Source organism: Streptomyces sp. NPDC089424 (assembly GCF_044749345.1).
Classification (GTDB): Bacteria; Actinomycetota; Actinomycetes; order Streptomycetales; family Streptomycetaceae; genus Streptomyces.
Window position 1 is genome coordinate 171,351 of record NZ_JBIVHU010000008.1, and the last position, 230,686, is coordinate 402,036.

The 230,686-nt window shown below is 72.6% G+C and carries 178 protein-coding genes and 2 pseudogenes (2 of these 180 only partly in view); 96 read left to right on the forward strand and 84 right to left on the reverse strand.

Annotation, left to right across the window (positions count from 1 at the left end):
• A protein-coding gene (locus ACIP2X_RS29905) for a SpoIIE family protein phosphatase (protein ID WP_401678673.1) crosses the window boundary here: on the forward strand, positions 1 to 79 show its 3' portion. Its footprint begins 1,754 nt before the window's first position; only the last 79 of its 1,833 coding nucleotides appear in the window; its start codon lies off the left edge, out of view; its stop codon occupies positions 77 to 79.
• Between the two features lie 247 nt (positions 80 to 326).
• On the opposite strand, the gene ACIP2X_RS29910 is transcribed toward ACIP2X_RS29905, so the two are convergent.
• Entirely contained in the window at positions 327 to 836 is a 510-nt protein-coding gene (locus ACIP2X_RS29910; protein WP_401679239.1) for a MarR family winged helix-turn-helix transcriptional regulator, read from the reverse strand.
• Between the two features lie 101 nt (positions 837 to 937).
• Entirely contained in the window at positions 938 to 1,354 is a 417-nt protein-coding gene (locus tag ACIP2X_RS29915; protein WP_401678676.1) for a VOC family protein, read from the reverse strand.
• A gap of 204 nt (positions 1,355 to 1,558) precedes the next feature.
• Here ACIP2X_RS29915 and ACIP2X_RS29920 point away from each other — a divergent pair, with 204 nt between their 5' ends.
• The 4 genes from ACIP2X_RS29920 (at position 1,559) to ACIP2X_RS29935 (ending at position 4,290) form a co-directional block, all read left to right on the forward strand.
• A complete protein-coding gene (locus ACIP2X_RS29920; RefSeq protein ID WP_401678679.1) occupies positions 1,559 to 1,978 on the forward strand; it encodes a cell division protein SepF in 420 nt (139 codons plus the stop codon).
• Between the two features lie 102 nt (positions 1,979 to 2,080).
• Positions 2,081 to 3,253 carry an AAA family ATPase gene (locus tag ACIP2X_RS29925; RefSeq protein WP_401678683.1) on the forward strand — a complete coding sequence of 391 codons (1,173 nt, stop codon included), beginning with the start codon at positions 2,081 to 2,083 and terminating at the stop codon, positions 3,251 to 3,253.
• Complete coding sequence (locus ACIP2X_RS29930) at positions 3,250 to 3,609, forward strand: nucleotide pyrophosphohydrolase (RefSeq protein ID WP_401678686.1); 360 nt, start codon at positions 3,250 to 3,252, stop codon at positions 3,607 to 3,609. The genes ACIP2X_RS29925 and ACIP2X_RS29930 overlap by 4 nt, the downstream gene beginning before the upstream one ends.
• Before the next feature lie 210 nt (positions 3,610 to 3,819).
• Entirely contained in the window at positions 3,820 to 4,290 is a 471-nt protein-coding gene (locus ACIP2X_RS29935; protein ID WP_401678689.1) for a DUF6099 family protein, read from the forward strand.
• 206 nt (positions 4,291 to 4,496) lie between these two features.
• Here the strand turns inward: ACIP2X_RS29935 and ACIP2X_RS29940 are convergent, their stop codons facing one another.
• A complete protein-coding gene (locus tag ACIP2X_RS29940) occupies positions 4,497 to 4,703 on the reverse strand; it encodes a hypothetical protein (protein WP_401678692.1) in 207 nt (68 codons plus the stop codon).
• 253 nt (positions 4,704 to 4,956) lie between these two features.
• On the opposite strand from ACIP2X_RS29940, the gene ACIP2X_RS29945 reads away from it, so the two are divergent.
• The gene (locus ACIP2X_RS29945; RefSeq protein WP_401678695.1) at positions 4,957 to 5,880 is read left to right on the forward strand and encodes an LLM class F420-dependent oxidoreductase; all 924 of its coding nucleotides are present in this window, start codon (positions 4,957 to 4,959) and stop codon (positions 5,878 to 5,880) included.
• A 33-nt stretch (positions 5,881 to 5,913) separates the two neighbouring features.
• On the opposite strand, the gene ACIP2X_RS29950 is transcribed toward ACIP2X_RS29945, so the two are convergent.
• Both ACIP2X_RS29950 and ACIP2X_RS29955 read right to left on the reverse strand, forming a co-directional pair.
• Positions 5,914 to 6,396 (reverse strand): hypothetical protein, encoded by a 483-nt coding sequence (locus ACIP2X_RS29950; RefSeq protein ID WP_401678698.1) that lies wholly within the window; start codon positions 6,394 to 6,396, stop codon positions 5,914 to 5,916.
• Positions 6,396 to 7,247, reverse strand: coding sequence for a DUF4232 domain-containing protein (locus ACIP2X_RS29955; RefSeq protein WP_401678701.1), 852 nt, complete (start codon positions 7,245 to 7,247; stop codon positions 6,396 to 6,398). Before ACIP2X_RS29955 ends, ACIP2X_RS29950 begins: the two co-directional genes overlap by 1 nt.
• 186 nt (positions 7,248 to 7,433) lie before the next feature.
• Here ACIP2X_RS29955 and ACIP2X_RS29960 point away from each other — a divergent pair, with 186 nt between their 5' ends.
• From ACIP2X_RS29960 to ACIP2X_RS29980, 5 genes are all read left to right on the forward strand, one after another.
• The gene (locus tag ACIP2X_RS29960; RefSeq protein WP_401678704.1) at positions 7,434 to 8,924 is read left to right on the forward strand and encodes a 3' terminal RNA ribose 2'-O-methyltransferase Hen1; all 1,491 of its coding nucleotides are present in this window, start codon (positions 7,434 to 7,436) and stop codon (positions 8,922 to 8,924) included.
• Positions 8,921 to 11,461 (forward strand): polynucleotide kinase-phosphatase, encoded by a 2,541-nt coding sequence (locus ACIP2X_RS29965; protein ID WP_401678707.1) that lies wholly within the window; start codon positions 8,921 to 8,923, stop codon positions 11,459 to 11,461. The genes ACIP2X_RS29960 and ACIP2X_RS29965 overlap by 4 nt, the downstream gene beginning before the upstream one ends.
• Positions 11,462 to 11,574: 113 nt before the next feature.
• A complete protein-coding gene (locus ACIP2X_RS29970; protein ID WP_401678710.1) occupies positions 11,575 to 12,798 on the forward strand; it encodes an arginine deiminase in 1,224 nt (407 codons plus the stop codon).
• 64 nt (positions 12,799 to 12,862) lie between these two features.
• A complete protein-coding gene (gene argF, locus ACIP2X_RS29975) occupies positions 12,863 to 13,870 on the forward strand; it encodes an ornithine carbamoyltransferase (protein ID WP_401678713.1) in 1,008 nt (335 codons plus the stop codon).
• A gap of 123 nt (positions 13,871 to 13,993) precedes the next feature.
• On the forward strand, positions 13,994 to 15,442 hold the full coding sequence (locus ACIP2X_RS29980) for an amino acid permease (RefSeq protein ID WP_401678716.1): 1,449 nt from the start codon (positions 13,994 to 13,996) through the stop codon (positions 15,440 to 15,442).
• On the opposite strand, the gene ACIP2X_RS29985 is transcribed toward ACIP2X_RS29980, so the two are convergent.
• Complete coding sequence (locus ACIP2X_RS29985) at positions 15,381 to 15,854, reverse strand: ATP-binding protein (protein WP_401678719.1); 474 nt, start codon at positions 15,852 to 15,854, stop codon at positions 15,381 to 15,383. The genes ACIP2X_RS29980 and ACIP2X_RS29985 overlap by 62 nt on opposite strands.
• 340 nt (positions 15,855 to 16,194) lie before the next feature.
• Here ACIP2X_RS29985 and ACIP2X_RS29990 point away from each other — a divergent pair, with 340 nt between their 5' ends.
• Complete coding sequence (locus ACIP2X_RS29990) at positions 16,195 to 17,022, forward strand: enoyl-CoA hydratase family protein (protein WP_401678722.1); 828 nt, start codon at positions 16,195 to 16,197, stop codon at positions 17,020 to 17,022.
• Positions 17,023 to 17,024: 2 nt separating this feature from the next.
• Complete coding sequence (locus tag ACIP2X_RS29995) at positions 17,025 to 19,367, forward strand: bifunctional salicylyl-CoA 5-hydroxylase/oxidoreductase (protein ID WP_401678725.1); 2,343 nt, start codon at positions 17,025 to 17,027, stop codon at positions 19,365 to 19,367.
• Positions 19,368 to 19,433: 66 nt separating this feature from the next.
• Here the strand turns inward: ACIP2X_RS29995 and ACIP2X_RS30000 are convergent, their stop codons facing one another.
• Both ACIP2X_RS30000 and ACIP2X_RS30005 read right to left on the reverse strand, forming a co-directional pair.
• A complete protein-coding gene (locus ACIP2X_RS30000; protein WP_401678727.1) occupies positions 19,434 to 20,246 on the reverse strand; it encodes a PaaX family transcriptional regulator C-terminal domain-containing protein in 813 nt (270 codons plus the stop codon).
• 15 nt (positions 20,247 to 20,261) lie between these two features.
• A complete protein-coding gene (locus ACIP2X_RS30005) occupies positions 20,262 to 21,866 on the reverse strand; it encodes an AMP-binding protein (RefSeq protein ID WP_401678729.1) in 1,605 nt (534 codons plus the stop codon).
• 126 nt (positions 21,867 to 21,992) lie between these two features.
• Between ACIP2X_RS30005 and ACIP2X_RS30010 the strand changes: the two genes are divergently transcribed.
• Both ACIP2X_RS30010 and ACIP2X_RS30015 read left to right on the forward strand, forming a co-directional pair.
• Entirely contained in the window at positions 21,993 to 23,159 is a 1,167-nt protein-coding gene (locus tag ACIP2X_RS30010) for an acyl-CoA dehydrogenase family protein (protein ID WP_401678732.1), read from the forward strand.
• Complete coding sequence (locus ACIP2X_RS30015) at positions 23,156 to 23,554, forward strand: RidA family protein (protein ID WP_401678734.1); 399 nt, start codon at positions 23,156 to 23,158, stop codon at positions 23,552 to 23,554. Before ACIP2X_RS30010 ends, ACIP2X_RS30015 begins: the two co-directional genes overlap by 4 nt.
• On the opposite strand, the pseudogene ACIP2X_RS30020 reads toward ACIP2X_RS30015, so the two are convergent.
• A pseudogene (locus tag ACIP2X_RS30020) lies at positions 23,554 to 23,715 on the reverse strand (DUF5999 family protein); the annotation flags it as partial. The gene ACIP2X_RS30015 and the pseudogene ACIP2X_RS30020 overlap by 1 nt on opposite strands.
• Before the next feature lie 217 nt (positions 23,716 to 23,932).
• On the opposite strand from ACIP2X_RS30020, the gene ACIP2X_RS30025 reads away from it, so the two are divergent.
• The 3 genes from ACIP2X_RS30025 to ACIP2X_RS30035 all read left to right on the forward strand — a co-directional run bounded on the left by ACIP2X_RS30025 (position 23,933) and on the right by ACIP2X_RS30035 (position 25,876).
• Positions 23,933 to 24,364 (forward strand): DUF6299 family protein, encoded by a 432-nt coding sequence (locus tag ACIP2X_RS30025; RefSeq protein ID WP_401678737.1) that lies wholly within the window; start codon positions 23,933 to 23,935, stop codon positions 24,362 to 24,364.
• Between the two features lie 182 nt (positions 24,365 to 24,546).
• Positions 24,547 to 25,182 (forward strand): TetR family transcriptional regulator, encoded by a 636-nt coding sequence (locus tag ACIP2X_RS30030; protein WP_401678740.1) that lies wholly within the window; start codon positions 24,547 to 24,549, stop codon positions 25,180 to 25,182.
• Between the two features lie 28 nt (positions 25,183 to 25,210).
• Positions 25,211 to 25,876, forward strand: coding sequence for an SDR family NAD(P)-dependent oxidoreductase (locus ACIP2X_RS30035; RefSeq protein ID WP_401678743.1), 666 nt, complete (start codon positions 25,211 to 25,213; stop codon positions 25,874 to 25,876).
• A 73-nt stretch (positions 25,877 to 25,949) separates the two neighbouring features.
• On the opposite strand, the gene ACIP2X_RS30040 is transcribed toward ACIP2X_RS30035, so the two are convergent.
• Positions 25,950 to 26,687, reverse strand: coding sequence for a mannose-binding protein (locus ACIP2X_RS30040; RefSeq protein WP_401678746.1), 738 nt, complete (start codon positions 26,685 to 26,687; stop codon positions 25,950 to 25,952).
• Positions 26,688 to 26,739: 52 nt separating this feature from the next.
• On the opposite strand from ACIP2X_RS30040, the gene ACIP2X_RS30045 reads away from it, so the two are divergent.
• The 5 genes from ACIP2X_RS30045 to ACIP2X_RS30065 all read left to right on the forward strand — a co-directional run bounded on the left by ACIP2X_RS30045 (position 26,740) and on the right by ACIP2X_RS30065 (position 34,168).
• Positions 26,740 to 27,141, forward strand: a complete 402-nt coding sequence (locus ACIP2X_RS30045; RefSeq protein WP_401678748.1) for a hypothetical protein — start codon at positions 26,740 to 26,742, stop codon at positions 27,139 to 27,141.
• Between the two features lie 255 nt (positions 27,142 to 27,396).
• Positions 27,397 to 28,122: a type VII secretion system-associated protein gene (locus tag ACIP2X_RS30050; protein ID WP_401678751.1), complete on the forward strand. Its 726-nt coding sequence runs from the start codon at positions 27,397 to 27,399 to the stop codon at positions 28,120 to 28,122.
• Positions 28,119 to 29,474: a ricin-type beta-trefoil lectin domain protein gene (locus tag ACIP2X_RS30055; protein ID WP_401678754.1), complete on the forward strand. Its 1,356-nt coding sequence runs from the start codon at positions 28,119 to 28,121 to the stop codon at positions 29,472 to 29,474. Before ACIP2X_RS30050 ends, ACIP2X_RS30055 begins: the two co-directional genes overlap by 4 nt.
• A gap of 150 nt (positions 29,475 to 29,624) precedes the next feature.
• Positions 29,625 to 32,936 carry a right-handed parallel beta-helix repeat-containing protein gene (locus tag ACIP2X_RS30060; RefSeq protein WP_401678757.1) on the forward strand — a complete coding sequence of 1,104 codons (3,312 nt, stop codon included), beginning with the start codon at positions 29,625 to 29,627 and terminating at the stop codon, positions 32,934 to 32,936.
• A complete protein-coding gene (locus tag ACIP2X_RS30065; protein WP_401678760.1) occupies positions 32,933 to 34,168 on the forward strand; it encodes a S8 family serine peptidase in 1,236 nt (411 codons plus the stop codon). The genes ACIP2X_RS30060 and ACIP2X_RS30065 overlap by 4 nt, the downstream gene beginning before the upstream one ends.
• Positions 34,169 to 34,247: 79 nt before the next feature.
• Here ACIP2X_RS30065 and eccCa read toward each other — a convergent pair whose 3' ends face one another.
• Positions 34,248 to 38,267 (reverse strand): type VII secretion protein EccCa, encoded by a 4,020-nt coding sequence (gene eccCa, locus ACIP2X_RS30070; RefSeq protein ID WP_401678763.1) that lies wholly within the window; start codon positions 38,265 to 38,267, stop codon positions 34,248 to 34,250.
• A gap of 454 nt (positions 38,268 to 38,721) precedes the next feature.
• Between eccCa and eccD the strand changes: the two genes are divergently transcribed.
• From eccD to ACIP2X_RS30135, 13 genes are all read left to right on the forward strand, one after another.
• Positions 38,722 to 40,125, forward strand: a complete 1,404-nt coding sequence (eccD, locus tag ACIP2X_RS30075; RefSeq protein ID WP_401678766.1) for a type VII secretion integral membrane protein EccD — start codon at positions 38,722 to 38,724, stop codon at positions 40,123 to 40,125.
• A gap of 43 nt (positions 40,126 to 40,168) precedes the next feature.
• A complete protein-coding gene (gene eccB, locus ACIP2X_RS30080; protein WP_401678769.1) occupies positions 40,169 to 41,743 on the forward strand; it encodes a type VII secretion protein EccB in 1,575 nt (524 codons plus the stop codon).
• Positions 41,744 to 42,218: 475 nt separating this feature from the next.
• Positions 42,219 to 42,554: a hypothetical protein gene (locus tag ACIP2X_RS30085; protein WP_401678772.1), complete on the forward strand. Its 336-nt coding sequence runs from the start codon at positions 42,219 to 42,221 to the stop codon at positions 42,552 to 42,554.
• Positions 42,555 to 42,642: 88 nt separating this feature from the next.
• The gene (locus ACIP2X_RS30090) at positions 42,643 to 42,951 is read left to right on the forward strand and encodes a WXG100 family type VII secretion target (protein ID WP_401678775.1); all 309 of its coding nucleotides are present in this window, start codon (positions 42,643 to 42,645) and stop codon (positions 42,949 to 42,951) included.
• Positions 42,952 to 44,493: 1,542 nt separating this feature from the next.
• Positions 44,494 to 44,964 carry a type VII secretion system-associated protein gene (locus tag ACIP2X_RS30095; RefSeq protein ID WP_401678778.1) on the forward strand — a complete coding sequence of 157 codons (471 nt, stop codon included), beginning with the start codon at positions 44,494 to 44,496 and terminating at the stop codon, positions 44,962 to 44,964.
• A 24-nt stretch (positions 44,965 to 44,988) separates the two neighbouring features.
• The gene (locus ACIP2X_RS30100) at positions 44,989 to 48,540 is read left to right on the forward strand and encodes an AAWKG family protein (RefSeq protein ID WP_401678781.1); all 3,552 of its coding nucleotides are present in this window, start codon (positions 44,989 to 44,991) and stop codon (positions 48,538 to 48,540) included.
• 130 nt (positions 48,541 to 48,670) lie between these two features.
• Entirely contained in the window at positions 48,671 to 49,126 is a 456-nt protein-coding gene (locus ACIP2X_RS30105; RefSeq protein ID WP_401678784.1) for a YbaB/EbfC family nucleoid-associated protein, read from the forward strand.
• Between the two features lie 2 nt (positions 49,127 to 49,128).
• Positions 49,129 to 49,506, forward strand: a complete 378-nt coding sequence (locus ACIP2X_RS30110) for a hypothetical protein (protein WP_385376205.1) — start codon at positions 49,129 to 49,131, stop codon at positions 49,504 to 49,506.
• An 81-nt stretch (positions 49,507 to 49,587) separates the two neighbouring features.
• Complete coding sequence (locus tag ACIP2X_RS30115) at positions 49,588 to 69,555, forward strand: hypothetical protein (RefSeq protein ID WP_401678787.1); 19,968 nt, start codon at positions 49,588 to 49,590, stop codon at positions 69,553 to 69,555.
• 256 nt (positions 69,556 to 69,811) lie between these two features.
• Positions 69,812 to 70,039: a ferredoxin gene (locus tag ACIP2X_RS30120; protein WP_385376199.1), complete on the forward strand. Its 228-nt coding sequence runs from the start codon at positions 69,812 to 69,814 to the stop codon at positions 70,037 to 70,039.
• Positions 70,036 to 71,430: an NAD(P)/FAD-dependent oxidoreductase gene (locus ACIP2X_RS30125; protein ID WP_401678790.1), complete on the forward strand. Its 1,395-nt coding sequence runs from the start codon at positions 70,036 to 70,038 to the stop codon at positions 71,428 to 71,430. The genes ACIP2X_RS30120 and ACIP2X_RS30125 overlap by 4 nt, the downstream gene beginning before the upstream one ends.
• A gap of 14 nt (positions 71,431 to 71,444) precedes the next feature.
• Positions 71,445 to 72,665, forward strand: a complete 1,221-nt coding sequence (locus ACIP2X_RS30130; protein WP_401678793.1) for a cytochrome P450 — start codon at positions 71,445 to 71,447, stop codon at positions 72,663 to 72,665.
• Between the two features lie 75 nt (positions 72,666 to 72,740).
• On the forward strand, positions 72,741 to 73,418 hold the full coding sequence (locus tag ACIP2X_RS30135; RefSeq protein ID WP_401678796.1) for a GAP family protein: 678 nt from the start codon (positions 72,741 to 72,743) through the stop codon (positions 73,416 to 73,418).
• 72 nt (positions 73,419 to 73,490) lie between these two features.
• Here the strand turns inward: ACIP2X_RS30135 and ACIP2X_RS30140 are convergent, their stop codons facing one another.
• From ACIP2X_RS30140 to ACIP2X_RS30160, 5 genes are all read right to left on the reverse strand, one after another.
• Positions 73,491 to 77,621 (reverse strand): CHAT domain-containing protein, encoded by a 4,131-nt coding sequence (locus ACIP2X_RS30140; protein ID WP_401678799.1) that lies wholly within the window; start codon positions 77,619 to 77,621, stop codon positions 73,491 to 73,493.
• Positions 77,622 to 77,671: 50 nt separating this feature from the next.
• Complete coding sequence (locus ACIP2X_RS30145; RefSeq protein WP_401678802.1) at positions 77,672 to 78,454, reverse strand: hypothetical protein; 783 nt, start codon at positions 78,452 to 78,454, stop codon at positions 77,672 to 77,674.
• A gap of 199 nt (positions 78,455 to 78,653) precedes the next feature.
• Positions 78,654 to 79,367 carry a VOC family protein gene (locus ACIP2X_RS30150; RefSeq protein ID WP_401678804.1) on the reverse strand — a complete coding sequence of 238 codons (714 nt, stop codon included), beginning with the start codon at positions 79,365 to 79,367 and terminating at the stop codon, positions 78,654 to 78,656.
• A gap of 412 nt (positions 79,368 to 79,779) precedes the next feature.
• Positions 79,780 to 81,309 carry a helix-turn-helix domain-containing protein gene (locus ACIP2X_RS30155; protein WP_401678807.1) on the reverse strand — a complete coding sequence of 510 codons (1,530 nt, stop codon included), beginning with the start codon at positions 81,307 to 81,309 and terminating at the stop codon, positions 79,780 to 79,782.
• Between the two features lie 64 nt (positions 81,310 to 81,373).
• Positions 81,374 to 81,571, reverse strand: a complete 198-nt coding sequence (locus ACIP2X_RS30160) for a DUF4236 domain-containing protein (protein ID WP_401678809.1) — start codon at positions 81,569 to 81,571, stop codon at positions 81,374 to 81,376.
• Positions 81,572 to 81,891: 320 nt separating this feature from the next.
• On the opposite strand from ACIP2X_RS30160, the gene acnA reads away from it, so the two are divergent.
• On the forward strand, positions 81,892 to 84,609 hold the full coding sequence (gene acnA / locus ACIP2X_RS30165) for an aconitate hydratase AcnA (RefSeq protein ID WP_401679242.1): 2,718 nt from the start codon (positions 81,892 to 81,894) through the stop codon (positions 84,607 to 84,609).
• A 73-nt stretch (positions 84,610 to 84,682) separates the two neighbouring features.
• Here the strand turns inward: acnA and ACIP2X_RS30170 are convergent, their stop codons facing one another.
• Positions 84,683 to 85,597 (reverse strand): RNA polymerase sigma-70 factor, encoded by a 915-nt coding sequence (locus ACIP2X_RS30170; protein WP_401678812.1) that lies wholly within the window; start codon positions 85,595 to 85,597, stop codon positions 84,683 to 84,685.
• 217 nt (positions 85,598 to 85,814) lie between these two features.
• Positions 85,815 to 89,561, reverse strand: a complete 3,747-nt coding sequence (locus ACIP2X_RS30175) for a GH92 family glycosyl hydrolase (RefSeq protein WP_401678815.1) — start codon at positions 89,559 to 89,561, stop codon at positions 85,815 to 85,817.
• Between the two features lie 416 nt (positions 89,562 to 89,977).
• On the opposite strand from ACIP2X_RS30175, the gene ngcE reads away from it, so the two are divergent.
• From ngcE to ACIP2X_RS30225, 10 genes are all read left to right on the forward strand, one after another.
• Entirely contained in the window at positions 89,978 to 91,423 is a 1,446-nt protein-coding gene (gene ngcE, locus ACIP2X_RS30180) for an N-acetylglucosamine/diacetylchitobiose ABC transporter substrate-binding protein (RefSeq protein WP_401678818.1), read from the forward strand.
• A gap of 110 nt (positions 91,424 to 91,533) precedes the next feature.
• On the forward strand, positions 91,534 to 92,463 hold the full coding sequence (locus tag ACIP2X_RS30185) for a carbohydrate ABC transporter permease (protein ID WP_401678821.1): 930 nt from the start codon (positions 91,534 to 91,536) through the stop codon (positions 92,461 to 92,463).
• Positions 92,464 to 92,478: 15 nt separating this feature from the next.
• Entirely contained in the window at positions 92,479 to 93,402 is a 924-nt protein-coding gene (locus tag ACIP2X_RS30190; RefSeq protein ID WP_401678824.1) for a carbohydrate ABC transporter permease, read from the forward strand.
• Positions 93,403 to 93,594: 192 nt separating this feature from the next.
• Positions 93,595 to 94,806, forward strand: coding sequence for an ROK family transcriptional regulator (locus ACIP2X_RS30195; protein WP_401678828.1), 1,212 nt, complete (start codon positions 93,595 to 93,597; stop codon positions 94,804 to 94,806).
• A 132-nt stretch (positions 94,807 to 94,938) separates the two neighbouring features.
• Complete coding sequence (locus ACIP2X_RS30200; RefSeq protein ID WP_401679245.1) at positions 94,939 to 96,042, forward strand: sugar ABC transporter substrate-binding protein; 1,104 nt, start codon at positions 94,939 to 94,941, stop codon at positions 96,040 to 96,042.
• A 180-nt stretch (positions 96,043 to 96,222) separates the two neighbouring features.
• Positions 96,223 to 97,014 (forward strand): ATP-binding cassette domain-containing protein, encoded by a 792-nt coding sequence (locus tag ACIP2X_RS30205; protein WP_401678831.1) that lies wholly within the window; start codon positions 96,223 to 96,225, stop codon positions 97,012 to 97,014.
• A complete protein-coding gene (locus tag ACIP2X_RS30210) occupies positions 97,011 to 98,306 on the forward strand; it encodes a sugar ABC transporter permease (protein WP_401678834.1) in 1,296 nt (431 codons plus the stop codon). The genes ACIP2X_RS30205 and ACIP2X_RS30210 overlap by 4 nt, the downstream gene beginning before the upstream one ends.
• 192 nt (positions 98,307 to 98,498) lie before the next feature.
• Positions 98,499 to 100,421: a 1-deoxy-D-xylulose-5-phosphate synthase gene (gene dxs / locus ACIP2X_RS30215; protein WP_401678837.1), complete on the forward strand. Its 1,923-nt coding sequence runs from the start codon at positions 98,499 to 98,501 to the stop codon at positions 100,419 to 100,421.
• A gap of 152 nt (positions 100,422 to 100,573) precedes the next feature.
• Entirely contained in the window at positions 100,574 to 102,097 is a 1,524-nt protein-coding gene (locus ACIP2X_RS30220) for an amino acid permease (protein ID WP_401678841.1), read from the forward strand.
• A gap of 74 nt (positions 102,098 to 102,171) precedes the next feature.
• Positions 102,172 to 103,644, forward strand: coding sequence for an ArnT family glycosyltransferase (locus tag ACIP2X_RS30225; protein WP_401678844.1), 1,473 nt, complete (start codon positions 102,172 to 102,174; stop codon positions 103,642 to 103,644).
• A gap of 57 nt (positions 103,645 to 103,701) precedes the next feature.
• Here the strand turns inward: ACIP2X_RS30225 and ACIP2X_RS30230 are convergent, their stop codons facing one another.
• The gene (locus tag ACIP2X_RS30230; RefSeq protein WP_401678847.1) at positions 103,702 to 104,067 is read right to left on the reverse strand and encodes an NTP pyrophosphohydrolase; all 366 of its coding nucleotides are present in this window, start codon (positions 104,065 to 104,067) and stop codon (positions 103,702 to 103,704) included.
• A 68-nt stretch (positions 104,068 to 104,135) separates the two neighbouring features.
• Here ACIP2X_RS30230 and ACIP2X_RS30235 point away from each other — a divergent pair, with 68 nt between their 5' ends.
• Positions 104,136 to 105,161 (forward strand): hypothetical protein, encoded by a 1,026-nt coding sequence (locus tag ACIP2X_RS30235; protein WP_401679248.1) that lies wholly within the window; start codon positions 104,136 to 104,138, stop codon positions 105,159 to 105,161.
• A 61-nt stretch (positions 105,162 to 105,222) separates the two neighbouring features.
• Here the strand turns inward: ACIP2X_RS30235 and ACIP2X_RS30240 are convergent, their stop codons facing one another.
• From ACIP2X_RS30240 to ACIP2X_RS30260, 5 genes are all read right to left on the reverse strand, one after another.
• Positions 105,223 to 107,352, reverse strand: a complete 2,130-nt coding sequence (locus tag ACIP2X_RS30240; RefSeq protein WP_401678850.1) for a 3-hydroxyacyl-CoA dehydrogenase NAD-binding domain-containing protein — start codon at positions 107,350 to 107,352, stop codon at positions 105,223 to 105,225.
• Positions 107,349 to 108,566 (reverse strand): thiolase family protein, encoded by a 1,218-nt coding sequence (locus ACIP2X_RS30245; protein ID WP_401678853.1) that lies wholly within the window; start codon positions 108,564 to 108,566, stop codon positions 107,349 to 107,351. Before ACIP2X_RS30245 ends, ACIP2X_RS30240 begins: the two co-directional genes overlap by 4 nt.
• Before the next feature lie 259 nt (positions 108,567 to 108,825).
• Positions 108,826 to 110,115 carry a ribonuclease D gene (locus tag ACIP2X_RS30250; RefSeq protein WP_401678856.1) on the reverse strand — a complete coding sequence of 430 codons (1,290 nt, stop codon included), beginning with the start codon at positions 110,113 to 110,115 and terminating at the stop codon, positions 108,826 to 108,828.
• A gap of 249 nt (positions 110,116 to 110,364) precedes the next feature.
• Positions 110,365 to 111,027 carry a response regulator transcription factor gene (locus tag ACIP2X_RS30255; protein WP_003993737.1) on the reverse strand — a complete coding sequence of 221 codons (663 nt, stop codon included), beginning with the start codon at positions 111,025 to 111,027 and terminating at the stop codon, positions 110,365 to 110,367.
• 396 nt (positions 111,028 to 111,423) lie between these two features.
• Positions 111,424 to 112,050 carry a DUF3000 domain-containing protein gene (locus ACIP2X_RS30260; RefSeq protein WP_401678858.1) on the reverse strand — a complete coding sequence of 209 codons (627 nt, stop codon included), beginning with the start codon at positions 112,048 to 112,050 and terminating at the stop codon, positions 111,424 to 111,426.
• 190 nt (positions 112,051 to 112,240) lie between these two features.
• Here ACIP2X_RS30260 and hemE point away from each other — a divergent pair, with 190 nt between their 5' ends.
• Entirely contained in the window at positions 112,241 to 113,308 is a 1,068-nt protein-coding gene (gene hemE, locus ACIP2X_RS30265; protein ID WP_401678861.1) for a uroporphyrinogen decarboxylase, read from the forward strand.
• Between the two features lie 4 nt (positions 113,309 to 113,312).
• On the opposite strand, the gene ACIP2X_RS30270 is transcribed toward hemE, so the two are convergent.
• The gene (locus tag ACIP2X_RS30270) at positions 113,313 to 114,137 is read right to left on the reverse strand and encodes a rhomboid family intramembrane serine protease (RefSeq protein WP_401678864.1); all 825 of its coding nucleotides are present in this window, start codon (positions 114,135 to 114,137) and stop codon (positions 113,313 to 113,315) included.
• Between the two features lie 123 nt (positions 114,138 to 114,260).
• Between ACIP2X_RS30270 and ACIP2X_RS30275 the strand changes: the two genes are divergently transcribed.
• Entirely contained in the window at positions 114,261 to 114,587 is a 327-nt protein-coding gene (locus ACIP2X_RS30275; RefSeq protein WP_401678867.1) for a hypothetical protein, read from the forward strand.
• Between the two features lie 31 nt (positions 114,588 to 114,618).
• Here the strand turns inward: ACIP2X_RS30275 and ACIP2X_RS30280 are convergent, their stop codons facing one another.
• A complete protein-coding gene (locus ACIP2X_RS30280; RefSeq protein ID WP_401678870.1) occupies positions 114,619 to 115,554 on the reverse strand; it encodes a helix-turn-helix transcriptional regulator in 936 nt (311 codons plus the stop codon).
• Between the two features lie 206 nt (positions 115,555 to 115,760).
• Between ACIP2X_RS30280 and ACIP2X_RS30285 the strand changes: the two genes are divergently transcribed.
• Both ACIP2X_RS30285 and ACIP2X_RS30290 read left to right on the forward strand, forming a co-directional pair.
• Positions 115,761 to 116,996 carry an MFS transporter gene (locus tag ACIP2X_RS30285; protein WP_401678874.1) on the forward strand — a complete coding sequence of 412 codons (1,236 nt, stop codon included), beginning with the start codon at positions 115,761 to 115,763 and terminating at the stop codon, positions 116,994 to 116,996.
• A gap of 38 nt (positions 116,997 to 117,034) precedes the next feature.
• Positions 117,035 to 117,475 carry a GFA family protein gene (locus tag ACIP2X_RS30290; protein WP_401678875.1) on the forward strand — a complete coding sequence of 147 codons (441 nt, stop codon included), beginning with the start codon at positions 117,035 to 117,037 and terminating at the stop codon, positions 117,473 to 117,475.
• A 30-nt stretch (positions 117,476 to 117,505) separates the two neighbouring features.
• Here ACIP2X_RS30290 and ACIP2X_RS30295 read toward each other — a convergent pair whose 3' ends face one another.
• Both ACIP2X_RS30295 and ACIP2X_RS30300 read right to left on the reverse strand, forming a co-directional pair.
• Positions 117,506 to 118,900, reverse strand: a complete 1,395-nt coding sequence (locus tag ACIP2X_RS30295) for an FAD-dependent oxidoreductase (RefSeq protein WP_401678878.1) — start codon at positions 118,898 to 118,900, stop codon at positions 117,506 to 117,508.
• 9 nt (positions 118,901 to 118,909) lie between these two features.
• Positions 118,910 to 119,875, reverse strand: a complete 966-nt coding sequence (locus ACIP2X_RS30300; protein ID WP_401678881.1) for a DUF4349 domain-containing protein — start codon at positions 119,873 to 119,875, stop codon at positions 118,910 to 118,912.
• A 181-nt stretch (positions 119,876 to 120,056) separates the two neighbouring features.
• Between ACIP2X_RS30300 and hemG the strand changes: the two genes are divergently transcribed.
• Together hemG and hemQ are read left to right on the forward strand one after the other, a co-directional pair.
• Complete coding sequence (gene hemG / locus ACIP2X_RS30305; RefSeq protein ID WP_401678884.1) at positions 120,057 to 121,511, forward strand: protoporphyrinogen oxidase; 1,455 nt, start codon at positions 120,057 to 120,059, stop codon at positions 121,509 to 121,511.
• A 5-nt stretch (positions 121,512 to 121,516) separates the two neighbouring features.
• Entirely contained in the window at positions 121,517 to 122,248 is a 732-nt protein-coding gene (gene hemQ / locus ACIP2X_RS30310) for a hydrogen peroxide-dependent heme synthase (protein WP_401678887.1), read from the forward strand.
• A gap of 27 nt (positions 122,249 to 122,275) precedes the next feature.
• Here hemQ and ACIP2X_RS30315 read toward each other — a convergent pair whose 3' ends face one another.
• From ACIP2X_RS30315 to ACIP2X_RS30335, 5 genes are all read right to left on the reverse strand, one after another.
• On the reverse strand, positions 122,276 to 123,925 hold the full coding sequence (locus tag ACIP2X_RS30315) for an alpha/beta hydrolase (protein ID WP_401678888.1): 1,650 nt from the start codon (positions 123,923 to 123,925) through the stop codon (positions 122,276 to 122,278).
• A 137-nt stretch (positions 123,926 to 124,062) separates the two neighbouring features.
• Complete coding sequence (locus tag ACIP2X_RS30320) at positions 124,063 to 124,839, reverse strand: TIGR04222 domain-containing membrane protein (protein ID WP_401678891.1); 777 nt, start codon at positions 124,837 to 124,839, stop codon at positions 124,063 to 124,065.
• 96 nt (positions 124,840 to 124,935) lie between these two features.
• A complete protein-coding gene (locus ACIP2X_RS30325; RefSeq protein ID WP_401678894.1) occupies positions 124,936 to 126,258 on the reverse strand; it encodes a DUF692 domain-containing protein in 1,323 nt (440 codons plus the stop codon).
• A 157-nt stretch (positions 126,259 to 126,415) separates the two neighbouring features.
• Complete coding sequence (locus ACIP2X_RS30330) at positions 126,416 to 127,204, reverse strand: DUF4142 domain-containing protein (RefSeq protein WP_401678897.1); 789 nt, start codon at positions 127,202 to 127,204, stop codon at positions 126,416 to 126,418.
• A gap of 123 nt (positions 127,205 to 127,327) precedes the next feature.
• Entirely contained in the window at positions 127,328 to 128,035 is a 708-nt protein-coding gene (locus ACIP2X_RS30335; protein ID WP_401678900.1) for a peptidyl-tRNA hydrolase, read from the reverse strand.
• Positions 128,036 to 128,092: 57 nt separating this feature from the next.
• Here ACIP2X_RS30335 and ACIP2X_RS30340 point away from each other — a divergent pair, with 57 nt between their 5' ends.
• Complete coding sequence (locus tag ACIP2X_RS30340; RefSeq protein ID WP_401678903.1) at positions 128,093 to 128,275, forward strand: hypothetical protein; 183 nt, start codon at positions 128,093 to 128,095, stop codon at positions 128,273 to 128,275.
• A 25-nt stretch (positions 128,276 to 128,300) separates the two neighbouring features.
• On the opposite strand, the gene ACIP2X_RS30345 is transcribed toward ACIP2X_RS30340, so the two are convergent.
• From ACIP2X_RS30345 to zapE, 6 genes are all read right to left on the reverse strand, one after another.
• Entirely contained in the window at positions 128,301 to 129,149 is an 849-nt protein-coding gene (locus tag ACIP2X_RS30345) for a polysaccharide deacetylase family protein (protein ID WP_401678906.1), read from the reverse strand.
• A 53-nt stretch (positions 129,150 to 129,202) separates the two neighbouring features.
• Entirely contained in the window at positions 129,203 to 130,582 is a 1,380-nt protein-coding gene (locus tag ACIP2X_RS30350) for an alkaline phosphatase PhoX (RefSeq protein WP_401678908.1), read from the reverse strand.
• A gap of 90 nt (positions 130,583 to 130,672) precedes the next feature.
• Positions 130,673 to 131,644, reverse strand: a complete 972-nt coding sequence (locus ACIP2X_RS30355; RefSeq protein WP_401678911.1) for an SPFH domain-containing protein — start codon at positions 131,642 to 131,644, stop codon at positions 130,673 to 130,675.
• A gap of 109 nt (positions 131,645 to 131,753) precedes the next feature.
• Entirely contained in the window at positions 131,754 to 133,208 is a 1,455-nt protein-coding gene (locus tag ACIP2X_RS30360) for a SulP family inorganic anion transporter (protein ID WP_401678914.1), read from the reverse strand.
• Between the two features lie 8 nt (positions 133,209 to 133,216).
• Positions 133,217 to 133,798 carry a carbonic anhydrase gene (locus ACIP2X_RS30365; RefSeq protein WP_401678917.1) on the reverse strand — a complete coding sequence of 194 codons (582 nt, stop codon included), beginning with the start codon at positions 133,796 to 133,798 and terminating at the stop codon, positions 133,217 to 133,219.
• Positions 133,799 to 134,352: 554 nt separating this feature from the next.
• On the reverse strand, positions 134,353 to 135,453 hold the full coding sequence (gene zapE / locus ACIP2X_RS30370) for a cell division protein ZapE (protein ID WP_401678920.1): 1,101 nt from the start codon (positions 135,451 to 135,453) through the stop codon (positions 134,353 to 134,355).
• A gap of 98 nt (positions 135,454 to 135,551) precedes the next feature.
• On the opposite strand from zapE, the gene ACIP2X_RS30375 reads away from it, so the two are divergent.
• The 5 genes from ACIP2X_RS30375 to ACIP2X_RS30395 all read left to right on the forward strand — a co-directional run bounded on the left by ACIP2X_RS30375 (position 135,552) and on the right by ACIP2X_RS30395 (position 140,485).
• Complete coding sequence (locus tag ACIP2X_RS30375; RefSeq protein ID WP_401678923.1) at positions 135,552 to 136,328, forward strand: pyrimidine reductase family protein; 777 nt, start codon at positions 135,552 to 135,554, stop codon at positions 136,326 to 136,328.
• A 170-nt stretch (positions 136,329 to 136,498) separates the two neighbouring features.
• Positions 136,499 to 136,954 (forward strand): indole-3-glycerol phosphate synthase, encoded by a 456-nt coding sequence (locus tag ACIP2X_RS30380; protein ID WP_401678926.1) that lies wholly within the window; start codon positions 136,499 to 136,501, stop codon positions 136,952 to 136,954.
• 135 nt (positions 136,955 to 137,089) lie between these two features.
• On the forward strand, positions 137,090 to 138,481 hold the full coding sequence (gene murC / locus ACIP2X_RS30385; RefSeq protein WP_401678929.1) for a UDP-N-acetylmuramate--L-alanine ligase: 1,392 nt from the start codon (positions 137,090 to 137,092) through the stop codon (positions 138,479 to 138,481).
• Positions 138,482 to 138,494: 13 nt separating this feature from the next.
• Positions 138,495 to 138,902 (forward strand): peptide-methionine (R)-S-oxide reductase MsrB, encoded by a 408-nt coding sequence (msrB, locus tag ACIP2X_RS30390; RefSeq protein WP_401678932.1) that lies wholly within the window; start codon positions 138,495 to 138,497, stop codon positions 138,900 to 138,902.
• A gap of 227 nt (positions 138,903 to 139,129) precedes the next feature.
• Entirely contained in the window at positions 139,130 to 140,485 is a 1,356-nt protein-coding gene (locus tag ACIP2X_RS30395; protein ID WP_401679251.1) for an FAD-dependent oxidoreductase, read from the forward strand.
• A gap of 6 nt (positions 140,486 to 140,491) precedes the next feature.
• On the opposite strand, the gene meaB is transcribed toward ACIP2X_RS30395, so the two are convergent.
• The 10 genes from meaB to ACIP2X_RS30445 form a co-directional block, all read right to left on the reverse strand.
• Positions 140,492 to 141,487: a methylmalonyl Co-A mutase-associated GTPase MeaB gene (gene meaB, locus ACIP2X_RS30400; RefSeq protein WP_401678935.1), complete on the reverse strand. Its 996-nt coding sequence runs from the start codon at positions 141,485 to 141,487 to the stop codon at positions 140,492 to 140,494.
• The gene (gene scpA, locus ACIP2X_RS30405) at positions 141,484 to 143,658 is read right to left on the reverse strand and encodes a methylmalonyl-CoA mutase (protein ID WP_401678938.1); all 2,175 of its coding nucleotides are present in this window, start codon (positions 143,656 to 143,658) and stop codon (positions 141,484 to 141,486) included. Before scpA ends, meaB begins: the two co-directional genes overlap by 4 nt.
• On the reverse strand, positions 143,658 to 145,460 hold the full coding sequence (locus ACIP2X_RS30410; RefSeq protein WP_401678941.1) for a methylmalonyl-CoA mutase family protein: 1,803 nt from the start codon (positions 145,458 to 145,460) through the stop codon (positions 143,658 to 143,660). Before ACIP2X_RS30410 ends, scpA begins: the two co-directional genes overlap by 1 nt.
• Positions 145,461 to 145,579: 119 nt before the next feature.
• The gene (locus tag ACIP2X_RS30415; RefSeq protein WP_401678943.1) at positions 145,580 to 146,311 is read right to left on the reverse strand and encodes a GntR family transcriptional regulator; all 732 of its coding nucleotides are present in this window, start codon (positions 146,309 to 146,311) and stop codon (positions 145,580 to 145,582) included.
• 47 nt (positions 146,312 to 146,358) lie between these two features.
• On the reverse strand, positions 146,359 to 147,360 hold the full coding sequence (locus ACIP2X_RS30420; RefSeq protein ID WP_401678945.1) for a proline racemase family protein: 1,002 nt from the start codon (positions 147,358 to 147,360) through the stop codon (positions 146,359 to 146,361).
• A 14-nt stretch (positions 147,361 to 147,374) separates the two neighbouring features.
• Positions 147,375 to 148,271, reverse strand: a complete 897-nt coding sequence (locus ACIP2X_RS30425; RefSeq protein ID WP_401678948.1) for a dihydrodipicolinate synthase family protein — start codon at positions 148,269 to 148,271, stop codon at positions 147,375 to 147,377.
• Entirely contained in the window at positions 148,261 to 149,706 is a 1,446-nt protein-coding gene (locus tag ACIP2X_RS30430) for an FAD-dependent oxidoreductase (RefSeq protein WP_401678951.1), read from the reverse strand. The genes ACIP2X_RS30425 and ACIP2X_RS30430 overlap by 11 nt, the downstream gene beginning before the upstream one ends.
• The gene (locus tag ACIP2X_RS30435; protein ID WP_401678954.1) at positions 149,699 to 150,049 is read right to left on the reverse strand and encodes a (2Fe-2S)-binding protein; all 351 of its coding nucleotides are present in this window, start codon (positions 150,047 to 150,049) and stop codon (positions 149,699 to 149,701) included. The genes ACIP2X_RS30430 and ACIP2X_RS30435 overlap by 8 nt, the downstream gene beginning before the upstream one ends.
• Positions 150,046 to 151,197 (reverse strand): NAD(P)/FAD-dependent oxidoreductase, encoded by a 1,152-nt coding sequence (locus ACIP2X_RS30440; RefSeq protein WP_401678957.1) that lies wholly within the window; start codon positions 151,195 to 151,197, stop codon positions 150,046 to 150,048. Before ACIP2X_RS30440 ends, ACIP2X_RS30435 begins: the two co-directional genes overlap by 4 nt.
• Positions 151,198 to 151,347: 150 nt before the next feature.
• The gene (locus ACIP2X_RS30445; protein ID WP_401678960.1) at positions 151,348 to 152,403 is read right to left on the reverse strand and encodes an undecaprenyl-diphosphate phosphatase; all 1,056 of its coding nucleotides are present in this window, start codon (positions 152,401 to 152,403) and stop codon (positions 151,348 to 151,350) included.
• 113 nt (positions 152,404 to 152,516) lie between these two features.
• Between ACIP2X_RS30445 and ACIP2X_RS30450 the strand changes: the two genes are divergently transcribed.
• From ACIP2X_RS30450 to ACIP2X_RS30460, 3 genes are all read left to right on the forward strand, one after another.
• Entirely contained in the window at positions 152,517 to 153,665 is a 1,149-nt protein-coding gene (locus tag ACIP2X_RS30450; RefSeq protein ID WP_401678963.1) for a PP2C family protein-serine/threonine phosphatase, read from the forward strand.
• A 90-nt stretch (positions 153,666 to 153,755) separates the two neighbouring features.
• Complete coding sequence (locus ACIP2X_RS30455) at positions 153,756 to 154,460, forward strand: response regulator transcription factor (RefSeq protein ID WP_401678966.1); 705 nt, start codon at positions 153,756 to 153,758, stop codon at positions 154,458 to 154,460.
• Positions 154,461 to 154,463: 3 nt separating this feature from the next.
• On the forward strand, positions 154,464 to 155,576 hold the full coding sequence (locus ACIP2X_RS30460; RefSeq protein WP_401678969.1) for a sensor histidine kinase: 1,113 nt from the start codon (positions 154,464 to 154,466) through the stop codon (positions 155,574 to 155,576).
• A 16-nt stretch (positions 155,577 to 155,592) separates the two neighbouring features.
• Here ACIP2X_RS30460 and ACIP2X_RS30465 read toward each other — a convergent pair whose 3' ends face one another.
• Positions 155,593 to 157,044, reverse strand: a complete 1,452-nt coding sequence (locus ACIP2X_RS30465; RefSeq protein WP_401679254.1) for a sensor histidine kinase — start codon at positions 157,042 to 157,044, stop codon at positions 155,593 to 155,595.
• Positions 157,045 to 157,058: 14 nt separating this feature from the next.
• A complete protein-coding gene (locus ACIP2X_RS30470; protein WP_401678972.1) occupies positions 157,059 to 157,763 on the reverse strand; it encodes a response regulator transcription factor in 705 nt (234 codons plus the stop codon).
• A gap of 152 nt (positions 157,764 to 157,915) precedes the next feature.
• Here ACIP2X_RS30470 and ACIP2X_RS30475 point away from each other — a divergent pair, with 152 nt between their 5' ends.
• The 6 genes from ACIP2X_RS30475 (at position 157,916) to ACIP2X_RS30500 (ending at position 163,098) form a co-directional block, all read left to right on the forward strand.
• Positions 157,916 to 159,253, forward strand: a complete 1,338-nt coding sequence (locus tag ACIP2X_RS30475) for a ferric reductase-like transmembrane domain-containing protein (RefSeq protein WP_401678975.1) — start codon at positions 157,916 to 157,918, stop codon at positions 159,251 to 159,253.
• Positions 159,254 to 159,340: 87 nt separating this feature from the next.
• The gene (locus ACIP2X_RS30480) at positions 159,341 to 159,763 is read left to right on the forward strand and encodes an FMN-binding protein (RefSeq protein WP_401678977.1); all 423 of its coding nucleotides are present in this window, start codon (positions 159,341 to 159,343) and stop codon (positions 159,761 to 159,763) included.
• Position 159,764: 1 nt separating this feature from the next.
• Positions 159,765 to 160,484: an FAD:protein FMN transferase gene (locus ACIP2X_RS30485; RefSeq protein ID WP_401678980.1), complete on the forward strand. Its 720-nt coding sequence runs from the start codon at positions 159,765 to 159,767 to the stop codon at positions 160,482 to 160,484.
• A 117-nt stretch (positions 160,485 to 160,601) separates the two neighbouring features.
• Positions 160,602 to 161,750, forward strand: a complete 1,149-nt coding sequence (locus ACIP2X_RS30490; RefSeq protein WP_401679257.1) for an ABC transporter ATP-binding protein — start codon at positions 160,602 to 160,604, stop codon at positions 161,748 to 161,750.
• The gene (locus ACIP2X_RS30495; protein ID WP_401678983.1) at positions 161,747 to 162,433 is read left to right on the forward strand and encodes an ABC transporter permease; all 687 of its coding nucleotides are present in this window, start codon (positions 161,747 to 161,749) and stop codon (positions 162,431 to 162,433) included. The genes ACIP2X_RS30490 and ACIP2X_RS30495 overlap by 4 nt, the downstream gene beginning before the upstream one ends.
• The gene (locus ACIP2X_RS30500) at positions 162,430 to 163,098 is read left to right on the forward strand and encodes an ABC transporter permease (protein ID WP_401678985.1); all 669 of its coding nucleotides are present in this window, start codon (positions 162,430 to 162,432) and stop codon (positions 163,096 to 163,098) included. Before ACIP2X_RS30495 ends, ACIP2X_RS30500 begins: the two co-directional genes overlap by 4 nt.
• Before the next feature lie 6 nt (positions 163,099 to 163,104).
• Here the strand turns inward: ACIP2X_RS30500 and ACIP2X_RS30505 are convergent, their stop codons facing one another.
• From ACIP2X_RS30505 to ACIP2X_RS30520, 4 genes are read right to left on the reverse strand one after another with little or no spacing between them, the layout of a single operon-like run.
• Complete coding sequence (locus ACIP2X_RS30505; protein WP_401678988.1) at positions 163,105 to 163,704, reverse strand: GTP-binding protein; 600 nt, start codon at positions 163,702 to 163,704, stop codon at positions 163,105 to 163,107.
• Positions 163,691 to 164,116, reverse strand: coding sequence for a DUF742 domain-containing protein (locus ACIP2X_RS30510; RefSeq protein WP_401678991.1), 426 nt, complete (start codon positions 164,114 to 164,116; stop codon positions 163,691 to 163,693). The genes ACIP2X_RS30505 and ACIP2X_RS30510 overlap by 14 nt, the downstream gene beginning before the upstream one ends.
• A 35-nt stretch (positions 164,117 to 164,151) precedes the next feature.
• The gene (locus ACIP2X_RS30515) at positions 164,152 to 164,628 is read right to left on the reverse strand and encodes a roadblock/LC7 domain-containing protein (RefSeq protein WP_401678994.1); all 477 of its coding nucleotides are present in this window, start codon (positions 164,626 to 164,628) and stop codon (positions 164,152 to 164,154) included.
• Entirely contained in the window at positions 164,625 to 167,126 is a 2,502-nt protein-coding gene (locus ACIP2X_RS30520) for an ATP-binding protein (protein ID WP_401678997.1), read from the reverse strand. The genes ACIP2X_RS30515 and ACIP2X_RS30520 overlap by 4 nt, the downstream gene beginning before the upstream one ends.
• Before the next feature lie 436 nt (positions 167,127 to 167,562).
• Between ACIP2X_RS30520 and ACIP2X_RS30525 the strand changes: the two genes are divergently transcribed.
• Positions 167,563 to 168,510 (forward strand): ABC transporter substrate-binding protein, encoded by a 948-nt coding sequence (locus ACIP2X_RS30525; RefSeq protein WP_401679000.1) that lies wholly within the window; start codon positions 167,563 to 167,565, stop codon positions 168,508 to 168,510.
• Between the two features lie 431 nt (positions 168,511 to 168,941).
• Positions 168,942 to 170,741 carry a S8 family peptidase gene (locus ACIP2X_RS30530; protein ID WP_401679002.1) on the forward strand — a complete coding sequence of 600 codons (1,800 nt, stop codon included), beginning with the start codon at positions 168,942 to 168,944 and terminating at the stop codon, positions 170,739 to 170,741.
• 66 nt (positions 170,742 to 170,807) lie between these two features.
• Here ACIP2X_RS30530 and ACIP2X_RS30535 read toward each other — a convergent pair whose 3' ends face one another.
• Complete coding sequence (locus tag ACIP2X_RS30535) at positions 170,808 to 171,458, reverse strand: ScbR family autoregulator-binding transcription factor (RefSeq protein ID WP_401679005.1); 651 nt, start codon at positions 171,456 to 171,458, stop codon at positions 170,808 to 170,810.
• Between the two features lie 193 nt (positions 171,459 to 171,651).
• On the opposite strand from ACIP2X_RS30535, the gene ACIP2X_RS30540 reads away from it, so the two are divergent.
• The 3 genes from ACIP2X_RS30540 (at position 171,652) to ACIP2X_RS30550 (ending at position 174,498) form a co-directional block, all read left to right on the forward strand.
• Entirely contained in the window at positions 171,652 to 172,554 is a 903-nt protein-coding gene (locus tag ACIP2X_RS30540) for a ScbA/BarX family gamma-butyrolactone biosynthesis protein (protein WP_401679008.1), read from the forward strand.
• A gap of 66 nt (positions 172,555 to 172,620) precedes the next feature.
• A complete protein-coding gene (locus ACIP2X_RS30545) occupies positions 172,621 to 173,268 on the forward strand; it encodes a ScbR family autoregulator-binding transcription factor (RefSeq protein ID WP_401679011.1) in 648 nt (215 codons plus the stop codon).
• Between the two features lie 24 nt (positions 173,269 to 173,292).
• A complete protein-coding gene (locus ACIP2X_RS30550; RefSeq protein ID WP_401679014.1) occupies positions 173,293 to 174,498 on the forward strand; it encodes a damage-control phosphatase ARMT1 family protein in 1,206 nt (401 codons plus the stop codon).
• Here the strand turns inward: ACIP2X_RS30550 and ACIP2X_RS30555 are convergent.
• Both ACIP2X_RS30555 and ACIP2X_RS30560 read right to left on the reverse strand, forming a co-directional pair.
• Positions 174,458 to 175,735: a cytochrome P450 gene (locus ACIP2X_RS30555; RefSeq protein WP_401679016.1), complete on the reverse strand. Its 1,278-nt coding sequence runs from the start codon at positions 175,733 to 175,735 to the stop codon at positions 174,458 to 174,460. The two genes, ACIP2X_RS30550 and ACIP2X_RS30555, sit on opposite strands and share 41 nt — an antisense overlap.
• Positions 175,732 to 176,526, reverse strand: coding sequence for an alpha/beta fold hydrolase (locus ACIP2X_RS30560; RefSeq protein ID WP_401679019.1), 795 nt, complete (start codon positions 176,524 to 176,526; stop codon positions 175,732 to 175,734). Before ACIP2X_RS30560 ends, ACIP2X_RS30555 begins: the two co-directional genes overlap by 4 nt.
• A gap of 176 nt (positions 176,527 to 176,702) precedes the next feature.
• Between ACIP2X_RS30560 and cyc2 the strand changes: the two genes are divergently transcribed.
• The 4 genes from cyc2 (at position 176,703) to ACIP2X_RS30580 (ending at position 181,928) form a co-directional block, all read left to right on the forward strand.
• Complete coding sequence (gene cyc2 / locus ACIP2X_RS30565) at positions 176,703 to 178,868, forward strand: germacradienol/geosmin synthase Cyc2 (protein WP_401679021.1); 2,166 nt, start codon at positions 176,703 to 176,705, stop codon at positions 178,866 to 178,868.
• A gap of 81 nt (positions 178,869 to 178,949) precedes the next feature.
• Positions 178,950 to 179,546 (forward strand): PDZ domain-containing protein, encoded by a 597-nt coding sequence (locus tag ACIP2X_RS30570; RefSeq protein WP_401679024.1) that lies wholly within the window; start codon positions 178,950 to 178,952, stop codon positions 179,544 to 179,546.
• Positions 179,547 to 179,781: 235 nt separating this feature from the next.
• Positions 179,782 to 180,909 (forward strand): M24 family metallopeptidase, encoded by a 1,128-nt coding sequence (locus ACIP2X_RS30575; RefSeq protein WP_401679027.1) that lies wholly within the window; start codon positions 179,782 to 179,784, stop codon positions 180,907 to 180,909.
• Between the two features lie 47 nt (positions 180,910 to 180,956).
• Complete coding sequence (locus ACIP2X_RS30580) at positions 180,957 to 181,928, forward strand: phosphotransferase family protein (RefSeq protein ID WP_401679030.1); 972 nt, start codon at positions 180,957 to 180,959, stop codon at positions 181,926 to 181,928.
• A 39-nt stretch (positions 181,929 to 181,967) separates the two neighbouring features.
• Here ACIP2X_RS30580 and treZ read toward each other — a convergent pair whose 3' ends face one another.
• Positions 181,968 to 183,713 carry a malto-oligosyltrehalose trehalohydrolase gene (treZ, locus tag ACIP2X_RS30585; RefSeq protein ID WP_401679033.1) on the reverse strand — a complete coding sequence of 582 codons (1,746 nt, stop codon included), beginning with the start codon at positions 183,711 to 183,713 and terminating at the stop codon, positions 181,968 to 181,970.
• A 173-nt stretch (positions 183,714 to 183,886) separates the two neighbouring features.
• On the opposite strand from treZ, the gene ACIP2X_RS30590 reads away from it, so the two are divergent.
• From ACIP2X_RS30590 to ACIP2X_RS30600, 3 genes are all read left to right on the forward strand, one after another.
• Positions 183,887 to 184,438, forward strand: coding sequence for an FHA domain-containing protein (locus tag ACIP2X_RS30590; RefSeq protein ID WP_401679036.1), 552 nt, complete (start codon positions 183,887 to 183,889; stop codon positions 184,436 to 184,438).
• 148 nt (positions 184,439 to 184,586) lie between these two features.
• Entirely contained in the window at positions 184,587 to 185,990 is a 1,404-nt protein-coding gene (locus ACIP2X_RS30595; protein ID WP_401679040.1) for a M14 family zinc carboxypeptidase, read from the forward strand.
• Positions 185,987 to 186,406, forward strand: a complete 420-nt coding sequence (locus ACIP2X_RS30600; protein ID WP_401679043.1) for an SSI family serine proteinase inhibitor — start codon at positions 185,987 to 185,989, stop codon at positions 186,404 to 186,406. Before ACIP2X_RS30595 ends, ACIP2X_RS30600 begins: the two co-directional genes overlap by 4 nt.
• Positions 186,407 to 186,410: 4 nt before the next feature.
• Here the strand turns inward: ACIP2X_RS30600 and ACIP2X_RS30605 are convergent, their stop codons facing one another.
• The 3 genes from ACIP2X_RS30605 to glgX all read right to left on the reverse strand — a co-directional run bounded on the left by ACIP2X_RS30605 (position 186,411) and on the right by glgX (position 192,630).
• Complete coding sequence (locus ACIP2X_RS30605; RefSeq protein ID WP_401679046.1) at positions 186,411 to 187,664, reverse strand: M14 family zinc carboxypeptidase; 1,254 nt, start codon at positions 187,662 to 187,664, stop codon at positions 186,411 to 186,413.
• A 285-nt stretch (positions 187,665 to 187,949) separates the two neighbouring features.
• Entirely contained in the window at positions 187,950 to 190,301 is a 2,352-nt protein-coding gene (treY, locus tag ACIP2X_RS30610; protein ID WP_401679049.1) for a malto-oligosyltrehalose synthase, read from the reverse strand.
• Positions 190,302 to 190,521: 220 nt separating this feature from the next.
• Positions 190,522 to 192,630, reverse strand: a complete 2,109-nt coding sequence (gene glgX / locus ACIP2X_RS30615; protein WP_401679052.1) for a glycogen debranching protein GlgX — start codon at positions 192,628 to 192,630, stop codon at positions 190,522 to 190,524.
• Between the two features lie 183 nt (positions 192,631 to 192,813).
• Here glgX and ACIP2X_RS30620 point away from each other — a divergent pair, with 183 nt between their 5' ends.
• The 4 genes from ACIP2X_RS30620 (at position 192,814) to ACIP2X_RS30635 (ending at position 197,262) form a co-directional block, all read left to right on the forward strand.
• Positions 192,814 to 193,635, forward strand: coding sequence for a Tat pathway signal sequence domain protein (locus ACIP2X_RS30620; RefSeq protein ID WP_401679055.1), 822 nt, complete (start codon positions 192,814 to 192,816; stop codon positions 193,633 to 193,635).
• A 118-nt stretch (positions 193,636 to 193,753) separates the two neighbouring features.
• The gene (locus ACIP2X_RS30625; protein ID WP_401679058.1) at positions 193,754 to 195,064 is read left to right on the forward strand and encodes a copper amine oxidase; all 1,311 of its coding nucleotides are present in this window, start codon (positions 193,754 to 193,756) and stop codon (positions 195,062 to 195,064) included.
• Between the two features lie 112 nt (positions 195,065 to 195,176).
• Complete coding sequence (locus ACIP2X_RS30630; protein WP_401679061.1) at positions 195,177 to 196,415, forward strand: SAV2148 family HEPN domain-containing protein; 1,239 nt, start codon at positions 195,177 to 195,179, stop codon at positions 196,413 to 196,415.
• Positions 196,416 to 196,539: 124 nt separating this feature from the next.
• A complete protein-coding gene (locus ACIP2X_RS30635) occupies positions 196,540 to 197,262 on the forward strand; it encodes a 3'-5' exonuclease (RefSeq protein ID WP_401679063.1) in 723 nt (240 codons plus the stop codon).
• 28 nt (positions 197,263 to 197,290) lie between these two features.
• On the opposite strand, the gene ACIP2X_RS30640 is transcribed toward ACIP2X_RS30635, so the two are convergent.
• Positions 197,291 to 198,154: a phosphotransferase enzyme family protein gene (locus ACIP2X_RS30640; RefSeq protein WP_401679066.1), complete on the reverse strand. Its 864-nt coding sequence runs from the start codon at positions 198,152 to 198,154 to the stop codon at positions 197,291 to 197,293.
• Positions 198,155 to 198,354: 200 nt separating this feature from the next.
• On the opposite strand from ACIP2X_RS30640, the gene ACIP2X_RS30645 reads away from it, so the two are divergent.
• The 4 genes and pseudogenes from ACIP2X_RS30645 to mgt all read left to right on the forward strand — a co-directional run bounded on the left by ACIP2X_RS30645 (position 198,355) and on the right by mgt (position 202,655).
• Complete coding sequence (locus ACIP2X_RS30645) at positions 198,355 to 199,284, forward strand: carbohydrate ABC transporter permease (RefSeq protein ID WP_401679069.1); 930 nt, start codon at positions 198,355 to 198,357, stop codon at positions 199,282 to 199,284.
• The gene (locus ACIP2X_RS30650; protein WP_401679072.1) at positions 199,281 to 200,114 is read left to right on the forward strand and encodes a carbohydrate ABC transporter permease; all 834 of its coding nucleotides are present in this window, start codon (positions 199,281 to 199,283) and stop codon (positions 200,112 to 200,114) included. Before ACIP2X_RS30645 ends, ACIP2X_RS30650 begins: the two co-directional genes overlap by 4 nt.
• 20 nt (positions 200,115 to 200,134) lie before the next feature.
• A complete protein-coding gene (locus ACIP2X_RS30655) occupies positions 200,135 to 201,400 on the forward strand; it encodes an ABC transporter substrate-binding protein (RefSeq protein WP_401679075.1) in 1,266 nt (421 codons plus the stop codon).
• Positions 201,401 to 201,424: 24 nt separating this feature from the next.
• Positions 201,425 to 202,655, forward strand: a pseudogene (gene mgt / locus ACIP2X_RS30660) (macrolide-inactivating glycosyltransferase).
• A gap of 58 nt (positions 202,656 to 202,713) precedes the next feature.
• Here the strand turns inward: mgt and ACIP2X_RS30665 are convergent.
• Entirely contained in the window at positions 202,714 to 204,963 is a 2,250-nt protein-coding gene (locus ACIP2X_RS30665; protein ID WP_401679078.1) for an MMPL family transporter, read from the reverse strand.
• Positions 204,964 to 205,346: 383 nt separating this feature from the next.
• On the opposite strand from ACIP2X_RS30665, the gene ACIP2X_RS30670 reads away from it, so the two are divergent.
• Together ACIP2X_RS30670 and ACIP2X_RS30675 are read left to right on the forward strand one after the other, a co-directional pair.
• On the forward strand, positions 205,347 to 205,901 hold the full coding sequence (locus ACIP2X_RS30670) for a DUF1697 domain-containing protein (RefSeq protein WP_401679081.1): 555 nt from the start codon (positions 205,347 to 205,349) through the stop codon (positions 205,899 to 205,901).
• Positions 205,902 to 205,972: 71 nt separating this feature from the next.
• Positions 205,973 to 206,590 carry a DsbA family protein gene (locus tag ACIP2X_RS30675; RefSeq protein ID WP_401679084.1) on the forward strand — a complete coding sequence of 206 codons (618 nt, stop codon included), beginning with the start codon at positions 205,973 to 205,975 and terminating at the stop codon, positions 206,588 to 206,590.
• 32 nt (positions 206,591 to 206,622) lie between these two features.
• Here ACIP2X_RS30675 and ACIP2X_RS30680 read toward each other — a convergent pair whose 3' ends face one another.
• From ACIP2X_RS30680 to ACIP2X_RS30750, 15 genes are all read right to left on the reverse strand, one after another.
• On the reverse strand, positions 206,623 to 207,363 hold the full coding sequence (locus tag ACIP2X_RS30680; protein ID WP_401679086.1) for a sirohydrochlorin chelatase: 741 nt from the start codon (positions 207,361 to 207,363) through the stop codon (positions 206,623 to 206,625).
• A gap of 5 nt (positions 207,364 to 207,368) precedes the next feature.
• Positions 207,369 to 208,262, reverse strand: a complete 894-nt coding sequence (locus ACIP2X_RS30685) for an ABC transporter permease (RefSeq protein ID WP_401679089.1) — start codon at positions 208,260 to 208,262, stop codon at positions 207,369 to 207,371.
• Positions 208,249 to 209,037, reverse strand: coding sequence for an ABC transporter ATP-binding protein (locus ACIP2X_RS30690; protein WP_401679092.1), 789 nt, complete (start codon positions 209,035 to 209,037; stop codon positions 208,249 to 208,251). Before ACIP2X_RS30690 ends, ACIP2X_RS30685 begins: the two co-directional genes overlap by 14 nt.
• 31 nt (positions 209,038 to 209,068) lie before the next feature.
• Complete coding sequence (locus ACIP2X_RS30695; protein WP_401679095.1) at positions 209,069 to 210,175, reverse strand: aliphatic sulfonate ABC transporter substrate-binding protein; 1,107 nt, start codon at positions 210,173 to 210,175, stop codon at positions 209,069 to 209,071.
• 222 nt (positions 210,176 to 210,397) lie between these two features.
• Complete coding sequence (locus ACIP2X_RS30700) at positions 210,398 to 211,753, reverse strand: sulfate adenylyltransferase subunit 1 (RefSeq protein WP_401679097.1); 1,356 nt, start codon at positions 211,751 to 211,753, stop codon at positions 210,398 to 210,400.
• 2 nt (positions 211,754 to 211,755) lie between these two features.
• Positions 211,756 to 212,691, reverse strand: a complete 936-nt coding sequence (cysD, locus tag ACIP2X_RS30705) for a sulfate adenylyltransferase subunit CysD (RefSeq protein WP_401679099.1) — start codon at positions 212,689 to 212,691, stop codon at positions 211,756 to 211,758.
• Positions 212,688 to 213,260, reverse strand: coding sequence for an adenylyl-sulfate kinase (cysC, locus tag ACIP2X_RS30710; protein WP_401679101.1), 573 nt, complete (start codon positions 213,258 to 213,260; stop codon positions 212,688 to 212,690). Before cysC ends, cysD begins: the two co-directional genes overlap by 4 nt.
• A complete protein-coding gene (locus ACIP2X_RS30715) occupies positions 213,257 to 213,967 on the reverse strand; it encodes a phosphoadenylyl-sulfate reductase (RefSeq protein WP_401679104.1) in 711 nt (236 codons plus the stop codon). The genes cysC and ACIP2X_RS30715 overlap by 4 nt, the downstream gene beginning before the upstream one ends.
• The gene (locus ACIP2X_RS30720) at positions 213,964 to 214,143 is read right to left on the reverse strand and encodes a hypothetical protein (RefSeq protein WP_401679107.1); all 180 of its coding nucleotides are present in this window, start codon (positions 214,141 to 214,143) and stop codon (positions 213,964 to 213,966) included. The genes ACIP2X_RS30715 and ACIP2X_RS30720 overlap by 4 nt, the downstream gene beginning before the upstream one ends.
• Positions 214,144 to 214,171: 28 nt before the next feature.
• Complete coding sequence (locus ACIP2X_RS30725) at positions 214,172 to 215,869, reverse strand: nitrite/sulfite reductase (RefSeq protein ID WP_401679110.1); 1,698 nt, start codon at positions 215,867 to 215,869, stop codon at positions 214,172 to 214,174.
• A 128-nt stretch (positions 215,870 to 215,997) separates the two neighbouring features.
• On the reverse strand, positions 215,998 to 216,081 hold the full coding sequence (locus ACIP2X_RS30730; RefSeq protein WP_309486338.1) for a putative leader peptide: 84 nt from the start codon (positions 216,079 to 216,081) through the stop codon (positions 215,998 to 216,000).
• 128 nt (positions 216,082 to 216,209) lie between these two features.
• Positions 216,210 to 216,782, reverse strand: a complete 573-nt coding sequence (locus tag ACIP2X_RS30735) for a GNAT family N-acetyltransferase (RefSeq protein ID WP_401679113.1) — start codon at positions 216,780 to 216,782, stop codon at positions 216,210 to 216,212.
• A 17-nt stretch (positions 216,783 to 216,799) separates the two neighbouring features.
• The gene (locus tag ACIP2X_RS30740) at positions 216,800 to 218,002 is read right to left on the reverse strand and encodes a hypothetical protein (protein ID WP_401679116.1); all 1,203 of its coding nucleotides are present in this window, start codon (positions 218,000 to 218,002) and stop codon (positions 216,800 to 216,802) included.
• 204 nt (positions 218,003 to 218,206) lie between these two features.
• A complete protein-coding gene (locus ACIP2X_RS30745) occupies positions 218,207 to 219,502 on the reverse strand; it encodes a GAF domain-containing protein (protein ID WP_401679119.1) in 1,296 nt (431 codons plus the stop codon).
• Between the two features lie 321 nt (positions 219,503 to 219,823).
• Positions 219,824 to 221,458, reverse strand: a complete 1,635-nt coding sequence (locus ACIP2X_RS30750) for an acyl-CoA dehydrogenase family protein (RefSeq protein ID WP_401679121.1) — start codon at positions 221,456 to 221,458, stop codon at positions 219,824 to 219,826.
• Between the two features lie 110 nt (positions 221,459 to 221,568).
• On the opposite strand from ACIP2X_RS30750, the gene ACIP2X_RS30755 reads away from it, so the two are divergent.
• The gene (locus ACIP2X_RS30755) at positions 221,569 to 222,798 is read left to right on the forward strand and encodes a YihY/virulence factor BrkB family protein (protein ID WP_401679124.1); all 1,230 of its coding nucleotides are present in this window, start codon (positions 221,569 to 221,571) and stop codon (positions 222,796 to 222,798) included.
• Positions 222,799 to 222,822: 24 nt separating this feature from the next.
• Here ACIP2X_RS30755 and ACIP2X_RS30760 read toward each other — a convergent pair whose 3' ends face one another.
• Positions 222,823 to 223,656: an NAD(P)H-binding protein gene (locus ACIP2X_RS30760; RefSeq protein WP_401679127.1), complete on the reverse strand. Its 834-nt coding sequence runs from the start codon at positions 223,654 to 223,656 to the stop codon at positions 222,823 to 222,825.
• An 81-nt stretch (positions 223,657 to 223,737) separates the two neighbouring features.
• Here ACIP2X_RS30760 and ACIP2X_RS30765 point away from each other — a divergent pair, with 81 nt between their 5' ends.
• Together ACIP2X_RS30765 and ACIP2X_RS30770 are read left to right on the forward strand one after the other, a co-directional pair.
• Positions 223,738 to 224,697 carry an AraC family transcriptional regulator gene (locus ACIP2X_RS30765; protein WP_401679130.1) on the forward strand — a complete coding sequence of 320 codons (960 nt, stop codon included), beginning with the start codon at positions 223,738 to 223,740 and terminating at the stop codon, positions 224,695 to 224,697.
• Between the two features lie 37 nt (positions 224,698 to 224,734).
• Positions 224,735 to 225,424, forward strand: coding sequence for a helix-turn-helix domain-containing protein (locus ACIP2X_RS30770; protein WP_401679133.1), 690 nt, complete (start codon positions 224,735 to 224,737; stop codon positions 225,422 to 225,424).
• Here ACIP2X_RS30770 and ACIP2X_RS30775 read toward each other — a convergent pair.
• Both ACIP2X_RS30775 and ACIP2X_RS30780 read right to left on the reverse strand, forming a co-directional pair.
• Positions 225,407 to 225,814 carry a VOC family protein gene (locus ACIP2X_RS30775; protein WP_401679135.1) on the reverse strand — a complete coding sequence of 136 codons (408 nt, stop codon included), beginning with the start codon at positions 225,812 to 225,814 and terminating at the stop codon, positions 225,407 to 225,409. The genes ACIP2X_RS30770 and ACIP2X_RS30775 overlap by 18 nt on opposite strands.
• 77 nt (positions 225,815 to 225,891) lie before the next feature.
• On the reverse strand, positions 225,892 to 226,524 hold the full coding sequence (locus ACIP2X_RS30780) for a VOC family protein (RefSeq protein ID WP_401679138.1): 633 nt from the start codon (positions 226,522 to 226,524) through the stop codon (positions 225,892 to 225,894).
• A 62-nt stretch (positions 226,525 to 226,586) separates the two neighbouring features.
• Here ACIP2X_RS30780 and ACIP2X_RS30785 point away from each other — a divergent pair, with 62 nt between their 5' ends.
• Positions 226,587 to 227,258 (forward strand): ThuA domain-containing protein, encoded by a 672-nt coding sequence (locus ACIP2X_RS30785; RefSeq protein WP_401679141.1) that lies wholly within the window; start codon positions 226,587 to 226,589, stop codon positions 227,256 to 227,258.
• Positions 227,259 to 227,278: 20 nt separating this feature from the next.
• On the opposite strand, the gene ACIP2X_RS30790 is transcribed toward ACIP2X_RS30785, so the two are convergent.
• Positions 227,279 to 228,301 carry a hydroxyacid dehydrogenase gene (locus ACIP2X_RS30790; protein ID WP_401679143.1) on the reverse strand — a complete coding sequence of 341 codons (1,023 nt, stop codon included), beginning with the start codon at positions 228,299 to 228,301 and terminating at the stop codon, positions 227,279 to 227,281.
• Between the two features lie 271 nt (positions 228,302 to 228,572).
• Between ACIP2X_RS30790 and ACIP2X_RS30795 the strand changes: the two genes are divergently transcribed.
• A complete protein-coding gene (locus tag ACIP2X_RS30795; protein ID WP_401679146.1) occupies positions 228,573 to 230,201 on the forward strand; it encodes a carboxylesterase/lipase family protein in 1,629 nt (542 codons plus the stop codon).
• 15 nt (positions 230,202 to 230,216) lie between these two features.
• Here the strand turns inward: ACIP2X_RS30795 and mmuM are convergent, their stop codons facing one another.
• A protein-coding gene (gene mmuM, locus ACIP2X_RS30800) for a homocysteine S-methyltransferase (protein ID WP_401679149.1) crosses the window boundary here: on the reverse strand, positions 230,217 to 230,686 show its 3' portion. The gene runs 463 nt beyond the window's last position; the window shows 470 of its 933 coding nt (coding positions 464–933); its start codon lies beyond the right edge, outside the window — the gene reads right to left on this strand; it ends in the stop codon at positions 230,217 to 230,219.

Genomic DNA, 230,686 nt, shown 5'->3' on the forward strand with positions numbered 1-230,686 from the left:
CCCGGTGCCCGTACCGTCTCCGAGGTCGGACCGGGGCGCCGTCGGCACCGACGCCGCGGGACGGCCGCTGCCGCGCTGACTCCCGGTCCGTCGGGGCGGTGCTCACATGTCGGAGGTTCCGTCGCCGGGCAGTGGCGTTTCGCTCCGTCCGGGTCGCGAGGGAGGCCCGCAGCCCTCGGCGGAGCGCTTCTCGTTCGTCGGGTTCCATCCCCGGCACGCCGTCCCCGGTGCCCGTGTCGTCTCCGAGGTCGGACCCGGGGCGCCGTCCGCACCGACGCCGCTGCCGCGTTGACCGCGGGGTCGTTCCCGGTCCGTCGGGGCGGTGCTCACATGTCGGAGGTTCCGTCGCCGGGCAGCGGCGTTCGCTCCGTCCGGGTCGCGAGGAAGGCCCGCAGCCCCCGGCCGAGCGCCTCCCGCTCCTCGGGTTCCATCCCCGCCAGCGCCGCCCCCAGTGCCCACGCCCGCCGCTCGGCCACGTCGTCGAGCACATTCCTGCCGTGGCCCGTCAGGCTCAGCCGCACCTCGCGCCGTTTGTGCGGGTGCAGCGTCCGCTCCAGCAGCCCCGCCGCCTCCAGCCGGTCGCACAGCCGGCTGGCGGTCGGCAGCCCTATGTCCAGCCGCTCGGCGAGACCCGTCAGATTCAGCCCCGGCGCGATCTCCAGCGCGCGCAACGCCCGCAGCTGGTGCAGCGACAGCCGCAGCACCGCGCCCTGCGCCGCCAGCGACCACAGGTTCGTCAGACGCTCCACGGCATCGGCGATCTCCGGCGCGACGGCCTGGGGACCGTCAGCCGATCTCTTCGCCCGATCGTCGCCGGGGCCGACGAGGTGGGTCACGAAAAACATCACTTCCAGTAAGCACCGCGCAGGTGAAATCACCCTCTCAGAGGCTGTACCCGAAGGACGCGAGGACATACAGCCCGGATGCGATGCGCGGCTCAGCCCCGCTGTTCGCTGATGTTGACCATCCAGGCGGTGCCGAAGCGGTCCTGGCACATGCCGAAGACGTCGCCCCACATCTGCTTGTCGAGCGGCACCGTCACCGTGCCGTCGGCGGACAACTTCTCCCAGTAGCCGCGCAGTTCGGCCTCGTCCTCGCCGCTGAGGCTGATCGAGTACGCGTTGCCACGGCTGTAGTCCTCGCCGGGCGGGGTGTCGGCGCACATCAGGGTGAACCCGCTCGGGGTCTCCAGCATGCCGTGCATGATCTTGTCGGCGTCGGCGGGGCTCGACTGGCCGCCGAGGTCGGCGTAGGTGTTGACCGCGAGGGTGCCGCCGAAGACCTCCTTGTAGAACTCCAGCGCCTGGCGCGCGTCGCCTTCGAAGACCAGATAGGGGTTGAGTCGCGAAGCCATGAGAACCTCCCGAGGGGAGCGGACGGTCGTTGCTTCCGCACCCTAGCCGGGGCCACCGACAACGGCCCGCCGCACACGACCGCCCCCGACCGGTCGCCCGTACGTTCGCCTCGGCACCCGCTTCCGGGCCACCGTCCGCTCCTGCGACCGTGTCGCTGTTCGGCCGAACGGGTGACATGGCGTAAGAATTGGTCGGTGCAGGCGATGAGTGCGAGGCAGATCGGGGGAGCGGTGAACAGCCACGACGTCACCGATGAACAATGGGAAGGGCTCGCCCAGGTCGTGCCGTTGCGGGGCCGCGACGCCTGGCCGTCCGCGGTGGGGCACCGGGCCCTGCCCGAAGCGCCCACCGAGGCGCGCCGCCGATTCGTGGTCCTGCGCGTCAACGTCTTCGCGGACGCCCGTGAGGTCGCCGAGACCCTGATGGCCGGCTTCCCGGTCCTCCTCGACCTCTCCGGCGCCGAGCCGGACGTCGCCAAGCGCGTCCTGGACTTCAGCACCGGCGTCGTTTTCGGCCGGGCCAGCGGAATGCACCGGGTGGACCGGAACGTGTTCCTGCTGACCCCGCCCGGCACCGAGGTCCAGGGGCTGATGGAGGGTGCGGTGGGCGGGCCGGGCAGGTGACCGGCCGCCGGGGGCGCGAGGTGCGGGCCGCGGTCGCCCGATCGTAGGAAGGTCCGTCGGGCGGAACGGTTCAGCCGTCCCGCCGTCTCCTACGGTCCGGACATGGCCGTGTCTCCCCCCAACTCGTCCCCCGCGTTCCCCGACCCGCCCGCCTCGGGCTGTCCCGAGCGTCCGTGCGTCACGGAATTGCGGCTGTCCGCGTTCGCCGGGCACCGGGGCGCCAGGTTCCCGTTCGGTCCGTGCACACTGCTCGCCGGGCCGAGTGGTTCCGGCAAGACGACCGCACTGCGGGCCTACGAGGCGCTGGCCCGGCTCGGCGGCGGAGCCGCGCTCCAGGAGGTGTTCCCGGACCCGGCCGCCTGCGTGCCGGAGCGGGCACGGCCGGACGCCCAGCGGCGGCGCGGTTTCCGGATCGGCTGCACGGCCGACGGTCCCGAGGGCCCGGTACGGCTCGACCTCGCCGTGCAGGCCGAGCCCGAACTGCGTGTCGTCGGCGAGCGGTTGACCTCCGGACGGCTGGTCCTGCTGGAGACCGCGCTGCGCGATCCGGGGCGGCGTGCCGTGCAGGCGGCCTGGCACAACGGGGGGTCGGTGCCGGTGACGCGGGCCCCGCTGCCCGACGACCGGCTCGGCACCGCGCTGCTGCCGTTGCGGGTGGCGGGCAAGACCGACGGGCAGCGGCAGGTGCTCGCCGCCGCGGAGCAGATGGTGGTCGCCCTGCGTTCGGTGTTCGTCTGCGACCCGGTGCCCGAGCGGATGCGCGTGCCCGCGCCGGCCGGTGCCGGGCGGCTGCTCGGCGGCTGCGGCAACCTCGCGGGCGTCCTGCGCCGCACCCGCGAGGAGTGCGCGCGGCGGCACGGGCTGTTCGTCGCGGCGGTACGGGCCGGCTGCGCCGGGAACGTCACGGACGTGCTCGCCGAGGCGGCCGCCGACGGCACGGTCCGGGGGAGCCTCGACCGGGGCGACGGCCACCGGACCGGCTTCGGGCGGCTGGGCGACGGGGAGTTGAGGTACCTGGCGCTCGCCCTGGTACTGCTCACCGGGCCCGGCGTCCTGGAGGTCGACCCGGCCGGCGAGGTGCCCGCGGCGCTCCAGACGCTGACGGTGCTCTCCGACGGCTTCGACCGCGCGCTGGACGTGCCGCAGCGCACCGAACTGGTGCGGCTGGCGGCCCGGATGGGGCAGCGCGGGCACATCCGCTGGGTCGGTGCGGTGAGCGACGCGTCCTGGGCGGAGCGGGAGGAGGGGATCACGGTGGTACACCTGGAGCCGTGACAGCATCGTCGGAGCATCCGCATCCCGAACCGCCGGATCTCGCCACCCTGCAGCGCCGGCTCGTCGCGTTCGCCGCGGCGCGCGACTGGCAGCCGTACCACACGCCCAAGAACCTGGTCGCCGCGCTCAGTGTCGAGGCCTCGGAACTCCAGGAGATCTTCCAGTGGTTGACGCCCGAGGAGTCCGCGCAGGTCATGGCCGACGCGGAGTCCGCCCATCGGGTCAGGGACGAGGTCGCGGACGTGCTCGCGTATCTGCTGCAGCTGTGCGACGCGCTCGGCGTCGACCCGCTGGCCGCGCTCGCGGCGAAGATCGACCGCAACGAGGAGAGGTTCCCGGCTCCCAAGGGTCCGTGAGCGCCCGGCGGAATGTGGCCGTCCACCCGCGGGAAGGTGACAGTCCGCTTTCACTCTACGTATATGAATTCCGAACTGAATCCGAATTGTTGTCCACAGATTTCGGTCGTCCCCTGGCTTTTCGTCTCAGCTGACCTCACGCTGGGTAGTGAACAACTGAGTTCGGTCAGACGTGCGGTGAGAGCGCGTCGGGACAGACGGGGGCAGCGCATGGACGCGGTGCGGCTCATCCTGACGAGCAGGCGTGCCCTGGCAGGAGGCGGTGAGGTCTCCGAGACGATGACGGAGGTGTGGCAGGCGCAGGCTCTCGCGCAGGCGATCGGCAGTCGTCTGGCCGTCTCCGGCCCGCCCGAACTACGCGGTGAGGCACTGGGGTTGACCGAGCTGGCGGGCCGCGGCTGCGGAGTGCTGGACACCCCCGAGCTGGCGCCGGGTGAGCTGCGCGCGGCCCAGCTCACCGAGCTGGGTGACGCCCGCCAGGCCCTGCTCCACCTGGGCGGCCTGCTCGGCGAGGTGGGCATCGCGCTGGTCGGCATCACCTGCGCCGCCCCCGACGAGGGGACGTACTGGCAGTGCATGGAAGCCATCGACGCGGCGGACGAGTCGAGGGACCGCGTCCGGGAGATGCTCCGCAAACTGGCCGACCGTGAACAGACGGTCCCGGCCCGAGAGGCCGGCTGACCCCGCACCGGGCGCGGTCCCGGCAGGCGGCTCCCGCTGACCCGGCCGCCGAGCGCGCCGTCGGCGGCGCCGCGCGACCGCTCACGGCGCGCGGCGCCGCCGCACGACGGTCAGCAGGCCCGGTGGCACCCGGCCGTCCGCCGCGCTCCGCTGCCGCGGGGCAGAACGCCGGCCCTGCCCGCCCGCCGGCAGGGCCTTTCCGATGCTCAGCGCCTCCCCATTCCCTCGGGTGGCTCGAACAGCCGGTCCCGGCGGGCCTGCGGGGTGGATCCGTTCGTGCCGGCGGACTGCAGCTCCGCGTCCAGGGCCGACAGGTCCGCGTTCAGTGCCGCCATCAGTTCCTCCATCTGCTGCAGCAGCCCCTTCGGGCGGGGCTCGTCCCCGGCCTGCTGCGGGGCGCTCTCCTCGGACATGACGGCCTCCTCGGCCCTGGCCCCCCGGGAGGGCCGACGCGCGTGTCGCGCCGGCGTCGACGGGCCGGTGCGGGCGCCGGGCGGTCCGGCTCCGCCCGAGCCAACGATCACCCAAGGGGCCGGTCACTGGCGTGGTCGCGCACCCGTGTGCGGCGTTGACGCATTTCACCCGGGGCGGGGACGCGGCCACACCCCGCGCGACGGCGGCCCGTCCGATGCGGTATCGGACCGCCCGAGCAGGCAGGATGGAGCCATGGATCTTCGAATCTTCACCGAGCCCCAGCAGGGGGCGACCTACGACACCCTGCTCACCGTCGCGAAGGCCACCGAGGACCTGGGCTTCGACGCCTTCTTCCGCTCCGACCACTATCTGAAGATGGGCTCCGTGGACGGCCTGCCGGGCCCCACCGACGCCTGGATCACCCTCGCCGGGCTGGCCCGTGAGACCAAGCGCATCCGGCTGGGCACCCTGATGACCGCCGGGACCTTCCGGCTCCCCGGCGTGCTCGCCATCCAGGTCGCGCAGGTCGACCAGATGTCCGGCGGCCGGGTCGAACTCGGCCTGGGCGCGGGCTGGTTCGAGGAGGAGCACGCGGCGTACGGCATCCCCTTCCCGAAGGAGAAGTTCGGCCGCCTGGAGGAGCAGCTGGAGATCGTCACCGGGCTGTGGGCCACGGAACCCGGCCGCACCTTCGACTTCCAGGGCACCTACTACGAGCTCAGCAACTCGCCCGCGCTGCCCAAGCCCACCCAGCCGAAGATCCCCGTGCTCGTCGGCGGCCACGGCGCGACCCGCACGCCCAGGCTGGCCGCGAAGTACGCCGACGAGTTCAACATGCCCTTCGCCTCCGTCGAGGACAGCGAGCGCCAGTTCGGCCGGGTCCGCGCCGCCGCCGAGGAGGCCGGCCGCAAGGGCGACGACCTCGTCTACTCCAACGCCCTCGTCGTCTGCGTCGGCAAGGACGACCAGGAGGTGGCCCGTCGCGCCGCGGCGATCGGCCGTGAGGTCGACGAGCTGAAGCTCAACGGCCTGGCGGGTTCCCCGGCCGAGGTCGTCGACAAGATCGGCCGCTACGCCGGGATCGGCTCCGCGCGCCTCTACCTGCAGGTCCTCGACCTCGCCGACCTGGACCACCTGGAGCTGATCTCCGCCCAGGTCCAGACGCAGCTGCCGTAGGCGGCGAGGCCGGCCGCGCCGCCGCCGCGTCCGTCACCCGTTCCGCTCCTGCTCGCGCGCCTTGTGTCCGGACGCGTACCCCGCGCCGACGGCGAGCAGGACGCCGGACAGGGCGAGGAACGCGGCGGTGGGGTTGATGTACCCGGGCATGCCGGTCGGGTAGCTCTCGCCCGTCCTGGTGTGGCAGATCAGCCGGATCGGGAGCACCTGGACGTCCGCGCTCATGGTCACGGCGGCCTTCTTCGGCCCTCCGGCCGCGAGGCAGGGCCGGAGGGGCGCGGACCCCGCACCGCTGTCCTCCACCTCCATCCAGTCGCTCAGCACATGCAGCGCCCCCCAGGTGTAAAGGGCGGCGGCCGCGGCCCCCGCCAGGGCGGCGAGCACGCGCAACCGCGTCACGCGGTCCGCCCGCCGCACGCCGTGCGTGGACAGGGTGCCGAAGCCGTAGCCGCACAGCCCGAACGCGGTGACCGCGCCGACGACCAGGACCAGCAGGAGAACGAGTCCGTCGCCCATCAGCCCTCCGGCCGTTCCGGCACTTGTCCCTGCTCGTCCTTCTGCCAGGCCCCGACCCCGAGCTTCCCCGTCGTCCCCAGATCCAGCTCCGGGACCACCGTCACGGGCGCCGCGCCGGGCCTCGCCCGGATCCGCGCGTACGGCGCGTTCACGGCCTCGCCGAACTGCGTGGTGTTGCGCCAGACCAGGCCGGCGCGGGCGCGCTCACCGGGCGCCAGGGTCAGCGGCCGCGGCGGGGCGTCGGCCCCCGTGCCGGTCGCGACGGCGTCCCCACCCTTGAGGATGCGCACCCCGTCGACGGCCTCGTGGTCCTCGTCCAGGATCTGGATCTCCGGATAACCGTTGAGGGCGTACGGCTTGCTGCCGCAGTTCTCCAGGTGCAGCCCGACGACCCGCAGCCCCATCGCGGCGTCGCCCTGATCGGCGTAGACCCGCACCCCGGACGCCGGGCACCGGCCCGCCTGGATGGGGGCCTCGTCCGCCGGGACGCTCCTGACCTGGGAGAGCGACACACGCTCCTGGCCGGTCATGGTGACGGTCCGCCGCACCGGGCGGCCCGGAGCGACCGACTCCACCGTCTCCTGCGCGCCGGACATCGCCGCACCCGACTCCGACGCGAAGGTGAAGGAGACGAAGTACGTGAAGGGCTCGGTGCCCTCGTTGCTCACCTCGAACTCCACGCGGTCGCAGGCGGGGCCGCTCAGGCCGGTGATCCGGACTCCGTCCCGCTCGGTCCAGGTGGGGTCGGCGGGGCAGGCGGAGGTCGCGCCGCCGCCCGGCGCACCGGCCTGCTGGGTTCCGCAGGCGGTGAGCAACAGCAGGGCGCAGACGGGAAGGAGGAGGGGGCGCATCAGGCGAGTCGACCAGCACCGGCCGCGCTGAGCTGTGACGGAAGCCACCCCTCCGGTCACAGCCCTGTCACAGCCGTCCGTCGGCCGGGCGGAAAAACCCCAGGAGTCCCGGCGGTGTTGTCGGTACGTTGACAGGGTCCCGCGGGCCCGCGAACCCGCACTTCAGACCCTTTCGAGGCAACCACCGTGTTCCTGACGATCAGTACCACCGGCACCCAAGAACGCCCCGCGACCGACCTCGGGTTCCTGCTGCACAAGCATCCCGACAAGGCGCAGGCGTTCTCCACCTCCTACGGCACGGCGCACGTCCTCTACCCCGAGGCCGGTCCCGAGCGCTGCACGGCGGCGCTGCTGCTGGAGGTGGACGCGGTGGCACTGGTCCGGCGCGGCAAGGGCAAGGGCCGGGGCGGCGCACCCGACGCGGCCCTGGCGCAGTACGTCAACGACCGCCCGTACGCGGCCTCCTCGCTGCTCGCCGTCGCGTTGAGCGGCGTCTTCTCCAGCGCGATGCGCGGGGTGTGCGACGCCCGCCCCGACCGCGCGGCCGAGCCGCTCCCGCTGCGCATCGAGGTGCCCGCGCTGCCGGCCCGCGGCGGAGCCGCCCTCGTCCGCGCGCTGTTCGAGCCGCTCGGGTGGACGGTGACGGCCGATCCGGTACCGCTGGATGCCGAGTTCCCGCAGTGGGGCGACTCGCGGTACGTGCGGCTCGTGCTGGAGTCGCGGGCGCTGACGCTGGCCGCCGCCCTGCGCCATCTGTACGTCCTGCTCCCCGTCCTCGACGACGCCAAGCACTACTGGGTCTCCTCAGACGAGGTCGACAAGCTGCTGCGGGCCGGTGAGGGCTGGCTGTCCGACCACCCCGAGCAGCACCTGATCACCAGCCGCTACCTCTCGCGCCGCTGGTCGCTGACCCGGCAGGCGCGCGAACGCCTCGAACTGGTGCGGCTGGCCGAGACCGACGACAGCGAGGTCGAGGCCATCGACAACGCGGTCGCGTCCGAGACGGAGGAGGCCGAGAGGCCGACGCCGCTCGCCGTGCTGCGGCGCGAGGCGATCCTGGCCGCGCTCGGGGAGTCGGGTGCTGCCCGGGTCCTGGACCTCGGCTGCGGGCAGGGCCAGTTGGTGCAGGCGCTGCTCAAGGACGTGCGGTTCACGGAGATCGTCGGCGTCGACGTGTCGATGCGGGCGCTGACGATCGCCTCCCGGCGGCTGAAGCTGGACCGCATGGGCGAGCGGCAGGCCGCGCGCGTGAAGCTGTTCCAGGGCTCGCTCGCCTACACCGACAACCGTCTGGCCGGCTACGACGCAGCCGTGCTCAGTGAGGTGATCGAGCACCTCGACCTGCCCCGGCTGCCCGCCCTGGAGTACGCCGTGTTCGGGGCGGCCCGTCCGCGCACGGTCGTCGTGACCACCCCGAACGTCGAGTACAACGTCCGCTGGGAGAGCCTGCCGGCCGGCCACGTCCGGCACGGTGACCACCGCTTCGAGTGGACCCGCGCCGAGTTCCAGCGGTGGTCCGGGGCGGTCGCCGCACGGTACGGGTACGGGGTCGGGTTCCGGCCCGTCGGGCCCGACGACCCCGAGGTGGGACCGCCCACCCAGATGGCCGTGTTCGCCCTGGACACAGCCGTCAGCGGCACCACGCAGAACATCGCGAAGGAGGAGAGGACCGCATGACCCTCGGCACCCCTGGGCGCACCCTGCCCGTCACCGATCTCTCCCTCGTGGTGCTCGTCGGTGCCTCCGGCTCCGGCAAGTCCACCTTCGCCCGCAAGCACTTCAAGCCCACCGAGGTCATCTCCTCGGACTTCTGCCGGGGTCTCGTCTCCGACGACGAGAACGACCAGGGCGCCACCCGCGACGCCTTCGACGTCCTGCACTACATAGCGGGCAAGCGGCTCGCCGCGGGCCGCCGCACGGTGGTCGACGCCACCAGCGTCCAGCCGGAGGCCCGGCGGCAACTGGTCGAACTGGCGCGCAAGTACGACGTGCTGCCCATCGCCGTCGTGCTGGACGTGCCCGAGGAGGTGTGCGCCGAGCGCAACGCGGCCCGCGCCGACCGGGCCGACATGCCACGACGGGTGATCCAGCGGCACATCCGCGAACTCCGCCGCTCCTTGCGCCACCTGGAGCGCGAGGGCTTCCGCAAGGTGCACGTCCTGCGCGGCGCGGCGGAGGTGGAGAGCGCCACGGTGGTCACCGAGAAGCGCTTCAACGACCTCACCCACCTCACCGGCCCCTTCGACATCATCGGCGACATCCACGGCTGCGCCGCCGAACTGGAGTCGCTGCTGGCCAAGTTGGGATACGCCGACGGCGTGCACCCCGAGGGCCGGACGGCTGTCTTCGTAGGCGACCTCGTGGACCGCGGCCCGGACAGCCCGGGTGTGCTGCGCCGTGTGATGGCGATGGTGAGGTCCGGCGACGCGCTGTGCGTGCCCGGCAACCACGAGAACAAGTACGGGCGGTTTCTGCGCGGCCGCAAGGTCCAGCAGACGCACGGGCTCGCGGAGACCGTCGCGCAGATGGAGGGCGAGAGCGAGGACTTCAAGCGGGAGGTACGGGAGTTCATCGACGGGCTGGTCAGCCACTACGTCCTCGACGGCGGCAGGCTGGTGGTCTGCCACGCGGGACTGCCGGAGAAGTACCACGGCCGCACCTCCGGCCGGGTCCGCAGCCACGCCCTGTACGGCGACACGACCGGCGAGACCGACGAGTTCGGGCTGCCGGTGCGCTACCCGTGGGCGGAGGACTACCGCGGCCGGGCGGCGGTGGTGTACGGCCACACCCCGGTCCCGGAGGCCACCTGGCTCAACAACACCATCTGCCTGGACACCGGCGCCGTCTTCGGCGGCAAGCTGACCGCGCTGCGCTGGCCGGAGCGGGAACTGGTCGACGTACCGGCCGAGCGGGTCTGGTACGAGCCGGCCAGGCCGCTGCGGAGCGAGGCGCCGGGCGGGCAGGACGGGCGACCGCTGGCGCTGTCGGACGTGCAGGGCAGGCGGGTCGTGGAGACCCGGCACGCCGGGCGGCTCTCGGTGCGTGAGGAGAACGCGGCGGCCGCGCTGGAGGTGATGAGCCGCTTCGCGGTCGACCCGCGGCTGCTGCCGTACCTCCCGCCGACGATGGCTCCGACGGCCACCTCTCGCGTGGACGGCTACCTGGAGCACCCGGCGGAGGCCTTCGCGCAGTACCGGGACGACGGTGTCGCGCGCGTCGTGTGCGAGGAGAAGCACATGGGCTCGCGTGCGGTGGCGCTGGTGTGCCGGGACGCGGAGGCGGCCCGCGGGCGTTTCGGGGTGGACGGTCCCACGGGGTCGCTCTACACCCGAACCGGCCGTCCGTTCTTCGACGACGGGCCGGTCACCGAGGAGATCCTCGGACGGCTCCGGGCGGCGGCCGAATCCGCGGGCCTGTTCGCGGAGTTCGGCACCGACTGGCTGCTGCTCGACGCGGAGCTCATGCCGTGGTCGCTGAAGGCGTCCGGGCTGCTGCGCAGTCAGTACGCGGCGGTCGGCGCGGCCTCCGGGGCGGTCTTCCCGGGCGCGGTGGCGGCCCTGGAGGGCGCGGCGGCGCGCGGCGTCGACGTCGGCGCGCTGCTCGCGCGCCAGCGGGAGCGGGCGGCCGACGCCGCGTCGTTCACCGAGGCGTACCGGCGCTACTGCTGGTCCACGGACGGACTGGACGGGGTACGCCTCGCCCCGTTCCAGGTCCTGGCCGTGCAGGGCCGCAGCCTGGCCGGCCTGCCGCACGACGAGCAACTCGCCCTGCTCGACCGCCTCGTGGAGCACGACGGCACCGGACTGCTGCAGACCACCCGGAGGCTGTACGTCGACACCGGTGACCCGGAGTCGGTGCGCGCGGGCGTCGACTGGTGGCTGGAGATGACCGGCCGCGGCGGTGAGGGCATGGTCGTCAAGCCCGTCGGCGCGCTGGTGCGCGACGGGCAGGGGCGCCTGGTGCAGCCCGGCATCAAGTGCCGGGGCCGTGAGTACCTGCGGATCATCTACGGTCCCGAGTACACGCGCCCGCACAACCTGGCCCGGCTGCGCTCGCGGTTCCTGAACCACAAGCGGTCGCTGGCGCTGCGCGAGTACGCGCTCGGCCTGGAGGCCCTGGACCGGCTGGCCGAGGGCGAACCGCTGTGGCGGGTGCACGAGGCGGTGTTCGGGGTGCTGGCGCTGGAGTCGGAGCCGGTGGACCCGCGGCTGTAGCCGCCCGTGACCGGCGGGCCGGACCGTGTCCTGGACGCGGTCCGGCCCCGTGGTGTCGGGCCGACCTGCCGAAAGAGGGGGTGAACAGGAGCGCGAATGGTCAGGATGGAGGCATGGGATTCCATGTCGACTCCGAGGCCGGGCGCCTGCGCCGCGTCATCCTGCACCGGCCGGATCTGGAGCTCAAAAGGCTCACCCCCAGCAACAAGGACGCCCTCCTGTTCGACGACGTCCTCTGGGTGCGCCGGGCGCGCGCCGAGCACGACGGGTTCGCCGACGTGCTGCGCGACCGCGGCGTCACCGTCCACCTGTTCGGCGATCTGCTCGTCGAGGCCCTGGAGATCCCGGCGGCCCGCGCGCTCGTCCTGGACCGGGTCTTCGACGAGAAGGAGTACGGCCCGCTGGCCACGGACCACCTCCGGGCGTCCTTCGAGGCGCTGCCCACCCGGGAGCTGGCGGAGGCGCTGGTCGGGGGGATGACCAAGCGGGAGTTCCTGGAGGCGCACGCGGAGCCGACCTCGGTGCGCTTCCACGTGATGGACCTGGACGACTTCCTGCTCGAACCGCTGCCGAACCACCTCTTCACCCGGGACACCTCCGCCTGGATCTACGACGGGGTCTCCATCAACGCCATGCGCTGGCCCGCCCGGCAGCGCGAGACCGTGCACTTCGAGGCGATCTACCGGCACCACCCGCTGTTCCGTGACGAAAGGTTCCACCTCTGGTCGGAGGGCCAGGCGGACTACCCCTCGACCATCGAGGGCGGGGACGTGCTGGTGATCGGCAACGGCGCCGTGCTCATCGGGATGAGCGAGCGGACCACCCCGCAGGCCGTCGAGATGCTGGCGCACAAGCTGTTCGCCGCGGGCTCCGCGGAGACGATCGTGGCCCTCGACATGCCCAAGCGGCGCGCGCTGATGCACCTCGACACGGTGATGACCATGGTCGACGGTGACGTGTTCACCCAGTACGCCGGACTCGGGATGCTGCGCTCGTACACCATCGAGCCGGGCGTCGGCGAGAAGGAGCTCAAGGTCACCGACCATCCGCCGGAGCACATGCACCGCGCGATCGCCGCCGCGCTCGGGCTCAGCGAGATCAGGGTCCTCACCGCCACCCAGGACGTGCACGCGGCCGAGCGGGAGCAGTGGGACGACGGCTGCAACGTGCTCGCCGTCGAACCGGGCGTGGTCGTCGCCTACGAACGGAACTCCACCACCAACACGCATCTGCGCAAGCAGGGCATCGAGGTGATCGAGATCCCGGGCAGCGAACTGGGACGGGGGAGAGGCGGACCGCGCTGCATGAGCTGCCCGGTGCAGCGGGACGCCGTATAGAAATTCTGAGGGTCGTATAGACTTCCAGAGTCCTGATCCCGTCCCTCTGCCTGGAGCGCCCCTCATGGCGACAGTCCCGACCGCCCTCGCGGGCCGCCACTTCCTCAAGGAGCTCGACTTCACCGAGGGGGAGTTCCTCGGCCTGATCGAGCTGGCAGCCGAGCTGAAGGCGGCCAAGAAGGCCAGGACCGAGCCCCGGTATCTGCGCGGCCGCAACATCGCGCTGATCTTCGAGAAGACGTCGACGCGCACCCGCTGCGCGTTCGAGGTGGCGGCGGCCGACCAGGGTGCCTCGACGACGTACCTCGACCCCTCCGGTTCGCAGATCGGGCACAAGGAGTCGGTGAAGGACACCGCCCGGGTGCTCGGCCGGATGTACGACGGGATCGAGTACCGCGGGGACAGCCAGGTCAAGGTGGAGGAGCTGGCCGCGTTCGCCGGGGTGCCCGTCTTCAACGGTCTCACCGACGACTGGCACCCCACGCAGATGCTCGCCGACGTCCTGACCATGACCGAGCACGGCAACCGGCCGCTGTCCGGGACCGCCTTCGCCTACCTCGGCGACGCCCGCTTCAACATGGGCAACTCCTACCTGGTCACCGGCGCCCTGCTCGGCATGGACGTGCGGATCGTCGCCCCGAGGTCCTACTGGCCCGCCCAGGAGGTCGTCGACCGCGCCCGCTCCCTGGCCCGGACCAGCGGCGCGCGGATCACGCTCACCGAGGACGTCGCGGAGGGCGTCCTCGGCGCCCACTTCGTCGCCACCGACGTCTGGGTCTCCATGGGCGAGCCCAAGGAGGTCTGGGACGAGCGGATCACCGCGCTCGCCCCCTACGCCGTGACCATGGACGTGCTGCGCGCCACCGGGGAACCGGACGTGAAGTTCCTGCACTGCCTGCCGGCCTTCCACGACCTCGGCACCGAGGTCGGCCGTGAGATCCACGAGCGGCACGGGCTGGACTCCCTGGAGGTCACCGACGAGGTCTTCGAGTCGGCCCACTCGGTCGTCTTCGACCAGGCCGAGAACCGGCTGCACACCATCAAGGCGGTCCTGGTCGCCACCCTGGCGTGAGCCGGCTCCTACGGAACGCCCCTGATCAGGCCTTATGCTGACCGGCGGCCCGGAGCCACCCATTCCGCGGCCGTCGCGCGCCCCATCCGGGCGCACCCGTCCCCCAGAAAGAGCACCACCCGCATGTCCCGCTTCAAATCCTCCGCCCTCCTGGTGGCCGAATCCGGCGCCGACCGCGAGGGCCACGGCCTCAAGCGCACGATGGGGCTGTTCCAGCTCATCTGCTTCGGCGTCGGCGCGATCGTCGGCACCGGCATCTTCGTCGGCCTGTCCGACTCGGTCGCCCAGGCCGGTCCCGCCGTCGTCGTCTCCTTCGTGCTGGCCGCGATCACCTGCGTGTTCACCGCGTTCGCCTTCGCCGAGCTGGGCGGCGCGATCCCGGTCTCCGGCTCCTCCTACTCCTTCGCCTACGCCGGGCTCGGCGAGACCACCGCCTTCCTGGTCGGCTGGTGCCTGCTCCTGGAGTACGGCGTCTCGGTCTCCGCCGTCGCGGTCGGCTGGAGCCAGTACGTCAACGAACTCCTCGACAGCCTCGTCGGCCTCCAGCTGCCCGCCGCGCTCTCCGCGAGCCCCGGCGACGGCGGCGTCGTCAACCTGCCGGCCGTCCTGGTCATCGCCATGGCCGCCGTGCTGCTGGTGCGCGGGGTGCGGGAGAGCGCCCGGGCCACCGCCGCGATGGCCGTGCTCAAGCTGGCCATCCTCGTCGCCTTCTGCGCGATCGGCTTCAGCGCGTTCAAGGACGGCAACCTGGTGCCGTTCGCCCCGGCCGGGCTGGCCGGCATCGGCGCGGGCACCACCGCCGCCTTCTTCTCCTACATCGGCTTCGACGCGATCACCACCGCCGGCGAGGAGGCCAAGAACCCCCGCCGGGACATCCCGGTGGCGATCCTCGTCTGCATCGGCGTGGTCACCCTGCTGTACTGCGCGGTCGCGCTCGCCGCGATCGGCGCCGTGGGCGGCGGCGCGGTCGGCGACCGGCCCGCCGCGCTGTCCTACGTCGTCGACCGGGTCACCGGTTCCGGCATCGGCGGCGGGATCATCGCCTTCGGCGCGGTCGTCGCGATCGCCTCGGTGGTGCTCGCGGTGATGTACGGCCAGAGCCGCATCCTGATGTCGATGTCCCGGGACGGACTCGTCCCGCGCGTCTTCCAGAAGGTCTCGCCGCGTACCGCCACGCCCGTCGCGGGCACTCTGATCATCGCGGTCGTCTTCGCGGTCCCGGCGGCCTTCTCGTCGCTGGACTCGGTGGTCAACCTGTGCACGATCGGCACGCTCGCGGTCATGGCCGTGGTCAACATCGCGGTGATCGCCCTGCGCCGCCGGGAGCCGGACCTGCCCCGCACCTTCCGGGTGCCGCTGTACCCCGTGGTGCCGCTGCTGGGCGTCGGCTTCTGCCTGTACCTGATGTACGAGACGGGCTGGACGACCTGGGCGCAGTTCGCGGTGTTCCTCGCGGTGGGGCTGCTCGTCTACCTCGGCTACGGGCGCCGGAACTCCCGGATGGCGCGGGTCACGACGCGGGACGCCGCCGGCAGTGAGGCTGCCGCTGACGCGGTACGACAGGGAGTCTGAACCACACCGCCTTGCCGGACTCGGTGGGGCGGTGACCGCACGACGCGCTCAGCGTGCGGATCAGCAGCAGGCCGCGGCCGTGCTCCTGCCAGGGGTCGGGCTCGCGCTCCGCGGGCCGCGTGAGGTTGCCGGGCGGCACGGGGTCGGGGTCGTGCACCTCGACCTTGCAGCCGCTCGGCAGCAGCTCCACGACCAGCTCTATCGGGGCGTCCCCGGTCGTGTGCTCCACGGCGTTGGCCACCAGCTCGGCGGTGAGCAGCTCGGCCGTGTCGCTGTCGGCGCCGTGCTGGAGCTCCGCGAGCGCCGTACGGACCAGCGCGCGGGCCACGGGCACGGCGGCCGTGGAATGCGGCAGCGCGATACGCCAGGAGGCGGGGGCTGAGGAGCGATCGTGCAAGGCGAGTCCGTTCATGGTGCAGGCATCCCCTGAATGCCGAGATCTTCGGGTTGTCCTGCGTTCAACCGTAGGAATGGTACGGCGCCCCCGGCGAAGTCTCACGACGGGCACCGCCCGGGACCGGACGGCCCCGTGTGTGCGACCTACCCCGCTGAACGGACGGGCTTGCACGGATGCTCCCGCTGTTACCCCGTTATCGATGTCCGGTGACTTCTGTGACCCGGCCAAGCCCCTGTGACCAGGCCGGACGCCCTGATTGCTGCTATCGCGCAGTCCTGACGACAGTCACGGATGAGTGATAACGTCGTGGGGTAGAGGTCAGTGAGGCAGTGCCCGCCCTAGGAGGCCGCACCCCATGAGTCCCTTCACCGGCTCCGCCGCTCCCACCTCGCCCTGGCGCCATCTGCGCGTCGACCGGGCCGACGGTGTGGCGACGGTCACACTGTCCCGCCCCGACAAGCTCAACGCCCTCACCTTCGGCGCCTACGCCGACCTGCGCGACCTGCTCGCCGAGCTGTCGCGGGAGCGGTCGGTGCGCGCGCTGGTGCTGGCCGGGGAAGGGCGCGGCTTCTGCTCGGGCGGCGACGTCGACGAGATCATCGGTGCCACCCTGGCCATGGATACCGCCCAGCTCCTGGACTTCAACCGGATGACGGGCCAAGTGGTCCGCGCCATCCGGGAGTGCCCGTTCCCGGTGATCGCGGCGGTGCACGGCGTGGCGGCGGGCGCCGGGGCGGTCCTGGCGCTCGCCGCGGACTTCCGGGTCGCCGACCCCACCTCCCGCTTCGCGTTCCTCTTCACCCGGGTCGGCCTGTCCGGCGGCGACATGGGCGCCGCCTACCTGCTGCCCCGGGTCGTCGGTCTCGGCCACGCGACCCGCCTGCTGATGCTGGGCGAACCGGTCCGGGCGCCCGAGGCGGAGCGCATCGGCCTGATCAGCGAGATGACCGACGAGGGCCGGGCCGACGAGGCCGCCCAGCGGCTGGCACGCCGGCTGGCCGACGGACCGGCCCTGGCCCACGCCCAGACCAAGGCCCTGCTGACGGCCGAACTCGACATGCCGCTGGCGGCCTCGGTCGAACTGGACGCCTCGACGCAGGCCCTCCTGATGAACGGCGAGGACTACGCGGAGTTCCACGCGGCCTTCACGGAGAAGCGCCCGCCCAAATGGCAGGGACGGTGAGCATGCCCACTCCCGGGGCGCGGGGAACCGCCCGAACGACCACGACGCGTCGGCGGCCCGCGACGACGAGCCACCCGCGGCGCATCGCCGTCATCGGCGGCGGCCCCGGCGGCCTCTACGCCGCCGCGCTCCTGAAACGCCTGGACCCTGATCGCGAGATCACCCTGTGGGAACGCAACGCCCCCGAGGACACCTTCGGCTTCGGCGTGGTCCTCTCCGACGAGACCCTCGGCGGCATCGAGCACGCCGACCCGGTCGTCCACGAGGCACTGCAACGGCACTTCGTCCGCTGGGACGACATCGACATCGTCCACCGGGGAGAACGCCACACCTCCTCGGGGCACGGCTTCGCGGCCCTCGGCCGCCGCACGCTCCTGGAGATCCTGCACGACCGCTGCCGTGAGCTCGGCGTCGACCTCCGCTTCCGCGCCGAGGCCCCGGACCCGGCCTCGCTCGCGGCCTCGTACGACCTCGTCGTCGCGGCCGACGGGGTGCACAGCGCCACACGCGAGGCGCACGCCGACGCGTTCCGGCCGCAGATCACCGCGCATCGCTGCCGGTACATCTGGCTCGCCGCCGACTTCGCGTTCGACGCCTTCCGGTTCGAGATCGCCGAGACCGAGCACGGCGTGATGCAGCTGCACGGCTACCCCTACGCCCCCGACGCCTCCACCGTGATCGTCGAGATGCGCGAGGAGGTCTGGGACGCGGCGGGCTTCGACGAACTCGGCGAGCCGGAATCCGTCGAGCGCTGCGCCAAGATCTTCGCGGACGCGCTCGGCGGCCGCCCGCTGCGGTCCAACAACTCCACCTGGACCACCTTCCGCACGGTGGTCAACGACCGCTGGTCGCACGCGAACGTCGTCCTGCTCGGCGACGCCGCGCACACCGCCCACTTCTCCATCGGCTCCGGCACCAAGCTCGCGGTCGAGGACGCCCTCGCCCTCGCGGCCTGCCTGGAGGAACGGCCCACCCTCGCCGAGGCACTGGCCGCCTACGAGGAGGAGCGCAGGCCCGTCGTCGCCTCCACCCAGCGCGCCGCCCGGGCCAGCCTGGAGTGGTTCGAGAACCTCGCGTCGTACCTCGGCCAGCGCCCCCGGCAGTTCGCGTTCAACCTGCTCACCCGCAGCCGCCGCGTCACCCACGACAACCTCCGGCTGCGCGACGCGCACTTCACCGAGGCCGTGGAGCGCGAGTTCGGCTGCCCGCCCGGCACGCCCCCGATGTTCACCCCGTTCCGGCTGCGCGGACTGACCCTGCGCAACCGGGTCGTGGTGTCCCCGATGGACATGTACTCGGCGGTCGACGGCGTCCCCGGCGACTTCCACCTCGTCCATCTCGGCGCCCGCGCGCTCGGCGGCGCCGGGCTGGTGATGACCGAGATGGTGTGCGTCAGCCCGGAGGGCCGGATCACCCCCGGCTGCGCGGGCCTGTACACCGGCAAGCAGGCCGAGGCCTGGCGGCGGATCACCGACTTCGTGCACCGTCAGGCACCCGGCACCGGGATCGGCGTGCAACTCGGTCACAGCGGGCGCAAGGGCTCGACCCGGCTGATGTGGGAGGGCATGGACGAGCCGCTGCCCGAGGGCAACTGGCCGCTCGTGGCCGCCTCCCCCCTGCCGTACGGGCCCGACAGCCAGACGCCGCGCGAGCTGTCACGTGCCCAGCTCACCGACATAAGGGAACATTTCACCGCCGCCGCCTGGCGGGCCGCGCGGGCCGGCTTCGACCTGCTCGAACTGCACTGCGCCCACGGCTATCTGCTCTCCGGTTTCCTCTCCCCCCTGACCAACCGCCGCACCGACGCCTACGGCGGTTCGCTCGCCCAGCGGCTCCGCTTCCCGCTGGAGGTGTTCGACGCCGTGCGGGCGGTGTGGCCGGAGGAGCGGCCCATGACGGTGCGGATCTCGGCGACCGACTGGGCCGAGGGCGGCACCACGCCCGAGGAGGCCGTCGCCGTCGCCCGTGCCTTCGCCGCGCACGGCGCCGACGCGATCGACGTGTCGACCGGACAGGTGGTGGCGCAGGAGCGGCCGGAGTTCGGGCGGTCGTACCAGACGCCGTTCGCGGACCGGATCCGGCACGAGGCGGGCGTCCCGGTGATCGCGGTCGGCGCGATCTCCTCCTGGGACGACGTCAACTCCCTGATCCTGGCGGGCCGTACGGACCTGTGCGCGCTGGGCCGCCCGCACCTGTACGACCCGCACTGGACGCTGCACGCCGCCGCCGAGCAGGACTACGACGGTCCGGGCGTGGTCTGGCCGGCCCCCTACCGGGCGGGCAGCCGCCCACCGCGCACCGGCCGCACCGACGCCCCCAAGCCGCGGCTGACGCTGAGCGGCTGAGGCCGACGGTCACCGGCGGCCGGCCCCCCGGCCGCCGGTGCGCTCCCGGGCGCTCTCCCCGTCGCGTCACAGGCCCGCGAAGACCGCGCCCGCGTCCCGCAGCCGTTCGTGCAGTCCCCGGAACACCGCCGCCGAGCGCACCCCCGGCCAGTTCCCGGGCAGCAGCGCGGCGGGCAGGCCGGGGTCGGTGTACGGCAGATGACGCCAGGAGTCCAGCGCCAGCAGATAGTCCCGGTAGGCCTCCTCGGGCGGGGTGTCCGCGCGCCGCTCCCAGGCGCGCAGCACGCGCGCGTGCCGGTCGAGGAACGCCTCGTGCTCCTTGGCGATGGCCGCCAGGTCCCACCAGCGGCCCACCGCCTCGACGGTGGGCGCGAAGCCCAGGTGCCGGCCGCGGAAGAGGTCGACGTAGGGGTCGAGGCGCAGCCGTTGCAGGGTGTGCCTGGTCTCCTCGTGCAGCCGGGCCGGGGCGATCCACACGCCGGGGGCGGCCGTGCCGAAGCCGAGCCCGGCCAGGCGGGAGCGCAGCACGTGCCGCTTCTGCCGCTCCGACTCCGGAACGGAGAACACCGCGAGCACCCAGCCCTCGTCCTCGGGCGGCACGGCGCCGTAGATGCGACGGTCGCCGTCGTCCAGCAACTGGCGGGCTTCCGGCGAGAGTTCGTACCCCGCCGCCCCCTGTGCGGTGCGGGCCGGCACGAGCAGGCCGCGGCGCTTGAGGCGGGACACCGACGAGCGCACCGAGGGCGCGTCCACGCCGACCGCGGCGAGCAGCCGGATCAGTTCGGCGACCGGAACCGGGCCGGGCATGAAGCGGCCGTACGCGCCGTACAGCGTGACGATGAGGGACCGGGGGGCGTGCTGGTCGGACACGTTGATCATCTTAAGTCGTGCGGATCACTGCCGGTCACCTCCGCTGCGCAGCCGGAACCGCTGGAGCTTTCCGGTCGCGGTGCGCGGCAGGGCGTCCAGGAAGACGATCTCGCGAGGGCATTTGTAGGGTGCCAGCTCGGATTTGACGAAGGCGCGCAACGCCTCCGCGTCCCGTTCGGCGCCCTCCTTGAGGACGGCGAACGCCATCACCGTCATGCCGCGCGCCTCGTCGGGACGGCCGACGACCGCCGCCTCCACCACGTCCGGGTGCCGCAGCAGCGCGTCCTCGACCTCGGGCCCGGCGATGTTGTACCCGGCCGAGATGATCATGTCGTCGGCGCGGGCCACGTACCGGAAGTAGCCGTCGGGCTCACGGACATAGGTGTCGCCGGTGACGTTCCAGCCGCCGCGCACGTACTCCCGCTGCCGTGGGTCGGCGAGGTAGCGGCAGCCGACCGGGCCGCGCACCGCCAGCAGGCCCGGCTCGCCGTCGGGCAGTTCGCGCCCGTCGGCGTCCACCACGCGGGCCTGCCAGCCCGGCACGGGCACGCCGGTCGCACCGGGTCTGATGTGCTCGTCGGCCGCGGAGATGAAGATGTGCAGCAACTCCGTGGCGCCGATGCCGTTGATGACGCGCAGCCCGGTCCGCTCGTGCCAGGCCCGCCAGGTGGCCGCGGGCAGGTTCTCACCGGCCGACACGCAGCGCCGCAGGGACGTCAGGTCGTGCCCGTCCAGCTCGCCGAGCATCGCCCGGTACGCGGTCGGCGCGGTGAACAGCACCGACACCCGGTGCTCGGCGATGGCCGGCAACAGCTGCTTCGGGCCCGCCTGTTCGAGCAGCAGGGCGCCGGCACCGGCCCGCAGCGGGAAGACCACCAGACCGCCGAGGCCGAAGGTGAAGCCGAGCGGGGGACTGCCCGCGAAGACGTCGTCGCCGCGTGGACGCAGCACGTGCCGCGAGAAGGTGTCCGCGATCGCCAGGACGTCCCGGTGGAAGTGCATGCACCCCTTGGGGCGTCCGGTGGTGCCGGAGGTGAACGCGATCAGCGCCACGTCGTCCGCGGCGGTGTCCGCCGCCGGGAACGGCTTGGCGGGCGCCGGGCGGTGGAGGAGGTCGTCCGGTGTGTCACCGCCGAACGTGGTGATCCGCAGGTCCGGTATCTCCGCCTTGGCGAGGTCGTCGACGGCCCGGATGTCGCACAGTGCGTGCCGCACGCGGGCGATCTCGCAGATCGTGCTCAGCTCGTGCGGACGCTGCTGGGCCAGCACGGTCACGGCGACCGCGCCGGCCTTGAGCACCGCCAGCCAGCAGGCCGCGAGCCACGGTGTGGTCGGGCCGCGCAGCAGGACGCGGTTGCCGGGGACGATCCCGAGGCCGGTGGTGAGCACGTGCGCGAGCCGGTCGACGCGGGCGCGCAGCTCGCCGTACGTCCAGGCGGGGCCCTGCGGGGTGTGGAAGACGGGCCGGTCGTCGGGCGGGCCGGCCAGGAGGTCGGCGGCGCAGTTCAGCCGTTCGGGGTAGCGCAGCTCCGGCAGGTCGAAGCGGAGTTCGGGCCACTGGTCGCGCGGCGGCAGATGGTCGCGCGCGAAGGTGTCGACGTGGCCGGAGCGGGTCGGACGGTCGTCCATGGCGGTTCGCCCCCTTGCCTGGTGGGCGTAGTGGTGGGCTCGCACGAGGAGCGTATCGTGTTGGTGACGGCAGTCAACGGGGCGCGATACCGTCGGGTGAGACCGCTCCGGAGGGAGGACCGGCAGGTGCCCGCATTCTCACTCGAACCGGACCAGGTGGCACGGTGCGCCGAGCTGCGCACCCTCGCCGCCGAACGGCTGCGTCCGCTCGCCGAGAAGGGCGAACCCGGCCACGTCAACCGCCCCCTCGTCGCCGAACTGGGCCGACTCGGCCTCCTGGACCGGCTGTTCAGCTCCGGTGCGCTGGACCTCTGCCTGATGCGCGAGTCCCTCGCCCATTCCTGCACGGAGGCCGAGACCGCCCTCGCCCTCCAGGGCCTGGGCGCCCACCCCGTCCACGCCCACGGCACCCCGGCCCAGCGCGACCGCTGGCTGCCGGGGGTGCGCGAGGGCGCGGTGATCGCCGCCTTCGCCCTCAGCGAGCCGGGCGCCGGGTCGGACGCGGCCGCGCTGTCGCTGCGCGCCGATCCGGACCACGACCCGGCCGGCGCGCCGTCCGCCGAGGCCGACGGCCCCGGCCGCTGGCGGCTCACCGGCGAGAAGTGCTGGATCTCCAACGCTCCCGAGGCCGACTTCTACACCGTCTTCGCACGGACCACCCCGGACGCGGGCGCCCGCGGCGTCACCGCCTTCCTGGTGCCGGCCGACCGGCCCGGCCTCACCGGCACCGGGCTCGACATGCTCTCCCCGCACCCCATCGGCGCCCTCCGCTTCGACGCCGTGCCCGTCACCGCCGACGACGTGCTCGGCGAGCCCGACCGGGGCTTCAAGGTCGCCATGGGCACGCTGAACCTGTTCCGCCCCAGCGTCGGCGCCTTCGCCCTCGGGATGGCCCAGGCGGCCCTGGACGCGACCCTCGCCCACACCGCACGGCGGGACGCCTTCGGCGGCAAGCTGAAGGACCTTCAGACCGTCGCCCACCAGGTCGCCGAGATGGCCCTGCGCACCGAGGCGGCCCGCCTGATGGTGTACGCCGCGGCGACGGCCTACGACGAGGGCGCGGACGGTGTCCCGAAACGCGCCGCGATGGCGAAGCTGCTCGCCACCGAGACGGCGCAGTACGTCGTCGACGCGGCGGTCCAGCTGCACGGCGCGCGGGCGCTGCACCGCGGCCACCTGCTCGAACACCTCTACCGCGAGGTGCGCGCCCCGCGTGTCTACGAAGGGGCGAGCGAGGTCCAACGCGGCATCATCGCCAAGGAGTTGTACGCCACCCTGGAGGCCCGACCGTGACCGCCGAGCGCATCGACCCGCCCGACCTCTCCCCGGCCACCGGCTTCTCGCACGCCGTCGTCGCCACCGGCTCCCGGGTGGTCTTCCTGGCCGGCCAGACCGCCCTCGACACCGACGGCAAGATCGTCGGCGACACCCTGCCCGAACAGTTCGAGCGGGCGCTCGGCAATCTGCTGACCGCCCTGCGCGCCGCCGGCGGCACCCCGGCCGACCTCGCCCGCGTCACCGTCTACGCCACGGACGTCGCCGCCTACCGCGCGCACGCCCCGGAGCTCGGCCGCGTCTGGCGGAGCCTGGCCGGACGGAACTACCCCGCGATGGCGGTGGTCGAGGTCGTGAGGCTGTGGGACGAGACGGCGACGGTGGAGCTCGACGGGTTCGCGGTGCTGCCCTGACGCCACGGCGCGACCACGCGCCCGTCGGGCAGCAGCGCGCCGGTGTCGTCGAAGACGATCGCACCGCTGCACAGCAGGCTCCACCCCTGCTCGGGGTGGGCGGCGACGACATGCGGGGCGCGGGCGTCGGGCCGGGAGCACGAAGGCTGGTGGGAACACATGGCGCACCTCAACGGTCGTAGGACCATCCGTACAGCTCACACCATCCTCCCGCCGTGAACGCCGGGGAACGGACCGCCGAGAAGCGTGACAAGACGGGGACAACACCCGGACGGTTCCCGTACGGCCGGGCGGACTCGCCACCGAAGGAGTGACGGTCACGCCCCCGGACGTGGGCGCCGGGTACCAGTGGAAGCCCCCACCTCAGGAGGTCCTCCCATGTCCCTGCGCCCCGCGCTCGGCGCCGCCGCCACGGTCGCGCTGGCCCTCGTCGCCGTCGCCCCCGCGACGTCGGCGGCGGCCGAGACCAAGGAGTCGATCACCGTCGACTCCGCGGGCCGGATCGGCCCCGACGGCTCGATCACCCTCACCGGCACCTACCGCTGCGCCGACGCCACCGGACCGGTCTTCATCAGCTCCTCCCTCACCCAGGCGGACCCCTCGGTCCGGTACGGCATCGGCGGCTCCCGCGCCGTGTGCGACGGCAAGGAACACCGCTGGCAGAACACCGGCAAGCCGCGCAACCAGGTCTTCAAGAAGGGCAAGGCCCAGGTCGAGGCCACGCTCATGGAGCTGCGCATGCAGGGCGGCCTGCCGCTGCCCGACTTCCACGCGGCACAGCAGCAGGGCGTCATGCTGGCCCAGAGCTGACCGCCGGCCGGCCCGCGCAGCTGCCGCCGGACCGTCCGGCGGCAGCGGCGCGGGCCGCGTCGTGCCCCGCGACGGACCCCCGCGCCGGGACGGCGGCCGTGCGGCCGGCGCGCTCTCACCCTCCGCCCCACGTGCCAAGATGGGAGCAGCCCGTCCCGCCGCCCACATCCGCCGAGGTTGCCGTGACCAAGCCCGCCCCCCGTGAGCCGATGCGGCGCAACTCGCGGTCCAACCGGGCGCGCATCCTGGCGACGGCCCGCCAGGAGCTGGGGCAGAACCCCGACATGACCTTGGAGGAGCTGGCGCGGGCCTCCGGCGTCGTACGGCGCACCCTCTTCGGGCACTTCCCGGGCCGCGCGGCCCTGCTGGAGGCGCTCGCCGAGGAGGCCGCCGAGACGCTGCGCGGCGCGGTGGCCGAGGGCAGACGGCCGGGCGAGCAGGCCGAACGGGCGCTCGCGTGGTTCACGCTCGCCCTGTGGCCGGTCGGCGACCGCTACCGCCTGCTGCTCGCCCTGGCCCGCCAGGACCTGGGCGTCGACCGGATCCCCGAGATCCTGGCCCCGGCCCGCGCGGAGGCCACGGCCATCCTGGAACGCGGGCAGCGCGAGGGCGTCTTCCAGACCCATCTGCCGCCCGCCGTCCTCAGCGCCGGTCTGGAGGCCCTCATCCTCGCCCTGCTGCAGAGCGTCAACGCGGGCGACCTGGACGACGACGGCACCCGCGTCGCCGTGGCCCTCCTCATCGCGGCCGGCGTGCCGGAGCAACGGGCGGCGACGGTGGTCGAGGAGACCGCCGCGGCACTCGGCACGACGTCCTAGCCGCCTCCGTCACCCCGGGGAGCACACCATGACGACCATCGCCATCATCGGAGCCGGCCCCGGACTCGGGGCCGCCGTCGCCCGCAGGTTCGGCAGCGAGGGCCACTCCGTCGCCCTCGTCGCCCGCGACCGGGCCCGGCTCGACAGGTTCGCCGCCGACCTTTCCGACGAGGGGATCGCCGCCCGCGGCTTCGCCGCAGACGTACGCGACACCGAGGCCCTGCGGGCGGCACTGGACGCGGCGGACGCGACGCTCGGCACGGTGGAGATCCTCCAGTACAGCCCGGTTCCGCACCCGGACTTCATGCGCCCGGTCCTGGAGACCGGCCCCGCGGACCTGCTCGGCCCGCTGGAGTTCTCCGTGCACGGCCCGGTCACCGCGGTCCGCCAGGTGCTGCCCGGTATGCGGGCCCTGGGGCGCGGCACCGTCCTGTTCGTCAACGGCGGCACCGCGGTGGTCCCGCACCCCGACCGGGCCGGCACGTCGATCGCCTTCGCCGCGGAGAGCGCCTACGGTCATCTGCTGCACGACACGCTGGCCGCCGAGGGCATCCACGTCGGGCAGCTGGTCATCCCCGGCGCGATCATCACCGGGCACGACCGCAAGGACCCGGCGGTGCTCGCCGAGGTGCTGTGGGGCATGCACACCGACCGGCACGGCTACCGTCACTTCGCCGACGACCTGGACGCCTGACGGGACCGCCGGGCGCGGCCGCGGCCCCGCCCGGCGTCGAGCATGTCTGCGCGGACCTGCACGCCGACGGGTGTCAGGTCGACCAGACGACCCGGCCGTCGTGCACGATGACCACCTTGGCGTCGGCCTGGAGGACGAGCTGCGCGCCGTCGTTGCCGTGGCTCTGCGAGGCCCAGATGGGGCGGTCGTCGCCGTTGTGGATGACGAGGTTGCCGTCCTGCTGGAAGATCGCGCGGTGGTTGCTGCCGAAGGTCATGGACGCCCACACGGGCTTGTCGTGCTCGTTGTAGACGACGAGGTTGCCGTCGGTCTGCATCACCATGCGGATGCGGTTGGTGGTCCAGGCCTGGTTGACCTCCAGCACGCTGGTCGCGTGGACGGTCTCCGTGCTCCAGTTCGGCTGCGGGCTCGGCTTCGGCTTCGGTTTCGGCTCGGGCGTGGGCTTCGCCTCGGGCGTCCTGCTCGGGCTGGGCTGCGGCGCGGGCGGGGCGGGCACGGGAGCGTCGGCCTTCGGGGGGTCGCTCCTTTTCGGCTTCTCCTTCTTCGGCGACGGATCCGGCTTCTGGGCCACGTAGTCGTCCAGGGCCGCGGGGGAGGAGTCCTGGTTCAGGACGGTGTCGGAACCGGCGGCGAGCCCCTTGGCGGAGTCACGCGGCTCGTCCCTCCCGCTCCCGGCCAGCAGCAGCGGTACGGCGACGAGAACGGCCCCGGCGATCGCGGCGCCCGCCAGGACCGGCTTCCTGGGGCGTCCACGGCCGACGGCGGTCTCCGTCCTGACGTCCGGCGGCACCGCCGTGACGGCCGCCGCCACGGCGACATCCTCGTCGGCGGCCGCGGCGGCCCCGTTCGTGGGTGAGGGGGCGGTGGTTGATGTGTCCGCGGGGGACGGGGCGGCGTCGGGCGCCGGTGGGGACGGCGTGGCGGTGTTCCGTTTCCCTGCCGGGGAAGCGGTGGCGTCGGTGTCCTGCGCGGGGGCCGGAGCCGTGGTCCCGGACGGGGTCGTGCCGGGCTCCGCCTCGGAGGACGCCGACGTGCTGGGCGCATCCTCGGCCGGAGCGGCGGGCGTGGACGGTAAGTCGGCCTCCCCTACGCGGGCGACGGCCGCCTCCCCGTTCTCGCCGGGTGGCTGGTGCTGGGGGGACATGCGGTACTCCTCCTCGGTGGCGGAGCTGACGGTGGTGGGGGCGGGACCCGCCGCGGTGGCGGCCGCGGGCCGATCCGGCGCCTCCGCGCGCTACGAGGTCTTCCCGTACACCTCAACTTAGCCCGTACCGGGGGTGATCAGCCGCCCCACCCGCCCCAACTGCCGCGCCGCTATGTCCCGCACGCCTTCCTGCTCCCGGAAAGTCCCCCACCCGGGCGGGAATCGGGCGCAGGGACGCCCGATACGGACCCTGCCCGACCCGTTACGGGCGGGGCTCGTGTGGCATCCTGTTGGCTCCCCGATCCGATCAGTGCCGACCCGCGCGCATGTCGTTCGGCACTCAAGTACTCGTACGGACCCAAGAGTTCAGGTGGAGATGCGGCCCGGACAACGGCAGGAGGGCGGGCAGGGAGCCCTGCCCGTGGGGTCCGACGACTCCGGCCCCGCGGACATACCCGAGGCCGTACGCGCCGCCGCCCGCCGGGCGCCGGGGCACTGGATCGGGATGGTGGACCCGGAGTGGACGCGGCGTCAGGCGCCGCCGTCGTGGGCCGTGGTGGGGGAGTGGCAGTCGGACGAGAGCGGCGGCGTCGGGGCCTACCGGGCAAACCCGGAGTACCGGCCCTCGGCCCGGGTGCTGGGCTGGCCGGACCCCACCGATCCGGTGGACGCGGCGGCACAGCGGGCCGCCACCGGCTACGGCTCGGTGGACGAGGCGCTCGCGGCGCTCGCCGAGGCGGACGTCACCGTGGTGCGCGGACCGGACGGCGGACCGCTCACGGCCGCCGGGCGGGACGGGGCGCCGGTGGTGCTGTTGTTCACCTCACCGGCGCACGCGTTCATGTCCGCGGCACTTCGGCATGACACCCTCCGGGCGCGGGAGTTGGCCCGCTCACTCAGTGGTTCGGGCACCCTGCTGATGGTCAACGCCGGAGCCGCGGCTCCTCTTGTCGTCCCGGCGGACAGCCTGCTCGATCCCCTACTGGCGCCGGACGCCGAGGGGACGCGCGTGGCGGAGGTGGACCCTAGCGGTCCGCCGGCCGCGGACCGCACCCCCAGCTCTTCTGAACCCTGGCCCCACATCACAGGGAGGACCCCGTGACGCGCTCGGTCCAGCACACCCCCACGTCCCGAAGGACGGAGTCGGGCTCCGACGGCGAGGAGACCGCGACGACCGCGGTGGCCGCCACCGCCGCCGAACCGGAGCCCGGTTCCGTAGCGGCGAGGACCGGTGCCGATGCCGGCACCGGGGAGGCCGGCACGGCGGAGACGGCCCCCGAGGCCCGGACCACCGAACCTGACACCAGCGGCCCCGAGAACGGCCCCGAGAACGGCTCGGAGAACGGCCACGAGAGCACTCCCGGCAGCGGGGCGGTCTCCGGCAGCCGGTCCGAGTCCGGGTCCCGGCCCGACTCCGAGACCAGGCCCGACTCCGAGACCAGGCCCGACTCCGGGCCCGACTCCGACTCCGGGCCCGACTCCGACTCCGAGACCGGGCCCGACTCCGAGACCGGGCCCGAGGCCGAGGCCGAACCCGGTGCCGCCGCGGCGGCCAAGAGCCGGCTGCCCGCACTCGTGCGGACCATGACCGCGACCGCCATCGACCGGCCGCAGCAGCAGGCCGGTCAGGTGGGTCGACCGGGCAAGGCGGCGCTCGCCGGTGCGGCGGTCGCGGGCGCGCTGCTCGTGTCGGTGCCGTTCCTGGTGCTCGCCGGGAACGACGACAAGCCCCCGAGGTCGGTGCCCGCCGGAGGGACCGTGCTCGGGGGCGGCTCCCAGGAGGCACCGGGCGAGTTCGTCGCCACCGAACCCGACGCGGGCTCCCGGGGCGACGGCAAGAAGGACTCCGCCGAGCCGGGCAAGCCGGTGCCGCAGGCCCCCGCGGGCACCGCCGCGCAGCCCCCCGCGGGCGGGACGGGCAAGGACGCCGACGAGGACGCGCCGCGGAAGGACACCCCGCGCCAGGAGCGCCCGAAGAGCGACACGGTCCAGGAGGACCGGCCCGCGAAGTCGAGCGGCGACACGGCCTCCGGCGGCGACGACAAGCCCGCCGGGTCCGGAGTGACGTTCAGTGCCCCCGTCTCCGTGCGCAGCCATCTCTCGGGCCGCTGCATCGACGTACCCAACAGCGACTTCGTCGACGGCAAGAGGCTGTGGGTCTGGGACTGCAACAACAGCAGTGCCCAGAAGCTGCAGTTCGCCTCCGACGGCACGGTGCGCATCAAGGACAAGTGCCTCGACGTGGCCAACGCGAACTTCGGCGACGGCACGCCCATCCAGCTCGCCTGGTGCAACGGCAACGCGGCCCAGAAGTTCGTCCTGAACGGCAGCCACGACCTGGTCAACACCGTCGTCGGCAAGTGCGTCGACATCGTGGACAACAACCGGGGCAACGGCGCCTGGCTGCAACTGTGGAGCTGCGCCGGCACCGACAACCAGAAGTGGAGCGTCTGACCGGACGCCCGCAGGCCGAAAGCATCGCTCCCGGCGAGGGCCCGCCCTCCGGCGCGGGGCATGATGGGCACCGTCGGCTCGCCGACACGAGCCCCCGGGCGACCGGGGGCGCGCCCGTTGAAGACGCCGCCCTAGCAAGGAGGTTGGTGCGTGTCGCGCCAGGTACTCACGGTCGGTCCGGGGGACCGGGACCGCTTCCGGACGATCGGTGAGGCACTCGCGGCCGCCCGTACCGGCGCGCTGATCAGCGTGCGGCCCGGGACGTACGCGGAGAACCTGGTGATCCACACCAGGGTCACCCTCACCGCCGCCGAGGGGCGCGGGACGGTCGAGATCCGGCCGCGCTCGGGCAGTGTGCTCACGCTGCGCGCCGACGCCGTGATGCTCTCCGAACTGACCCTGCGCGGCGGCGACGCCGAGCTGCCCGCCGTGGACGTGCGGCGCGGACAGGCCGCGCTCGACGGCTGCGAGGTCGTCGGCGCCGCCTGGACGGCGATGCTGGCCGGCGGCACCGGTTCCCTCGCGCTGCGCGACTGCCGGGTGAGCAACCCGCAGGGCGCCGGCATCGTGGTCACCTCGACCACGCCCACCACCGTGGAGTCCTGCACGCTGGAACACCTGGGCACCAGCGGTCTGGTCCTCGCCGAGCAGGGCGAGGCCCGCATGCGCGGCTGCACGGTGCGCGACGCCCGCGGCAACGGCCTGCTCGCCAACGGCGAGTCCCGCGGCACCGTCGAGGACTGCGACATCTCCTCCACCGACAAGCCCTCCATCGCCCTGGAGCAGAACTGCGCCCTCACGGTGATCCGCACCGTGGTGCACGACACCAGCACCGGCGTGCACCTGAGCAGCGGGGGCCGTACGACGCTGGAGGACGTCCGGGTCACCGGCGCCTCCGGCAACGGGATCGCGCTGGCCGGCGGCACCGACCCGGTGCTGCGCCGCTGCCGCGTCTCGCGCACCCGAGGGCACGGGGTGCTGGTCACCGACCGGGCCCGCGGCACCTTCGAGGACTGCTGGGTGGACGGCGCCCAGGGCGCGGCGCTACGGGTCGCCGGGGCCGCCTCCCCGGCGCTGACCGGCCTGACGGTCCGCGACTGCGAACAGACCGGGCTGCTCCTGGAGGAGGACTCGGCGCCGGAGCTGGACCGTCTTGAGGTGATCGGCGGCGCGCCAGCGGTCGCCGTGCGCGCGGGCGCCAACCCGCTGCTGCGCCGCGCCCGGCTGGTGGAGCCCGCCGGCGACGGCATAGCGGCCGGCAAGGACGCCCGGGGCCGTGCCGAGGACTGCGAGATCGTCCGCCCTCAGGGCGCCGGCGTGCGTGTGGCCTCCGGCAGCACCCTCTACCTGGCCGGTGGCGGGGTGTCCGACTCCGCGGGCAACGGACTGGTCGTGGAGGACGGCGGCAACGTCACCGTCCGCGACTTCCGCGTCGAGACGTCCGGCGAGGAGGGCGTGGTGGTGGCCTCCGGCGGCGAGTTGACCGCCAACCGCACCACGGTGCACGCCGCCCAGGGCCACGGCTTCCTGCTCCGCGAGGGCGCGCTGGCCTCGCTCAGCGGCTGCGAGGTCACCGGCGGCGCCCAGGACGGCTTCCGGGTGGAGTCCACCGCGCCGGTCTCGCTCGTGAACTGCCTCGCCCGGGAGAACGAGGGCGGCGGCCTGGTGCAGACCGTGCCCGGCGAGCGGCTGGCCGTGGACGGCCTGAACAGCACCGGCAACGGCAAGCGGGACGCCTGGGGCACCGGCAGCGCCGAGAACACCGACCCGGCCGGCTCCGGCGCTGCGGACGCGCCCCCGCCGGACCGCGCGGACGGCCCGCTCGGCGCCCTCAACGCGCTGATAGGCCTGGACAACGTCAAGCAGCAGGTGCGCACGCTGGTCAACCTCACCCAGCTCGCCCAGCGCCGCGAGCAACTCGGCATGTCCGCGCCGCCGATGAGCCGGCATCTGATCTTCGCCGGGCCGCCCGGCACCGGCAAGACCACCGTCGCCCGCCTCTACGGCTCGATCCTCGCCGAGCTCGGTTCCCTGCGCAGCGGCCACCTGGTGGAGGTCTCACGCGCCGACCTGGTCGCCCAGGTCGTCGGCGGTACGGCGATCAAGACCACCGAGACCTTCCAGCGGGCGCTCGGCGGCGTGCTGTTCATCGACGAGGCGTACACGCTCGCGGCGGACAGCGGCAACGGCGGCGCCGACTTCGGCCGGGAGGCGGTGGACACGCTCCTGAAGCTGATGGAGGACCACCGCGACGACGTGGTCGTGGTCGCGGCCGGCTACTCGCGCGAGATGGGCTCCTTCCTCGGCTCCAACCCGGGTCTGGCGTCCCGCTTCTCGCGCACCGTCGAGTTCGAGAACTACTCCGTGCCCGAACTGGTCGCCATCATGGAGAACATGTGCGCCCAGCACCAGTACGAGCTGGGGGAGGGCACCGCGGCGGCGCTTGCCGCGCACTTCGAGGCGATGCCGCGGGACGCGGGCTTCGGCAACGGCCGTGCCGCGCGCGGCGTGTTCGAGGAGATGGTGGACCGGCAGGCGGTCCGGCTCGCGACCCAGTCGCAGGTCGGCGAGCACGATCTGCGGCTGCTGCTGCCGGAGGACGTCTCCGCCACCGCCGCGAAGGCCGCGGAGTCCACCCCGCAGGACGACCCGCTGACCCGCCTCGGCGACATGATCGGCCTGGCCGAGGTGAAGCGCGACGTCGCGGACCTGGTCAATCTGATCACCACCGCCCGCCACCGTGCCGCGGCCGGGCTGCCGGTGCCCTCGCTCAGCCACCACCTGGTCTTCACCGGTCCGCCCGGCACCGGCAAGACCACCGTGGCCCGCCTCTACGGCGAGATCCTGACGCAGCTCGGCATCCTCGACCGCGGGCAGCTCGTCGAGGCGGCCCGCGCCGACCTGGTCGGCCGCTACATCGGTCACACCGCCCAGCTCACCCGCGAGGTCTTCGAACGGGCCCGGGGCGGCGTGCTGTTCATCGACGAGGCCTACACGCTCACCCCGCGCGGGGGCGGCGCCGACTTCGGCCAGGAGGCGGTGGACACGCTGCTGAAGCTGATGGAGGACCACCGCGACGAGGTGGTCGTCATCGTCGCCGGATACACCGACGAGATGGAGCGCTTCCTGGCCTCCAACCCGGGCCTGTCGTCCCGCTTCCCCCGCCGGATCGGCTTCGCCGACTACACCTCCGAGGAACTGGTCACCATCGTGCGCTCCCAGGCCACGAGCATGGGCTACGAGTGCGGACCCGGCACCGGCCCGCTGCTCAAGGAGTACTTCGACGCGGTGCCGCGGGACCGTTACTTCGGCAACGCCCGCCTCGCCCGCCAGGTGGTCGAGGCGATGGTCACCCGCCAGGCGGGACGGCTCGGTTCGCTGTCCGCGCCCACCCTGGACGACCTGCGCATCCTGATTCCCGAGGACGTGCCGGCCGCGGCCCCGAAGGCGGCACCCCGATGAGCCCGCGCGCTCTCGGGGCGGCCCGTCTGCTGTCCGGGGCCGGTCTGGCCGCGGCCCTGCTGCTGCCGGTTGCCGCGCCGGCCCTGGCGGTGCCCGCGGGCCCGCCCGTGGCCGACGGCAAGAAGGGCCAGGAACTGCCCGGCATGCCCTCCGCGCTCGATCCCGAGGCCGACCAGGTGGCGTGCACCGCCGCCTCACGCGCGCAGGCACAGAAGCAGGACTGGTCCCGCCAGCGCCTCGACCTGGACCGGCTGCGCGGGCACGGCACCGGCACGGGCGTGACCGTCGCGCTGATCGACACCGGTGTCGCCCCCGGCGCCGCCGGCCTCGACGGCCGGGTCACCGCCGAGGGCGAGGCGGCCGACGACTGCGTCGGACACGGCACCTTCCTGGCCGGCCTGATCGCCGGAACCGGCGGGGACAGCCCGAGCCTCGCCGGGATCGCGCCGGGCGCGAAGATCCTGGCCCTGCGCGGCACCGACCCGCGCGGCCGGGCCGACGCGGACCTGGTCGCCGACGCGCTGCGCGCGGCCACCGAGGCAGGGGCCGAGGTGATCGCGGTCACGGTGGCGCTGCCGGACCGGGACGCGGCGCTGACCGACGCGGTCGCGCAGGCGCGCCGCGCGGGCGCCGTCGTCCTCGCCGCGGCCACCCCTGACCCGCCGTCACGGGGCGGCACCGACGAGATCCCGTCCCGTGTCTACTGGCCGGCGGGCGAGCCCGGCGTCCTCTCCGTCGCCGACATGCTGCCGGGCGGCGTCCGCCCGGACGGCGCCTTGCCGACCACCGGTGTCGACCTGGCCGCGCCCGGCGCCGGCGTGGTCTCCGGGGGCCCGCGCGGCGACGGACACTACCTCGGGGCCGGTGCCTCGGTGGCGACGGCCTACGCCGCCGGCGCCGCCGCGGTGGTCCGGGCCGCCCACCCCGAGGACTCGCCCGAGACCGTGGCGCGCCGCCTGACCGCCACCGCCTACCCCGCCGACATCCCCCAGCTGGACGCCTACGCCGCGGTGACCACGGTCCTCGGCGACGCGGGCGGGCGCGCCGGTGCCGGGCGCGCCGCGGACCCGGTGGCCGTCCGCGACACCTCGGGCGCCGACCGTGCCACCGGCCGCGCCACCCTCTTCGTCCTCCTCGGGTCGGCGGCCGTACTCACCGTCCTCTGGGCCGCGTTCACGCTCCCGAGGGCCCGCTCCCGGGGCTGGCGTCCGGCGGGCGCGGGCGAGGACTGAGCCGCGTGGGGCGACGGTGACGTAGAAACAAACGGGCGGGGGCCACCTCAGGTGGCCCCCGCCCGGACTTTCCGCTCCGTCAGGCTCCCTGCGTGCCGTCCTCCACCAGCGCCGTCTGCATCAGGCGGGACTTGCGCCGGGCTATGTGCAGGGCGCGGCCGGGCGGGAGGTTGAGGGGCTTCGCGTTGCCGAACAGGCGGCCCTCGGTGGGCGGGCAGGACAGCAGCACGGCCGGGTTGTTCGCCTCGTCCATACGGCGGATCAGCGCGTCGCTGAGGCCCCGTCCCGCGCCCATGGCGCTGCGGGCGACGATCAGGTGCAGGCCCATCTCGAAGCCGAGCGTCAGATGCTCGAAGAGCGGCTCGAAGGGGCTCTGGAAGGAGTTGCCGGAGACCATGTCGTAGTCGTCGACCAGGATGAACAGCCGCGGGCCGGTCCACCAGTCGCACCGACGCATCCGGGCGGGGGCGATGTCCGCGCCGGGGACGCGGGTCTTGAGCGCGCGCGCCGCGCCCTCGACGGTCTCCTTGAGGTTGTCCAGGGAGATCACATGCCCGATGCGGTACTCCTCCGGGACGGCGTCGACCAGCGTGCGGCGGTAGTCCACCACGATGATCTTCGCCTCGTTCGGGGCGTAACGGGCGGTGACGCCCTCGGTGATGCGGCGCAGCAGGTTGGTCTTGCCGCTCTCGGTGTCGCCGACCACGATCAGGTGCGGGGTGCGGCTGAAGTCGTGCCACACCGGTTCGAGGGCGTCCTGGTCGATGCCGAGCGGCAGCCGCAGGCCGCCGCCCTCGGTGGCCTCGGGCGCGGGGAGCTCGGCGAGCGGGAGCCGGTGCGGCAGCATCCGTACCGGCGGTGCGGCCGGACCGGACCAGTGCTTGGCGATCTCGCCGACCAGATGGGCCACGCCCTCGCCGAGGTCGTCGAGGGAGCCGCTGCCGTCCAGGCGCGGCAGACCGGCCAGGAAGTGCATCTTGCTGTCGGCGGTGATGCCGCGACCGCCGCTGCGCGGCACCGAGCGGGCCTTGCGGGTGTCGATCTCGGAGTCCATCGGGTCACCCATCCGCAACTCCAGGCGGGTGGCGGCCTGGTCGCGGACCTGCGCGGACAGCTCCACCCAGCGGGTCGTGGTGATGAGCAGGTGGATGCCGTAGTTCAGGCCGCGGGCGGCGAGTTCGTTGAACTTCGGGACCAGGTCGTCGTAGTCCTGGCGGACCGTGGACCAGCCGTCGACCACCATGAACACGTCGCCGAAGGGCTCGTCGGGGAACTCCCCGGCGGCCCGGCGGCGGCGGTAGGACTGCATGGAGTCGAGGGTGTGGTCCACGAAGAACTGCTCACGGCGGGCGAGCAGCGTCATCACCTCGGCGACGGCCCGGTGCACCCGCTCCGGGTTGAGCCGCGCCGCGACACCGCCGACGTGCGGGAGCCCGGCGAGCTGCGAGAGGCCGCCGCCGCCGAAGTCGAGGCAGTAGAACTGGATCTCGGCCGGGGTGTGCGTGAGGGCCAGGGCGGCGATCAGCGTGCGGGCGAGGGTGGACTTGCCGCTCTGGGAGCCGCCCGCGATCGCGACATGGCCGCCGGCCCCGGAGAGATCCACGATCAGCGGGTCGCGGCGCTGCTCGAAGGGCTTGTCCACCAGGCCCACCGGGACTCGCAGCCTGCCGTTGCCGGCCCAGCCGGCCGCGGTGAGGCCACGCTCGGGGTCGGGGGCGATGCCGGGCAGCAGGGCGTCCAGCGGCGACGGCTCGTCCAGCGGCGGCAGCCACACCTGGTGGGCGGCCGGGCCCGAGTCGCGCAGCCGGTCGAGCGCCACGTCGAGCAGGGTCTCCTCGTCGCCGGTCTCTTCGGTCTTCTCCGGCTCCGGCTCCGGCTCGGACGACGGCTCCAGCGTCCGCGGCACCACCCAGCCGCTGGTCCACGGCACCACCTGGCTGGCCACCCGGGCCTGCACCACCGCGCCGGTGCGGCGCCGGTAGGTGCCCGAGGAGTACGCGGCGCGGAACCGGGTCAGGGCCTCCACGCCCGACTTCAGGTAGCCGCTGCCCGGCTGGGCCGGCAGTTCGTAGGCGTCCGGCACGCCGAGCACGCCGCGGCTCTCCATGGCGGAGAAGGTGCGCAGGCCGATGCGGTACGACAGATGGCTCTCCAACTGGTGCATGCGGCCCTCGTCCAGGCGCTGCGAGGCCAGCAGCAGATGCACGCCGAGGGAGCGGCCGAGGCGCCCGATCATCACGAACAGGTCCATGAACTCCCGGTGCGCGGAGAGGAGTTCGCTGAACTCGTCGACCACCACGAACAGGCTGGGCAGCGGGGTGAGGTCGGTGCCGGCGGCGCGGGCCCGCTCGTACTCCAGGGCGGAGGTGTAGTTGCCGGCGGCGCGCAGCAGTTCCTGGCGGCGGATGAGTTCGCCGTGCAGGGCGTCCTGCATGCGCTCCACCAGGGCGACCTCGTCGGCGAGGTTGGTGATGACGGCGGAGGTGTGCGGGAGCTCCTCCAGGCCGAGGAAGGTGGCGCCGCCCTTGAAGTCGACCAGGACGAAGTTGAGGGTCTCGGAGGAGTTGGTCAGGGCGAGGCCGAGGACGAGGGTGCGCAGCAGCTCGCTCTTGCCGGAGCCGGTGGCACCGATCAGCATGCCGTGCGGGCCCATGCCGCCCTGCGCGGACTCCTTGATGTCGAGTTCCATCGGGCGGCCGTCCACCCCGACCGCGATCGGCACCCGCAGCCGGGCCGAGCCGGTGTGCCGGGCGAAGAGGGTGGCCGGGTCGTGCCGGTGCAGGTCGGGGATGCCGAGCAGGGTGGTCAGCTCGACGTCGGTGTCCAGCGGCTGCGCGATGTCCGTGCCCAGGCTCATCCGGCGGGCGGTCAGCAGCCGGGCCAGCGACTCCGCGCCGAGCTTGCCGAACCGGTCCGGCCGGCCGAGCGGCACCGAGCGTTCCTTGCGGCTGCGGTCGGTACGCACCAGGTTCACCTGGTCCGCGCCGACGGTCAGCCGCAGCGTGTTGCGGCCGGGCCGCCAGCGCAGCGCACCCGAGACGTCGAGGACCAGGGCGTTGCGGTAGCCGTGGCCCTCCCATCGGTGCCCCTCGGGCACGGTCACGCCGTCCAGGACGACGACCGTGTACGGCTCGTCGCGGCCGGGCCGGGCGTCCGGGTCGAAGCCGGGACGCTCGGCGAACTCCGCGCCGAGCAGATCGTCCAGTTCGGTGAGGTCGGCGGTGATCCGGCGGACCTGACCGGCCCCGTCCTCCTCGTGCGGGTGCAGTGCGTGCGGCAGCCACTTGACCCACTCCCAGTCGGAGCGCCGCTCGTCGCTCACACACACGGCGAGCCACAGCTCCTCGGGCGCGTGGAACACCGCGAGCTGACCGAGCACGGCGCGCACCAGGGCACGTACGTTCTCGACGTCCTCGGGCCGGCCCTCCCCGCTGTCCCCGGACGACGGGGCGCCCGGCTCGGCGGGCTCCTCGCCCGACGTCTCCTCGGGGCGCAGCAGGACGCGGGCCGAGGAGCGCAGATAGAGGCCGAGGGGCTGCTCGGGGATGGTGGAGTAGGCGCGGATGAAGCGGCGCAGGGCGTGCGCGCAGAGCGGTTCGAGGTCCTCCACCGGGCGGGTGGAGACCGGGTTGAGGGTGAGCGCGAGCTGCTGCTCGCCCACGGCGAGCCGGACCTCGCCGAAGTCCTCGTCGGCCGGGCGGCGTTCCCACAGCCGCGAGGTGCGGGCCAGGGAGCGGAGCGAGGCGGGCTCCGGATGGCGCCAGGCGAGCGCCCGCTGCTGCTCCGTGATGGTGGCCCGGACCCGCTTACGGGTCTGCGCCAGGTAGCGCAGGTAGTCGCGGCGTTCACCCTTCAGGCGCTGCTTGCGCTCGCTGGAGCGCCGCATCAGCTGCCCCAGCAGCATGGCACCGGCGGAGAGCGCCATGACGCCCATCGCCAGATACATGAAGACGCCGTTCCCGCCCCCCGGGCGCAGGAACATCAGCATCATCGACACCGACATCAGGGCCATCGGCAGATAGGTCCATATCGCCGAGGTGTCGGGCACCGTCTCGGCGAGGACCGGCGGCTCCTGGAGGGTCAATTGCCCGTCGGGCATCTCGGGTCCGCGCCTGCGGGCCGGCCGGCGAAACAGCACCACACTCAAGGAACGAAACCTCCGGTTTCACTGGCTTTCCGGCCCGCGTCGAATACCGGCACACCCGGCAGCGGGAAAGACCGCACCGCGCCCATTCTGCGGGCCCCGGGCGTCGCGGTGAACGCCGGATGAATGTTGTGAGCGGAAAGCGGGGGACGGTCAACTCCCCCCGCACTCAACCGCATACCGGACGAGGAGTCCGGTCCGCAGCACGATCCGGCGGGCGTAGGCAGTAGTCTGCATTCACGTAACGCGACCTGTCCACGCGGGAGAGGTGGTTTCCGGGCACACGGACGCAATTCCCTTGTCCGAACGCCCGGTTCCAGGCCGCGCGGGTCTTCCGTACTCCGCGCACGGCCCCTCTCCCGGAGAAGTCCTCCTGTCAAAGCCCCCACCGAAGACGAGAGTTCAGCTGATGACCGACAGTGCGGTGGCCGAACTGTGCCGCCTGACCGTACGTGCGCCGAGCGTCTCCGTCGATCTGGCCGTACCCGCCGACGTGCCGGTCGCCGATCTGCTGCCCACGCTGCTGCGCTACGTCGGCGAGGAGGCCGAGGAGGCCGGGCTCGACCACGCCGGCTGGGTGCTCCAGCGGCTCGGTGACGCCCCGCTCGACGAGGAGAGCACCCTCGCGCACGCCGGGCTGGCCGACGGGGACGTGCTCTATCTGCGCCCGCACACCGAGGCGCTGCCCGAGGCACGGCTCGACGACCTGGTGGACGGGATAGCCGACACCGCGGGCCGCAAGCTGCACACCTGGCACCCCGAGGCGGCACGCGGCCTGCTGGTCGGGACCACGGTGGCGACCGTCGTGGCCGCGCTGGTCCTGGTGTTCCGGCCGGGCGCCGGGCCCGGCTCGACCCGGGCCGCCTGCGCGGCCGTGGCGGGGCTGCTGCTGCTCGCGGGCGCGGGCACCGCCAGCCGTGCCGTCGGCGACCGCCTCTCCGCGACCGCGCTCGGTCTGCTGGTCGCGCCCTGCCTCGCGCTGGCCGGCTGGGTACTGCCGGGCGGTGAGCTCACCGGACCGGACGCGGCACAGGTCGTGGGCGCGCGGCTGCTCGCGGCGGGCGCCGCGGGCGCCGGTGGCGCGGTCCTCGCGCTGGCCGCCACCGCGGTCGGCGCGCCCGCCCTGCTGGCCACCGCGGTCGTCTCGGTGGCCCTCGCGACCGCCGGGGCCCTGATCGGCTACTCGGGCCTGGACATGCCGGCCGCGGTGGCGCTGGTGGCGGCCGTGGTCGCGCTCGCGGCCGGCGCGGTCGCCCCCCTGGCCTTCAAGCTGGCCGGGATGCGGATGCCGTCGCTGCCCTCCTCCGCCGGCCAGCTCCAGGAGGGGATCGAGCCCTACGCGGGCGACGAGGTCGCCGAGCGGACCGAACTCGCCGGACGCTGGGTCACCGCGCTCTTCGCGGCCACCGGCACCGTCGCCGCGGGCGCGCTGGTCGTCCTCGCCGAACACCCGGACCTGGCCGAGGTGCTGACCGCGCTCGCGCTGAGCCTGCTGCTGCTTCTGCACTCCCGGGGCCTGGTGCACATCGGGCAGCGGCTGACCCTGGCCGTGCCCGGAGTCTGGGGGCTGCTGCTGCTCGCCCGCGCCTGGGCGGTGGACAGCGACGGCGACGGACGCCTCGTGGTCTTCGCGGTGCTGCTGGGCGCCGCGGCCGCCCTGGTCATCGCCGCCTGGACGGTGCCCGGCAGGCGGATGCTGCCGTACTGGGGCCGCGCGGCGGAGATCGCGCACACCGGCCTCGCCGTGGCGCTGCTGCCGCTGAGCCTGTGGGTGGCCGGGCTCTTCGGCTGGCTGCGCGGCCTGTTCGGCTGAGCCCGCCCGCACGCCGGCAAGAGGAACGGATCGAGGAGAGGCCGTGCAGTCCAAACGCGACCAGGTACACGCCCACAGCTTCATGATGGGCAGGCTCAGCTCGGGCCTGCTGATGGCCGACCCGGACGCACCGGAGAGCCCCCTCGGGCGCACCACCCGCGGTGTGGTCTTCGGTGTGCTGGTCACCGTCCTGATCGGCGCGGGCGCCACCGTCTACGGCCTGCTGCGGCCCGGCGGGAACGACAGCTGGCGCGACGGCAAGCACCTGGTGGTCAACCACGACACCGGCGCCCGCTACCTGTGGACCGACACCGACGGCGTCCTGCACCCGGTGCGCAACTACGCCTCGGCGCGGCTGATCGGCGGCCCGGACCTGAAGACCGTGGACGTCGGCACCGCCTCGCTGCGCGACGTCCCCGTGGGCGCCCCCGCGGGCATCCCCGGCGCCCCCGACACCGTGCCCGGCCCCGGCCAACTCGACGACGGCCCCTGGCACCTGTGCGTCACGGGTCCGGACGGCGCGCTGCCCGACACCTCCGGCGCCGTGGCGGACACCGGGGTCGACGAGCCGGGGGCCACCACCGTGGTCGCCGGCGCGCCCCTGGACTCCCGCGGCATCGGCGGCGACCGGGGACTCCTGGTGCGCGGGCCGGACGACACCGAGTACCTGGTGTGGCGGGGCAGCAGGCTGCCGCTGGACCGCGAGTCCGACGCCCGCAACGCCCTCGGCTACGGCTCCGAGCGGCCGATGCCGGTGTCGGCCGCCTTCCTCGACGCGCTCGCCCCCGGGCCCGCGCTGAAGCCGCCGGAGGTGGTGGGACGCGGTGAGGAAGGGCCCGAGATCGGCGGTGAGGCCAGCAGGATCGGGCAGCTCTTCGAGGTCAGCGTGCCCGGCGGCGGCAGCACCTACCATCTGCTGCGCAAGGACGGTCTGGTGCCGCTGACCCGGCTCGGCGCCGCCCTGGTGCTGGGGGACCCGGCCACCCAGAAGGACGCCTACGAGGGACGGTCGCCCACGGCACGCACGGTGGGCGCGGACGCGCTGCGCGAGCACCGGGCGGAGGGCTCGGGCCCCGCAGGTTCCGCCGAACTGCCGGACGCGCCGCCCCTGCCGCAGTCCGTGCCGCGCGGCACCGCGCTCTGCGCGCAGGTGGACGGCGACGACGGCGGCGCACGGATCAGGTCGGTGCTGGTGCCGCTGACCCGGCTCGCCCCGGTCGCGGTCGCGCAGGGCACGGCCGCGCCGGTGAAGCCGGCCTGCGTCCCGGTCGACGCCACGGTGGTACGGCCGGGACGTGGCGCCCTCGTCAGGGCCCTGCACGCCAGCGGCGCCGCGCACGCCGGGACCACCTATCTGGTCGCGGAGAACGGCGTCAAGTACCGCGTCCCCGCCAAGGATTCGCTGGCCGCGCTCGGGTACGGGGCCGAGGACATCGGCTCGGTCCCGGCACCGCTGCTCGCGGCCCTCCCGACCGGCGCGGACCTCGACCCCTCCGCCGCCTCGGGCGTCACGGAGCCCAAGGTCACGGCCCCTGAGTGCGGCGGCGCCGGACAGCCGGCGGGAGGCGCGCGGAGCACCGGGACCGCCGAGCTAAACAAAACGGACACCGTGCGCTGATCACGGCAAGGACCGCATACCGTGCCGAAGAAATGGAAAAGGACGGCAGCAGGAGAGTAATTCGGCCAAACTCGGAGTCGGCGGTGTGAAGTCCGCCGAGTGGCCAGAGGATCGGGCCCGGCGGAGAACCTCAAATAAAGCTCAGAATTCCCCGCCGGGCGCGGCGCCGTAATCCCGCCGAAGCGCCTGCAATGCCGGGCGGGCGCTCCTCGATGCCCGTTCTCCTGCCGCGCCTGCCCGTTTTCTGCCCGCCTCGCAGGGCCGCGCCGGACGGTTCGTGTCCCGGGGTCCGCCGGGCGGGCTCGGCTGTTCATACCGGGGAAACCTCCGCACAACTCCCTTGCCACGCACGAATTCTGGAGCGAGCTGACCGATGCTCAAATCTTCCCTGCACGCGTTGCGCGGAACGTCGGCTTCTCTTTAGCCTCAGCGAGCAACGGTGTGACGAGACATGCCCGAAGGAAGGGAGCGCGACATGGCGGACAGTGCCGCGAGGAAAGCGGACTATGCCAAGGGCTTGGGGGGCGTCTCCTCCCTGGAGTCGGCCCGTGACCAGGTCGAGAAGATCCAGAACAACGTCGGCGAGATCGCCGCGCGTTCGGGTGTCGGCGGCGACGAGGGCCAGGCCCTGCTGAAGCTCTTCCGCAGCTGGAACACCGAGGCCCAGAAGGTCGTCGTCCAGATCAGCAAGATGATCGACGCGCTCCAGGAGAACGTGACCTCCGCCAACCGCCTGGCGCAGGAGAACCAGGACCTGACCGAGGTCCTCAACAGCAAGACCAGCCAGGGCGTCTTCGAAGCGCTGCGCTGACCCGTCCCGCAGCACCGGCTCCGGCGACGCGGCCGGATCCCCGTGAGCTTCCCGGGCCCAGGCGCCCGGCCTTCCGAGAGGAGACGTCATGGCCGACGGCATCATCGACGTGCAGTACCCCGCGGTCCGCAACGCCATCGAGGAGTTGATGGCACAGACCCAGCAGATCATCACGACCCTCAACAACCTGGAGGACGAGCTGAAGCCGCTCGTCAGCTCCTGGGAGGGCGCGGACCAGGAGACGTACCGCCAGGTCCAGGCGGAGTGGGACCAGGCGACCAAGAACATGGCCCTGCTGCTCGGCGACAACGGCGAGCTGATCCAGACCATTCACGACAACCACTCCCGCGACGAACGCAGGAGCGCTGACAACTGGGGGAGCGTGCGGGCCCGCTAGGCATCGCCGGAGCGGCCCACCACCCCTGTGCGGGACGGAGCCCCCGGACCGCTCCTCGCGGAGGACGCGGCCGCGCGGCCGGGGACGACGCCTAAGCAGTCCCGTCCGACACCACGCCCGTCAAGTGCCTGCCGGGCTCACGCCCAGGGAAATACTCCCGGGCTCGCGCTTCGGGGTGTAACTTCCGGGCTCGCGCTTCGGGGAGTACCTTCCGCGCTCGCGCTTCGGGAGATGCGTCCGGCTTGCGCTTCGGGGGGTGCCTTCCGGGCTCGCGCTTGGGGAAGTGGCTTCGGGCTCGCGCTGGGGATCCGGGCTCACGCCCCGGAAAGTGGCTCCTGGGCTCGCGCTCCGGGGGGTACGTCCGGGCTTGCGCTTCGGGGAGTGGCTTCCGGGCTCGTGCTTCGGGGAGTGGCTCTCGGGCTCGTGCTTCGGGAGGTACGTCTGGGCTTGCGCTTCGGGGAGTGGCTTCCGGGCTCGTGCTTCGGGGAGTGGCTCTCGGGCTCGTGCTTCGGGGAGTGGCTCTCGGGCTTGCGCTTCGGGGAGTGGCTTCCGGGCTCGTGCTTCGGGGAGTGGCTTCCGGGCTCGTGCTTCGGGGAGTGGCTCTCGGGCTCGTGCTTCGGGGAGTGGCTCTCGGGCTTGCGCTTCGAGACGTGGCTTCCAGGCTCGTGCTTCGGGGAGTAGCTTCCGGGCTCGCGCTTGGGGAAGTGGCTCCTGGGCTCCGCTCCGGGGAGTGGCTCGCGGGAGCGCGCTGCGGGGAGTGGCCTCCAGGCTTGCGCTTCGGGAGGTACGTCCGGGCTTGCGCTTCGAGGAGTGGCTTCCGAGCTCGCGTTTCCGGGAGCGGCTTCCGGGCTCATGCCCCGGGAGACACCTTCCGGGCTCGCGCTTGGGGATGCGCCTTCCGGGCTCACGCCTAGGGGGAAGTGGCTCCTGGGCTCGCGCTTGGGGAAGTCGCTTCCGAGCTCGCGCTCCGGATAGTGGCCTTCGGGGGCTGTCGCTCCGGGAAGCACCGTCCGGCGCGGAGCTCCGGGCGTGTCCCCGGGGCCATGCCCCGAGAAGTACCTTCCGGGCCCACGCCGGAAGTACCGTGCGGCACCACCCCCGGAGTGGCTCCGTGCGGGTCGGCGTCCCAAGTGGTTCCGTGCGGGGCCCTGCGTCCCGAGCGGTGCCGTCCGGGTCGGCGACCTGAATGGTGCCGTTTGGGTCGGTGTCCCGAGCGGTGCTGTCCGGGTCGGCGTCCTGAGTGGTGCCGTCCGGGTCGGCGTCCTGAGCGGTGCTGTCCGGGTCGGCGTCCTGAGTGGTGCCGTCCGGGGCGGTGTTCCGAGCGGTGCCGTCCGGGTCGGCGACCCGAGCAGTTTCGTCCGGGGCCCGCGTGCCGAAGTCGTTCGGCGGCTCCGGCGTCGTGCCGGACGTCGGCGTGCGGGCGCGGGCTCCTGATCGACCCCGGTGTGCCGACCCGCGCACCGGTCCGGCCGTCGCCCCACCCCAGGGCGGCCGCCGGCCCCCCCGTAACCCGTCCGGCACCAAGCGGCAGGAGAGCGTCCCATGGCCGGTGAGAAGGCCGACGTCAAGCATTTCGACCTCAAGCAGATGGAGAACTTCCGGGACAACGAGGTACAGCCCGTCTACATCGCCGCGAAGAAGCACCGCGAGGAGGGCGACGGCACGCACATCCGCCCGCTCGGCCACCTCATCGACGGGCACACCACGCCCGAGAACCTCGCCCAGGACAAGCAACTCCTGCGCATCGGCCGGATGGTCACCGAACCCCTGGTCTCGGGTCCGAAGCTGATCGAGGACATCCGTGCCGCGGCCGAGGCCATCGACAAGCTGCTCGGTGACCAGATGGAGCTCTTCAAGGAGCTCAAGGAGGCCCTCACCGAGACCATCGAAGAGGCCAACAAGACCAAGGACAAGAATCTCGGCGCGATCGACGCGCAGACGCTCCTCCAGACCTTCGACGAGGTCGACACGCTCACCGCCGGCAGCACCGGCGACCCGGACGACGAGTCCTGACCCACCGACCAGAAAGGGAGCCCGGTGCCAGATCGGTACGATCCCAACTCCGCCGCAAACCTCGACAAGTTCGACAACGCAGGCGACCCGTCGACCGACACCTGGGCCACCCTGGTCACCCACATCACCGGCTATCCGGTGCCGGACCGCAACACCGTCTTCGACACGCTCCGCTCCGAACACGGCGGCAAGCTGTTCCGGATGGACATCCCCGAGCGCAGCCTCTCCCTGCTCGTCAAGGACTCCGGGTTCCTGACGAACAAGGGCGAGGACTACGACATCTGGTTCTTCGACAGCGGCAAGAAGCGCTCGATCATGCAGGCCCGCATCGTCTTCGAGGGCCGCGTGAAGGTCGGCGAGGAGATCATCTTCGCCGGTCCGGGCTCGGACAACGTCCACGACGCCCAGGTCCGTGAGGGCAACGAGTTCACGGACTACAACAAGGACAAGATGAGCACCATCCCGCTCGCCCGGTACATGAACGGGCCGCGGGCGGCGCTCCTGGCCCTGCTGGGCGGCAGCACGGCGGACGCCCGCTTCAGCAACCTCGGCGTGCCCGGGGCCGACGTGGTGGACCTGAAGTCCTTCACCACCACCGGCGAGTCCTTCGACTTCGCCGCCAAGTTCTTCAAGGACCACGCGGTGGTGCTGAAGGACTGGGAGGACCGCTTCGGACGGGACGACGCGAGCTGGAAGGGCGAGGCGGCGGAGGTCTTCCGGATCCTGCTGAAGAAGATCCGCGAGAACTACGACAGTTACGTCGAGACCTTCAACCAGAACCCCGGCTCCGGCAGCGAGACCGGCACCGGCAACACGGTCTACTCGCGCGCCCTCTCGCTGGGCCGCAAGTACCTGGAGGACTCCGCGACCAAGCTGCTGGAGGCCTGGCTGGCCTGGGCCAAGTCCCCCTACTACGACCCGCACCAGGTGCTGCGCTACGTCCTCGACGACCTCGCCCAGTGGGTGGACGCCAACAATGTCGCCAAGACCGACATCAAGTCGACCAGCACCCGCTACACCACGACCGTCAGCCACAGCCCGCAGGCCGGTTTCTCCCAGGTGCACCCCGAGTACGGCGACCTCACCGACATCGCGAACTGGGCGAAGGTCGGCGACAAGGCCGTGAAGATCTGGAGCCAGGGCGTCGACGAGTTCCTGGGCAAGCCCGCCGCCCAGGTGCAGTCGGCCCTGAACAACCACTTCCTCGACCTGGGTGACGACTTCTCCGACAACGTGCCCAAGCCGAAGTCGACCAGTACGGCCTCGGAGGAGTACGAGAAGAAGCAGCTGGAGGAGGAGAAGGAGGAGATCAACCGGCAGAACGAGGAGAACCGTAAGTACCAGGACGAGCTGCGCGCGGAGCAGGAGCGCCAGCGCGAGGAGGACCGCAAGTACCAGGAGGAGCTGCGCGAGGAGCAGAACCGCCAGCGCGAGGAGGACAAGAAGTACCAGGACGAGCTGCGTGAGGAACAGAACCAGCAGCGCGAGGAGGAGAAGCGACTCCAGGAGGACCTGCGCAACGAGCAGAACCAGCAGCGCGAGGAGGACCGGAAGTACCAGGACGAGCTGCGCGAGGAGCAGCGCCGTGAGCAGGAGGAGGCCCAGCGCGAGGCCGAGGAGCAGGCCAAGGCCATGCAGGAGAGCCTCGGCGGCATCAACGACCCCGACGCGGTCACCGAGCAGAACCTCGGGAGCCTCGACGACCTGCTGGGCTCGAACAACGTGGTCACCGAGAGCCCCGGCGACCTCGGCGACGGCCAGCAGTCTTTGACGGACCAGCCCCCGACCACCACGGACCTGGGCAACCTCGGTCCCCTGAACGTCGGCGGCGGCCCCCTGAGGACCCCGACCGGCGGCAGCACCCAGCTCAACGACGGCAAGCTCACCACCGACTTCCCGGACGGCAGCAGCACGAGCTTCGACCCCGACAGCGGGACGCTGACGACCACGCATCCGGACGGTTCGACCACGACGACGGATCTGGGTGACGGCGTCAAGGTGACCAACCCGGACGGGTCGGTGACCTCGCTCGGTGACGACGGGAAGCTGACCACGACGTTCCCCGACGGCACCACGCAGACCGTCGACCCGGCCACGGGGCAGACCACGACCACCGACCCGGACGGCACCACCACCACGACCGATCTGGGCAGCCTCGACGGCCTCAACAGCGGCCCGGCCAGTGACGGAGTGCTCGACACCCCGACCGGCGGCAGCACCCAGCTCACCAGCGGCGGCGACCTGACGACCGACTTCGCGGACGGCAGCCGTACCAGCTTCGACCCCGACAACGGGACGCTGACGACCACGCATCCGGACGGTTCGACCACGACGACGGATCTGGGTGACGGCGTCAAGGTGACCAACCCGGACGGGTCGGTGACCTCGCTGGGTGACGACGGCAAGCTGACCACGACGTTCCCCGACGGCACCACGCAGACCGTCGACCCGGCCACGGGGCAGACCACCACCACAGACCCGGACGGCACCACCACCACGGAGGACCTCGGGAGCCTCGGCGACCTCAACAGCCGCAACAGCTTCGGCGACCTGGGCGACCTCGACCTCGATCTGCCGACGCAGTCCGACGGCGACCTCGGCGACCTCGGGGATCTCAACAGCGACCAGGACGTGCTGGAGACCCCGACCGGTGGGCAGACCGAGCTGGTGGGCGACGACTTCGCCACCACCTTCGCGGACGGCAGCAGGGCCGTCTTCGACCCGGACACCGGGATGCTCACGACCACCGACGCCGACGGGTCGACCACGACGACGGACCTCACCCACGGCGCGAAGGTGACCAACGCGGACGGCTCCACCACCGTCCTCGACAACGGCCGGCTGACCACCACCTTCCCCGACGGCAGCACCCAGGTCATCGACCCGGACACCGGCATCGCCACCGTCACCGACCCGCAGGGCAACACGGAGACGGTGAACCTGCACGACCTCAACTCGTCCGGCGGCCGGGACGGTTCACCCGACCTCGACCTCGAGAGCCTCGGCGGCCTGGGCGGCCCGAGCGGCGACGGCGCCACCACCCGGGACCTGTCGCCGTCCGATCTGGGTCTCGGTGCGAGCGTCGGCACCGGTGCCACCGGCGGGGGGCTGTCCGGGACGGACGCCTTCTCCCCCGACGGCGTCGCGGGAGGCGGTGCCGCACCGCTCTCGGACGGTGCCTCCGGCGGCGCGGGCACCCCGCTCGCCCCCATGGCAGGGGCCCCCGGCGCGCCCGGCATGCCCGGCAGCCCCGGCATGCCGATGGGCGGCATGGGCGCGGGCGGCATGGGCGCCGGCGGCGACCGTGGCAACGGCGAACGGGTACGCGCCGTCCTGGTCGACGCGGCGGAGGAGAGCGAGCGTCGCAACCGCAGGCGGCGCAACCCGTGGAACCGCCAGGAGGACTCCGACACCTTCCTGACCCCGGCCTCCCGGGTGGCGACCACGGGCGGCGACTCCCCCGAGGAGGAGGCGGAGCCGGGCCGCAGGGCGACCAGTTCCGCGGACTACCTCGAGGAGGACGCGGACGTGTGGGGAACCGAGGAGGGCGGCACCCCGGCCGTCATCGGACGATGAGTGGCGCGCGGAGACGTATCCCACCCGGCCCCGGCTTTCGCGACCGTGCCCTCACCAGGCAGGATCAGCACGACAGTTGACGGAGATCTTCTGAGACCTGCAGAGACCGACGGAGAGGGGCGGGAGCGCCGTGACGGAACCGCTGGAGAAGCGCCTGGAGAAGGCCATGGCCGAGCTCCAGGCCGCCCAGGAAGCGGTCGCGCGCACCGAACGGGAGCTGCGGCAGGCGTCGTTCGCGGTGCTCTCCTCCGACCGCGCGGTCCGCGCCACCGTGGGCCCGCAGGGCGAACTGGCCGGCATCGAGTTCCTGGAGCACAAGTACCGCGACATGTCGCCCCAGGAGCTGGCCGCCAGTGTCCTGGAGGCGGCGAACGCGGCGCGCGTGAAGATGAACCGGCACGTGATGAAGGCGATGGCGCCCTTCACCGAGCCGAGCGCCGACGTGCCGGAGCTCAAGGGCTTCGAGCTGGACTGGGAGCGGATCTTCGGCCCCGAGGTGCTGCGCGAGGACGACGAGGACACGGAACGCGAGGACCAGGCGTCCCCCGCCTGGCGGGACGCGCTCGGCGAGGACGGGGAGGACTGACGATGGGCCAGCGCTACTACGTCGACCCACACCGCATCGAGGCCCTGGCGAGGCAGCTGGAGGAGATCGGCGACCTGGCCGGCAGCATCACCGAGGAGTTCCTCGACGAACTGGCGCCCACCGTCCGATGGCCGGGCACGGAGGGCGAGTTCGCCGAGAAGGCCAAGCCGCAGGAACAGAAGGAGCGGCAGACGACCAAGGAGACCATGATGTCCATCCGCGACGCGCTGGTGGGCATCACGGACGCCACGGTCGGCCAGGTCCGGATGATGAAGGACACCCGCGACCGCCACCTCGAGGAGATCGAGCGGGGCAACAACCGCATCGACACCCACGGCGTGAACGGTGACGGCGGCCCGGGCGGGCATGGCCGCCGCTGACCCGCGCACCGCCGGCCGCTCCCGCACCACGCCGGGAGCGGCCGCTCCGTCCTGCCCGCACGGTCTCCAGGACGGCCCCGGATGAGCATCCAGGCATCGCCCGAGGTCAACGCGATGATCTTCATCCTCACCGGGGAGAAGCTCATCGACGCCGACGAGGACCTCGCCTACGAGAGCCGCCGTCCCTACTCCGGCCTCGGTCGCAAGCTCGACCGGCTCTCCTCGCTGATCGACAAGTCGGTCCACGACATCGCCGAGGTGATGCCCGACGACCTCTCCAAGTCGTACGCCAGGGCGATGGGCATGCTCATCGACGACGCCGGCCGGAACTACCTGCGCGACTTCGCCGACCAGCTCGACAAGATCGCCGAAGGCCGGCGCAAGACCTCCATGGACATCATGGAGTCCAAGTGGCAGGTCATCGCCGAGGTCATCCGGCTGCTCATCGAGATCGCCATCTACCTGGCGATGTCCTTCTTCACCGGCGGTCTGTCGGCCAGCCAGATCATGATGGCCAAGCTGCGCAGCCGCTTCCTCATCCTCACCACGCTCAGCCATCTGCTCCAGCGGCTGCACATAGCGCCCTCGCTGACCGAGGCGTTCGCCGAGGCGTTCACCACCTTCGCGGTGCGCCTCGCGATGATGAACTTCGCCCCCGACGGCCGCCGCCCCGACGGCTTCGACTGGAACGACATCCTCAAGTCCGCCGCGTTCGGTGCCGCGGCCGGCTTCCTCACCAGCATCTTCGACAACTTCGCGAAGAACATCGTCAAGAGCTACGACCACAACTTCCTGAAGAACGGGCCGGACCTCGACTTCAAGAACAACCCCAACTGGCGGAACAACCCGGACCTCGACTTCAAGAGCGACGGCCCCACCCCCAAGCCGGACCCCGGCCCCGGACCCGGTCCCGGCCCGAACGACCGCCCCGGCCCCACCCCGAACGGCAATGGTCCCCACCTCACGAACAACACGCCACTGACGTTCCGCGACGGCCCGCTCTCCTTCCGGAACAACCCCGACCTGTGGCGCAACAACCAGATCCTGCGCAACAACGCCGACCGCCCGGGCGCGCTGGCCGGCCACTACGGGCTCAAGGGGACGGCCGACTTCCTCGCCGCCGGCGCCGGCGAGGCACTCGCGGAGATCCTGATCAAGGGCGCCTTCGACGGCGACTGGTCCACCAGCTGGTCCACCTTCGTCGGCGCGGGCATCAGCAGCCAGGTCGAGGCCACGCTCACCGACACCGCCCTGAACAGCGGGGCCGAACTGCGGCACGTCATCGACAGGTTGCGCAACCAGCCGCCGCCCACCGTCTCCGCCGACACGGACGGGGACACGGACTCGCGGGACACCGCCGGTTCCCCCCGCTCGCAGGACGGCGACGGCGCCGACCGCACCGGCGCTCCCTCGACCACGGGTTCCACCGGCGGCGCCACCCCCGCGGACACCGGCGCCGACTTCGCCCAGGACCCCCCGCCGTACACGCCGCAGGACCCGCCCGCCTACACCACCCAGGACCCGCCGCCGTACTCACCGGGCACGCTGCCCGTCACCGCCGCCGAGAACGCGCTGTGGCAGCAGGTCCACAACGGCCCCGCGGAGGTCCGCGAGCAGGCCCTGCGCGACCTCGCCGCCCTGCGCGGCGCCCAGCCGCCCGGCAGTACGGAGATCGGCGTCCGCGACGGCCTGCACACCGATCTGTCGCAGCTGCCCGAGGTCAGGGTCGTACCCGCCGGGAACGGCCCCGCCGCCGAGGTCGACGCCGACCAGGTCCGCCGCGCCCTCGACGCGTTCGGTACGCCGGTCACGGTGGAGACCCCGCTCACCTCGGACGTCGAGGTGCCCGGGCAGGACGAGCGCACGGACGTGTCCCCGGGCCCGGGGACCGGCGGCCCGGTCGCCTCCCAGAACCCCACCGGCGCCACCACGCCCGGCACGGGCACCAGTACGCCCGGCACGAGCACGGGCACGGGCACGGGCACCGGCGGTCGACCGGGTGCCTCCACGGAGTCCACGACCTCCACGTCCTCCGCTCCGGAGACCATCTCGTCCACGGAGGTCGACTCGTCCACGGCGAGCGCGACCTCCACGGACACCACCGCCCCGTCCGACCTCGCCGCCGCTCCGCCCAAGGTGGACACCACCGGCTCGTACACCGCGCCCGACGACGTGAACGTGACCGGCGACGTACGGGACAGCGACGACGCGCGTGACACCGGGCACGTGACCTCGGCGCCGCCGCTGACGATCGTGGTGTCCGAGGTGCCGCCGCCGGGGGAGGGGTCGCCGGAAGCCGCCGACCTGCTGGACCGGGCCGGCACGGACCGGGCCGTGGTGCTCGGGCCGGCGGGCGCGCCCGACGGTTCGGGACGCCCGGTGCGTGCCGCCGTGGAGCTGACCCGCGAGAGCCCCGGCGCCCCCGTCCGGGTCCGCCCGCTCACCGCTCCGCCGCTCCCGCCGGCGCCGGACGGCACCACGCAGGACACGCGCGGCGCCTTCCCCGGCGCCGACGTCCTGCTGCCGCTCGCCGATGCCCTCGGCACCGAGGTCCGCCCCGCCACCCTGAGCGACGCGACGACCGACGGCGAACCGGTGACCACCCCGCGGGCCGAGCCGCCGCCGAAGGCGCTCAAGGTGGTCACGGAGACCTCCACCCCGGTACCCGGCGACGGCACCGCGCAGGACTCCACCGTCCGCGCCGAACCTCCCGCCGCCAAGCTCGCCACCTTTTCCCGGCCCTGGACCGAACCGGCCGCCGACCTGCACCTGGAGTCGGGCCACGAGGACGGCGAGGACGACGGCGCTCCGCCGCCCCCGCCCACCACGCCGGACCGGTCCATGCCGGACCGGTTCACGCCGACCCCCCTCGTGGCGGCCCCGCCCCCGCCGCCGGCGCGGATCGTCGTACGGCCCGCGGACGGCACCGGCACCACCGACCAAGGGAACGGACCCGCCCGGACCGCGCACGAGCCCGCCGTCACCACCCTGGACGGCCTCACGGTGCCTCTCGCGCAGATACGGCGCTGGGTGCCGGACGCGGCCCACACGCCCCGGCCGGGGCGTGCCGTACAGATGTTGACCATCTCCCAGAGCCCGGCCCAGGACGACACGGCCCACGGCGCGGCCCGGCGGGCCCTGCTGGGCCAGGACACCTTCCGCGGTGTGCGCACGACCTCGGCGCCCCTCCCCACCGCTGCCACCACCACCGGTCCCACCGACCCCGATCCCCCCGCGCCCCGCACGGTGTTCACCGGCCCTCCGGCCCCACTGCCCGGCTCGGGCACCGAGCGCGGCGCCGACTACTTCGCCGGGCACGGCACCCCCCGTACCGTCACGCTCGGGACCGACGACGTGGCGCACCCGACCGTGAAGGTCAGCGGCGTGCAGCTCGGTGAGGTGCTCAAGTCCTGGGCGCGGGAAGGCGATCAGGACCGCCCACTGGTGCTGTTCTCCTGCGAGACGGGACGGCAGCCCGAGGTGGCGGGGCTCCCGGTGGCGCAGCACGTGGCCAACCGCACCGGTCGGCCCGTGTACGCGCCGACCACCGAGGTGGGCACCGCACGCGACCGGGACGGCGACGTCCGCGCCGTGCTCACGGAGGGACCGGACGGACCGGGCCGGTGGCGGCTGTTCACCCCGGAGCCCGGCGGCGCCGACCTGGACGGGCTGGCGCGCGACGCCGGCCTGCACGCGGGCCCCGAACCCGCCGACGCCTTCGCCCGGGCCCGTACCCTCCAGCAGATCCGCACCCTGCGTGACGCCCTCGGCCCGGACGCCGAACAGCGCCCCGAGAACCGGGAGTTGCTCGCGGCGCTCGCCTATGTGGACGGTCTGCGCTGGCTCAGCCCCGACACCGCGGCCCGCTACGGCGACGGACGGATGACCCCGGACCTGCTGCGCCGGATGGTCGTCGACCGGCGCGGCACCACGGCGGGCACCACCTCCGACCCGGCGGCCGCCCCCACCGCCGAGGAGTACACCGGATTCCTGCGCGCCGCGGCCGAGTTGCGAGGCACCGCCGGAGGCGGGACCACGCTCGACGCGCTGCTGCCCCCGCCGCCGCCCGCCCTCCCGCCGCACACCCTGGTCTCGCCGGAGGACGTGCGGGGCCTCGCCTACGCGCCCTCCGCCCGGGTCACCTGGTCGCTCTCCAGCACCCCCCTGCCGCTGTCCGAGCTGGCCCTGAGCCCCGAGGACACCGCCGAACTCGCCCGCCGCAGACCCGATCTGGCACCCGCACCGGGCCGCCCAGAGAGCCTCGCCGAGGACCTGGACCTGTTCAGCAAGGGTGCCGCCACGACCCCCGACCCGGCGGACACCGTGCACGCCGACGGCCTCGCCCTGCGGCGGCTGGAGACCCGCGCGGACGGGAACTGCCTCTTCCGCGCGCTGCTCGACAGCGCGCGCGGCCAGGACGTACCGCCCGCCTGGGCGGCGCGGAACGTCGCGGGGCTGCGCCGCCTGCTGCGGGACCGGATCACCGGGTCCGAACTGGCCGCCGCCGCCGCGGAGGCGACCCCGGACCCGGTGCTCGCCGTGGTGGACGACCTGCGGATGACCGCCCTCGCCGGGGTACGGGACGCGGACGCGCGGCGCCGGATCACCGAGCGCTGGAACCGGATCGCGCGGACCGTCGTCACCGACGGCGACGCCCGCCAGTGGCGGCGCATCCTGCGCGACAGCGGCTACCCGCACCTCGCCGACGTGGCGCCCACACCCGCCGACGCGCGGCGGCTCGGCACCGAGGAACTCCTCGCCGCGGCGGCCGAACTCCCCGAGTTGTGGTCCTCCCCCTTCGCCGACCTCCTCCCGCAGGCGCTGGCGCACACCCTCGACCTCGACCTGCGGCTGGTCCAGCCCGACCCGCAGGCGCCCGGGAGCACCCTCGTCACCACCCTCCACCCGGGCGGACAGGGCGGCACTCTGCACCTCGCCTACAACGGCAGCGACCACTACGACGCCCTGGTCCCGGCCACGGCACCGCTCACCCCCGTGCCCGACACCGGCACCACCGGCCCCGAGCCGGTCACGCAGGAGACGGAGGACTCCGGCCCCTTCGGCGAGTGGCTGCGTGCCATGGGCGGGATCACCGACCTCGACAGTCCCGCGCCCGAGACCCCCGACCGGGGCGACCCGGTGCCGCTGGAGACCCAGCTCGAACGGCACCGTCCGGCACGGCTGCTGACCGGCCCGGACGCCCGGCCGCCGGGCCCGGCTCCGCGTACCGTCACCTTCGAGGACGGCAGCAGACTGCCCGCCGTACTGCTCAGCCCCGACTCCGAGCCGGGCGCCGGGAGTCCGGGCGGCCGTACCGGCACCACCCCGACCGGACTCCTCACCGGGCCCGGTGTCCTCACCCTGCGCTCGCCCGAGCAGGTGGCCGCGGAGATCCTCGGGAAGCTGCCGAAGAAGCTGCGCGCCCGGTTCGACGAGACGGAGCTGCTGCGCCTGCTGACCGACCAGCCCGGCGCGTTCACCGCGCCGCGCGGCGCGCGCCTCGTGGGCCGGGAGAAGTCCGGCGTCGGACTCGAGATGACCGTCGAGGCCGTCCCCTACCACCGCTGGGAACGCTTTGCCGACGTCGGCGGCGGCACCGTCCGGCTGGACACCATGCGGCGTGGCCAGGCCGGTACGGGCGGCGGGCGCAGCGTCGGCCACGGGCGCCGGATCGCCGCCGCGCTGAGCATGGGCCCGCCGCTCAGCTGGCTGCTGAAGATCGGCGTCTCGCTGGGCTGGACCCGCAGGACCGACTACACGCAGGGCACCCAGGCCTACCACCAGACCGAGTACCGCGCCGTGGAGGGCTCCCACCTGCACCTGGACGACGTCCACTACCGGGTGCGGGTGGACCGGGTCACCGAGGTCCCGAAGACCTCCGGGCCTGGCGACACCGCCCCCGACACCGTCCCCGCGACGGCCCCCCGCTGGCAGCGCACCCCGGCGCACACCGCGGAGTTCGCCATGCGGGACGGGCTGAGCTGGCGGCTGCCGGACGACCTCACCGTGCCCTTCAAGGGCCCCCGCAGGGCGCCCGAGACGCTCACCTTCCCCGACGGGGTCGAGCCGCGCGTCACCGACACCACCGCACTGCACCTGACGGACCCGCCGGAAGACCTCGCGCTCGCCGTCTCCGGCGCCCGGCCCGGCAGTTCGGCGCACCGCACGCTGGTCTCGTACGTCCGGCCGGGACGGCTGCTCGCCCTGTTCGGCCGGTTCTCCGGTCCCGTGAGCGGACCCGAACTGACCCGGGGGAGCGGACAGCACCCGCTCGGGCACCTGATCGTCGAGCGGTCGATACCGCACCGGGCCACCCTGGTCACCGAGTCCGTCAAGGCGGAACTGCGCGACCTCACCCAGACCACGTACCAGAACGAACGCGGCCACGCCCGCGACACCCGCTTCGGCATCCAGGTCACCTCCGGGCCCAACTACACCCTCGTCGGTCCGGAGACCGACGTACGTCTCCAGGGCGGCCCACTGGTCCGCGCGGACCTCAGCACCGGACGGGGCCACTACCTCGGCACCGACGCGGCCCGCAAGACCACCGGACGCGTCCGCAACCACCCGGTGGCGCTCTACCGGGTGGAGCGCACCCTGATGGTGCGCAAGGCGGGCGAACCGCCCTCCGCGGCCCGCCCCGTCCGGGTGGTCAGCCTGGACTGGATCTCCACCCAGGACGCCCGCCGGCTCGCGGGCTGGGACAGCCGTACGCCCGGCCGGACGGGCCCCGACCCGGACGCCGAGCCGCCCGTGCCGTGGTACCTCACCCGCGAGGACCCCGTCCACCTCAGCGGCCAGGTCCGCGCCGAGGGCTTCCGCCCCGACCGCACCCAGAACGCCGTACCGGGCCGTCCCGCCCCAGAAGGCCGTCCCGCCCCACCGGACCCCATGCGGGCCTTCGCCGACTCGGTACTGGACACCCTGCACCGCTCGTACCCGTCGCTGTTCGTCCCGCCGCTGATGCTGCGGCACCCGCGACTGGCGAAGTTCTGGTACGGCGACGGGCGGATGCGGACCGCGCTGCACAACGACCGCCAGGTGCGCGAGGCGCTCAACCGGCCCACCCTCGCGCAGAGTCTGGACGATCTCACCACCACCGGTGTGCCGGTCACCCTCACCGAGGACGGCAAGGTGCGCCGCGGCCACCACACCCTGATCCTGCGGGCGCGGCTCTCCGACCGGCGCTTCGAGACCACCATGAGCGAACGCTCGCTGCGCAACGCGGTGATCGGCACCGAGATCTCCGGCCAGGGCCAGCAGGCGTCCACGACCCTCTCCAGCGGCGTCGAACTGGGCATCTCGCCCCGGGACCACGACAAGGTGCCGGGGGCCGGGGTGCCCCGCCAGGCCGGCAACGTCTCCCTCGGCATCCGCTACGCCAAGACCGACCAGAAGGCCACCCGCAGCACGGTCGCCGTCACCCACGACCACCTGATGTTCCAGAACGGCGCCGACCTCTACAGCTACCAGGTGGAACTGGGTGCCTCCTTCGAGGGCCACCGGCGCCCCCGCGGGTGGGCCCGCCTCGCCTCCGTCGGGCTGCTCGGCGCCGGCGTCTTCGTCAGCAAGGTCGAGGAGCGCCCGCTGTTCACCCGGGGCAGCGAGACCGTGGGCCGGGTGGAGCTGGCCGTGCCCGCGGCGCACGGATCCGACCGCCACGCCCCCGCCGACCCGCCGCCCGGCGGCCCGGCACCGGCGACGCCCGCCCCCGCCCCCCGGCGGCTCTCCGCCACCGAGGCCGACCAACTCCTCGACGGCACCCGCCCGCTGCCGAGAACGGACGCGGCCGACCAGCAGCTCACCGGCAAGCTGCTCAGCGCCCCGCACGTGGTCCTCAGCACCGAGGGCGGCCCCGCCCGCCAGCAGCTCGCCCAGGACACCGCCGACCGCGCCTCGGGCACGTCCTGGCACGTCGGCGCGCCCGGCGCCCCGGTGCGCACCGCGCTGCGCCGGGCGATGGCCGACCTCAACGTGGCCGGGCAACTCGGCCAGTACCTGGGGCCGTTCGGTGCCCGCGTCACCGGACTCAACGGCGCCGGGCCGCTCCAGACCCACTACCTGAAGGCCGCCGTCCGCGGCGAACTGCACAACCTGCGCGTCAAGAGCGACCCGAAGCCCGCCACCCTCGAAGCGACCATCGGCAACGAGCACCGCGTCGCCGCCGGCGCCAGCACCGTCTCCCGCACCACCCTCGGCCTCCAGGGCGCCGACATGCCCCTCCAGCAGGCCCCCGGCGGGCCGCCGGTGGTCGGCTCCTACGCGACCGCCCTCCAGTACGCCTGGGGCAAGGGCCGCAGCGTCTCGCAGACCCTCACCCGGGGACGCAACACCACCCTCACCTACGCCGGGCGGATGTACCTGGTGGTCGCCGACGCGGCCGAGACCGTCGCCGTGCGGGACCGCTGGACGGCCGCCATGGGCGCGGTCGGCACCCGCGCCGGAGCCCGGATCAGCGGCGCGGCCGGCCGGCTCTCCGGGCGCCTGGGACGCGGCCTGTCCCCGCGCCGGGCCGCCGCCGCCCTCCACCGCGTCCGCGACGCGGTGATGTTCCACCTGCCGATGCAGGACGCCATCGAGACCGGGCTCGCCCCGGACGGCCTGGGCACCACCACGCCGCGCAACCTGGGCGGCGGCTACCGGCTGCCGCCCTTCCTGCGGGGCCGCCGCTTCCCCACCCACCCCAGCGGACGGCTCGACGCCGGCCAGGCGGCACGGCAGCTGATGGGGCGGCTGGAGAAGATCGGCGTACCCTCGCACGACCGGGAGCAGGTCCTCCAGCGGCTCTCCCCGGACTTCCTCCGCGCCCATCTGCACGAGCTGACGACGGACGGGATGACCCTGCCCGTCCGTCACCGCACCTGGTCGAGCCCGCTCCGGCTGCCGGTCGGCGGCAGCCCCGGACAGGTCCGGTTCAAACTGACCCCGGTCACCACCACCGTGGAACGGCTGCGCACCGGCATCGAGCTGGAGGACTACCGCACCACGGCCCGCGACGACTCCGCCGCCGGCTCCCAGGACCGCGGCGCCGACGTGACCCTCAGCGCCTCCGAACGCGCGGCGGGCGGCGGCGTCCTCGCCGCCGCCCCCTCGCTCCAGGGCACCGCCGCCAAGCAGCGGTCGAGCACCCGCACCGAGACCGCGGGCAGCACCGCGATGCCGAACATCGCCACCACCCAGGCGCACGCCGAGATCGTCACCAGCTACGTCCTGACCGTCACCATGACGGACGCCACCGGCCGGCCGCTCTCCCCACGCGCCTTCGCCCCGGTCGGCAGCCTCCACGAGATCCTCCCGGCCGGCCTGCTCACCCCGGACGGCGACGGCGCCGACGGCGCGCTCACCGAACAGGACGTGCCGGAACCCGAGCGCGCGGTAAGGATGCTGACGGCCGATCAGGCACGACCCGAGGGCATCTCCTCCTGGCGCGGCGCCGACGACCCGGACGTGCTGACCTTCGACGACCGCATCGGCTCCGGCATCCTCGCCGTGGACATCCGCGGCGCGGCCAACGTGCACGACGCCCTGACGCTGGCCACCGCCCGCGCCGACGGCCTCGGCGACGGCGACCTCGGCAAGCGGCACACCGGCAAGGTCCTCACCGAACGCGTCCGCATGGCCCGCCTCACCCCCCTCACCGGCCTCGGCACCGCCCCCGCCCAGGCCCAGCAGGAGGCCACCACCCAGGTCGGCCTGACCGCCGGCTTCCGCGAGGCGCTCGGCGCGAGCGGCACACCGCTGCCCACGCAGGCCTCAGCCCGCCTCTTCGGCCAGTCCCACACCGCCGACTCCCGCCTCTACGCGAAGATGCACCGCCGCGGCGCCCGGCTGCTCGCCGTGGAGAGCAAGCCGCGCATGGAGGCCATGCAGCGCACCAAGACCTCCGACGCCATGGAGGCCGGCATCACCGACAACGTCGAGGGCACCGTGGGCACCTCGCCGCTGGCGGGCAACAGCAACGCGGGCGTCACCAACCCGGGCGCGAGCGTCCCCATCGGCGGCGCCAACGACGGGACCGCCCTCAAGGGGACCGTGGACACCACCCTCGGCACCCACCTCAAGGTCGTCACCGACCGCAGCATGCTCTTCGCCGTGCCGGTGAGCTGGCTGACGGTGGCCGAGGTGGACCACCGGGTCACCGACAGCCGCCCGCTGCACGCCCTCGGCAAGGCCGAGCGCGGTCCGCGTGCCGCCGAGGCCGAGACCACCGCCCTGGTCTGGCTGCGCGAGGACATCGCACGCGACCACGGCCTCCTGGACGACACCACGTTCCCCGACGAGGCCGGCGCGGCCTGGGACGACATGGCCAAGGCGGCCGCCGACCTCGCCGCGGCCGACAAGGGGTACTACGACGCCCGGGCGCGGGCCCGCGAGACCTGGCTCGACCTCAGCGCGGAGGAACAGGCCGCGCTCGGCGACGACCACCCCGACCGCCCGACCGTCCTGCCGCGGGCCATGGCACAGTCCCCGGCCGTCGCCGCCTGGCAGGCCGCCCGTGAGGACGTACGCCGCTGGGAGGAGCGCGCCGGCGCGGCCGCCGCCGACCACCACCGCCTCCACCTCGCCGCCACCCGCCTCACCGCCCACCACCAGGGTTCGGCCACGGTCCAGGTACCGGACCGGCCGCAGGCGTACACGACGCCGGACTGGCGCTCCGAGGCACCCGAGCCGTACACCGTCACCGACGGCACCGGCCCCGGCCCGCGCACCCTCGCCTCACCCGACGGCACCACCGTGCGCGAGCTGCACGACATGCCCCACGATGGCGCCTCCTTCTTCCACGCGCTGCTCGCCGCCGCCGAGGCACGGGGCCGGCTGCCCCATCTGCTGGGCAGCGGTCCCGCCGACCGCTTCAGGGCCGCGCCGGGCGACCCGGCGGTCACCGAGCAGGCCGTCCGCGCCGCCCGCGACCGCCTCGCCTGGGCGCTGGGCGAGGACAGCAACACGGACCTGCTCGACGCCCTGGCCCTGGACGCCGCGGACACCTTCACCCAGGACGAACTGGACGTCGCCGGGGTGCGGCTGACGCCGCCGCAGCAGGCCGAGTTCGACGCGTTCGGCCGCCTCCCGCAGACCTTCTGGCCGACGCCCGCGCAGCGCGTGCGACTGGCCACCGCGGCGATGCTCCGCCCCTTCACGAGCGAGCCGCACCCGGACGCCGGGCGACCGGACGGCGAACCCGCCCCGCCCGAGCGCCGCGCGGGCGACCACGGCGGCGCCGACCTGCTGCCCGCCCTGGCCGCCCGGGTCCTGGGCACCCCGCTCACCGTGGTGACCGGCGAGGGCCACGCGCAGCTGTTCCTGCCGCACGGCACCGACCCGGCCGCCGTCGACCCGGCCGGCGATCCGGTCCTGTTCACCGCCGACGGCTACTTCCACGCCGCCCTCCCGCCCGGCACCGCGCCGCCGGTCGCCACCGCGCTTCCCGCTCCCACGGCCACGACGGACGCCGGCAGCAACGCGGTCACCACGCCCGCCACTTCGGGGCGGCCGCCCGCGCACCGCAGCCACGCCACCCCGCCCTGGCTGCCGCCCGCCGACGGCGAAGGACCGCGCTACCGCCTCGCCCGGGACGGGGTCCTCACCGCACCCGACGGCGCCACCTACACCCAGGGCACCCCCGCCGGCCGCGGGAACGGCTTCTTCGCCGCGCTCTCCACGGCCCTGCGCCAGGCCGCCGACCAGCCCGGCCCGGACAGCCACGAGGCGACGAGGCTGCGCATCCGCGCCGGATCCCCGCCCGCCCAACTGATGCGCCTGAACGGCCTTCCGGGCGACCCGGCCGAGCGGGACTCCCTCTTCACGCCCCCACCGCTCCGGCAGCGCCGCGGCGAGGCGGCGCCGACCAGCCAGGCCCGCGACGGCCACCTGCGCCGCCACCTCGCCGACGCCCCCTGGGGACCCGACGCCGACCGTGCCGTCGCCCGCTGGGCGGCAGCCGCGACGGGCACCACCGTCACCCTGGTCGAGGAGAACGGCACCGCACACACCTACCCCGGCCCGTCCGGCGAGAGCGGTCCGCACCTGCGCCTGCGCCGCCGCGGCGGCGACTTCGTCCCCCTGATCCCGCGTACCCCCGCACCTCGGCCGCCGGGGGACGAGCAGGACCCGGCCGCGGTCCCGCTGCCCCCGTCCCCGCCGGGCGGCGACACCCCCGGCTTCCCCGCCGAGGAGGAGGCGCTCGACCTGAGCACGCTGTCCGGGAACGCCCCCACCCCGGACGTGGGCGCGGAGTCGGACGCGGAGACGGACGCCGAGATGGACCTCGGCTCCGACGACGACCGGGACGACGGCGCCGACCCCGCGCCCGAGGAGACGGCCGTGCTCACCGGCCCGGAGATCGGGTTCGCGACCGAGTTCGCCGACCTGCTGACCGAGCCCGACCTCCGCGTGGACGCGCTGCTGGACGTGGTGCGACGGCGCAACGCCCGCCTCGGCGGCTACCCGGACGTCGCCTTCGACAGTGCCTTCCACGAGGTCACGGGCTTCGGCGTACCCGAGGCCCTGGACCTCGCCGAGCAGGACGGCAGGCTCCGGAGTGAGGAGTACGACGCCCTGCGGGAGGCGCTCGGACTCGGGACCGGCGGCCCCTTCACCCAGACCCGGCCCACCGGCACCTCGCCGCGCGACCGGGAGGTGACGCTGCGGATGCTCGACCGGGTGGCCCGCCTGGTGAAGGACGTCCTGCGCGAGGAGAACCGGCAGGTGGACGCCCAGGTCACCCCGCACATCGCCGTTGCCCTGCTGCCGGACGGCTCCCTCGGCATCGCGGGCAACACCGGCGCGAAGGCGCTCACCGGCGACCAGGCGGCGCTGGTGGAGCAGGAACTGCGGTGGTTCGTCACCGGTCAGCAGCCGGCGGGGACGGCGCAGCAGCGCAAGGTGGAGAAGTGGCAGCAGGACGAGCGCGCGCACCGCGAAGGGGCGGCCCGACTCGAACAGCGCCGGGCGGAACTCGACCAGCGGGACGAGGAACTGACACGGCTTCGGACGCTGCTCGACGAGCGGTACGAGGCCGGGGACTGGAACGACCGGCTCCAGCAGCAGTGGGAGGCCCTCCCCGAGGCCACCGAGGCGCTGCGTCAGGACCACGAGCGCCTGGCGGCCGACCAGCGGCAGTGGCGCCGGGACGAGGGCTGGCTGGCCCGCCGCCGCCCGGCGATGGCACGCGAGATGCGCGACCGCACCAAGCTGCGTGCCCTGGCCACCGGCTGGTACCGCCTCTACCACCCCGGCTCGCCCGAACTCGACCTCGTCAAGCGGGCGTTGGCCAACCCGGTAATCCTCAACGTCAGCGGGCGGGACGAGACGGAACCGGCCGTGTCCTACGGCTCCGAACACGGTGAACTGACGTTGCTCGGCCACTGGATGGAGCACTGGCGGCGCCACCCCGGCGACCCGGCCGCCCCGCGGACGCTCCCCCTGGGGGGCTTCAAGATGGCCTGCGCCGCCTGCGACCTCGCCTACCAGGCGGTCAACGAGCACATCGGGCGCCCGCTGGGCCACCGGGTACAGGCGTCCGGGACCCACGGCACCTTCTTCCCCGGCTGGCGCATGCCCCGGTGGATGCTTCAGCACGCGGGCCTGCGGGAGTACATCAGCGACCACGCGGAGAGCATCGGCGCGACCCTCGACCCCAACGGCGTCCTGCACGGCGACCGCTCCGGGACCGGGGACCCGCAGAACCCCGACGCCTCGTCCTCCGAGTACGAGTCCGGCGGCGAGGAGATGGAGCTGGACGCCGCGACGGACGACGCGGCGCCGAGCACGGCGGCGGTGGGCCCACGCCTGCCCCGGAACCGGTCCACCGAATCCCCGGCGGCGACCGCCCCGGCCCCCCGGGGCCCGCGGGACACCCGCCCGCGTTTCGTGGTGCGGTCCGGCTTCGACGCCCGCCGCTTCCCGTACCGGGGGGAGCGGGTCACCGACCTCACGGTGCGCCTGGCGATACGGGGCCCGGAGGGCCAGGCGGCGCACGTCCGCGACCAGCTCGACGCGGGTGTACGCGACCTCCTGAACGACCCCGCGTACCGGCTGCCGAACGGTGACCGTCTGCACGTGACGGTCGAACACGTCGATCCGTCCGAGAACCCCCATCTCACGGTGGATCTGGCAGGCCGGGACCGGGCGATGGACCAGCACACGTGGTGGGCGGACGCCGACCCGGTGCACCTGGTCCATGAACTCACCCACCAGTTGGGCCTGCGTGACGAGTACCGGGACGCCGACTCCCCGCACCGCCCGCACATCCCGGGCAGCCTTCTGGGCGACCTGGACGCGCCCCCCGAGGACTCCTCCCTCGCCACCGCCGGCCTGCGAGGCCGTCACCTGGCGCTGCTCGGCGCGCTGGTGGGCGAGATGACCCCGGCTCCTGAGCAGGAAGTGGAGCAGAGCTGGGCCGACGCCCGGGGAGCGACCTCCCCGATGCTCCGCGAGTCGGTGTGGGTGGACCCGGTCTCCTTGCCGCGGCCTGCCGACGGCACGGACACCGCAGAGGTCCCGGCGCACATGATGCAGACCCCGGCCCTGACGCCGTTCAGGTCGGGGAACTTCGAGTTCACCAACCTCAAGCACACGAACGACCGGTACCGCGACAAGGCGATCCGGATCATCGAACTGCTGCGCAAGCACGACACGATCCGGGACTACATCGGCACCCGCCCCTGCCGCATCACCCTGCACCTGCGCACGACCGAGACCCCGGCCGACGTGACCGACCTCGGTGACGAGGGCGTGCAGATCAACCTGGCCAGCTACTACTTCGAGAAGTACGACGTGGGTTACATCATGGGGATGCTGGCCCACGAGATCGGCCTGCACCCCCTCGCCTCCCGGGACACGAACATCCCCGACGAGGAATCCATGTTCGCGGGCGTCCCGCTGACGGTGCCGGGGCTGGCGGACCTCAAGAGCCCGCGCACCATGAACACCGAGGGCGCGGGCCAGGCCGACCACGTCATGGCGGCGTTCCCCAGCAGCACGAGACACCGCACGTACCGCGACATCGTCGCGAGGATGGCGCATCTCCTGGCGGAGGAGGCCGCGGCGGGCGAGGAGGGCGCGAGCACCAGGGACGTCACCGATCTGATCGACTGCTACCTGATGGACCTGGCCACGATCGCCGTCACCAACGACAACCGCAAGAGCGCGGCCTGGGAGCCCCGGTACACGGCGAGGGTCTACAACGCCTACAAGGAGATGTTCGCCGCCCAGCTCGCGCAGGACAGCCCGGTGCGGCCGCTGCTCCCCGTGGACAAGGGCATGTTCGGCGTCACGAACAACTTCCTCGGCCTCGGTACGAGCTTCACCTTCAACAACCAGGGTGACAGCATCCAGACCGTCGGCCCGCGACTGCCCCGGCCGGACTCCGGCACGGAACCGTCGTCGCGCGCGCCGAGGCCGCGGGGCCGCCGCGACAACCGCCCCCGTTTCTCCGTCCGTTCGGGATTCGACGCGCGCCGGTTCACCTTCGACGGCGAGCCGGTCACCGACCTCACCGTCCGTGTCGCGCTGCGCGGCACGGACGGACAGGCGGCCCAGGTGTTCGACCAGCTCGACGCGGGTGTCACCGAGTTCCTGAACGGGCGCCGCCATCGCCTCCCCAACGGTGACCGACTGCACGTCACCGTCGAGCACGTCGACCCGTCCGAGAACCCGCACCTGACCGTCGACCTGGTGGACCGGGACCGGACGATGGACCAGCACACCTGGTGGGCCGACGCCTCCCCGGTCCAGCTGGTCCACGAACTGAGTCACCAGCTGGGCCTGCGTGACGAGTACCGGGACGCCGACGCCCCGCACCGCCCGCACATCCCGGGCAGCCTCCTGGGTGACCTGGACGCGCCCCCCGAGGACTCCTCCCTCGCCGCCGCCGGGCTGCGCGGCCGTCATCTCGCCCTGCTCGGCGCACTCGTCGGCAACGTGCCCTCGCAGCCTGGGCGAAACGGGGAGCGGACCTGGGATGCGGCACGCACCGCCACCGCACCGGTCACCCGCGAGTCCGTCTGGGTCGACCCTGTCTCCCTGCCCCGACCCGCCGACGGCACGACGGCCTCCGAAGCGGCGGCCCGCATGCCGCAGACCGCGACCCTCACGCCGTTCAGGTCGGGGCGCTTCGAGTTCACCAACCTCAAGCACACGAACGAGCGGTACCGCGACAAGGCGGTCCGGATCATCGAACTGCTCGGGGACCACCCGACGATCCGGGACTACATCGGCACCCGCCCCTGCCGCATCACCCTGCACCTGCGCACGACCGAGACCCCGGCCGACGTGACCGACCTCGGTGACGAGGGCGTGCAGATCAACCTGGCCAGCTACTACTTCGAGAAGTACGACATCGGCTACATCATGGGCATGCTGGCCCACGAGATCGGCCTGCACCCCCTCGCCTCCCGCAACCGGGACATCCCCGACGAGGAGGCGATGTTCCGGGGCATCCCGCTTCCGGTGCCGGGGCTCGCCGACCTGCGGACGCCGCGCACCATGAACACGGACAGCGCCGGCCAGGCCGACCACATCATGGCCGCCTTCCCGAGCAGCACCCGGCACCGGATCTACCGCGACATCGTCCTGAAGACCGCCGACATGCTGGCCGAGGCCGCGCGGGACGGCGTGGAGGGGGCCAAGGCCAAGGACGTCACGGACCTGATCGACTGCTATCTGATGGACGTCGCCTCCATCGCGATCACCAGTGACTACCGGATGAACGCGGCGAAGGAGCCCGGCAACACCGCCAAGGTCTACAACGCCTACAAGGCCCTGCTCGCCCAGCACATGGCCGAGGACAGCCCCGCCCGCGCCCTGCTCCCGCCGGACAAGGGGCTGTTCGGCGTAGTACGGGACTTCGCCCAGCTCGCCACCAGCCTCGCGACCAACAACCGCGGCGACAGCATCCAGCAGCCCGCCCCGGCGGACGAGGCCACCCCACGGCTCCCGCGCCCCTCCGAGCCCCCCGCGCAACAGACCGCGTCGCCCACGTCCCCGTCCGTCCGTGACAGCCGCCCGCGTTTCGTGGTGCGGTCGGGCTTCGACGCCCGCCGCTTCTTGTACCGGGGAGACGGGATCACCGACCTCACCGTCCGCGTGGCGATGCGCGGTACGGACGGCCAGGTCGCACACGTCCGCCATCAACTCGACTCAGGCGTGAGGGAGTTCCTGAACTCTCCGGCATACCGCCTGCCCAGCGGCGACCGTCTGAACGTGACCGTCGAGTACGTTGACCCGTCCGAGAACCCCCACCTCACGGTGGATCTGGCGGGCCGGGACCGGGCGATGGACCAGCACACCTGGTGGACGGACGCCTCCCCGGTCCAGCTCGTCCACGAACTGAGTCACCAGCTGGGCCTGCGTGACGAGTACCGGGACGCCGACTCCCCGCACCGCCCGCACATCCCGGGGAGCCTGCTGGGCGACCTGGACGCGCCGCCCGAGGACCCCGCCCTCGCCGCCGCCGGGCTGCGCGGCCGTCATCTCGCGCTCCTCGGCGCGCTCGTCGGGCACGTGACTCCCGCCCCCGAGCCGGTCACGGAGGGGACCTGGGACGACACCCGCACGGCGAGCGCCCCCACCCTCCGTCAGTCGGTCTGGGTGGACCCGGTCTCACTGCCCCGCCCGGCCGACGGCGCGGCCGAGGTGCCGGCGCACATGATGCAGACGCCGGCCCTGACGCCGTTCAGGTCGGGGAATTTCGAGTTCACCAACCTCAAGCACACGAACGACCGGTACCGGGAGAAGGCGGTCCGGATCATCGAGCTGCTGCGCAAGCACGGCACGATCCGGGACTACATCGGCACCCGCCCGTGCCGTATCACCCTGCACCTGCGCACTACGGAGACCCCGGCCGACGTGATCGACCTGGGTGACGAGGGCGTGCAGATCAACCTGGCCAGCTACTACTTCGAGAAGTACGACATGGGTTACATCATGGGGATGCTGGCCCATGAGATCGGCCTGCACCCCCTCGCCTCGCGCCGGACGGACATCCCCGTCGAGGAGTCCATGTTCGACGGGGTCCCGCTGGTGGTGCCGGGCCTCACGGATCTCGCGAGCCCGCGCACGATGAGCACGGAGGGCGCGGGCCAGGCGGACCACATCATGGCGGCGTATCCGAGCAGTACCCGGCACGGCATCTACCGGGACATCGTGGTGGAGATGGCCGAGGTCCTCGCCGAGGACGCACGGGCGGGGGAGGAAGGGGCCCGGTCGCGGGACGTCACCGATCTGATCGACTGCTACCTGATGGACCTCGCGACCATCGCCGTCACCAACGACAACCGCCGGGGCGCCGCCTGGGAGCCGGGCAACACGGCGAAGGCCTACAACGCGTACAAGGAACTGCTCGCCGCCCGACTGCCGCAGGACAGTCCTTTGCGGCAGCTGCTCCCGCCGGACAAGGTCTGGTGGAAGGTCACGGGCAACTTCCTCGGTCTCGGCGCCAGCTTCACGTTCACCAACCGCGGCGACAGCATCCAGACCGCCGCCCCGCGCCTGCCCCGGCCCGGCACCACCCCGGACGCGTCGCCCACCGCCCCCACTCCGCGCGGGCAGCGTGACAGCCGCCCGCGTTTCGTGGTGCGGTCGGGCTTCGACGCCCGCCGGTTCACCTTCGAGGGCGAGCCGGTCACCGACCTCACTGTCCGTGTGGCGATGCGGGGAACGGACGGCGAGGTCGCGCACGTCCGCGAGCAACTCGACGTAGCTGTAATGGAGTTCCTGAACTCTCCGGCATACCGCCTGCCAAATGGTGACCGTCTGCACGTGACGGTGGAGTACGTCGACCCGTCCGAGAACCCCCACCTCACGGTGGATCTGGCGGGCCGGGACCGGGCGATGGACCAGCACACGTGGTGGGCGGACGCCGACCCGGTGCACCTGGTCCACGAACTCACCCACCAGTTGGGCCTGCGTGACGAGTACCGGGACGTCGACTCCCCGCACCGTCCGCACATCCCGGGCAGCCTTCTGGGCGACCTGGACGCGCCCCCCGAGGACTCCTCCCTCGCCACCGCCGGCCTCCGAGGCCGTCACCTGGCCCTGCTCGGGACGCTCGTCGGAGACCTGCCTGCGGCGCCCGGACCGGCCACGCGGGAGCAGACCTGGGACGACGCCCGCTCGGCGAGCGCCCCCACCCTCCGTGAGTCGGTCTGGGTGGACCCGGTCTCGCTGCCACGACCGGCCGACGACGCCGCACCGGAGGTCCCGGCACGCATGCCGCAGGCCCCGACCCCCTTCAAGTCGGGGAACTACGAGTTCACCAACCTCAAGTACACGGACGACCGCTACCTCGAGAAGGCCATCCGCATCATCGAACTGCTGGAGGCGCACCGGACGATCAAGGACTACATCGCCGGTCGCCCCTGCCGCATCACCCTCCACGTGCGGACGACGGAGACCCCGGCCGACGTGATCGACCTGGGCGACGAGGGCGTGCAGATCAACCTGGCCAGCTACTACTTCGAGAAGTACGACATCGGCTACGTGATGGGCATGCTGTCGCACGAGATCGGCCTGCATCCGCTGGCCTCCCGGAACGGGGACATCCCCGACGAGGAGACGATGTTCCAGGGCGTCCCGCTCACCGTTCCCGGGCTGGCGGACCTGAAGGCGCCGCGCACGATGAGCACGGAGGGCGCCGGGCAGGCCGACCACATCATGGCGGCCTACCCCAGCAGCACCCGGCACCGGATCTACCGCGAGATCGTCGTGGAGATGGCGCAGGTCCTCGCGCGAGGCGGGACCGGGACCGCCGCGGCCAAGGACGTCGCCGACCTGTTCGACTGCTACCTCATGGACGTCGCCTCCATCGCGGTCAGCAACGACCACCGGCTGAACGCGGCGACGGAACCCGGCTACACGGCACGGGTCTACAACGCGTACAAGGAGATGCTCGACGCCGCGCTGGCGGCCGACCCCGCCCTCCTGCCGCTGCTGCCGCTCGTGCCCTCGAACAAGACCATGTTCGGCGTCATGAACGACTTCCGCCGCATCGGCACCTCCGTCGCCCTCAGCAACCGGGGCGACAGCATCCAGCAGCCAGACACGCCCTGACCCCCCGGCCCCTGCCGCGGGGGCACCGGGCCCGGTTCCCGACGTGCAGGCGATGAGGGCCGCGGATAGGCTTTTGCGCAGCACGTCATGTTTCTCCGGGCGGCCACGGCCGCCGGTCGCCTCGCACGCGACGCCCCATAGGCCCTGTGGACACCCGATACCCGACACCCGACGAGCGCGGTGCGCCCTCGCCCCCTCAGTGCGCGAGAACCGGGACAGAGACTCCAGGGGCCGCAGTCCCGCAGCGGAGGTCGGGATGAGAGTTGTCGTTGATCTTTCCCGGTGCCAGGGCTACGCACAGTGCGCGTTCCTGGCTCCGGACGCGTTCCGGATGCACGGCGAAGAAGCGCTGATGTACGCCCCGAACCCCGACGACGCGGGCCGCGAGCAGGTGCTGCGCGCCGCGGCGGCCTGCCCGCTCCAGGCGATCCTGGTCGACCAGTTGGAGGGACACGACGCACCGACGGGAGGGGCGCCGTCATGACCAGCGCAGACAACCTGCGTGCGTTCCGGCGCGACGGCCGCATCGTGATCGTCGGGGCCTCCCTGGCCGGACTCCGGGCGGCGGAGGCCCTGCGCGACGAGGGCTTCACCGGATCGCTGACCCTGATCGGCGACGAACTGGGCGAGCCCTACGACCGGCCTCCCCTGTCCAAGCAGGTACTGACCGGGTGGGTTCCGGCCGACGGCACCACGCTCCCGCGACGTCGCGGGATCGACGCGGAGTGGCTGCTGGGCGTACCCGCGACCGGGCTCGACCTCGCGACCGACCACGTCCGGCTCGCCGACGGACGGCAGATCCCCTTCGACCGGGTGCTGATCGCCACCGGGGTGCGGGCCCGCCCCTGGTTCGTGGAGAGCGAGGCGGCCATGGACGGGGTGTTCGTCGTCCGGACACGCGAGGACGCCGAGGGCCTGCAACGGGCCCTCGCGGCCGGGCCGTCCCGCGTCCTGGTCATCGGCGCGGGATTCACCGGGTCCGAGATCGCCTCCATCTGCCGTGAACGGGACATCCCGGTGACCGTCGCGGAACTCGCGCCGGCTCCGCTGGTCGGGGCGCTGGGCGCCATGGTCGGGGACATCGCGGCGGACATGCAGCGCGCCCACGGCGTCGACCTGCGGTGCGGCGTCAAGGTGACGCGGCTGGAGGGCGACGCGCAGGGGCGGTTCCGGCGGGCCCACTTCGACGACGGCAGCGTGATCGACGCCGACGTGGCGGTGGTCGCGCTCGGCGGCATCCGCAACACCGACTGGCTGCGCGACTCGGGCCTCGCGGCGGGCGTGTGGGGAATAGCCTGCGACACGGGCTGCCGCGCCCTCGACCTCAACGGCCTGATCACCGACGACGTCTTCGTCGCGGGAGACGTGGCACGCTGCCCGAACCCGATCTACGAGTACCGGCTCATCTCCCTGGAGCACTGGGCCAACGCCGTGGAGCAGGCCGAGGTCGCGGCGCACAACATGGTCAGCGGCCAGGCCGACCGCTGGCCCCACCTGTCCCTCCCGGTGTTCTGGTCGATCCAGTTCGGCGTCAACATCAAGACCGTCGGCGTACCGACGTTCGCCGACGAGGTGGTCGTCACCCAGGGCTCGGTCGCCGACCGCCGCTTCGTCGCGGCCTACGGCTACCAGGGCCGCGTCACCGCCGCGGTGAGCTTCAACAACGCCAAGTGGCTCGACCACTACCGGGAGTTGATAGAGACGGCCGCGCCCTTCCCGCCGCCCTGCCCCACGCCCGACCAGCCCGCCGACACGAAACCGGTGCCGGTGGACTTCCCCGGCCCCACCCTGCTCGCCCAGGGCGCCACGGTGGTCGTCACCGGCCACGACCCGGGCGAGCGACGCGTCACGTCCGCGCAGCAGCACCACCGGTAGGGAGCGGAGTTGAGATGACCACGACCGAGACGCCCGGCACCCTGCAGCGGATACTCGACTACTCCTCGCGGCCCGACCCGTACCCCCTCTACGCCGAACTGCGCCGCACGCCGGTCGCCCTCCAGGAGGACGGCAGTTACGTCGTCAGCACCTACCGCGAACTCACGGACCTCCTGCACAACCCGCACCTCAGCTCCGACGTCCGCAACCTGGCGCGTCCGATGGAAGCGGCCGAGGGACGCAGCTCGCCGGCGTTCATCAACCTCGACCCGCCCGAGCACGACCGTCTGCGGCGCATGGCGATGCGCCACTTCGGCCCGCCGCACACCCCGGGGCTGGTGAACGGCCTGGAACCGCACCTGACCAGCACGGTCGCCGGCCTGATCGACGACTTCGCCGGCAAGGAGCGGATCGACGTCGTCGACGACTTCGCCTACCCGTTCCCCGTCACGGTGATCTGCCGCCTGCTCGGCGTGCCACGCGAGGACGAACCGCGGTTCCGGCTGTGGGTGAACGACATCATCGAGTCGATCGACTACAACCCGAGGACGGATCCCCCGGAGAAACTGGAGAACGGCCGGCGGGCCACCAAGGACCTGCGCGGGTACCTCGGCGGCCTGGTGGAGGCACGCCACGGCCGGCCCGCCGACGACCTGCTGTCCCGGATGGTCAACGACGACGGGCCCGACGGGCGGATGACGGACGAGGAAATCGTCTCCACCGCCAACCTGTTGCTGATCGCCGGTCACGAGACCACCGTCAACCTCATCACCAACGGCATGCTGACGCTCCTGCGCCACCCGCAGGTGCTGCGGCGGCTGCGCGACGAACCCGGCCTGGTCGTACCGCTGGTGGAGGAACTGCTGCGCTACGAGCCCCCCGTGCACATCATTCCCTGGCGGGCGGCGTACAGCGACATCACCGTCGCCGGCACGGTCATCCCGAAGGGATCCCAGATCATGCTCATGCTGGCCTCGGGCAGTCGCGACCCGGACCGGTTCCACGACGCCGACCGTTTCGTCCCCGACCGGCGGGACAACCAGCACCTCGGCTTCGGCAGCGGCATCCATCTGTGCTTCGGCGGCCCGCTGGCCCGGCGGGAGACCCAGATCGCGCTGACCGAGCTGGTGCGGCGCCTCGACCGGCCCCGTCTGGTCGCCGACCCGCCGCCCTACCGGCGCAGCCCCGTCCTGCGCGGCCCGATCCATCTGCCCGTCGAGCAGGGCGACGGGTGACGCGGCTGCCGGGCGGCGGCCGAACGGAGTGTCCGACGGTCCGGCCCGGCGTCCCCGCATGCTCCCGGAGGCACCATGGGCAACGCTCTCGGCGACGTCCTGGGGCTCGCGGCCGGTGTCGCCGTGAGCCCTCTGCCGGTCGTCGCGATCATCCTCGTGCTGGCCACGCCCCGGGGACGACCCAACGGCTTGCTGTTCGCGGTCGGCTGGATGCTGGGCCTGTCCACGCTGGGCGCGGCGATGCTCGCGATCGGGGGATCCTCCGGCGCCGCCACGAACAAGCAGCCGGCCACCTGGGTGGGCATCCTCCAACTGGTGCTGGGCGCGGCGCTGCTCGTGTTCGCCGCGAGGCTGTGGCGCAAGCGCCCCGCCGACGCCGCCGAGGCCCGGCTGCCGAAGTGGATGGCCGCGATCGACCGCCTCGCCCCGGTGAAGGTCTTCGGACTGGGAGTGGCCCTGTCGGCGGCCAACCTCAAGAACGCTCCGCTGACCATCGCCGCGGGAGCCTCGATCAGCTCCAGCGGGCTGCCGCCGGGTCAGCAGATCGCCACCCTCGCGGTCTTCGTGGTCATCGCCTCGCTGGGCATCGTCGTCCCGCTCGGTGTCCTGCTGCTCATGGGCGAACGGGCCACCGGCCTGCTCGGCAGCTGGAAGGACTGGGCCGCCCGGCACAACATCGCCATCATGGCCGTCCTCTTCTTCGTCTTCGGCCTGAAACTACTGGGCGACGGCATCGGCAACCTCACCGCATGACGGGCCGCGTGGTTCGTTTGCCGGCCCTGTGCTGCGCCGGTCGGACGAAGGCCGCCCGGTGCGGGTGGCGCATCACGGCCGGTCGTTGACATGCCAGCGTTCCGCATCCTCGGGGCCGGGCACCTCGGCCCTCAGCGCCGCGTAGACCGGCGGGACGGCCGCTGCGGCGAGGTGGGCGAGTTCGCGGAGCCCGGTGTACTGATAGCCGTCCTGGGTGTCGCCGATGATCTCCTTGACCACTTCGGGATGCCGACCGTCCCAGCCGAAGATCGTCCGCGCGGCGGACCCCGGCAGTCCTTGCGAGCCGAGGAAGGCCGCGAAGACGTGCTCCACGTCGACGATCCGGTGGCGTGCGGCCCGGGCGATGGCCTCGGCAGCCGTCAGCAGGCTCATGACCTGCTCGTCGGGCAGTACGTCGGCCGCGCCGGGGCGGCGTCCGAGGACCGCACGGCGCGCCTCCGCAGCGAGCTCGTAGAGGTAGATGGGCGCCAGCCCGGCCCACCGACGCAGGGCGTGAGGCGTCTCGAAACCGTACAGCCCGAGCTGGACCAGGAGATCCCAGCGGGTGAGGGTGCGCCGTCCTGCCCGGGCCGCGTTTTCGGCGGCGTCGTCGAGGAGCCCCATCACGCTGTCGTGCACGTAGCGCCGTCGCAGCGGTGGCAGGGAGCGGGAGACGCCCAGTTCTCCGTAGGCGCCCATGGCCAGATGTCCGCCCCAGTGGATCGGTGCGCCGTCCCGGCCCGTCCTGCGCCAGCGTGCCAACTGCTCGCGCTGCACGGCGTGCAGCGCGTCGATCACGGGCTGCCGCCGTACGAGAGCCGTCAGCAGGCGCTGGTCGATCACGTCGCCCTCGCCGCCCGCGGCCTCGGACGCGACCTGGGACTCGGTCTCCGCCACCGAGTCGATGACCGGGAAGCTGGTGACGACGAGGCGGTCGGCTCCGGCCCACAACAGGGCGGGGCCCAGGACGAGCCACTCGCCGGCCGAGACGTTGCCCACGTCGCCGCTGTCACAGGCGAGCACAAGAATCTGACGAGGCATCGGATACCGGTCCGGCGCGTCGATGAGCATGTGCGAGGTCAGCACACGCGGGGGTACGGCGGGCGGGTCCTCGGGGCTCCCGGGCCTGAGCTGGACGCCCCGGTGCCCTGACGCGGCGTCCTCGGCGACATGGCAGACGAACACCGCGCTCGTCTCCGAGCCGACGGCGCGCAACCGAGCGGCGAACTCCGGCAGGGACAGGTCGGCGGCCGGAGTGATGGTCTCGACGTCTTCCGGGACCAGTCCGAGGAGCTGTCGGGCTGTCGGCAACTGCTCCGCCTCGTCCACCCAGGGCAGATCACCTCCCGGCTCCACCACGACGAGGCCGAGCGGTGGGGCGTCGTCCAACCGCGGGCGGTCGGCGAGCTGGGCGAGCAGTCCGGCCGGTGGCACGAGCACGGCGGTGCACCGCTCGACGAGCCGTACGTCCCGCTCGCCGCCCGGGACGCCGACGGCCGGCCACGGGACATGGCCGAACTGCGCCGCGGGCGCGATGGCGAGCCGCAGCCTGCCGCGGCCTTCCAGGAGCGCACGTGACAACGGGGGCGGAAGCAGTGCGCCCAGGCGACGTCCGAGCGACGACTCGGCGTGCGGCGGGCCCACCAGGAGCGGGCTGTTGAGCACCCGGTCCTCCCAGGCGAGAGCGTCCTCGCCCGGGTAGGTGCCGGGCAGCGCGTCCCTCAGGTCGGACAGGGCCCGAGCCGCTTCCGTCCCTTCGGCGAGCGAGAGCGTTCCGCCCGTCACCGGACCGCTCGGCGGCACGAGGGACCAGAACAGGGTGTCCTCGTGGACCCAGGTGCTCCACCACCAGGTGCCGGCTCCCAGTGCGATCTCGGCCATGTCCTCCAAGGCGAAGACGCGGGGCGGCTGCTCGGTCCGGTACCAGTGAGCCTGTTCCAGCCGGGAGGCGCCTCGCACCCGGATGAAGGGGGCGACGGTCCGGGGGGCGTCGAAGGCGCTGTCCTCCCTGTTCGGGCCGAGCTGGAGACGGGCCGACTCGATGAGTTCGGCGAGGGTCTGCCAGTCCGCGCCGGCCGCTGCCTGCCGCATGGCATGCTCGATCGTCTTGCCGAAGACCCCCCACCACTGTCGGCGTTCTTCCGTGCTGCGCAGCTCGTGCCGGGTGGCGTTGAGCACGGCCAGAGCCTCGATGCGGCTCGTCAGCGCGGCCAGCCGGTGCGTCGGATCCATGGCCAGCCGGTCGGCCAGGGCGTTCAGATAGGTCGCGGCTTCGATCGGCCGGTCGAGTCGCATCAGGAATCCGGCCGCTCCGTCGCCCGCGCTCAGCGCGGAGACGGTGTCACTGTCCACCTCACGCGGTGCCCGAAGGTCCGCCAGACCCGCGAGCGCGCCGCAACGGACCACCTCGAGTGCCACCGTCCTGCCTCGACCGGCGAGACCGAAGTCCCGCGCCAAAGAGTCCGGTTGGGCCGCACGGGCGAGGAGGAGCGCGGCGCCGGCCAGGTAGAAGGCGAGCGAGGGACGTGTCGGCAGTGCCGACTCGGCGGTCAGGCGCAGCAGGGCGACGGCCGTCGTCAGGTTGCGGCGGGTGACGCGCTCGGGCACCTCCCGGGCGATCGACTCGGTGAGTCCTTCGCCGGTACCGCGAAGTAGCGCGACCCTGAACCCGGCGACGAGGATGTCCCGACGCCTGCGCCGTGCCCACTCGTCCCGCGTGGGATCGAGCCCTTGGAGGGCGGCTTCGGCCGCGTCGGCGTTCCCGAGATCGAGTTCGGCGAGGCAGGTGATCAGCGCGGCCGGCCCAGTCGGCTCCCGGCCCAGGACGGCGACGGCGCTCTTGGCGTCGCCTGGATGCCCGTGCTCCAGTAGCGCCCATCCGCGCAGCAGAGCGGTCTCGGGGCGGTGAGCCGCGTGCTGGACGGCGTCGAGCCTGCGCAGCGCGGCCACCGGGCGCCCCAGGCGAAGCAGCCGGTGGGCCCGCAGGGCCGCGCGGCCTTCGGCTCCGAGCGCGCGGTGCACGGGCGGGCGGTCGAGGGGGACGCGGGCCAGCGGAGGACGCCGGTGCCAGGCTTCGACCGCACGAGCGGTCAGCCCCAGGGCTACGGCCGTCGGCAGGACCCAGGAGAAGTCCCCGGTGATGAGCGCGACCGCCGCGACCACGGCCGCGAGTCCGCCGAGGCCACGTGAGACGAAGACAGCGGTCAAGGTGTAGAGCGGCCACGGCACGTCGGCCACCGCTGCGAGAACACCTGCGGGAGCCGCGGCGAGCACCAGCACCAGTGCGTGCTCCCGGTATCGGCGTCGCACCGCATAGCTCTCCGCGACCGCTTGGCTGGTGGCCGTCCGCCGGCCGGTTCCTCGTATCTCCCGGCCCTCCATGCAGAGGTGGCGCGCCTCGCCGGCCTCCCCCCAGTGGGCGATCGACGGCAGTGCCAGATAGAGGACGGTGAGGACCGCGGCGGCGTCCACCAGGCCCGCGGCGGCGGCCACCACGGCGAGACACCCGTGCCACGGCCAGCGCAGGGGCAGTTCACCCACGGGCAAGTCGTCGGCCAGGTCCAGCGGTCTTCGGTGCACATCCTTGGATGACGGGACGGCCGCGAAGGCGACCAGCCAGGCGAGCCATCCGCCGTGCTGGGTGACGGCGAGGACCAGCAGGGCGACGAAAGCGGCACCGCGCGCCGTGTACAGGCAGGCGAGCGCCATGCGTTGACGTCGTCTGCCTTTCGGTGTGGGTCCCCAGGCGAGGCCATCCGTCGGCTCCAGGAGACCGCCGGTGGCCGGCTCGCCGCGCTCCCTCGCCAGCAAGTACTGGTTGAGCACCTCCGACGAGTTCTCCAGATGGCCGAGTCCGAAGGCCTCGCTGACGGCATCGACGTCCGTGGACTGCGAGCCGTTCCGCGCGGTGAGCACGAGTGCGACGGCGATCAGGCCCACGCCGACGTGCTCGAAGCCGTAGAGGCGAGCGGCGGTGCGGGCGACGGCGAAGACGTCGGCAAGTTCGGCGGAGGCGTCCGGCCGTGACAGGAGCAGGGAGTCGACGCGCTGCTGCGGCAGGGCGATCCGCACCCGGGTCCACTCCGTGGTGGCGACCATGTCCAAGGCGGCCACCACCCGTTCCCGTTCCGGCAGCCGCACCGGCATGCTGTCGATCACCGTCAGCAGGCGGCGGGCGTTTTCGTCCAGGGGTGGCTCCGCCATGGCTCCTCGCCGGTTCAGGAAGGATGAGTAGTGGAGGCCCAGCTGATCATTCAGGCCGGGGAGACGCTGTCCTGGGCGAAGTCCTCCCAGGACAGCGGAGCCAACTGCCACTTGTCCGACGTGGTGTTGCCCGCACCGGCGCCTGGGCCGCGGATCCGGAGCCTGGGCCGTGCGCTCAGTCCTTGGCGCATCGCGCTGAGTTCGAAGAGCGGGGTGAGCCCGCCGTCGAGGGTGACCGCCTCGGCGGCGAGGGCGGACCCGGTCGACGTACCGATGCCGGGGCCGGCCGACACGAGGGGCAGGGACATCGGGGCCAGATCGACGGAGGCCTGGAACTCCACGCGCGTACCTCCGCTGCTGGAGACCAGGATCACCGCGGGGCCGGTCTTGACCAGCTTCGTCACGATGACGTACTCACGGCGCCAGACGCCGGCCTCGCGCAGGTCCGCGACGGCGCGCTGGAGGCTCAGGTGGTCGCCGAGCACCTCCTCCGTGCACCCCACCGCGCGCAGGTACGTGGCGTGCGCCTTGTGAAAGGTCACGGTGACCGTCAACTGCGGTGCAAGTCCCAGGACTTCAGGCGTGCCCACCTCGCCGCTCACGGCGACGTCGACCTCCCCGGCGGACGAGTAGCTGTGGGCCATGGGGACCCCCGGGCCGACTGTCTCGAAGGCGATGCCGAGATCCGCGAGCGAGGTCATCCGGTGGAACCGCCGACCGCGCAGTACCCCGACGTCCCCGAGCGACACCGGGCTGTTCGGCATCCAGACCGCGAAGTAGCCGAGCCCGTCGTAGATCTCTTTCGTGTACCGCTCATGGATGGCTGTCGTCATCACGCCCCCGCACTTGCTCAGCCGATGAGGCATCGTAGCGTCACGGTCACACGTCGTCACCGAACTGGGGGAACGTCGCCCACCACGGCCCTCCTGCCTGCCGTGGACGGCTGCGTGCGGGATCGCCTCCTCCACCGAGGCCTCGCCGCTGCGGACCGATGCGATGGCGTTGCCGACAACCCACCGGAGCGCAGCGGCCTCACCGACGCGCGAGCACCCGGAACTCGTTGCCGTCGGGGTCGGCGAGCAGCACCGCGCCGTCCCCGCCGGGGGCAGGCCCGAGACGCTTGGCCCCGAGGGAGAGCAGGCGCTCGACCTCCGCTTGCTGATCGTCCTCCGGCGCGAGGTCCATGTGCAGGTCCTTGCCGGGGTCCGGCATGAGCGGCGGACCGCCCCACGTGAGCTTCGTACCGCCGTTCGGTGACTGGATGGCGGTCTCCTCGTCCTGGTCCCAGACCAGCGGCCAGCCCAGCGCCTCGCTCCAGAAGCAGCCCACGGCCTGCGAACCGTCGCAGGCGAGCGCTCCGAGGAAGCCGCAGCCGGCGAGGAAATCGACGCCCGGCTCGGAGACACAGAACTCGTTGCCCTCAGGGTCGGCGAGCACCACATGGGACGCGTCCGGTCCCTGGCCGACGTCGGCGTGCCGCGCGCCGAGGTCGAGCGCCCTGGCCACGGTCTCCCGCTGGTCCTCCAGCGAGGAACTGGTCAGGTCGAAGTGCAGCCGGTTCTGGGCGCCCTTCTGCGCCGGGGAGTAACAAAAGCCGAGGCGGTAGCCGGCATCATTCCCGGACAGCAGGGCGACGCCGTCGTAGGTGTCGTCGGCTCTCTCCAGGCCCAGGACGCCGGACCAGAAGTGCGCCAGGCGCTGGGGCTGGTGCGCGTCGAAGGAGATTGCGAAGAGTCGGCTGCTCATCGCGCCCCCCGTCCTCGGTCCGTTGCGTGCCGACGGTCGGCGGGGCGCCATGCCGGCGCCTCCAGCAGGGATCCTAGGGGCGGGCCTGCCTGAATCGCAGCCGAGTATTCCGCGGCCCCGGAGCCGGAGTTGCGCCCTTCGGCCGGGTCCCAGAACTGGGTGGTGAACGCCTGCGGAGCAAGACCGGCAGCCAGGGCTGCCACCGGCGGGTTCGGCCGGCATGCGGAGGCCTCGCCCGTCTCACCTCCGTCGTCAGGCCGACGTGCAGCGGCAGGCCGTGGTGCGGGGAGGCACGCCTGCGCGTGGCGGGAAGCGGTCGGCGATGTCGTCCCGGAGAAGTCGAAGAGATGCCGCCGCACCCTTCCTTCACTGCCGAGCAGCGGGTCGGACGAGATGCGGCGGCATCCGCCGGTCAGATGTCCCGGAAGATCTCGATCTGCGCCCCGATCGAGTTCAGCCGCTCCGCCAGATCCTCGTAACCCCGGTTGATGACATACACGTTGCGCAGCACCGACGTGCCGTCCGCCGCCATCATCGCCAGTAGCACGACCACGGCCGGCCGCAGGGCCGGCGGGCACATCATCTCGGCGGCGCGCCAGCGGGTCGGGCCCTCGACCAGGACGCGGTGCGGGTCGAGGAGCTGGAGCCGGCCGCCGAGGCGGTTCAGGTCTGTGAGGTAGATCGCGCGGTTGTCGTAGACCCAGTCGTGGATGAGCGTCTTGCCCTGCGCGACCGCCGCGATCGCCGCGAAGAACGGGACGTTGTCGATGTTCAGGCCGGGGAACGGCATCGGGTGGATCTTGTCGATCGGCGCCTCCAGCTTGGAGGGCCGCACGGTCAGGTCCACCAGCCGCGTACGGCCGTTGTCGGCGACGTACTCGGGGGTGCGGTCGTGGTCGAGGCCCATCTCCTCCAGGACCGCCAGCTCGATCTCCAGGAACTCGATCGGCACCCGGCGCACCGTCAGCTCCGACTCGGTGACCACCGCGGCGGCGACCAGGCTCATCGCCTCGACCGGGTCCTCGGAGGGGGAGTAGTCCACGTCGACGTCGATGGTCGGCATGCCGTGCACCGTGAGCGTGGTGGTGCCGATGCCCTCGACCTTGACGCCGAGCGCCTCCAGGAAGAAGCAGAGGTCCTGGACCATGTAGTTGGAAGAGGCGTTGCGGATGACGGTCACGCCGTCGTGGCGGGCGGCGGCGAGCAGCGCGTTCTCGGTCACCGTGTCGCCGCGCTCGGTCAGGACGATCGGGCGGTCCGGCCGCACCGACTGGTCGACCACGGCGTGGTACTGACCCTCCGTCGCCGTGATGTCCAGGCCGAACCGGCGCAGCGCGATCATGTGCGGCTCGATGGTGCGCGTGCCGAGGTCGCAGCCGCCGGCGTACGGCAGCTTGAAGCGGTCCATGCGGTGCAGCAGCGGGCCGAGGAACATGATGATGGAGCGGGTGCGGCGGGCCGCCTCGGCGTCGATGGACCCCAGGTCCAGATCGGCCGGCGGGACGATCTCCAGGTCGACGCCGTCGTTGATCCAGCGTGCCCGGACACCGATGGACCCCAGCACCTCCAGGAGGCGGTACACCTCCTCGATGCGGGCGACCCGACGCAGCACCGTGCGCCCCTTGTTGAGCAGCGAGGCGCACAGCAGCGCCACGCACGCGTTCTTGCTCGTCTTCACGTCGATGGCTCCGGAGAGCCGGCGACCGCCGACCACCCGCAGGTGCATCGGACCCGCGTAGCCCAGAGAGACGATCTCACTGTCGAGAGCTTCACCGATTCGGGCGATCATCTCAAGGCTGATGTTCTGATTGCCGCGCTCGATGCGATTGACGGCGCTCTGGCTGGTGCCGAGCGCCTCGGCAAGCTGCGACTGCGTCCAGCCCCGGTGCTGCCGGGCGTCACGGATGAGCTTGCCGATGCGTACGAGGTAGTCGTCTGCCATGAGGTTGAGGCTATCTCAGATATGAGATGCCGCCTCCTGGGGGGTCCGCCCGGGTGACGACCCGTCAACGCCGCCGCTTCGTACGGGTGCTGCGCCAACCGAAAGGTCCGGGCAAATCCATCGATGTCGTACGACGTCCGGTGCTGCTGTGGGTGTGCCGGGGGCCGTTCTTGCCGCCCGTGGTGATGGACCAGGAGCGCCGGTTGATGTTCAGCCGCACCCCGGGAAGGATCTGGAAACTCTTGCGGAACGTGAGTGGCATCTGCGCCTCCGTTTCAGTGCTCTCCGGCCTCGCCGGCTCACCTTCGCTTACCCCGCCTCGGCGCACTGATGACCGAAAGGGGGAGGAGTCGCGAAGTGGGCGGGGCGAAGGAGATCACACCGGGTCCGGGCATGACCATCCAGCCCCCATGTACTAGAGTTATCTCGACATCGAGATATCTGCCGAGGCGCACCGCGGTTGCACGCCCTCACCAGGTCTGGCACTAAGGGTTACCTAACTTAGCCTTACCTTAGCGGATCGGCCAGGACGGCGTGGCGGCAGGATGCGGTGGTACGCGCACATGAATGAAGGAGACCGTCGTGTCGGCGAACAGCTTCGACGCCCGCAGCACGTTGCAGGTGGGCGACGAGTCGTACGAGATCTTCCACCTGGACAAGGTGGAGGGCTCGGCCCGGCTCCCCTACAGCCTTAAGGTCCTGCTGGAGAACCTGCTCCGCACCGAGGACGGCGCGAACATCACCGCCGACCACATCCGCGCCCTCGGCGGCTGGGACTCGCAGGCCCAGCCGTCCCAGGAGATCCAGTTCACGCCGGCCCGCGTGATCATGCAGGACTTCACCGGCGTCCCCTGTGTCGTCGACCTCGCCACCATGCGCGAGGCCGTCAAGGAGCTCGGCGGCGACCCGGCGAAGATCAACCCGCTGGCCCCGGCCGAGCTGGTCATCGACCACTCCGTCATCGCCGACAAGTTCGGCACCAACGACGCCTTCAAGCAGAACGTCGACCTGGAGTACGGCCGCAACAAGGAGCGCTACCAGTTCCTGCGCTGGGGCCAGACCGCCTTCGACGAGTTCAAGGTCGTCCCGCCCGGCACCGGCATCGTCCACCAGGTGAACATCGAGCACCTGGCCCGCGTCGTCATGGTCCGCGACGGCAAGGCCTACCCCGACACCCTGGTCGGCACCGACTCCCACACCACCATGGTCAACGGCCTCGGTGTCCTCGGCTGGGGCGTCGGCGGCATCGAGGCCGAGGCCGCGATGCTCGGCCAGCCGGTCTCGATGCTCATCCCGCGCGTCGTCGGCTTCAAGCTCACCGGTGAGCTCAAGCCGGGCACCACCGCCACCGACCTCGTGCTGACCATCACGGAGATGCTCCGCAAGCACGGCGTCGTCGGCAAGTTCGTCGAGTTCTACGGCGAGGGCGTGGCCGCCACCAGCCTCGCCAACCGCGCCACCATCGGCAACATGTCGCCGGAGTTCGGCTCCACCGCCGCGATCTTCCCGATCGATGACGAGACGCTGAACTACCTGCGCCTGACCGGCCGCTCCGAGCAGCAGGTCGCGCTCGTCGAGGCGTACGCCAAGCAGCAGGGCCTGTGGCTGGACCCGGCCGCCGAGCCGGACTTCTCCGAGAAGCTGGAGCTCGACCTCTCCACGGTCGTCCCCTCCATCGCCGGCCCCAAGCGCCCGCAGGACCGCATCGTCCTCGCGAACGCCGCCGAGCAGTTCAAGCAGGACGTGCGCAACTACGTCGACGCCGTGGACGAGGCCGGCCAGGAGTCCTTCCCGGCCTCCGACGCCCCGGCCGTCGCCCCGAACGGCGCCCCGTCCAACCCGGTCACCGTGACCGCCCCCGACGGCTCGTCGTACGAGATCGACCACGGCGCGGTGACGGTCGCGGCCATCACCTCCTGCACCAACACCTCGAACCCGTACGTCATGGTCGCCGCCGCCCTGGTGGCCAAGAAGGCCGTCGAGAAGGGCCTGACCCGCAAGCCGTGGGTCAAGACCACCCTCGCCCCGGGCTCCAAGGTCGTCACCGACTACTTCGAGAAGGCGGGCCTGACGCCGTACCTCGACAAGGTCGGCTTCAACCTCGTCGGCTACGGCTGCACCACCTGCATCGGCAACTCCGGCCCGCTGCCGGAGGAGGTCTCCCAGGCCGTCAACGACCACGACCTCGCCGTCACCTCGGTCCTCTCCGGCAACCGGAACTTCGAGGGCCGTATCAACCCCGACGTCAAGATGAACTACCTGGCGTCCCCGCCGCTGGTCGTCGCCTACGCGCTGGCCGGTTCCATGAAGGTGGACATCACCAAGGACGCCCTGGGCACCGACCAGGACGGCAAGCCGGTCTACCTGCAGGACATCTGGCCGACCGAGGCCGAGGTCAACGACGTCGTCGCGGGCGCCATCGGCGAGGACATGTTCTCCAAGTCCTACAGCGACGTCTTCGCGGGCGACGCCCAGTGGCAGGCGCTGCCGATCCCGACCGGCAACACCTTCGAGTGGGACGCCGAGTCCACCTACGTGCGCAAGCCCCCGTACTTCGAGGGCATGCGGATGGAGCCGGACCCGGTCCAGGACATCGCCGGCGCCCGGGTGCTCGCCAAGCTGGGCGACTCGGTCACCACCGACCACATCTCCCCGGCCGGTGCCATCAAGGCCGACACCCCGGCCGGCCAGTACCTCACGGAGCACGGCGTCGAGCGCCGCGACTTCAACAGCTACGGCTCCCGCCGCGGCAACCACGAGGTCATGATCCGCGGCACGTTCGCCAACATCCGCCTGCGCAACCAGATCGCGCCGGGCACCGAGGGCGGCTACACCCGCGACTTCACCCAGGCCGACGGCCCGGTCTCCTTCATCTACGACGCCTCGCGCAACTACATCGAGCAGGGCATCCCGCTCGTCGTGCTCGCGGGCAAGGAGTACGGCTCCGGCTCGTCCCGTGACTGGGCCGCCAAGGGCACCGCGCTCCTCGGCGTCAAGGCCGTCATCGCCGAGTCCTACGAGCGCATCCACCGCTCGAACCTCATCGGCATGGGCGTCCTGCCGCTGCAGTTCCCGGAGGGCGAGTCCGCCGCCTCCCTCGGCCTGACCGGCGAGGAGACCTTCTCCTTCTCCGGCGTCACCGAGCTCAACGACGGCACCACGCCGCGCACGGTCAAGGTCACCACCGACACCGGCGTCGAGTTCGACGCGGTCGTCCGCATCGACACCCCCGGTGAGGCGGACTACTACCGCAACGGCGGCATCATGCAGTTCGTGCTGCGCAGCCTGATCCGCAAGTAGGGCCACAGGCACGGCGATCGGGCCGCATCCCCGGGCTTCGGGGATGCGGCCCTTCGTCGTGTCCGAGCAACCGTCAGGGGTGGCTCGTGAGCCGCTGGGCCGAGTGCTCGTAGGCCCGCAGCTTCTCGGGCGCCAGGACCCAGTAGACCCCGTCGATGCCGTCCGGCCCCACGGTGAGGCTCACCAGGGCGACGACGGCCCCGTCCTGGACCAGCAGCACGCTCGGCATGCCGTTGGCCTCCACCACGCTGTACTCCGCCCGGGGGAAGAACTTCTTCGCGGAGCCGCAGATCATCGCCACCCGCGCGGCGCCCATGACCTTCATCCGGGCCACGCCGCGCATGCCGTTGCCGTCGGCGTAGGCGACCGCGTCGGCCGACAGCACGTTCTCCAGCGCGGTGACGTCGCCGCCCCGCGCGGCGGCGACGAAGGCGTCGAGCAGCCGCCGGTGCTGCGCCGTGTCGACGGGGGCCCGGCGCTCGGTGGACAGGTGCTTGCGGGCCCGGCTGACGATCTGGCGCGTATTGGCCTGACTGAGCCGCAGCATGCCCGCGATCTCCTCGTAGGCGTAGTCGAACGCCTCCCGCAGCACGTAGGCGGCCCGCTCCACCGGGTTCAGCTTCTCCAGGACCAGCAGCACGGCCATCTCCAGCGCCTCACCGCGCTCCGCGCCGACCTGCGGATCCACGCTGGTGTCCACGGGCTCCGGCAGCCACGGCCCCACATAGGCCTCACGGCGGACCCGCGCCGACTGGGCCACGTTGATCGCCAGCCGGGTGGTGATCTTCGCCAGGAAGGCGGCGGGCTCCAGCACGACACTCCGGTCGGTGTCCTGCCAGCGCATCCACACGTCCTGCACCACGTCCTCCGCCTCGGAGGCGCTGCCCAGGATGCGGTAGGCGATGCCGAACAGCCGGGGACGCAGTTGCTCGAACACCTCCGCCGCCGCTTTGAGCGAGTCGTCGTCGGGGGAGTGTCCCTCGTCCATGGTGCCGGTGCCTCCGCTGTTCGACCGTCGTACCCCCCGGCAGGCGTACCTCCCCGCGTGGGAAGAGCCCGCTCCGAGTGATCCTACGGCGGCCCGGGCAGGAGACGCGTAAGGCGGTGGCTGCGCCTCTCGGAGAGGGGTGCGAGAGGCCGGGACAAGGAAGCGGCGCCCCCCGCGACACAACGCGCGGGGGGCGCCGCACCGGATCCCGGTGTCCTCACCGGCCGAGCAGTTCGACCTCCGAGAGGGTGGCCTCACCGTTCAGGACCAGGCGGTACCTGGTGTAGTCACCGGCCCGGGGCACGGAGAACGCCCGGGTCTGCCGGTCCCACCGGAAGGACTCGCCCGCCCGTTCGTCCAGCGTCCGCCACCGCGTGCCGTCCGTCGAACCCTGGAGCGTCCACCCGGTCGGGGCCTTCGTGTGGTCGCCGGACGTCAGCGTGTACTGGACGGCCTTGGACCGGCCGGACACCGGCACCTCCACGGACGTCACGCTCGCGTTCGTCGCCGAGGTGTTGTCGAAGAGGGCGCCCTCGCCGGTGCTCAGGTCCGAGCGGGGAGCCGGCACCTTGTCGTCCTGGGTGACGGAGACCGGCGCCGCGTTCCTGCCCGTGCCCCACTTGGACGGCTTCGGCCCCATGTCGAACTCCAGCACCCCGCCCTTGGCCAGCAGCGAGTGCGGCAGCGAGGTCGACGTCCAGGTACGGCCGTTGACCTTGAGCCCCTGCACGTAGACGTTCTTCGCGCTGTTCCTCGGCGCCTTGACCACCAGGTCCCGGCCGTTCTCCAGATGCACCGTGGCCTTGGTGAACAGGGGCGAGCCGACCGCGTAGTCGCCGCTGCCCATCACCAGCGGGTAGAAACCGAGCGCGGAGAAGAGGAACCAGGCCGACTGCTCGCCGTTGTCCTCGTCACCGTGGTAGCCCTGCCCGATCTCGCTGCCGGTGTAGAGGCGGGACAGCACCTCACGGACCTTCTCCTGCGCCTTCCAGGGCTGCCCGGCCGCGTCGTACATGTAGATCGCGTGGTGGGCCACCTGGTTGGAGTGCCCGTACATGCCCATCCGGACGTCGCGGGCCTCCGTCATCTCGTGGATGACACCGCCGTAGGAGCCGACGAACTCGGGCGAGGCCGTCTCCGGCGTGGCGAAGTACTCGTCCAGCTTGTCGCCGAGCCCGGCACGCCCGCCGTACAGGTTGGCGAGCCCCCGGCTGTCCTGCGGGGCGGTGAAGGCGTAGCCCCAGCCGTTGGTCTCGGTGTAGTCGTGGCCCCAGACCCGCGGGTCGTACTGGGAGGACTCCACCCGCCAGTCGCCCTGGGCGTCACGGCCCTGGAAGAACCCCGCCTCGGAGTCGAAGAGGTTCACGTACTCCTGGGCGCGGTTCAGGAAGTACTCCGACTCCTCCTTGTAGCGCTTCTCCCCGGTCTTCTCGTACAGCGTCCGGCCCATCCGGGAGATGCCGTAGTCGTTGAGGTAGCCCTCCAGCGCCCACGACAGGCCCTCGTGCGTCTCGGTGCTGGTGTAGCCGAGGAAGGGGGAGGTCGCCATGCCCTTGCGGCCCACGCCCGACGCGGGCGGCACGACCGTGGCGTTCTTCACCGCCGCGTCGTACGCCGCCTTCTCGTCGAAGTCGACGCCCTTGACGTACGCGTCCGCGAACGCGACGTCCGAGGAGGTGCCGGTCATCAGGTCCGCGTACCCGGGCGAGGACCAGCGCGAGGTCCAGCCGCCGTCCTTGTACTGCTGCACGAAGCCGTCGACCATCTCACCCGCCTGGCGGGGTGTCAGCAGCGAGTATGCCGGCCAGGTCGTGCGGTAGGTGTCCCAGAACCCGTTGTTGACGTACACCTTGCCGTCGACGATCTTCGCGCCGGTGTGGGTCGGGGTGTCCGGACCCGTCATCGGGGAGAACGGGGAGGCGTACTTGTAGGTGGAACCGACCTTTTCGAAGCCCGAGTTGGGGTACAGGTACAGCCGGTAGAGGCTGGAGTACAGCGTGGTCAGCTGGTCCGGCGTCGCGCCCTCGACCTCGACCTTGCCGAGCAGCAGGTCCCACATCCGCTGGGCCTTGGCCTTGACCGTCTCGAAGGAGGTGCCCTCCGGCATCTCCTGGCGCAGGTTGTCCTTGGCCTGGTCGATGCTGATCAGCGAGGTCGCCAGGCGCAGCGTGACCGTGCGGTCGGCGCCCGCGTCGAAGCGCAGGTAGCCCTTCACCCCGCTCGACGAGCCCTCCTTCACCGGCTTGTCGAAGGTGCCGTAGACGAAGAGCCGGGTCGCGCCCGTGGACAGGCCGGACTTCACGTCCGAGTAGCCGGTCACGACGCCGGTCTCCTGGTCCAGGGTCAGGCCGGCCTGGTCGGTGACGTTGTCGAACAGGACGCTCGCGTCGTCGCCCGGGTAGGTGAACCGGAGCATCGCCGCGTGGTCCGTCGGCGTCATCTCGGCCTTCAGGCCGTTCTCGAAGCGCACTCCGTAGTAGTGCGGCCGCGCGACCTCGTTCTCGTGCCGGAAGGGCAGCGCACGCGCCGTCCGGGCGATGTCCGGAGTGCCGGTGGCGGCGGACGGCATCACCTGGAAGGTCTGCCGGTCGCCCATCCAGGGGCTCGGCTCGTGGCTCGCGCTGAAGGCCTGGACCGTCGGCAGGTTGTCCGCGTTGTTCGCACGCGCGTAGTCGTACAGCCAGCTGAGCGAACCGGCGTTGGTCACCGGCGTCCAGAAGTTGAAGCCGTGCGGCACGGCGGTCGCCGGGAAGTTGTTGCCGCGCGAGAAGCCGCCGCTGGAGTTGGTGCCGCGCGTGGTGAGCGCGTAGTCGGACACGTGCGCCTTGGGCTTCTCGGGCGCCTTCACGGCCAGCGAGACGTCGTCCACCCAGCCGCGGAACTTCGCCGGTCCGGCGGGGGAGTCGTACGCCACCAGGATGCGGTCGACGGTCTTGCCGGCCGCCACCGAGCCGATCCGGGAGACGACGTTGTTCCACTGGTTGACGTAGAGCACCTTGGCATCGCCCTGCGCGCGCGGGGTGAGGCCGAAGCCGTGCTGGTCCTTCGCCCCGAGGCCGCTGAGGTGGGTGCCGTCGGTGAAGGCGAGGTCGACGGAGACGTTCGTGGCGTCGTAGTCCCGGTCGCCGTCCGCCATCGACGGGAAGATCCGGTACGAGAGCGCGGTGTCCCGGCCGACGGCCACGTCGACGTCGAAGATCTTGTTGTACGAGTAGGCGCGGCCGTCGGCGGTGTGCCGGCCGGCGTAGCGCAGCGCTCGCTTGCCGGTGAAGCCGGCGCCCGCCTTCGCGGTGGGCGAGCCGCTCGGGCCGCGGTCGACCAGCGACAGCATGTCCTGGGGCACGGGGCCGTCGCTGCCGCCGGTGGAGAACTGCACGTCCGCCAACTGGAGGATGGTCCCGCCGTTGTTCTTGGTGATGTCCAGCCGGTAGTGCTGGTACTCGGCGGCGGCGGTCTGCGCGAGGTCGTACGTCTTCGTCTGGAAACGCTCCGAGAAGGCCTCACCGGAGCGGCTGTCCAGGGTCTTCCAGTCCTTGCCGTCCGTGGACCCCTGGAGCGTCCAGTCCGCCGGATCGCGCTCGTCGTGGTCGTTGGCCGAAGTGAGGGCGTAACGCGCCAGTTTCACCGGCTTGTCGAGGTCGAACTCGACCCAGCCCGTGGGCGTGAAGGTCAGCCACTTGGTGGTGGGCTCGGTGTCGACCAGGCTCTCCTTCACCTCGCCGGCACCGGCGTTCTCGCCGTTCGCCCGCACATCGGTGACGTGGTCGGTCACATTGCCCGGAATGCCGCTGCTGTAGCCGCCGTCCACGCCGGCGGCGCGCTTGCTGCCGTCCGGCGCGGTGTCGACCGTGTTCAGCCAGTCCGGCGCCGGCTCCCCGGTCTCGAACGAGGACATGAACTCCCGGTCGGCGGCGGCGGGTGCCTCCGGCAGGGCGACGGCAACGCCCTGTGAACCGACGGCCATGACAAGGGCGGCCGTTGTCCCGACCGCCGTACTCCATCTGTGCCGAACTCTGTGGCGCATCCGCCAACCCACTCCCTGCGCGCTGTGGACAACGTTGTCAAATACTGTGCGCAAGGACCAGTAGTGGCCCAAGTGGACGAAGCTGTCAAGGGTGTTGACTGAGTCGTTCGAGGCGGCATGTCGGGAATTTTTCCGTCAAGGAACCCGCCGGGTACTCATATTTCCGCGAGGTCTCAACTCGGAAAAGACCGATGGCGAACCTTGCATTCGATCTTGCTCCGCTGGCGGGAAGTGGACTATACCTGTCGGCGATTCACCTGACGCGCACATCCCGCACGACCTGCTAGACCCGACCGCGGTGCCGGGGAGGATCCGGTTCACCGCCTGAGTCCTGTTCAGAAGGCGAGGACTTGAGCATGGGATCCCCAACAGCAGAGAACTCCGGCGCCGAAGGTGTCGGCCGCCGCGCACTGATCAAACGCTCCGCCGCGCTCGGCCTGGTCTCCGTGCCGACCATGAGCTTCCTGTCCGCCTGCGCGAGTGGCGGCGGGGGTGACGAATCGTCCGGCGACACCCAGGGCAAGACGTCGAAGGACAACCCCTTCGGTGTCAAGGAGGGCAGCAAGCTCGACGTCGTCATCTTCAAGGGCGGATATGGCGACGACTACGCGAAGGCGTGGGAGGCCGCGTTCCAGAAGAAATGGAGCGTCACCTCCACGCACACCGGAACCCAGGAGATCACCGGCAAGCTCCAGCCCCGCTTCAACGCGGGCAACCCGCCGGACATCGTGGACAACTCCGGCGCCCAGAAGATCAAGATCGATGTGCTGTACAAGAACGGCCAGCTGCTCGATCTCGCCGAGGTGCTGGACGCCCCGAGCGTCGACGACCCCGCGAAGAAGGTCCGCGACACCGTCATTCCCGGCACGCTGGACCCGGGTCTGCAGGGCGGCAAGGTCGTGGCCCTCAACTACATCTACACGGTGTGGGGCCTTTGGTACTCCGGAAAGCTCTTCAAGGAGAAGGGCTGGGAGGAGCCGAAGAGCTGGGACGACTTCCTCGCGGTCTGCAAGGACGCCAAGTCGCAGGGCATCGGCGGCCTCGCGCACCAGGGCAAGTACCCGTACTACATCAACGTCGCCATCATGGACCTGATCGCCAAGAAGGGCGGTCTGGACGCCATGAAGGCGATCGACAACCTGGACCCGAAGGCGTTCGTCGGCTCCGACGCGGCACAGGCCGCCGTCGAGGCCGTCTACGACGTCGTCGAAAAGGGCTACCTGATGCCCGGCACCAACGGGCTGACCCACACCGAGTCGCAGACCCGGTGGAACCAGTACAAGGCCGCGTTCATCACCAGCGGTTCCTGGCTGGAGAACGAGCAGCTCAAGCAGACGCCCCCCGACTTCGACATGAAGTTCCTGCCCATGCCGCTGCTGCCGGACAGCGTCATGCCGTTCGAGGCGATCCGCGCCGGCTCCGGTGAGCCGTTCATCATCCCGGCCAAGGCGAACAACCTGCCCGCGGCCAAGGAGTTCATGCGGATGATGCTCTCCAGGGAGTGGTCGACGCTGTTCGCCAAGGAGGCGAACTCGCTGACCATCCTTCAGGACGGCGTCGATCCCAGCGTCCAGCTGCGGCCCGGTACGCAGTCCACGGTCGAGGCGTCCAAGGCCGCCGGCGACAACACCTTCCGTTTCCTGTACACCGAGTGGTACAGCGAGATGGACACCGCGATCCAGAACGCGTCCAACGAGCTCATGGCGCGGCGAATTCAGCCCAAGGAGTGGCTGAAGCGGGCGCAGGCCGCGGTGGACAAGGCGGCGGAGGATCCCGCGTCCAAGAACAACCGTCGGGAATAGTTCTCCGGGGAGTGCCGTAGGGGTGCGGGGACCGCGCGGGGACAGGCCGTCTCCGGCTTGTCGCGCGGTTTCCCGCGCCTCTTTGGATCGGGACAGCAGGGGCAGGTTTCATGCGTAAAGGGCAGTACCGGTTCGTCGCGGGGTTTCTCCTGGTTCCCGTGGTGCTTTATCTGACGTTCGTGATCTGGCCGTACATCCAGACGTTCGGGTACTCCCTGACCGACTGGAAGGGCCAGTCGCAGACCTTCGACTTCGTCGGTCTCGACAACTACAAGGCGTTGTTCCAGGACGACATCTTCATGGGTGCGATCTGGCACAACATCCTGTTCCTGGTCTTCATCCCGGTGATCACCATTCTGCTCGCGCTGTTCTTCGCCTTCATGCTGAACGCGGGCGGGCGCAGCCGGGCCGGCGGGGTCTCGGGCGTGGCCGGATCCAGGTTCTACAAGGTGGTCTACTTCTTCCCGCAGGTGCTCTCGCTGGCGATTCTCGCGGTGCTGTTCGGCGCCGTGTACCGCAGTGACAGCGGCGGCATGCTCAACGGCTTCCTGGTGAAGCTGGGCCTGGTCGACGCGAACAATCCGGTCGAGTGGCTCAACGAACCCGATTTCGTGCTCTGGGCGCTGATCCTCGTCGTGGTCTGGCACGGGGTCGGCTTCTACCTGGTGCTGTTCTCCGCCGCGATGCAGTCCATCCCGCGGGACATCTACGAGGCCGCTCTGATCGACGGTGCCGGGCGGTCCCAGTCGTTCTTCCGCATCACCCTGCCGCTGCTGTGGGACTCCGTGCAGACCGCGTGGGTCTACCTCGGTATCGCGGCCATGGACATGTTCATCCTGGTGTCCACCATGACCTCGGGCGAGTTCGGCGGCGGACCGGACCACGCCAGCGAGGTCATGTCGACGGTGATGATGCGCAACTTCCTCTACTACGGGAAGAGCGGCTACGCCTGCGCCATGGGCGTCGTCATGCTGCTTCTCACCCTGATCCTGTCCGTGGTCATGCTGCGCGCCACCCGCCGCGAGCGCGTCGAGTTCTGAGCGGGAGAGACGACGATGAGCGCACCCATCAAGGAGAACGCCCCCACCCGCGCCGAGGAGCCCGCCTCCCGGCCCCCCGGCCGGGCCGGCGAGCGGCGCGGCGAGGGCGTGACGCTGAACGCGTTCTCGCACGGGTTCCTCGCCCTGTGGGCCCTGATGATCGTCCTGCCGCTGCTGTGGCTGATCCTCAGCTCCTTCAAGACCGACTCGCAGATCGCGGGCTCGGCCTTCGGCTGGCCGCAGAACTGGTCCCTCGACGTGTTCACGCGCGCGTGGGAGAAGGGCATCGGCGACTACTTCCTCAACACGGTCGTCGTGCTCGTCTTCTCGGTGCCGCTGACCATGCTGTTCGGCTCCATGGCGGCGTACGTGCTGGCGCGCTACCGGTTCTGGGGCAACCGGATGCTGTACTACTTCTTCGTCGCCGGCGCGATGTTCCCGGTGTTCCTGGCCCTGGTCCCGCTGTTCTTCATGGTGAAGCGGCTGGACATGCTGAACACGTACCAGGGGCTGATCCTGGTCTACGTCGCCTACTCGATGCCGTTCACGGTGTTCTTCATGCACGCCTTCTTCCGGACCCTGCCCACGGCGGTCTTCGAGGCGGCGATCCTGGACGGGGCCTCGCACACCAGGACGTTCTTCCAGGTCATGCTGCCGATGGCCAAGCCGGGTCTGATCAGCGTCGGGATCTTCAACACGCTCGGGCAGTGGAACCAGTTCATCCTGCCCACGGTGCTCATGCAGCCGCAGAGCGGTGACGATCCGGAGCGCTACGTGTTGACCCAGGGGCTGATCCAGCTCCAGCAGCAGCAGGGCTACGCCTCCGACCTGCCCGTGCTCTTCGCGGGCGTGACCATCGCGATGATCCCGATGCTGGTCGTGTACCTGTCCTTCCAGCGCCAGGTACAGGCGGGCCTGACTTCGGCAACCCTGAAGTAACGGGAGTAGCGCTTCGTAACCGCGCGCACGCACACCGCTTCCCGCCCAGGAAGGGGTGTGCGTGGCGTGTGCCGGGCCCCTCGAAACTGTTCAACCTCTTGACGGGAGGCAACCCGAACGGCTCAGCTTAGAGTTCACTAGTTGGACATAGACGGGGCCTCATCGATGCGGTCCCGCGCGCAGGAGGTCGTCGTGGAGACTCCGGGGTCGCAGTCGTCGCTGCACCGAGCCAACCTCGAGCGGGTGGTCCGCGCCGTACGGCTGGCCGGATCCCTCACCCAGGCGGAGATCGCGAGGACGACCGGACTGAGCGCGGCGACGGTCTCCAACATCGTCCGCGAACTCAAGGACGGCGGCACGGTCGAGGTCACGCCCACGTCGGCGGGTGGCCGCCGGGCCCGCAGCGTCTCGCTCAGCGGCGACGCCGGCATCGTCATCGGCGTCGACTTCGGCCACACCCATCTGCGCGTCGCGGTCGGGAACCTCGCCCACCAGGTGCTGGCCGAGGAGTCCGAGCCGCTGGACGTGGACGCCTCCGCCGCGCAGGGCTTCGACCGGGCCGAAGAGCTGATAAACCGGCTGATCGCGGCGACCGGGGTGGACCGTTCCAAGATCGCCGGGGTGGGCCTCGGCGTGCCCGGCCCGATCGACGTGGAGTCCGGGACGCTGGGCTCGACCTCCATCCTGCCCGGCTGGACCGGCGCACGGCCCGCCGAGGAGCTGCGGGGGCGGCTCGGCGTACCGGTGCACGTGGACAACGACGCCAACCTGGGCGCCCTCGGCGAGCTGGTCTGGGGCGGCGGCAAGGGTGTGCGCGACCTGGCCTACATCAAGGTGGCCAGCGGGGTCGGCTCGGGTCTGGTGATCGACGGGAAGATCTACCGGGGGCCGGGCGGCACCGCCGGTGAGATCGGACACATCACGCTCGACGAATCGGGGCCCGTCTGCCGCTGCGGGAACCGGGGCTGCCTGGAGACCTTCGCCGCCGCCCGCTACGTGCTCCCGCTCCTGCAGTCCAGCCACGGCAGCGACCTGACGATGGAGGGCGTGGTGCGCCTCGCGCGGGACGGGGACCCGGGATGCCGCCGGGTGATCGCCGACGTCGGCCGCCACATCGGCAGTGGGGTGGCCAACCTGTGCAACCTGCTGAATCCCAGCAGGGTGGTCCTGGGCGGCGATCTCGCCGAGGCGGGAGAGCTGGTCCTCGGGCCCATAAGGGAGTCCGTCGGCCGCTACGCGATCCCCAGTGCCGCACGCCAACTGTCGGTGCTTCCAGGGGCACTTGGCGGGCGTGCGGAGGTGCTCGGGGCGCTCGCCCTCGCGCTCAGCGAGATGGGTGATTCGACCCTTTTGGACGGCGGCGTCGGCGGCTCTCTTCCGGCCGTTGCACCTGCCTTCACTTAGAGAACGGATGGCACCGTTGCCAACCCGTTAAGGATTTACTTCTTGACGTCGCACGTGTGGCCGAGTTGACTTCCAGCCACCTCGGCCGCAACGACGCGGCCTCGTCAGGGAGGTTATGAAGTGAACACGCGTATGCGTCGTGCCGCCGTTGCCATTGCCGCGGGTGCGATGGCCGTCTCGCTTGCTGCCTGTGGCAGCGCTGAGGAAGCGGGCGGCGACAAGGACGCCAGCGGCTCCGCCGCCAAGGGCGACAACATCAAGGTCGGCCTGCTCCTGCCGGAGAACAAGACCGCGCGTTACGAGAAGTTCGACCGTCCGCTGATCGAGAAGAAGATCAAGGAGCTGACGGACAACAAGGCGGAGATCCAGTACAACAACGCCCGCCAGGACGCCAACCTCCAGGCCCAGCAGGTCGACACGATGATCACCAACAAGGTGGACGTGCTGATCCTGGACGCCGTGGACGCCAAGGCGATCAAGAACTCCGTGCAGAAGGCCGCCGACGCCGGCATCAAGGTCGTCGCCTACGACCGCCTCGCCGAGGGCCCGATCAGCGCCTACACCTCGTTCGACAACGAGGAGGTCGGCCGGACCCAGGGTGAGGCCCTCCTCGAGGCCCTGGGCGCCAAGGCCAAGGGCAGCCAGATCGTCATGATGAACGGTTCGGTCACCGACCCGAACGCCGCCATGTTCAAGAAGGGCGCGCACTCCGTTCTCGACGGCAAGGTGAAGATCGGCAAGGAGTACGACACCAAGGAGTGGTCGCCGGACAACGCCAACGCCAACATGGAGGCGGCGATCACGGCGCTCGGCAAGGGCAAGATCGCCGGTGTCTACTCCGCCAACGACGGCATGGCCGGTGGCATCATCACCGCCCTGAAGGCCGCGGGCATCGCCGACATCCCGGTCACCGGCCAGGACGCCGAGCTCGCCGCCGTGCAGCGCATCATCATGGACCAGCAGTTCATGAGCGTCTACAAGTCCTACCCGCAGGAGGCCGAGGTCGCCGCCGAGATGGCGGTCGCCCTGGCCAAGGGTGAGGACCTGGGCGCCATCGCCAAGGACAAGGTCTCCAGCGCCAGCGCCAAGGACGTCCCGTCGGTCCTGGTCCCGGTGATCTCCCTGACCAAGGAGAACATCAACGACACCGTGATCAAGGACGGCATCTACACCGCCGACGAGATCTGCGCCGGCAACTACAAGTCCGCCTGCGACAAGCTCGGCATCGGCGGCTGACACGGCCTCGTCCCACGCGTAAGGGAGCTCCGCAGCGGGCTCCCTTACGGGACGGCCGTACCCAAGGCTCCGCCGGCGCCCCTGGTCACACACAGCCCCGCAAGCTCGTCCCGGGGCGCCGGACGGAACATCCCCCCAGTCTTTCTGCACAACCTCCCGCCGGGTCAGGCGGCGAAGGAGATGGTTCACGTGTCCGCTACGCCCGTGCTGGCGTTGCGCGGGGTCTCCAAGCGTTTCGGTGCCGTCCAGGCGCTCACCGACGTAGAGCTTGAGGTCCACGCCGGTGAGGTGGTCGCCCTTGTCGGCGACAACGGCGCCGGAAAGTCCACGCTGGTCAAGACGATCGCCGGCGTGCACCCCATCGATGAGGGTGTCATCGAATGGGACGGCAAGGCCGTTTCGATCAACAGGCCGCACGACGCCCAGGCCCTGGGCATCGCGACCGTCTACCAGGACCTCGCGCTGTGCGACAACATCGACGTCGTCGGCAACCTCTTCCTCGGCCGTGAGCTGAAGAAGTGGGGCGTCCTCGACGAGGTCGAGATGGAGCGGCGCTCGCGCGAGCTGCTGCAGACGCTCTCGATCCGCATTCCCAGCGTGCGCATCCCGATCGCCTCGCTCTCCGGCGGTCAGCGCCAGACGGTGGCCATCGCGCGCTCGATGCTCGGCGAGCCCAAGCTCGTCATCCTCGACGAGCCGACCGCAGCGCTCGGCGTCGAGCAGACCGCCCAGGTCCTCGACCTGGTCGAGCGGCTGCGGGAGCGCGGCCACGCCGTGATCCTCATCAGCCACAACATGGCCGACGTCAAGGCCGTCGCCGACAAGGTGGCGGTGCTGCGCCTCGGCCGCAACAACGGCGTCTTCGAGGTCAAGACGACCTCGCAGGAGGAGATCATCTCCGCCATCACGGGCGCCACCGACAACGCCGTGACCCGCCGTGCGGCGCGCACGACCGGGGAGGTTTCCCAGTGAGCATCGACAAGACCTCCACGTCGGCGGCGGACGAGAGCGCCGTCGAGAACCCCGAGGCGGCCGCCGCCGCGGTGACCGCGGTCGACCCCAGGCTGCTCGTGCGCGAGCAGGGCCTGGCCGGCTACCTCGGCGAGTTCAAGCGCAAGCTGAAGGCGGGTGAGCTGGGCTCCCTCCCGGTCATCGTCGGCCTGATCATCATCTGCGTCGTCTTCCAGAGCCTGAACTCCGCGTTCCTGTCCGCGCAGAACATCAACGACATCACCGTCACGATGGTCGGCACCGGCATGATCTCGGTCGGCATCGTCTTCGTGCTGCTGCTCGGCGAGATCGACCTGTCGGTCGGCTCGGTCAGCGGCGCCTCCAGCGCGATCGCGGCCGTCCTCGCGGTGAACCAGGGCTGGCCCGAGTGGGCGGCCGTGCTGTTCGCCGTCGCCGCGGGTGCCGCCATCGGCGCGCTGCACGGCTTCTTCTTCGCGGTGCTCGGCGCCCCGGCCTTCGCCGTGACGCTGGCCGGTCTGCTCTTCTGGCTCGGCTTCATGCTCCAGACGCTGGGCGAGAACGGCACGATCAACCTCGACAGCGACGGCTTCATCGGCAAGCTGACGACGTACTTCTTCACGGACGTCGCCGCCGCGTACGGCCTGGCGGCGGTGGTGACCGCGGTCTTCCTGGTCACCTCCTTCCTCGGCAACCGGCGCCGTGAGGCCGCGGGCGTCCCGTCCCGGCCGCTCAGCGACACCCTGATGCGCACGGGCCTGCTCGCGGTGGTCTCCTTCGCCGCGGCGTTCATGTACAACCAGTACAAGGGCCTGCCGCTGGCGACCGTGATCTTCCTGGTCTTCCTGGTCGGCACGGACTTCGTCCTGCGCCGCACCTCCTACGGCCGGAAGGTCTTCGCCCTCGGTGGCAGCGTCGAGGCCTCGCGACGTGCCGGCATCAACGTCACCGCGGTCCGGATCTCGGTGTTCGCGATCTCCGGCGGCTTCGCCGCGATCGGTGGTCTCTTCCTGGCCTCGAAGATCGCCTCCGCCAACCAGAGCGCCGGCACCGGCGACCTGCTGATGAACGCGATCGCCGCGGCGGTCATCGGTGGCACCAGCCTCTTCGGTGGCCGTGGCCGCACCTGGAACGCGCTGCTCGGTGTGCTGGTGATCGTCTCCATCCAGTACGGCCTCCAGCTGGAGTCCATCGCCGAGCCGGTGAAGTACATGATCACGGCCGGTGTGCTGCTGACCACGGTGGTCATCGACTCGATCACCCGCAAGACGCAGAAGACGGCGGGCCGCGCCTAGCCACACGCCGCAACGGACAGTGCCCGGCACCGACGAGGTGCCGGGCACCGTCATGTCGTGGCAGCGGCTCTCGCCGGGTGGAGCCGAACGCGTGAGGTATGACCCACCGTCCTGGCGTCGGGCGCCCGGGCGGAACATTAGACTCGACAAGCCCGGCAACAGCTCGAACAGCTCTACTGCAAGGAGGCACGGGTGCCGCTGCTGACCCGCATCACGGGACCGCGCGATCTGGACCGGCTCAGCCTGGAGGAGCTGACCCAGCTGGCCGAGGAGATCCGGACCTTCCTTGTCGAGGCCGTCTCCAAGACCGGCGGCCACCTCGGACCCAACCTCGGCGTGGTCGAGCTGACCCTCGCCCTGCACCGGGTGTTCGACTCGCCGAAGGACAAGGTGCTCTGGGACACCGGCCACCAGGCCTACGTCCACAAGCTGCTGACCGGGCGGCAGGACTTCTCCCGGCTGAAGATGAAGGGCGGCCTGTCCGGCTACCCCTCGCAGGCCGAGTCCGAGCACGACGTGATCGAGAACAGCCACGCCTCCACGGTCCTCGGCTGGGCCGACGGCCTGGCCAAGGCCAACCAGCTGCGCAAGCGCGACGACCACGTGGTCGCCGTGATCGGCGACGGCGCGCTCACCGGCGGCATGGCCTGGGAGGCGCTGAACAACATCGCCGACGCCAAGGACCGCCCCCTGGTCATCGTCGTCAACGACAACGAGCGCTCCTACGCCCCGACCATCGGCGGCCTGGCCAACCACCTCGCGACGCTGCGCACCACGGACGGCTACGAGCGGTTCCTGGCCCGCACCAAGGAGGTCCTGGAGCGCACCCCGGTCGTCGGCCGCCCGCTCTACGACACCCTGCACGGCGCCAAGAAGGGCCTGAAGGACTTCATCGCGCCGCAGGGCATGTTCGAGGACCTGGGCCTGAAGTACGTCGGCCCGATCGACGGCCACGACATCGAGGCCCTGGAGTCCGCCCTGGCCCGCGCGAAGCGCTTCGGCGGCCCGGTGATCGTGCACTGCCTCACCGAGAAGGGCCGCGGCTACCAGCCCGCCCTCCAGGACGAGGCCGACCGCTTCCACGCCGTCGGCAAGATCCACCCCGACACGGGCCTGCCCATCGCCTCCTCGGGCGCCGACTGGACCTCCGTCTTCGGCGACGAGATGGTCAAGCTCGGCCAGGAGCGCGAGGACATCGTCGCCATCACCGCGGCGATGCTCCAGCCGGTCGGCCTCGACCGGTTCGCGAAGGTCTTCCCGGACCGGGTCTACGACGTCGGCATCGCCGAGCAGCACGGCGCCGTCTCCGCGGCCGGCCTCGCCACCGGCGGGGTGCACCCCGTCTTCGCCGTGTACGCCACCTTCCTCAACCGCGCCTTCGACCAGGTCCTCATGGACGTCGCCCTGCACAAGTGCGGTGTGACCTTCGTGCTGGACCGGGCCGGCGTCACCGGCACCGACGGCGCCTCCCACAACGGCATGTGGGACATGTCGATCCTCCAGGTCGTCCCGGGCCTGCGGCTCGCCGCCCCGCGCGACGCCGAGCAGGTGCGCGCCCAGCTGCGCGAGGCCGTCGACGTCGACGACGCGCCGACGGTGGTGCGCTTCTCCAAGGGCGCCGTCGGCCCCGCCGTCCCCGCGGTGGGCAGGGTCGGCGGCATGGACGTGCTGCGCGAGCCCGGCACGACCACCCCGGACGTGCTCCTGGTCTCGGTCGGCGCGCTCGCGCCGATGTGCCTGGAGATCGCCTCGCTCCTCGACAAGCAGGGCATCTCCACCACCGTCGTCGACCCGCGCTGGGTCAAGCCCGTCGACGAGGCCATGGCCCCGCTCGCCGAGCGCCACCGGGTGGTCGTCACCGTCGAGGACAACTCCCGCGTCGGCGGCGTCGGCTCGACGGTCGCCCAGGCGCTGCGGGACGCGGGCGTCGACGTACCGCTGCGCGACTTCGGCATCCCGCCGCGCTTCCTCGACCACGCCTCGCGCGCCGAGGTCATGGCCGAGATCGGGCTGACCGCCCCGGACATCGCCCGGCAGGTCACGGGCCTGGTCTCGCGGCTCGACGGGCGCTACGAGCGGGCGGCCGCCGACGAGATCGAGGCCGCGCGCGACTGACCCACGCGTCCCCGCGACCCCCTGAATGGGCCGGTTCCACCACTGCGAAGAGTGGTGGGACCGGCCTCTTCGCGTGAATTCGGCGGCCTCGGGGCATACGGACTACGCCCCCTCTCGATCATGTCGAGGACGGCAAGCGTGGGAGGTACGCCGTGAGCAGCACCCTCTTCCGGACGAAGAAGGTCGAGCAGTCCATCCTCGACACCGAGGAGCCCGAGCACGCGCTCAAGAAATCCCTGTCCGCCCTGGATCTGACGGTCTTCGGCGTCGGTGTGATCATCGGCACCGGCATCTTCGTCCTCACCGGAGCGGTCGCGAAGAACAACGCCGGACCGGCCGTCGCGCTGTCCTTCGTGGTGGCCGGCGTCGTCTGCGCCCTCGCCGCGCTCTGCTACGCCGAGTTCGCCTCCACCGTCCCGGTGGCCGGCTCCGCGTACACGTTCTCGTACGCCTCCCTGGGCGAGCTGCCCGCCTGGATCATCGGCTGGGACCTCGTCCTGGAGTTCGCCCTCGGCACGGCGGTGGTGGCCGTCGGCTGGTCGGGGTACATCGCCTCGCTGCTGGAGAACGCGGGCTGGCAACTGCCGGAGGCCCTCGGTACCCGGGAGGGCGCCGACGGCTTCGGCTTCGACATCCTCGCCGCCGCCCTGGTGCTCGTGCTCACCGCCATCCTCGTGGTCGGCATGAAGCTCTCCGCGCGGGTCACCTCGGTGGTCGTCGCCATCAAGGTGGCCGTCGTCCTGGTCGTGATCATCGCGGGCGCCTTCTTCATCACCAGCAGCAACTACGACCCGTTCATCCCCGACCCGCAGCCCGTCGCGGCCGGGCACAGCCTGGACGCACCACTCATCCAGGTGATGTTCGGCTGGGCACCGGCCAACTTCGGCGTGCTGGGCATCTTCACCGCAGCCTCCGTCGTCTTCTTCGCCTTCATCGGTTTCGACATCGTGGCCACCGCCGCCGAGGAGACCAAGAATCCGCAGCGCGACATGCCCCGCGGCATCCTCGGCTCGCTCCTCATCTGCACCACCCTGTACGTCGCGGTGTCGATCGTGGTCACCGGCATGCAGCACTACAGCGAACTGTCCGTGGACGCGCCGCTCGCCGACGCCTTCAAGGCCACCGGGCACCCCTGGTTCGCCGGATTCATCAGCTTCGGCGCAGCCGTCGGCCTGACCACCGTCTGCATGATCCTGCTGCTCGGCCAGACCCGTGTCTTCTTCGCGATGAGCCGCGACGGACTGCTGCCGCGCTTCTTCTCCCGGGTCCACCCGCGCTTCAGGACGCCGCACCGGCCGACCATCCTGCTCGGCGTGCTGATCGCGGTCCTCGCGGGCTTCACGCCCCTGCAGGAGCTGGCGGCGCTGGTGAACATCGGCACCCTGTTCGCCTTCGTGATCGTCGCCATCAGCGTGATCATCCTGCGCAGGACCCGCCCCGACCTGCCCCGTTCCTTCCGCACCCCCTGGGTGCCGGTGCTCCCGATCGTGTCCGTCCTGGCCTCGCTGTGGCTGATGCTGAACCTGCCCACCGAGACCTGGATCCGGTTCGCCGTCTGGATGGCGATCGGCATCGTCGTCTACTTCCTGTACGGCCGTTCCCACAGCCGTCTCGGCCGCCACGAGGAGACCACGGCCGAGGAGGTCGAGCACCCCCCGCACGGCGACACGGCGTGAGCGTCCCGCGCGGAGCGTCCGGCCTCGTATGTCCCGGTTAGTCGGGAGATGCGGGGCCGGATAGCGTACGGCCCATGCGCGTCGAGCCCCTCGCCCCACCACGATCCGTAGTCGGACGAGGGGCGGCGCACGGTTACTGGACCGGGCTGCTGCCCCTGCTGGCCGCCCTGGCCTGCCTCACCCGGGTGCCCTCCTTCACCCGCCCGCTGTGGAACCCCGACGAGGGCTATCTCGCCGTACAGGCACGTCTGCTGGCACACGGCGGGGAGCTGTACGAGACGGTCGTGGACCGCAAACCGCCGCTGGTGCCGTGGCTGTACGAGGGGGCCTTCGCCCTCGTCGGCTCGCAGTCGCTCACCCCGGTCCGGATCCTGGCGGTGCTCGCGCAGTTGCTCACCGCCGTCCTGCTCGCCTCGCTCGCACGACGGCGCTGGGGCGATCGCGCGGGCCGCACCGCCGGGGTGCTGTACCTGCTGGTGTCCGTCGGGCTCAACCCGCAGGACGCGCAGGCCGCCGGCTTCGAGGTGTTCATGCTGCCCTGCACCGCCGCCGCCATGTGGTGCGCGGACCGGGGCCGCTGGGCTGCCGCGGGCGCGGCCGTCGCCGCCGCCTTCCTCACCAAGCAGACCGGGGCGGCCGTGCTGCTGCCCGTGATCTGGCTGTGCCTGCGCACGGGCGGGGGAGCGCGGGGCCCACTGGCACGGCTCGTCGCGGGGGCCGTCCTGCCGGTGCTGGGCGCGGCCCTGGCCACCGATCCGGCCGGGTTCCTGTTCTGGACGGTGACCGGGTCGGCGGCGTACGCCTCCTTCACCGGCTCCGAACTGCACGTGCTGACCCGGGGCCTGGCCAACACCGCGCTCTGTGCGCTCGGCTGCGCGGGTCTGCTGCCGCCGGTGGCACGGGCCCTGCGGGTGATCCGCGCCGAGGCCGCGGACCTGTGGCTGTGGCTGGCCGCGTCGGCGGGGGCGGTGCTGGCCGGGCTCCACTTCTTCGGCCACTACTACCTGCAACTCCTGCCGCCGCTCGCCCTGCTGGCCACCGCCGCCCTGCGGGTGCTGCCCCGCGACCGCCTGGTGACCGCCGTCGTCACCTCGGCGCTGTGCTGCGGTCTCTTCCTCGCCTGGGGCCTGTTCGCGCCCCGGGCCGAACTCGCCCACGTCCAGCGTCTGGCGGAGGCCACGGCACGCCGCACCGAGCCCGGCGACCGCGTCCTCGTCTGGGGCATGCACCCCGAGACGTACTGGCTGGCCGACCGCGCCCCCGCCAGCCGCTTCCTGACGGCCGGTCTCCTCACCAACTACAGCGGCGGCCGCAACGGCCCCCAGGTCGGCGAGAAGTACGGCGTCGAGGGCGCCTGGCCTGCCTTCCGCGCCGAACTCGCCGCCCGTGCCCCCGCCCTCGTCGTGGACGACTCCCGGGGCAAGCCCTACGCCCCGCAGCGGGTGCCGACCCTGCGCAAGGTGCTGGTGGCGGACTACGAGGAGGTCGGGGAGGTGGACGGAGCGGTGCTGTACGCGCGGGTTTCGAGGGGTGCGGGGACGCCGTGAGCCACCGGTGCGCGGGAGGCCGTATGGGGGGAGCGTCGGAGAGCGCGGGAGCCCGCCCTAGCGGTTCACCGACCGCGGCCCCGCCACCCGCGCGCCGAGTTCCGTGACCCGGCGGCGGAGTTCACGGTCGGCCGTGACCACCAGGCACGGACGGTCGCCGGCCTCGCCGACCAGCTCGACCATGCGGTCGTCGCCGCTGCCGGGTGCCGCGTCCACGCGCACGCCCGGCACGGACTCCACCCCGCGGGCCGCGCCCTCCACCACCAGGACGATCTCCACCGGTTCGGTGTGCCCCGGCAGTCCGTCCGCCGCCAGCCGGTCGCGCAGGCGCTCGGCCGCGCCGCGCCGGTCACGCCACCAGCCGTCGGGCACCGAACCGACCACGTTCGCCGCGTCGACGATCACCAGGAGCGGGGCAGTCATGTCTGCCAGGGTCCCACGAGCCGTCGAGGGGAACCCGAGGGGCGCCCGATTAAGGTAGGAGCGTGCCAATGGTCCCTGCGGTGAACGGTGACTGGGTGATACGAGGCCGCGACGGGCGGCTCGGCGTCTACGCCCCGAGGGGCGAGGCCGTCCATTGCCGGGCCGAACGTCATCCGGGCGGCGCCTGGCTGCCACCGCGCAGGGCGGGCGGCGAGCAGCGGCTGCTGCCCGGCATCGCGGTCGGCCAGGGAGCCGACGGGTACGCGCATCTCGTCGCCTGGCGTCCCACGCCGAACGGCGAGGCGGGCCTCGTGCACTCCACGCACTTCCGCCCGCACCTCGCCCCGCTGGACTGGCTTCCGATCGGCCACCCCGACAGGAAGGGGGAGCGGACCGGGATGCCGGCGGTCGCCGTGGACGCCGAGGGGCGTGCCTATCTCTTCGTGCGCAGTGGGAACCAGGGCGTCCGGACCACCAACCAGAAGGAGCGCGGCGGCTGGAACGGCTGGCACGACCTGCCGGGCACCGGGGTGCACGAGGAACTCGTCGCCGTCACCGCGCAGTCGGGCCGGGTCGAGGTGTACGCCACCCACGCCGACGGCGTCCTGCGCTGGTACCAGCAGGAGCCGGGGGCGCGTCCGGTCGCCGCGGACCCGCTGGCGGTGCCGGTGGCGCCGGGCTCACTGAGCGCGCTGCCCACGTCCAAGGAGCACACCACGCTCTTCTTCGCGGATGACGGGGGCACGCTGTACGCCTGGCGTCCCGACGGCGACCCGGTCGCGCTGATCACCGCGGCCGGTCCGGGTCCGGTGGCGCTGCTGCGCTGTGCGCTGGACGGCCACGACTGCACGCTGCTCGCCCAGCGCTCCTCCTCGGGGCGGGTGGCCTTCGCGGCCTACCCCACCGAGCGGGAGGCGGCGGGCCTGTGGTGGACCGAGTCGGGGCCCGAGCTGCCCGCGGGCTCGCGGGTCGCGCTCGCGGAGGACGCCCAGGGCCGCGTCGTCGCCGTGACGGCCACGCCGGAGGGCGAACTGCGGGTGGCCCGCCAGAAGGACGAGCCGGGACTGGCGCTGGCGGCCTGGCGGCTGATCTGAGTCCCCCGGTACCGGCAGAGGGCCCCCGCCGTGGCGGGAGCCCTCTGTCCGTGTCAGGCGGTTACGCCGGGACGCTCGCGATGCCCTGCTCCAGGAACCGCTTGCCGGTCACCCGCTCGGAGACGCCCTCGCGGTCCAGGTACGGCGTGATGCCGCCCAGGTGGAAGGGCCAGCCGGCACCGGTGATCAGGCACAGGTCGATGTCCTGGGCCTCAGCGACGACGCCCTCGTCGAGCATCAGCCCGATCTCCTGCGCCACCGCGTCCAGCACCCGGGCCCGCACCTGCTCCTCGGTGAGCACCGAGTCGCCCTGCTTCAGCAGCGCGGCGACCTCCGGGTCCAGCTCGGGCCTGCCGCTGTCGTAGACGTAGAAGCCGCGCTTGCCCGCCTCGACGACCGCCTTGAGGTTGGGGGAGACGGTGAAGCGGTCCGGGAACGCCTTGTTGAGGGTCTCCGAGACGTGCAGCCCGATGGCCGGGCCGACCAGCTCCAGCAGCACCAGCGGCGACATCGGCAGCCCCAGCGGCTCGATCGCCTTCTCCGCCACCTCGACGGGCGTGCCCTCGTCGATGACGTTCTGGATCTCGCCCATGAAGCGGGTCAGGATGCGGTTCACGACGAACGCCGGGGCGTCCTTGACGAGGACCGCGGTCTTCTTCAGCTTCTTGGCGACGGCGAACGCCGTGGCCAGCGAGGCGTCGTCGGTCTGCTCGCCGCGGACGATCTCCAGCAGCGGCAGGATCGCGACCGGGTTGAAGAAGTGGAAGCCGACGACCCGCTCCGGGTGCTTCAGCTTCGACGCCATCTCCGAGACGGACAGCGAGGAGGTGTTGGTCGCGAAGATGGCGTGCGCCGGGGCGACGGCCTCGACCTCCGCGAACACCTTCTGCTTGACGCCCATCTCCTCGAACACGGCCTCGATGACGAAGTCCGCGTCCGCGAAACCCTCGGCCTTGTCCAGGACACCGGTCACCAGCGCCTTGAGGCGGTTGGCCTTGTCCTGGTGGATGCGGCCCTTGCCGAGCAGCTTGTCGATCTCGGCGTGGACGTAGCCCACACCCTTGTCGACGCGCTCCTGGTCGATGTCGGTCAGCACGACCGGCACCTCCAGGCGGCGCAGGAACAGCAGCGCGAGCTGGGAGGCCATCAGACCGGCGCCGACGACGCCGACCTTGGTGACCGGGCGCGCCAGGTTCTTGTCCGGGGCGCCGGCCGGGCGCTTGCCGCGCTTCTGCACCAGGTTGAAGGCGTAGATGCCGGCGCGCAGTTCGCCACCCATGATCAGGTCGGCGAGCGCCTTGTCCTCGGCGTCGTAGCCCTGCTGGAGGTCGCCGTTCTTGGCGGCGGCGATGATGTCGAGGGCGCGGTAGGCGGCCGGGGCGGCGCCGTGCACCTTGCCGTCGGCGAGGAAGCGGCCCTTGGCGACGGCCTGGTCCCAGGCCTCACCGCGGTCGATCACCGGGCGCTCGATGCGGATCTCGCCCTTGAGGACGGCGGCCGTCCAGATGAGCGACTGCTCCAGGAAGTCGGCACCCTCGAAGATCGCGTCGGCGATCCCGAGCTCGTAGACCTGCTTGCCCTTGAGCTGCTTGTTCTGGTTGAGGCTGTTCTCGATGATCACCGAGACGGCCTTCTCGGGGCCGATCAGGTTCGGCAGCAGGGTGCAGCCGCCCCAGCCGGGGACCAGGCCGAGGAAGACCTCGGGGAGCGAGAAGGCGGGGATGGCCGCGGACACCGTGCGGTAGGTGCAGTGCAGGCCGACCTCGACGCCGCCGCCCATCGCGGCGCCGTTGTAGTACGCGAACGTCGGCACGGCGAGGCCGGCGAGGCGCTTGAAGACGTCGTGGCCGCCCTTGCCGATGGCGAGCGCGTCCTTGTGCTCCTTCAGCAGCTCGACGCCCTTGAGGTCGGCGCCGACGGCGAAGATGAACGGCTTGCCGGTGATGCCGACGCCGACGACGTCGCCGTCCCCGGCCTCCTTCTCGACCTGGTCGATCGCGGCGTTCAGGTTCGCCAGCGACTGCGGTCCGAAGGTGGTCGGCTTGGTGTGGTCCAGGCCGTTGTCCAGGGTGATCAGGGCGAAGCGCCCGGCACCCAGGGGGAGGTCGAAGTGGCGTACGTGCGCACTCGTGACGACCTCGTCCGGGAACAGCGCCGAGGCCTGCTGCAGAAGCTCGGTGGTGGTGCTCACTTGTCCCCCTCGAAGTGCGGGTTCTCCCAGATGACCGTCGCGCCCATGCCGAAGCCGACGCACATGGTGGTCAGGCCGTAGCGGACGTGCGGCTGCTCCTCGAACTGGCGGGCCAGCTGCGTCATCAGACGGACGCCGGAGGAGGCCAGCGGGTGGCCGAAGGCGATGGCGCCGCCGTACTGGTTGACGCGCGCGTCGTCGTCGGCGATGCCGTAGTGGTCGAGGAAGGCCAGGACCTGGACGGCGAAGGCCTCGTTGATCTCGAAGAGGTTGATGTCCTCGATCGACAGGCCCGCCTTGGCGAGGGCCTTCTCGGTGGCCGGGATCGGGCCGTAGCCCATCACCTCCGGCTCGACGCCCGCGAAGGCGTAGGACACCAGGCGCATCTTGACCGGCAGGTCGTGCTCACGGGCGAAGTCCTCGCTCGCGATGATCGACGCGGTGGCACCGTCGTTCAGACCGGCCGCGTTGCCCGCGGTGACCCGCCCGTGCACACGGAACGGGGTCTTCAGACCGGCCAGGCTCTCCAGGGTCGTCCCCGGGCGCATCGGCTCGTCGGCGGTGACCAGGCCCCAGCCCGTCTCACCGGCCTCGGCGTTGGTGCGGCGCACCGAGACCGGCACCAGGTCGGCCTGGATCTTGCCGTTGGCGTACGCCTTGGCGGCCTTCTCCTGGGAGCGCACGGCGTACTCGTCGGCGCGCTGCTTGGTGATGTGCGGGTAGCGGTCGTGCAGGTTCTCCGCGGTCATGCCCATGAACAGGGCCGACTCGTCGACCAGCTTCTCGCTGACGAACCGCGGGTTGGGGTCGACGCCCTCGCCCATCGGGTGGCGGCCCATGTGCTCGACACCGCCGGCGATGACGGCGTCGTACGCGCCGAAGGCGATGGAACCGGCCGTGGTGGTCACGGCGGTCAGCGCGCCCGCGCACATGCGGTCGATCGAGTAGCCGGGCACCGACTGCGGCAGGCCCGCGAGGATGCCGGCCGTGCGGCCGATGGTCAGGCCCTGGTCACCGATCTGCGTGGTCGCGGCGATGGCGACCTCGTCGATCTGCTGGGGGTCCAGGCCGGGGTTGCGGCGCAGCAGCTCCCGGATCGCCTTCACGACGAGGTCGTCGGCGCGGGTCTCGTGGTAGATGCCCTTCGGGCCCGCCTTGCCGAACGGGGTGCGGACGCCGTCTACGAAGACGACGTCCCTGACGGTACGAGGCACGATGGCTCTCCTCCAGGGTGCGGGATGGCACTGCTGCGATGCGGCTCACTGAGCGCGCGCTCAGCCCCATGCTACTTATGGGTAACGTAGCTGCCCAGTCCCCCCGGGATGAGCGGCGAAGGTCACACCGCGCACCGGGGCACCCGGACGGGGGATGGCCGAATATCGACGCGGCGAGCGACGTCCTCCACGGGCGGGGGAGCTGCGCGCCGGCCCCCGACCGCCCGTGGTCACCGCTCGTCGGAGGGCCGAGGGGCGCTCAGGCGCCCTTCGCCTCCAGCGCGTCCACCAGCACCGGCGTCACCAGCTCCACCTGCCAGGGGCGCGCCCCGTGCCCGGCCAGTGCGGCGCGCACGGACTCCGGGTCGGCCACCGCCGGCGGCTCCCAGCACACCCGCCGCACGGTGTCCGGCGCGATCAGGTTCTCCTGGGGCAGCCCGAGCTCCTCGGCCAGCGCGGACACGCCCGCACGGGCCGCGGACAGCCGCGCCGCCGCCGCCGGATCCTTGTCCGCCCACGCCCGGGGCGGGGGAGGCCCCGCGACCGGCTGCCCCGGCTGCGGCAGCTGGGCCTCGGGCAGCGCCTTGGCGCGGTCCACCGCAACCTGCCACTGCTCCAGCTGTCTACGGCCCATCCGGTGCCCGAAGCCGTTCAGCGCGGAGAGCGCCTGCACCGTGGCCGGAAGCGCGAGCGCGGCCTCGACGATGGCCGCGTCCGAGAGCACCTTGCCGGGCGAGATGTCCCTGCGCTGCGCGATCCGGTCCCGGGTCTGCCACAGCTCACGCACCACGCCGAGCTGCCGCCGGCGGCGCACCTTGTGCATCCCGGACGTACGGCGCCAGGGGTCCTTGCGGGGCTCCGCCGGAGGCGCGGCCGCGATCGCGTCGAACTCCTGCCGGGCCCACTCCAGCTTGCCCTGCCGGTCCAGCTCCTTCTCCAGGGCGTCCCGCAGGTCGACGAGCAGCTCGACGTCGAGCGCCGCGTAGCGCAGCCAGGGCTCGGGGAGCGGCCGGGTGGACCAGTCGACGGCGGAGTGGCCCTTCTCCAGGACGAACCCGAGCACGCTCTCGACCATGGCGCCGAGGCCGACCCGGGGGAAACCGGAGATCCGCCCGGCCAGCTCGGTGTCGAACAGCCGCGTCGGCACCATGCCTATCTCCCGCAGGCACGGCAGGTCCTGGGTGGCGGCGTGCAGCACCCACTCCACCCCGGACAGCGCGTCGCCGAGCGCCGAGAGGTCGGGGCAGGCCACGGGGTCGATCAGCGCGGTGCCCGCGCCCTGACGGCGCAGCTGCACGAGGTAGGCGCGTTGTCCGTAGCGGTAGCCGGAGGCGCGCTCGGCGTCGACGGCGACGGGACCGGAGCCGGCGGCGAAGGCGGCGATCACCTCGGCGAGGGCGGCCTCGTCCGCGATCACGGGCGGAATGCCCTCACGCGGCTCCAGCAAAGGGATCGGCGCCTCCGTAACAGAAGCTCCGCCGTCTTCCGGAGGGGCGCCTCCGGTGGTTCGCAGTGAACTGTCTGCTGCGGTTTCTTGGGCGTCGGTCACCTGTCAAGGGTATCTGTGTATGCGCGGCGCCCGCCGACGGAACGTTACGTCGGCGGGCGCCGGAAGGTCGCAAACCAGTCAGGTCCCGGGGGTTCCCGGTCACGGCCGTCCGGCGAACGGGTGGCTCGGGACCGTGCTCGGGGAGGGACCGGCGGAGGGATCAAGGGAGCGTTCGGGGGGAGACCAGGCGAGGGACTGGGGGAGGGACAGTGGCATGCGGCGGGCGGGCGAGGCGGTGGTGGGCGGTGATCAGTGGATGATGCCGGTGCGCAGGGCCACGGCGACCATTCCGGCGCGGTCACCCGTGCCGAGCTTGCGGGCGATCCGGGCGAGGTGGCTCTTGACGGTGAGCGCGGACAGGCCCATCGAGACGCCGATCGCCTTGTTCGACTGGCCTTCGGCGACCAGGCGCAGCACCTCGACCTCGCGGCCGGAGAGCTCGCGGTAGCCACCCGGGTGACTCGGGGCACCCGGGGGGCGGCGGTGCAGACGGGCGGCGGCCGCGCCGATGGGGGCGGCACCCGGTCGGGTGGGGAGCCCGACGTTGGTACGGGTGCCGGTGACGACGTAGCCCTTCACACCGCCCGCGAGGGCGTTGCGCACGGCGCCGATGTCGTCGGCGGCCGACAGGGCGAGCCCGTTGGGCCAGCCCGCGGCGCGGGTCTCCGACAGCAGCGTCAGGCCGGAACCGTCCGGCAGGTGGACGTCGGCGACGCAGATGTCGCGGGGGTTGCCGATGCGGGGACGAGCCTCGGCGATGGAGGAGGCCTCGATGACATCGCGCACACCGAGCGCCCACAGGTGGCGGGTGACGGTGGAGCGGACGCGGGGGTCGGCCACGACCACCATCGCGGTCGGCTTGTTCGGGCGGTAGGCGACCAGGCTTGCGGGCTGCTCAAGGAGAACGGACACCAGGCCTCCTGGGTGCGGGGACGGAGTCGGCTCGTGGGGGGCGAAGCCGGGACGAACCGTGCTTTCAAGGTCACAGTCGTCTTCGGCACCAAACCGGTCTGCCTTTAGAGAATGATCACGATCTGGTGAGTAACAATCCGAGCAATTCGGACACGCGAGCGATCATCCGAAGATCGAACGGTTTCGGTTCGATTCGTTGTCAGGCCGAAAGTGGCCGTATCGACAAAGAGATCCGCCCGAATGGGTGCATGCGTGTGTGCCCGGCCCGAAATCGGCGAGCCGGGGTACGGGAAAGGGGTCCGACGGACCGGAATTGTCGGATTCCGGCCGGAGTCCGGCCGGAATCGCCAGAGGGGTTGCCCGGGAGAGGGTGAACTGCCGTTCGCGCGCCGCCGGTCAGCGGGCCTGCGGGTCGCGCCGCTGCGGCAGGGTCACCACCGAGGCGTCACCCGGGCCCGCCGGCGGCAGCCCCGCGATCTGGGCCAGCAGATCGCACCAGGAGGCGAGATGGGCGCCGGTGTCCGGTACGCCGCCCAGTCCCTCCCGGGGCGTCCAGGAGGCCCTGATCTCGATCTGGGAGGCGGCGGGACGCGCGGACAGCCCGCCGAAGTAGTGCGAACTCGCGCGGGTGACGGTCCCGCTGGGTTCGCCGTACGTCAGGCCGCGCGCCTGGAGCGCGCCGGTCAGCCAGCTCCAGCACACCTCGGGCAGCAGCGGGTCGGAGGCCATCTCCGGTTCCAGCTCGGCCCGCACCAGCGTCACCAGCCGGAAGGTCCCGTGCCAGGCCTCGTGCCCCGCCGGGTCGTGCAGCAGCACCAGCCGGCCGTCGGCCAGGTCCTGGTCGCCGTCGACGACGGTGGCCTCCAGCGCGTACGCGTGCGGGGCCAGCCGCTGGGGCGCCCGGGTGGGCTCGACCTCGATCTGCGGCCGCAGCCGCGCGCAGCGCAGTCCCTCGACGGCAGCCCGGAAGAGTGGCGGAGCAGTGTCGCCCGTATGCAGGTGCCCCTCCTTCGAGTCGTCCATTCCGCCAGCGTCGTCCGACAGTCGTCCCTGAGCCGCAGCCATGCGGTGCAGATTAAGGGGAACGGACGCCCGGTGCAGGCTAGACACCCCGCCCGGCGGTACCGGGACGCCGGGTCCTGCCACTAGAGCACCCGTCGCCGGCACCGGAGGCCCCGCCGTGCCCGTTCGGCCGCCGTGCGAAACTTTCCCCGTGAGTGCCAACGGAAGCCCCACGGGCCAGCAGCCGACAGCGACATACGACTCCGCCTTCCTGAAGGCGTGCAGGCGCGAGCCCGTGCCGCACACCCCGGTGTGGTTCATGCGGCAGGCCGGTCGCTCGCTGCCCGAGTACCGGAAGGTGCGCGAGGGCATCCCCATGCTGGAGTCGTGCATGCGGCCCGAGCTGGTCACCGAGATCACCCTCCAGCCGGTGCGCCGGCACCACGTGGACGCGGCGATCTACTTCAGCGACATCGTCGTCCCCCTCAAGGCCATCGGTGTCGACCTCGACATCAAGCCCGGCGTCGGCCCGGTCGTCGAGCGCCCGATCCGCTCCCGCGCCGACCTCGCGCAGCTGCGCGACCTGACCCCCGAGGACGTCTCCTACGTCACGGAGGCGATCGGCATGCTGACCGCCGAGCTCGGCGCGACGCCCCTGATCGGTTTCGCGGGCGCCCCGTTCACCCTCGCGAGCTACCTCGTCGAGGGCGGTCCGTCCCGCACGTACGAGAACGCCAAGGCGATGATGTACGGCGACCCGCAGCTGTGGGCCGACCTCCTCGACCGCCTCGCGGACATCACCGCCGCCTTCCTCAAGGTGCAGATCGAGGCGGGCGCGAGCGCGGTCCAGCTCTTCGACTCCTGGGCCGGTGCCCTCGCCCCCGCCGACTACCGGCGCTCCGTCCTGCCCGCCTCGGCGAAGGTGTTCCGCGCGGTCGAGGCCTACGGCGTCCCGCGCATCCACTTCGGCGTCGGCACCGGCGAGCTGCTCGGCCTGATGGGCGAGGCCGGCGCGGACGTCGTCGGCGTCGACTGGCGCGTCCCCCTCGACGAGGCCGCACGCCGCGTCGGCCCCGGCAAGGCGCTGCAGGGCAACATCGACCCCACGGTCCTCTTCGCCACCCAGGAGGCCGTCGAGACCAAGGCCCGCGAGGTCCTCGACACGGCGGCGGGCCTGGAGGGCCACGTGTTCAACCTCGGTCACGGCGTCATGCCGTCCACCGACCCGGACGCCCTGACCCGGCTCGTGGAGTACGTCCACACGCAGACCGCCCGCTGAGCGCTCACCACGTCTGCCGGGGCCGCGCCCGCCTGCCGAAGAGCAGGCCGCGTGGCTCCGGCGGTGGTGGTGTCCCCGGTTTGAGGGGCCAGGCGAGGAGCATGCCGGCCAGGAAGCCGACGATGTGGGCCGCGTACGCCACGGTGCCCGCGGCGGAGACCCCCTCGCCGGAGGAGTACACCGCCTGGAGCACGAACCAGAAGCCCAGCACCATCCAGGCCGGCAACCGCAGCGGCAGGAAGATCAGGAACGGGACGAGCACCCACACCCTGGCCTTCGGGAACAGCACCAGATAGGCGCCCAGCACACCGGCGATCGCTCCCGAGGCGCCGATCAACGGCTCCGCGGAGCCGGCGTTCAGGACCGCGAAGCCGTACGACGCCGCGTAGCCGCAGACGGCGTAGAACAGGGTGAAGCGCACATGCCCCATGCGGTCCTCGACGTTGTTGCCGAAGATCAGCAGGAAGAGCATGTTGCCCAGCAGGTGCAGCCAGCCGCCGTGCAGGAACATCGCCGTGAGCACGCTCAGTTCGGGCGACTTCTCGTACGTCGGCGGACCCACCACGCACCCGGGTCCCCGCGGGCCGACCGCGGTCTCGCCGGTGGGCACCAGCTGGGGCAGCTGATGGTGGATCAGCTCCTGGGGGACCGCCGCGTACCGGTCCAGGAACGCCTGGAGATGGCACAGTTGCGCCAGGCTGCTGTCGCCGGCCACCGAGCCGGCGAGGCCGGGCGTGAACAGGAACACGATCACGTTCGCCGCGATCAGCGCGTACGTCACCCAGGGCGTACGGCGCACCGGGTTGACGTCATGGACGGGGATCACCACAAGGAAGTACTGCCCTCGATGGGACCGTCGAACCGGTGAACGCCGCCCGGCGGGCGCGCGTATCTCCTCTCGACCGGCCGCGGCCCGGCGAGGCGCGTCGCGGGACGACGTGAGGAACAGGCGATGAACGACCGAGTTACTCCTCCGATGCAGGCCACCCCCGACGGCGAGGCGCAGCTCGCGCTGGTGGTGCACCTCCCCTGGGAGGACGTCGCGCGGCTCGGCCAGGAGGCCGGCCGGATGGCGGCGCAGTTGCAGCGGCCGGTGACCCTGGACGAGGCGGTCGGCAACCGGCTGCGGTCCGTCTCCCCGGGCGCCCACGCCAAGCCGTCGGGCGCCCAGCCCACGGCCATGCCGGCGGCGTCCGCCGGCTCGGTGTCCTCCCTGCCGTCCCGGCCGCCGGGGGAACAGGCCCGGCAGGCGATCGACCGCATCAACGGCACGGCCTGAGAGGCGCCCGGGCCCGCCCGGCGAGCAGGGGTCAGTCGACCGGCCGCTCCTGCGAGGCGTCCGCTCCCCAGCTGGCCAGCAGGCGCAGCGCCTCCGCGGAGGGCGAGCCGGGCCCGGCATGGTACGTCGTCAGTGACTGCTCCTGGTCGCCGGGTAGCGTGAGGGTCTCGTAGCGCAGGGTCAGTTCCCCGACCAGCGGATGTGACAGGCGCATGAGGCCGTGCGTCTTCCTCTTGACGTCGTGCGCGGCCCACAGCCTGCGGAAGTCCTCGCTCTTCATCGACAGTTCGCCGATCAGCGAGGCGAGCGGCCCGTCGTCCGGGTGCAGTCCGGCCCACAGCCGCAACTGCCCCACCACGTCGTACGCCTTGGCCTCCCAGTCCGCGAACAGCCTGCGGGACGCCGGGTCGAGGAAGGTGATCCGCGCCCAGTTCCGGTCCCGCGGCGCACGGGCCGCCCAGTCGCCGAACAGGGCCGACGCGGTCTGGTTCCACGCCAGCACGTCGGTGCGGCGACCCCACACATAGGCCGGCAGGCCCTCCATCGCCGTCAGCAGGTCCTGGACCTCGGGCCGCACCTGCCCGCGCGCCGGCTCGGGCCGGCGGTGCCGCTGCGGCCGCACCAGCCGCAGCAGGTGGGCGCGCTCGGCCTCGGAGAGCTGGAGCACCCGGGAGATCGCGTCCAGCACCTCCTGGGAGACGTTGCGCGCGTTGCCCTGCTCGATGCGCGTGTAGTACGCCGCGGAGACCCCCGCGAGCTGCGCCACCTCCTCCCGCCGCAGACCCGGCGCGCGGCGCCGCTTGCTGTGGTCGGTGAGCCCCGCTTCGGCCGGGGTACGGCGGGCGCGGCGGGTGCGCAGGAACTCGTTCAGCTCCGCCCGGGTGTCGAGGCCTTCCTGGGGGCCGGTCTCCGGGGCCGGTCGCGAGACGGCCGACGGTTCGGGACGGGCGGCTCGATGGGTTGCCATGTCCTCGAGTATCGCTCGGCACCACGAGCCGGAACTGTCCCTGCTGGTGATAGCTCTGCGAGACGTGGACGAAGTGGGTGTCTGGCCCGCCTCCGGCGTCCGGAGGAGGCTCGACGTGTCCCCGAGCCACGTCCGACCGGACCCGGCCCACGCCCAGGGCCGCGTCCGCGTCGACGTGTGCCCCGCACCGTTCCTGGAACAGGACCATGACCGACACCAGCACCACCTCCGCAGTCCCGTCCGGGGCGGCCTCCGCGCGGGGCCGCCTCCCGGGCAAGGCCCTGCTCGGCCTCTTCCTGGCCGGCTTCATCAGCATCCTCACCGAATGCCTCCCGGCCGGTCTGCTGCCGGAGATGAGCCGCACCCTCGGCACCAGCGTCTCGCTGACCGGCCAGACCGTCACGCTCTACGCCCTGGCCACCGCGCTGGGCGCCATCCCCCTCGCGCGGGCCACGGCCGGCTGGTCACGCAAGCACGTGCTGCAGCTCGCCCTCGCCGTGGTCGCCGTCGCCAACGTGCTCACCGCGCTGTCCGGCACCTACACGCTGACCCTGGTGCTGCGCTTCGTCGCCGGTCTGGCGACCGGCCTCATCTGGCCGCTGCTCGGCGGCTACGCGGCCCGGCTCGCGCCCGAGGGCCGGCAGGGGCGGGCCATCGCCGTCGCGCTGGCCGGAACCCCGGTCGGCCTGGCCCTCGGCGTCCCGCTCGGGACCTGGCTCAGCGGCCTCGGCGGCTGGCAGCTCGCCTTCCACGCCTCGGCCGCCGTGGCCGTCGCGACCATGGCCTGGGTCCTCGTCGCCCTTCCGGACCTGCCGGGACGGCCGGTCGACACACGGTTCCCGATCTCGCGGGTGCTGGTCATCCCCGGTCTGCGCCCCATCCTGTTCGCGCTGGCCACGTACATGATCGCGCACAACATCCTCTACACGTACATCACCGACCTGCTCGCCTACGCGGGCATGGCCGCCCAGACGGGCTGGGTGCTGTTCGCCTTCGGGGTCACCTCCATGCTCAGCGTGGTCGTGGTCGGCGCGCACATCGACCGGCACCTGCGCACGCTCACGGTCGGCAGCACCGTCGTCTTCGCGGCCTGTGTGCTCGTCCTGGCCCTTCTGACGGACACACCGGCGCTGGTCTACGTCGCCGTCGCGGCCTGGGGCTTCGCGTTCGGCAGCTCCCCCAGCCTGTTCGTCGGCGCCGCCATCGAGGCCACGGGCGAAGCCGCCGACGTCGCCCAGTCCGTCACCATCACGGTCTTCTCCGCCTCCATCGCCGTCGGCGGCCTCGTCGGCGGCCTGCTGCTCGCGAACCTCAGCACCGCCTCGATCACCTGGGCGGCACTGATCCTCCTGATCGCCGCCGCCGCGACCGTCGTCGGCGGCAGGAACCACGCCTTCCCGCGGAAGACCCGCTCCGCCGCGGCCACCCGGCCGAGCGCCTGAGCAAGCCGAGCGCTTCAGCAAGGAGAGAAAGCAAAGCAATGAACGAACAGACTGACGTCATCGCCGCCGACGGTCCCCGCACCGGACACTGCCTGTGCGGATCGGTCAGCTACCGCTTCGACGCGGAGCCCGAGACCGTCGTCCTGTGCCACTGCGCCCATTGCCAGCGGCACACCGGCGCCGCGTTCTCGGTCAATGTGCTGGTGGCCCGCGAGGCACTGGAGATCATCGGATCGCCCAAGTCCTACCGGACCGTCGGAGTCGAGAACGGAAACCCGCGGGACAGGCTTTTCTGCGGCGACTGCGGTACACCGATCTTCACGGTCCTGCACGAACGGCCCGACCTCGTGATCGTCAAGGCCGGCACCCTCGACGACCCGTCCGGGCTGAAGCCGGCCGCCGAGGTCTGGTGGCGCAGGGCCCAGGACTGGATCGAACCGGCGGCGGACAGGACGAGGTTCGCCGGGGACGCGCAGTAACCGCCGTCGCGCCCGCGCAGACCCCGACGCTCAACCGCCCCGCACCTTCCCCGCGGCCTTGCGCGCGGCCACCAGTACGGGATCCCACACCGGGGAGAACGGTGGGGCGTACCCCAGGTCCAGCGCCGTCATCTGCTCCACCGTCATCCCGGCCGTGAGCGCCACCGCCGCGATGTCGACCCGCTTGCCCGCTCCCTCCCGGCCGACGATCTGCACGCCGAGCAGCCGCCCCGTGCGGCGCTCGGCGAGCATCTTCACGGTCATCGCGGAGGCTCCGGGGTAGTACCCGGCCCGGCTGGTGGACTCGATCGTCACCGCCTCGAAGCGCAGACCCGCCCGCAGCGCGTCCTTCTCCCGCAGCCCGGTCCGGGCGATCTCCAGGTCGCACACCTTGCTCACCGCGGTGCCGACCACCCCGGGGAACGTCGCGTACCCGCCTCCCACGTTCATGCCGATGACCTGGCCGTGCTTGTTGGCGTGCGTGCCGAGGGCGATGTGCCGCTCCCGCCCGGCGACCAGGTCGAGGACCTCCACGCAGTCCCCGCCGGCCCAGATGTTCTCGTGGCCGCGCACCCGCATCGCGAGATCGGTCAGCAGCCCGCCGTGCTCCCCCAGGGGCAGGCCCGCCGCCCTCGCCAGCGTCGTCTCGGGGCGTACCCCGATGCCGAGCACGACCACGTCCGCCGGGTACTCGGCGTCCTCCGTGGCCACCGCCCGCACCTGACCGTCGTCCCCCGTGAGGATCTTGGTGACCTCGGCGTCGTTGACCATGGTGATGCCCATGCCCTCCATGGCCTCGTGCACCAGCCGTCCCATGTCCGCGTCGAGCGTGGACATGGGCTCCGCGCCCCGGTTGACGACCGTCACCTCGTAGCCGCGGTTGATCAGCGCCTCGGCCATCTCGACACCGATGTAGCCCGCGCCGACGACCACGGCGCGGTTGCCGCCCGCGCGGGTGAGGGTGTCCAGGAGCTCCTGGCCGTCGTCCAGGGTCTGCACCCCGTGCACTCCGGGCGCGCCGGCGCCGGGCATGTCGGGGCGGATCGGCCGGGCCCCGGTGGCGATCACGAGCTTGTCGTACGGCGTCCAGGACTCGGCCCCCGAATCCACGTCCCGCGCGCGTACCCGCGCCCCGGCGACGTCGATCTCCACGACCTCCGTGCGCAGCCGCAGGTCGATGTCGCGTGCGCGGTGCTCCTCGGGGCTGCGGGCGATGAGCTCGTCCCGCTCGGCGACCTGGCCGCCCACCCAGTACGGGATGCCGCACGCGGAGTACGAGGTGAAGTGGCCGCGTTCGAAGGCCACGATCTCCAGCTCGTCGGGGCCCCTCATCCGGCGGGCCTGGGACGCCGCGGACATCCCCGCGGCGTCCCCGCCGATCACGACCAGTCGTTCTCTCGTACCGCTCGCAGCGCTCATGCTCATGCGCACACGCTACGACCCGGACTCCTTTCGGTCCTGCCCGCCCCGCTCCGGCGCCGGGGCGGTCCGGTCCGCCCTGCGCGGCCGCACGAGGCGCAGCCAGACGAGGGCGAGCAGCGCCGCGAGCGCCGCGAACGGCAGGACAGCGCCCAGGGCGACCACGATCCAGCGCACCATCGTCACGAAGGCGTTCCAGCCGCCCGCCAGCGCGTCGCTGAACCCGGGGTCGCTGTCGTCGTCCGCCGCCTTCGCCGTCGGCCTCTCGGACAGCGACAGGGTGATGGTGGACAGGCTCGTGCGGTCCTTCAGGGACGCCTGCTGGGCGAGCAGCGACTCCAGGTCGGCCTGGCGGGCGCTCAGCTCCCCCTCCAGTTCCACCACGTCGCTCAGCCCGGTCGCCCGGTCCATCAGCTCGCGGATCCTCGCGACGCTGGCGCGCTGGGTCCTGATGCGGCTCTCGACGTCGACCACCTGGTCGGTGACGTCCGTCGCCTTCGCGGTGCGGTCGAGGAGCCTGCCCGCACCCTCCAGGTCGGCGAGCACGTCCTCGTACTCCGCGACGGGCACCCGCAGGACGACGCGGGTGCGCTCGTTGCCGTGCTCGTCCCGGGTGGTCGTCTCGCTGCCGACGAAGCCGCCCGCGGTCTCGGCGGTCGTCCGGGCCTCGTCGAGGGCTTCGGGCACATCCTTGACCTCCACCGTCAGGGAGGCGGTGCGGATGATGTGGCTCGTGGGCAGCCGGGGGGCGGCCGGGGGCTTCTCGGCGCCGGAGCGGCTGTCGCTGCCGTAGGCGCCCTCCTTGGCGCCGGGCTCCACGGCCGCGTGGTCCTGGGCGGCGGCCGCCTCGCCCGCGGAGTCGGACGAGACGTCGTCCCCGCCGCTGCACCCGGTCAACGCCAGGGCGGTGGCGAGCAGGAGCCCGGCCAGGGCCGGGGCGGGGCGGGCGGCGAAGAGGCGTGCGGTGCGTCGTGCGGGCATGTGGGCGAACCCCCGGGGGTCGTGGCAACGGACGCTCCTTGGACGCCGGGACCGGTACGGACGTTGGACAGGCCCGGTCCCGATGCGATCCCGATGCGGTCACGGCCGGGACTCGGTGGGGCCGCCGGGTCCGAGCCCGGCCGTCGGGATGACTGTCGGTGGCGTCTGAGAAGGTGGAGCCATGAACGCAGCACGCACCGACGCCGGGCAGGCCGTCGTGATCGGAGCCGGAATCGCCGGGCTGGCCGCCGCCCACCGGCTGCTGGACCGGGGGGCGCGGGTGACCGTGCTGGAGGCGTCCGGCCGGGTCGGCGGCAAGCTGCTGCCCGGCGAGATCGCGGGCGTGCGCGTGGACCTGGGCGCCGAGTCGATGCTGGCCCGGCGACCCGAGGCGGTCGCCCTCGCGCGCGAGGTGGGCCTCGCGGACCGGCTCCAGCCGCCGTCCACCGCGACGGCGGCCCTGTGGACCCGGGGCGCGCTGCGCCCGATGCCCAAGGGACACGTCATGGGCGTGCCCGGCACCGCCTCCGCGCTCGCGGGCGTCCTGTCCGAGGAGGGCCTCGCGCGCATCGAGCGCGAGGCCGCTCTGCCCCGCACGGAGATCGGCGACGACGTCGCGGTGGGCGAGTTCGTGGCCGCGCGGCTCGGCCGCGAGGTCGTCGACCGGCTCGTGGAGCCGCTGCTCGGCGGCGTCTACGCGGGCGACGCCTACCGCATCTCGATGCGCTCGGCCGTCCCCCAGCTGTTCCAGGCCGCCCAGGCGCACGACTCGCTCACCGCGGCGGTCCGGGAGATCCAGGCCAAGGCGGCCCCCGCCGCGCAGACCGGGCCGGTGTTCATGGGCATCGAGGGCGGCGTGGGCGGCCTGCCGCTCGCCGTGGCCGAGTCGGTGCGCGCCCGCGGCGGTGAGATCGTCACCGGGGCCCGGGTCACCGAGCTGCGCCGCGCGGGCCGCACGGGCTGGCGGGTCGTGGCCGGCGGCCGTGTCCTGCACGCCGACGCGGTGATCGTCGCCGCGCCCGCACCGGCCGCCGCCGAGCTGCTGCGCGCCGAGGCACCGGCGGCCGCGACCGACCTGGCCGCCGTGGAGTACGCGTCGATGGCGCTGGTCACCCTCGCCTACCGCAGGTCCGAGGCCAGCCTCCCCGAGGGCAGCGGCTTCCTGGTGCCGCCGGTCGACGGACGGACGATCAAGGCGTCCACGTTCGCCTCCCAGAAGTGGGGCTGGATCGCCGGTGACGACCCGGACCTGGTCGTGCTGCGCACCTCCGTCGGCCGGTACGGCGAGACGGAGATCCTCGGCCGTGACGACGACGGTCTGGTGGACGTGTCACGGCACGACCTCGAAGCGGCCACCGGCCTGGACGCCAAGCCCGTCAGGACGCGCGTCACCCGCTGGGACGGAGGCCTGCCGCAGTACCCCGTGGGCCACCACGCGCGCGTGGCCCGCGTCCGGGAGCAGGTCGGCAAGCTCCCGGGCCTCGCCGTGTGCGGAGCGGCCTACGACGGCGTGGGGATCCCGGCCTGCGTCGCCGGCGCGTACGCGGCCGTGGACCAGATCCACGGCGACCTGGCGGCGGTGCGCGAGCTCACCGCCCACCCGGTGCAGAGCCTGCACGGCGGAGCGGGAGAATAAGGGACATGAGCGACGACGCCTCCACCACCGCCCCCGACCGGATCCCGAACAAGGGCAAGCTGGCCAAGGACCTCAACGAGGTCATCCGCTACACCCTGTGGTCCGTGTTCAAGCTGAAGGACGTGCTGCCCGAGGACCGCGCGGGCTACGCCGAAGAGGTCCAGGAGCTGTTCGACCAGCTCGCCGCCAAGGACGTCACCGTCCGCGGCACCTACGACGTCTCCGGGCTGCGGGCCGACGCGGACCTCATGATCTGGTGGCACGCCGAGACCAGCGACCAGCTGCAGGAGGCGTACAACCTGTTCCGCCGCACCAGGCTGGGCCGCGCCCTCGAGCCGGTGTGGTCGAACATGGCGCTGCACCGCCCCGCCGAGTTCAACCGCAGCCACATCCCGGCGTTCCTCGCCGACGAGACGCCCCGCGCGTACGTCAGCGTCTACCCCTTCGTGCGCTCCTACGACTGGTACCTGCTGCCGGACGAGGACCGCCGCCGGATGCTCGCCGACCACGGCAAGATGGCCCGCGGCTACCCGGACGTGCGCGCCAACACGGTCGCCTCGTTCTCCCTCGGCGACTACGAGTGGATCCTCGCCTTCGAGGCCGACGAGCTGTACCGCATCGTCGACCTCATGCGTCATCTGCGCGCCTCGGAGGCGCGGATGCACGTCCGCGAGGAGGTGCCGTTCTACACCGGCCGCCGCAAGGAGATCGCGGAGCTGGTCGCGGGCCTCGCCTGAGCGGCGAAGGCCCGCGGCGGCGGCACGCTACCGGCCGGGGACGCTCCGACCGACGGCGTCCGTCGTCCCTTCGGCGTCCGTCGTCCCTTCGGCGCCCGGCTTCGGCTCCGGGTGCGGTGCGCAGTTCGCGCGGCGCGCCGGGAGCCGGCCCTCGATCAGATACGCCTCCAGGTAGGCGTTGACGCAGGCGTTGGGGCCGCCCGCGATGCCGTGCGTGCCGGCGTCCCGTTCGGTGACCAGCACCGAGCCGGACAGCCGGCGGTGGAGTTCGAGGGCGCCGTCGTAGGGGGCGGCGGCGTCCCGTTCGGCGGCCAGGATCAGCGTCGGCGGCAGCTCGCCCGGCCCGGTCCGCACGTCCAGCGGCCGCTGCCGCGGCACCTGCCAGTGCGCGCACGGCAGGTTCAGCCACACGTTGTTCCACGTCTCGAACGGCGCCACGCGCGCGAGCCGGGTGTTGTCCCGGTCCCACACCTTCCACTCCGTCGGCCAGGGCGCGTCGTTGCACTCGACGGCCGTGTAGACCGCACGCGAGTTCTCCGCCTGCGACGCCGACCCCTCCCGCGGCGCGGCGAGGTCGATCAGGGGCCGGGGATCACCCTTCAGATACGACGACAGCGCCTGGGCCCGCGAGGGCCAGTGGTCGTCGTAGTAGCCGGCGTCCAGGAACGCGCTCTGCAACTGGCCCGGCCCGACCTTCCCGCCCGCCGGTTCGTCCGCGAGCCGGGCACGCGCGGTGTCGTAGCCGTGCTGCACCTCCTCGGGAGTGGCCCCGAGGCCGTACACGGAGTGGTGCGCGGCGATCCACTCCTTTATGTCCGTCCAGCGGTCCTCGAACGCCGCCGACTGGGCGAGGTTGTTGCGGTACCAGACCTGCGCCGGGTCGGGGTCGACGGCCGAGTCGAAGACCATCCGCCGGACGTGCGAGGGGAACATGGTCGCGTACAGGGCCCCGAAGTAGGTGCCGTACGACGCCCCCAGGAACGTCAGCCGGTCCTCGTCCAGCGCGGCGCGCAGCACGTCGAGATCGCGGGCGTTGTTCAGGGAGTGGTAGTGCCGCAACGCCTCACCGGACCGCTCGGCGCAGCCGCGCGCGTAGGCGGCGGCCCGCGCGACGCGCTCCCGCTTGTACGACTCCGAGGGGTGCGTGGGCGCGGACGACGGTCCCGTGAAGTGCTGTGCGGGGTCCTCGCAGGAAAGCGGCGCGGAGTGGCCGACGCCGCGGGGGGCGTATCCGACCAGGTCGTAGGCGGCGGCCAGGCGCTGCCAATGCGGAAGGTGACCGATCATCGGGAACTGCAGCCCGGAGGCGCCCGGCCCGCCCGGGTTGTAGACCAGGGCGCCCTGACGGGGCACCTTGCGCTTGCTGTTGCCGGGGTCGCGCTGGGTGGCCGGCATCCGGCTGACCGTGAGACCGATCTGCTCGCCGTCGGGTCGCGCGTAGTCCAGGGGGACGGTGACGGTGCCGCACTCCATGCCCGGCGGGGTCTTCGCCCCGTCCAGCGCGTCGGCGCAGTCGCCGAAGTCGACGCCGGCGGCAGCGGCGCGGGCGGCGGCCACGGTGGTGCCGCGCACCTCGGCCGTCGCGTCCGGGCGGGCCGGGGCACTGCCGGCGGGGGCGGCGGCGAGGCCGGTGAGGAGCAGGGAACCGGCGGCCGTGTAGAGGGCGGCAGCTCTCATCGCGAATCCCTTCGAAGCGCGGCAGCGACAGAAGGGATGTTTCGTACGATTGTGAGGAAAGGCAAGCACAGGTGGCCGGTGTCGGCCCCAATGCGCCCATACGCCCCCGGGGGCGTTCCGGACCCGGTGAGACCCCGTCAGAAGCGGCGGTGGGGCCCGCGGTGCGCGAAAGCCGCCCGCAGGTCGGGCTCCCCGACCGCGCGGATGCCGCGTACGGCGACCGAGGTGAGGTAGGCGCGGTCGTCCCCGGTGTCGTCCGGGTGCCGGGCCAGCGTGCCGAGCAGGCGCTGCCCGGCCGGGGAGGCCCAGCGCGAGTAGGGATGCGCCTCGATCCGGGCCAGGACCAGGCAGCTCAGGCAGAGGATCTGCGGCAGGGCGAACCAGAGCGCGACCAGATGGCCGGGCACGCTTTCCTGAGCGGGCATCAGCAGCGCCGCCACCCCGAGCGCGAGGACCGCCAGAGAGGCGATCCGCACCTGGCGCACCCCGGACCCGACGGTGATCCCCGCACCGGCCGGCACGGCGAGACCGGCGCTGACGAGCCGGTCGGCCAGGCCGTGCACCGCGTCGGCGGACGCCGCGGCGGCCCGCACGGGGGCGATGGGGGACTGCCCTTCCGGCCCGATGGCGCCTATCACCGACCGCTCGATGTCGTCGCGCCCTCGCGGGTCCACGACGGTCGCCCAGCCCGTGTGCGCGAGGAGCAGGCGTCGCTGGCGGGCCATCGACACCAGTGTCAGGTCGGCGACCCGCGCCGGTCCGCCGGACAGGAAGGCGGCCTCGTACAGCGTCAGGTCGTGCTTCCCGCACGGCTCCGCCTCGGCGTCCGCCGCGCGTACGGCGGCCAGGCACAGCCGGGTGCACGCCAGACCGGCCACGGCCCATGCCAGCAACAGGAGGAGGACCCAGAACATGCCGTTTTTCTATGCCAACCGACTGGGAAACTCCATGCCTTGTTCACATTCCGGGACGGAGCGTTGTCGGTATGTGACGTTCCGCATGCCCGGCGGTCAACGGCGCAGCAGGACCCGCCGGGCCCGGGCCATCCGCGAGCGCGGACGCGGCGCCGGTCCGGAGCGGTCCAGCCACCATTCCCGCAACTCCCGCCGTGAACGGGCCTGCTGGGGCCGGCCGGCCAGCAGCAGCTCCTCGGCGAAGTCCAGGGCGTCCCGGCGGTACCCCCCGGTCATCGGGTGCCGTTGCGCGTACGCCAGGAAGGAGGCCCGGTAGGCGGCGCCCAGGATCACCGGCAACTCCGGGGCCACCTTGGCCACCACGTCCGCCCGCTTCCCGGCCAGCGCCCGCGCCTGCACCCCGAGCCGCGCCCGGTCGAACCCCTCGGGGACCGGGGTACCGGCCACCAGGGCGGAGAGCAGCGCGGCCTGCGTGAGAGCGAGTCGCTGCCGGGCGGGATCGGTGGGGGAGCCGGTGGACCCGGCGCCGGCCGACCCGGCCGTGGCGGCAGGGCCGGCAGCCTCCGCGCTCAGCGGTGGTCGCGTGCCCGCCCGCGCTCCCTGCGCCAGTGCCTCCCGGATCGCCGTCAGTTCGCCCTCCAGCTCGGCGGGTTCCGGGAAGTTCTCGTCGCGTTCCAGCAGGACGCCCGGCGGGGTGACCAGGGACGCGAGGTCGGTGAGGATGTCGAGGACCGGGCGGGGGACGGGGTGGGCGTGGCTGTCGTGCCAGACGCCGTCGCGTGCGAAGCCGCCGGCGACATGGACGTACGCGACGGCCTCCAGCGGGAGTTCGGCGAGCGCCTCGGCGGGGTCCTCGCCCCGGTTGACGTGGTTGGTGTGCAGGTTCGCCACGTCGATCAGGAGCCGTACGCCGGTGCGGTCGGCCAGTTCGTACAGGAACTGGCCCTCCGTCATCTCCTCGCCCGGCCAGGAGATGAGCGCGGCGATGTTCTCGACGGCGAGCGGCACCGGCAGCGCGTCCTGCGCGATGCGGACGTTCTCGCACAGCACGTCGAGGGCGTCCTTGGTGCGCGGCACGGGCAGCAGGTGCCCGGCCTCCAGGCGCGGGGACGCGGTGAGCGGGCCGCCCGCACGGACGAAGGCGATGTGCTCGGTGACCAGGGGCGCGCCGAGCGCCTCCGCCCGTTCGGCGAGCGCCGTCAGACGCCCGGGGTCGGGCCGTTCGGCGTCACCGAGGCCGAGGGAGACGCCGTGCGGCACGACGGTCACCCCGCGCTCGCGCAGCCGCAGCAGCGACGGCGGAAGATGTCCCGGGCAGAGGTTCTCGGCGACCGCCTCGACCCAGTCGACGCCGGGCATGTGCTCCACGGCGTCCGCGATCTCCGGCCGCCACCCGATTCCGGTTCCCAGCCGCTGCATGGCCCCCTCCTTCACCTCTGCCCTCCGGCACCTGATGCGCTGTGTCGTCCCCTTCGACGGACCGCTCTTCTCCGGCGTGAAGGGGGTATGGCCCCGCTCCCGGGGCCCGAACCCTGCCGCATCCGCCTTCAGAGCAACATTTGAGGTTGTCCGCGGGTCACCCGAGGACGCCGGCGGTGTCCTCCGGGTCCGGCCGCTTGGTGTTGACCGTGCCCGGCGCGCCCGGCGACGGCTGGGACGTCGTCTGGACGTTTCCGGTCGCCTCGGCGGCCGGCGCCGAGGGCACGATCTGGCCGGGGACCGGGGCGGGCGGACCGGTCGGGCTGGAGGTCGCGGCGTTCGCGGCGGCGTTGGCGATGGCGTCGAAGTCGACCCGGCCGGTCTTCTCCAGCACGGTGATGTGGTCGAGGACGGTCTGGTTGGCGTCCGAGGCGAGCTGGCGGACGAGCGTGTTGCGGGTGCTGTTGCGGACCGCGCCGATCGCCGGGAAGATCTTGCCGTGCGCGGAGCGCAGCAGGTTGGCGAACTTGTACTCGTACTCCACGCCGCTTGCCGCGGTCATCTCGTTCAGCCAGCCCTGCTGTTCCTCGGTCGGCTGGTTGGGCAGCTCGACGCCGAGCTGGGCGGCGACGATCCGGACCCGCTTGTCGAGGTCCGTGTGGCCGACGATCAAGTGGTCCGCGGCCTCCTTGACCGCCGCGCTGGTGGGGCGCTCCATCGCCTGCTGGCCCGCGGGCAGCTCCCACAGACCGGCCAGCCGCACCCGGACGATGAGATCACGGTCCTGCGCGGTCAACGGCCCCCACTGGGTGTTCACGGTTCCGGCGTCCATGTTCGCCTGGCCGGTGCCGGAGCGGTCGGCGTACGACCACACCGGGAAGGCGAGCGCGCCGACGGTGGCGGCGAGCGCCGCGATGATGAGGGCCGTACCGTTGATACGCCGCAAGGGATGCCTCCTGGGAGAAGCCAACTGGTCGTTGGTGCACGAGTCGCTAGGCCAGCGCCAGGAGATACGCGGTACGGACCCCGGATGTTCAAGGCTCCGTGAAACCGCGGCCCGAGAAGTTTCTCAGCGCAGCGCCGGGTGGTCGGCGACGACGGTGCAGCTGCCCGCCGGGATCTCGGTGAACCCGGCGTCGCGCACCAACGGCAGCCCGGACGCGGTGAGGTGGGGCCAGCGGTCCCGGGGCGCGGTCCGCACGGCGAGCGGGAACCCGGCGTCCCGCCAGGCCGTGCGCTCGGCGTCGGACAGCGCCCACCAGGCGAGTTGGGCGCCGTGACCGGCCTGGGCCATCGCCTTGCCCGCCGACATCACGATCTCCGGGTTCAGCCAGAGCACCGGTGCCCCCGGGTCGGCCTCGGCCGACGGCTCGGGGTCGTCGAGGTCCGTCCCGGAGACCTGCAGCCGCGCCAGGTCCTTCGGCCAGCCGTCCAGGGGGACCGGCGGGAAGACCCGCACCTCGGCCGCCTTGCCGGTCACCGTGATGCCGGGCAGCGCCTCGGCACGCCGCCACTCGGCGCCCCGGGCCCGCCGCACCACCTTCCGGATCCGCGCGTCCTCCCAGTCCCGCACGGCCTCGGCCCACTCCCCGTCGCCCAGCGAGCGCGCGTCGCTCAGCATCACGAGCACGGCACGGGCGGCCGTCTCCAGGGCGTCGGTCCGGGCGGGCGGGGCGTCCCGCTCCAGCCGCACGACCAGCGGCAGCACGAACTGGGGCGCGACGTCGCGCGGGCCGGGCTCGGGGCGGAAGGGGCCGACTGTCGGTTCGGTGGTCACGCGCTCCAGTCTGCCAACCCCGTCGGGCACCCGGGGACACGGGCATACGCTGGAGGCATGAGCGACGGTGACGACTACTGCCTGATCGACGCGAGCAGGCCGCCCAAGGCGGCGGGACCGCCCTACGCGGAGTGCGTCCTGTGCCGGAAGCCGACCGAGTATCCCGAGGCCTACAAGGGGATCACCCTGTGCCCCGAGTGCGAGTGGCTGGAGGCCCAGCGGACAGCCTGCTCGGGCTAGCGACCGTCCAGGGTGAGGGCGGCGGTCACGGTCGTCCGTCCGAGGCGGCCGTCCGGATCAGCTCGGACACCTTCACGAACCGGTACCCCTGCCGCCGCAGCTCGGGCACGATCGCGCGGATCGCCCGCTCAGTCGTAGGCGCAGCGCTGCGCGTGCAGTGCAGCACGACGACGGATCCCGGCCGCACCCCGTCCAGCACCTGCCGGGCCACCGCGTCCGCGTCCGTCGCGAAGGCGTCGCCGCCCACCACGTCCCACTGCACCGCCGTGACACCGGTGGCGCTCAGCGCGCGCAGGGCCCGCTGGTCGTAGCAGCCACCGGGGAACCGGAAGTACGGCTTGGCGTCCCGCACGCCGGCCCGGCGGAAGGCCGCGTAGGCCCGCTCCACCTCCGTGCGCATCCGCTCCGCCCCGATGGTGGGCAGGCCGTAGCAGTCGTCGGTGAAGGCGTAGTGGCTGTAGGAGTGGTTGGCCACCTCGAACAGGGGGTCGCGGCCGATGCCGCGGGCCTGGATCGGGTACTGCTCGGCCCATCGGCCCGTCATGAACACGGTCGCCGGCACCTTCAGCGACCGAAGTGTCGCGATCAGCTGCGGATTGTCGAAGTGCTCGCCCCCGGCGGCACGCGGCCCCTGGTCGGCGGTCATGTCGGCGTCGAAGGTGAGCGCCACGGTCCTGCCCCCGGTCCGCGGGCCGCTGGTGAAGACCGGTGTGAGGCCCTGGGGGCCGGGGGCGAGGGTGGGTGGTTTCGCCGGGGAGGCGGGCGCCGAGGGGGCGGCCGTCCGGCCGCCGTGCGGCGCCTGTGCGGTGCCGCAGGCGGCCAGGGCGGCGCCCAGGACGCAGACGGTGATGACTCTTCGTACGGAAGCGATCACCGTGTGAAAATATGACCTTTTGGGTCGGGGTCAGCGCCGACGCGGCGGACGCGTCACCCGGCCGGCGGCCTCCGCCACGGTCCGCGCACCGCGAAGGTCGTCCCCGGGTCGTAGCAGTTGACGTACATCGTCTCGCCGTCCGGCGAGAAGGTGACGCCCGCGAACTCGCCGTACTTCGGGGCCTCGGGCGTGCCCGTGTTCTGCCGGTTGCGAGCCAGTGCGTACATCTCACCCCGGCGCGTCACCCCGAAGACGTGCTGCGCGCCGTTGCCGTCCTCGCAGACCATGAGGCCGCCGCCGGGGGCGAGGCAGATGTTGTCCGGCCACTCGCCGGGCAGGTCGACGTCCTGGTCCGGGCCGAAGACGATCACCAGGGTGAGGCGGCGGGCCGCCGGGTCGTAGCGCCAGACCTGGCCGGAGTGGTCGCCCGCCGAACCGTCCGCGCTGCGGGCGAACGACGAGACGAAGTACACGCTCCGTCCGCCCCAGTAACAGCCCTCCAGCTTCTGCGCCCGCGTGATGCCCCGGGGGCCGTAGTCCTGGAGGCGCACAGAGGTGCTGGTGGCGAGGGGGTCCGGTACGTCGACCCACTCGACGCCGCCGAAGCTCGCGCCCGTCTCCTGGATCGACGACAGGTCGGGCACGCCGGGCACGCGCATCGCCTGGAGCCGGCCGCCCGCCCGCAGGGAGCCGGTGCCGCCGAGCGGCTTCCTGGGCAGGAAGCGGAAGAAGAGCCCGAAGGGCGGGACGAAGGCGTCCTCCGTCTCGTAGACGACACCCGAGCGCGGGTCGACGGCGATCGCCTCGTGCTGGAAGCGGCCCATCGCGGTGAGCGGAACCGCGCCGGTGCGGTGCGGGTCGGCCGGGTCGACCTCGAAGATGAAGCCGTGATCCTTGGTGTAGCCGGAGGTGCCCGCGCGGTCCTCGGTCTCCTCGCAGGTCAGCCAGGTGCGCCAAGGCGTGTGACCGCCCGCGCAGTTGACGGCCGTTCCGGCGACGGCGACCCGCTCCGAGCGGACGTGGACGCCGGCCTCCAGCGTCAGTGCCGTGCAGCCGCCCTTGGCCGCCGGGTCGTAGGTGAGGCCCTCGACCACCGGGACGGGACCCCGCGACGTGACGCGGTTCTCGTGGTTGCGCACGAGGTGGACGCGGCCGTGACGCCCGGGCAGGGCGGTCATGCCGTCCTGGTTGGAGGGGACGCGGCCCTCGCCGGAGAGCATCGGTTCGCCCTCGCGGGAGAGCACCCGGTAGCGGAATCCCTCCGGCAGGTCGAGCAGGCCGTTCGGATCGGGTACGAGGGGGCCGTAGCCGGTGTGGCCGAGGTCGCGGGCGGCGGCCGTGCCGGCGAAGAGCTCGGACAGGGCACCGGAGAACGCGATGCCCGCTCCCAGGGCACCGCCGCGGACGAGGGCATGACGACGCGTCACAGACATGGGGGAAACCTTCCTGCTGGCGGACAGGACAGTGACCCCGTCGTGTCTATCAGCTACCGCCGGTCGCTGGAACCACGCGCGAAGCATTCGTCACGGGGCGTCGCCGGGGCCGGGGGCGGAGCCGCGCCCCTCGGGCCCGTCCGGCTCGGGCTCGTCCGGCGCGCGGTCCGCGACCGGCGCCTCCAGCTCCTGGTCCGGGCCCATGCCCTGGTCCTGGCTCGTGCCCTGGTCCGGGCCCATGCCCTGGCCCTGGCGCACGCTCCGGTCCGGTGTCCGGGCGTGGCCCTGAGGGTGGTCGGTCGGCTGCGGCGGCCGTTCCAGGAAGCGGAGCAGCTCCACCGGGAAGGGCAGCACGAGCGTCGAGTTCTTCTCGGCGGCCACCGCCACGATCGTCTGGAGCAGGCGCAGCTGGAGCGCGGTCGGCGTGTCCTCCATCTGCTGGGCCGCCTCGGCCAGCTTCTTCGACGCCTGGTACTCGGCGTCGGCGTTGATGACCCGGGCACGCCGCTCCCGGTCGGCCTCGGCCTGGCGGGCCATGGAGCGCTTCATCGTCTCCGGCAGCGACACGTCCTTGATCTCGACCCGGTCGACCTGCACGCCCCAGCCGACCGCCGGGCTGTCGATCATCAGCTCCAGCCCCTGGTTGAGCTTTTCGCGATCGGAGAGCAGATCGTCCAGCTCGCTCTTGCCGATGATCGAACGCAGTGAGGTCTGGGCCATCTGGGAGACCGCGAACTTGTAGTCCTCGACCTTGATCAGCGCGCTCGCCGCGTCGACCACCTTGAAGTACACGACGGCGTCCACGCGCACGGTCACGTTGTCCCGGGTGATGCCCTCCTGGGCCGGCACCGGCATCGTGACGATCTGCATGTTCACCTTGTGCAGCCGGTCCACGAACGGGATGATCAGCGTGAATCCGGGCGTCCGCACCTGGCCCTTGAGCCGGCCGAGCCGCAGCACCACACCGCGCTCGTACTGCTTGACGACCCGCGCCGCCGCCCCGAGGTACACCACACCGGCGGAGCCGACCGCCGCGGCGGTCACCAGGATTTCCTCGACCATTGACGACCTCCTCGCCAGAGGCCCGTGATGTCCGTTCCTGCAACGATATGCCCGGTGTCCGGTCCGGGGCCACGGGGGCTCCGCACCGGACACCGGGCTGTCGGACGGGTCAGGGTATGGTCACCTTCACCGGGTCGGTGCCGGACGCGCTGTGCCGCTCGGCCCAGCTCTCCAGAGCCGTACGGCAGGCGTGGTCCAGGTGATGGAGACCGGACAGGTCGAGCTCGATGGGCCGGTCCTGCGGGAGCGACTCCAGGCTGTCGAGGATCTTCGGCAGCCGCAGGAAGGTCGCGTTGCCCGACAGGTGGGCCTGGATCGGCCCGGCGCCCTTGTCTATGACCTCCAGCTTCAGGTGCGAGGCCTCCCAGGCGGTCTTGGCGACCGACAGGGCGAGACCGATCAGGACCCCCTCGAACATGTTCACGCCGACGATGGCGGCCGCGGTGACGACGAGGATGAGCGCCTCGCCCCGATGGTCGCGCCACATCGCCACGAGCTGCCGGAACGGGATCAGCTTCCAGCCCGCGTGGACCAGGATGCCCGCCAGCGCGGGCAACGGGATCAGCGCCAGCGCGGACGGCAGCAGGGCGGCGAACAGCAGCAGCCAGACGCCGTGCAGCACCCGGGAGGCCTTCGTCCGGGCTCCCGCCTGGACGTTGGCCGAACTGCGCACGATGACCGCGGTCATCGGCAGCGCGCCGAGCACACCGCAGACCGTGTTGCCGGCGCCCTGAGCCATCAGCTCCTTGTCGTAGCGGGTGCGCGGACCGTCGTGCAGCCGGTCCACGGCCGCCGCGCTGAACAGGCTCTCCGCCGAGGCGATCAGCGTGAAGGCCAGCACGGTGCCGATGACCGCCGGGCTCGCCAGCTCCGCGAAGGCGTCGGCGCCGGGCGGCTGGACCGCGTCGATCAGGCCGCTCACCTCGACGGTGCTGACGGGGAGGTCGAACGCGAGGGTGACGAGTGTGGCCAGGGCGACCGCGGCGAGGGCGCCGGGCACCGCGCGCACCCGCTCCGGCATCCGTTTCCACGCCACCATCACGGCTATCGTGGCCGCCCCTATCGCCACGGAGGCCAGCGCCGTGGTGCTGCCCACGGCCGCGACGACGGCCTCGGGCAGACCGGCGATCTTGTCGACGCCGGAGGTGGGGGCCTTCATGCCGGCCGCCGCGTACAACTGCCCCGCGATGATCACGAGGCCGATGCCGGCCAGCATGCCCTCGACGACCGACACCGAGATGGCCCGGAACCAGCGCCCCAGCTTCAGGGCGCCCATCGCGAGCTGGAGCAGACCGGCCGCGAGCACCAGCACTCCGAGCACGGGCAGCCCGAACTCGGTGACCGCCTCGTAGACCAGTACCGTCATGCCCGCCGCCGGGCCGGACACCTGGAGGCTGCTGCCGGGCAGCAGACCGGTGACGAGGCCGCCCACGATGCCGGTGACCAGGCCGAGTTCGGCCGGGACACCGGAGGCGACGGCGACGCCCACGCACAGCGGCACGGCGACGAGGAAGACGACGACGGAGGCGGCGAAGTCCTGCCGTAAGTAGGGGTACTTGGCCATGGCGGGGCTCACAGCGCCTCGAACGCGTCGGCGTCGGGGCGGTGTTCGCGTACGGCGCCGGTGTGCACCTCGTAGTACCAGCCGCGCAGCCGCAACCGGCCGTCCGCCAGCCGTCGCTCGACGCACGGGTACGAGCGCAGCCGCGACAGCTGGGCCAGGACGTGGTGCTGCACCGCCTCGGCGACGGTCGGGTCGGCCGGGTCGGCTGCCTCGGGCCGGCCGGCGGCGTGCGCCAGCCAGTCCCGGACGGCCGGTACGGCGTCGAGGTCGTCGCCGCGCACCAGGGCGCCGACGGCCCCGCAGTGCGAGTGGCCGCAGACGACGACGTCCTGGACGCCGAGCACCTCCACGGCGTACTCGATGGTGGCCGCCTCACCGGTGGGGCGGCCGGAGGTGTACGGGGGAACGATGTTGCCCGCGGTGCGCAGCTCGAACAGCTGGCCGGGGCGGGCGCCGGTGATCAGGGCGGGCACGACCCTGGAGTCGGAGCAGGTGATGAACAGGACTTCAGGGGACTGGCCCTGAGCCAGCTGAGCGAACTCCTCAGGGCGCTGTCCGAACGTGCGGGCGTTGTCGATGAGGGGCTGCATGACGTGGTGATTCCTCCTGGCGCGCAGTGGGGGCGCGTCGGACGTGCATGACAGGGTGAGGTGGGGGGACTGCTCCGCTCCCGGCGTCCGGTCCGGACGTCAGCGGCCGAGGATCGGGGAACCGGCCGGGGAGGGGGCGGTCGAAGGTCTCGACTCGTGATCGGACGCGGCGCCGGGGACGACCGCGTCGGATTCGGCCCCCTCGCCTATTCGCTCACCGGAGCGCGTCGCTCCGGACTGAGCTTTGGCCTCGATGTGACGGGCCGTGTACGCAGCTGCGAAGGGCGGGAGAGGTGCCGGGAACGGCAGGGCGCGCGGAGCCGCAGCAGGGGCCGTGCACAGGAGCCGGACCGTCGTACCTCGGAACATCGCGCCTCCCTCCGGTTCGATCACACCTCTAGCCCACACCAACGGTTGGTCAACAGCTGGTCAAGAAAGACATTAACCCTGCAAAGTTGTTTGCAGGGTCAACTCGGCGTCTCAAGCGGAAGAGAGCCTCAAAAGTGAGGTTGAGCTGGCGTGATCCCTCCCCTGACGCGGGGGACGGCGTGGCGTCAGCGGTCCTCGGTGAGCCGCTGCCCGTCCCGGGCCAGCGCGGTGAGCCGCGAGATGGCGCGGAAGTACTTCTTGCGGTAGCCGCCCTTCAGCATCTCCTCGCTGAACAGCTGGTCGAAGGGCAACCCCGAGGCCAGGAGGGGGACTTCACGGTCGTAGAGCCGGTCCGCGAGCACCACGAGCCGCAGCGCCGTCGACTGGTCGGGAACGGGCCGCACATCGGTCAGGCACACCGCCTTGACGCCGTCCGTCAGCGCGCCGTACCGGCTGGGGTGGACGCGGGCGAGGTGGTCGAGCAGTCGCGGGAACGCGTCGAGCGAGGCCCCCTCGGTGGCCTGCGCCGTCCGCGTCACCTGCTCGTCGGTGAACGGCGCCGGTGCCTGCGGCAGGCCGCGGTGGCGGTAGTCCTCGCCGTCGATGCGCAGGGCACGGAAATGCGCCGACAGGCCCTGGATCTCGCGCAGGAAGTCGGCGGCCGCGAACCGGCCCTCGCCGAGCTTGCCCGGCAGGGTGTTCGAGGTGGCGGCGAGCGCGACGCCCGCGTCGACCAGCTTGCCGAGCAGGGTGGAGACCAGGACGGTGTCGCCCGGGTCGTCCAGCTCGAACTCGTCGATGCACAGCAGGCGGTGGCCGGAGAGCGTCTGGACGGTCTGCTGGAAGCCGAGGGCGCCCACCAGGTTGGTCAGCTCCACGAACGTGCCGAAGGCCTTGCGGGCGGGTTCGGCGGGGGTCGCGTGCCAGAGGGAGGCGAGGAGGTGGGTCTTGCCCACGCCGTAGCCGCCGTCGAGGTAGACGCCGCGGGGTCCGGCCGGAGCCTTGGGCGCCTTGGCCCTGCCGAACCCGAGGAATCCCCGCCTGCCGGTGTCCGGGGCCGCGCCCAGGCCGGCCGCGAAGCCCTCCAGGACGCCGACCGCCTCGCTCTGGCTGGGCTGGTTCGGGTCCGGGATGTACGTGCTGAAGCGCACCGAGTCGAACCGGGGCGGGGGCACCATCTCGGCCACCAGGCGGTCCGCGGGGACGTGCGGCTCACGCGCGCAGAGGGATAGGGGGGCGGCTTCGGCGGCTATCGGGCTTCGGCCGGCGGCGGTGGAGGAGGACACGCTTACCCATGCTAAGGGGTGCGGCCGGGGCGGTTTCGGCCGCGGGGTGATCGACCGGGCCCGGATGGATCGCGGGCCTGCGTGGAACACTGCACGGCATGCGACGCCTCTTTCCTGTGACCGACACGACAGCGGATCCGGCCGGACGTGAGTGGGACCTCGCGGAGCTGGCACAGGCCTACGCCTATCCGCAGCCGCGGGCCGGGGAGGCGGTCCCCTGGCTGCGGGCCAACATGGTCTCCACGCTCGACGGGGCAGCCCAGCACGACGGGAAGTCGCAGCCCATCTCCAACGCCACCGACATGCGGATCTTCGGCACGCTGCGGGCGCTGGCGGACGTCGTGATGGTCGGTGCGGAAACGGTCCGCCAGGAGGGCTACCGCCCGGCACGCGTGCGCGCCGAGTTCGCGGCGGCGCGCGCGGCGGCCGGACAGGAGCCCGTGCCCGCGATCGCGGTCGTCAGCGCCGGCCTGGACCTGGACTTCTCGCTGCCGCTGTTCACCTCTCCGGTGGTGCCCACGCTGATCCTCACCGGCGCGGCCGCGACGCCGGAGCGGGTCGCCGCGGCGGAGAAGGCCGGGGCGCGGGTGGTGGTCGCCGGGGACGGCGTCGGCGTGGAGCCCGCACGGGCCGTACGGGCGCTCGCCGCACTCGGTCACACCCGGCTGCTCACCGAGGGCGGGCCGCGGCTGCTGGGGCAGCTGGTGGCGGCCGGAGTGCTGGACGAGCTCTGCCTGACCGTCTCGCCGATGCTCGCGGCCGGGAGCGCCCAGCGGATCGCCGGCGGACCGGCGATCGCGGTGCCGCAGCGGTTCGAACTGGCGTCCTTGCTGGAAGAGGCCGGTTTTCTGTTCACCCGTTACCGTCGGTCGTGAGATCGACGGAATGCGTCATTCCGCTTGACTCGCGACGGGCACGCCGGGACGCGCACTACCGGCGCGATCACGGGGCAGGATGGTTTCCGCAGGGCCGGACGGCCGATGGAGGACGGAGGGCCGAGAGGCCCTCGGAGGAGAAGGGGCGCCTGGTGTTCACAAGCGTTTTGATGATCGAGAAGGCCCTCACGTCCGCCGACGTGGAGTTCGTCACCACCTTGCACGGGGACGAGCCGGTCGCCTTCCACGTACTGCTCCAGCCGCGCGGTGAGCAGGCGGACCGCCTGCTGCGGGCCATCGACGACCTCGCGCTGGGCGAGCTCGACGAGGCGGCGCGCGAGGGCGAGACACCGGAAGGGGAGGCGGCAAGAGGGGAGGGCCGGCGGGCGCTGGACGTGTCCTTGCAGGCACTGCGGGCCTCCGGCAGCACGGCGGAGGGCCGGCTGATCGAGGACCATCCGCTGGACGCGCTCAAGGGCGTGGTGGAGGAGGTCGGCGCCGACGAGGTGATCGTCCTGACGGACCCCCACTACGTGGAGGAGTTCTTCCACCGGGACTGGGCCTCGCGCGCGCGGCACAAGGTGGGGGTGCCGGTACTGAAGCTGTTCTCGCACAGCAAGGCCTAGGTCCGGCCGGACCACGCGTGCGGCGCGGGGGCGGCGCCCCCTTGCCGGGCGCCCCGCGCCGCACGCAATAGGCTGGGGGCGCGCTTCCCCGTCGGGGCGCGCTGATCGTCGTACCGGATCTTGGGGAGAACACGCATGGCACCCGCCCTTCCTGCCGCCATGGACCGACCGCACTTCATCGGTATCGGTGGGGCCGGGATGTCCGGTATCGCGAAGATTCTGGCGCAGCGCGGGGCCAAGGTCGCCGGCAGTGACGCCAAGGAGTCGGAGACCGTCGAGGCGCTGCGGGCGCTGGGCGCCACCGTGCACATCGGGCACGCGGCGGAGCACCTCGCGGACGACGCCAGCTGTGTCGTGGTGTCCTCGGCGATCCGGTCCGACAACCCGGAGCTGGCCCGCGCGGCCGAGCTGGGCGTGCCGGTGGTGCACCGGTCCGACGCGCTGGCCGCCCTGATGGAGGGGCTGCGGCCGATCGCCGTCGCCGGTACGCACGGCAAGACCACGACCACCTCGATGCTGGCCGTCTCGCTGTCCGCGCTCGGTCTGCGGCCGTCGTACGCGATCGGCGGGGACCTCGACGCACCGGGCTCCAACGCGCTGCACGGCGAAGGCGACATCTTCGTGGCCGAGGCGGACGAGAGCGACCGCAGCTTCCACAAGTACGCTCCCGAGGTCGCGATCGTGCTCAACGTCGAGCTCGACCACCACGCCAACTACGCCTCGATGGACGAGATCCACGAGTCCTTCGAGACCTTCACCGGCCGGATCGTGCCCGGCGGCACGCTGGTGGTCTCGGCGGACCAGGAGGGCGCGCGGGAGCTGACGCGGCGCGTCGCGGCCTCGGGTGTGAAGGTCGTGACGTACGGCTCGGCGGACGACGCCGACGTGCGGGTGCTGTCGGTCGTGCCGCAGGGGCTGAAGAGCGAGGTCACCGTCCTGCTGGAGGGCCAGGAGCTCACCTTCACGGTCTCCGTCCCCGGCCGGCACTACGCCCACAACGCGGTCGCCGCCCTGGTGGCGGGCGTGGCCCTCGGGGTCCCGGCGGCGGAGCTGGCGTCGGCGCTGGCGGCGTACACCGGGGTGAAGCGACGGCTGCAGCTGAAGGGCGAGGCGGCCGGGGTCCAGGTGATCGACTCCTACGCCCACCACCCGACCGAGATGACCGCGGACCTGGAGGCGATGCGGGCGGCCGGCGGTGACGCGCGGATCCTGGTGGTCTTCCAGCCGCACCTGTTCTCGCGGACGCAGGAGCTGGGCACGGAGATGGGCCGGGCGCTCGCCCTCGCGGACGCCTCCGTGGTGCTGGACATCTACCCGGCGCGTGAGGACCCGATCCCGGGCGTCACCAGCGAACTGATCATCGCCGCGGCCCGGGCCGCGGGCGCCGACGTCACCGCCGTGCACGCCAAGGACGAGGTGCCCGACGTGGTGGCGGGAATGTCGGGACCGGGCGATCTGGTTCTCACCATGGGCGCGGGCGACGTCACCGACCTCGGACCGCGCATCTTGGACCGCCTGCCGAAGTGAGGGGCTGACACCCATGTCGTACGACGTCGAGAAGCCGGACGAGCAGTGGCGCGTGGAACTGACGCCGGCCGAGTACGCCGTGCTGCGCCAGGCCGCGACGGAACCCGCGTTCACCGGTGAGTACACCGACACCAAGGCCAAGGGCGTGTACTCGTGCCGCGCCTGCGGCGCCGAGCTGTTCACCTCGAACACCAAGTTCGAGTCGCACTGCGGCTGGCCGTCCTTCTACGACCCCAAGGACAGCGACGCGGTGGAACTGGTGCAGGACCGCTCGCACGGCATGGTGCGCACCGAGGTGCGCTGTGCGCGCTGCGGATCCCACCTCGGACACGTGTTCGAAGGCGAGGGGTACCCGACCCCGACCGACCAGCGCTACTGCATCAACAGCATCTCGCTGCGCCTGGCGCCCGACGAGGAGTAGCCGGACCGGCGCACCCGTATGCGATTCCTGACCCCGCTCGGCCACGCCGGGCGGGGCTGACGCGCATGATGCGCAGGTAATCGTAAAACGGCCGGAACTCGGTCAAGCCGCCCCGCCGAGCGCGATACTGGTTCCTTCTCATGACGGGAGACCAGATGAGCGCATCGGTGGACTCATCACGAGGGACGGGCCGCCACGGCGGTCCGGGCGGGCGGCACGCGGTCGTCGTGGGCGGGAGCATCGCGGGGCTGCTCGCGGCGCACGTACTGGCCGGGCACGCCGACCGGGTGACCGTCGTCGAGCGCGACCGGTTCCCGGACGGCACGAAGGAGCGGCCCGGCGTACCGCAGGGGCGGCATCCGCATGTCCTCCTGGAGGGAGGGCAGGTGGCCCTGGAGTCCCTGCTGCCGGGCTTTCTGGCGGAGCTGCGGGCGGCGGGGGCGCCGCGGGTGGGCATGCCGTCCGACCTGGTGCTGTGGCAGGACGGACGCTGGTTCCGCCGCTCGCCCGCGACGACGCACATCTACACCGGGTCCCGCGGGCAGCTCGAGGAGCTCGTGCGGGGACGGGTTCTCGCCAATCCGGTGATCGACGTGGTGGCGGGGGCCGAGGCAGTCGGTCTCCTCGGTGACGCCTCGCGGGTGGGCGGCGTGCTGCTGCGGGACCGCTCCGGTGACGCTCGCGCGGAACCCCGGCCCCTGAAGGCGGACCTCGTCGTCGACGCGTCCGGCAGCGGCACCAAGGCGCCGCGGTGGCTGGCGGCGATCGGGGCCGAGGCCCCGCACGAGGAGACCATCGACACCGGACTCGCCTACGCCTCCCGCGTCTACCGCGGCAGGAGCGGCGTACTCGACGGCGAGACCCTCGGCTACTACGTCTATCCGGCACCCGACCAGGTCCACGCCGGCGGCGCGCTGCCCCTGGAGGACGGCAGCCACCTGGTCATCGTCTCGGGGCTGCGGGGCGACGAACCGCCCACGGGGGAGCACGAGTTCGTGATGTACACCAAGAGGCTTCCGCATCCCCTCCTGCACCGGTGGCTGGACGACGCCGAGCCGCTCTCCCCGGCCTTCGGATACCGGCGGACCGCGAACGTCCGCCGCCGCTACGACCTGCCCGGACGCAGGCCGGCCGGATTCCTGGCCACCGGCGACGCCTTGTGCACCTTCAACCCGATCTACGGGCAGGGCATGGCCGTCGCCGCGATGGGCGCGGTGGCCCTGCGCGACGCCTTGGCCGATCCGCGCCGGACGCCCACGACGCGGCGCGTGCACCGGGCGCTCCTTTCGGCGTCCCGGCAGGCGTGGGACATCTCCGCCGGGGCGGACCGCGCGATGCCGGGCGCCGTCGGCAACGCGGTGGCCGGCGGGCCCGCGGACCGCGTCGCAGGCTGGTACCTGGGCCGGGTCCAGGAGCGAGCCCCCGGCGACCCTTCCGTGGGGCGCGCGTTCCGCTCCGTGCTGACCCTGTCCGCGCCGGTCACCGCCCTGTTCGCCCCGCCCGTGGCCAGGGCCGTCCTCTTCGGCCCGCCCGCCCCCTCGCCCGCCGAGCCGCCGGCGGCACCGGAGGGGCCGGGAGCCTGAGCGAGGTCAGCCCGCCGGTTCGTCGTCCTTCTCCTCGAACGCCCGCAGGATGCGCTCCGCCGCCAGGGTCGCCGTCACCTCGCCGCCCCGGACCTGGCGCTCCAGGTCCGGGGCGAGTGCGCGGACGGCCGGGTGGGCGTGCAGTCTGCCCAGCAGGTCGTCACGGACCATCGTCCAGGTCCAGTCCACCTGCTGGTCACGGCGCTTGGCGGCGAGCCGGCCGGTGGAGTCGAGCAGTGAGCGGTGCTGTTCGAGGCGCTCCCAGACGGTGTCCAGGCCGGTCGACTCGCGGGCGCTGCAGTGCAGCACCGGGGGCGTCCAGAAGGCGTCCTTGCCGTGCATCAGCCGCAGGGCGCCCGACAGCTCACGTGCGGCCGCGCGGGCGTCCCGCTCGTGGGGGCCGTCCGCCTTGTTCACGGCGAGCACGTCGGCCAGCTCCAGGACACCCTTCTTGATGCCTTGGAGCTGGTCGCCGGTGCGGGCGAGGGTGAGCAGCAGGAACGAGTCGACCATGTCGGCGACGGCCGTCTCGGACTGGCCCACGCCCACCGTCTCGACGAGGACCACGTCGTAGCCCGCCGCCTCCATCACCACGATCGACTCGCGGGTCGCCTTGGCGACACCGCCGAGCGTGCCGGCCGTGGGGGAGGGCCGCACGAAGGCCGCCGGGTCGACGGCCAGCCGCTCCATCCGCGTCTTGTCGCCCAGGATCGAGCCGCCGGTCCGGGTCGACGACGGGTCGACGGCGAGCACGGCGACCCGGTGGCCGAGAGCGGTCAGCATGGTGCCGAAGGCGTCGATGAACGTCGACTTGCCGACCCCCGGCACCCCGCTGACGCCGATGCGCCGCGCCTTCCCGCTGTGGGGCAGCAGCTCGGTCAGCATCTCCTGGGCCAGCGTCCGGTGCTGGGGCCGGGTGGACTCGACGAGTGTGATCGCGCGTGCCACGAGCGCCCGCTTCCCGTCGAGCACGCCCTTCACATACGCGTCGACGTCGATCACGGCGCGTGCCCGAGGCCCGCCGCCAGCCGTCGCACCAGGTCGTGGGCCGCGTCAGGGATCACCGTCCCGGGCGGGAACACGGCCGCCGCGCCCATCTCCAGCAGGGTCGGCACGTCCTGCGGCGGGATCACCCCGCCGACGACGATCATGATGTCCGCGCGGCCCTCCTCGGCGAGCTGCTCGCGCAGTGCCGGCACGAGGGTGAGATGGCCGGCGGCCAGCGAGGACACCCCCACGATGTGCACGTCGGCCTCGACCGCCTGGCGGGCGACCTCGGCGGGCGTCTGGAACAGCGGGCCGACGTCGACGTCGAAGCCGAGGTCGGCGAAGGCGGTGGCGATCACCTTCTGGCCGCGGTCGTGCCCGTCCTGGCCCATCTTGGCGACCAGGATGCGCGGGCGGCGCCCTTCCGCCTCCTCGAACGCGTCCACGAGGACGCGGGTGCGGTCGACGGACGGGGACTCGCCGGCTTCGTTGCGGTACACGCCGGAGATCGTACGGATCTGGCTCGCGTGCCGCCCGTACACCTTCTCCAGGGCGTCCGAGATCTCCCCGACGGTGGCCTTCGCGCGGGCCGCATGCACGGCCAGCTCCAGCAGGTTGCCGTCGCCGCCGGCGGCCCGGGTCAGCGCGTCCAGCGCGTCGCGGCAGGCGGTCTCGTCGCGCTCCGCGCGCAGCCGGCGCAGCTTCTCGATCTGCTGGGCGCGCACCGAGGAGTTGTCGACCTTGAGCACCTCGATCTGCTCGTCGCTGTCGACGCGGTACTTGTTGACGCCGATCACCGGCTGCCGCCCGGAGTCGATCCGCGCCTGGGTACGGGCCGCGGCCTCCTCCACCCGCAGCTTGGGGATGCCCGCGTCGATGGCCTGCGCCATGCCGCCCGCCTGCTCGACCTCCTGGATGTGCTGCCAGGCGCGGCGGGCGAGGTCGTACGTCAGCTTCTCGACGTAGGCGCTGCCGCCCCACGGGTCGATGGCGCGGGTGGTGCCGGACTCCTGCTGGATGAGCAGCTGGGTGTTGCGGGCGATCCGCGCCGAGAAGTCGGTGGGCAGTGCGAGCGCCTCGTCGAGCGCGTTGGTGTGCAGCGACTGGGTGTGGCCCTGGGTGGCGGCCATCGCCTCCACACACGTACGCGTGACGTTGTTGAACACGTCCTGGGCCGTCAGCGACCAGCCGGAGGTCTGCGAATGCGTGCGCAGGGACAGGGACTTCGTGTTCTGCGGGTCGAACTGCTTGACCAGCCTCGCCCACAGCAGGCGGGCCGCGCGCAGCTTGGCGATCTCCATGAAGAAGTTCATGCCGATCGCCCAGAAGAAGGACAGCCGCGGCGCGAACGCGTCCACGTCCAGCCCCGCCTCCCGGCCCGCCCGGATGTACTCCACGCCGTCCGCGAGGGTGTACGCCAGCTCCAGGTCGGCCGTCGCGCCCGCCTCCTGGATGTGGTAGCCGGAGATGGAGATGGAGTTGTAGCGGGGCATCCGCTGGGAGGTGAAGGCGAAGATGTCGGAGATGATCCGCATCGACGGCTTCGGCGGATAGATGTAGGTGTTGCGGACCATGAACTCCTTGAGGATGTCGTTCTGGATGGTCCCGGCCAGCTTCTCGGGCGGTACGCCCTGTTCCTCCGCGGCGACGATGTACAGCGCGAGCACCGGCAGCACCGCGCCGTTCATCGTCATCGACACGGTCATCCGGTCCAGCGGGATGCCGTCGAAGAGCCGGCGCATGTCGTAGATCGAGTCGATCGCCACGCCCGCCATGCCGACGTCACCCGTCACCCGCGGGTGGTCGCTGTCGTAGCCGCGGTGCGTGGGCAGGTCGAAGGCGACCGACAGGCCCTTCTGACCGGCCGCCAGGTTGCGCCGGTAGAACGCGTTGGACTCCTCGGCGGTGGAGAAGCCCGCGTACTGGCGGATGGTCCAGGGCTGGTTGACGTACATCGTCGGGTAGGGGCCGCGCAGGTACGGGGCGATGCCCGGGTAGGTGTCCAGGAAGTCCAGGCCCTCCAGGTCCTGCCCGGTGTAGAGCGGCTTGACCGCGATGCCCTCCGGGGTCTCCCAGAGCAGGTCGTCGCCGCCCGCCGCCTTCTTCACCGCCGAGCGCCACTCGTCGGCGGCCCCGTCGGCGACCGGGGTCCCCAGTTCGATCCCGGAGAAGTCGGGGAAGGACATCAGGACACTCCCATCCGGTCGAGGGTCGCGGAGAGCACGGCGATCGCGTCGCAGCCCGCGAAGACGTAACTGCCGACACCCGCGTACTGCCCCGGCCGTCCCGCGAGCAGGACCTGCGTGGCGCCCGCCGCCGTCAGCTCCCGGGCGCGGGCCTCGGCCTGCTCCGCGTACAGCTCGTCGCTGGAGCACAGGCAGGCCTCGCTCGCCCCGCTCTCCTCGAAGGTGCCCTCGGTGACGGGCTCGATGCCGCCCGCCTGGAAGAGGTTCGCGGCGAAGCCGGCCCGCGCGGTGTGCGCGGCGGCCGGGCCGAGGGTGGCGAGGTAGATCCGCGGGCGCGCGCCGGTGGCCGCGAGATGGGCGTCGGACCGCGCGCGCAGCGTCTCGTAGGCGTCGTCGCGGCGCACGCGGGGCAGGCCGCCGGAGGGCGGCTCGGGGGCCGGTTCGCGCACGACGGGCTTCTCGGCCAGGTGCGGGAACTCGCTGACGCCGGTGACGGGTTCACGCCGCTTGGCGAGCTTCGCGCCCCGTGCCGCCCAGGTCTCGGCCAGCCGCTCGCGGACCGTCCCCGACCGCAGGGCGGCCGCCTGGCCGCCCGCGCGCTCGATGCTCTGGAAGAACTCCCAGCCGGCGTGGGCGAGTTCGTCGGTCAGCCGCTCCACGTACCAGGAACCGCCCGCCGGGTCGATCACCCGGGACAGGTGCGACTCCTCGATCAGGATCGTGGAGGTGTTGCGGGCGATACGGCGCGCGAACGCGTCCGGCAGGCCGAGCGCGTGGTCGAACGGCAGCACGGTCACGGCGTCGGCGCCCCCGACGCCGGCCGCCAGCGTGGCCACCGTGGTGCGCAGCATGTTCACCCACGGGTCGCGGCGCGTCATCATCACCGGGGAGGTCACGACGTGCTGCACCTGGGCGCCCGGACCGCCGCACACCTCGGCGACCCGCGCCCACAGCCGGCGCGCCGCGCGCAGCTTGGCGATCGTCAGGAACTGGTCGGCGGTGGCCGCGTACCGGAACTCCAGCTGTCCGCAGGCCTGCTCGATGCTCAGGCCCGCCTCGGTCAGCGCCCGCAGGTAGGCGACACCGGTCGCCAGCGAACACCCCAGTTCCTGCGCGGCCGAGCCGCCCGCCTCGTGGTACGGCAGCGCGTCCACGGTGAGCGCCCGCAGCCCCGGGTATTCCTCGGCGCAGCGCCGCGCGAGCCCCGCCACGACCGGGAAGTCGTACGTCCGCCCCGTACGGGCCTCGTGGCCCAGCGGGTCGGCGCCGAGGTTGCCGCGCGCCGTCTCGGGGGCGACGCCCCGCTCCTCGTACAGCCGCAGCAACTCCCCTGCCGCGTCGGCGACGTCGCGTCCGGCGTCCAGGACGACGGGTGCCAGGTCGAGGTAGACGCCGTCGAGGACCTGCCCCAGCGACGACACCGGCAGGCCGCCCTCGCCGGCGACCAGCCACAGGGAGGTGACGCCGTTCTCCAGGTCGGCCAGCACCGCGGCGCCGTCGGCGCTCGCGTGCCGCTGCCGCACGTCCCAGCCACCGAGGGTGTTCCCCTCGGCCCGGGCGCCGCGCACAAAGGGCGCGAAACCGGGGAGGCCGGGCTCCGGCGCGGGGTCGTGGGCGGTGTACAGGGGCCGGACTCGGAGTCCGTCCTCCAGCGTGGTGGCCAGGGCGTCCTCGGCGGCCGCGCCCTCGACGTCCTTGCCCGACTTGCGCAGTACGCCCGCCACAAAGCGCTGCCACTGCTCACGGGTCGCGTCGGAGAACTCGGCGGCCAGGGAAAGCCCGTCGTCGGGCAGGACCGTCATGCTCGGATGCTAGGCCAGGGGGACAAAGGAGCAGCAGAGGGCGCGGCTGTGACCTTGCCCTCTCCGGGTGAGCCTTGATGAGGCGACGGATTCCGTACTACGCGGCGGTGTGACGCCCTTCACCCGGGTGGCGTGGGCACGGGTGCCGGGTCCTCGGCGGGTGCCGGACGGGGTGCCGCCGGGTCCGGGGCCGCCCACATGCCCCGGACATGGCTCAGATGGCGGGTCATGACGGCGCGGACCGCCTCCTCGTCGCGCGCGAGGAGGGCGTCGAGGAGCTCCAGGTGCTCCTCGGCCGAAGCCTGGAGGCGGCCCTGTTCGGCCAGCGCGGTCAGGCCGTAGAGCCGGGCGCGGCGGCGCAGGTCGCGGACCACCTCGACGAGGTGCTCGTTGCCCGCGAGGGACAACAGCCCGAGGTGGAAGCGCACATCGGCCTCCACGTAGGCGATGAGGTCGCCGGCCACGGCCGCGGTGACGATCTCCTCGGCCACCGGACGCAGCGCAGCCAGCGCCACCGGGTCCGCCGTGCGGGCCAGCCCGGCCGTGGTGGGGATCTCGATCAGCGCGCGCACGTGCGTGTACTCGTCGAGCTGCTTCTCCGAGACGGCCGTGACCCGGAAGCCCTTGTTGGGCACCGTGTCGACCAGGCCCTCCTTGGCCAGGTCCAGCATCGCCTCGCGCACCGGCGTCGCGGAGACGCCGAAACGCGCGGCGAGCGTGGGCGCCGAGTAGACCTCCCCGGTGCGCAGTTCACCGGCGACCAGGGCGGCCCGCAGGGCGTCGGCGACCCGCTCGCGGTAACTGCTCCTCCTGCCGCCGAGCGTGGGGAGGCTGGGGGGCGGCGCCGTCATGGGGTGGCTCCTCGGTTTCCGTACGACGTGGTGCCTGACATGGTTCCTCACAGCACGAAGCCGGCCGGGAACGGGTCCGTGGGATCCAGCAGGTACTGGGCCGTGCCCGTGATCCACGCGCGCCCGGTGAAGCTCGGCAGCACCGCCGGGAGCCCGCCCACCTCCGTGGTCCCGAGCAGACGGCCGGTGAAGTGGGTGCCGATGAAGGACTCGTTGACGAACTCGGTGTGCAGGGGCAGTTCACCGCGGGCGTGCAGCTGCGCCATGCGCGCGCTGGTGCCCGTACCGCAGGGCGAGCGGTCGAACCAGCCGGGATGGATCGCCATCGCGTGACGTGAGTGACGGGCGGTGGCGTCCGGGGCGAGCAGGTGGACGTGGTGCAGGCCGTGGATCGACGGGTCCTCGGGGTGGACCGGCTCCTCCTCGGCGTTGACGGCCTCCATGAGCGCCAGTCCCGCCTTCAGGATGTCGTCCTTGCGGGACCGCTCGAAGGGCAGGCCGAACTCCGCGAGCGGCAGGACGGCGTAGAAGTTCCCGCCGTAGGCGAGGTCGTACGTCACCGTGCGCCCGTCGGCGAGCGTGGCCTTGCGGTCGAGGCCCACCGCGAACGACGGCACGTTGCGCAGGGTGACGTTCCGCGCCGCGCCGCCCTCGACGGCCACCTCGGCGACCACGAGGCCCGCGGGGGTGTCCAGGCGGATGGTGGTGACCGGCTCGGTGACCTCGACCATCCCGGTCTCCACGAGCACGGTCGCCACGCCGATCGTGCCGTGCCCGCACATCGGCAGATAGCCGGAGACCTCGATGAACAGGACGCCCCAGTCGCAGTCGGGGCGGGTGGGCGGCTGGAGGATCGCGCCGCTCATCGCGGCATGACCGCGCGGCTCGTTCATCAGCAACCGCTTGATGTCGTCGCGGTGTTCACGGAAGTACAGCCGCCGCTCGTTCATCGTCGCGCCGGGTACCGGGCCGATCCCGCCGGTGATCACGCGGGTGGGCATGCCCTCGGTGTGCGAGTCGACGGCGTGCAGGACGAGTGTGCTGCGCATGACGGTCCGTCTCCTTATCCGAGGCCCGCGGCGAGGGCCTTCTCCGTCGCCGCCCGCACCGCCGCCTCCTGCTCCGGCGCCAGCGGCACCCGCGGGGGCCGGCACGGGCCGCCGTACCGTCCGGCGATGTCCATCGACAACTTGATGGCCTGCACGAACTCCACGCGTGAGTCCCAGCGCAGCAGCGGATGCAGCTGCCGGTACAGCGGCAGCGCGGTCTCCAGGTCGCCGGCCACCGCCGCCCGGTAGAACTCCACCGAGGACCTCGGCAGCGCGTTCGGGTACCCGGCCACCCAGCCCTTGGCGCCCGCGACCGCGAGCTCCAGCGCGACGTCGTCGGCGCCGATCAGCAGGTCCAGCTCCGGGGCGAGTTCGGCGATGCGGTACGCGCGCCGCACGTCGCCGGAGAACTCCTTGACGCCCTGCACGTACCCCTCCCCGTGCAGCCGGGCGAGCAGTTCCGGCACGAGGTCGACCTTGGTGTCGATCGGGTTGTTGTACGCCACCACCGGCAGCCCCGCGCGGGCCACCTCGGCGTAGTGGGCGAGGACCGACCGCTCGTCGGCCCGGTAGGCGTTGGGCGGCAGCAGCATCACGGCGCCGCACCCCGCCTCGGCCGCCCGCTCGGCCCAGCGCCGGGCCTCCACCGCCCCGTAGGCGGCGACCCCGGGCATCACCCGCTCGCCGCCGACCGCGGCGACGGCGGTCTCCACGACCCTGACGCGCTCCTCGGGCGTGAGCACCTGGTACTCGCCGAGCGAGCCGTTCGGTACGACGCCGTCGCAGCCGTTCGCGACGAGCCAGGCGCAGTGCTCGGCGAAGGCGTCGTGGTCGACGGCCAGATCGGCGGTGAGCGGGAGCGCGGTGGCGACGAGGACGCCACGCCAGGGGCGGTGCCGGTCAGTCGTCATGAGGGTCCTTTCCGTCCGGGGTGTCGAAGGGTGAGGAAGCGGTTCCCGCCGCGGGGTCCTGTCCGGCGAGCACGCCGAGGGGTACCGGCCGGGCGAACGGGGTGCGGGCGGGGGTCGGGGGACAGCCGGCGAGCGCGGCGACCGCCGTCGCGCACATCCGGCCCTGGCACCAGCCCATGCCGGCGCGGGTGAGCAGCTTCACGGTCCGCACGTCCCCGGCGCCGAGCTCGCCGACGGCCGCCCGCACGGCGGACGCCGGGACCTCCTCGCACCGGCAGACCAGGGTGTCCTGGCCGACCTGCTCGGCCCAGTGCGCGGGCGGCGCGTAGAGCGCGTCGAGCGCGGCGGAGAACCGGCGCAGCGCCGCCCGGCTCCGCGCCGCCGCGCTCCACGTGCGGGCGTCGGGCCGCCGGCCGTTCAGGCGCGCGGCGGCCGAGCGCCCGGCGATGTGCCCCTCGGCGAGCGCGAGGTCCGCGCCGCCGACGCCGGTGGCCTCGCCCGCCGCCCACACGCCGGGCACGTCCGTGCGCTGCTCGTCGTCCACGTGCACGGCGACCCCGTCGAGGCGGCAGCCCAGGGTGGCGGCCAGATCGGTGTGCGGCAGCATCCCGTGGCCGACGGCGAGCGTGTCGCACGCGACGCGGCGCCGGGAGCCCGGCCGGACCCGGCCCCCGGCGTCCAGGGCGGCGACCGTCACGGACTCCAGCCGCTGGTCGCCGTGCGCCTCGACCACCGTGTGGCGGGCCAGCACGGGGATCCGCCGGCGCAGCAGCCGGGCGGCGTACCCGGCCCCCTCGGCGAGCTTGGCCGGCCGGGCGGCGAGGGCCCGGGAGTGCCGTGCGAGGGCGCCCGGTCCGCTGTGCTCGACCAGTGCGGCGACCCGTGCGCCCGCCGCGGCCAGCCCGGTCGCGACCGGCAGCAGCAGCGGTCCGGTCCCGGCCACCACGGCGGTGCGGCCGGGCAGCACGAGCCCGGACTTGAGCATGGCCTGGGCGCCGCCCGCGGTGACCACGCCGGGCAGGGTCCAGCCGGGGAAGGGCAGCACCGTCTCGTAGCCGCCGGTGGCGAGGACGACCGCGTCGGCGTCGACCGCGACCCCCTCCTCCTGGAGCGGCCCGAGCAGCGCGTGCACCGTCAGACCGTCCGCGTGCCGCTCCACGCACCAGACGTGATGGTCCGGCAGATGGACGACGGTGCCCGCGGCGAGCTGCCGGTCCAGGCCCTCGCGCAGCCGCCGCCAGGTGCGCCAGTGGTGGTGCAGCGCCTGCGGTCGGCGCGCGCCGAGCCCGGACGCGGGTTGCCGGTAGAACTGGCCGCCCGCGTCGGGGGCGGAGTCGACGAGGGTGACGCGCACGCCCGCGGCGGCCGCCGCGAGCGCCGCCGCGAGCCCTGCCGGGCCCGCGCCGATCACGGCGAGGCGGGGGTGTTCAGTCATCGTGCCCCGTCCCTTCCTGCGTGCGGATCGTGTCGCCCGGCCGCGCCGGAACGAGGCAGGCGCGCTGGTTGGGGCGGCCGTTGACGGTCACCAGGCAGTCGAAGCAGACGCCGATCCCGCAGAACACCCCGCGCGGCCGCCCGGCACCCCGGGTGGCACGCCAGGAGGTGACACCGGCCGCCCACAGCGCGGCGGCGAGCGTCTGCCCGGGCAGCGCCTCGATCTCACGCCCGTCGAAGGTGAGCGTGGCGGCGGGTCCGGGTCGGGCGTCGGCCAACTCCAGCGGATTCGAGGGACGTTGCCCTCGCACCCCGGCCGGGGGGTGCTTCTCGAAGCGCGTCATGGGGCCTCCTCCTCGAACCGGTCCGGGCGGAAGGGCGTGAGGTCCAGCTCCGGGACCTGTCCGGTCAGCACCTGGGCGAGCAGGTGGCCGGTCCCGGTCGCCAGGCCGATGCCCGCGCCCTCGTGCCCGCAGGCGTGCAGCAGTCCCGGCACCCGCGGATCGGGGCCGACGGCGGGCAGGTGGTCGGGGAGGTAGGGGCGGAAACCGGCGTACGTCCGCATCGCCCGCACCCGCCCGAGGAACGGGAACAGCCGGACCGCGCCGGCCGCCAGCTCCCGCACCACCGGCAGCGAGAAGGACCGGTCGAACCCGACCCGTTCGCGGCTCGCGCCGATCAGGACCGGCCCTGCCGCCGTGCCCTCGACGACCGGCGAGGTCTGCAGCGCCGCCGAGTCGCTGGCCACGTCGGCCACGTAGTCGGCGGCGTACACCTTGTGCCGTACCAGGCGCGGCAGCGGCTCGGTGACGAGGACGAACCCGCGGCGGGGGAGGACGGGCAGGTGGACCCCGGCCAGCGCGGCGACCTCGCCGCCCCAGGTCCCGGCGGCGTTCACGACGGCGGGCGCGTGGATGTCGCCCCGGTCGGTCCGTACCCCGCGCACGGCGCCGCCGGGGCCGCGCAGCACGGCGGTCACGGTCCGGCCGGTCTCCAGCCGCGCGCGGGAGGCCCGTACGAGGTGCGCGGCGGCCAGGGCGGGCATGACCTGGGCGTCCTGCGGATAGTGCATGCCGCCCGGGAGGCCGGGCGCCAGGTGCGGCTCCAGCTCCTTGAGCCGGCGCTCGTCGACGGGCACGGCCTCGACACCGGCGGCGCGCTGGGCGGTCGCGAGCCTCTCCAGGGCTTCGCGGCCCGCGGCCGTGGAGGCGACGACCACGCCGCCCTTGGCCTCGTACTCGACCGCCGTGCCGAACTCCTTCGCGAGCCCTGCCCACAACCGCGTGGAGAGCAGCGCGAGCGCGAGCTCGGGGCCGGGTTCCTTGTCGGAGACGAGGACGTTGCCCTCGCCTGCGCCGGTGGTGCCGCCGGCGACCGGGCCCCGGTCGACGAGCGTCACGGCAAGGCCTGCCCGTGCCGCGTGGAAGGCGCAGGCAGCGCCCACCATACCGGCCCCCACCACCACGACATCGCAGGTCAGCGACTTGGTCACGCCAGTAATATGTCACACACCACAGCGCCTCGGAATACCCCCGGGCCGGATTTTCCGGGTGGCTCGGGGGTATTCCGACCGGGGGTGCGGGGGACCGGCGGGGGTGCGGGGACCGACCGGAGGGTGAGGGGCTCGGTGGGGCCGAGTGGCTCAGCCGGCCGACTCGGCGGCGTGCGGGCTGATCACCCCGAAGGTCACCAGCGCGATGATCACCAGGCCGAGGGCGATGCGGTAGTGCACGAACGGCATGAAGCTGCGAGTCTCGATGAACTTCATGAACCAGGCGATGACCGCGTATCCCACAGCGAACGCGATGAGGGTGGCCAGCGCCGTCGGTCCCCAGCTGACGTGGCCGCCCTCGGTGGCGTCCTTCAGCTCGAACAGCCCGGAGGCGAGGACGGCCGGGATCGCGAGCAGGAAGCAGTAGCGGGCGGCCGCCGCGCGGGTGTAGCCCATGAACAGGCCGCCGCTGGTGGTGGCGCCGGAGCGGGAGACGCCCGGGATGAGGGCCAGCGCCTGGCACAGGCCGTAGATCAGGCCGTCCCTGACGGTGAGGTCGTGCAGGGTCTTGCCGGAGGCGCGGGGGGTGGCGGGGGCGGCGGAGGTGGCGTTCAGGGTGCCGGGCGCGCCGGGTGCGCCCGAGACGGTGAGGAGGGCGTCATGGGCCTCGTGGGCGCCGGGAGCGCCGGCCTCGTGGGCGCCGGCGAGGCTCTCCCGTTCGGCGCGGGCGGCGAGGCGGTCGGCGACGCCCAGCACCACGCCCATGACGATGAGCATGGTCGCGGTCAGCCTCAGATCGCGGAACGGCCCCTCGATCTGGTCCTTGAAGGTGACCCCCAGGACGCCGATCGGGATCGAGCCGATGATCAGCATCCAGCCGAGCCGGGCGTCCTGGTCCTGGCGCAGCGTCCGGTCCGTCAGGGAGCGGCACCACGCGGTGACGATGCGGGCGATGTCCGACCGGAAATAGATCAGTACCGCGGTCTCGGTGCCGATCTGCGTGATCGCCGTGAACGCGGCGCCGGGGTCCTGCCAGCCCGAGAAGGCGGCCACCAGACGCAGGTGCGCGCTCGACGAGATCGGCAGGAATTCGGTCAGTCCCTGGACGAGACCGAGGATGATGGATTCGAACCAGCTCATGGAAGCGCAAGGGTATCCAAGGACCCCGGGAGGCCGACGCGCGATCAGTGTCGGTTTGCATCCCATTTAAGGTGTTCTGTGTGGCGCGATGGCTCCGGTCCTTCCGAAAATCACCGACATCCGGCTCCGTCGGCCGTACGCACGCGCCCGAACCGGGGCCCGGCGTGTCGTCGCGGCTGATGACGCTGCGCTCCACCGTGGCCGGGATCGGGACGACGCTCGACGAGGAGACCACCTGTGCCGAGCTCACCAGGGTGGCGGCCGAGCACGGAGGGTGCACGGCGGCCGTCGTGCGGCGCCACCTGGAGGAAAGCGATCCGTCGTACGAGGCGGTGCACGGCGACCGCACCCTGCTGCCCGACCTGCGCTGGCCCGCGGCGATGGCGCGCCGGACGGACAGCCGGAGCGGCTACGAGAGGGACGGCCCCGCACTGTGCGTGCCGCTCGTCAGCGGCGACGACCGCTACGGCGTCCTGGTGTGCGTCCGGGGCACGGGACCGTTCACCCCGCCGGAGGCGGACGTGCTGGCACTGCTCGCCGAGCGCGCCGCCTCGCACATCCGGCATGCCCGGGAGCACGACCGGATGAGCCGGATCGTCGGCGACCTCCAGCGGGCGCTGCTCGCCGAGCCCGGCCGGCCGCACCCGAACCTGGACGTCGCCATCCGCTATCTGCCGGTGGGGCAGCGCGCCCTGGTCGGCGGCGACTGGTGCGAGACCGTCCGCCTGCACTTCGGGCGCACCCTGCTCGTCGTCGGGGACGTGATGGGCCACGGCCTGGAAGCGGCGGTCGACATGACGGCCTACCGCTCGGCCCTGCGCTACATCGCCTCCGCCGACCTGCCGCCGCACCGCGTGCTGCGCCAGCTCGACGACATCGCCTCCAACGAGTCCGAGCGGCGGCCCGCCACCTGCCTGATCGCCCGCGTCGACCCCGTGCGCGGCCAGATCACCCTGGCCAGCGCGGGTCATCTGCCGCCCGCCGTGATCGACGGCAGGGGTGACACCTCGCTCCTTCCGGTGCCCGTCGGACCACCGCTGGGCACCGGCCTCGGGGGCTACGAGCCGGCGACGTACCGGCTGGACGGCGCGGAGACGCTGCTGCTGTTCACCGACGGGCTCGTCGAGCATCGCGGGGAGGACATCGACGAGTCCCTGAACCGGCTGGCCAGGCTGCGCTTCGACGCGGCGGAAGGGGTGGAGACGATCCTCGACACCGTCCTCGCCAACCTCGACGCCGGACACGCGGAGGACGACGTGGCCGTCCTGGCGTCCCGGCTGCGGCACCGGCCGCAGCCGGACGAGGAGGGCATGGCCTTCGCCACCTGAGGCCGCCGCGGCCCGCCGGCTTCCTTACGGAACCGGGACGTCGAGGGGTCTCGTTCCCGTTGCCGCGCGCGGGATGCCAGGCTGGCCGGCATGGAACAGCAGTCGTACGGGGCCCGGGTCCTGGTCGTCGACGACGACCCGACCGTCGCCGAGGTGGTCTCCGGGTATCTCGTCCGGGCCGGGTACGTCGTGGACCGCGCCGGTGACGGCCCCGCCGCGCTGGCCCGGACCGCCGCGCACTGGCCCGACCTGGTCGTGCTGGACCTGATGCTGCCCGGCATGGACGGGCTGGAGGTGTGCCGGCGGATGCGGACGCGCGGCCCGGTGCCGGTGATCATGCTGACGGCGCGGGGTGACGAGGACGACCGGATCCTCGGTCTGGAGGTGGGCGCCGACGACTACGTCACCAAGCCCTTCAGCCCCCGCGAACTGGTCCTGCGCGTGGAGTCCGTGCTGCGCCGGACCCGGCCCGCCCCGCACCAGTCCACCGACGCGCTGGGCGCCGCCGGCCTCACCGTCGATCCGGCCGCCCGGCGTGCCGCCAAGAACGGCGACGAACTCGCCCTGACCATCCGGGAGTTCGATCTGCTCACGTTCTTCCTGCGCAACCCCGGGCGGGCGTTCAGCAGGGAGGAGCTGATGCGGGAGGTCTGGGGGTGGGACTTCGGCGACCTGTCGACGGTGACCGTCCATGTGCGGCGGCTGCGCGGCAAGGTGGAGAACGACCCGGCGAGGCCCCGGTTCATCCAGACGGTGTGGGGCGTCGGCTACCGCTTCGACGAGACAGAGGTGTGAGCCGTGCGGGACACCCTGCTCATCGCCCTGTTCGCCTTCCTCGGCGCCGGCGCGGCCGGACTGCTCGGGGCCGGGGTGCTGCTGCTGATCCGGCGGCGCTCGCTCACCGAGCACATCACCGTGGTCGCCGCCGTCGCCGTGGGCGCGATGTTCGCGGGCACGCTCGCGGTCGCCCAGGCGATGTTCCTGTCGGCGCACGACCTGACCGTGGTGACCACGGTGGTCGCGGTGGCCGCCGTGGTCTCGCTGGCCACCGCCCTGTTGCTGGGCCGCTGGGTCGCCGCGCGCAGCCGCGCCCTCACCCTCGCGGCCCGTTCCTTCGGTGACGGCGGCGACTTCACCAGCCCCGACGGCCCCGCCGCCTACGAACTGGCCGCGCTGAGCCGGGAGCTGGAGGCGACCAGCCGCAAGCTCGCCGAGTCCCGGGACCGGGAGCGCGCCCTGGAGAGCTCCCGGCGCGAGCTGGTCGCCTGGATCTCGCACGACCTGCGCACCCCGCTCGCCGGACTGCGCGCGATGTCCGAGGCGCTGGAGGACGGCGTGGCCGCCGATCCCGACCGCTATCTCCGCGAGATCCGCGCCGAGGCCGAGCGCCTGAACGACATGGTCGGCGACCTCTTCGAGCTCTCCCGCATCCACGCGGGCACGCTCGCCCTGAGCCCGAGCCGGATCTCGGTGTACGACCTGGTGGGCGACGCCCTCGCGGGCGCGGATCCGCTCGCCAGGGAGCACGGCGTACGGCTGGTCGGCGACCGGGTGGAGGCCGTGCCGGTCGAGGTGGACGGCAAGGAGATGAGCCGGGTGCTCGGCAATTTGCTCGTGAACGCGATCCGGCGGACACCCTCCGACGGCACGGTGGCGGTGGCCGCCGAGCGCTCTCCCGACGGGGTCGTCCTGTCCGTCACGGACGGCTGCGGGGGCATCGCGGAGGAGGACCTGCCGCGCGTCTTCGACACCGGCTGGCGTGGCACCGACGCCCGCACGCCGCCGGCCGGCGCCGGGCTGGGGCTGGCCATCGTGCGGGGCATCGTGGAGGCCCACCAGGGCCGGGCCGCCGTACGCAACGTCTCCGGCGGCTGCCGCTTCGAGGTGACCCTCCCGACGGCGGACGCCTGACCCACGCGTCCTCCCCCTACTCCCGATCCGCCGCTCCCGTCGGAAGCCGCACCGTGAACACCGTGCTCCCCGGTTCACTGGCCAGTTCGATCGTGCCGCCGTGCGCCCGGACCAGTGAGCCGGCCACCGACAGACCGAGCCCGCTGCCGCCCCGGTCGCGGCTGCGGGCCTTGTCGACCCGGTAGAAACGGTCGAAGACGCGCTCCCGGTCGGCGGCCGGTATCCCGGGCCCCGTGTCGTGGACCCGTACCAGCGCGACCCCGGCCGTGACCGAGACCGCGACGGACACCTCCGTCCCGGGCGGGGTGTGCACGGCCGCGTTGGTGAGCAGGTTGTCCAGCACCTGCCGGATGCGCTGGGCGTCGAGCCGCAGCACCACCGGCACCTCCCCGGTGCCCACCGTCAGCGGATGGCCGGGGCGCGCCGCCCGGAAGGCGTCGGCGGCCTGCTCGACCAGCTCCACCAGGTCCGCCTTCGCGAGCCGCAGCGGGGCCTCCACCTCGGCGGCGTCGAGCCGGGCGAGCAGCAGCAGGTCGTCCAGGAGGAAGCCCATCCGGGCGGCCTCGGCGCGCAGTCGCGCCAGGTGCCGCTCCCGTTCCCCGGGCTCGTTGGCGGCCGCGTACTGGAAGAGGTCCGCGTAGCCGCGCACCGACATCAGCGGGGTGCGCAGCTCGTGCGAGGCGTCCGCGACGAACCGGCGCAGCCGCTGCTCGGCCTCGGCGCGCACGGCGAGGGAGTCGTCGATGTGCTCCAGCATCGTGTTGAACGCCGTCCGCAGCTCCTCCACCTCCGGGCCGCCGCCCCGGCGGTCGGCCCGCAGCGGCAGCCGGGCCTCCGACTCGGTGAGGTCGTGCGAGGCGATGCCGTGCGCGGTGTGCGCCATGTCGCTGAGCGGTTGCAGCCCGCGCCGCAGCATCTTCCGGCCGAACACCACCAGCGCCAGCAGCGCCAGCCCGAACGTGACCGCCTGGATCGTGACCAACTGGCGGACGGTGTCCTCGATGTCGTCCATGGGCGCGGCGCTCACCAGGACGACGCCGGGCTCGACCTCGCAGGCGCGCAGCCGGTAGGTGCCCGCGTCCTTCAGGTGCTCGGTGCGCAGGAGTTCCGTGTGCGAGGCGACCTGGGCCCGGGCCAGGGAGGTGAAGTCGCCGACGTCCGCGGGCAGATCGGCCACCGCCTCCGGCTTGCGCAGTTCGGCGACGCCGTCCGACACGTCGTACACGGCGTAGTACCAGCGGTAGTACTTCTTGCCCTGGAGCGTGCCGTGGTCCGCGATGCCCTTGGACTGGGCGATCTGGCCGATCTGCAACTGCTCGTCCAGCTGCGCCGACAGGTAGTCCCGCATGTACGTGGTCAGCGCCGTGCCCACCACGGCGAAGACGACCAGCGACAGCGCGCCCAGCCCCAGCGCCAGCCGGGTGCCCAGCCGCAGACTGCCGTAGCCGTGGCGCAGCCGGCGCACCACCCGCCGCACCCGGGTCACTCGGCGGCCTGCCGGATCACGTAGCCGAAGCCGCGCACGGTGTGGATCAGCTCCCCGCCCACCCCGCCGTGGTGGGGCTCGTCGAGCTTGCGGCGCAGCCGGCTGACGACCAGCTCCACCACGTTGGAGCGGCCGCCGAAGCCGTACTCCCACACGTGGTCGAGGATCTGCGCCTTGGTGAGCACCGTCGGCGACTTGCGCAGGAGGTAGCGCAGCACCTCGTACTCGGTCGGGGTCAGCGTCAGCAGCCGCTCGCCGCGCCGCACCTCACGGGTGTCCTCGTCCATGGTCAGGTCCCCCACCCGCAGCACCGACCGCTGGAACCCGGGCCCCGCGGCGCGCCGCAGCACCGTGCGCAGCCGGGCCATCAGCTCCTCGACCGCGAACGGTTTCACCAGGTAGTCGTCGCCGCCCCGGGTCAGCCCCGCCACCCGGTCGGACACCGCGTCCCGCGCGGTCAGGAAGACCACCGGCACCATCGTCCCCGAGGCGCGCAGCCGGTCGAGGACGCCGAAGCCGTCCACGTCCGGGAGCATCAGGTCGAGCACGACGATGTCCGGACGGAACTCGGCGGCACGGCGCAGCGCCTCGTCCCCGGAGTGCGCGGTGACCGCGTCCCAGCCCTCGTAGCGGGCGACCGTCGCGACGAGGTCGGCGATGGGCGGGTCGTCGTCCACGACCAGCAGTCGTACTTTTTCCACCCGTTCATAGTGCGGGAACGTCCGCCCCTCGCCGGGGCCGGTCGCCCCGCGGACGCACATCGATATCCACTTGAAAGTCGTACGACAGGAGATCGACAGCTGCGGCCGGTCAAGCTCGGTGTCCCAGGGCCCCGACCGAGGAGTTGCCGTCCGTGACGACCGTCCAGTCGCCAGCCGCGCCCGTCGCGGCGATACGTCCCAGGGTGGTGGCCCGCACCGGCCTGTACGCCGTGCTCGCCGCGAACGTGGCCGTGGTCACCTACTTCTTCGCGCAGGCGGGGTTCGCCTCCAACGCGCTGATCGTCGTCGGCCGCCTCACCGGGCTGTACGCCGCCCTGCTCATGGCCTTCCAGCTGCTGCTGGTGGCCCGGCTGCCCTGGCTCGACCGCCGGATCGGCATGGACCGGCTCACGCTGTGGCACCGCCGGCTCGGGTTCTCGCTGCTGTGGACGCTGCTCGCGCACGCGGTGTTCATCACCTTCGGCTACGCCGACTCCTCCGGCATGGACCCGGTCGACCAGCTCGTCGACCTCGCCGAGACCGTCGAGGGCGTGCTGCGGGCGGTGGTCGCGCTGGCGCTGATCATCGTGGTCGGCACGGTCTCGGGGCGCTTCGCCCGGCGCCGGCTGGCCTACGAGACGTGGCACTTCATCCACCTCTACACCTACCTCGCCGTCGTGCTGGCCTTCTCCCACCAGATCGCGGTCGGCACGACCTTCGTCGCCTCGCCCGGGGCCACCGCCTACTGGTGGACGCTGTGGAGCGTCGCGCTCGGATCGGTGTGCGTCGGCCGCCTGGCGCTGCCGCTGTGGCGGAACTGGCGTCACCGGCTGCGCGTCACGGCCGTCGTCCCCGAGAACGACGACGTCGTCTCCGTCCACATCACCGGACGCGACCTCGACCGGCTGCCCGCCCGCGCCGGCCAGTTCTTCCTGTGGCGCTTTTTGACCCGTGGGCGCTGGTGGCAGGCCAACCCCTGGTCGCTGTCGGCCGCGCCGGACGGCCGTTCGCTGCGTCTGACCGCCAAGGCCGTCGGCGAGGGCAGCGCCGGGCTGCGCCACCTGAAGGCCGGCACCCGTGTCTTCGCCGAGGGCCCCTACGGCGCCTTCACCACCCTGCACCGGACCCGTCCGGACGTCCTGCTGATCGCCGGCGGCGTCGGCATCACCCCGATGCGGGCCCTGCTGGAGGAACTGCACGGGCACGCCGTCCTCGTCTATCGGGTGGCCACCGACCGGGACGCGGTGCTCTACGACGAGCTGCGCGAACTCGCCCTCGCCAAGGGCGCCGAGCTGTACCTGGTCACCGGACCGGCCCGGCCGGACCGCCTCTCGCGCGACGAGCTGGCCCGGCTGGTGCCCGACGTCGCCGAGCGAGACGTCTATCTGTGCGGGCCGCCCGGAATGACCCGGGGGGTGCTGCGCAGCCTGCGCGAGCTCGGTGTGCCCAAGGCGCAGATCCACCACGAGCGCTTCAGCCTGGCCGGCTGACGGACCCGAGGGGCCGAGGGAACCGAGGCGAAGAAGGGAAGCCGAGGGTACCGAGGTGAAGAAGAGAAGGAGAGGCGAGGAGAAAGCGTGAAACGAGCACTGCCTGTTCTGATCCTGACGGTGGCGGGCCTGATCCCGGTCTGGCGCTACGCGCCCTCCACCGCCGCGCCGGTCGCCGAGGCGTCCCGGCCGGCCGCACCGCCGACCCCCACTTCCACCTCGTCCTCCTCGCCCTCCGGGACCTCGGGCGCCCGGGTCGTCGCGGGCTCCACGGTGAACACCGAGAAGGGCCCCGTGCAGGTGGAGGTGACCTTCGCCGGGGACGGGATCACGGCCGTGCGGATGCTGCGGCAGCCGGACCACCCGCAGACGACGGCCGCCGTGCCGACGCTGATCGAGGAGACGCTTCAGGCGCAGAGCGCGGACATCGACTCGGTGTCGGGCGCGACGATCACCAGCGAGGGCTACCGGGAGTCGTTGCAGGCCGCCCTCGACGCGCGGGGCGCCTGACGTGCGTCGTGTCGAGCACGTCATGGGCTTTCCCGTCTCGCTGCGGATCGACGACGAGCACGTTCCGCAGGGGCTCGCGGACGCCGTCTACGCCTGGCTGCGCGAAGTGGACGACCGGTTCAGCCCGTTCAAGCCCCACAGTGAGGTCTCCCGGCTGGACCGGGGCGAGATCGGACGCGACGACGTCAGCCCCGACCTCGCCGTGGTCCTCGACGTCTGCGAGCGGTACCGGGTCGCGAGCGGCGGTGCCTTCGACGCCCGGCTGCCCGGCCGTGGCCTCGATCCCTGCGCGGTGGTCAAGGGATGGTCGGTGCAGCGGGCGGCCGAGATGCTGAGGGCCGCCGGGGTGCGGCGGTTCTGTCTCAACGCCGGGGGAGACGTGGTCGTCGCGGGCGGCCCGTGGCGGGTGGGGGTACGGCACCCCGAACGCGCCGACCGGCTCTGCACGGTGCTGGAGCTGACCGAGGGCGCGGTCGCGACGTCCGCCCCCTACGAGCGCGGCGAGCACATCCTCGACGGCCGCACCGGGCGCCCGGCGACCGGACTGCTCAGCGTCACGGTCGTCGCGCCGACCCTCACGGAGGCGGACGCCCTGGCCACGGCGGCGTTCGCGATGGGTCCCGAGGGCGTGCTGTGGGCGGCCGGCCGGGAGGGTTGCGAGGTGTACGCCGTGGACCGGGGGCGCCGGGTGCGGCGCACGGCGGGGCTGCCGGTCGCCTGAGCACCCCGGTCGCCCGGCCATGTTCCGGCAACACTGCGGGTCTAGACTCTCCCGGCAATGGCCCGCCACCAGGCGAGAGCGGGCGGCGACTGCCACACCCGAAGGGCGTTCGGCGTTTTGATACGGATAGATTCAGTCACCAAGCGGTATCCCGACGGCACGGTGGCGGTCGACCGGCTGTCACTGGAGATACCCGACCGTTCGATCACGGTCCTGGTCGGGCCCTCGGGGTGCGGCAAGACGACGACCCTGCGGATGATCAACCGGATGGTCGAGCCCAGCGAGGGCAGGATCCTCCTCGACGGCACTGACATCATGCAGCAGCCGGTCAACACATTGCGCCGGTCCATGGGTTACGTGATCCAGAACGCGGGCCTCTTCCAGCACCGCACGATCGTCGACAACATCGCCACCGTGCCCCGCATGCTCGGCTGGGGCAAGGACAAGGCCCGTGCCCGCGCCCGCGAGCTGATGGAGCGCGTCGGCCTCGACGCCGCCCTCGCGCGGCGCTACCCCTACCAGCTCTCCGGCGGCCAGCAGCAGCGCGTCGGCGTGGCCAGGGCGCTCGCCGCCGACCCGCCGGTGCTGCTGATGGACGAGCCGTTCTCCGCCGTCGACCCGATCGTGCGCAAGGGCCTCCAGGACGAACTGCTGCGCATCCAGGCCGAGCTGGGCAAGACCATCGTCTTCGTCACGCACGACATCGACGAGGCCGTCAAGCTCGGCACGATGGTCGCCGTGATGCGCACCGGCGGCCGGCTCGCCCAGTTCGCCCCGCCCGCCGAGCTGCTGTCCAGCCCCGCCGACGAGTTCGTCGAGGACTTCCTCGGCGCCGACCGGGGCATCCGGCGGCTGTCCTTCTTCCCGTCGGCCGGACTGGAGCTGCTCACCACGCCGATCGTCGCCGTCGACGCCACCGCCGAGCAGATCGCCGCCCGCGGCTCGGCCGACGTCCCCTATCTCCTCGTCACCGGCCTGGACGGCAGGCCGCTCGGCTGGAGCGCGCCGGGCGACCTCACCGCCGGGCGGATCGAGCGGGACGGACTGCTGCCGTTCGGGCGGCCGTTCGTCGCCGAGCGCGACTCGCTGCGGGCCGCGCTCGACTGCGCCGTCCTGTCGCCCACCGGCTGGGCCGTCGCCGTGGACGGCGAGGGCCGGGTGGCCGGGGTCGTCGCGCAGCAGACCATCGCCGAGGCGATCCGTGGCGCGCACGCCGCGGCACCGGCAGCCGACACCCCGGCCGGCGGCGCGAAGGCCGTCCGATGAACGGCCTCTTCGACATGCCGAGCGACCTCCAGAGCACCTACTGGGGCCTGGTCGGACTGCACCTGCGCGAGGCACTGGTCCCTGTGCTCGTCGGACTGCTCGTGGCGCTGCCCGTCGCCCAGCTGTGCGTGCGGCTGCGCTGGCTGTACCCGCCGGTGCTGTGGGTGACGACCGTGCTGTACGCGATCCCGTCGCTCGCCTTCTTCGTCGTCCTCATCGACTACACCGGCCTCAGCGAGACCACCGTCATGATCCCGCTCGCCGTCTACAGCCTGGTGGTGTTCGTCCCGGCGATCGTGGACGGCGTCCGCTCGGTGCCCCGTGAGACCCTGGACGCCGCCACCGCCATGGGCTTCGGACCCGTACGCCGCTATGTGCTGGTGCAGTTGCCGATCGCCGCGCCCGCGATCATCGCCGGGCTGCGGGTGGCGTCGGTGTCGAGCATCTCCCTGGTCAGCGTCGGCATGCTGATCGGCAACCAGGGGGCCCTCGGCAACCTGCTCAACAGCGGCATGATCTACAACCAGCCGCGCCTGGTGTGGCTGTCCGTGATCGGCACGGCCGTCCTCGCCATCGTGGTGGACGCCGTCCTGATCGGCCTGCGCGTCCTCGTCACGCCGTGGATGCCGCGCGACACCCGCAGGTCCCCGCGTACGAACACCCTGAAGGACGCCGCCCGGTGAACGTACTGAACTTCATCAACGCCTTCTTCAGCGACGGCGCCCACTGGCAGGGTTACGACGGCATCCCCACGCGTCTGCTGGAGCACCTCCAGTACACGCTGATGGCGCTCGGCATCGCCGCCGCCGTCGCGCTGCCCGTCGGCCTGCTGACCGGGCACACCGGACGCGGCGGCAACACGCTCGCCCTGATCGCCACCGCGGGCCGCGCACTGCCGAGCTTCGGCCTGATGGTGCTGATGTTCGTGCTGCTCGGGCTCGGACTGGCCCCGGTGATGATCCCGCTCGTGGTGCTGGCGATCCCGCCGATCCTCGTCACCACCTACGAGGCGATGCGCTCGGTCGACCCCGCCCCCGTGGACGCCGCGCGGGGCATGGGCATGAGCGAGGCCGAGGTCCTGTTCCGCGTGGAGGTCCCGGTCGCGCTGCCGCTGATCCTCAGCGGTCTGCGCTCGGCCGCCATCCAGATCGTCTCGACGGCCACCATCGCCGCGTACGTCAGCTTCGGCGGCCTCGGCCGCTACATCGTCGACGGGCTCTACCAGCGCAACTACGAGAAGGTCGTCGGCGGCGCCACGCTGGTCGCCCTGCTCGCGCTGGCCACGCTCGGCGTGTTCTGGGCGGCCGGACGCCTCGCGGTCTCGCGCGGGGTACGCCGCGGCGGCTGACCCGCGTCAGCCCTCGGTGCGGGCCAGCGCCAGCTCCAGTACGACGAGCAGCGCGTCCCGCACCGAGCCGCGCTCCCGGGCGTCGAACACGACCACCGGGACGTGCTCGGCGACGTCCAGCGCCCAGCGGACCTCGTCCAGCGCGTGCTCGACCGTGCCGTCGAAGGCGTTGATCGCCACCGCGAACGGGATCTGCCGGTGCTCGAAGTAGTCCACGGCCGCGTAGCAGTCGTCCAGCCGGCGGGTGTCGACGATGACCAGCGCGCCGATCGCGCCCTCGACGATGTCGTCCCACATGAAGCCGAAACGGTCCTGTCCCGGCGTACCGAAGAGATACAGCTTCAGCGTCGGGTCGATGGTGATGCAGCCGAAGTCCATCGCGACCGTGGTCGTCGTCTTGCGCGGGGTGTGCGACAGGTCGTCGACCCCGGCCGCGACCTCGGTGATGGCGGCCTCGGTGGTGAGCGGCTCGATCTCGGAGATGGCCCCGACGGCGGTGGTCTTGCCCACGCCGAAGCCGCCCGCGATCACCAGCTTCACCGGCAGCGGCGGCCGTACGGCACTCTGCGCGGCCGCGCCGACGGCGAGTGGTTCAGTCGGTGTCACGGAGTACCCCCCGGGAGTCGGGGATGGCGCGGAGGCCATCGATAACCCTGCGCAGGACGGACGCGTCATGGGTGACGGCGGCGTTCGGCACGTACACCGCCAGATGCCCGGCGGTGCGCAGGTCCTCGGCGAGGACCCGGACGACGTTGAGGTGCAGCCGCAGCAACGCGGCGATCTCCGCGATGGACTGGGGCTGCTTGCAGGCGGCGACGATGTCGTGCCGCTCGAAGGAGAGCAGGTCGAGGGCGTCGAGCCCCTCGGCGGTGGCCACCACCTGGGTCTCGAGCGGGATGGTCCGGGCGGACGCGGCCTCGCCCGCGCCCGCCACCCGGCCGGCGGTGACGAGGAACGGCCGTACGGCGGGGACGGGGCCTGCCGGGTCCGGGCCCGGGGGCGTCGGGTCGTCCGCCATGGGGGTGTCTTCCTCCTCGACCGGGCGGGGACCGGTCAGCCCGTCGAGCCGGCGCCGACGCTGTTCTTCAGTTCGAGCACGAGCTGCGGGCTGAGCGCGGCACCCGCCCGGTTGGCGAACAGCGTCATCTCGTAGGCGATGTTGCCCAGCTTGGCCTCCTTGTCGGCGACCACGCCGAGCACGGCGCCGCTGCCGATCGCGGAGACCAGGACGTGACCGCCCTCCAGATCGATGATGACCTTGTTGAGGGCGCCCAGGCCGTAGTTGCCGGAGGCGCCGGCGGCCAGGCTGGTGAGACCGGAGACGATCGCCGCGAGCCGCTCGGAGTGTGCGCGCTCGCGCAGTTGGGCCACGGCGATCAGCAGCCCGTCGGAGGAGACCGCGATGGCGTCCACGACTCCCGCGGTCTCGGTCGCGAAACGGTTCAGCAGCCAGGTGAAGTCGGCTGCGGCGGCCCGCAGTTCGTCCGGCGTGGCGCCTCCCGTCGGAGTACCACCTGTCGACGTGCTCACTGCTCCGCTCCTTCCGGGAGGTGCCTGGGTTCTTGCGACTCGCTGTCATGGGTGCCGTCGGCCGTGTCCTGGTCGCGCCGGGCGTCGCGGCGGGCGCGTTCCACGGCCGCCTCGAACTCCTCCAGGGCGTCGCGGACGGCCTCCGCGTCGGCGGGCGTGGCGGCCTGGGGTGAGGCCGGACGGTCGGTCTCGGCGGCGGTGGTCCGCAGCGTCGCGCCACGGACGCGGCGGCGCAGCGGCCGTGCACCGCCCGCGGGCGCCTCGGTGCGGGCCCGCGGGATGAGCGGGGAGCCGTCGTCGTCCGCGGGGTCGCGCCGGGGGACCCGGCGGGGGAGCGGGACGGAGTCGTCGGCGGCGGCGGGGCGCGGCCCGGATTCGGACGCCGCGGCGACGGGTGCCGCCGCCTCGCCGTCCGTGCCGGCACCGGACGCGGCGCCCGTGCCGTCCGTCTCGGTGCCGTACTCCGTCGTCCCGCCGGCGGCCACCGCGCTCATCGTGAGGAGCAGCGTCGACGGGATGCCGATCTCGGCCGTCACACCGCCACCGGGCGTGCGCGAGAGGGTCACGCCGATCTCCCAGCGGCGGGCCAGGTTGCCCACCACGAACAGGCCCAGCACCTTGGTCGGGACCAGGTCGAGGCGTTCGCGGCGGATCAGACGGCCGTTCTCCTCCTCCAGCCGCTCGGCGCTCATCCCGAGGCCGTGGTCGGCGACGGTGATCGTCGCTCCCGCGTCGACGGTCCGGACGGTCACCTCCACGGGACTGCCGGCGGGCGAGAACGAGACTGCGTTCTCCAGGAGTTCGGCCACCATCAGCGTCAGGTCGCCGATGATGTCCGGCTCGACCATGACCTCGGTGCCGGCGTGCAGCTCGACCCGCTGGTAGCCCTCGATCTGGCCGAGCGCGGCCCGTACGACGTTGGTGAGCGCGGTCGGGCCGCCGTCCAGGACGGTCTCGCGGATGCCGGCGAGCAGCATCAGGCTGTCGGCGTTGCGGCGCAGCCGGACCGCGATGTGGTCGATGCGGTAGAGGCGTTCGAGCAGCGCGGGGTCGGTCTCGCCGCGCTCGACGGCGTCGATGAGGGCGAGCTGCCGGGTGGTGAGGTTGCTGACCCGGCGGCCGACGTTGCCGAACATCTCGGCGACGTTGCGGCGGCTGAGCACCTGCCGCTCCAGCAGGGCGGCCGCGGTGGTCTGCACCTGGTTGAACGCGTCGGCGAGGTCGCCGATCTCGTCCTGCGCGGTGACCGGGATCTCGCGCAGCCGTGGCGGGGCGTCGTCCTCGGTGTCGTCGTCTGCCACGCGCGCGAGTTCGCGGCCGGCCACGTCGGCGACCTGCCGGGCGGCTCCGGTGAGCGCCTGCACCGGCCGGACCACGGAGCGGCGCACGGCCACCGAGAGCGCACCCCACAGCAGGAAGCCGAACAGGGCGAGGCCCAGCAGCCAGGCGGCGTTCCACCAGGCGTCGGCCGAGGCCTGGTCGGCCCGGTCGGCGATCTGGTCGATCAGCGAGCCGGTGATCTCCAGCCGGGTGTCGGACTGCTGTCCGTAGGTCGGGTAGTTGGACAGGGCGAGCGTGAACTTCGCGCGGGTCACGCTCGGTGTCGCGGCCTGGAGCGCGCTCGGGTCGATCTGGAGCTCGGCGTACTGCCGCAGGATGATCGCCTGGGCCGGGTTGTGCTCGATGCCGCGCAGCTCGGCGGCCTGCTCCTCGGTGGCGAACCGGGCGAAGCGCTCGGCCTGGTGCTGGTACAGCTCGTAGGCGCCGACGGCTCCGATGAATTCGATCAGCGCGTTGGAGTCACCGGTCGTGGCCGAGAAGACGCTGGTCTCGAAGGAGCTGTGCGCGGCGTCGGCGCGCAGCAGGGAGTCCAGCAGATTGCCCGTGAAGGTGGCGGCGAGGGCGGGGTTGTGGTCCAGGCCGAGGCCGTCGATCAGGCCCTTGGCGGCGTTGTGGTAGGCCGGGTCGATGTTGTCGGCGGGCAGATAGCCCTGCTCGACGGTCTCGCGCAGGCTGTCGAGGCCGTCGATCTCCCGCAGCGCCTGCCACTCGGTGCGCGGCAGCCGGTCGCCGAACGTGCGGCGCACCTTCCCGACCTGGGCGTCGGTCTCCTGCTGGGCCGTGCGGTAGTCGGTCAGCGAGGGCTTGGCGTCGCTGCCACGGGCCTCATGGCGCACGGACAGCAGGACGGCCTGCTGGTGCTCGGTCTCCACCAGGTCGACGAGTTCGGCCACCTGCGCGCTGTCCCGGACCAGGGTGGCCGCCTCCGCCGCGCTGCGGGCCAGCATCACCTGGTGGGAGATGAGGTAGCTGAGCAGCACGGCGACTCCGGCCAGCGGCACGCCGACCAGGATGTTGAGCTTCTGGCGGAAGGGCAGGCGTTCGGCGAGGCCGCGCAGGCCGCCCCGGGACGGCGGCGGTGCCGGCAGCGGGAGATCCCCCTGTCCCGGCGCGGCCGAGAGCCCGGGGGAGGGCGCGCCCACCTCGTTCGTGGACACCGAGCCTCCTTCGTGGGGTGTCGCACCGCGCGGAGAAGCTACGCGCGTGTCCGTTCGCGTGTCGATTCCGATCGGCTTTCGTCCGGTGTACGACGACACCGATGCGGTTTGTGGCACCGCTGTGACCGGAGGGCAACTGCGGTGAGACTATCGCCTCTTGGGACGGCGGATCGCGCCACTCCACGTCAAGAATCCGTTACAACCTGCTCCTCAGGAGCGGGAAGTCGTCCGCATCTCCTTCACAATCCGACCATGAATGGTCACTCGTCGAAGCCAATCGGTGACCTGAATTCGCTTGACTGGGTGAGAACCGGCTGGATTGGATCAGTAGGTGCGGTGTGCGTGCCACGTCCGCGGTGGGCCCGAAGTGCCCGCATGTCACGTCACCGCCCCCCGCCACATCCCCAATCCCGGAACGGGAATCGTGACTTCAACCGTGAACAGCACCTGGTCCAACAAGAGACAGCGCGGCGCGGCCGCCGTGGCATTCGCCGTCGCGGCGGCGCTGGTCGCCGGTTGTGGCTCGTCCTCCGACGACACGTCGGACCCGCTCTCGGAGGGCACGTCCGACGGCAAGACCGTCGTCGTGGGCTCCAACAACTTCGCCGAGAGCATCCTCCTCGCCGACATCTACGGCGAGGCCCTGAAGGCCAAGGGCATAGAGGTCGAGTACAAGCCCAACATCGGTAGCCGCGAGACCACCTACGGCCTGCTGAAGAACGGCTCCATCACCGTTCTGCCCGAGTACAACGGCTCGCTTCTCGCCTACCTCGACCCCGAGGCCGAGCAGAAGTCGGCCGAGGCGGTCAACGCCGACGTCAAGGCCAAGCTGGACCCCAAGCTGACCCTGCTGGACTCGGCGCCGGCCGAGGACAAGGACTCGGTGTCCATCAACGCCGAGACGGCCAAGAAGTACGACCTCGGTGCCCAGTCCACGCTCGCCGACCTCAAGGACATCGCGCCGGAACTGGTCATCGGGGGCTCGCCGGAGTTCCAGACCCGCCACCAGGGGCTGGTCGGGCTGGAGAAGGAGTACGGCCTGAACTTCAAGTCCTTCAAGGCCCTGGACGCCGGTGGCCCGCTGACCCAGGCGGCGCTGACGAAGAACACCGTGCAGGCCGCGGACATCTTCACCACCGACCCCACGATCATCAAGGAGAAGTTCGTCGTCCTCCAGGACCCGAAGAACCTCTTCGGCTTCGCGAACGTGACCCCGCTGGTGCACAAGAGCGGCCTCACGCAGGAGGGCATCGACGCCCTCGACGCGGTCTCCGCCAAGCTCGACACCAAGACCCTGCTCGACCTGGACGCCCAGGTGCAGCTGGAGAACAAGGACCCGCTGGACGTGGCCCAGGCCTGGCTGAAGTCGGTCGGCCTGAGCTGACCCGCCCCGCCGCCACCGGCGGCCCCGCGGTACCCGACGTGCCCCGCACCGCTTTCGAGCGTGCGGGGCACGGCCGTTTCCCCGGCCGCCCGGCCGCCCCGCAGGGGCCGGACCTTGCGTGCCCCGCCCGTTACGGTCCGTTGCGCACCGAGGCGATCGCGAGGCGAACCGAAAGTGGACGTCCGAGGTCAACCCTTGGTCAGCAAGGGTGAGTTTCCGGCCTGCCCAAGGGTTTCCCCTGTATCCGCGCGGCCGTTCCGTTGCCTATCGTTCCAGCACCGCTGACCCCCCGGGTGATCCCCGACGGGTCGGCGCCATGCCAGGCCGGCCTCCGCACGCCGCTTTTCGGTATCACCCCCCTCCGCTTCGAGGACGAAGCGCACCGACCGCCACTCCGCGCTGTCCGGAGTACGGCCACGAAAGGCAGACCCTTGCGAACCTCCCCTGCCGTCAGACGCAAGCTGATATCCGTCGCCGCGGTCTCCGCGGCGCTGCTCACCGCCGCCACCGCACAGGTGGCCACGGCCCAGGACGCCTCCCCCCGCGCGGCCGCCGTCCCCACCGCGCAGACCGAGGCCGCCCCCGGCGCCCCCGCCGAACGGCTCATCGTCGGCTACAAGGCCGCCGCCACCGAGGCCAGGTCCGACAAGGCCGCGGAGGCCGACGCCGAGGCCAAGGGCGAGAAGGCCGGCGAGAGCGTCGACTTCCAGCGCCGGCTCGGCACCGGCGCCGCCCTGGTCGACCTGGGCGAGCGCCTCACCAGGTCGGACGTCGCCGACGTCGTCGCCGAGTACCAGGCGGACCCGCAGGTCGCCTACGTCGTGCCGGACCGCCTCAACACCCCGCAGGCCGACCCGAACGACACCGACTACGCCAAGCAGTGGGACCTCTTCGAGGCCACGGCCGGCATGAACGTCCCCGGCGCCTGGCCGACCTCCACCGGCAGCGGTGTGACGGTGGCCGTCATCGACACCGGCTACGTGACCCACTCCGACCTCGCCGCGAACATCGTCGGCGGTTACGACTTCATCGCCGACACCGCGGTCTCGGTGGACGGCGACGGCCGTGACAGCAACCCGGCCGACCCCGGCGACTGGTACCTGGCCAACGAATGCGGCGCCGGCCGCCCCGCCAGCAACTCCTCCTGGCACGGCACCCACGTGGCCGGCACCGTCGCCGCGGCCACCAACAACGCCAAGGGCATGGCGGGCATCGCCTACGGCGCCAAGATCTCCCCGGTGCGGGTGCTCGGCAAGTGCGGCGGCTACGACAGCGACATCATCGACGCCATCACCTGGGCGTCCGGCGGCACCGTCTCCGGCGTGCCCGCCAACGCCAACGTCGCCAAGGTCATCAACATGAGCCTCGGTGGCGACGGCGCGTGCACCTCCGCCACCCAGAACGCCGTCAACGCCGCCGTGGGCCGTGGCACGACCGTCGTCGTGGCCGCCGGCAACGCCAACGACAACGTGGCGAACCACTCGCCGGGCAACTGCAACAACGTCATCTCGGTCGCCGCCACCAACCGCACGGGCGCCAAGGCGTCCTACTCCAACTACGGCTCCCTGGTGGACATCTCGGCGCCCGGCGGCCAGACCAGCACCGGCACCGCCAACGGCATCTACTCCACGCTGAACTCGGGCACCCGGACCCCGTCCGCGGAGTCGTACGCCTACTACCAGGGCACCAGCATGGCCACCCCGCACATCGCCGGCCTCGCCGCGCTGATGAAGTCGGCCAAGCCGGCGCTGACCCCGGCCCAGATCGAGTCGGCGATCAAATCCAACGCCCGTGCGCTGCCCGGCGCCTGCTCCGGCGGCTGCGGCGCGGGACTCGCGGACGCCGCGAAGACGGTCCAGGCCGTGGTGGCCGGCACCCCCACCGGCACGACCTTCTCCAGCACCACCGCGGTCGCCGTCCCGGACGCCGGATCGGCCGTCGAGTCCCCGATCACCGTCAGCGGCCGCACCGGCAACGCGCCCTCGGGCCTGAAGGTCGCGGTGGACATCACCCACACCTACCGCGGTGACCTGGTCGTCGACCTCGTCGCCCCGGACGGCTCGACGTACCGCCTGAAGTCCGCCAGCGGCTCGGACTCCGCGGACGACGTCCGGACCACCTACACGGTCGACGCCTCCACGGAGGCCGCGAGCGGCACCTGGAAGCTGCGGGTCCAGGACACGGCCGCGCAGGACACCGGCCGCATCAACAGCTGGAGCCTGACCTTCTGAAGGGATTGACCACGGCCGTACGCCGGTCCGGGCCCGTGCCCGGACCGGCGTACGGCCGTGCTGCCGTCACGAGGCGATGCGGGCGTCCAGTGACGCGAGGACCCGGGCCCCTCGGTCGGCGCGGCTGTCGAGGCCCATCAGCAGGCCGGGCACCGCGATGCTCGGCAGCATGTGGGACCACAGCACCGACAGCCGGCGCCCGAGGTCGTCCCGTCCCGTCAGCGCCCGCGACATCAGCTGTATGCCGGTGAACGAGCCGATCAGCAGCTCCACCGTGTCCCCGGGGTCCACGGTCGGCAGCAGCTCCCCCCGCGCCTTTGCCTGTTCGAGCAGCGGCGTCAGATGATCCGCCCACTGGCGGAACGGCCCGCTGTGATCCACCCCCGGCGGCGCGCACTGGTCCACCGCCAGCCGCACGCTCCCGCGCAGCAGCGCGTTGCCCAGCAGCCGCTGGGCCACGACGAACGTGATGTCGACGACCTCCTGGAGCTTGCAGGCCTGCGGCGGAATCACACCGAAGGGCACCTGCTCGTCGAGGACCGCCTGCGCGAGGGATTCCTTGGAGGGGAAGTGGAAGTACAGCGCTCCCTTGGTGACTTCTGCCCGCTCCTGCACCATGGAGATGGTGGTGGAGGTGTAACCGTGTTCGTCGAAGACCGCACCGGCGGCTTCCAGGATCGCCCTGCGTGTCCTGATGGCACGTTCCTGTTTTGCCATGAGTGACCCTCTCCGGCGCCCAGTTGGCCGGTTCATACCGCTGGCGCCACGATCCTGCCGGAACTGCCCCGATCATAGGGTGTAGCGGAGTGATCGCATTGAAAACAAACCGGTCACCTCGTATGGTGACGCCCACCCGCGGCGGACGCCCCCCACCGTTCGCAGCACCCTTCGGGGGACCGTAGGGAGAAACATGCCACAAGCGCGGCAACTTGCCGAAACGTCCATCCTGACGGCGACCGTGCCGCGGCAGTTCGTGCACCGCGCGGCCGTCGCCGAAACCTTTCTCACCGGCTGGAGGCGGACCGGAGCCGACCGTTTCGCCGTCTCGGCCCAGTGGCCCCGGGCGCACGGCCTGCACGTCTCGCCCGACCGCCGCGCCTACGAGCCCCTGCTCGTCGTGGAGACCGTCCGCCAGAGCGGAACCCTCCTCGCGCACACCGAGTACGACGTCCCGCTGGGTCATCACTTCGTGCTCCAGGAGTTCGAGGTGGACACCTCTCCCGAACACCTGGCCGTCGGCCCGGTGCCCGCCGAACCGACCGTCGAGGTGCACTTCGCCGAGGTGCGCCGCCGGGCGGGCCGTCCGGCCGGCGCCCGCTACACCGCCGAAGTCCTGCTGGCCGGCGCCCGCGTGGCGACCGCCCGGGTCTCCTTCACCTGCGTCGCGGCGTCGGTCTACGACCGGCTCCGCGGCGGCCGAACCCCGGCCACCGTCACGGTCCCGCCCCCGCCGCCCGGTCTGCCGCCCGAGGTGGTGGGCCGCATGCTGCCGGCGGACGTCGTCCTGGCGCCGTCCGGGGTCCAGGACCGCTGGCGCCTCAGAATTGATACCGCGCATCCCGTTTTCTTCGATCATCCGCTCGATCACGCCCCCGGCATGCTCCTGCTGGAGTCCGCCCGCCAGGCGGCCTGGGCCCGCATGCCCTCGGGCGGGACTCCCGCGGCCTTCCGCTCGGTCTTCCATCGCTATGCCGAACTGGACGAACCCGTATGGATCGAGGCGTTCGACGGGGAGGGCACGGACATGCGAATCGTCGCCGCCCAGGGTGAGTCGACGTTCTTCGAATGCCGGGTCGTCCGCGCCGAGGAGTGAGATATCGTGTGCGGGGGGTAAGAAACAAACGGCACAACCCGTTTTGATCCCAGGAGAGTTCAGCCGATGGCGAGGCAGTTACGAGCCGAGCAGACCCGCGCCACGATCATCAGGGCCGCCGCCGACCTGTTCGACCGACACGGCTACGAGTCGACCAGCCTCAGCGACATCGTCGAGCACGCCCAAGTCACCAAGGGCGCCCTGTACTTCCACTTCGCGGCCAAGGAGGACCTGGCGCACGCCATCATGGAGATCCAGTCGCACCACTCGCGACGGCTGGCCCATGAGGCGGACAACCGGGACTGCTCGTCGCTCGAAGGCCTGATCCGGATCACCTTCGGCCTCGTACGGCTCACCGTGGAGGGACCGGTCGCGCGAGCCGGACTGCGGCTCGCCACCGGCGGGGTCGGGGTGCGGCCGCCGCTGTCGCATCCCTTCGCCGAGTGGTCCGACATCGTCTCCAGAAGGCTCGTCGGAGCAGTCAAGGAGTGCGACATCCACCCGGACGTCGACGTCGACGCCGTCGCCCACTCCCTCCTCAGCTTCTTCATCGGGATACGCGTCGCGGGCCGCACCCTCGAACCCGTCCTGCGGCTGCCCAGGCGGCTCACGGAGATGTGGTACGTCCTCATCCGCGGCCTGGTGCCCGTGACCAGACGTCCTCGCTACCTCGGCCTCGCCACGCAGCTGGAACGGGAGATCAGAGCCGTCTGAGCGGCGCGCGGTACGGTGAGCCGCATGCCCGACACCGCGCCCGCGCCCGTGATCCTCGGCAACGCATCCGGCTCGTTCCCGCACAGCGTGCTGGCCGAACGCCACCCCGCGATCATCCGGCAGGTGTGCGCGTCCCTGCCGTACGGCCCCGAGCGCCGGCGCGCGCTCGACGCCCTGCTCGACAGCTGCACCGCGGGTGTGCTCGAACCCCTCCCGGCCGACGCGCCCGACCGGGACCGCTGGGCGGCCTGGGGGCTCACCGGATACGCGGGGCAGTCCTGGTTCGACGTGCCCTGGCTGTGGTCGGAGAGCTACTTCTACCGCGCGCTCCTCGAAGCCGTCGGCTACTTCACCCCCGGACCCGACCAGGGCATCGACCCCTTCCGCCCCGTCAAGCTCGCCGAACTCGACGCACCCGCGACCGACGAGGAACTCGCCGCACTCGACGACCTGAAGTCCCGCACGGCCGCCGAGCGCGGCCAGGCACTGCTGCACGGCTCGCTCTGGGGAAACCGCGCCGACCTCGGCTTCCGCCTGTCCGCCGGGGGCGACACCCCGGCCGCCGCCTCCGGCCTGGTCGCCGACGACAGCGAGACCCTGTGGTCCCTGCTCCCGGAGTCCGGCACCGGCACCCTCTGCCTGATCGCCGACAACGCCGGCCGCGAACTCGTCCCCGACCTGCTGCTCCTCGCCCACCTCCTCGCGGAGGGCCGCCTCGAACGGGCCGTACTGCACGTCAAGCCCCACCCGTACTACGTCTCCGACGCCACCCCGGCCGACGTGCTGGACGCGCTGCGCCGGCTGACGGCCGCGCCGGGCGAGGCGGGCGCGTACGGGCGGCGGTTGTGGTCGGCGGTGACCGACGGCCGTCTGACCGTACGCGCGCACCCCTTCTCCTGCGCGCCCCTGCCGTACGCCGAGATGCCCGGGGACCTGCGCGCCGAGTTGGCCGAGGCGACGCTGACCGTCCTCAAGGGGGACCTCAACTACCGTCGCCTCGTGGGCGACCGGCGGTGGCCGGCGACCACCCCCTTCGCCGAGGTCACCGACTACTTCCCCGGCCCCGTCGCCGCCCTGCGCACCCTGAAGTCCGAGGTCGTCTGCGGCCTCGACGCCGGCACCGAGGCCGCCCTGGTCGCGGCGGAGGGGCAGCGGTGGCGGACCGGCGGCACGCATGCGCTGATCCAGGTCAACGCGGCTCCGGGCGGAGGTCCAGGCGCAGGTGCTTGATGCCGTTGATGAAGTTCGACACCAGCCGCCTCGGGGGCTGCGCCGTACGAAGCGTCGGGGGCAGTGCGCGTAGTGCCTCCTGGTACAGCACGCGCAGTTGCAGCCGGGCGAAGTGCGCTCCGAGACACACGTGCGGGCCGTCCCCGAAGGAGACGTGCGGATTGGGCGTGCGCAGCAGGTCCAGGCGGTCCGGTTCGGCGAAGACCCGCTCGTCGTGGTTGGCGGCCGCGTGGAAGACGACCACCTTGTCCCCGGCCCGGACGGTACGCCCGGCCAGCACCGTCTCCCGGGTCGCGGTCCTGCGGAAGGTGAGCACGGGCGGGTGCCGGCGGAGCAACTCCTCCACGGCCGGGGCGAGATCGGCCGTGGGGGCGCGCAGCCGCGCGTACGCGTCGGGGTGCTCCGCCAGCGTCAGCAGGCCGCCGGGCGCCGCGCCGCGCACCGTGTCGTTGCCGGCGACGGTGAGCAGGAAGAAGAACATCTCCAGCTCGGCGTCGGCGAGGTCCGCCTCGTGGGCGAGCGTGGTCAGGATGTCGTCGGCCGGGTGGCGGCGTTTGTGCGCGGCGAGCTGCTGCGCGTACGCGAACATGTCCCGCAGCGCCGCCGGGGACCGCGGATCGAGCGGCCTGCCCGTCGCGTTCGGCACCGCGGGACCGGCCTCGTCGGGGTCCTGGTAGCCGATCACCCGCCGGGTCCAGTGCAGCAGCAGCTTGCGGTCGCTCTCGGGGACGCCGAGCAGATCCGCGAGGTTGAGCAGGGCGTAGTCGTCGGTGACCGCGGTGACGACGTCGACCGTGCCGTCGCCGGACCGGGCCTGGGCCACCGCGTCCGCGAACAGGGTCCGGGCGCGCTCCCGCGCCACCGCCGCGAAGCGCTCGATCCGCCCGGGCGTGAACGCGCGGCTCACCAGGCGCCGCAGCCGGTGGTGGTGCGGCGGGTCCTGGTTGAGCATCATGCGGCGGATGAACGGCAGATCGTCCGGGTCGGGGTCGCGGATCTGGGTCGCGCCGAGACACGAGGAGAAGGCCGTCGCGTCCCTCAGGACGCGGACGACGTCGGCGTGCCGCGTCACCGCCCAGAATCCGGGCCCGGCCGGCCAGCCCAGCACCTCGGGCTCGTCCTGCCAGGCCACCGGGTGGTGGTCCCGCAGGACGCGGTAGGCGTCGAACGGCACACCGGTGGCGTACCGGCGTGGATCGAAGACGTCGGGGACGGGCGGGACCGGGAGCGACGTCACGCCGGCCCGCCGCCGTCCGCCTCGCCGGCGCGGCGCAGGAAGTCCTCCACCACGCGGACGAGTTCGAGCGGGGTCTCGTCCATCGCGTAGTGGCCGGCGGACGGCAGTTCGTGCAGTTCGGCCCGGGCGTACCAGGTCAGCCAGGTTCCGCGGAGCAGCTCGGCCGACAGGGCGGGATCGAGCGCTCCGGCGACGGCGAGCGCGGGCACCGTCGCGCCCTCGACGTCCTCGTGGAAGTCCTCCCGCGCCCACGAGTCCAGCCAGGCACGGAACGCCTTCGCGTCGCTGCGCGCCAGGGAACGGGCGACCATGCGGTCGAGCCAGGCGCCGGGACGCCGCCCGCCCGTGGTGATGTCGATGATGGCCCGCCGGTTCTCGGGCAGGTGGGCGGCGTCCGCGAACAGCTCCCACTGCTCCGGCGGCAGGGCGAGCCCGCAGGCGGGCACCGGGGAGACGCCCACCACGGCGCGCAGCCGGTGCGGGGCGACGGCGAGCAGCCGCTGGGCGATCGCGCCGCCCATGGAGTGCCCGACGACGGAGAAGCGCGCCCAGCCGAGACGGTCGGCCAGTGTCACCAGGTCCACCGCCGCCTCCGCGGTCGTGTACGCGCCGTGCGCGTCCCTGGCCTCGCCGTAGCCGCGCAGGTCGACGGGCGCGTACTGGAAGGTCGTACCGTCCAGGTCCGGCAGGACGGGCGCGAACGCGGACCGGTCGGCGAACCAGCCGTGCACCGCGAACACCTTGTGGGCGCCGTCGCCGTGCAGCTCATGGGGGAGCACGAAGGAGGTCATGCGAACACCGTGGCCGGTGGGCGGTGGCTCGGCAAGAGCGCGTGAGGTGCGTGTCCGGGGAGCGGAGCGTCCTGAACTCCGAGAAGAACCGGCGGTGTTCGGTCGGGATTCACGCGATGGTGTGATCAGATCCCCGCGCGCGGATGCCCCCGAGGGGCCGCGGGTAGTGCCCGGCCATGACGCAGCAGCCGTTCGAACTCCCGCACTTCTACATGCCGTATCCCGCGCGGCTGAACCCGCACCTCGACGAGGCCCGTGCCCATTCGACCGTGTGGGCACGCGAGAGGGGCATGCTGGAGGGGTCCGGGATCTGGGAGCAGGCCGACCTCGACGCGCACGACTACGGCCTGCTCTGCGCCTACACCCACCCCGACTGCGACGCCGCGGCGCTCTCCCTCGTCACCGACTGGTACGTGTGGGTCTTCTTCTTCGACGACCACTTCCTGGAGACGTTCAAGCGCAGCCAGGACCGCGCGGGCGGCAAGGCCTACCTGGACCGGCTGCCGCTGTTCATGCCGCTGGATCTGTCGACGCCCGTGCCGGAACCGGAGAACCCGGTCGAGGCGGGGCTCGCCGACCTGTGGGCGCGCACGGTGCCCTCGATGTCCATGGACTGGCGCCGCAGGTTCTCCGTCGCCACCGAGCATCTGCTCAACGAGTCCCTGTGGGAGCTGTCCAACATCAACGAGGGGCGGATCGCCAACCCCGTCGAGTACATCGAGATGCGCCGCAAGGTGGGTGGTGCTCCCTGGTCCGCGGGGCTCGTCGAGTACGCGACCGCGGAGGTGCCCGCGCCGGTGGCCGGCTCCCGGCCGCTCAGGGTGCTGATGGAGACGTTCTCCGACGGCGTCCACCTGCGCAACGACCTGTTCTCCTACCAGCGTGAGGTGGAGGACGAGGGCGAGCTCAGCAACGGGGTGCTCGTCCTGGAGACCTTCTTCGGCTGCACCACGCAGGAGGCCGCGGAGGCCGTCAACGACATCCTGACCTCCCGGCTGCACCAGTTCGAGCACACCGCGTTCACCGAAGTCCCCGCGCTGGCCCTGGACAAGGGCCTCACCCCGGACCAGCTGGCCGCGATCGCCGCCTACACCAAGGGCCTCCAGGACTGGCAGTCCGGCGGCCACGAGTGGCACATGCGCTCCAGCCGCTACATGAACGAGAACGCCACGGCCACCAGCCCCTGGACCGTGGGTGCCACCGGCGTCGGCACCTCGGGCACCGACATCCGCTCGCTGCTCGCCTCGGCGGGCGCCGAGCGGATGCGCGCCCACACGCACGTGCCCTTCCAGAAGGTCGGACCGTCCCGGATCCCCGACATCCACATGCCGTTCCCGCTGCGCCTCAACCCCGCCCTGGACGGCGCGCGGGCCCGCCTGCTGCCCTGGGCCCAGGGCATGGGCATGCTCAGCGAGGGTGTCTGGGACGAGGACCGGCTCGCCGCCGCCGACCTCGCGTTGTGCTCGGCGGGGCTCGACCCGGACGGCACGGCGCAGGCCCTGGACCTCAGCGCGTGCTGGCTGGCCTGGGGCACCTACGGCGACGACTACTACCCGCTCGTCTTCGGGCACCGCCGCGACCTCGCCGCCGCCAGGCTGTCCACGGAGCGTCTGTCGGCCTGCACGCCCGTCGACGGTCCGGTGGCGATCGTCCCGTCGAACGCCATGGAGCTGGGCCTGGTCGACCTGTGGCGGCGGACCACGGCGGACATGGACCAGGAAGCGCGCCGGCGGTTGAAGGCCGCCGTCGAGGTGATGACCGAGAGCTGGGTGTGGGAGGTGGCGAACCAGGTCCACAACCGGATCCCCGACCCGGTCGACTACCTGGAGATGCGCCGCGCCACCTTCGGCTCCGACCTGACCCTCGGCCTCTGCCGGATGGGCCACGGCCCGCACGTCCCGCCGGAGGTCTACCGCAGCGGCCCCGTCCGCTCGCTGGAGAACGCCGCCATCGACTACGCGTGCCTCGTCAACGACGTCTTCTCCTACCAGAAGGAGATCGAGTACGAGGGGGAGATCCACAACGCGGTGCTGGTGGTGCAGAACTTCTTCGGCACCGACTACCCGACCGCCCTCGCCGTCGTGGGCGACCTGATGACGCAGCGCATGCAGCAGTTCGAGCACGTCGCGGCCACCGAACTGCCGGTCGTGTACGACGACTTCGGCCTGTCGGCCGAGGTCCGCGCGAGCATGGGCGAGTACGTGGCCGCGCTGCAGAACTGGATGGCGGGCATCCTGAACTGGCACCGTCACGTCGCCCGCTACAAGGCGGACTGGCTGGGGAGCAGGGCCCACGGCTTTCTGCCGGACCGCGCCCCGTCCCTGCCCCTGACGGTCGGCTGATCCCGCGGCCACGGGCAGTCTCACTCTTTCGTGGCTCGTGGTGGGGCGGGGCGTCGGGTAGGGGTTCCGTGGAGGCGAACCATGGAACAGACTGCGCTGCGTCCCAAGCCGATCCCCGGGCAGGAGCACGGCGGCACCGCTGCCGATTCCGCGCGGCGCCCGCATGCCGCGCGGCGGCGCGGACGGCGGCTCACGACGCTGCTTCTCGGGCTCCTCGTCGGGACGGGGCTTGTGCTCTCCGGCGTCGGGCTGGGCACGGTGGGCGCCACGGTGATCGGCATGAGCAGGCTCGCCGAGGCCCAGGGCGCGTCGGTACGGCCCGGTGCCCCCGCCCCGGCGTCGTCGGCGCGCCCGTCCCCCTCGTCGGGACCGGGCGCACCGGGGTCACCTGCCACCGGACCGGCTCCCGCGGCGGACCTGGTCATGGGCGTCGAGGTCACCGACGCCGAGAAGTCCGGCGCCCTCGTCGTGGGCGTGCACATCCCGGGCCCCGGCTACGCGGCGGGCCTGGTGCGGGGTGACGTGCTGCTCACGTTCGACGGCACGCCCGTCGAGTCCGCGGCCGACCTCGTCCGGGCGGTCGACAAGGCGCGCCCCGGGGTGGGGGTCCTGGTGACGGTGCGGCACGAGAGCGGCGGCTACCAGCAGTTGTCGGTGGCGCCGGGAGTCCTCACCTGACCACGCGGAAGTCGCTGGTGAGGCGCCCTTCGCCGGTCCGGCACAGCACGGCGCCGCCCCATGCGGGCGGCCGTCCCGCGGTCGGCGATGTCGTCCGTCACGAGGAGCGGGGCACTGACCGACGGACTGACTAATGGATTATCTTCATCCAAGCATTAGTTTTACCGGCTCGCGTCGCCCCGCCCGGGCGGGCAGGATGCTGCCCGTGGTTCCGAACCGGCTCAAGGAGGCTGGGATGACCGCCAGTACGGCCGCGCCCTTCACGGCAGACGACTACCGCACCCGGATGCGGCGCGCCGCGCGGGCCGCCGCCGACGCGGGACTGGCGGGGTTGCTGGTCGCACCGGGGCCCGACCTGGTGTGGCTCACCGGCTACGCGCCCACCGCCGCCACCGAACGGCTCACCCTGCTGGTCCTCGCCCCGGACCGGGAGCCCGTCCTCGTCGTCCCGACCCTGGAGGCCCCCGACGCCGCGCACGCGGCCGGGGCGGCCGCCCTGACCCTGCGGGACTGGACCGACGGCAAGGACCCCTACGCGCTCACCGCCGGCCTGCTCGGCGCCTCCGGGCGCTTCGGCATCAGCGACAACGCCTGGGCCATGCATCTGCTGGGCCTGCAGAAGACGCTGCCCGGCACGTCCTACGCCTCCCTGACGGAGGCCCTGCCCATGCTGCGTGCCGTCAAGGACGCGGCGGAGCTGGACCTCCTGGCCGCGGCCGGAGCGGCCGCCGACGCCGCGTTCGAGGAGATCCGCGGCGTCGCCTTCGCCGGTCGCCGGGAGTCCGACGTCGCCGCCGACCTCGCCACCCTGCTGCGCCGGTTCGGGCACTCACAGGTCGACTTCACCATCGTCGCCTCCGGCCCCAACGGGGCCAACCCGCACCACGAGGTCGGTGACCGGGTCATCGAGCGCGGCGACATGGTCGTCCTCGACTTCGGCGGCCTCAAGGACGGCTACGGCTCCGACACCTCCCGCACCGTCCACGTCGGCGAACCCACGGGCGAGGAGCGCGAGGTGCACGATCTTGTGCGTGCGGCCCAGGAGGCGGGCTTTCGCGCGGTGCGGCCGGGCGTGCCCTGCCAGGACGTCGACCGGGCCGCCCGCGCGGTCATCGCCGACGCCGGCTACGGCGAGTACTTCATCCACCGCACCGGGCACGGCATCGGCGTCACCACCCACGAGCCGCCGTACATGATCGAGGGCGAGGAGCAGCCCCTGGTCCCCGGCATGTGCTTCTCCGTCGAGCCCGGGATCTACCTGCCGGGCCGCTTCGGGGTGCGCATCGAGGACATCGTGACCGTGACCGAGGACGGCGGCCGTCGCCTCAACAACACCTCACGGGAGATGCTGATAGTGGAGTGAGCCGACCCAGGAGCCCCTGCACGCACCCGAGCGACAACGGTCCCACCATGACCCAGGCACCGCCACCCACCGAGGAAACCGTCCGCAACCTGGTCCGCTCCCTGCTCAAGGAGGGCGCGGGAAGCCTCGACGTCCGGCCGGTCGCCGGCAGCGGCGGGCACGTCACATGGTGGGTCGGCGCCCGGCACGTGCTGCGCCTCGCCCCCGACCGCGAGGCGGCGCTGCGCCAGCGCCGCGAACTGCGGGTCCGTGACCTCGTGCGACCGCACCTCCCAGTCGCCGTCCCGGTCAGCGTGGCGCACGGGGAGTGGGCGCCCGGCCTCACCTACACGCTGGACGCCAAGGTGCCCGGCGGCTCGGCGCCCGAGCACGACGTCTCCGCCCTCGGCGAGGCCGACCTGGCGGGGCTTCTCACGGGCCTGCGTGAGGTGCCCGTACGGCAGGCGGAGGCCCTCGGTGTGCCGCGCGCCGCCCCGCGCTCGCTGGAGGACCTGCGCACCGCCGCCGAGGACGCCGCCGAACGGCTCGCGGCGGCCGACGAGTTCGACGCCGTCCGCCTGCACCAGTTCACCCCGCCCGGGGCCGTGCAGCTCGCCGCGCAGGGCGGTGGCGCGGTGCTCGTCCACCACGGTCTCACCGCCGCGCACCTGGTGGTCAGCGCCGACGGCCGGGTCCGCGGCGTCCTCGGCTGGGCCGACGTGGTCCTCGGCGACCCCGCCGAGGACATCGCCGTCCTCGCCCTCGCCGTCGGTGCCCCCGCCGCCGTCCGCGCCGCCACCCTCGCCGGTTACGGCGCCCGGCCCTGCCTGCGCGGCCTGTGGCTGGCCCGCTGCGACAGCCTCGTCGACCTGGCCGCCCGCCTCGCCGGCCGGGGCGACGCGTCCCTGCCGGCCCTGAGGAAACGGCTCCGGCACGCGTGGGAGGCGATCCTCCTGGAACGCGTGACGGAACTCAGGGGTACCGACGCCGACGCCGATGCCGACGCCGACGACACGGACGACGCCGACGACGGCCTCTAGCGCTGCGGGAGCGGGCGGCAGAGCCGCGCGGGGCGGACCCTAGGGCTGGGCCACCACCACACAGGACTCCGCGGGCACCCGCAGCACCCCGTTCTCGTCCGGCGGCGTGACCGGCTCCCAGGCGGCGAGGATCTCGGCCGGACGGGTGCCCAGGGGGATCCCGACGGGGATCTCGGCGAGGTTCACCGCGACGCAGATGTCACCGCGCCGGAAGGCGAGCCAGCGGGCCTCCTCGTCGTGGACCACCTTGAGGTCGGCGAGATCCGGGTCGGTGAGGTCCGGCTGTTCGTGGCGCAGGGCGATGAGCCTGCGGTACCAGGCCAGCACCCGCGCGTGGTGATCGCTGCCGGGCTCGGTCCAGTCGAGGCAGGAACGGTCCCGGGTCGCCGGGTCCTGCGGGTCGGGCACGTCCTCCTCGGCCCACCCGTGCGCCGCGAACTCCCGTCGCCTGCCCCGCCGTACCGCCTCCGCGAGCTCGGGGTCGGTGTGGTCGGTGAAGAACTGCCACGGCGTGCCCGCCGCCCACTCCTCGCCCATGAACAGCATCGGCGTGCACGGGCCGGTCAGCACCAGCGCGGCGGCGCAGGCCACCAGGCCGGGGGACAGGCCCGCGCAGAGACGGTCTCCCTGCGCGCGGTTGCCCACCTGGTCGTGGGTCTGGCTGTACCCGAGGAGCCGGTGCGCGGCGATCCGTGACCGGTCCAGCGGCCGGCCGTGCCGCCGGCCCCGGAAGCTGGAGTAGGTGCCGTCGTGGAAGAAGCCGCCCGTGAGGGTCTTGGCGAGCGCGCCGACCGGGGCCCGCGCGAAGTCCGCGTAGTAGCCCTGCGACTCACCCGTCAGCGCCGCGTGCAGTGCGTGATGGAAGTCGTCGTTCCACTGCGCCTGGAGCCCCAGCCCGCCCGCCTCGCGGCCGGTGACCAGCCGGGGGTCGTTGCGGTCGGACTCGGCGATCAGGAACAGCGGCCGGCCCGTGTCCGCGGCGAGGGCGTCCACCGCGGCCGACAGTTCCTCCAGGAAGTGCACCGCGCGGGTGTCCACCAGCGCGTGCACGGCGTCCAGCCGCAGCCCGTCCAGCCGGTAGTCGCGCAGCCACGCCAGCGCGCTGCCGATCAGGAACGCCCGCACCTCGTCCGAGCCGGGCGCGTCCAGGTTGACGGCCGTGCCCCAGGGGGTGTGGTGCCGGTCGGTGAAGTAGGGGCCGAACTCGGGCAGGTAGTTCCCGGACGGCCCGAGGTGGTTGTGCACCACGTCCAGGACCACGCCGAGACCGAGCTCATGGGCCCGGTCGACGAAGCGCTTGAGCGCCGCGGGCCCGCCGTAGGGCTCGTGCACCGCCCAGAGCGAGACCCCCTCGTAACCCCAGCCGTGCCGCCCGGGGAAGGGGCACAGCGGCATCAACTCCACGTGGGTGACGCCCAGTTCCGCGAGGTGTCCGAGGCGGTCGGCCGCCGCGTCCAGCGTGCCCTCGCGGGTGTACGTGCCCACGTGCAGTTCGTAGAGGACCGCGCCCGGCAGGGGGCGGCCGGGCCACTCGGCGCGCCAGGTGTGCAGCCCGTGGTCCACCACCGCGCTCGGCCCGTCCGGACCGTCCGGCTGCCGTCGCGAGCGGGGATCGGGCCGCACCGGGCCCTCGTCCACCGCGAATCCGTAGCGCGTGCCGTCCCGCGCCTCCGCCTCGATCGCCCACCACCCCGCTCGCTGCGGATCCTGCTCCATCGCGCGCGTGGCTCCGTCGCAATGGAGCGTCACACGGCCGGCCTGCGGTGCCCACACCTCGAACTGCACGGACGGTTCCCCTTCGTCTGCTCACCGTGATGTAGCTCGACCATCGTGCTTCACACGAGATCAATCCGCTTGTGCTTACCCCCTTTTGCACCGGGTGTCGTCCGGTACGCGCGTGTGGTGGCCGTTTCCCCGATTTCTGGACACCCGGGGTTCACTGCCCGACAATCACCCGTGTGACGTCGTCCTTCGAGTTCTCGACCTACCCCGCGCGGCTGTCCGACGCGGAGCGCGACAAAGCGCTGAAGGTGCTGCGTGATGGCGTCGCCATGGGCCGTCTCTCCCACGACACGTTCGTCCGGCGGATGGAACTGGCGCTCGCCGCCCGCCGGTCCGACGAGCTCGCGGTCCTCACCGCCGACCTGCCCACCGAGAGCCGGTTCGCGCGCATGGTGTTCGGCACGGTCGAGGCGGTGTCGGGCTTCACCGAGCGGCTGCGCAGGTCCTGGCGGGCCGAACGCCTGCCCAAGCTGCTGCTGCCGCACCCAGCCGTCGGGCACCCCCTGCGCATAGGCCGTGACCCCGCCAACGGGCTCCGGCTCAACCACGAGACGGTCTCGCGGGTGCACGCCGAACTCACCCGCCAGGGCGGCATGTGGGTCCTGCGGGACCTCGGCTCCACCAACGGCACCACCGTGAACGGGCGGCGCGTCACCGGCGCCACCGTCGTCCGCGAGGGCGACCAGGTCGGCTTCGGGCAGACGGCGTTCCGGCTCGCCGCCAACTGAGCACGACCGCGCGGCGCCGAGCGGCTGTGCGAACCCGCCGCGCCGAGGCCCGGGGGAACACCCCCGGTCCGCCTGCGGCGGACCCTCGACCGCCTCAAGTCGCCCTGACCATCGCGGTGTTGACGTACACCTGAACTCGTGACTGACTGTGCGTACACCACGCACATCAGGTGAACCGACGGCACCACGGAGGTGCGCCCTGCCGCCACTCCTCCGCTATCCGACCGTCGACGAGCTCGGCGCACGCGCGGCCGCCCTGGTCGCCCGCCACCCCGGTGCCGCCCGGCTGCGCCGCGTCGGCACCTCGCGCGCGGGAACTCCCCTGTGGCTGCTGTCCGTCGGCCACGGCAGCCGGCACGCCCTGGTCGTCGCGGGACCGCACGCCAACGAACCGGTCGGCGGCGCCACCGTCCTGCTGCTGGCCGAGCACGCCCTCGCCGACCCCCGCCTGACCGACGGCGCCGACACGACCTGGAACCTGCTGCTGTGCCTCGACCCCGACGGCCTGCGGCACAACGAGGGCTGGCTGACGGGGCCGTACAGCCTCGACAGGTACTTCCGGCGGTTCTTCCGCCCCGGTTTCCACGAACAGCCCGAATGGCTGCCCGACGGTGCGGCCGGCGCCGCGCTGCCGGAGACGCGCGCCCTGCTCGCCCTCCAGGACGAACTGAAACCTTTCTTCCAGTGCTCCCTGCACGGCGTGGACGTCGGCGGCGGCTTCGTCGAACTCACCCGTGACCTGCCCGGCCTCCCCCAGGCCGTGGCCCAGGCGTCGGCCCGCTTCGGCATCCCGCGCGAACTCGGCGCGTACGACGCCCTGTACTGGCCGGTGCTCGGTCCCGCCGTCTACCGGATACCGCCACCACGCCGGGGAGACCTGGTCGCGGCGATCACCGAGGCGGCCGTCGAGTCGACGTGGTACCACCCGCACCGGCACGGCACGGTGACGGCGGTCGTGGAGGCCCCCATGTGGGGCGTGGACGCCGTGGGGGACGGCTCCGCGCCCGCCGACGCCGAGGCGGCGCTCCGCGCGCTCAGCCGGGCGCTGCGCCACGACACGCGGCTGCTGCGGGGCATCCTCGCGCGCGTGCGCCCGCACGCCGCCACGGTCCCGGACGCGGCCCGGCTGCTCGCGCCGGTCGACGACTACCTGCTCGTGTGCCCGGGGCTCGCCGACGACTGGGACCCGGACCTCGGCGACCGGCCGCGCCGCACCCTGCCGCCGCTGACCACCGCCCATCTGACGGCCCTGCGCGTCTCCGCACGCCGGCTGGCGCTGCGCACGGCGGGGCTGCTGCACCAGCTCGTCACGCGCGCGGGGCGCGATCCGGCCGGTGTGCTGCCGGAGCTGGACGGGCTGGTCGACCGGTGGTGCGCGGACTACCGGGACGGCTGCGGGGCCCGCTGGATCCCCGTCGCGCGCCAGGCCGAGTACCAGTCCGAGCTGATTCTCGCCGCGTTCGACCTGGCCCGGCGGCACGCGCCCCGGCACTTCCGTTCGGGTGAGTCGGGCTGGGGCTGCGAACCGGTCGTGCCGATGCACCGGGAATGACGCACACCCTCACCACGAAAGCCCTGCGGGGCGGTCTGCTGGCCGCGGCCGCCCTCCTCCTCGTCGGTGCCGCGCCGGCGCGGGCGACGGTCCCGGAGTCCCGTGTGAGCGACTGGCTCCACCTCACGGTCACCCGGGGCGAAGGCGGGTCCAGAGACACGCGGGGCACCCTGCTGCTGTGCGACCCGCCCCAGGGCCACGGCCGGGCCACCGAGGCCTGCGCCCAGCTCGCCTCCGTGGGCGGCGACATCGGCCGGCTCCCGCTGAAGCACGCCTACTGCGCGATGGTCCACGCGCCGGTGACGGTCCACGCGCGCGGGCACTGGCGGGGGCGGGCCGTCGACTACCGGCAGACGTTCGGCAACGCCTGCGAGACGGAGGCGCGCACGGGGGCGGTCTTCGCGCTGGACGGCTGAGCGGTCACGCCGCGCGGTCGCGGGCGTGCAGGGCCGCCGTGACGACGGTGCGGGCCTGGTGCTCGACCTGGTTCTCCAGGGGCACCCAGCGGGCCCGGAAGCGGTCGGCGAAGGCCTCGCTCCAGGCGGCGACGAGCCGTTCGAGGCGCGGGGCCGCCCGGTCGTCGGTCTCCTGAAGGACCCGCAACAGCATCGCCGCCGCCCGCAGGGGCAGGCGGCGGGCGAAGGCGTCGACGCTCCCGACGTACGCCATGGTGTGCCCGGCGGGCGGAGTGTCCCTCCAGTCGGCGGCCAGTCCGGGCACCAGCTCCAGCGCCCATCTGGCGGCCCGCAGCAACGGGCTGTCGAGGCCCTCCAGACGCGGTGAGGCCTGCGAGAGCACCCGCTCCACCCGGAGCGCGTCCCGCAGCAGCCGGCCGGCCAGCCGCCGCATCGCCGCGGCCGGCGCCGGATGCGGGGCCGGGTCGTCCACCAGGTCGCTCGCCCACATCGGCACCTCCACGACCGCCGTCAGACCGCCGTACCGGTGCACGTGGTACCAGGTGCTGCGGCGGGCGTCGTCCGAGGGCATGCTCGGGTAGGCCTGTCCGGCGCCGGCGGCCGGCATCACATGCACCCCGGGTCCGGCCGCGGGCCACCCCGCGGCGTCCGAGGAGCCTGTCTCCACGGGGATGTGCAGCTCCGCCGCCGACTTGGCGAACGGCTCGGCGAGGCCGGGTATGTCCTTCGTCAGCTGCACCCAGCTGCCGCCCAGGTCGGTGCCGTGCAGGGTCACCTGGAGATAGGGCCGCAGTTCGTCGATCACGCCGGTCAGGGCCCGCGTCTCGGGCGGCAGCCGGTCCGGAGGCAGCACCGCCGGCGACCACTCCGGCTGCTCCGGGCCCGCGGGCCGGAAGAATCCGAGGTGGTAGTCGAACAGGCTGCGCGGCGCCGGCGTCACGTGCAGGCTCGCCCCGTCCGGATCCGCGCACAGCAGGAAGTGCCAGGAGATGCCGGCCCGCAACTGCCAGTCGTGCACCACCCGTTCGGCCACCACGAGCAGCGTCGAACCCCCCGTCGGCTCGTTCGCGTGGGCGCCCGCCACGACCAGGACCGCGTGCCGCGAGCGCCCCACGGACAGCATGTGGAGCGGCCGGCCCGCGCGGGAGAGGCCGATCTGGCGCAGGGCGCACAAGCCGGGATGCCGAGCGGCCAACGCCCGGGCGGACGACACGATTTCGGTCACGGTGGGGTAGCGCAGCTCCGGCAGAGGACTCACCCCCGACGTGTCCGCCCGGCTTCGCCCCCGCAGTACCGCACGGTCCAGGTGCGGTGTCAAGGAGAGGGCGGGGGAGCCTGTGGGGGGCGCCCGGATGCACGCGCGGCCGCGCGCGGACGCGTGCACGCCAGGACGGCGCACGCACGCCCCCGCCGATCCGCTCCTCCTGGCGGCCCGGTCGCCCGGCCGCGGGGCGGCCCGGTCCCGCACCGGACCGCCCGGATCCGCCCGCCCCCGTCCGCGCCCGCTCGGGTCCGCGCGTGCCCGCGCGGCTCCGCCCGGAATTCAGCCGACCCGCTCCAGCAGCACCACCGGCAGCGGCTCCAGAAGCTCCCCCACGCGCGCGTGCCCGCTGAACTCCCGCTCGGGATCGAGCACGTCCACCCAGCGTCCCGGCGGCAGCGGCAGCGCCGTTTCCCGCCAGCCGCCGGCCTCCGCCAGCCGCCGCGACAGCCGGGTGACGGCCACGACGACCTCGTCGGTGCGGGCGTATGCCAGGCAGTGCGCGGCCGCCGCCCCCTCGGCCGCCAGCGGCACGTAGGTGGCCCCCTCCCCGAACACCCCGGGCCGCCGCGCCCGCAACCGCAGCGCCGCGGCGGTCAGCGCACCCTTGGCGCCGGGGTTCTCGGCCGGCGGGAAGGCGGCGGGGCGGCGGTTGTCCGGGTCGACCAGCGCCCGGTACTCGCCCTCCGTGCCCTGGTACAGATCCGGCACCCCCGGCATCGTCAGATGGACCAGCGCCGTGCCGAGCACGTTGGCCCGGATGTGGGGCTCCAGCTCCGCGCGCAGGGCGGCCACGGACTCTCCCGGCGGACCGCACGGCCCCACGTCCACGAACGCCGTCACCGCCTCCTCGTACGGCGGCTCCTGCTCCGTCCAGCTGGTGTACAGGCCCGCCTCGCGGACATGCTTCAGCAGCGCCTGCCGTACCCGGTCCGCGTCGGCGGGACCGAGGCCGAACACCGTCTGCCAGGCCGCCCACGCCACCTGCGCGTCGGGCACGCCCTCGCCGGTGCGGGTCACCTCCGTCAGCACGTCCGCCCAGCGCTGGGGGCACTCGGTGAGCACGGCGAGGGCCGCCCTGACGTCCGCGCTGCGCTTGGTGTCGTGCGTCGAGACGACCGTCCCGGTGAGCGGCCAGTCGCGCTGCACGCGCGCGCAGTACGCGTGGAAGACCTCCGGAGCCAGCGCGGGCACCCCCGGGTTGCCGCCCACCTCGGTCGCCGACAGCAGCGGCACGTAGCGGTAGAACGCGGTGTCCTCCACGGACTTGGCCCGCAGCGCCGACGCGGTCTGCGCGAACCGCGCCCGGAAGTCCAGCTGGTCCGGCCCGTCGCCGTGGCGGCCCAGCACCAGCCCGCGCACGACGTCGACCGCGCCGCCCTCCTCGGGTACGACGAAGGCCGCCACCGCCTCCACCGCGGCCGCCTCGGTGACGACGGCCGCCGCGTCCCCGGAGCGGTACGGCCGGTAGACCTCCATCCGCACCAGCAGCTCCCGCAGCGCCGTGTGCAGCGCCCAGGGAGCGCGGTCGCGCAGCTCCGGCTCGGGCGAGGCCGCGCACAGGCGGCTCGCCGCCCGGGTCAGCCGGTCCACCTCGGCGGCCAGCTCGTGCTCCAGCACGCGGTACGCCGCCCGCCGTACCGTCGCCTCCCAGTGCCCGCCCCGGTCCGTCTGCGGGGCGGCGAACCGCCGGTACTGACCGAGGAGTTCACCCGCGCCCGCGGGGTCCACGAACACGCCGTCGACGTGCCGCAGGGCGTCGTAGCCGGTGGTACCCGCGACGGGCCAGGAGGCCGGCAGGCTCTCCCCGTCGGAGAGGATCTTCTCCACGACCGTCCAGCGCCCGCCGGTCGCCTCGTGCAGCCGCCGGAGGTAGGCGTCGGGGTCGGCGAGCCCGTCGGGGTGGTCGATGCGCAGCCCGTCCAGCACGCCCTCGTGCAGCAGCTGGAGGATCTTGGCGTGCGTCGCCTCGAACACCTCCGGGTCCTCCACGCGCACCCCGATGAGCTCCGAGATGCTGAAGAAGCGCCGGTAGTTGAGCTCGGTCCGGGCCAGCCGCCACCACACCGGGCGGTACCACTGCGCGTCCAGGAGCTGCGGCAGGGGCAGCCGGTCGGTGCCCTCGCGCAGCGGGAACGCGTGGTCGTGGTAGCGCAGGACGTCCCCGTCGACCTTCAGGTCCTCGATCGCGTCGCCGAGCGGCTGCCCGAGCACCGGCACCAGCAACTGGCCGCCCTGCGCCTCCCAGTCGATGTCGAACCAGCGGGCGTACGGCGACGTGGGGCCCTGGCGCAACACCTCCCACAGGGCGTGGTTGTGGCGCGGCGCCATCGCCATGTGGTTCGGCACGATGTCCAGCACCAGGCCGAGGCCGTGCTCGCGCGCGGTCCGCGCGAGCGCCCGCAGCCCTGTCTCGCCGCCCAGTTCCTCCCGCACGCGCGCGTGGTCCACCACGTCGTAGCCGTGCGGCGAGCCCGGTACGGCCTCCAGGACCGGGGACAGATGCAGATGGGAAACGCCGAGCGAGGCCAGGTACGGCACCGCCGCCGCCGCGGCGCCGAACGGGAACTCGGGCTGCAGCTGCAGCCGGTACGTGGCCGTGGGCACCACCGGGTCAGGACGCTCAGGTGTCATGCAGAGCTACGTACCCGCCCCGCCGGGTTTCGTGTCATCGCCCGCCGCCCGTGCGCCCACTCGCGTGGCCGGATCCCGGCGGGCGGGAGCGAGGGTGACGCCAAGGGAGTGACCCGTACCGGCCACGCCCGGCCGTCACGGCGGCCACGGCGCGCCCGGCGACGTGCACCGGGCGCGCCGGGCGCCATCTCCCCCCGCGCGCGTGCAGCGGCGCCCCCGTCTAGGCGGGCCGCTGGAGCACCGTCAGGCTCCGGTCCGGCAGGGTGATGCGGTCCCCGTCGGCCACCTTCGCGCCGGTCCCCGCGGGCACGCCCTCGGGCCGGGCGGTGTCGACGACGACCTGCCACTGCCGTCCGTGGTCGACCGGCACCACGAAGTCCAGCGCCCTGGGCGAGGCGTTGAACATCAGCAGGAACGAGTCGTCGGTGATGCGCTCCCCGCGCGGTCCTGGCTCGGAGATCGCGTTGCCGTTCAGGAACACCGTCAGGGCCGACGCCTGCGCCGACTCCCAGTCCCGCTGGGTCATCACCTTGCCCTCGGGGGTGAACCAGGCGATGTCGGACAGCTCGTCGTGGGTGCCCTCCACCAGCCGGCCGTGGAAGAAGCGCCGCCTGCGCAGCACCGGGTGGTCCCGGCGCAGCCACACCATCGCGCGGGTGAAGTCGAGCAGTTCGCTGCCGTCCTGCGGCCACCCGACCCAGGCCAGCTCGCTGTCCTGGCAGTAGGCGTTGTTGTTGCCCCGCTGGGTGCGCGCGAACTCGTCGCCGTGGCTGATCATCGGCACGCCCTGGGAGAGCATCAGCGTGGCGATGAAGTTGCGCATCTGCCGGCCGCGCAGCGCCAGGACGTCCGGATCGTCGCTCTCGCCCTCCGCGCCGCAGTTCCAGGACCGGTTGTGGCTCTCGCCGTCGCGGTTGTCCTCCCCGTTGGCCTCGTTGTGCTTGTCGTTGTACGACACCAGGTCGTGCAGGGTGAAGCCGTCGTGGCAGGTGACGAAGTTGATGGAGGCGAGCGGCCGGCGTCCGTCGTCCTGGTACAGATCCGACGAGCCGGTCAGCCGGGAGGCGAACTCCGCCATGGTGCGCGGCTCGCCGCGCCACAGGTCCCGCACCGTGTCCCGGTACTTGCCGTTCCACTCCGTCCACAGCGGCGGGAAGTTGCCCACCTGGTAGCCGCCCTCGCCCACGTCCCAGGGCTCGGCGATCAGCTTCACCTGGGACACCACGGGGTCCTGCTGCACCAGGTCGAAGAACGACGACAGCCGGTCCACCTCGTGGAACTGCCGCGCCAGCGTGGCCGCGAGGTCGAAGCGGAAGCCGTCGACATGCATCTCGGTGACCCAGTACCGCAGCGAGTCCATGATCAGCTGGAGTACGTGCGGCGATCGCATGAGCAGGGAATTCCCGGTCCCGGTCGTGTCCATGTAGTACCGGGGATCGTCCGCCAGGCGGTAGTACGACGGATTGTCCAGGCCCCGGAAGGACAGCGTCGGGCCCAGGTGGTTGCCCTCGGCGGTGTGGTTGTAGACGACGTCCAGGATCACCTCGATCCCGGCCTCGTGCAGCGCGCGCACCGCCGACTTGAACTCCAGGACCTGCTGGCCCCGGTCGCCCCAGGAGGCGTACGCGTTGTGCGGGGCGAAGAAGCCGATGGTGTTGTAGCCCCAGTAGTTGTTCAGGCCCATGTCCACCAGACGGTGGTCATTGACGAACTGGTGTACGGGCATCAGCTCCAGGGCGGTGACGCCGAGCCCGGTCAGGTGCTCTATGACCGCCGGATGGGCGAGCGCCGCGTAGGTGCCGCGCAGCTCCTCGGGCAGCCCCGGGTGCCGCATGGTCAGGCCCTTGACATGGGCCTCGTAGATCACCGTCTCGTGGTACTCGGTGCGGGGCGGCCGGTCGTCGCCCCAGTCGAAGTACGGGTTCACCACGACGGACGTCATGGTGTGCGGGGCGGAGTCCATGTCGTTGCGCTCGTCCGGGGAGCCGAAGCGATAGCCGTAGACCTCCTCGCCCCAGGAGACCGCACCGCTGATCGCGCGCGCGTACGGGTCGAGCAGCAGCTTCGCCGAGTTGCAGCGCAGCCCCCGCTCGGGCGCGTGGGGTCCGTGCACGCGGTAGCCGTAGCGCTGCCCCGGCATGACGCCCGGCAGGTACGCGTGCCGTACGAACGCGTCGCTCTCCCGCAGTTCCACCGCCGTCTCCGAGCCGTCGTCGTGCAGCAGACACAGCTCTACTCGGTCCGCGGCCTCCGTGAAGACCGCGAAGTTGGTGCCGGCGCCGTCGTATGTGGCGCCGAGCGGATATGCCTCTCCAGGCCAGACCTGCATGGATACGACTCTTCCAGGTGTCTCGTGCCGGTGGGACCGCCTTGCCACCGAGTCTCCACGAAAGTGAGGGAACCACCTATGACTTACTGCCCTCTTACCGGTCGACCAGTGCATACGGAGGTATGCCGAATCAGTGGGGCAGACACGTACTCCCCTGGAGATCAGGGGGAGTAGGGGGAGATTGTGCGCAACACAGTGCACCGCCATCTGGGCAAGGTGGTGGCCGCGGCCGCCCTCGCGCTCGCCGGGACCGCGGTGATGGTGGGGATCACCCTGCCGGGCACGGCAGGCGCCGAGGACACGGCCGGGGGAACGGCCGACGCGCGCGGGGCCCGGCAGACGTCCCAGGGCGCCGCGGACGGCCGCGAGGCCGTGCCCCCGGGCGTCGTCGAGCAGGCGCCGGCCCAGGGCGAGAAGGGCACCGGCCGTGACCCGCTCACCGAGGACGAGACGAAGCGGGTGGAGCGCCTCGCGCTCAGCCGGCAGCTGATCGGTTCCGGCGAGGGCGTCGACGGCGGCCGCGGACCGCAGCGGCTCGGCGTCGAGCTCGCCGAACCGGAGGCCGCCGACCTGGGCGACCCGAGGGCGCCCCGGCGCGCCGAGGTCTCGTTCTACGACTACGGGGACGACACCCTCGTCACCCGGACGGTCGACCTCGGCACCGGGAAGGTCGAGCGGACCGCCCGTCAGCGGGGCGTCCAGCCGCCGCTGAGCCGTGCCGAGGCCACCGAGGCGGCCAGGCTGCTGATCGCCGACCCGCTGGGCACGGGCCTGAAGGCCGACTACAAGGACGCCACCGGCCAGGACCTCACCTCGCCGGACCAGCTGCTGCTCAACAGCATGGTGTACCGGGCCACGCCGGGCGCGCAGCCCGCCGTGCTCGACCGGTGCGGTGAGCACCGCTGCGTGCGCCTGTTCCCGAAGGTGAAGAACGGGCCGTGGATCGACGCCCGGCACCTGGTGATCGACCTGAGCGCCCGCAAGGTGGGCGAACTCCCCGACTGAGCCGCCCGCTGAGCCGCCCGCGCGGGTGCAGCCCCGCCGCCGGCCTGCCTCGGTCCCTCCTTCCAACCGATCCTCCAGAGGGCTCCGGTGAGCCTTCCGCAAGGGAGTCGATTTCGTCATGCCCGTGATCAGCAACAGCCGCGCCCGCAGGCGGACGGCCCTGGCCCTCGCCCTGGCCGGGCTGGCCGCCGGTGTCACCACCGGGGCGGGTCCGGCCGCCGCGCGGCCCGAGGCGGCGCCGGCACCGGCGGCCGAGTGCAGCGCCGCGTACCGCATCGAGCAGAAGCTCTCCACCGGCACCACCTGGCGCATGTGCTGGCGCTACCACAAGGAGGCCGGTCTCGTCCTGGAGCACATCACCTACCAGCCGCCCGGCGAGGCCCGCCCGATCAAGGTGCTGGCCTCCGCCAAGCTCGGCCAGATCCATGTGCCCTACGACGACGGCAAGGCCGAGTACCAGGACCTCACCCAGGCCGGCTTCGGCCAGGGACTGAAGGACCTCGCGCCCGGGGAGTGCCCCGGCGGCACCATCAAGACCGTCCGGGTGCCCGAGGCCTGGGACCCCGCCCACCAGAACGTCAAGGGTCTGTGCACCACCACTCGTTCGCGTGGTCATGCCTACCGCATGCAGGGCGAGACGGCGAACAAGGTCTTCCAGAAGCAGGGCAAGGACCTGCTCGTCTACACCGTCAACCAGGTCGGCTGGTACGAGTACATCACCGAGTGGCGCTTCCAGGACGACGGCACGATCAACATGAACGTCGGCGCCACCGGGTCCCTGTCGCCCGTGGACTACGACGCCGGCGACGGCCGCGGCTGGCCGATCGGCGAGGGCGCCAAGGCCTACGCCACCAGCCACAGCCACAACGTCTTCTGGCGGCTCCACTTCAACCTGGACGGCTCCACCAAGGGCCGGGTCGAGCAGTACGACTCGAAGGTCAGCGCCCCCGCGAACGGCCGCCCGGCGCCCACCAACAAGACCACCCGCACCGCGATCACCAAGGAACTCGCCGGCGACGCCGAGAACATGCGCTGGTGGCGCGTGGTCAGCGCGACCGGCAAGAACAAGGACGGGCACCGGCGTTCGTACGAGCTCGTGCCCGGCGCCGGCGCCAAGTACCCGGGCCGCAGCTACACCAGGCACGACGTGTACTTCACCGAGTACGCCAAGTGCGAGCAGTACGCCAGCGACAACCTGCCGAACTGCGGCGCGGGACACGGCAGGTCCGTCGACAAGTGGGTGAACGGACAGGCCCTGAAGAACCCGGTGGTCTGGGTCAACGTCGGCTTCCATCACGTGGCGCGCGACGAGGACCAGCAGCCCATGCCGGTCCACTGGCAGGGCCTGTCCGTCGCCCCGCGCGACGTGACCGCTATGAATCCGCTCACGCCGGCCGAGCTGGCTGATCAGAATGGACGCCCCGAGTAAGGAAGTTGGGAGACGAGCCTGCCCATCCGGCTGCACCGCCGACCGCTCCCGGAGTACCCTTCCTTGATCGTTGGGACGGGGAGTGCTCGGGGGAGCGGAAGGCGGTGCGCGGGTGGGCTCGGGAGGGCTGGAGCTGCCCCCTGGTGACGAGGGTCACGAGGGGGGCTCCACAGAGGTCCCGCCCGGCACGGTGTCCCTGGCCAGACCGATGGAGACGCACTCGATCGGCCCGGAACTGGACTGGGACGCCGACGCCTGGCACGAGGTGCGCACCCGCGCCCAGCGAGCCGGCCGGGCCTACATCTGGCTGAACCTCGTCGAGCAGCGGCTGCGCGCGGTCGTGGCCGCCGTCCTGCGCCCCATCTACGAACCCGTCCACGGCGACGAGTGGGTGGTCGCCGCGGCCGGTCCGGCCGGCCAGGAGTGGGTCCAGCGCGCGGTCGCCGTGCGGGAGGTCAGCCGGCGCAAGGGATATCTCCTCGACCCCGCGGACGACAACGTCCTCAGCTTCCTCACCCTGCCGCAGCTGCGCGAGCTGATGGTGCAGCACTGGCCGTGCTTCGAGCCGTACGTCGACGAGCGCCGGGACGTCGAACTCGCGCTCGACGAGCTGGAGGTCACGCGGAACGTCGTCTCCCGCAACCGGGCCCTGTCCGAGGCCGTGCTGAACCAGGCCGAACGGGCCTCGGCGCGGCTGCTGGAGACCCTCGGCTCGGGAGGGGACGTGCCCTCGGCGCGCCGGCTGCCGGTCGACGCGGTCGAGGACCTGGTCGGCGACCGCTACTCCGACGTCGTCGCCGTGCACTCCGACCGGGTGCGGCTGATGCGCCGGTTCCCCGCCGAGGACATCTTCGGCGGGGCCCGCCGTCTCGACGCCGTCGGCATCGGCCTCAACCTGCTCGTGCAGAACTTCTCCGGGCGCCGGCTGGTGCGCCTGGCCGAGGCCGGGTGCCGGGTGCGGCTGCTGTTCCTCAACCCGGCGTCCAGCGCGGTGAAGCGCCGCGAGCGAGAACTGGGCATCAAGCGGGGCGAGCTGAGCCGGGCGGTGGAGATGAACATCCTCCACATGCGCCGGGTGCGCGCCCGGCTGCGGGACCCGGACGCCTTCGAGATCCAGGTGTACGACGAGACCCCCCGTTTCACGGCCTACCTCGTGGACGGCGACGGCTCGGACGGCATCGCGGTCGTGCAGTCCTATCTGCGCCGCACCCGCGGGATGGAGGCGCCGGTGCTGGTGCTGCGCAACGGCAACCGGGTGGTCAAGTCGGGCGAGGTGGACGAGGGAGGACTCTTCGGTACGTACCGGGAGGAGTTCGAGGCGGCATGGGTGGATTCACGCCCTGTGTCCTGAATCGCCGTCACCTTTTCCGGCGTCATGCCGGCGGCCGATGCGGAACGCTGTCCTCTGGTTGTCAGTGCCGCATGCGATCGTGGAGATCACTGGGGGAAAGCACCACCAAGAAGGGGGGCCGCCCATGGGCTGGCACCGGGAGCTGCTGATCGGCTTCGACCTGGAGACGACCGGGACCGATCCGCGCGAGGCGCGCATCGTCACGGGTGCCGTGATCGAGGTCAGGGGCGGACAGCCGCTGGGACGCCGCGAATGGCTGGCGGATCCGGGAGTGGAGATCCCGGCGGACGCCGTGGCGGTGCACGGCATCAGCAACGAGCGCGCGGTCGCCGAGGGCCACCCGGCCGACAAGGTCGCCGACGCCATCGCGGACGTCCTCGCGGGGTACTGGAAGACGGGCGTCCCCGTGGTCGCCTACAACGCCGCCTTCGACCTGACCCTGCTCTCCGCCGAACTGCGGCGCCACGGCCTGCCGTCCCTGCGTGACCGCCTAGGCGGCCTGCACCCGGCGCCGGTCATCGACCCGTACACCATCGACCGCCAGGTCGACCGCTACCGGCGCGGCAAGCGCAACCTCGAAGCGGTCTGCACGGAGTACGGCATCGTCCTCGACGGCGCGCACGACGCCTCCGCCGACGCGCTGGCCGCCGCCCGGCTGGCCTGCGCGATAGCCGGCCGCCACCCCAAGATCGCGGGGCTCGGCCCGGCGGAGCTGCACCGCCGCCAGGTCGAGTGGTACGCCGAGTGGGCGGCGGACTTCCAGAAGTTCCTGCGCCGCAAGGGGGACGCCACCGCCGTGGTGGACGGGCTGTGGCCGCTGCGGGAGCCGGCCGGCGAGCGGGTCTGAGAGCCCCGCACGGCGGCGGCCGTGCGCTTCAGAACGGATACCAGCGCACGCTCTCGTCCCCGTCCCGCAGGGAGGCCACGCGGCGCCCGAACTCGGCCAGCGCCTTGGGGTTGCTCGGCGCGTGCTGGGCCACCCAGGCGCAGCTGGCCGTCTCCCGCGCCCCGCGCAGCACCGCACAGCCCTCCCATGCGCGCACGTCCCAGCCGTACGCCTCGGTGAACGAGTCGTACGCCTCGGCCGGCAGGCCGTAGCGGTCGCGGGAGAGGGCCATCACCACCAGGTCGTGCTCGCGCAGGTCGGCGGAGAAGGTCTCCAGATCGACCAGCACCGGCCCGTCCGGCCCGATGTGCACATTGCGGGGCAGCGCGTCGCCGTGGATCGGGCCGGGCGGCAGCTGCGGGGTGAGCGCCGCCGCGGCCCCCGCGAACCCGTCGCGCCGCTCGCGCAGATACGCCGCGTCCGCCGGGTCGATCGCGTCCCCTGCGAGCCGCAGCCAGCGCTCCACCCCGCCCAGCAGCGCGCGGGGCGGCAGTGCGAAGGAGGGGGAGGGCAGTGCGTGGACGACCCGGAGCAGTTCGGCCAGATCCCGGGGCTCGGCGGGCCGTACGGGATCGGACAGCCGGTGCCACACGGTCACCGGTTGTCCCTCGACGAGCAGCGCGGTGTCCTGGGCCGCCCGGACCGCGGGGACCCCGGCCTCCGCGAGCCACCGGGCCACGGACACCTCCCGGCCCGCCCGGTCGAGGAGTTCGGCGTCCCGGCCCACCTTCACGACCAGGTCGTCCGCCGCGAACACGGCGTTCTCGCCGAGGGCGAGGAGCCGCGCGTCCCGGGCCGCACCGGGCAGTACCCCCGCCGCGGCCAGTACGTCCCGCGCCCGTGCCTCGTCCATCGTCCGCCTCCGTGATCCGTCCGCGCGGGGCCCGTGGCCAGGATCCCGCGGTGCCGCGTTCGTGCCGTCCGTCGGCCAGTGTCGCATTCGCACAGGTCGGAGGGTGTGCGCGGGCCCTTGACGACATCGACCGCCTTCACGACCATGACGGGGGCCCGCCGGGCTCCGGAACGTCACGAGCCGCGCAAAGGAGCCGATCCGTGACAGTGGTGACCGAGGCGAGGCGTGCCGAACGCGCGCCGGACCGGGGCCGGCGGCGTGGCGGCGACCACGGCGCGTGGTTCCTGGTGCTGCCCGCGCTCGTCCCGATCCTCGTACTGAGCGTGGGACCGCTGCTGTACGGGATCCTGCTGGCGTTCACCGACGCCCAGGCGGGGCGCACCGAGCCCACCGAGTGGATCGGCACCCTGAACTTCCAGGACCTGCTGCGGGACACGCTGTTCTGGGAGTCGTTCCGGATCGGGCTGGTGTGGGCGGTCGGCGTGACGGTGCCGCAGTTCCTGCTGGCGCTCGGCCTCGCCCTGCTGCTGAACGAGCGGCTCAGGCTGCGCTGGCTGGCCCGCGCCCTGGCGATCGTGCCGTGGGCGATGCCCGAGGTCGTCGTCGGCATCATGTGGCGCCTGGTCTACAACCCGGACGCGGGCGTGCTCAACGAGACCCTGCGCGACCTCGGCCTCGGTGACGGCCGGGACTGGCTGAGCGGGCTCGGCACCGCCCTGCCCGCGGTGATCGTCGTCGGCGTCTGGGCGGGGATGCCGCAGACGACGGTCGCCCTGCTCGCCGGGCTGCAGAACACCCCGCGCGAGCTGCACGAGGCGGCCGCGATCGACGGCGCGGGTGCCTGGCGCCGCTTCCGGACGGTCACCTGGCCCGCGCTCAGACCGGTCGCCCTCGCCATCACGGCCCTCAACTTCATCTGGAACTTCAACGCGTTCGCCCTGGTCTACGTGCTGACCAGTGGCGGTCCGGGCGGCCGGACCCGGCTGCCCATGCTCTTCGCCTACGAAGAGGCCTTCCGCTACGGCCAGTTCGGCTACGCGGCGGCGATGGGCTGCGTGATGGTCGCGGTCATCTCGGTACTGCTGGCGCTCTTCCTGGTGGGCCGGCTCAAGGGAGGCGACGACGTATGAGGACCAGCACCGGGGCGCGCGTCGGTCAGTACGTGGCGTTGCTCGCGTATCTCGTCTTCCTCGCCTTCCCGTTCCTGTGGCTCCTGTCCACCGCCTTCAAACCGCCCCAGGAGCTGGGCAGTCTGCACCCCTCGTGGATCCCCGAGAACCCCACGCTGGACAACTTCCGGCAGGCCTTCGAGGAGCAGCCGCTGCTGCGGGCCGCGCTCAACTCCCTGCTCGCCGCGGCCGGGGCGGCCGTGATCGCCGTGCTGGTCGCGACGCCGATGGCGTACGTGATGGCCCGCCACCGCACCCGGACGGCCCGGGCGGCGACCGGCTGGGTCGTGGTCAGCCAGGCGTTCCCCTTCGTGCTGGTGATCATCCCGCTCTTCCTGGTGCTGAAGAACCTGCGGCTGATCAACTCCCTGCCGGGCCTGGTGATGGTCTACGTCGTCTGGGCGCTGCCCTTCGCGCTGTGGATGCTGGTCGGCTACGTCCGGGCCGTGCCGGCCGAACTGGAGGAGGCGGCGGCGGTCGACGGCGCCGGCCGGCTGCGGACGCTGGTGTCGGTGACGGCGCCGCTGCTGGCGCCGGGGATCGTGGCGACGGCCCTGTTCGCCTTCATCACCGCCTGGAACGAGTTCTTCTTCGCCCTGGTCCTGCTCAAGACCCCGGAGAAACAGACGCTGCCCGTGATCCTCACCCATTTCATCGGCGCCGAGGGCGTGGCCGACCTCGGTCCTCTCGCCGCCGCCGCGTTCCTCGCGACCCTGCCCTCCCTGCTCGTCTTCGCCCTGATCCAGCGGCGGATCACGGGCGGCATGCTCGCCGGGGCGGTGAAGGGCTGATGCGCGGGAGGCGGGCAGGGATGGTCGCGGCCGCACTGATGCTGCTCACCGCCTGCACGGGCGGCGCGCGCGAGGACTCCCCGGACGGCGGGATCACCCTCCGCTTCCAGTCCCTGGCCTGGCAGCAGGAGTCCGTGGAGGTCAACAAGGAGTTGGTGGCGGAGTGGAACGCGGCCCATCCGGACGTGCGCGTCGAGTACGTCCAGGGCAGCTGGGACAGCGTCCACGACCAGCTCCTGACCTCCTTCGAGGGCGGTGAGGCGCCGGACATCATCCACGACGCCTCCGACGACCTCGCCGACTTCGCCTACGGCGGCTACCTCGCCGACCTCACCGGTCTGCTGTCCGAGCGGCTCAAGGCCGACATCCCGCGGCGGAGCTGGGAGACGGTGACCTTCGGGGACGGGATCTACGGAGTGCCCTTCCTCCAGGAGCCACGGGTGCTCATCGCGAACGCGACCTGGCTGAAGGAGTCGGGGGTGCGGATCCCCACCCCCGAGGAGCCGTGGACGTGGGAGGAGTTCCGCGAGGTGACGAAGGAGCTCGGCGCCGAGGGGACCTACGGGGTGGCCTGGCCGCTGAAGGAACCCGTCTCGGCCACGCTCAACCTCTCCCTGTCGGCGGGCGGGCAGCTCTTCCACCGGGGTGCGGACGGCAAGGTCACGGTCCGCTTCGAGGCGGGCGACGAGGTGGTGCCGCGCACCATCCACGACCAGGTCGGCTCCGATGCCAGTGCGTCGGCTTCGACGCTCGGCAGCGGCGGTTCGGACACGCTCCCCGGATTCTTCGGCGGCAAGTACGCGATGGTGCCGCTCGGCTTCTCCTACCGTCAGCAGATCGTGCAGCAGGCGCCGGAGGGCTTCGACTGGCAGGTGCTGCCGGCCCCGGCCGGTGCGGGCGGGCTCGCCCAGGGGGTCAGCCCGCAGACCCTGTCCGTCGCCGAGGACAGCCCGCACAAGAAGGAGGCGGCCGCCTTCGTCGACTTCCTGCTGCGTCCGCCGAACATGGTGCGCCTCGCCCTGGGCGACTGGATGCTGCCCACCGGCACCGAGGCCCTGAAGGACCCCGCACTGCGCTCCGCCCGGTACGGCTGGGCCACCGGCACCGCGCTGGCGACGCACCTGCGCCCGGCGCCCGCGCAGTCCGTGCGGGGGTATCCCGAGTGGAAGGACAAGGTGGCCACACCGGCGCTGCAGGAGTACTACAGCGGCGCGATCGGCCTCGACGAGCTGCGTAGACGGCTGGAGGAGGACGGGAACCTGGTTCTGGCGCGATATCAGCGCTGACGGGGGAGGGGATCAGGAAAGCAGTTGCACGAGACGTATCGTCTCGCTTAGGGTCGGGGCCATGACGCACATCGCCATGTTCTCCATCGCCGCCCACGGCCACGTGAACCCGAGCCTGGAGGTGATCCGTGAGCTCGTCGCGCGGGGCCACCGGGTGACGTACGCGATCCCCCCGGTGTTCGCGGAGAAGGTCGCGGGGACCGGCGCCGAGGTGAAGCTCTGGAAGTCGACGCTGCCGGGCCCCGACGACGACCCGGCCGCGTGGGGCGACACGCTGCTCGACAACGTCGAGCCCTTCCTGAACGACGCCATGCAGGCCCTGCCGCAGCTGATCGAGGCGTACGAGGGCGACGAGCCGGATCTCGTGCTGCACGACATCGCCTCGTACCCGGCGCGGGTGCTGGCCCACCGCTGGGGCGTCCCCGCCGTCTCCCTCTCGCCCAACCTGGTGGCCTGGGAGGGGTACGAGGAGGAGGTCGCCGAGCCGATGTGGGCGGAGCCGAGGAAGACCGAACGCGGCCGGGCCTACTACGCGCGCTTCCAGGCCTGGCTCGAGGAGAACGGCATCACCCAGCACCCCGACCCCTTCGCCGGGCGGCCGGACCGTTCCCTCGTGCTGATCCCGAAGGCGCTCCAGCCGAACGCCGACCGGGTCGACGAGAAGGTGTACAGCTTCGTCGGCGCCTGCCAGGGCGATCGCGGCGCGGAAGGGGACTGGCAGCGGCCCGCCGACGCGGAGAAGGTCGTGCTGGTCTCGCTCGGGTCGGCGTTCACCAAGCAGCCGGCGTTCTACCGGGAGTGCGTCACGGCGTTCGCCGGGCTGCCCGGCTGGCACGTGGTGCTCCAGATCGGCAAGCACGTCGACGCCGCCGAGCTGGGAGAGGTGCCGGGGAACGTCGAGGTGCGGTCCTGGGTCCCGCAGCTCGCGATCCTCAAGCAGGCCGACCTGTTCGTCACCCACGCGGGCGCGGGCGGCAGCCAGGAGGGCATGGCCACGGCCACGCCGATGATCGCCGTACCGCAGGCGGTCGACCAGTTCGGCAACGCCGACATGCTCCAGGGCCTCGGCGTGGCCCGACATGTCCCGGCGGAGAAGGCCACGGCGCACACGCTCCGGGAGGCGGCGCTCGCGCTCGTCGACGACCCCGAGGTCGCCCGCCGTCTGGCGGTCCTCCGGGCGGAGATGGCCGAGGAGGGCGGCACCAGGCGCGCCGCGGACCTGATTGAGGCCGAACTGGCCGCCGCGGGGGCATGAGTGAGGGCCCGTCGGTTCCACGGGAACCGACGGGCCCTGGCCGGACACGGCCCCGGGGTCAGACCCGTACCCGCTCGCCCTCCTTCTCGGCGAGCGTCGCCAGAGCCGGTGTGTCCACCGGCTCGTCGTGCGTGAGATCCGGAAGCCGGTTCAGCCACTTCGGCAGATACCAGTTGCGTTCCCCGAGGAGCGCCATCACGGCCGGCAGCAGCACACCGCGAATGATCGTCGCGTCGATCAGCACCGCCGCCGCGAGACCGACGCCCATCTGCTTCATGGACTGCATGGACAGGGTGCCGAAGATCGCGAAGACGGCGACCATGATGACGGCGGCGCTGGTGACGACCCCCGCCGTGGTGACCACCCCGTGCGCGATCGCGTCCTGCGTCGTACGGCCGCGCAGCCGTGCCTCGCGAATCCGCGAGACCACGAACACGTGGTAGTCCATCGACAGCCCGAACAGGATCACGAACAGGAACAGCGGCAGCCAGCTGACGATCGCGCCGACACCCTCCGCGCCCACCAGCGAGGCGCCCCAGCCGTGCTGGAAGACGGCGACCAGGATGCCGTAGGCCGCGCCCACGGACAGCAGGTTCAGCACGATCGAAGTGATCGCGATCGTCAGCGAGCGGAACGACAGCAGCATCAGCAGGAACGCGAACACCACGACGAACGCGAACACCGGGGCGACCGCGCCGACGAGCTGGTCGTTGAAGTCCTTCGACATGGCGACCCCGCCGGTGATCGGCGCCTCGACCCCCTCGACCGTGCCGAGCGTGGCCGGCCGCACCTCGTCGCGGAGCTTGTCCAGGCTGGCGCCCGCCTCGTCCAGGTCGGAACCGCCGACCAGCGGCACGTGGACGAAGGCGACGTTCTTCGCGTCGTCCAGCTTGATGTCGACGGGCCCCCGCGAGGCGCCCGAACTGATCGCCCGCTCCCGGAAGTCGGCGAGCGCCGACTGCACCTCGGGGGCGTTGATGTCCTCGGCCCTCACCACCACCTCGGCCGGTTCCGAGCCGCCCGGGAAGGCCTCGTTGAGCCGGTCGTAGGTCTGCACGATGGGCAGCGAGTCGCCGAACTCCTGGTCCAGCGTGAGGTTCTGGGTCTTCATGCCGACCGCGGGAGCCGCGACGGCCAGCAGCGCCCCGGTGGCCACGACGACGGAGACGACGGGCTTGGCCAGGACCCCCTTCAGCACGGCCGTCCAGAAGCGGCTCTCGCCGCTCGCGCCGCGGCGACGGCGGCGCAGGAACGGTATCCGCCCCTTCTCCACCCGCTCGCCCAGCAGCGACAGCAGCGCCGGCAGCACCGTCACCGAACCGACCATGGCCACCGCGACCACCATCAGCGAGGCCAGACCCATGGCCTCGAACTCGGCGAGGCCGGTGAAGAGCATGCCCGCCATCGCCACGCACACCGTGACACCGGAGACGATGATCGCGCGCCCACTGGTGGCCGCGGCGACCCGGAGCGCCGTCCGGGCGTCCCGGCCGGCCTCGCGCTCCTCCCGCTCTCGGCGCAGATAGAACAGGCAGTAGTCGACGCCGACGGCCAGACCGACCAGCAGCATCACGGAGTTGGCGGTCTCGCTCATCGGCATCACATGGCTGACGACGCCCATCAGACCCATCGTCGCCATGATCGCGGTGAGCGCCAGTGCGACCGGCAGCAGCGCCGCCACGAGCGCGCCGAACGCGATGAGCAGAATGCCGAGGGCGACCGGCACGGCCGAGTACTCGGCCTTGCGGAAGTCGTCGCCGAACGCGTCGTCGAACGTCTTCGTCATGCTGGCGCCGCCGATCTCCTCGATCCGCAGCGACCCGTGGTCGCGCTGGACCCGCTCGACGGCCTCCAGCACCGGCTCGACCCGCTCGCCCGCGGTGTCCGACGCCCCCCGCATGTCGAACCGCACCAGCGCGCTGCGCCCGTCCTCGGAGATGGTCCTCGTGTCGTACGGCGTGGTGACGTCCGTGACCTCCCCGGTCGCCTCGACGGCCTCGACGACGTCGGCGACGGCGGCCCGGAACGCCGGGTCGGTGGCCCGCGGTCCGCCGTCCTTGGACTGGACGAGGACCGTCTCACCGGCCGGCTCCTCGATCCCGGCGTCCTCGACGATCCGCGCGGCGGCGTGCGTCTCGCCCCCCAGTTGGTCGCTGTCGTCGACCTCGACCCGGCCCGCGGCCGAGCCGAGCCCCATCGCCAGGACGACGAACAGCACCCAGATACCGACGGCCGCCCATCGGTGCCGGGCACTCCAGCCGCCGGCCCGGGCGGCCAGTCCCCGCACGCGTATGTCTCCGTTCCCCATGACGGGCTGCCCCCTCGTGAGCGGTGACGGCCCCCTGCCGGCACCTTCCGTCTCGAAGGTAGGGGCCGGACAAGGCCGTCTCGTCGTGCTGCCCGGTGATGCGCGGGGGCCCCGGGTCCTCCGGACGGCCACCTCGCCCTCAGCACTGGGGAGGACACCGGGCCCCTACATCCATCGGCGGATCTCCGGGCCGACGATCAGGGATCCGCCCTTGGGGCCCTTTGTGCCGACTCGTGATTACGAAACCTTGTTGAACAAGTCACAGGTGCGTGTAGCGGTTGATCCGGACCCGTTCCATGGGCCAGAGTTTCGCGCAGCCCGAGTCCCGGGCCCGGCCGTCGTGCCCGCCCCCACGGGGCACGACGGCCGCTTAGGGTGGACGGGTGACGACATATGCGGCGTTGCTGCGCGGGATCAACGTGGGCGGCAGCAAGAAGGTCCCGATGGCCGACCTGCGCGCCCTGCTGGAGAGCCTCGGTCACGGGGGCGTGCGGACGTATCTCCAGAGCGGACAGGCGGTGTTCACCGCCGGCCACGGCGACGAGGAGTCCCTGGCCGCGGAGCTGACGCGGGCGATCGAGGGCCGGTTCGGCTTCGCGGTGGACGTCATCGTGCGCGACCACGCCTACCTCAAGGCGGTGGCCGACGGCTGCCCGTTCCCGGCCGCCGAGCTGGAGGGCAGGCAGCTCCACGCCACCTACTTCTCCGCGCCCGTCGACACCGGGCGTCTCGCGGAGATCGACCAGGCGGCCTTCCTGCCGGAGGAGTTCCGCTGCGGCGACCGCGTCCTGTACCTGTACGCGCCGAACGGACTGGGCCGCTCCAAGCTCGCCGAGTACCTGGCCAAGCCGCGGCTGAACACGGGCGTCACCGCGACGACCAGGAACTGGAACACCGTCGTCAAGCTGGTGGAGCTCACCGCGCCGGCGGCTGAGTGACGAAGTGGACCACGGGAACTCCCCCTGAGTGGACCGGAGTTCCGTGCCACTGCGCGGCTAGCATCGCCGGCATGAGTGACTCCGCCACCACCCGCGTCGACTGCTGGTTCGATCCCGCCTGTCCCTTCGCCTGGATCACCTCGCGCTGGCTGCTGGAGGTGGAACGGCACCGCCGGCTCGACCTGCGCTTCCATGTGATGAGCCTGTACCTGCACAACCTCGGGGGCGAACTCCCCGACTGGTACCGGGACCTGGTCGACAGGTCGATCGGCCCGGTGCGGGTGGCGGTGGCCGCCGCGGAGCGGCACGGCGAGAAGGTGCTGCGCGACCTGTACACCGCCCTCGGCGTGCGCATCCACGAGCGCGAGGCCGGGGACTTCGACGTGGTGATCGCCGAGGCGCTGGCCGAGGTGGGACTCGACGCCGGCCTCGCCGCCGCCGCGCACGATCCGGCGTACGACGAGGCGGTCCGCCGCAGCCACGAGGCGGGCGCGGAGGCCGACTCCGGGCGCTACGTCGGGACTCCCACCGTCCACGTCGACGAAACGGTGTGGTTCGGCCCCGTGCTGCGCGCCGTTCCGCGCGGCCCGCGCGCGGCCGAGCTCTTCGACGGCTTCCGCGTCCTGGCCGGCGACCCGGACTTCTTCGAGCTCAAGCGGACCCGCACGGGTGGGCTCCGCTTCGGCTGACGGAGCCTGCGGGACCCGGGACCCGGAAGGCCTCAGGCCCCGACGGCCGCGAGCAGCGGCGCCCGCGCCCCGTCGTACCGCCGCAGCAGCAGCCGGGCCACCTCCGGCGCCGGACCCAGCACACCGGCCAGGACGTCCGCCTCGGCGGCGCCCCGGGCGATGCGGTCCGGCAGGAAGCCGGGCGCGAGGACGTACGGCGCGACGGCGACGCGCTCGCAGCCGAGGGCGCGCAGCTCGCCGATCGCGACCTCGGTGCGGGGCAGGGATGCGGAGGCGAACGCAGGCCGCACGGCGCACCAACCGGTGTGCCGCCACTCCCGCGCGATTTCTGCGATCACTGCGATCGCCTCCGCGTCGGTGGACCCCGCCGAGGCCAGGACGACCCCGGTCGAGGGCTTGTCGGCGGGGGTCAGCCCCGCCTCGTACAGCCGCCGCTCCAGCGCGGCCAGCAGCAGCGGCGAGGGGCCGAGCACCTCCGCCTGGCGGATGCGCAGGCGCCGCGGCGCCTCCCGCAGCACCGCCGGGATGTCCGCCTTCGCGTGGAAGGCGCGCGTCAGCAGCAGCGGCAGCGCCACCACGTCGCGGACGCCCTCCGCCGCCAGGGACTCCAGCACGCCCTGCACGGACGGGATGTTGAAGTCCAGGAAGCCGGTTTCGACCCGCAGGCCCGGCCGCAGCGACCGCACCCGCCGCACCAGGGCGTGCACGGTCGCGGCGTGCCGCGGGTCGCGGCTGCCGTGGGCGATGACGACGAGGACCGGTTCGAGGCGCATGGGGATCAGCTCTTCACCAGGAGGCCGCGGCTGCGCAGCACCCGCCGTTCCAGCGGACTGAAGATCAGCAGGTCGATGGCGATACCGACGATCAGGATGAGCAGGATGGCGAGGAAGACCATGGACATGGAGCTGGTGTTGCGGCCGTTCTCCAGCAACTGGCCGAGTCCCACGCCCAGGTCGGGGGAGGAGGCGATGATCTCGGCGGCCATCAGGGACCGCCAGGCGAACGCCCAGCCCTGCTTGAGGCCGGCGAGGTAGCCGGGCAGCGCGGCCGGCATCACGATGTGCCAGGTGCCCTTCAGGCCGGTCGCGCCGAGGGTGCGCCCGGCCCGCAGGTAGAGCGGCGGCACCTGGTCGACGCCCGAGACGAGGCCGTTGGCGATGGAGGGGACCGCGCCGAGCAGGATCACGGCGTACATCATCGAGTTGTTCAGGCCGAGCCAGATGACGGCCGGCGGCACCCAGGCAACCGACGGCAGCGACTGCAGGCCGGACAGGATCGGGCCGATCGCGGCCCGCACGAACCGCACCCGCGCCACCAGCAGGCCCAGCGGGGTGCCGATGGCGAGCGCCAGCAGGAAGCCGAGCAGACCGCGCGAGACGCTGGTCCAGATGTAGTCGAGCAGGGTGCCCTGGAGCCAGGCGGTGCGCAGCTCGCCCCACACGTCGGAGGGCGAGGGCAGCTTGCTGGGGTCGTCGACGACGCCGAAGGAGACCAGCGCCTGCCACACCGCGAGCACCAGCACGACCGCGGTGAGCGGCGGCACGACTTTCTGCGTGAGCGTCGTACGCAGCGGCGTGCGGCCGGTGTGCACCGTGTCCAGGGCGTCCAGCCCCGCCTCGACGCCGGCCAGATCGTGGCCGTCCTTGACGGCGGGCGTATCAGTGCTGGCCATGTCGGCGGATCTCCCCACGCAGTTCCTCGGTGATCTCACGGGACAGTTCCGCCACCGCGGCGTCCTCGATGCGGCGCGGCTGCGGGATGTCCACCGTCCACTCGCGCGCGATCCGTCCCGGACGCGACGACAGCAGGACGACGCGCTGCGCGAGCCGCGCCGCCTCCCGCACGTTGTGCGTCACGAAGAGCACGGACAGCCGTGTCTCCTTCCAGATCCTCGTCAGCTCGTCGTGCAGCACGTCACGGGTGATCGCGTCGAGCGCCGCGAACGGCTCGTCCATCAGCAGCAGGCTGCTGTCCTGCGCGAGCGCGCGGGCCAGCGCGACCCGCTGGCGCATACCGCCGGACAGCTCGTGCACCCGCTTCCCGTACGCCCCCTGGAGCCTGACCAGTTCCAGCAGTTCCTCCGCGCGGCCGCGCCGGTCCGCCTTGGGCACACCGCGCAGCTTCAGGGCGAGCTCGATGTTCTTGCCCGCGGTCAGCCACGGGAACAGGGCGTGCTCCTGGAACATCAGCGCCGGGCGGCCGTCGGTGGCGATCGAACCGGCCGACGGCCTGTCGAGCCCCGCCACCAGGTTCAGCAGCGTGGACTTGCCGCAGCCCGAGGCCCCGAGGAGGGTGACGAACTCGCCCGGCGCGACATCGAGCGAGATGTCGTCGAGGACGAGCTGAGGCCCGGCGGGGCCGGCGAAGGACTTCGAGACGTGCTCGATGCGCGCGGCGTGCTCCACCGACGTTGCGGCGTCGGCGGCCTTGGCGAAGGTCGTGGCCATGGTCGTCACCTCCTGAAGACTGGTCGTGGACTCATGAAGCGGCGCCGAGACCGGCGTCGGAGACGGTCGCCTCGCCGTCGGCGGCGAGGATTTTGTTCAGCGGCCGGAGGTCGTAGATGCCCTTCAGATCGGGCCGCTCCAGCAGCCCGGCCTTCACCGCGTGCCGCGCCTGGACGTCGAGCGTCGCGGCGAGCGGGTCGTCGGTGACGCGGATCGACTTCCACGCCGGGTCCAGCACCTCGGGCGGCAGCGGCTTGCCGGTGTCCTCCTGGAGCTGCCGGTTGGCCGCCGCCTTCGCCGGGCCGGGGTGGGCGTCGATCCACTTGTTGGTGCCCACGGAGGCCCGCAGCACCGCCTCCACGGCCCTCGGGTACTCCTTGAGGAAGCTCTGCGACACGATGACGTTCGTGATGACGAACTTCTTGTCCGGCCACAGGTCGGCCTCGTCGAGCAGCACCTTCCCGCCCTCGGCGACCAGCTTCGAAGCCGTCGGCTCGGGCACCCAGGCGCCGTCGACGGACCCCGACCTGTAGGCGTCCGGGACCACCTTGTTGTCCGTGCGCACCACGGAGACGTCGCCCCGGCCGCTCTGCGCGTCGACCTTCCAGCCCTGCTCGGAGATCCAGTTGAGGAAGGCCACGTCCTGCGTGTTGCCGAGCTGCGGGGTGCCGATCCGCTTGCCCTTGACGTCCGCCAGGGACTTGATCTTGTCCGGGTCGACCACGAGCTTGACCCCGCCCGACGCCGAACCGCTGATGATCCGCAGGTTCTCGCCGCCCGACTTGATGTAGCCGTTGATCGCCGGCGACGGGCCGATCCAGCCGATGTCGATCGAACCCGAGTTGAGCGCCTCGATCTCGGAGGGCCCGGCGTTGAAGGTGGCGTACTCGGCCTTGGTGGCGCCGAGTTCCTTCTGGAAGAAACCCTGCTGCCTGCCGACCAGCGCGGTGGCGTGGGTGAGGTTGCCGAAGTAGCCGATCCGGACGGAGTCCAGACCGTCGACCTTCTTCGCCCCGGCGGCGACCTGGACGGCGTCGTCGTTCTTGGCCTGGGAGCCGTAGCCGCAGGCCGCGAGCGCGAGCAGCGGCAGCACGGCCGTCGCCACGAGCGAGCGGCGCAGAGCGGTGGTGGCAGGCACGGGAGGTGTTCCTCTCGGTGGCCCGGCGTCACGACACCTCAGGTCGTGGCCGGGGGGTCGGCGGATGTTCGGCGCCCGGCAGGGCGTGTGCGCGTCACGCACATCGCGCCACTCCGCCCCGCCCTCTGCCGCACTCCGTCCGCAAAGACCGCCGGCCGAGGGCGCCGCCGACGCGGCCGCCCTGCCGAGCGACGGACGAGGAGAAGCCGGCGGGGCGCATGGTCAGAAGTCCCATCCGTCGTCGTCGGCCTCGTTGCGGACGGGCTCAGGGGCGGCGAACGACTCGCCGACCATGCCCGCGGTCAGCGTGGTGCCGTCGCCCGGGTCGATCAGGATGAACGAGCCCGTGCGCCGCGAGTCGGCGTAGGCGTCGACCGGCAGCGGCTCGGCGGTGCGGATCTTGACCCGGCCGATGTCGTTGGCGGCGAGCTGCCCCGGGTGCGGGTGCAGGGACAGGTCGTCCAGGGTCAGCCGGGACGGGATGTCCTTGACCAGTGCCTTGACCGTGCGCGTGCCGTGCTTGAGGAGCACCCGGTGGCCGACGGTCAGCGGCTGGTCGGCCACATGGCAGACGGTCGCCTCGATGTCCTGGGTGGTGGGCGGCGCGTCCTTGCTGGGCACGATGAGGTCGCCGCGCGAGACGTCGATGTCGTCCTCCAGCAGGAGGGTGACCGACTGCGTGGTCCAGGCGACGTCGACCGGCCGGCCCAGCAGGTCGATGCCGGAGATCTTCGTGGAACGGCCGGACGGCAGCACCGTGATCTGCTCGCCGACGCGGAAGGTGCCCGCCGCGATCTGCCCCGCGTAGCCCCGGTAGTCCGGGTGCTCCGCGGTCTGCGGCCGGATCACGAACTGCACGGGCAGGCGGGCGTGGCAGTGCGCCAGGTCGTGGCTCACCGGGACGGTCTCCAGGTGCTCCAGGACGGTCGGGCCGCCGTACCAGTCCATGTTCGCGGAGGGTTCCACGACGTTGTCGCCGTTCAGCGCGGAGATCGGGATCGCGGTGACCTCCGGGACGCCGAGCTCGGTGGCGTACGCCGTGAACTCCTCGGCGATGCGGCCGAAGACCTTCTCGTCGTAGCCGGCGAGGTCCATCTTGTTGACGGCGAGCACGGCATGCGGGACCCGCAGCAGCGCGGCGATGGCGGCGTGCCGGCGGGTCTGCTCGACGACGCCGTTGCGGGCGTCGACCAGGATGACCGTCAGCTCGGCGGTGGAGGCGCCGGTGACCATGTTCCGGGTGTACTGCACGTGCCCCGGGGTGTCGGCGAGGATGAACCGGCGGCGCGGGGTGGCGAAGTAGCGGTACGCCACGTCGATGGTGATGCCCTGCTCGCGCTCGGCGCGCAGGCCGTCCGTGAGCAGCGCGAGGTCCGGGCCCTCCTGGCCGCGGCTCGCCGAGACGCGCTCCACGGCCTCCAGCTGGTCGGTGAGGACCGACTTGGAGTCGTGCAGCAGCCGGCCGACCAGGGTGGACTTGCCGTCGTCGACGGAGCCCGCGGTGGCGAACCGCAGCAGGGTGGTCGCCGACAGCTGCTCGACCGACAGCGTCTCGGTGGGTTCGGTGGTGCTCGTCATGGCTAGAAGTACCCCTCGCGCTTGCGGTCTTCCATCGCGGCCTCGGAGAGCTTGTCGTCGGCCCGGGTGGCGCCCCGCTCGGTCAGCCGGGACGCGGCGATCTCGGTGATCACCTGCTCCAGGGTCCCGGCGTCGGAGTCGACGGCGCCGGTGCAGGACATGTCGCCGACCGTGCGGTAGCGGACCTGCCGCTTCTCGACGGTCTCGCCCTCCTTCGGGCCGCCCCACTCGCCGGCGGTCAGCCACATGCCGCCGCGCCGGAAGACCTCGCGCTCGTGCGCGAAGTAGATCTCGGGCAGCTCGATGCCCTCGCGGGCGATGTACTGCCAGACGTCCAGCTCGGTCCAGTTGGACAGCGGGAAGACGCGGACGTGCTCGCCGGCGGCGTGGCGGCCGTTGTACAGGTTCCACAGCTCGGGCCGCTGCCGGCGCGGGTCCCACTGGGAGAACTCGTCCCGCAGCGAGAACACCCGCTCCTTGGCCCGCGCCTTCTCCTCGTCGCGGCGGCCGCCGCCGAACACCGCGTCGAAGCGCTCCGCCTGGATCCGCTCCGTCAGCGGCAGCGTCTGGAGCGGGTTGCGGGTGCCGTCGAGACGCTCCTTGAGCACACCGCGGTCGATGTAGTCCTGCACGGAGGCGACGTGCAGCCGCAGGCCGTGCCGGTCCACCGTGCGGTCGCGGTAGTCGAGGACCTCGGGGAAGTTGTGCCCGGTGTCGACGTGCAGCAGGGAGAAGGGGATCGAGGCCGGAGCGAACGCCTTCAGCGCCAGATGCAGCATGACGATGGAGTCCTTGCCGCCGGAGAACAGGATCACCGGCCGCTCGAACTCGCCCGCCACCTCACGGAAGATGTGCACCGCCTCGGACTCCAGCGCGTCCAGGTGCGAGAGGGCGTACGGGGTCTCCGTCTCCTCGGTCACCGGTGCGAGGGTCGTCATGCCAGTCCCCTTTCGGTGAGCAGGGCGTACACCGAGGCGGCGGACTCCTGCACGGTCTGGTGCTGCGACTCGATGCGCAGGTCGGGCGAGGCGGGCTCCTCGTACGGGTCGTCCACGCCGGTCAGCCCGGTCAGCTCGCCCGCCGCCTGCTTGGCGTACAGCCCCTTCACATCACGCACGGAGCACACCTCCACCGGGGTCGCCACGTGCACCTCGACGTAGGCGGTGCCGTTCGTCGCGTGCCGCTTGCGTACCGCGTCGCGGCTGTCGGTGTACGGCGCGATCACGGGGACGAGCGCCGTCACGCCGTTACGGGCCAGCAGTTCGGCGACGTAGCCGATGCGCTGCACGTTGGTGTGCCGGTCCTCCCGGCCGAAGCCGAGGCCCGCGGAGATGAACTCGCGGATCTCGTCGCCGTCCAGCACCTCGACGAGGTGGCCCTCCTCGCGCAGCCGCCCGGCCAGCTCGTACGCGATCGTGGTCTTGCCGGCGCTCGGCAGGCCCGTGAGCCAGACGGTGGCTCCGCTCCTCACGTGCTTCTCCCCAGGGGTCGGTGTGGTGGTCGTCATCCGTGCAGCCCGCACTCGGTCTTGGACCGCCCGGCCCAGCGGCCGGCGCGCGCGTCCTCGCCGGCGAGCACCCGGCGGGTGCACGGGGCGCAGCCGATCGAGGCGTAGCCGTCCGTCAGCAGCGGGTTGGTCAGGACGCCGTGCTCGGTGACGTAGGCGTCCACGTCGTCCTGGGTCCAGCGGGCGATCGGCGAGATCTTGATCTTCTGGCGCTTCTCGTCCCAGGCGACGACGGGGGTGTCCGCCCGGGTCGGGGACTCGTCGCGGCGCAGTCCGGTCGCCCAGGCCGTGTAGGTGGCCAGTCCCTGCTCCAGCGGCTTGACCTTGCGCAGGAAGCAGCACAGGTCGGGGTCGCGGTCGTGCAGCCTCGGGCCGTACTCGGCGTCCTGCTCGGCGACCGTCTGCGCCGGGGTGAGGGTGATGACGTGGACGTCCATCACGGCCTCGACGGCGTCGCGGGTGCCGATGGTCTCCTCGAAGTGGTAGCCGGTGTCGAGGAAGACGACGTCGACGCCGGGCATCGCACGGGACGCGAGGTGGGCGACCACCGCGTCCTCCATGGAGGACGTCACGCAGAACCGCTCGCCGAAGGTCTTCGCCGCCCACCGGAGGATCTCCAGCGCGGACGCGTCCTCCAGATCGCGGCCCGCCTGCTCGGCGAGCGCCTTCAGCTCCTGGGTCCCGCGGGTCTCCTGAGCAGTCGTCATATCTCGTCCCCTCCCTTCGTGTCCTGCGCGAGCCCACGGGACAGCAGCCCGAGGAACTTCAGCTGGAAGGCGCGGTTGCACGCCGCGCACTCCCAGGCGCCGTGGCCCTGCTCGCTCGGTCGCAGGTCCTCGTCGCCGCAGTAGGGGCAGTAGAAAGGTGCGGCACGCTCACTCATCGGGCATCCCTCGCTTCGCTCGCCGCGCTCACGAAAGGGCCTCCTCGGAGGCGCGGGCCGCCCAGGTCGCGAACCGCTCGCCGTCCTCGCGCTCCGCCTGGAAGCGCTTGAGGACACGCTCGACGTAGTCGGGCAGCTCCTGCGAGGTGACCTTCAGACCGCGCACCTTGCGGCCGAACCCGGCCTCCAGGCCGAGTGCGCCGCCCAGATGCACCTGGAAGCCCTCGACCTGCTCGCCCTCGGCGTTCGTGACCAGCTGGCCCTTGAGACCGATGTCCGCGACCTGGATACGGGCGCAGGCGTTCGGGCAGCCGTTGATGTTGATGGTGATCGGCTCGTCGAAGTCCGGGATCCGGCGCTCCAGCTCGTCGATCAGGGAGGCGCCGCGCGCCTTGGTCTCGACGATGGCGAGCTTGCAGAACTCGATGCCGGTGCACGCCATCGTGCCGCGCCGGAAGGGCGACGGGCTGACCGTGAGGTCCAGCGCCTGAAGGCCCTCGACGAGCGAGTCGACCTGCGACTCGTCGACGTCCAGCACGATCATCTTCTGCTCGACGGTGGTGCGGACCCGGCCCGAGCCGTGCGCCTCCGCCACCTCGGCGATCTTCGTCAGCGTGGCGCCGTCGACGCGGCCGACCCGGGGTGCGAAACCGACGTAGAACCGGCCGTCGTTCTGCCGGTGCACCCCGACGTGGTCGCGCCAGCGCTCCACGGGCTGCGCGGGCGCGGGACCGTCGGTCAGCTTGCGCCCCAGGTACTCGTCCTCCAGCACCTGGCGGAACTTCTCCGCGCCCCAGTCGGCCACCAGGAACTTCAGGCGGGCGCGGGTGCGCAGCCGCCGGTAGCCGTAGTCACGGAAGATCGAGATGACGCCCTCGTAGACGTCCGGCACCTCGTCCAGCGGGACCCAGGCGCCGAGCCGGACACCGATCTTCGGGTTGGTGGACAGTCCGCCGCCGACCCACAGGTCGAAGCCGGGACCGTGCTCGGGGTGCACGACACCGACGAGGGCGATGTCGTTGATCTCGTGCGCCACGTCCAGCAGCGGCGAGCCGGAGATCGCCGACTTGAACTTACGGGGCAGGTTCGAGAAGTCCTTGTTGCCGATGATCCGGCGGTGGATCTCCTCGATCGCCGGGGTGCCGTCGATGATCTCGTCGGCGGCGATACCGGCGACGGGCGAGCCGAGGATCACGCGGGGCGTGTCACCGCAGGCCTCGGTGGTGGACAGGCCCACCGCCTCCAGGCGGTTCCAGATCTCGGGGACGTCCTCGATCCGGATCCAGTGGTACTGGACGTTCTGCCGGTCGGTGATGTCGGCCGTGCCGCGCGCGAACTCCTGCGAGATCTCGCCGATCACCCGCAGCTGCTCGGTGGTGAGCCGGCCGCCGTCGATGCGGACGCGGAGCATGAAGTACTCGTCGTCCAGCTCCTCCGGCTCCAGGATCGCGGTCTTGCCGCCGTCGATCCCCGGCCTGCGCTGGGTGTACAGGCCCCACCAGCGCATGCGGCCGCGCAGGTCGTTGGGGTCGATCGAGTCGAAACCCCGCTTGGAGTAGATCGTCTCAATGCGTGTCCGCACATTGAGACCGTCGTCGTCCTTCTTGAACTGCTCGTTGCCGTTGAGCGGGGTGAAGTGCCCCGCGGCCCACTGACCCTCACCGCGGTGACGGCTCACCTTGCGGCGGGAACTCGCGGCAGCAGGGTTCTGCGGGTTGGCGGCCATGGTGTCTACGTCCTTCGGGACAGGCGGAAAGCGGCTCTGACCTGCGCGTACGAGAGCATGCGGGCGTACGGGCGCAGCGTTGCGCAGGAACAGACGAAGCTGGGGGGATCGGCGCTGCTGGAGAGGTCTCAGCTCGCCGGACAGATGGCGCTGGACATGCGGCCGAGGTCGACGTGCCGCCGACTCACCAAGGCAATTCCAGTTCCAGACATGACGGAAGCGTGTCACGGCGATCTGGACACAGTCCAGCTTTATCCAAAATGTGGACACCCTTGTCCCGGAATGTGGAACAAGGGTGTCCTCGGTCACATGGGCCTGAACGGCGTCTTGTCCGGCCAGGTCAGAGAGGGTATGCGCCGGGCCAGGGGCCGGGCGTCGCGACGTCCGGCTCCTCCTCGACCTTGGTGTCGAACAGCGTGAAGCCGCGGCGGAGGTAGTTGTCCATGGCGTGCTCGCCGTCCTTGCTGCAGGTGTGCAGCCAGACCCGCTTCGTCGCGGCGAGACCCGGCCACCGGTCGGCGAGATCCCACGCGCGGGCGGCCCCGTACGCCAGCAGGTGCCCACCGATGCGGCGGCCCCGGAAGGCGGGAACGAGACCGAAGTAGACGATCTCCACCACGCCGTCGTCCTGCGGCTTCAGTTCCACGTACCCGGCCGGCGTGCCCCGGTCGTAGGCCACCCACGTCTCCACCCCGGGCCGCCCCAGGTGCTCCTGCCAGCGCGCGTACGGCCAGCCCAGCCGGTCCGTCCAGCGGATGTCGCCGCCCACGGACGCGTACAGGAAACGGCTGAACTCGGGGGAGGGCACCTCGGCGCGGGCGATCCGCACATCGCCCTCCGGCGCCGCGGCCGGGAGCAGGTCCGAGGGGGCGGTCTGCTCCAGGGACCAGGTGGTCACGGGGATGTTCGTCATACCGGTCAGGGAATCATCTAGCCCAGCGCCCTGTCGATCGTCTCCAGCGGCAGCGAGAACAGCATCCGCCCCGACTGCGACCAGACCTCGCCGCTCTCCTCCCAGTAGGAGAGGGACTGCGCGGGGCCGCTCCAGCACAGATACGTCTCGTCCGTCCCGCACCGCGCGACCCGCGCCCCGTCGCCGTCCTGCCGCCACAGCGTCCCGTGCTCGCCCGCCGTGCGGGCCAGGTACCACCGGGACCGGTGGGCGAGCACACCGCGGACGTCGGTGGCCTTCGTCTCGTAGGCCTCCTGCGGCGCGGTGCCCAGCAGGCCGGCCCCGGAGGGGTCGTCGTCGAGCCCGTAGCGCCACAGCCGGGTGGGCCGGTCGCCGTCCGCCGGGACGGACTCGCTCGCGACCAGGCTGTCGGGTGTGGTGCTGCGGTCCAGGGAGAGCGCGCCGATCCGGGCGCCGGTCAGACGGTACGCGCGGACGGCGGGCAGGGTGTAGCGCTCGCCCCGCGCCGGTGGCGTGGTCGCGGCGGTGTCGGCGGAGGCGCGCCGGATGCGGTCCAGGTCGTAGACGTAGAGGCCGCGCCCCTCCTCGGCGGTGACGAGCAGCTTGTCCTGGTACCAGACCATGCCGGTCAGCGGCGAGACGAGCGGCCGTCCGACGGGGTCGCCGTCCGCGGGCACGGTGAGCGCGACCCAGGTGTAGGTGAGCCGCTCCGGATCGTTGGCGTCGACGAAGGCGACCCGGGAGTGGCCGCGCTGGTCGCTCCAGCCGGCCAGGATCACGCGGTTCGCGCCCCAGCGGCCGTCGTCGTCGGCGTCCCCCGAGGTGGTCAGGCCGCCGGTGTGCCACTTCTCGGTGCCGGCCTCGTCCCAGCAGTGCGCCCGGGTGGCGGCGGGCGCTATCGGCAGCGCGGAGCGGTCGGCTCCCGCGCAGTCGGCCGCGGCGCGCAGGCCGCGGTCGGCGTCCGCGAGGACGGCGGCGACGCCGACGGGCCGGGCCGGTCCGCCGGGCGCCGGCCGTGCGAGCGACATCTCGCTCAGGCGCAGATCGGCCAGGGAGGGCGCGGAGGTCATCGGCTTCAGGGCGCCCGGGTCGCTGCCGGAGGTGGCCTGGGAGGTGCTGATCAGGGTGGCGGCGCCGGTGAGCGCGAGAGCGGTCCCGGCCAGGAACGCCCGCAGCGCTTGGCCCCGCTTACGTCGGCGGTGTCTGCCGCGTTGCTTCATCTGTCCTCCCGAGGTGGGCCAACTGCGCCTGTTGATCCGTGCGTTGACCTGGGAGCAGGTGGGGTGGCCCGGTAGGGGATGCTACGTCAGGTACGGCGGAGCGGGGACGAAGACCCCGTAAATATGCGGAAGAAGCCCTCGGATCTGTGGAAGTCGCCATCGGATGTACGGCGACGGCATACCCTGCTGTCACGGTGTGTAACCTCACGCCGGGTCGGAGCGCCGCCGGGAGGTGGCCGGGGCCTCCCGCACCCGGAGCACCTCGGGCGCGCTGGAGTGCGGCAGCAGGCCGGTCGGCTCGGGCGGGACGATCACCTGTACCTCGGCCTCATCGCAGAAACGATACGGCCGGTGCTCCAGAACTCCCCCCAGATATCGCCTCACCCGCGACATCTCGGCACGCACCGTCACCGTGCGGCGCGGGTCGCCGAACACGTCCGCGGCGAGCTGCGCGGCGGTGCGGCCCGCCCGGTGCTCGGCCAGCAGGAACAGCAACTCCGCGTGCCGCGGGCTCAGTTCGTGGGCCCAGGAACCGGCGCTGCCCGACACCGTGACGGTCCAGCGGCGCGGTTGCCCCAGATCCAGCACGATCCGGGTGTCACCGGAGGGCAGCGGCTCGTCGGCGGGCCGCACCAGCCAGCCCTCGGCCAGCGGTTCCACCCCGCAGGGCCCCAGCAGGGGCAGCGGACGGCGGCCCGCCGACAGCGCCTTGGGCAGCGCGATCCGGCTCGTGTACGGCATCCCCGTCACCGCCGCCGTCCAGCCCTCGCGGTCCACCACCAGCGCGCGGCCGGTCAGCCGGGCCAGCACCGGTGCGGCCACGGCGCGCAGCCCTTCCAGTGCGGTCAGATGCAACTCCCGCAACCTGGCCTCGGCGAGCTTGGCCACCGATTCGACCCAGGCGAGGGTGGCCGGATGCATCGTCTCCAGCGGCCCGCTGACGTCCACCACGCCGATCAGCCGCCCGTCACGCGGATCGGTGAGGGGGGCGCCGGCACAGGTCCACGAGGTGTGCGAGCGCACGAAGTGCTCGGCGCCGAACACCTGAACGGGCCGCCGTACCACGGCCGGTGTGCCGACGCCGTTGGTGCCGACGGTGTCCTCCGCCCAGTCGGCGCCGAGCAGGAAGCCCAGCCCGTCCGCCTTGCGCAGCACCGCGGCACTGCCCTCACGCCACAGCACCCGGCCCTCCGCGTCGGCGATCACCATGATGTGCTGGGCCGCGTCCGCGACGGAGACCAGGCCTTCCCTGAGCACCGGCAGCACATGCCGCAGCGGCGACTCCTCGCGCCGGCGCAGCACCTCCTCCGGTGGCAGCAGACCGGATCTGAAGTCGTGGTCCGGGTCGACGCCGGTACGCAGCATCCGCCCCCAGGACTCCCCGATCACCGGGCGGGGGGCGAGGTGCGGGCTGCGGCGGGCGAGGGCGTCGTCGCGTAAGGCGCTGAGCACCCGCGCGGCCCGTGGCGCGTCGACGGCGGCCAGGTGCGACACATTCATAGGCGACCGCGGCACTGAGGTCCTCCCCCGGGTTCACACTGATGTGCGACCGGCTGTCAAGGCCTGGTGGCGTCGTTTTCCGGTCGCGTCCTGCACGTGCGTCCCATACTGCCGCCCGCCCGGCGACGGAGGGGCCGAGTCCGGTCACAGACACCGGAAAGTTGCAACCCTTTGCAACCCTGGTGAACCGACCCCCGCTGTCTGAAACTTGAGCGACGTCGCCCGTGCGGCGCGCTGGGCCTCAACGGGCCGGCAGGGGCAGGGGTGGTGCCGTGTCGGCGCAGCACCACCCCTGTCGGCGCCCGGATCCCGGAGCGGACGTCAGGAGACCGGCCGCGCCCGCTCCACCACGGACGCCAGGTCCAGGGTGTGCGGCAGGGTCCCGAAGGCGTGCCCCCAGTCGCCGCCCAGCCGTGAGCCGCAGAACGCGTCGGCGACCACCGGCGGGGCGTACCGGACGAGGAGCGCGCCCTGCAGCACCAGCGCGAGCCGCTCGACCACGCGCCGGGCGCGGGCCTCGACGCCTTCCAGATCGGCCAGTTCGGTCAGCAGGTTCTTGATCGCGGCGTCCAGCCGGTGGTCGGCGCCGCGGGCCCGCCCGACCTCCTGGAGCAGGGCGTCGAGGGCCGACGGCTCACGCTGCAACGCGCGCAGCACGTCCAGCGCCTGTACGTTGCCCGCGCCCTCCCAGATCGAGTTGAGCGGCGACTCGCGGACCAGCCGGGGCAACCCCGACTCCTCGACGTAACCGTTTCCGCCCAGGCACTCGGCAGCCTCCACCGCCACCGGCGCACAGCGCTTGGTCACCCAGTACTTGGCGGCGGGCACCGCGAGCCGCAGGAACGCCCGCTCCTGCTCGCCGCCGTCGTCGCAGGCGGCGGCGAGACGCAGCCCCAGCGTCGTCGCGGCCTCGGACTCGAGGGCGAGATCGGCCAGGACGTTGCGCATCAGCGGCTTGTCGATCAGCCTGCCGCCGAACGCCTCCCGGTGGGTGCAGTGGTGGATCGCCTGCGCGACGGCCTGCCGCATCAGGCCCGCGGAGCCGAGCACGCAGTCGATCCTGGTCGCGGCGACCATCTCGATGATGGTCCGCACCCCGCGCCCCTCGTCGCCGACCCGGCGCGCCCAGGTCCCGTCGAACTCGACCTCGGCGGAGGCGTTGGAGCGGTTGCCGAGCTTCTCCTTCAGGCGCTGGATCAGGAACACGTTGGCGACGCCGTCGTCGAGGATCCGCGGCACGAGGAAACAGGTCAGCCCGCCCGGAGCCTGTGCCAGCACCAGGAAGCCGTCCGACATGGGGGCCGAGCAGAACCACTTGTGGCCGGTCAGCTCGTACGTCCCGTCCTCCGCGAGGGGGCGGGCGACGGTGGTGTTGGCGCGGACGTCGCTGCCGCCCTGCTTCTCCGTCATGCCCATCCCGAACAGCGCCCCGGCCTTCTGCCCGGCGGGCCGCTGATCGCGGTCGTAGATCATCGACGTCAGCCGCGGTTCCCACTCGGCGGCGAGCGCCGGGTCGGTGCGCAGCGCGGGCACGGCGGCGTGGGTCATGGACAGCGGGCAGCCGTTGCCGGCCTCGACCTGCGTCCACATCAAGAACCCCGCCGCCCGGCGCACGTGCCCGGCCGGCCGGGCCCAGGCCGCCGTCAGGCCCGCGGCCACGCCCTTGCCGAGCAGCCGGTGCCAGGACGGGTGGAACTCGACCTCGTCGACGCGGTGCCCGTAGCGGTCGTGGGTGCGCAGTGCGGGCGGGTGCTGGTTGGCGAGCACTCCCCACTCCTGCACCTGCGCCGAGCCACAGGTGCGGCCGAACGCCGAGAGCTCGTCAAGGGCCGTGTCGAGCAGGTCCGGGGCGACGTGCCGTTCGATGGCCGCGAGCAGGGCGCGGTCGGCGGAGAAGACGTCGTGTCCGACGAGCGGGGGGGCCTGGTTGGTCACGATGTGGGTGCTGCGTGCCATGTCTCGGAACCTACCCCGAGGTACGGGGCCGGTCACCCCGGGATCGCGGCGCCGCGGGCCTCCGTCCGACCAGGGTGAACCGGGCCCGGTGCGGCGGATACCTTTGGCTCGTGCAGCCAGCAAGTGACATCCCCGAACCCTCCGGTCGCCTCCACCGTGCGCGTGCCCTGTACCGGAACGTCTCCAAGCGCAGGACCGCCTGGCTGCTGCTGAAGGACACCGTCAACTCCTGCATCGAGTACCGCATCCTCGGCCTGGCCGCCGAAGCGGCGTTCTTCACCCTGCTGTCGGTCCCGCCGCTGCTGCTCAGCCTGATCGGCCTGCTCGGCTACGTCGACGACTGGACCGGCACCGACACCATCTCCAGCCTGGAGACCAACCTCCTGGAGGCCTCCCGCACGGTCCTGTCCGACAAGGGCGTCAACCAGATCGCGCGGCCGATCCTGGACGACGTGATGCAGGGCGGGCGCCCGGACGTCATCTCCATAGGCTTCCTCTTCGCGCTGTGGTCGGGGTCCCGGGCGGTGAACGTCTTCATCGACACGATCACCGTGATGTACGGGCTGGACGGCGTCCGGGGGATCGTGAAGACCCGGCTGGTGGCGTTCCTGCTGTTCATCGCGGCCCTGCTGATCGGCTCGGTGGCGCTGCCGCTGATGGTCGCGGGACCCGACGCGGTGGTGCGGATCGTGCCGTGGTCGACGACGGTGGTGCAGGTCCTGTACTGGCCCGTGGTGATGGTCCTGTCGATCATCTTCCTGACCACGCTCTACCACGTCTCCGTCCCGGTGCGCTCCCCCTGGGTGGAGGACGTGCCCGGTGCCCTGGTCGCCCTCGCCATGTGGGTGCTCGGCAGCTTCCTGCTGCGGATCTACCTGGCCAATACCATCGAGGGTGCGACGATCTACGGCTCGCTGGCGGCCGCCGTGGCCGTACTGCTGTGGATCGGTGTGTCCGCCTTCGCCGTGCTCGTCGGCGCCGCCGTCAACGCGGCGATCGACCGGGTCTGGCCGGCCGCCGCGACGGCCGCCGCCCGTGCCGCCAACGAGCGCCTGCGGGAGGCGCAGGTCGCCGAGTACGTCGCCCGCGCCGCCGCGGCCCGCGGGGCCGACCCCGATCCGGACGACCCCGACATGCCGTCCGAGTTCCCCGAGCGCTGGTCCCGCTTCCTGCCGCCGGAGGACGTGACGGCACGGCTGCGCACCCAGGTGAAGAGCTCGCACCACGCGTCTCAGAACTCCTCCCGGCCGCCCTCGCGGAACGCCGCCCAGAACGCCGCCCAGGATTCCGCGCGCGAGACGACCGGGGAGAACGGGGCGGAGCCGCCCCGGGAGCGGTGAGGCGGGCCCGGGTGCCCCCGGCGCTCAGGGCGTCCAGGTTCCCGCCGCGGCCGCCTCGGTCGCGAACGCGGTGAAGTCCCGCGGCTCGCGGCCCAGCACCTGCCGGACACCGTCCGAGAGGTGGGCGTTGCGGCCGTCCAGGAGGGTCTCGAACACGTCCACGAGCAGCTCCACCACCTCCGGCGGCTCCCCGAAGCCGGCCAGCCGCGCACCGTACTCCTCCGTCGGCACCGGCCGGTACGTCAGTTCGCGCCCCGCCGCCTTCGCGACCTCGGCGACCGCCTCGCCGAAGGTCAGCAGCCGGGGCCCGGTCACGTCGATGCCCAGCCCCACGTACCGGTCGCCCGTCGTCAGCGCGGCCACCACCACGTCCGCGACGTCCCGCAGATCGACGAACGGCTCCCGTACCGCGCCGCCCGGGAACACCAGCTCCCCGCCCAGCCGCAGCTCCTCCACCAGCGGCCCCTCGCTGAAGTTCTGCATGAACCACGCGGAACGCACGACCGTCCAGTCCGCGCCCGACTCCCGCAGCGCCTCCTCGGTGGGCCGCGCCTGCACCTCGCCCCGCGCCGACAGCAGCACCAGCCGCCGCACGCCGAGGGCGACCGCCTCGTGCGCGAGCAGCCCGACCCCGCGGGTGGCCGCCGGGGAGCCGACGTCGCCGGGGTGGACGAGGTAGGCCGCGTCCGCGCCCCGCAGTGTGGGCGCCCACGTCGCGCGGTCCGCCCAGTCGAAGCCCCCGGCGCGCGAGGCCGCCCGTACCTCCAGTCCCGCCGCCCGCGCGGCCCGCGCGACCCGGCTGCCCGTACGACCGGACGCCCCGGTCACCACCACCGTCATGCCCGATTTCTGTGTCATGTCTCCAGTGAACTGCCGCACCCCTTCCCGGGCCCATCACTGAACGGCTCATTCCGCTGCGCGCGCGTCTACGCTGACGCCATGGACCCCCTGGCAGGCCTGCTGGAAGGCCCTCGCGCCCGTGGCGCCTTCATGATCCGGGCCTGCTTCGATCCGCCCTGGGCCGTGCGGGTCGAGGACCGCGCGCCGCTGACCGTGATGCTCATGGTGCGCGGCGACGCCTGGATCGTCCCGGACAGCGGCGAGCCGATCCGGCTGCGGGCGGGCGACCTCGCCGTCGCGCGCGGCCCCGAGCCCTACACCTGCGGCGACGATCCCGCGACGGCGCCGCGGGCGGTGATCCTGCCGGGCGGCCGGTGCCACCACCCCCACGGCGGGCCGCTCGGCGGCCGGATGGACCTGGGCGTGCGCACCTGGGGCGACCGCCCCGACGGCGCCGCGGTGATGCTGATCGGCACCTACCTCCACCAGGGCGAGATCAGCGGGCGGCTCCTCGACGCCCTGCCCCCGTTGCTGTCGCTGACCTCGGACGTCTGGAGCTGCCCGCTCACCCCGCTCCTGATGGAGGAGGTCGTCCGGGACGAGCCGGGGCAGGTGGTCGTCCTGGACCGGCTGCTGGACCTGCTGGTGATCGCCGCGCTGCGGGCCTGGTTCTCCCGGCCCGAGGCCGCCGCGCCGGCCTGGTACCGGGCGCAGGCCGACCCCGTCGTCGGAGGTGTGCTGCGCCGTCTCCAGGACGAACCGGCCCGGCCGTGGACGGTGGCGGCCCTCGCCGCCGAGGCCGGGGTGTCCCGGGCCGCCCTCGCCCGCCGCTTCACCGAACTGGTCGGCGAGCCGCCGATGACGTACCTCACCGGCTGGCGCCTCGCCCTCGCCGCCGACCGCCTGCGCGACAGCGAGGACACCCTGGAGGCGATAGCCCGCCGCATCGGCTACGGCAGCGCCTTCGCCCTGTCCAACGCGTTCAAGCGGGTGTACGGGGTGAGCCCCCAGGAGCACCGGACGCGGGGGCGCGCGACCGGGGTGGGGGTCGCGCGGTAGCGGGTTGAGCCCGGCCCGAGCGGCGTAGCCTTGCCCCGTGTACGCGGAGCGGGCGTCGAGGCTGGCCGGTGCGGTGGTGTGGACGAACACCCCGTCCGCCGCGTCCGGCGTGGGGCGGGTGCTGCCCGACGGCTGCATGGACCTGCTGTGGCACGACGGTCGCCTGCTGATCGCGGGCCCGGACACGCGCGCCCACCGCACGGACGGCGACGGCGGCGCCTGGGCGGGTGTCCGCTTCTTCCCCGGCACGGCGCCCACCTTCCTGGGCCTGCCCGCGCACGAGGTCCGCGACCGGCGCGTCGAACTGCGCGACCTCTGGCCGGACGCACGGGTACGCCGGCTCACCGCGCGCGTCGCGGCGGCCGCGGACCCCACGCGCGGCCTGGAGGAGGCGGCGCTGGCACTCGCGGCCGACGCCGGTCCGCCGGACCCGCTGCTGCGGCGGATCGTCACGGCGCTGGACGCGGGCCGCCCGGTCGCCGCGACCGCCGACGAACTCGGCATCGGCGCCCGCCAGTTGCACCGCCGTGCGCTGACCGCCTTCGGATACGGCCCGAAGACGCTGGCCCGCGTGCTGCGCCTGCAACGGGCCCTGGCCCTCGCGCGGGGCGGACTGCCGCTCGCGCAGACCGCCGTGGCGGCCGGCTACGCGGACCAGCCGCATCTGGCGCGGGAGGTCAGGGACCTGACGGGCACCACCTCGGGCGAGCTACTCGGCGGCGCCTGACGGCAGCGGGGCGAACAGGTCGACGCCGTTGCCGTCGGGGTCGTTCACGACGGCGTAGCGCTGGCCCCAGAAGGCGTCCCACGGCTTGAGTTCGCCGCGGTGGCCCGCGCCCACGATCTCCTCGTACACCGCGTCGACCTCGGCGGGTCCGTCGCACAGCAGGGCCAGCGAGGCACGGCCGCCCCCGGTGGGGGGCTGCCATCCGGGGTGGAAGGACCGCACGCTCTCCTCCGTGTCCAGCAGCAGCCGCAGCCCGCCCGGCAGTCCGGCCTCCGCGTGCGGCTGCTCCTCCGACCCCTGCGGGAAGTCGAATCCGAGGCGGCGGTAGAAGGCGACGGAGGCGGCCATGTCGGAGACGACCAGGCCGATGGCATCGAATCGTGGAGTCATGCCGCCCACGGTAGGCAGGACCGGGGGCACGGGTCTTGAAGGAAACGGACAGCGGCGCGGGGAACCGCGTTTGCCGCTCAGTCGAACCGCACCGGCCCCTTCGGCGTGTCCACCGTGAACGACAGCCCCACCGGGCCCTCTTCAAGGGGCAGTTCGGTGTCCAGGGCCGCCAGGAGGGGGCCGATCTCGCCGGGGTCGGGGGCCGTCGCCGTCAGGGACAGCAGTGGGGTGACGGGGAGTCCGGTCGCCGATGGATGGCGTGTGGCACCCCAGTCGATCAGGAAGGGGACCAGGCCGGAGGGGTGCGCGGCCGGGCCGTCGGTCAGGCGCCAGCGCAGCAGTGTGCCGCCGGGGGTGCGGCGGCTCATCGCCCGCGGGGTGCCGGGGTCGTAGCCCCGCTCCCGCGCCGCGGCCACCGCGGCGTCCAGGTCCGGCGGGCTGATCGCCCAGGTCAGCGTGCGGGGCGCGGGGAGTGCCCCGACGCCGAAGGGTGCGACGCCCGCGGGCCCGGTCTGCTCGGGATCCGGGCCGATGATCTCCAGGTATCCGGTTCCGCCCAGACCGACCAGGTGGTTGCGCGTGCCGCGACCGACGTGGGAGCCGCCGGCCGCCGGTGTCACACCGGTGCGCCGGGTGAACTCCGCGACCGTGGCCGCCAGATCCGGGGTTGCGAGGACGAGGTGGTCGAGGTGTGCGGGAATCGTGTTCATCGCCGCCGAGGCTACGCAACCCGCGCGTCCGTGGGGAACACCTGTGCGGCACGATGGGCGGCATGTCGCCCACCGCGCGTCCCCCGGCAGCCCGGCTGCTCGTCTTCACCCGCACCACCGCCTACCGCCACGACTCCCTTCCGGACGCCGTCACCGCGGTGGCCGCGCTCGGGCCGTTCGACGTCGAGCACACCGAGGACCCCGCGGCCCTGGAGGCCCCGCTCGACGGGTACGCGGCGGTCCTCTTCCTCTCCACCAGCGGCGAGGTGCTCACCCCGGCCGGACGCGCGCGGCTGACCGCGTACGTCGAGGCGGGCGGCGGCTTCGCCGGCGTGCACGCGGCGGCCTGCACCGAGGAGGACTGGCCGTACTACGGCGAGCTGCTCGGCGCCCGTTTCGCCCGCCACCCCGCCCACCAGCCGGGCCGGGCCCTCGTCGAGGACCACGACCACCCGGCGACCCGGCATCTGCCCGCCGCCTGGGACTTCACCGACGAGTGGTACGACTTCCGCACCAGCCCCCGCGGGGTGGCGCGGGTCCTGGTGTCCGCCGACGAGACCTCGTACGAGGGCGGCGGGATGGGCGAGGACCATCCGCTCGTCTGGTGCCGCCGCCAGGGCGCCGGCCGTGTCTTCTACACGGCGCTCGGGCACGCCCGTGAGGCCTACGCGGACCCGGACTTCCGCGCCCATCTGCGGGGCGGGATCGGCTGGGCGGCCGGGCTGTTCCCCTGACCGGCGGGGGCGCCGGAAGGTCAGGCCAGCCGGGTCAGGTCCCCGTGGCGCACCTGGTGGGCCAGGGGCCGGCCGCTCGCCAGGCGCTCCAGCTCCTCCACGACGAGCCGGCCGAGACGCTCCAGTTCGTTGCCGAGGGCACCGGCGACGTGCGGGGTGAGGAAGACGTTGGGGAGGGTGTAGAGCGGGGAGTCCGCCGGGAGCGGCTCCGGTTCGGTGACGTCCAGGATCGCGCTGAGGCGCCCAGCGACCAGTTCGTCGGTGAGGGCGGCGTGGTCGACGAGGGCGCCGCGTGCGGTGTTGACGAGCACGCCGCCGTCCCGGATCAGGGCGAGGCGCTCCCGGTTCAGCATGTGGTGGGTCCCGGGGAGGTCGGGAGCGTGCAGGGTGACGACGTCGCTGCCCGCCAGCAGGGCTTCCAGTGTCACCGCGCGGGCCCCCAGCGCGGCGGCGCCGGCGGCGTCCACGTAGGGGTCGTGGAGCAGGATCTCGAAGTCGTGGGGACGCAGCAGTTCGAGGAGTCTGCGGCCCACGCGGGAGGCGCCGACGACCCCGACGCGGCGGCCCAGGTTCCCCGTCGCCGCCGTCCGCGCGGCGTCCGGGCGCGCGTGGGTGGCGCGGAAGCGCTCCCGGTGGGCGAAGACGTCCTTGCCGGCCAGCAGGATCATCGCGAGCGTGTACTCCGCCACCGGCACGGCGTTGCCGGTGACCGCGCTGGAGACGGCGACACCTCGCCTCCACAGCGCCTCCCCGACCAGGGCGCGCACGGACCCGGCGGCATGCAGCACCGCGCGCAGGGCCGGCGCCGCGCCGAGGACGTCCTCGTCCAGGTGCGGGCAGCCCCAGCCGGTGATCAGCACCTCGGCGCGGGACAGCGCCCGGGTGACGCCGGGGTCGGTGCGGTCGGTGAAGTCCCGCACGACCAGCGCCGGGTCGACGTCCGCGGCCCGCCGCAGCCGCGCGAGCAGGGGAGGCGGGAAGAGCAGCGGGAGGTGCACCGGATCCATGGCGAACACCGCCGTGGGCGGCGAGGCGCTGGGCATGACCCTCCAGGGGCGCAAGGGGGCGGAGCGAGGCGTGGCGAGGGTTTCTGACGGTGCCTCCACCGTAGGTCCGCCCCCGGCGCGGGAGCAATCGACGGCCCGGCACGGCCCCTTCGCCGCCGCGGGCCCGCCCCGTGCCGCCCGGGCCCGGGATTTACGCCGAACGGCCCACCCGGGGACCCGACTGCCCGCGCGTGCGCCCCCATGCGTCCCGGCGATGTGATGATCTGACTTCAGCGGTGCACGGGCACGGTGAAGGGCGGGTGAGCGGATGACGTCGGCAGCGGTGACGGGCCCCGTGGTCAGGACACCGTACGGGGCCGTGCGCGGCCGACACGAGCAGGGCGTGGCCGTCTTCCGCGGAATCCCGTACGCGGCGCCCCCTTTCGGTCGGAACCGGTTCCGGCCCCCCGTGCCGCCGGAGCCCTGGGACGGCGTGCGCGACGCCGGCGCCTTCGGTCCCACCCCGCCGAAGCCGCCGTACTCGGAGGCGTTCGCCGAGTACCTGTGCGACCCGGTCGTCCCCGGGGACGACTGCCTCAACCTCAACGTCTGGACGCCCGAACCCGCCCCGGGAGCCCGCCTCCCGGTGCTCGTGTGGTTGCACGGCGGCGCCCTGACCAGGGGATCGTCCTGCGTCCCCGTCTACGACGGGCGCTCCTTCGCGCGCGACGGTGTCGTCTTCGTCTCCGTCAACTACCGGCTGGGCGTCGAGGGATACGGCCTGTTCCCGGACACGCCCGCCAACCCGGGGCTGCGCGACCAGCTCGCCGCCCTGCGCTGGGTGGCGGAGTCGATCGGGGCCTTCGGCGGCGACCCCGGCAGGGTGACCCTGGCGGGGCAGTCGGCCGGGGCGATCAGCGTCGGCGCCCTGATCGCCGCACCGCAGGCGCAGGGCCTGTTCCGGCGGGCGGTCCTGCAGAGCGGGCCGCCGGAGGTCGCCGAGCGCGACAAGGTGCGGCGGGTGGTGCGCCGCATGGCGGCCCGGCTGAAGGTGCCCGCGACCGCCGAGGCCCTCGCCGCCGTCGACCCCGAACCGCTGCTGCGCGCCCAGGTCGAGGTCGGCCGGCTCAGCAGCCCGGTGGTGGGCGGACCGGCCTTCGGGATCGTCGTCGACGGCGACCTCGTCCCTCGCGATCCCCTGGAGGCGCTGATCGACGGGGACGTCGCGTCCGGCGCCGACCTGATGATGGGCTGGACCCGCGACGAGTACCGGCTCTGGCTCGTGCCGGGCGGCCTGGTGGAGCGGATCGACCGGCTCGGCGCCTTCGCCCTGGCCGGCGCGATGGCCCGCTGCCGCTGCGGCCACGAGGTGCCGCGCGGCTATCGCGCCCTGCACCCCGAGGCCGGCGCCGCCGAGATCGTCGGCCAGCTGGTCACCGACCACCTGCTGCGCCGGCCGCTGCACCGGCTCGCCGACGCCCGCCCCGGCTCGGCGTACGTCTACGAGTTCGCCTGGCCCTCGCTGCGGCCCGGGCTCGGCGCCTGCCACGCACTGGAGCTCGGTTTCGTCTTCGACACCGGGGAGGCCCCCGAGTCGGCCCGGCTGGCGGGCTGGGGCGCGCCGACGGAGCTGGCCGACGCGATGCACTCGGCCTGGGTGCGGTTCGCGGCCGACGGGAACCCGGGCTGGGAGCCGTGGGACGACTCGCACCCGGTGCGGATCTTCGGCGAGAGCGAGCCGGCGGAGCGGGACGAGGAGCCCGGGGAGCGGGGCCCGGTCAGGGAGCCCTACACCGTGCACGGGCCGCGTGACCGGGAACTCGCGCTGTGGACCGCCGACACCGGCGGCCGGGAGGCGGAGCCCGCCCCGGCGCCGGACGGCGCGGCCGACCGCAACGCGGAGCTGCGGTCCGTCGTCCGGCTCCTGCGCCGTACCAGCGGTGCGCGGCGCCGCTGACGACCGGCGCGTCTCTCAGTCCGCCAGGGTCCGTGCGACGGAGCGGATCGTGTCGGGGCCGACCCGGCAGCACCCGCCGATCAGACGGGCCCCGGCGGCCCGCCAGTGCGCGACCCGCTCCGGTGTGAAGGTGGAGCCGCCGGTCCAGGCGCGTGCCTCGGGGTTCCAGACCTCGCCGCTGTTGGGATACGCCACCACCGGTCTGCCGGTCACCCGGGCAGCGAGCGCGACGGCGGCGTCGACGTCCTGAGGCGCGCAGCAGTTCACCCCCACCGCGATCACCTCGTCCACGTCGGCGGCCCGCGCGAAGGCCTCCGCGAGCGGCTCACCGGCGCGCGTGCGGTCCCCGGCCACGGTGTACGACAGCCAGGCCGGCACGCCCAGCCCGCGCACCGCCCGCAGCAGGGCCGTCGCCTCGTCGGCGTCCGGGACCGTCTCCAGAGCCAGCACGTCGGGACCGGCGGCGGCCAGGGCCTCCATCCGGG

What these genes read in the sequence shown, in the direction of transcription:
- ACIP2X_RS29915 (WP_401678676.1), bottom strand. Translation starts at nt 1,354, where the DNA reads ATGGCTTCGCGACTCAACCCCTATCTGGTCTTCGAAGGCGACGCGCGC.
- eccCa (WP_401678763.1), bottom strand. Translation starts at nt 38,267, where the DNA reads ATGCCCGACGGGCAATTGACCCTCCAGGAGCCGCCGGTCCTCGCCGAG.
- eccD (WP_401678766.1), top strand. Translation starts at nt 38,722, where the DNA reads ATGACCGACAGTGCGGTGGCCGAACTGTGCCGCCTGACCGTACGTGCG.
- ACIP2X_RS30720 (WP_401679107.1), bottom strand. Translation starts at nt 214,143, where the DNA reads ATGAGTGAGCGTGCCGCACCTTTCTACTGCCCCTACTGCGGCGACGAG.
- ACIP2X_RS29950 (WP_401678698.1), bottom strand. Translation starts at nt 6,396, where the DNA reads ATGGGCGACGGACTCGTTCTCCTGCTGGTCCTGGTCGTCGGCGCGGTC.
- ACIP2X_RS30150 (WP_401678804.1), bottom strand. Translation starts at nt 79,367, where the DNA reads ATGAGCAGCCGACTCTTCGCAATCTCCTTCGACGCGCACCAGCCCCAG.
- ACIP2X_RS30355 (WP_401678911.1), bottom strand. Translation starts at nt 131,644, where the DNA reads ATGGTCGAGGAAATCCTGGTGACCGCCGCGGCGGTCGGCTCCGCCGGT.
- ACIP2X_RS30095 (WP_401678778.1), top strand. Translation starts at nt 44,494, where the DNA reads ATGGCCGGTGAGAAGGCCGACGTCAAGCATTTCGACCTCAAGCAGATG.
- ACIP2X_RS30510 (WP_401678991.1), bottom strand. Translation starts at nt 164,116, where the DNA reads ATGGCGGACGACCCGACGCCCCCGGGCCCGGACCCGGCAGGCCCCGTC.
- ACIP2X_RS30410 (WP_401678941.1), bottom strand. Translation starts at nt 145,460, where the DNA reads ATGACGGTCCTGCCCGACGACGGGCTTTCCCTGGCCGCCGAGTTCTCC.
- ACIP2X_RS30780 (WP_401679138.1), bottom strand. Translation starts at nt 226,524, where the DNA reads ATGAACACGATTCCCGCACACCTCGACCACCTCGTCCTCGCAACCCCG.
- ACIP2X_RS30420 (WP_401678945.1), bottom strand. Translation starts at nt 147,360, where the DNA reads ATGCGCAGCACACTCGTCCTGCACGCCGTCGACTCGCACACCGAGGGC.
- ACIP2X_RS30295 (WP_401678878.1), bottom strand. Translation starts at nt 118,900, where the DNA reads ATGAGCATGAGCGCTGCGAGCGGTACGAGAGAACGACTGGTCGTGATC.
- ACIP2X_RS30795 (WP_401679146.1), top strand. Translation starts at nt 228,573, where the DNA reads ATGACGTCGGCAGCGGTGACGGGCCCCGTGGTCAGGACACCGTACGGG.
- ACIP2X_RS30360 (WP_401678914.1), bottom strand. Translation starts at nt 133,208, where the DNA reads ATGGCCAAGTACCCCTACTTACGGCAGGACTTCGCCGCCTCCGTCGTC.
- ACIP2X_RS30155 (WP_401678807.1), bottom strand. Translation starts at nt 81,309, where the DNA reads ATGGCAGACGACTACCTCGTACGCATCGGCAAGCTCATCCGTGACGCC.
- ACIP2X_RS30320 (WP_401678891.1), bottom strand. Translation starts at nt 124,839, where the DNA reads ATGTTCTGGGTCCTCCTCCTGTTGCTGGCATGGGCCGTGGCCGGTCTG.
- ACIP2X_RS30745 (WP_401679119.1), bottom strand. Translation starts at nt 219,502, where the DNA reads ATGAATGTGTCGCACCTGGCCGCCGTCGACGCGCCACGGGCCGCGCGG.
- ACIP2X_RS30085 (WP_401678772.1), top strand. Translation starts at nt 42,219, where the DNA reads ATGGCGGACAGTGCCGCGAGGAAAGCGGACTATGCCAAGGGCTTGGGG.
- ACIP2X_RS30455 (WP_401678966.1), top strand. Translation starts at nt 153,756, where the DNA reads ATGGAACAGCAGTCGTACGGGGCCCGGGTCCTGGTCGTCGACGACGAC.
- ACIP2X_RS30225 (WP_401678844.1), top strand. Translation starts at nt 102,172, where the DNA reads ATGCGCGTCGAGCCCCTCGCCCCACCACGATCCGTAGTCGGACGAGGG.
- ACIP2X_RS30260 (WP_401678858.1), bottom strand. Translation starts at nt 112,050, where the DNA reads ATGGACGACTCGAAGGAGGGGCACCTGCATACGGGCGACACTGCTCCG.
- ACIP2X_RS30065 (WP_401678760.1), top strand. Translation starts at nt 32,933, where the DNA reads ATGAGCCCGCGCGCTCTCGGGGCGGCCCGTCTGCTGTCCGGGGCCGGT.
- ACIP2X_RS30600 (WP_401679043.1), top strand. Translation starts at nt 185,987, where the DNA reads ATGACGCACACCCTCACCACGAAAGCCCTGCGGGGCGGTCTGCTGGCC.
- ACIP2X_RS30665 (WP_401679078.1), bottom strand. Translation starts at nt 204,963, where the DNA reads ATGGGGAACGGAGACATACGCGTGCGGGGACTGGCCGCCCGGGCCGGC.
- ACIP2X_RS30175 (WP_401678815.1), bottom strand. Translation starts at nt 89,561, where the DNA reads ATGGCCGTCGGTTCACAGGGCGTTGCCGTCGCCCTGCCGGAGGCACCC.
- cyc2 (WP_401679021.1), top strand. Translation starts at nt 176,703, where the DNA reads ATGACGCAGCAGCCGTTCGAACTCCCGCACTTCTACATGCCGTATCCC.
- ACIP2X_RS30550 (WP_401679014.1), top strand. Translation starts at nt 173,293, where the DNA reads ATGCCCGACACCGCGCCCGCGCCCGTGATCCTCGGCAACGCATCCGGC.
- ACIP2X_RS30625 (WP_401679058.1), top strand. Translation starts at nt 193,754, where the DNA reads ATGCCCGTGATCAGCAACAGCCGCGCCCGCAGGCGGACGGCCCTGGCC.
- ACIP2X_RS30430 (WP_401678951.1), bottom strand. Translation starts at nt 149,706, where the DNA reads ATGACTGAACACCCCCGCCTCGCCGTGATCGGCGCGGGCCCGGCAGGG.
- ACIP2X_RS30205 (WP_401678831.1), top strand. Translation starts at nt 96,223, where the DNA reads ATGGTTCACGTGTCCGCTACGCCCGTGCTGGCGTTGCGCGGGGTCTCC.
- ACIP2X_RS30290 (WP_401678875.1), top strand. Translation starts at nt 117,035, where the DNA reads ATGAACGAACAGACTGACGTCATCGCCGCCGACGGTCCCCGCACCGGA.
- ACIP2X_RS30540 (WP_401679008.1), top strand. Translation starts at nt 171,652, where the DNA reads ATGCCACAAGCGCGGCAACTTGCCGAAACGTCCATCCTGACGGCGACC.
- ACIP2X_RS30735 (WP_401679113.1), bottom strand. Translation starts at nt 216,782, where the DNA reads ATGACGAACATCCCCGTGACCACCTGGTCCCTGGAGCAGACCGCCCCC.
- ACIP2X_RS30715 (WP_401679104.1), bottom strand. Translation starts at nt 213,967, where the DNA reads ATGACGACTGCTCAGGAGACCCGCGGGACCCAGGAGCTGAAGGCGCTC.
- ACIP2X_RS30425 (WP_401678948.1), bottom strand. Translation starts at nt 148,271, where the DNA reads ATGACGACTGACCGGCACCGCCCCTGGCGTGGCGTCCTCGTCGCCACC.
- ACIP2X_RS30130 (WP_401678793.1), top strand. Translation starts at nt 71,445, where the DNA reads ATGACCACGACCGAGACGCCCGGCACCCTGCAGCGGATACTCGACTAC.
- ACIP2X_RS30580 (WP_401679030.1), top strand. Translation starts at nt 180,957, where the DNA reads ATGACCCAGGCACCGCCACCCACCGAGGAAACCGTCCGCAACCTGGTC.
- ACIP2X_RS30730 (WP_309486338.1), bottom strand. Translation starts at nt 216,081, where the DNA reads ATGTCTGGAACTGGAATTGCCTTGGTGAGTCGGCGGCACGTCGACCTC.
- ACIP2X_RS30325 (WP_401678894.1), bottom strand. Translation starts at nt 126,258, where the DNA reads ATGCAGCGGCTGGGAACCGGAATCGGGTGGCGGCCGGAGATCGCGGAC.
- ACIP2X_RS30750 (WP_401679121.1), bottom strand. Translation starts at nt 221,458, where the DNA reads ATGGCACGCAGCACCCACATCGTGACCAACCAGGCCCCCCCGCTCGTC.
- ACIP2X_RS30675 (WP_401679084.1), top strand. Translation starts at nt 205,973, where the DNA reads ATGAGTGACTCCGCCACCACCCGCGTCGACTGCTGGTTCGATCCCGCC.
- ACIP2X_RS29965 (WP_401678707.1), top strand. Translation starts at nt 8,921, where the DNA reads ATGACCCTCGGCACCCCTGGGCGCACCCTGCCCGTCACCGATCTCTCC.
- ACIP2X_RS30700 (WP_401679097.1), bottom strand. Translation starts at nt 211,753, where the DNA reads ATGACGAGCACCACCGAACCCACCGAGACGCTGTCGGTCGAGCAGCTG.
- argF (WP_401678713.1), top strand. Translation starts at nt 12,863, where the DNA reads ATGGCGACAGTCCCGACCGCCCTCGCGGGCCGCCACTTCCTCAAGGAG.
- glgX (WP_401679052.1), bottom strand. Translation starts at nt 192,630, where the DNA reads ATGCAGGTCTGGCCTGGAGAGGCATATCCGCTCGGCGCCACATACGAC.
- ACIP2X_RS30185 (WP_401678821.1), top strand. Translation starts at nt 91,534, where the DNA reads ATGCGTAAAGGGCAGTACCGGTTCGTCGCGGGGTTTCTCCTGGTTCCC.
- treY (WP_401679049.1), bottom strand. Translation starts at nt 190,301, where the DNA reads ATGACACCTGAGCGTCCTGACCCGGTGGTGCCCACGGCCACGTACCGG.
- ACIP2X_RS30120 (WP_385376199.1), top strand. Translation starts at nt 69,812, where the DNA reads ATGAGAGTTGTCGTTGATCTTTCCCGGTGCCAGGGCTACGCACAGTGC.
- msrB (WP_401678932.1), top strand. Translation starts at nt 138,495, where the DNA reads ATGTCGTACGACGTCGAGAAGCCGGACGAGCAGTGGCGCGTGGAACTG.
- ACIP2X_RS30125 (WP_401678790.1), top strand. Translation starts at nt 70,036, where the DNA reads ATGACCAGCGCAGACAACCTGCGTGCGTTCCGGCGCGACGGCCGCATC.
- ACIP2X_RS29995 (WP_401678725.1), top strand. Translation starts at nt 17,025, where the DNA reads ATGCCCACTCCCGGGGCGCGGGGAACCGCCCGAACGACCACGACGCGT.
- ACIP2X_RS30035 (WP_401678743.1), top strand. Translation starts at nt 25,211, where the DNA reads ATGACGACCATCGCCATCATCGGAGCCGGCCCCGGACTCGGGGCCGCC.
- ACIP2X_RS30790 (WP_401679143.1), bottom strand. Translation starts at nt 228,301, where the DNA reads ATGCCCAGCGCCTCGCCGCCCACGGCGGTGTTCGCCATGGATCCGGTG.
- ACIP2X_RS30760 (WP_401679127.1), bottom strand. Translation starts at nt 223,656, where the DNA reads ATGACACAGAAATCGGGCATGACGGTGGTGGTGACCGGGGCGTCCGGT.
- ACIP2X_RS30685 (WP_401679089.1), bottom strand. Translation starts at nt 208,262, where the DNA reads ATGGCCAGCACTGATACGCCCGCCGTCAAGGACGGCCACGATCTGGCC.
- ACIP2X_RS30365 (WP_401678917.1), bottom strand. Translation starts at nt 133,798, where the DNA reads ATGCAGCCCCTCATCGACAACGCCCGCACGTTCGGACAGCGCCCTGAG.
- ACIP2X_RS30025 (WP_401678737.1), top strand. Translation starts at nt 23,933, where the DNA reads ATGTCCCTGCGCCCCGCGCTCGGCGCCGCCGCCACGGTCGCGCTGGCC.
- ACIP2X_RS30170 (WP_401678812.1), bottom strand. Translation starts at nt 85,597, where the DNA reads ATGGACGAGGGACACTCCCCCGACGACGACTCGCTCAAAGCGGCGGCG.
- ACIP2X_RS30235 (WP_401679248.1), top strand. Translation starts at nt 104,136, where the DNA reads ATGGTCCCTGCGGTGAACGGTGACTGGGTGATACGAGGCCGCGACGGG.
- ACIP2X_RS30340 (WP_401678903.1), top strand. Translation starts at nt 128,093, where the DNA reads ATGAGCGACGGTGACGACTACTGCCTGATCGACGCGAGCAGGCCGCCC.
- ACIP2X_RS30495 (WP_401678983.1), top strand. Translation starts at nt 161,747, where the DNA reads ATGAACGGCCTCTTCGACATGCCGAGCGACCTCCAGAGCACCTACTGG.
- ACIP2X_RS30765 (WP_401679130.1), top strand. Translation starts at nt 223,738, where the DNA reads ATGGACCCCCTGGCAGGCCTGCTGGAAGGCCCTCGCGCCCGTGGCGCC.
- ACIP2X_RS30725 (WP_401679110.1), bottom strand. Translation starts at nt 215,869, where the DNA reads ATGGCCGCCAACCCGCAGAACCCTGCTGCCGCGAGTTCCCGCCGCAAG.
- ACIP2X_RS29955 (WP_401678701.1), bottom strand. Translation starts at nt 7,247, where the DNA reads ATGCGCCCCCTCCTCCTTCCCGTCTGCGCCCTGCTGTTGCTCACCGCC.
- ACIP2X_RS29920 (WP_401678679.1), top strand. Translation starts at nt 1,559, where the DNA reads ATGAGTGCGAGGCAGATCGGGGGAGCGGTGAACAGCCACGACGTCACC.
- ACIP2X_RS30575 (WP_401679027.1), top strand. Translation starts at nt 179,782, where the DNA reads ATGACCGCCAGTACGGCCGCGCCCTTCACGGCAGACGACTACCGCACC.
- ACIP2X_RS30535 (WP_401679005.1), bottom strand. Translation starts at nt 171,458, where the DNA reads ATGGCAAAACAGGAACGTGCCATCAGGACACGCAGGGCGATCCTGGAA.
- ACIP2X_RS30680 (WP_401679086.1), bottom strand. Translation starts at nt 207,363, where the DNA reads ATGCGCCTCGAACCGGTCCTCGTCGTCATCGCCCACGGCAGCCGCGAC.
- ACIP2X_RS30050 (WP_401678751.1), top strand. Translation starts at nt 27,397, where the DNA reads ATGCGGCCCGGACAACGGCAGGAGGGCGGGCAGGGAGCCCTGCCCGTG.
- scpA (WP_401678938.1), bottom strand. Translation starts at nt 143,658, where the DNA reads ATGTCCTTCCCCGACTTCTCCGGGATCGAACTGGGGACCCCGGTCGCC.
- ACIP2X_RS30740 (WP_401679116.1), bottom strand. Translation starts at nt 218,002, where the DNA reads ATGAAGCAACGCGGCAGACACCGCCGACGTAAGCGGGGCCAAGCGCTG.
- ACIP2X_RS29990 (WP_401678722.1), top strand. Translation starts at nt 16,195, where the DNA reads ATGAGTCCCTTCACCGGCTCCGCCGCTCCCACCTCGCCCTGGCGCCAT.
- cysD (WP_401679099.1), bottom strand. Translation starts at nt 212,691, where the DNA reads ATGACGACCCTCGCACCGGTGACCGAGGAGACGGAGACCCCGTACGCC.
- ACIP2X_RS30640 (WP_401679066.1), bottom strand. Translation starts at nt 198,154, where the DNA reads ATGGACGAGGCACGGGCGCGGGACGTACTGGCCGCGGCGGGGGTACTG.
- ACIP2X_RS30005 (WP_401678729.1), bottom strand. Translation starts at nt 21,866, where the DNA reads ATGGACGACCGTCCGACCCGCTCCGGCCACGTCGACACCTTCGCGCGC.
- ACIP2X_RS30560 (WP_401679019.1), bottom strand. Translation starts at nt 176,526, where the DNA reads ATGACCTCCTTCGTGCTCCCCCATGAGCTGCACGGCGACGGCGCCCAC.
- murC (WP_401678929.1), top strand. Translation starts at nt 137,090, where the DNA reads ATGGCACCCGCCCTTCCTGCCGCCATGGACCGACCGCACTTCATCGGT.
- ACIP2X_RS30570 (WP_401679024.1), top strand. Translation starts at nt 178,950, where the DNA reads ATGGAACAGACTGCGCTGCGTCCCAAGCCGATCCCCGGGCAGGAGCAC.
- ACIP2X_RS30135 (WP_401678796.1), top strand. Translation starts at nt 72,741, where the DNA reads ATGGGCAACGCTCTCGGCGACGTCCTGGGGCTCGCGGCCGGTGTCGCC.
- hemG (WP_401678884.1), top strand. Translation starts at nt 120,057, where the DNA reads ATGAACGCAGCACGCACCGACGCCGGGCAGGCCGTCGTGATCGGAGCC.
- ACIP2X_RS30280 (WP_401678870.1), bottom strand. Translation starts at nt 115,554, where the DNA reads ATGGCAACCCATCGAGCCGCCCGTCCCGAACCGTCGGCCGTCTCGCGA.
- ACIP2X_RS30140 (WP_401678799.1), bottom strand. Translation starts at nt 77,621, where the DNA reads ATGGCGGAGCCACCCCTGGACGAAAACGCCCGCCGCCTGCTGACGGTG.
- ACIP2X_RS30145 (WP_401678802.1), bottom strand. Translation starts at nt 78,454, where the DNA reads ATGACGACAGCCATCCATGAGCGGTACACGAAAGAGATCTACGACGGG.
- ngcE (WP_401678818.1), top strand. Translation starts at nt 89,978, where the DNA reads ATGGGATCCCCAACAGCAGAGAACTCCGGCGCCGAAGGTGTCGGCCGC.
- ACIP2X_RS30380 (WP_401678926.1), top strand. Translation starts at nt 136,499, where the DNA reads ATGATCGAGAAGGCCCTCACGTCCGCCGACGTGGAGTTCGTCACCACC.
- ACIP2X_RS30655 (WP_401679075.1), top strand. Translation starts at nt 200,135, where the DNA reads ATGGTCGCGGCCGCACTGATGCTGCTCACCGCCTGCACGGGCGGCGCG.
- hemQ (WP_401678887.1), top strand. Translation starts at nt 121,517, where the DNA reads ATGAGCGACGACGCCTCCACCACCGCCCCCGACCGGATCCCGAACAAG.
- ACIP2X_RS30450 (WP_401678963.1), top strand. Translation starts at nt 152,517, where the DNA reads ATGACGCTGCGCTCCACCGTGGCCGGGATCGGGACGACGCTCGACGAG.
- ACIP2X_RS30785 (WP_401679141.1), top strand. Translation starts at nt 226,587, where the DNA reads ATGTCGCCCACCGCGCGTCCCCCGGCAGCCCGGCTGCTCGTCTTCACC.
- ACIP2X_RS30650 (WP_401679072.1), top strand. Translation starts at nt 199,281, where the DNA reads ATGAGGACCAGCACCGGGGCGCGCGTCGGTCAGTACGTGGCGTTGCTC.
- ACIP2X_RS29985 (WP_401678719.1), bottom strand. Translation starts at nt 15,854, where the DNA reads ATGAACGGACTCGCCTTGCACGATCGCTCCTCAGCCCCCGCCTCCTGG.
- ACIP2X_RS30350 (WP_401678908.1), bottom strand. Translation starts at nt 130,582, where the DNA reads ATGTCTGTGACGCGTCGTCATGCCCTCGTCCGCGGCGGTGCCCTGGGA.
- ACIP2X_RS30200 (WP_401679245.1), top strand. Translation starts at nt 94,939, where the DNA reads ATGCGTCGTGCCGCCGTTGCCATTGCCGCGGGTGCGATGGCCGTCTCG.
- ACIP2X_RS30000 (WP_401678727.1), bottom strand. Translation starts at nt 20,246, where the DNA reads ATGATCAACGTGTCCGACCAGCACGCCCCCCGGTCCCTCATCGTCACG.
- ACIP2X_RS29945 (WP_401678695.1), top strand. Translation starts at nt 4,957, where the DNA reads ATGGATCTTCGAATCTTCACCGAGCCCCAGCAGGGGGCGACCTACGAC.
- ACIP2X_RS30285 (WP_401678874.1), top strand. Translation starts at nt 115,761, where the DNA reads ATGACCGACACCAGCACCACCTCCGCAGTCCCGTCCGGGGCGGCCTCC.
- ACIP2X_RS30415 (WP_401678943.1), bottom strand. Translation starts at nt 146,311, where the DNA reads ATGACGGCGCCGCCCCCCAGCCTCCCCACGCTCGGCGGCAGGAGGAGC.
- ACIP2X_RS30545 (WP_401679011.1), top strand. Translation starts at nt 172,621, where the DNA reads ATGGCGAGGCAGTTACGAGCCGAGCAGACCCGCGCCACGATCATCAGG.
- ACIP2X_RS30775 (WP_401679135.1), bottom strand. Translation starts at nt 225,814, where the DNA reads ATGACTCCACGATTCGATGCCATCGGCCTGGTCGTCTCCGACATGGCC.
- ACIP2X_RS30435 (WP_401678954.1), bottom strand. Translation starts at nt 150,049, where the DNA reads ATGACGCGCTTCGAGAAGCACCCCCCGGCCGGGGTGCGAGGGCAACGT.
- ACIP2X_RS30230 (WP_401678847.1), bottom strand. Translation starts at nt 104,067, where the DNA reads ATGACTGCCCCGCTCCTGGTGATCGTCGACGCGGCGAACGTGGTCGGT.
- ACIP2X_RS29980 (WP_401678716.1), top strand. Translation starts at nt 13,994, where the DNA reads ATGTCCCGCTTCAAATCCTCCGCCCTCCTGGTGGCCGAATCCGGCGCC.
- ACIP2X_RS29935 (WP_401678689.1), top strand. Translation starts at nt 3,820, where the DNA reads ATGGACGCGGTGCGGCTCATCCTGACGAGCAGGCGTGCCCTGGCAGGA.
- ACIP2X_RS30190 (WP_401678824.1), top strand. Translation starts at nt 92,479, where the DNA reads ATGAGCGCACCCATCAAGGAGAACGCCCCCACCCGCGCCGAGGAGCCC.
- ACIP2X_RS30160 (WP_401678809.1), bottom strand. Translation starts at nt 81,571, where the DNA reads ATGCCACTCACGTTCCGCAAGAGTTTCCAGATCCTTCCCGGGGTGCGG.
- ACIP2X_RS30275 (WP_401678867.1), top strand. Translation starts at nt 114,261, where the DNA reads ATGAACGACCGAGTTACTCCTCCGATGCAGGCCACCCCCGACGGCGAG.
- cysC (WP_401679101.1), bottom strand. Translation starts at nt 213,260, where the DNA reads ATGACGACCACCACACCGACCCCTGGGGAGAAGCACGTGAGGAGCGGA.
- ACIP2X_RS30300 (WP_401678881.1), bottom strand. Translation starts at nt 119,875, where the DNA reads ATGCCCGCACGACGCACCGCACGCCTCTTCGCCGCCCGCCCCGCCCCG.
- ACIP2X_RS30635 (WP_401679063.1), top strand. Translation starts at nt 196,540, where the DNA reads ATGGGCTGGCACCGGGAGCTGCTGATCGGCTTCGACCTGGAGACGACC.
- ACIP2X_RS30690 (WP_401679092.1), bottom strand. Translation starts at nt 209,037, where the DNA reads ATGGCCACGACCTTCGCCAAGGCCGCCGACGCCGCAACGTCGGTGGAG.
- ACIP2X_RS30115 (WP_401678787.1), top strand. Translation starts at nt 49,588, where the DNA reads ATGAGCATCCAGGCATCGCCCGAGGTCAACGCGATGATCTTCATCCTC.
- ACIP2X_RS30375 (WP_401678923.1), top strand. Translation starts at nt 135,552, where the DNA reads ATGCGACGCCTCTTTCCTGTGACCGACACGACAGCGGATCCGGCCGGA.
- ACIP2X_RS30090 (WP_401678775.1), top strand. Translation starts at nt 42,643, where the DNA reads ATGGCCGACGGCATCATCGACGTGCAGTACCCCGCGGTCCGCAACGCC.
- ACIP2X_RS29925 (WP_401678683.1), top strand. Translation starts at nt 2,081, where the DNA reads ATGGCCGTGTCTCCCCCCAACTCGTCCCCCGCGTTCCCCGACCCGCCC.
- ACIP2X_RS29970 (WP_401678710.1), top strand. Translation starts at nt 11,575, where the DNA reads ATGGGATTCCATGTCGACTCCGAGGCCGGGCGCCTGCGCCGCGTCATC.
- ACIP2X_RS30315 (WP_401678888.1), bottom strand. Translation starts at nt 123,925, where the DNA reads ATGAGAGCTGCCGCCCTCTACACGGCCGCCGGTTCCCTGCTCCTCACC.
- ACIP2X_RS30445 (WP_401678960.1), bottom strand. Translation starts at nt 152,403, where the DNA reads ATGGGATGCAAACCGACACTGATCGCGCGTCGGCCTCCCGGGGTCCTT.
- ACIP2X_RS30110 (WP_385376205.1), top strand. Translation starts at nt 49,129, where the DNA reads ATGGGCCAGCGCTACTACGTCGACCCACACCGCATCGAGGCCCTGGCG.
- ACIP2X_RS29940 (WP_401678692.1), bottom strand. Translation starts at nt 4,703, where the DNA reads ATGTCCGAGGAGAGCGCCCCGCAGCAGGCCGGGGACGAGCCCCGCCCG.